A 230,686-nucleotide genomic window follows, 5' to 3' on the forward strand; every position below is an offset into this window, starting at 1 on the left:
ACAATATGTTCATAATTTTATTAAAACTGTCAAGATTATGAACAAATTGGATGCAATGCAGGCATTTTGCTTAGTGGCTGAATATCAGAGTTTCTCAAAAGCCGCCGCTGAAATGGGGGTGTCCAATACCTTGGTCAGTCGGTACGTTAAGCAGCTTGAACAACAATTAGCTTGCCAGTTATTGAAACGCAATACCCGTAAAGTATTTCTGACTCCAGCGGGTGAGCAGTACCGAGACCAAGTTAAACCTTTGCTGAAGAAGTTAGTCATTATCGACAAACAAATGAACCAGCTTAGCGCGCAACCTTCTGGAAAACTGACCGTATCAACCACGCTAGAGTTAGGTAGTCAGTATTTTGCGCCACTCATTGCAATCTATAGGCAGCAGTATCCCAAAGTAGAGCTAGATTTTAAGCTGGGCAACATGCCTGAAGACTTGTTCGAAAGTCAGATAGACCTTGCATTTAGAGTTGCGCCCAACTTACCGAATTCAAGCCACATTGCTCAAACCATAGGCAGTTCTAAATTAGCGCTATGGGCGAGCCCTGTTTACTTAAAGCAGTTTGGGACACCAGAGACACCTGAAGATTTACGTCAGCATCAGTTAATCTTTTTTTCACACAGTATTCGTAAAGAGCAATGGCTATTTGAACATAATGGCAGCAGGTTAAGTATAAAGTTGCCCTGGGCGTGGTCATCAGATAATGGACGACTGATTAATGAAGCGGCGGCATTAGGACAAGGGATTATACAAGCCCCGAGCTATTCAGTAGCTGACTTTACCAATACAAAGCAACTTGTTGAGGTGTTACCGGAATATTCTATTAACGATCTCACTATCTCAGCGGTATATCCTCACCGCTATAAATTATCCAGCCGAATAAGCAGCTTTGTAGAAACAGCAAAGAAATATTTTTTAAACAACCCTTTGCCATAAATACTGTCGCTGTGACATCTTTACCATAACCATCCAATTCTTTTACTTTACTGCTAAAAGTTGATGTTCAAGTTATATTGGATTAAGTCTTAGTACTCAATCGATGTTGTGCAGGAATGAGGAGAGTAAGGAATAAACTATGGCCACTGTGGAAGTTGATAGCGAATTGAAGTTAGTGCTAGTTGAGCCTTCATTTGCCAAAAAATATTATAAAATTGTTAGCGAGCAACATGACTATTTAGCTAAGTGGTTGGTTTGGCCACCACTGGCAACGTCGGAAGAGTTCTTCTTAAGCTTTATTGAAAAAACTCGGCTTGAATATTCACAAGGAAAAGGAATGGTCTGCGCCATGATTTATCAAGGCGAGTTAGTGGGTAATGTTGCGTTAATGAACATTGATAATGATTTGAAAGTGGGTGAGATTGGTTATTGGATCAGTCAAACCTACCAAGGGAAAGGCATTATCACACGCTCAGTCTCAAAACTAATTGATGTGAGTTTTACTGAATTTGATTTAGATAAGATACGCATTAAAGCTTGTGTGGAAAACACACCCAGTCGCCAAGTTTGTGAGCGGCTTAATATGCTGTTAGAAGGCATAACCCCCAAGAACGAAAACTTGCATGGAATAATGGTGGCACATGCTGTTTATTGGGTCCAAAGACGATAATAAAAGGGAATTAAGATTGACCTTAATTCCCAATTTAGAAATGTATATTAGTTATAGATTCTTAGTTTGATATATTGTCGATTTGACAGGGAAAACTATCTCACTCACTTTGATTGCGCGTAATTCTGGTGATAAACCGTTATTCAAAGTATCAAATAATAAAGGGATGTCATTTTGTTTTTTTAGCTTTTCTACCAGCAAGTCTACCTGCTGAATGGATATGACTTCTAATTCATCTAAATAGTGTATAAATGCACTAGGATCAGTCACTTCTGGTACAATAAAAAGATCATTATAGGCGTATTCTCTTGAGGGGCTAATATCTAAATATTCGGTAATAGCGGCATCGTTCCACTGATTTAATTCAGCTACCTTTGAGTTTATAAAGGCTTCTAAAATATTTTCATCAGAGATTTCTATCTGGTTATTGACAGCAATCTTCTTAAATTCGGAGACCGATACGCCACCATTCCTATTACGCCACATAACCTCTTTTTTGTATGAATTTTCGAATCGACTACGAAAATCATCTGCTCTAACAGCTGTTAAATCATGAGATTGTGTTTCTAATTGTAGGGCTTCAAATACTTCTGTAATTGATGCATCTTTTAGATGTACTTTTTTGCAATAATCAGCTGTCTCTATTTCTTCACCCATCATGGCATTTGAACAACAAATTTCTAATCCATGGTTAGTGTCGGCAATTAAATCTACCCAATTACCTGCTTGAGGATGCTGATATATAACGGCGAAACTTTCTGGTGCATACATATTGAATAGTTTTACACCTTCCATTTGCTTGATCGTGTAGGCCTTTCCTTCTTTATAACCAAGAAGTTTCAAATCCTCTATCATCGTGGCAACTTCATTTGTATCTTTCCATTCTGCTATCAAGTCCTCATTTATATTGATCGATAATGGATTAGGCTCTGCAGATTTTTCATTAATCATATTTCTCAATTTATATTTAATAAAAAGAAATATGATTAAGAAAATAATGAGTAAACTTAATAGTATAGCGAAAATAATTAGAAAAAAGGTGGTCATAATATATCCTTGTATATGACAGTTTGATGATTAATTATTAAAACGTTCCATGATATGAAATGACACATAGTTTGTCAGCTTTAACTTTTAAACACTACTTAATTTTATCAAACAAAAGGAGGGTGGTTGTTTTTTACTCAGCCGTTTTAAAAGTAAACTAGTAAGCTCCCTATTCATGGTGTAGTGAAGGTATTTAATCATCAAGCTCAGGATCACCATTGTCTTCTTTTCTTTTTATTTGTTGTTCTTTCGCTTTTTCTACATTTTTAAATTGAGGTGGGGAAATTGGGAATATTGAAATTAACGGGAATATTGCAAGTAGTATATATGCCGTTTTCGGCATTTCTCTTGCCCAATAGTAGACTTTTTTTAATAACCAAATGAGAGAAAGTAAACTAAGAACTAGGATTACAAATGCACTTAGGTACGAAATATTCCATAGAATATTTAAATGCTCAATAAATTCATCAGACATGCTATCCAATCTCCTTCTCCTGTTTATTCAGATACTCCTAATGTTGATATGGGGTAAATTTGAACAAATACAAGTTGCTCAAAGAAGATGATTTGATTAAAGGATTTAATTTAGCCGTACAAAACAAGTTTTTGATGTTGTTACTTATATTAACTATTACACCAAAATGGCTACTATTTTACTTATTTCTAAAACTGATAGTCATAGAATAAATTAGTTCGATTTTATTGCTGTTGATTCACGTTCAATCAATACTGGTGTGTATTTAAGTGATGTCTGGATGGCTGGGGAAGGGTGACTAGCATCTTGTGGCTGGCAGTCATCTACATTTACAGCGATATTCAGAGATAACTTGGCTGCATGGTGAGCCATAGTTTCGATTGGATATTGCAGCGTGGTAAGTTTTGGACGTGAAAATCGTGATAACAAGACGTCATCACAGCCAATTACAGAAACATCTTTGGGCACTGACAATCCATTATCTTCTAATGTGGATATAGCGCCAATTGCCATCGCATCGTTATAAACAAAAACGGCACTAAAAGGTGTGTTGGCTGCAAGAAGCTGTTGAGTCGCAGTTTCTCCACCTTGGAGTGTTGGTTCTGCATACACGACCAGTTTCTGATCAATATCTTGATTAGATTCTTTGAGTTGTTCGGTAAACCCTTTCAAACGTAAACTCGGATCTTCAATATCATAGTTACTTAAAATACAGGCAATATTCAAGTGCTTACTGTTGATTAGGCTTTTTGCCGCTATTTTTCCGCCTTCGATATTATCAAGCCAAATACAGCGATGTGCTATCTCTTCGATATAACGGTTTATCAATACAAAGTTAGGGTTATCGTTGAATAACTTAATAAGCGTTTCATTAGGTATTAACTTACTGTGAATAACAATCGACTCACAACGTTGCTGTAATAATAATTTGATAGCTTCTAGTTCAGAATCAGCACTGAGTTGGCCTGTGCTGATTAATAATTGGGTGTTGTGCTGCCTTGCGACTTTATCAACGCTGTTAGCTAAAGCGGCAAAAAAGGGGTCTGCTACATCTGGGATCACCACCCCTATGGTGGATGATTTATTCGTTACTAGCGAGCGTGCATTGATGTTTGGGCGATAACCCATGGTTTCAATTAAGTCTACAATACGCGCACGAGTTTCAGGGCCGACTTTAGGACCGTTATTGACGACTCTGGATACTGTCGCCACTGATACGTTAGCGGCTTTAGCAATATCTTTGATGGTTGCGTTAGACAATGAAACCTCTGAAACTTATAAAAGTTTGGCTAAATTACTACTAAGAGCACAGGTTTTCAATGGTTTAATGGAATTTTTAAAGTTTTTAAAAAGCTATTGCCATTAACAGGGTAAACGTTTAACCTTGTTTGGGTTAGAGCAAGTAATAAGCGAAAATAATTCGAACAAACAATCAGGATAGCGACATGGAATTTGATCCGACTGAACATCCACATCGTCGATACAACCCACTTATCAATGAATGGGTTTTAGTATCGCCCCATAGAGCTAAAAGGCCTTGGCAAGGTCAAGTTGAAAAACTCGATGAAACAGTGAAGCCAAGTTACGACGAAAGTTGTTTCTTATGTTCAGGTAATACTCGAATTAATGGTGAAGTTAATCCGGCTTACACTGATACATTTGTGTTCACCAACGATTTTGCAGCCTTAAAGCAAGACACGCCAGAGTTTACACAAGACGATCCTTTATTCCGTGTTGCAACAGAACAAGGCGAAAGCCGCGTGATCTGTTTTTCACCTGATCACAGCAAAACCCTGCCACAATTATCAGTAGATGAAATTACTAAGGTTGTTCAGACCTGGCAGCAACAAACCCATGAGCTGAGCCAGCAATATACTTGGGTACAAGTGTTTGAAAACAAGGGCGCGGTAATGGGTTGTTCAAACCCACATCCACATGGGCAAGTTTGGGCTCAAAACCAGTTACCAACACTGGTTCAAAAGAAGCAAACCGCATTAACTGAGTATTATCAAACTCAGCAATCAACTTTACTTGAAGATTACGCTACGCGTGAGTTCGATAATCAGCAGCGTGTCGTCGTCTCTAATGATGATTGGCTTGTTGTTGTTCCTTATTGGGCTGCATGGCCTTTTGAAACGTTATTACTGCCGCGCTTTTCAATTCAAAGAATCACTGACCTTACAGCAGAACAGCAAGAATCACTCGCAGACATTTTGCAACAAATTACCATTCGTTATGACAATTTATTCAATTGTTCATTCCCTTATTCAATGGGTTGGCATGGTGCACCTTTTGATGGCGAAGCTCATCCTGAATGGACATTGCATGCCAGCTTCTTTCCACCGCTGTTACGTTCTGCCACAGTGCGTAAATTTATGGTGGGTTACGAAATGATGGCAGAAGCTCAGCGCGATTTAACCGCTGAACAAGCAGCTCATCGATTACGTGATGCAGCATCAGTACATTATAAAAGTGTGTAAATAGCTTTATAAGTTGTTATACAAATTTTAGATACCCAGATAGAGAGTTTCCTCATGACTCAAACACTTATTAACTCAGTGAAACACACTTTTAAAAACCAATTTGGCTTCGAAGCTAGTCATCTTATACAAGCTCCTGGCCGTGTTAATTTAATTGGCGAACACACTGACTATAACGATGGTTTTGTATTACCAAGCGCGATTAACTATGCCGCTGTTGTTGCCGCCAGTCCTCGTAATGATAATGTCGTCCGTGTTGTATCGGTTGATTATGACAATGCCGTCGATGAATTTGAAATTAATACTGACATAGAACACGCAGAACATGATTGGGCTAACTATATCCGCGGAGTGGTCAAGCATCTTAAGTTAAGAGGTTATCAGTTCTCAGGCGCAAATATTGCTGTTACAGGTAATGTGCCACAAGGTGCGGGGTTAAGTTCATCTGCAGCGCTTGAAGTGGTTATTGGTCAGACTTTCAAAGCACTATATAACTTAACCATTACTCAGCAAGAAATTGCCCTTAATGGTCAAGAAGCTGAAAATAAGTTTGTCGGTTGTCATTGCGGCATCATGGATCAGCTGATTTCTGCTGAAGCTAAGAAAGACCATGCTCTATTAATTGATTGCCGTTCGTTAACAACAACCCCAGTATCTTTACCTGACAATATGCGCATTCTTATTGTCAATTCAAATAAGAAACGTGGTTTGGTGGACAGTGAATATAATACTCGTCGAGAGCAATGTGAAGCAGCGGCGGCATTTTTAAAAGTGCCTGCGCTACGTGATATTGATATTTCAACGTTTAATGATAAACAAGCGGGGCTTGATGCGATAACAGCTAAACGAGCACGCCATGTTATTACTGAAAACCAACGTACTCTCGATGCGGCTAACGCAATGCACACCGGCGATATCTATACGTTACAACGTTTGATGGCTGAGTCTCATGCTTCTATGCGTGATGATTTTGAAATTACCGTTCCTGAAATAGATTATTTGGTGGACATCATTAAACAAGAGATTGGCGAATTAGGTGGTGTGCGAATGACCGGTGGTGGTTTTGGTGGTTGTGTTGTTTCAATCGTGCCCAATGAGTTAATTGATCAAGTTATTGCCGCTGTTGAAGCTAAATATCAACAACAAACCAACTTACAAGCCACAGTATTTATATGTAGCGCTGAAGAAGGTGCTAAGCAGATCAATGCTGTTTAGCTTTCATTTCAACTGTTGTAATCGATTTAGTTTCAGATTTAAGTTTGTGTGGGTTGCGCTAGCTAGCGTTTTGCGTGATTCATTCATAAATGACTATTTAATTAGTCAGCTTTAAAGATTTAGGTCGTCCTTTAACTCCTACATATATGTTGTGTAGGAGTTTTTTTTATTCATTTTTTAAGTCCATTCTATATGTATCTATCTTATGAACTCACTTGGTTATTGAGTTACTCACTTTTTGCTTTTCTAACTGATCAAAAAACGTGAATGTCTTAGCGACATGTTGATGCCAATAAGCCCATTCATGCCCACCGTCAAATGCCTCAAACTGATAAGTGATCTTAAGCTCATCAAATTGCTTGCTTAATAGCTGGTTACTTTTAAACAGTGGATCCTCTACTCTGCAATCAAAACGTAATGGCGAAATGTGTTGTTGGTTTTCTGTAAACCAATAAGCTGAATCAGATTCATGAGTGAACGCAGTTTGATTTTGGTTAATATCAATAGGGATGATTTTGCTTGCTCCAGATTGCTTTGCTGTTTGAATAACATTAAGTCCAACTCCGCCGCAGCCAAAGATAGAAGCGGCTTCGAAAGAAATGCTCATATGTCATCAGTTCTTGCTAGCTTGTCGTAGTGCTAATTCAATCTGTTGCCAAATACTCTCTGCTGCAGAGGAAAGGCTAGCATAACTTTTTATATCCCCCTTTCTTTGTGCCTGCATGGCTTGTTCTTGCGTTAAATCATATTGCTTGCGTAAGTTTTTAATGGGATCTCGTTTGAATATGCCAAACATAGGTGAATCCTGTTAGAAAGAAGATGCATAGTTATACGCCTCAACGAGGAAATAGTTTATAAAAGTGCAATTTTAATGGTCGTAAGTTTATATATTGGCTGTTAAATTAAATTGCTGTTGGTCATGCTTGCTAACAGTGTTTGAGCCCCTAGGTTCGCTTTTCATTCGGCACATCAAAAAGTCGTGAAAAAAATTCAACCTAAGAATCATTGCAGTAAAGAGATTTTTTAATAAGTTTACGTTTTTAAGTTGTTAAGGTTAAATTTTTTGATATGAATATAATGAGTAAATTAAAACAAGAATGGTTTTTAGTCGCTATGGTTGCAGCGATTGCATTGGCTATGGTGTCAGCTGATGTGGGCAAGTCTGGCGGGATATTACAGCTTGATCAAGTAACGGCTATTGGTATTGCCATGGTGTTTTTTTTACATGGGCTTAACCTGTCACCTAAGGCAATAAAAGCGGGCGTTACTAACTGGCGACTACACCTTTATATTCAATCGGCCACTTTTATTGCTTACCCGATCCTGTGGCTACTTTTTGGGGATTCACTTTTAGCCTTTATGCCTGCAGCGCTAGCGTTTGGTTTTTGCTATTTATTCGTATTGCCAAGTACCATATCTTCTTCAGTAGCAATGACAAGCGTAGCCAAAGGCAACATACCTGCGGCAATTTTCAATGCATCGCTTTCAAGTATTATAGGCGTTTTTATAACGCCATTATTTATTCAGCTGTTTATGAATCTCGATGGCGCTGAATTAAACCTGATGGATTCGGTGTTTTCTATCGCCAAACTATTATTAATTCCAATGATTGTTGGCCAGCTTTTAAGGCCGTTATTACTGCGCTTTATAGAGAAACATAAATCCGTGATAAACAAAGTAGACAAAATCGTCATCATCTTAATTGTTTACAATGCCTTTTGTGATTCGGTTATTAATGGTATTTGGAGTGAATTTTCAGCTTGGTTACTGCTGTATTGTATTGCCATTTGTACCCTAGTGCTGTTGTTGATGGTGCATGGGATCAAATGGGGCGCTAAGCGATGTCAATTTAATAAGGAAGATGAAATCGCCGCGGTGTTTTGCGGCACTAAAAAAACCTTGGCAGCTGGAGTACCGATGGCGCAGGTTATTTTTGGATCTGATCCCGCATTGGGAATGATTTTGTTACCCATCATGCTGTATCACCCAATACAGATTTTTTATTGTGCACTGTTAGCTAATCGCTATGCAAAGCGATTAGCAAAATAATGTAACTGATTAAATTCAATGCATAAGGATGGGTAATGACAATTTTAAAACTAATTAGCTGCACTGTAGATGATGATAATGTTGCCGCTTTTACAGCAAGCCAATGTGCTTGGCAGCAATTAGAAAATTGTAGCGGATTTTTAGCACAAGCGGGTGGCTGGCGCGCTAATTTAAATAAACTACCTTTGCAAAATTATGCTGCACCGTTGCATGATAAAAACATAAATACCGCCGTGGTTTTCGGGTTTTGGCAGTCAGTTGAAGATGTTACTGCCTTCATGCAAACTACGCACGATCAAATATTTACCACTAATCATCAGGGAAAACCTACCAAACCTGCCAGGTTAAGTATTTTGAAATGTTGCCAACATCGTCAAACTTAGTTGTGGCTCACCTCAACTCAGAGATTATCAGCATTAGTCATTATGTGGCTGATTTAGCGCAAATGGCGCAACTGCAGCAACTTTACTTTGACAACTACTCATCAAAGGGGTTGATTGATTGCCAGCTTTTAAGGCTTAGTCGCTCACTTAAGTCACAAGCTAGTGCCCAAGAAGATACAAACGTAGAAGTAAAAGTTGAGTTCATGCTGGTTTGCTGGTGGAGCAATCAACAAAAAGTTGTTTTTATGCAAAATAAAATCCAGCCAAAGCAAGAACAACAAGGGCAGTTAACAGCGTTATCTGAACAGGTTATTAAGCTAGAGGCGAAATGGAATGTGCAAGCAAGAGCTATTGAAATAGCTAAGGATATAGCAGACTGATATTCAACAGCCTGCTTAATTTTAATAAAAAGTCACCGGTAAATAAAAAGTCTATTTGTATTCAATAATACGAGCGATATAGCTAAATTTACCAGAGTCATTGCGATAGTTTCGGTACAAATCAACTGAGAATGCCTTTGGTTTATCTTGATCAATTTTTACGGCAATTTTATCACTTAACTTATCTATATTAGATTCATTATAAACATAGAATTTGTTCACTTTTTCAAGCCCAAGCTGTTTAGCTTTGTGGCTTGTGGTATAAATTTCGCTATAAACGTCTTTGACAAATCCTTGATAGGTAACGCGTTCAAAATTAGCATTTTTATCAACAGTGATAAGAATATCAGTTTGCTCATCTAATGTTATTAACTGCTCCATTGCTGAGTCTAATTTATGATGGGCTGCTTCGTTCAATGTCTCTGCAGAAACACCTGCAGATAGTGAAATAAGTAATGCTGCAACCAATGTCTTTTTCATTCTATTACCCTAAATTTTTAATTCGTAAAATATGTTTAAAATCACCTAAAATTAGGCCGATAACTACTGTTTTAAGTTTTTACGATGATTTGTTTAAATACATCATAATCAATCATTAACGCTGTGCTGAATGCCATATGAAGGATTGAATCCTACATATATAGGCTGTGTTGAATGAGCTGGTTGATATTTAGACCATAGGAATTAAACGTTAATGATGTTGGAGCTGAAATAACCATGAATGTTGACTTAATTTTAAAGCTTTGAAAGCAAGCATGATGAAGCTAAGGTTTTACTATTTAACCTATAAAAACAATGCTATCGTGTCAAAATGAGGTGATATTAGATATTGGAGTAGTAGTTAAATGGATTCAAAAATTAAGCTCGTTGCTTTTAGCGTGTTGTGTTTGAACCTTGGCGGTTGTGATCTCATCGACGGTATTTTACATCCCGGAGACGATGATGAAGACTCAAAAATAGATAAAAACTTTAGCAGTAATGCTCAACAACTAGGTTTATCAGAGACAACGGTTAAACGTTTATGTAATGCTACCGACAACATAAGCATTCATTGTGTCAGCAATTACAATGACGAAAGTGCCCTTGAACTAAGAGTAGAATACACGTTTAATGATGTGTTATTAAAAAATAGTTATGCCAAAAGTACCAATGCTAGCCGAGTAATTTTTCATTTGCCTGCTGATGGTGCGATAGCAAAAATCGAGTTTGAAAATAGTCGAATTTATGATTTTGATAGTGGTTATAGCTACACATGGTCTGAGCCTGAAGATTATAAAATCGCAAACTTAGCAGACTCAAGTGAAGATTCAGTACTTGCCTTAGACAATGCCACAAGTATAGAAGAAGTTTCAGATTCAGAGCTATCGATTTTGTCTAATGCCGCATTCTCTAATGATGAATATTCACTAACGGAAGCACAAGATATCGTAATCAAATCTAAAACGATGTTGTTTCCAACTTTAAATGTTGATGTAACGAGCACAGGTATTGTAGAACCTATAGATGCTTCTTTTGCCATGTTTACCGCTGGCCACACTGCAATTTTATCAAGTTACTCTTCTGCGTTATCGACCGCAATTGAACAAAGCTGGAATTAAACGAGTTATTTGAAGCGATTATTGGCAATTGTATTAGGACCTTATGCGTTTAGATAAATTTGTATTAAGAAGTACTGCACTGACTAAAACTCAGGTGATAACCGCAATTGAAGCAGGGCAAGTTTGTGTCAATCATGGGGTTATCAAGGATGTAAAACACCAAGTCCATGAGAATAACCTCATACAGTTAAATAGTCAGACGTTAACTCCAAGGCCATTTCGATATCTACTTTTGCATAAATCGGCAGACAAGATTTGTTCAAATGTCGATGGACATTATCCTTCATTGTTTAACGATATTGATATCGATAATAAAGACGAATTACATATTGTTGGCAGGCTTGATGCAGATACAACGGGCTTAGTGCTCATTACTGATGATGGCAGATGGTCTTTTAATATTACTCGCCCTGAAATGAGCTGCGCGAAACTATACCGGGTACATTTAGCTAAATCGCTATCAACTCAAGCGATTAAACAGTTAGAGCAGGGGATTTTACTGGACGGTGAAACCAAACCGACATTGCCAGCTAAAATCACAACAGTAAACGAAAGCCAGGTACTACTAAGTATTACTGAAGGTCGCTACCATCAAGTTAAACGTATGTTTTTTGCTGTGGGCAATAAAGTAACCCAGCTTCATCGTGAGCAAATAGGTGAGATAAAATTAAATACTTCCAGTAATCAATGGCGTTACCTTACTGAAGCTGAGGTCAATTCATTCAATAGCTGATGGATGTTTCATCACCTTGGCTTGTCAATGATAAAACATCACTAAATTGAGTCTTTAAATGACAATTGCGATAGTGAATAACACTTCGTTAAGCTATTATCCGCTGTATATTTAGGTTTAACACTCTATGCTTTACCAAAACGTAAAACATAACCTCAAAAGCCACTTCAAACTTGCCATTACTTATAAGCTGTAAATTATGACTATTGATATCACGACCATTGTTGATCCAGAAATCACCTGTTCAAGTTGCCAAGCATGCTGCTGCAAACTTGAAGTGATGATTATTTCTGACACCGGTGTACCAGAGCAATACATCAGTGAAGACAGCTGGGGTAGCCAAACCATGAAACGATTAGATGATGGATGGTGCGCTGCAGTAGATAGAGAAACGTTAATGTGTACTATTTATGAAAATAGACCGTGGATTTGCCGTGAGTTTGAAATGGGGTCTTATGAGTGTGAACAAGAAAGAACCCATATTGTTAAGCTAGACAAATAAGTTAATTATAGCTTACGAGGCGGCCACAGCCTCAATGAGTGGGGTTGATTATATAAAAAGACTATATTTTTCAATGAGGAACCCAAAGATCTTCTATATTTCTAACTTGCCTTAAAAATGATATAACCCTTAACAACAATCACAGATTTTATTGTTACAGCTGCTAGATTTTTACAAGTGTTAAAGTCAGTTCTTAAAATAAACCTCTATCAATCAGGTGCTCATTAAAAGCTAACAAAAGCTTTAATTATGCTTAAAAGCTGCTAAATTTAATTATACCCACAATAAACTAAGGGGTTTATTATGTCATCTGTAAAAACACATGGATTGAGTATTGGTATAGAACGGGTTAACGACGATGTGTACTTATCATTAAAGGCGACTGGCACTTTAACTCATAACGACTATTTAGTCATAACGCCATTACTCGATGCGGCGTTAGCTGAGGTAAAACACCCGAAAGTAAACGTGTTTATTGATGGAACTGAACTTGATGGCTGGGAACTTAGAGCAGCCTGGGATGATTTAAAACTTGGCCTGCAACATAATAATGAATTTAAAAAAGTGGCTATTTGGGGTAATAAAAATTGGCAAAATTATAGTGTTAAAGTTGCAGCTTGGTTTATGAGTGGTGAGGTACAGTTTTTTGAAGAAAAAGCAAAGGCGTTAGCATGGTTAGAAAAATAAATGTTTAATAACATGCAGTTATTAATAATGATTATTTAAAATTCGTTAATTAATAATTTAAAGAATACTCGGGTATGTTTGCTGCCTGTAAAATACTAAAAATATAGAAATTAGTTTATCTACCTGTTTTGTTTAAGTGGTCTATACTCATAGTAAGAAATGGACATTCGATGGGTGAAATCTGAGTGAAAAAGCACATTAACTCAATTTTAGTAGTAGATGACCAGCCAATAGTTAGACGAATTTTCACAAGAAGTCTAGAACAACTAGGGACTTATGAAATTATCGAGGCGGCTGATGGATTAGAAGCATTTAATTTAATCAAACAAAAACATTTTGATTTGATATTTTGTGACTTAAATATGCCCGTAAAAGACGGATTATATTTACTTCAACGACTCATAGAAATTCAATATACCAGTGCTATTGTATTATTCAGCGGAGAAGGTGAAACTTTACTTAATTCTGCTAAAGTATTAGCCACTTATTATCATCTTAATATTCTTGGTGTAGTTCGTAAACCCATCACCGCAACAATGCTGAGTGAGTTTTTGGTTAAAGCCACTAATGCTGATAGTATGCCTCAAACACAAGTCATAGCAACCCTCACATTTAAACAATTAGAGTATCACTTAAATAAAGGTAATGTTCGCGCTTACTTACAACCACAATATAATCTTGACACCATGCAAATTTGTGGCTTTGAAGCATTAGCTAGAATAGTTGATGGTGATAAAGTGATTTCGCCTTCTCAATTTATACATGCAGCAGAAGAAAATAAATTTATTCTAAGTATTACCAAAGCTGTTGTTGAAGATGCCATAAAAAACTTTGCTAAATTGGATGTAAAATATCGTTCGTTGAGTTTATCAATTAACATCTCAGGTAAAGTGCTTGATGAAGAGGACTTACCTTTTTGGTTAGAAGAAGTAACCAGTAAAAATAAAATATCTTGCAATTCGATTACTTGCGAGCTAACTGAAACTGCAATCCCTTCAAACCCATCAGTGATGATTGTAGCTTTACTGAGATTACGCATGATGAAATTTAAACTATCAATCGATGACTTTGGTACAGGCTTCGCCTCACTAGAACAATTACATATGTTACCTTTTCATGAACTGAAAATAGACAGATGCTTTGTTGAAAATATTGTTACAAATACTAAGTCTCAAGCTTTGTTTACACGAAGTATTTTACTTGCCAATGATCTTAAAATGACAGCGATTGCAGAAGGTGTTGAATCAAAAGAAACTGTAGATGTAATTAAGAAACTGGGGTGCAATATTGCTCAAGGATTCTATTTCTGTAAACCTTTTCCAGCCAATAAAATAATAACGGTTATTAATAAGGAGGGGCTTGATTACGGGGTAAAATTTCAAAGGGAATTAACATGTGAACGGACTTAAAAGGGTTGGTTCCATTTTTATAATATATGGGGTTTTGTTACTTGCTGCTATTGTTGTTTTAGCTGGCCATATGATAACACTCACTTTTTTCGCTACATGTTGGCTGCTAATCCTTTATCTACATTTAAGTAAATTGAATAAGCATGAGCTAGCTATTATCGAAACTCCAACTACCCATTGTAGGAAAGAAGTCATTCCTGAAAAACTGAATAACGACCTAATAGAGAAAATATTTTATGTTTTTAATAAAAATGTTTTATCACAATTAAGTAAAGACGGTTATATTCTAATAGACAAAGACGGTGTTATTTTGAATGTTAGTGAACGAGTGGAAAGGATTTTGGTCTGTTGTAAAGACGACATAATAACAAGCCATTTATCACTATTTTTGTTTTTTACGGAACCTACTCATCAAAAATCAACTGACACTATGATTGAGCGGATTAAAAAATTAGTGAGTAAACCTGAAAAGTTATATTTTTTAAATAAAGTTGGATTATATATCCCTATAGAAATTTCAATTAGTAAACTACCACATGAAAATGAAACATTGTACCTCGCACTAATAAGAGATATCACCGCGGAACAAGAACAATTACAACGCGAATTAGATTTGTATGTAAAACTATTTAATAAAGAAATGATTTACAAATCAGCTTTTAATCAAGCTGCAATTGGTATCGCAAGAGTAAATGTTGATTCATACATTGTTGAAGTTAACCCAATGCTATGCAAAATTTTTGGTTACAGCGAGAAAGAATTTTGTAAGTTATCAATAAAAGACTTGACTGTTGATACTGATATAGAAAAATCAGAGATGCTAATTAGGCAACTGCTTCGTAAAGAAATTTATTTTTTTAACCTAGATAAACAGTATGTTAGGAAAGATAAAAGTGAGTTTTGGGCTAACATATCAGTATCATTAGTGTGTGATAATGTCACAAACCAACCTATTTATATGATCGCTGTAATTGAAGATATATCAGATAGAAAAAATATAGAAACAGCGCTAATAAATATAAGTAAAGAAAGAGAAGATCTATTAGCCGGACTCACTATCGCATCAGAGGCAGGAGGTGTAAATAATTGGTCATTAGATTTAGTTACGAATAAATTAAAGTGGGATGAAGGTACGCGACTGCTATATGGGATCAATTTAGACCAACAGCTTGTTTACCAAGATTGGCTTAATGCTGTTCACCCAGAAGACGTTGAAGAAATTAAACATCATATCTTAGCTGCTATTCATAACATCTGCTCTTTTAAAATTGAGTTTAGAGTTTTTAACCTTGAAACCAATGAGTTAGTTTGGGTTCGGTGCGCGGCGAATGTATCTTGTAATGAAAATAATAAACCCACAATGATGTTTGGCATCAATATTGATATTACCCATGAAAAATTAATTCAAATCGAGTTAGAAAAAGAAACCCAAGCGGCAAAACATGCTAACGAAGCCAAATCTAGATTTCTAGCAACTATGAGTCATGAGATCAGAACACCAATGAATGGTGTAATCGGTATGATTGATTTACTCAGACAAACTCACTTAGATACAGAACAAAAGCGTATGACGGCAACCATAAAGGATTCTTCGTTTTCGTTATTAGATATTATTAATGACATTTTAGATTTTTCAAAAATTGAATCGGGACAAATTGAACTAGAACTGACATCAGTAAGCATTCTTTCTTTAATAGAAAGAGCTGTAGATGCACTCTGTATCAATGCAAATAATAAAAATATACAGCTATATATTTGTCCTGATTTAAAAATCCCAGATAAAGTTAAAATTGATGCCGTACGCTTCAGACAGATAATTCTTAACTTGGTAGGCAATGCGATAAAATTTTCAAGCTTAGAAAGAAAAGGTGTTGTGATTATAAAAACAAGATTTGATTGGATTAGTGTTTCTTTGGTTGTTGATGTCATAGATAACGGTATTGGGATCTCAGAGTTACAACAAAAAAAATTATTTACACCTTTTATTCAAGCTGACACATCGACTACAAGAAAATTTGGTGGCACAGGTTTAGGGTTAAGTATTTGTAAATCATTTAGTGAATTAATGAGTGGTGAAATTAAATTAACAAGTCAATTAGGAAAGGGCAGTTGTTTTAGACTGTCAATCCCTATAACTAAAAATAAAAATACGAAATATGAATTTGAACATTTAGATTTTAGTGAATACCGTTTTTATATTATTCATGAATCAAAAGAACTTTCGAAGTGTTGTCAGGACATTATAGCCCAATTAAACCCTTTACATGTCAGCCAAGTTGGAATTGATAAGCTAGAGAATTTGTGCGCCATAAAAGATGAACAAGTTGTAGTGATTACATCTGCAGTCGATAAAACTAATATTTTAGAATCAACAAGCTTAAAAACAATAATTTTAAATCCACATCAGATAAAAAATAATGGCTACATTGATCCACTGACCTATGTCGTCAAGTGTGAGCCGTTAAAACCCAGCGACTTAATCCATGGTTTAGCTATTTTATGTGAACTTGAAAGCCCAACACTGGATCTAAACAAAGAAATAGAGGAAAACCATAGGGTAGAGGTAGCGCTTAAAGTAGATAAAAAGCGAAATCGTAATCTGATTTTACTCGCAGAAGATGAGCCAACGAATAGATTAGTATTAAGTAATCAATTGGAAAGTCTAGGATATGAACATGAAATAGCAGTAGATGGAAATGCTGCATATAAATTATGGATAACAGGCAGGTTCAACTTAATACTTACTGATTGTCATATGCCTAATATGGATGGATTTGCGCTAACAAAAAAAATCCGTAAAGAAGAAAGTCGCAAAGGGCTAAGCCCAACGACGATTATTGCAGTAACTGCCAATGGGCTTGTAGGTGAATTTGAAAATTGTATTAGGGCAGGGATGAATGATTATATTGCTAAGCCTGTTGAATTAAAAATGCTCAAAATTGCCCTAAGTAAATATATGAGTCGGGACAAAAACACACAAGCTATAGGGGAGGTTGTAGATTGTACTGAGCGCCATAAGGCTAATGATAGTATTGATTTTAAGCACTTAATTAAAATTATCGGTACCAATGATAAAACAATAACTGACGAAATTTTATTAATGTATTGGAATAGTGTTACCCAAGACACTAAAAAATTGATTGAAGCAGTAGAGGAAGGGCAATCTGATTTGATAAGAACCAGAGCGCACGCATTGAAAGGGATATCGTTTTCGACAGGTGCTGCTGTTATTGGGGAAACGTTTAAATGGATTGAGCAAAACGCATCAAAAATTGACGATATCAAACAAAAACTGCATACAATTGAGAGTGAAACACTAAGAATAAAGGACTTATTAGTTAAACGTGGAATTTTACAAATCAAAGATTCGTAAGCAAATAATGGGATTGTAGTAGTAAAATATTGATTTTAATGCCGATAAATAACGTTATCGGCATCATGATAATGCTAGAATAAGTACATGTTTTAATTAGATATAAAATATATGGATTACACTCTACCACCAGTATTACCGCTTTTTGACTCTGCTGACTTCTTACTTGAAGGTAATAGTGTCGTTAATCAATACATCACTCAAATTTCTCTTGATAATGTAACTGATGCCGGTTTAATTATTGAACATTGCTCTGATTGGTTATATGAGCAACGGCATAGTGAAAATAACTATAAAGCCTACCGAAGTGAATTAACCACATTTCTACATTGGTGTTTTGATGTGGCTGTAATATCGCCAATAATGGTAACTAGAAAAGATATCGCCAGGTATATTGCATACTGCGAAACACCTCCCAACGAATTTATTGGTTATTTTAATGTGCCACAATTTAAGCTAGAAAAAAGCATAAATGAAAGAATACCAAATCCACAATGGCGGCCATTTGTAGGTAAAAAAATACTTGGAAAACCACAACCATATAGTTTGAGTGATAACGCACTAAAAACCAAAATAGCAATAGTATCATCTATGTATAGCTATTTAATTAGTGAAGAATACACAGAGAAAAATCCTGCACAATTATGGCTCAAATACAGTCGTTTTGCTGTTAAGAAAAAATACATAAAAGGTGACGATGATAATCATCATGCTTTTACTGAACTACAATGGTCATACGTGGTTTCTACAGTTTCTGAGTTAGCAATATCGCAGCCAGAAAAACATCAACGTAGCTTGTTTTTAATTAATTTACTCTATAGTTGCTATCTTAGAATTTCTGAAATCAGCGCTAGAGCTGGATACTCGCCATTAATGAGTCAATTTAAAAAGAATCCGCATACTGGTATTTGGTATTTTTATGTACCATTTTCTAAAAGTGGCAAAGCAAGAAATATTGCTATTTCGAAATCACTACTAACAGGTCTTAAATCCTATAGAGAATATCTAGGCCTGTCAGCATTACCAAGTGCCAATGAAACGCATCCGATTTTTGTTAGACATAAAGCCGCTGGTCATGGTCGAGATTCTGGAATGCTAAATGCTAACCTAGGGATAAGACAAATTCGTGAAGAAATTAATACCTTAATAAATCTCGCAGCAGATAAAGCGTTTGAAGATGGTTTTGATTATGACAGTCAACTCATGAGGAAACTAACCGCACATAATATTCGTCATACCGGTATAACTCATGACATCAATTTAAACCAAAGACCATTATCACATGTTCAAGCTGATGCAGGCCATGAAAGTATTGATACCACGTCACAATATTTACATACTAGCCAGACAGAACGTGATCAAAGTGCACATAATAAACCATTTAATCATTTAGCTAATTAATGTCATCAAATATGCATATTTAACAGGCAACGCTATGTGAAATCTGAAGATATAATCAAGGTAATAGGCTCAGAATTTAAAATAAGGTCATATTTAAAAGCTATGTTAGTTGTCTAATGTAGCTTTAAAAGCATATAAAAATACCACACACAACTACGCACAATGTATATTATGTTAAATAGCATTTAAACGTTTAGTTATAATAAAAAAATTTTTGATTAGGAACCTTTAACTTGAGATTTAAGGTCTATATGAGAATTTGTTCTTTATTATCCTTCTCTATTAAGTAATGTAACTTATACAGTTAAATTTTGATTTCACGGCAGTATGAGATTTTCCTTTGCCCATGTATCAATAACTATGTGCTATATAGGATAACTACAGTTTGAACTGAAACCAGTATGTCTCGTCAATTAGTATGTCTGTTATTTGAACTGTACGGATTATGAACTTCACAGGGTGATCCATTCACTTCATATAAAGCCAATCTTCTTCAGGCCTTATATTGTCAAGGATGCGAGTGCAGTGAGTGCCAGTACAGCTTGTCCTTTATGATATAAAAGCCTGATGAAATAATAACCTATGGGTGTATTCAAATTGACGCCAAGTTGGCTTTCTAGTTGTCGTCTTATAAACCAGATTATAAGCTTTTAACTCTAGTTACATTTATTGATTCACTACACCTAAACATACACTCGTTCTATAAAAACATGTTTTCAGGTGTATTTTGTAAACTCTATCACCATGACCTATTTTTATACAAACAACGCAAACGTTTGAATAATAACGATAAATTTTATAGCGCTTAATCTTTTAATGAAAGTGTTATAATTTTCAAACGACCTCTAATGATTAAATGCTCGCTTATTGGGCGTCGCTACGTGAAATCTGAAACTTTGTCTAAGGCGTTGACCTATAAAATTAAAACTGGGACGTATAAATTGTTCTGGAACAGCTTAAAAATTTATGAAGTTCAAAAATCAGTTTGTTCGTTTTTACCGTGATTAAGATTACATGTATTATCAATTTGCAAATTCGGAAACACTTCAAGTTTTACTTCTATAAATTTAACGAAGACCTTATCAAAGCAATGCATTGCCAGTAGAGTTAATAATGATTTGGTGATATTGAATGAATCTTCATTGAGAAATTCCTATTGCGAGTTTGAAGTTTTGTTCAGTTAATTATATACAAGGACATGAAGCTTAAATTTGAAGTAATTTGAGTTGTCATAATTTAAAATCAATAGGCAAAGGAACAGATAAGTCCCCTAACCCATTTTGTTTATACTGAGTTCATTCCTGCTCATAAACTGGACACTGCCTTAGTGGTTGTCTAACGTGTTCCTGGACAAAAATGCGTTAGAGCTTAAGCTCTGAAAATGATTATTGGATTAGCGAAGTATGCAAATCTACGATGCGGTAACGCCCATTTAAGGGGCTGATAATAGTTGGCTAAAATTAGCGACGAAGGAGCAAAAGCCAACTGTTTTTTGTCCTTGTTAAACAGCTTGTTGAACGAAGCCGCTGTGCGGCAGAAAAGATAAAAGCTCACCTTTATTCTCCCATCTTAAATACTTACTAGACCTCGCCTACCTTGGCAGTTATCTAGGAGTATCACTATGAACACTCACGAGCAACAACGCTTTGATTTTCTTTATGAACAACATCTTACCAACTTAACACTGCAAGGCAAGCGGCCTGCTACCATCGATGCCTACAGCCGCGCCGTTAGGCGTATTAGTGCTTATTTCGACACTTGTCCTGATAACCTTTCAACTAATGACCTAAAGCGCTACTTTTCCAGTTTGATTGATTCACATTCACGGAGCACCGTGAAACTCGACCGTAATGGGCTACAGTTTTTCTATCGACATGTGCTTAATCAACACTGGGAGTGGCTTAATATTGTTAAGCCACCACAAGTCCAAAGACTGCCTGATATTCTTACCCCTGCTGAAGTTTCTATCGTCATTAGCCTTACCCATAAGCTGCGATATCAAGTGTGCTTTCTCGCCTTATACAGTATGGGATTGCGCCTCGGTGAGGCCATTTCACTGCAGGTTGGCGATATCGATTCACAGATGATGCAGGTGCACATTCGTAACGCTAAAGGCGGTAAAGGTCATTTTTTGCTCCTGCAAAAATGACATACATCACATCCATGTGATTAACAGGTTGGTGCCCTTGCCCAAACGTACCCTGTTAGCGCTGCGATATTACTGGCAAACGCATCGCCACCCACGGCTGATTTTTCCAGGAAAAGATGGCAAACCTGATTCATTGATAGATAAAGGCGGCATTCAAAAAGCCTTAAAACGGGTTATCCGTGAGTGCAATATTCATAAGTCCATCAGCCCACATAACCTGCGTCACAGCTACGCCACTCATCTGTTAGAGCAAGGGTTAGATTTGCGCTCAGTGCAAACTTTGCTCGGACACAACAGCCTTAATACCACCGCCCGTTATACCCGCCTCACCACTATTACTCGAAAAAATACTGCTCTGTCCGTTAACCAACTGACTGATAATTTGGTGCTCAAGTGGGAGTGTAACCTATGAAGTTCATTGAACTTTTACGCGACCACCTCGATGCCTTTAATCAGGCTTATGATGGTCAAATAACATCATCCATGCGCCAAGCTATTTTCGCCATGCTTAATTGTCGCAGCAATACTGAGCGAACCAGCGCCGCAGCTGCACTCATACTGCTGATTTCCCGCTGTCATGTGGTCATCGCAGTTGCCCTCAATGCCAGCACAACGCCACGACAGAGTGGCTCAACAAACAGCAAGCTAAACTCCTGCCCGTGGAGTATTACATGGTGACGTTTACCTTGCCTTATGAGTTGCGAGTAACGGCTAAACATCAATCCGAGTTGATGTATCAAGCCATGTTCTCGGTGGCCGCCAGCGTGCTAAAAGACTTTGCTAAAAACTCAAAGCAACTCGGTGGTGATATTGGATTTACGGGCGTGCTGCATACCCATAACCGAAGGCGTGACTACCATCCTCATATCCACTTCATCATTCCGGCAGGCAGCTTTAATAAGCACAAAAAACAGTGGAAAAAGAACAAGGGTAAATACCTGTTCAACGCCTTTAACCTGGCCAAAGTGTGGCGAGCAAGACTGCTGGCGCAACTGAGTCTAAAACTCCCTAGCTCAATACCCCAAAAGTGGGTGGTAGACTGCCAACATGTGGGTAAAGGACTGCCAGCGTTAAAGTACCTGTCGCGATACCTTTATCGCGGCGTGTTACCCGATAAAAATATCGTCAGTAATATCGACGGACAAATTAGTTTTGAGTATCAAAATAGCCAAACCAACACCACTGAAATACGTACATTACCTACTGTCGAATTTCTATGGTTGGTACTGCAACATGTACTGCCGAAAGGCTTACTGCGAGTCAGAGATTTTGGATTACTCAGAGGAGGTTCAGCCAGGCTGCGGCAACGAATACGCTTGATGCTAGCCGTTGCTGGCACCGTGTTTGCGCCGCTCGAAAACACCACTAAAACTCAAGCCATACGACCTTGCCCTTGTTGCCGACAACCGATGATATTTATGGGGGTGCATAGGAATAAGCATGCACGACTGACAAGCTTTCTTAGGCAAAACCAACCACACCTAACGCCACTGTTTAAGCGGAAGGATTAAAAATTAACACTTAAGATGCGGAACAAGAAAAGTATCAGGAGGTGCTAAGGCATTGATATTTTAGGTAAAGAAATTAGCTGACGATGCTATGGGATCTATGCGGCTAGTAAAAAATGTAACTGCTCTGCACACATCGAAAAAGCGTAAGATCTTACGCCGATATTTACACTATAAAGGTATCACTCGGGCTTGTTCAACACTTGGGATAAGGACGCGGCTACGCGCGGCCTATCCTTATCTGTTAGGCTTTGATTTAGCACACTTTATCAGTCTTTATTTTCGATTAGTTGCTGTGTCGCAACTTCTGCAAGTTGATCTCGATAATCAGGTAAACTATCTTCCAAAGATCTTTGTAACATTTCGCTTTTATCAACTATTTTTTCAACGATCTGTGAGGTTAGCTGATCGGTATGAGCGGTAATCCGCTCTTTAGTTGCTAAACTACTCGTAATAATTTTGTCCTGTCGAGCTGATAGATCAATTAAAGCTCTCTCTGAATATGATGTTTGGTTTGCGATTAAACTATCAATCTTTTTAAAGTAGAGTTTATGTGATGCAGAATCTTCGGGATATTTTCCTAGTTGCTCCAATAAATTAGGCAACTTATTTTCTGTAAACTCAATATCTCTTTGCTCAATTGATATTTGTAACTCGTGATAAAAATTCTCTATACCTCTAATTATATCCATCGAACCTTGCTCAATAATTTTAAGTCGCTTTTCAGCAACATCATTAAAACGATCTTGCATATTTACAATAATATCGCTCATTTGTTGCAAGCCATTTAATTTGGTTTGCGTAATAGCTTCTTCAAATTTAGCTTGTTCTCTTAAAATTTCTATTTTTGCATCACGCATTAATTCGATACGTTCTTTCTCTTTCCCTGCAAGTTGTAATTGAGTTTCTTTATCAATTTCAGCTATTCTAACTTTATCAGGATCATAATTAGTATTGGAAGAACTCGAACGACTAGATCTCAAACTATCAGAGGAACCAGAATCACCACTAAAAAAATCACCTACCGCTCGCCCAACAGAACACGCAGCATCCCAAGCATCACCTAGCCAACTCATAATTTATCCCTCTTTCTCTGTAGATTTTTGACTCAACTCTTTGCGCATTTTAAACATCAAAGAGTTATATTCTTTATCCCATTTAGCTGACATTTCAGCATGTGCTTTAGCATCATTAATAAATGTCGAATAATTTTGCAATCTCAACTGAGTAAAATCACCGATAACAGCTTGAGATATACTGTCCAATTCTTTATCTCTGATAAAATCTAAAACTGTATCAATTGCCATATCAACCAAGGTATCTCCCCAGCTAAATAGCCATAACCGTTCTTCAACCTTCTCTAAGCCAAAAACAATATCATGCAACTTTGTTTGAAATTCGATGGTGTGTTTATAAAGCTCACTTTCAGCTTCAAATTTTTCCTGCAATTCACCGCCATCTTGGAAAGCAAACTTTTGATGAATACTTTTTCTATCTGATAAATAAAAGTCATCAACTTTATTTCTATAGGTGGTCAATAACTCAACTAAATTAATCACCAAAGGGGTTGGGATTTCTACATTATGTTCAACAAATGCTCCCTCAATACCTTTTTCAATCAGAGGTTGTAAGCATTGTTCAATTAACCAACGTTTAGTAGTCCATTCGGTAAACCATGTGCTCCAAAGAGTTTCATTAATATCATCTTCCTCACACTCTAATTTAAGTTTTTCTTTAGATACCGACTTAATAGCCTTAAAGTCTTTTGTCCATTCTTTTTCTGCATGAATTAATGCATTGACTAAAGCTGAGTTATCTTGATAAAACTCAATACGCATAAGAGCATCCGTTAACATCGTTGCGCTATTTTCTGCAACCAAATCAAAGCTAGCTCTTGGCTCTGAGGAGAATTGCCCCAACTTTACCAAACCATTGTCATCTGAATTTAACCTAAAAAGTTTTTTCTTCAAATTTAAACACTGTAGTTTCATGGAGGCTAAATTAGCTATGGGGATATTCATATCCATATTTAAACGCTCAAACATAAATGTTTGACGATTTTCTAAAAGCTGTTTTTCTGTTTCTGAAAGGTTTGAATCAACTTTTCGTTTTCGTGACAAATCACGGGTAATGGCATTACCTTCAGTTATTAATTTATGCTGTCGAATTTGATATTCAGCTACTTTCTCTTGTAATAACCCACACCACCTAATAGTCTCATGGGCAAAACGAATGAGGGATTTATCAATTTCCTGACAATCAAACTGATTAAACTTTAAAAGTTCTTGATAATTGAATTTAGAAGATAAAAGTTCACGTTGCTGATTTTTTATTGCCTTTAATTTCTCAAGTTCAGCATTAACTTCTTTTAACTGAACTTCTAATTTTGGTAAGTCGTTTAACAATAGATCGTAAAGCGGGGTAGTTTTGTGGTTATCAAAAATAGGCACAAATTTATTTTGAATAAGAACTTGTAAGAAATCTTCTTGAACTTTTTCACTGTGTTTATTTAAAGTTATTTCTTGTTCTTTTTCTGAAAGTTTACTAAAGCTTGGATCTAGCAAATATTCATTGATAGCAAAGCTTTTATTGACTAAGAAAAACTGCGAGCTACTTATTGAACCGCTATTTTTGAACTCAATATACCAAGATGACTCTATCTTATCTTGGTAAATTATTTTATTTACGGGGTTAGTTTCTTCTATTGCATTACGATATATATTTTGTATTTGTGTTGAATAAGAAGACCAATATCCCATACCTCCTAATACCAGTAAACGTCCTGATTTATTAAGGATAGTATTTTGATTATGTTGATATTTGAAAACAAAGTGCATATCGTCACTTTGATATGCTAGCGATGGTAAACTCTGATTACCTTGATATGTGGTCTTATCAATAATTGATTGAAAATCAAAAGGAGCTGGTATTTCCCAACCCTGAGTTTTTAAATAATTGATCTTCTTTAATTCACTTAAAAGAGATTTTACTTCATCCTTATCACCAAGGTTTTTACCTGTAAGTTCAGTTTCTAGATTCGATACATCAAGCTCTTTTTCAGGCCAAAGATAGGATGTATCACGATCAAAAATAAGGTTAGGATATTCTTTTAAGTAGAAATATTTCTGTTTGGCGATAGCCAACAGTACTTTTTGTTTTGGTTCTTGTTTTTCAATTACAGCAACTTGTTGCTGTAATTGTTCTTGTTTTTCTTTTAATTTTTGAATGTCTTGGTCTAGTTGTTTGTTCATAGTGGTATTTATTCTTCTTTGTTTGTTCTAATAGATAACTCAGGCGAATCAAAATCAACTCCCACCAAAAATCCAGTGTTATATTTTTTGGTTAAGTGTTGTAAAATCGGACTGTATACAGGGGATAATTTATGAAAATCATTTAATGTCCTCTCAACATCAGCGTCAGGTATATAAGCTAACCCTTGGTTTTCTAACTGGATAGGATCTATAACCGCACCATTAAAAGGCTCTAGAAATATAGAGTTTCTTAATACTTCAAATTTTTTACTGTATGGGTTTAAGCAAAGCTGAGTAATGATTTTGTCATTCAAAATATAACTTACAATGGCAGCATCAATTTCTTTTTTTCTGTAGAAATCAGCATTCCTGAAAAAATAACAGATTTTTGAGGTAGTTACACTATCACTACTTTCCATGATTAATGTACTGCCATAAATTGTATCTTTAAATTGATCTGCTTTTGTTTTTACATTACTGCCTGTTGCAATAAATGAAATTATTTTAAAATCATGCTCTTTATCACCCGAAGAAATAAGTTGTTTGGTTGCTTTATTTATTATGCCTGAATGTATTTCATTACGACCGAGTTTACCTTCAACTATTGAAACTTCACCAGCTACTAGATTTCTTTCTTTTTCGTTAATTATGTTCGGATCATCTTCCTTTAGTTTTGCTTCTACAATAGCAACTATATTCTTATAGCAAATCAAAAAATCAGCTTCTTTTTTTTGCTCGTTATCTGATGTGGAAATGACTTCTACTGCATACCCTAAGTTTTGCAATAACTCATATGCAACTTCATCTGATTTCATACAACTCCCTGTTGGTGATACTGCCTGTTTAAAAGCCTAACAGCTTATTCAATAGCATCACAATAATGTTCCAGGCTACTCAATTCAAACTTCAAAGGTACCATCGCTAAGCCATTGTTGTAAATGGAATATTTTCGCGAATACGTAAGTAATGCTCAAAATACTGCAGGAAAAAGAATGCGTCTTTGTTTACGAGGTCTATACAACACTTTAAAAAATTTCGCAGTAGATTGATATGTAAGGGTTTTCTCGAATGTTACAAAATTATCGATGCGTAAAAAGCTCACTTTACGCATCCTTTGGCGCCAGAATTATCTCAATTTGGAGAAAATCAGTTATACCTGTATAGGCAACCAGTCATTTGGACGACAAGTAAGGCGGTCATAATCGATTAGAAAAAGTGTAGTGGTATAGCGAATTTGGCCACTCTATTGAAGGTGATATTAGATTATTGAGGGTAAATACAAATGACTAAACCTCGAGAGATATCCATTTCAAACACGTTTTGGGGCAAATACAAGTTAGTTCCCTAACCCACTTTTGGACAAAAGTTTGTTAGAGTTAAAGCTCTTAAAGTTATGAGTCTCATTAGGGAATGTATGGCATGTGGATATACGGTAACGCCGTTTTAAGCGGCAAATTGCAGTTGGCTAAAATAAGTGAGATCTTACGTCGATATTTACACTATAAAGGTATCACTCGGGCTTGTTCAACACTTGGGATAAGGACGCGGCTACGCGCGGCCTATCCTTATCTGTTAGCAGTACTAATGCATTTTAATAACAAAATCCAAAAAACGCCCAAGTTCGGTTTTTTCCATAAAATCACTTTTATCTTGATACCAATGAAATTGACTATTATTAAAAACCCAACCTATTTCATCAGCGAGCGCCACCTTGTAAGGTTCTAAATCAAGCTCGAATACATTTTTAATTTGAATGCAAATAGAGGATTCACTATCCGTTTTTTCCAAAAAAGCATCACTGTCAATGTCTAGCAGTAACTCTAAGTTATGTAATGCTATAAGTAGTAGTTTTCTTGGAATAGCTGACTCAAAATCATAATCAAAAAGAAAAGTGTTTTTTTCCTCGACAACTTTTTGTTTTATAAGCTTTTCAAAGCTTCCTTTTTCTTTTCCATCTTTATCACCTTGCATAAAGCAGGTATATCCATCTTCTACATATTTCTCAAGGCGCATCTGAATCCTTCGCGGATGCGCATTACCATTACCGCCATAGACCTCTGTCCTTAGATCAGTAAACCAGCTGTTATGTGACTCACGTAATTTATCTAAAAATGCTTTTTCAGATTGTCCTTCAACCAATAGTATTGGCTTACGGTTGTATAGATTTGGTACATAAGATAAATCTTGAGCTGCATGAGTCAGTTTTTCTCTTAAGTGAACAATATTCCCAAGAAATGTTTTACCGTATGTACCTAAGTTTTTAAGCCATTCATCATCTATAGTCCAACCAATCTGCTGCTCTGACATAATGGCATATTCTGAAAGGTGAAATGTAGCTGACAGCAACCTCTCTTGAGCATCACTGTCAGCACCTATGTACTCTTCAAATGTTAAGGCTACAAAGTTTCTTATAAACTCTGATTTAACTCCACACAGTATTTCTAGTTTCTTCCATTCCCATTTAGGATGGGGTATAGCAAATTTGCAGGTGTTTTCCCTAGGACAATGATGACACTCTACATAGCTTACCCAGTATTCGATTAAGTAATCGCTGAGAGATTGAGTATTAAATTCACCTGTTATCACACCTTTTTTATCACCGTATATATCCCTAAAAGGTACTGAGTCGAAATTCGCGATTGTCATAGATTACCTTGTACTGCTAACGCCGCATTAAGCGGACTAAAATAGTGGGTTAAAATGTGTAGCGAAGCGAAACGTAACCCACTGTTTTAGTTCCGTTTAAATACCTTGCGTACGCCCAGCATGGGCATGAACTAATGAGGTGAAAGTCCTCTGTAGGAAGGTCACCGTTTGTTAACATGCTGTTATTAAACGTTAACTACTAGCGAATGGCAAGGGCTTATCCGCGAGGATTGGTCTGGAGGAAGCCGCTAGCAAATTTGCGAGCTGATGAACAAGAACATCATATGAGGCGTAGGCTAGAGATGAGTTGGCACAAGACGACGAAATCACGTGATCTAATGGCCACCGTAAATGATGCAGCAGTGCAAAGAAAGTTCATGTTCTTATCTGGGGAGATCTACTTAACACGCGATCGGTCATTAACCAGTGAGGCTCTGGTTTATAAGTGCCTTGGCTTTTCAGCGTCATCGACTGAAAAGAGCGAACCAGATGAAAACCGATAGCGCATAACGGGGTAACTCGGGATGTGATTAAGCAGAAGTCAGCAGACGGCATAGTAGCCGAACGCCCATCGTAATGGTTGGGACATGGTGAAGGCCTGAACCTAAAGATCAGTGAGGAGCCTGTGCAACTCAATATTTCATGCCCGACCGGGTTTAGGAGTGTTGGCGTTGATAATACAGAAGCCAGCATTGGGATATGTCGGAGCTAATCGGCCAACCTGTTCTGAAAGTCTTTGGGAACCGCCCTGTGCGGAGCCGCATGCAGGGTGGTGTGGGGGCTGGAGGCTAGATACCTCCGGCTACCCGATTAGTGTTTAATTCGATCCAGCAGAGCTTTTATTTCATTAATGACCATTTCTGGTTCATCATTTTGTGGATAATGATAGCTTTTATCAGTCAATACTATTTTACCTTTCGGAAAACTAAGTACCCAATCTGAATGCAATTGTCCCCACATCGTGCGAGCTTTATCGTTGAAAAATAGCACTGGAGGATTTTGATACTTTTTAACTGACGCAATGACTGTAACCGGAATATTAGGAATCTCAGGGTAATCAGGAAGTGGGCGTTTTGACCAAAAATCGAGATACTGGTTAGACATGCCATTTGCTTGGTCATCTAATTTTATTTGAGCGATTTCCTTCTCTGCTTTTTCCAAATCGATTTTTCTCATAATATCAACATCATGCTCAGAGGCAGGCTCAATCAACATTAATCCAGAAACCCATTCAGGATAGGTTGCAGAAAATCGTCTGGCAATATAAGCACCATATGAATGCGCAACATAAACTACTGGTTTTTTAATGTTTAAAACTTCAAGCAATAAACGAGCTTCCTCCGCATACTCTTCAGAGCTATAGTTTTTTCTGACTTTTTGCGAGCCACCATTACCTATCCGTGAATAGCGAATAACGCGGGTATCTTTAGCAAGTTTTTCAAATATAGGTTCCCAATCTGATAGCCCAGCAGTCCCACCTGCTTCTAGGAAAACAGTCTTTGAACCATTTCCTGCAATTTCGTATTCAACGTCATAACCGTTAACTTTTATAAAATTTGGTTTGGCTATAGCTTCACCAGCAATAAAAAAAACGATAAACAAAAAAACAAATCTCACGGGTTCTCCTTGAAGCACTAAATCTCGCATAGTGCGCACTTGAAACCAATTATTTAAGCCTCGCTTTAGCAAAGCTATTGATTAATAAGCACTCTAGCAAAGCCATGCTGAATAAACGAGCAAAAAGACTGAAAAGAGATTATAGATATTGATGTCATACCTAAAGTGGTCAGTAACTGTCATTTATCGATTACCAAAAGTAGGTCAACTGACTGGCTACTGTTGTGTGCTGCTTATCGTCTGCAACTCATAAAGGGGGGCATAAGTGAGTCAGCGCAGGCTCGCTGACTCAAAGATGGACACAAATAAGTCAGCGAATTTACTAATTTAGTACTTCGCGGATTAATAGAGGTATTGCAAAACTGCTAGTCGAATGGCCAAAATCGGTCATCTACTACACATCGCGTCTAAAGATCGGAAGAGCGGCACCTGATGGAAAGTTAAGTGACTTAGTTAATCTGGCCACTTCGTTGTTTGTTGTTCATTTTAGTCTTCCTACTTTATTTTTAGCCTCACTCATCACAGCTTGAAAATCAATTTCTTCAATCAATTTTCCTGAATACAGTAATTGAATATATATCTCTTCTTCACTAAGCCCTGTTCTAAGCCAAAATGATATTTTCTTGGCATCAAACTCTACCTCCGGTAAGTTCTTCCTCCTTGCTGAAGCTTCAATGGCCTCTTTAAGCGGATCTTGCCCTACTTTTATAGGTTTAGCTGTTACAAAGGGATTACTGGAAATTGGTGTATCGGTACCTTTAATTGGTTTTACAGCAGCTGTACTAGCCTTTTTGGGACTAGACTGTTTTTTAGTCCCCTTCCCATAGGAGCTAAACTCCTTAGTTAAAAAAGCAATGTCACTTCGCCACTCATCGATAGCTTGATCTAAATCTATCTTGCTAGACATATTCCGCTTTTCTGATGTTTTCAAAAAACTATTCAAAACATTCTTAAGCTTAGTGAACCTAAGCTTACTACTCGCTTTTCCCCACTCTCGGGCATATTTAATATTATCGACATCACGTAGATTATCATGTAAAAGTAGATCACTTAAAATCTCGCGTCTTACCTGTTGCTTCACACCTTTAGTTTTACCAACGTGATAGCCACTAGTTGAAAGCAACCCTTCAGTCTCCCAATCGATAGCGCCTAGTTTGGATAGCTTTGCTGCTCGATTGGCTTGAGAAATGCCCTTTTTACACTCAAACTCTGCTTTAAAGAGGCTATAAAGAAACTCTAAGAACTCAATACGAGATACACTTCCCTGATCAAGTTGAATGGGCTCAGCTATCTTATCTGATCTGAACTCTAATGAGATATCCCCTTTGCTTTCTTGTCCAACAACAAAGACCCTTCCGACTCGTTTTTTTACCTGCCTTATGTACGTAGTAACTTGCTTGGTAGAAGAACTACCATATACAAAAGCAGCTAACACTGGAGGATTAATATCATAACTGTCACCATCATGCAGAGTCGGCCGTTTCGTGCTTTTCTTGTGATTATCTAGAAAAACTTTATCTTCACCGAATGATAGATCCCGCTCCCTAAAACCTTTTTGAATAACCGATATATCAAAAGACATGCCTAGTTTTGCTACAGTAACCTTCGAAGTGACTCTGCTTGTTTTAAATGTACGAGGGGCACCTTTAAAGAGGCAATGCCCAGCAATATACCTGTTTCCACCACTTTCAAAATATCGGTCAACTAGAACTGAACGAGACTGAGCTCGTTTACCATTAGACTTATAAGAAAACTTAAGCTCTATAGGTTCGCCAGCCCAAATAGTTTTGCCCGAATCAGAAAAAGGGATGGTAACCTTAGGTGTAGAAGCACGTCTTGGAGCCTGAGCGACAGAAACCTCATTAGTACGTTCGCTTCTATCAGGTGCTTCCCTTTTAGATGGCTTCTCAGCTTCTTTATCTCTAAAAAAGAAAAACCATATTGCGGCAATGGCTAAGCCCCACAGTATCAAACTATCCATACCAACCTCAAAATTAGCTCAGCCAAACAAAGTAACATGGGTAAACGATCAGCTTCTAACTAAAAAAACAATTATCAAACACGGAGTATAATTATCCTTTTCAGCCCTTAATATGAGCTTAATTATCATTAATGATTAAACAATATGAGTAATTTTAGACGGGCACTTTGATACTAATCACATATTTAGTATCAAGGTGGAATAAAATGGTCTTTACAAGACAACTAATAAATATGGGGTGCAGTTATGGGACTCTCAACAACTAGCTTTCCTAACTCTATATCGAATGGTAATACTGTAGTGGTCAAGAAATATTGGCCACAGTCTTAGAGTTTAACCAGAACAATCGTTCTGACTCATTGGGCGTCAGCCCGCCGTTATATTGATGCGGCCGAAGCTGACAATAATATCCAATAATGTATCGTGTAATTTCATTCTGCGCTTCAGTAAAATTACGATACCCTGTAGTTGGTATCCATTCTGTCTTAAGGCTCCTAAAAAAACGTTCCATAGGACTATTATCCCAACAATTCCCACGTCGAGATAAACTTTGTTTGAGCTGGTATCGCCATAATAGTTGCCGATATCTTCTGCTTGTATAGTGAGTCCCTTGATCGCTATGGAACATAACATCTTTAGGTTTACCACGACCTTCATAGGCCATCGAAAGCGCTTTGCCAGTTAAACGACTATCAGGTGATAACGACATAGCCCAGCCAATCACTTTACGTGCAAATAGATCAATCACCACAGCTAAGTACATCCAACGGTTACCAGCCCACACGTAGGTAACATCACCAACCCAGACTTCATTCGGAGCTGTGACAGCGAATTGTCGACCTAGGTGATTAGGGATTTCAATATGTTCTAGTGTCGCTTTTCGGTATTTGTGCCTAGGTACCTGGCAGCTAACTATACCAAGCTCTTTCATCAACTTAGTGGCACGATAACGGCTTAGCGAGACACCCTGCTGGCTAACCATATCTGCAATCGTTCTAGCACCTGCCGATCCATTACTTGCAGTGTGTACTTCGCTGACTAGGCTGCGAAGCTTAACCTTATCTGCGTTAATGGTTATTGGTCTCTTTCTCCAATACTTGTAACTACTACGATGAATACTGAACACTTCGCATAATGTTTTTATGCTATAGCTCTGCCTGAGTTTCTCAATTATTAAGAATTGTTCAGTGAGTCCGACATCAACAGAGCTGTGGCCTTTTATAATATTTCGTTGTGCTCCTGGAGGCGAGCTAGTTGCTTTTTTAACTCTCGAATTTCAACTTGTTCTGGTGATATAGGTGATGCTTTATGCTGCTTACCTTGTCGCTCTTCTCTTAATTGTCGTACCCACTTATCCATGGTTGATTTGCCCACATTCATAGCTTGAGCAGCTTCAACAATTGAGTAATTCTGATCTAGCACGAGTTGTGCAGATTCAAGTTTGAACTCTGCACTAAAAAGTCTTCTTGTACGTTTTTTCATAGTGTCACCTGTTAACTTATGAGGTGATGATATCACCTCTAACTAGGTGGCCAAATTAACTATGCCACTACAGTTTTATTTTAAATAATGTTATTTGAGCTGCTAACTTATTACTTTGACTAGAGCAGTCTGCTTTGTTGTTCGCTATGACATTGTGAATTTATATTGAAATTTTTTAAGTTTTACTTGGCTATTTCACCAAAGTTACCGTGTGCAAGTTCGTCAATTTAACGAGATGATAAAGCTGATTTTTATAGATTGAGCAAGATGTAATTTCCCTTTACTCGTTTTAATCACCCTAACCTATTTAGAATAAAACAACTTAAATATTACGGCCTTCCAGTCTTACTATTGTCTTTTAAGCAATAGTGTTCCACATATCTCCTTATATATAACCCCATAAAAACCAGTAATAATGGATTTATCTTAAACATTGCAACCCTCTCTGTTGCAACGAGTTAAATACAAGAACTTTAACTGTGTTTATTCGCCATTAACAACAATCCAGACATTAAAGATGGAAAACTGATTTATGATTATTTTGCACGGTTTTGCTGCTAGCAACTATTACAACCTAGTGAAACATGTGCTGCTATACAAAGAACTGCCATTCCAAGAAAACCTTATTTACGGTGGTAGTGAGGCGTTACTCGCAATCAGTCCAGCAGGAAAAGTCCCCGTTATCACAACCTCTGAAGGTCTTAATATTTCAGAGTCGAGTGTCATTTGTGATTTTATCGAAGAGAATTACCCTACATCGAATGATCATCAGCTATACCCTGAAAATGCTGGTGAACGTGCAGTTGTACGTCAAATCATGAAAATAGCAGAACTCTATTTTGAACTGCCAAGCAGACGATTTATACCATATGTATTTTCAGGCACCGACATACCTGAATCGGTAGCGATTGAAGTACGCCAAGTATTAAATCGTGGCGTTATCGCGTTAAGTCGCTTGGGTCAGTTTTCACCGTGGATTGCTGGTGAAAAATTTACCATGGCTGATATCTACGTTTATCACGTAAACACCATTGTCAGTGCATTTGCGTCTAGCCAACTTAACTGGGATGTACTTGCACAGGTCCCAGGTATGAAACAGTGGAATGATTCCATGAGTCAATCAGCCATTGCCCAAAGTATAGAGGCTGACCGACTGGCAAATATGCCCGAGTTTATGCAAAAGCTACAAGCTCAGATCCAAGCAGCAGAAGCGGAAAAAGCGGCATAGTCACTTAAATCATAAAAATATCTAAAACTTAAATTAGTACTTGAGTTTTAAAACGAACAAAATACAACCAATACAATAACGTTATTGGTACACCAAATTTAATTATTTGCAGGAGCAAAACCTTATGACTGATACCAATATTCAACTGACTTCAACAATCAGTGAAGACAATAAACTAACACTGGCTTTAACAAACATCGAAATGCCACAACCTTCTGCCGATGAGATCGTTATTCGCATTGAAGCTGCACCTTTAAATCCTTCTGATTTAGCCGTTTTATTCAGCGCAGCTGATATGACAACCGCGACACAATCTGGCACTGAACAGAACCCTACTATCACCGCGAATGTCCCCGCTCACTATATGCCTGCAGTTAAAACACGTGTAGGTAAAGCCACACCTGTGGGTAATGAAGGTGCTGGAACCGTCATAGCAGCGGGATCTTCTCCTGCAGCGCAAGCGTTAATGGGCAAGACCGTTGCTGTTATTGGCGGTGGCACCTATCGTCAATATATCTGTGCCAATGTACGAAGTTGCTTAGAGTTAAAAGAAGGCACAACAGCTAAAGAAGGCGCTTCATCTTTTGTGAACCCGCTTACCGCATTAGCAATGGTTGAAACGATGCGCGCTGAAGGCCATAAAGCCATCATTCATGCGGCTGCGGCATCTAACCTTGGCCAAATGCTAAACCGTATTTGTATTGCCGATGGCGTCGATTTAATTAACATCGTCCGTAAAGCTGAACAAGAAACGCTTTTACGAGATATGGGGGCAAAATATATTGTCAATTCAACTAGTGACACTTTCCTTGCTGATTTAATTGCTGCAATCATTGAAACTGGTGCAACGATTGCGTTTGATCCCATTGGTGGCGGTCAATTAACCAGTGACATCCTTAACAGTATGGAAGTTGCCGCATCTCGTGATATGACAGAACATAGTGTTTATGGTTCTGACATTTTCAAACAAGTTTACATTTATGGTGCTTTAAACCGTGGACCTATTACGCTGAATCGTAACTTTGGTTTTGCATGGGGAGTCAATGGATTCTTATTATTCAATGCACTCGGCAAACTAGGCACTGAGACTGTCGTGGCAATGCGTAAACGTGTTGCTGATGAAATTACCACAACGTTTGCAAGCCACTACACCCATGAAGTGTCATTGGCAGAGGTATTAACATTACAATCGATAGCGGGTTATTCAAAGCAAGCTACTGGTGAGAAGTACTTAATTACCCCTCAAGTTTAATTCAATTTTAAAGAGTCGTGGCCAACAACTGTTGCCACGACTTCAAACTATTTAGCGTATTTCTCCACATAAAACGAAGCAATACATTTTTACATTTCTGAGTTAAACCCCTGCCCCAGCTTTACCTTTAATATGTCTGTATTAACATCAATTCACCCTAATCACAGCGCTACATTCCTTAGCGTTTAACAGCATCGAGATACCTTTATGTGGATAAAACTATAAACTAAAGCCCGTTATGTAAAGTTGTTAAAGTTAAGTAAATTTTATTTTTGTTGGTTTTTTTATTGGTATTTTAAATATCCAAGCAACAATAATGACGACTTGATTTACCCTATTTTCGTTGTTGATAGCATCCAATAGACATAAAAAGGTTTCTATGAAAAAGATAATATTTGGTTTTTTTATGTTCAGTTCATTGCTAGCTGCTACTGCTCATGCAGCAGATCAATTAACGGCCACTATTATTGGTTCTGGTTCGCCTATCTATAATGAAAACCGTGCGAGCGCGAGTACGTTAATCTCTGCCGGAAACACTCATATATTGGTTGATATGGGTAATGGCACTCAAGCTAATTTGTCTAAACTCGGCGTTGATATTCGTCATTTATCTAGCCTACTTATTACCCATCATCATCTTGATCATAATGAAGAATTTGTACCCATGTTAATTCGTCTGTTACTAGGGCGAAATAACTTCACCATTGTTGGTCCACCCAATACGAAGAAACTCACGGAAACAAATTTGGATTTGTATGAAGCTGATATTACATATCGACTAGGCAAAACTAAGAGAAACCTTGCCGATCGTATCAAGGCTTTTGATGTTACAGATATACAAGGCGGAGAATCCTTTAAGGTCGGTGATATACAGGTCACCACGCTTCAAGTTCCACACACCATTCATACTGTTGCTTACCGCTTCGATTACAATGGCCAATCGATTGTCATTACTGGAGATCTGACTTATTCAGAAGCACTGCCCACCTTCGCGAGCAATGCAGATTATATGATTATCGATTCTGGCGGAATGGTAATGATAGGTGGACGGAATAAAAACAAAAAATCTAATGATCAAAGCATAAATAAAGGTTCGAACAACAAAAATAAAAAGAGCGGTAATAAAAAAAATCGTGCTCACCTTAATTTAAACGACTCCAGTACACTTGCCCAAAAAGCTAATGTCAAAAATCTGGTCTACACCCATTTTACTGCGGGGGAAGTTGATGCTGAAGCGAGCTTAAAAGAAATTCATAAAAATTATAGTGGTAATGTCATTTTCAGTGAAGATCTTATGGCCGTTAATACTGCAGTGAAGGAAAGCATAGTCAAAACATCACAAAAGATAGCAAGTTACCCAATCGTCGATACCGGACAAAGAAAATCCTACAGCAACAATGCAGTAATACCATTACCAGACAATGCCAATGATTTTTATGGTCAAGATGCCAGTTATAGCACTAACCCTCCTTCTTACACCGACAATAACAATGGCACTATCACCGATAATGTCACTGGTTTAATCTGGCAAAAACAGATGGGGGATAAACTGAGTTATGATGAAGCACTTTTAAAAATAAACACTCTAAAATTAGCAGGTTATGGTGACTGGCGAATTCCCACCATTAAAGAGCTCTATTCTCTCATTCAATTTACAGGCAGCGTTAAAGGAGAAAAAGCGCTCACCCCTTTCATCGACACCAGTTTCTTCAATCAACCTCTTGGTAATACTAAAGCTGGAGAACGAGAGATTGATGCCCAAACATGGTCGAGTACCGAGTATGTCGGCAAAACAATGAAAAGTGATGATACGGTTTTTGGGGTGAATTTTGTTGATGGCCGTATTAAAGGTTACCCAAAGTTTAATCCACGCACTAAAACGCCGAATAAAATGTACTTTAGGTTTGTGAGGGGAAATAAAGCCTATGGTAAAAACAACTTCATTGACAATAAGGATGGTACCACCACTGATTTGGCGACTGGTTTAACTTGGCAACAGACAGACAGTAACAAAGGTTTGAATTGGCAACAAGCACTGCAATATTCTGAGGATCTAACTTTAGCTGGCCATAGCGATTGGCGTTTACCAGATGCAAAAGAGTTACAAAGCATCGTGGATTATACCCGCTCACCTGAAACCTCTAATTCAGCGGCAATCGACCCGATTTTTTACACATCTTCGATAAAGAATGAATCTGGCGAAAAAGATTATCCTTATTACTGGAGTTCAACAACTCATCTTGATGGGCCAGTGCCAGAATCTGCAGCGGTTTATGTGGCCTTTGGTAAAGCCTTAGGTGAAATGCGTGGCATAACAATGGATGTTCATGGCGCGGGTTCTCAGCGCAGCGACCCTAAAACAGGTGCACCGATGTCTCGTGGGCCACAAGGCGATTTTATTCGAGTTGAGAATTATGTACGCAGTGTACGAGATGGCAATGTCGTTTTAGCGGCCCAAACATATGAGCAGCCTCTGACTGAATATATTAACGAATATGGAAGGGCAAGTAACCTGACGGGTTCAACGACTCAAAAACAAAACAACAAAATCAAAAGCAGTACTCAAAGTAATAAATTTATTAATCGATTTGATAAAGATGGCGATGCAAAAGTATCGGCTTCAGAGTTTAAAGCTGGCACAAAGCGCTTTAATCATTTTGATAAAAATAAAGATGGTTACATCACGGCAGATGAGGCACCTACTGGACCGCCTAAAAACACCAAGTAAAAGCATTACTGAATCGACTTATTATTGTGTTTTACAGAAAGGCTGTTGTTATCGACTTAACATAATATAGAGAAGTGATTAACCCGACAGGTTGTTTGAATTTGACCAGTACAGTTGATTATGATTTAGAATATTTAGACAAGCTATTCAAATTTAAAGGGAAGATAAAAAAGCCAGTAATACAAAGTAAACTTCGTATCGATAACGTTGGCCATCCACCTTCGACATACTGTTTATAGGCATCTTTAAAGCCATCAGGAGTTGGAGACTGTAACTAATTTTGTGTAACTGCTTATCAACACGTACTCTATAGAGAGTCAAGGATAGGCAGTTACTCATGAACAAAAAAGATATTGAAGCTTTTGTTAAAGAAGCTGCTAAAAGCATTAAAACACCAGAAGACTTAAACCAATTCAGTCAGATGCTCAAAAAGATAACGGTCGAAGCCGCTCTTAATGCCGAAATGGATGACCACCTGGGCTATGAGAAACACCATAAATCGACTTCTGCTAATAGCCGTAACGGTAAAACCAGCAAGCGCATTCAAACTGAAGATGGTCAATTTGAGCTTGATACGCCGCGAGACCGTGAAGGCAGTTTCGAACCTCTGTTAGTTAAAAAACACCAGTCCAGATTTACCTCTATGGACGATAAAATATTGTGGCTCTACGCTCTAAGTTACAAAGCCACCCATTATTTAGAAGTTATTCAACACTTGGGATAAGGACGCGGCTACGCGCGGCCTATCCTTATCTGTTAGGCATATTCAGGCTTGCCAAACTGTTTATGAAGATCTTCTGGTGTAGCTCCAATAAATTCTTCATATGATGGTGTTCCGTTAGCTATTTTCCAGCGTTCTAAATGTTTATTAATAGCTTTAATATTGCATTTAGGGCACACGTATGCTCTTGCTCGAGGTTTAGTTCCCTCTAAATATAATTCAGGATATTTGTTACATTTAGAACAAAGGGATTTAAAGTTCATTTGTTTTATAGGTTCTAAACCTTGTATCATTGGAAGCGCACTTTTGATGGAAGCATAATCTTCTAGTTGATAATATTTTCTAGCTAAATTAATACTATTCAGGCTCTTTATTTCCTTTAACGGCTCAATTCCGTCTTCTAATGGAATTACATCTAAAACCCTAATCTCTTTAAGGTTCTTTAACTCAGCTAAAGGAGAAAAGCTTTTAATTTTAAGAGTTTTTCCTGAGCCATCCCATCCAGGTATCGTTGAAAGCGATAGCTCTGATAATTGTTTACAGTTAACAATAGGATTTAAGTCCAAACCTTCAATTTTAGGGAAATGCCGTATAAATAATGCATCAATATCTGGATGTTCAGACAATATCTCTAACGAAGTACACTCTTCAATAGATAGACAAGTTCTGCCTTTAGAATATTTTCTTTCTACTTTCATACACTTCCTTGAAATGATGCTTAACGCCCTGCTAATAAGTGAACCATGTGCTGGCAGGCGATTTGCTCAGCAAATGGCATGACAGCCTTGGTGAATCTGGATTTAGCAGCTTGTTAGTAGCTGGCAGATTAACTTTAGGCGCCAGCCATCTTTACTAAAAACAAAATAAAACCACTAAAAAATAGTAAGCCAAGGATCACCATTATGGTTAATGTTTTAGATTCGGTCATTGATTTCAAGAGAGCAAATTTACTCAAAAGCCCTGTCCCAATGAGTGCTGCTTCAGCTAGGTTTTCTTTAGATTGTTTATTCATTTGAGATTCCTTTCTATGATGAACCATTGACTACTAACGCCCGCATAAAATGCGGATAATGCTTGGCTAAAATTAGCGAAGAATGAGCGCCAGCCAAGCGTTTGACGTCATTTTTGAGGCGCTTGTTGAACGAAGCCGCTGTGCGGCAGAAAAGATAAAAGCTCACCTTTATTCACCCATCTTAAATACTTACTAGACCCTGCCTACCTTGGCAGTTATCTAGGAGTATCACTATGAACACTCACGAGCAACAACGCTTTGATTTTCTTTATGAACAACATCTTACCAACTTAACACTGCAAGGCAAGCGGCCTGCGACCATCGATGCCTACAGCCGCGCCGTTAGGCGTATTAGTGCTTATTTCGACACTTGTCCTGATAACCTTTCAACTAATGACCTAAAGCGCTACTTTTCCAGTTTGATTGATTCACATTCTATTGTATTTCTGTGAACCAAGAAACTTTGTTAATAACGCCCCTTTTGCCATAAAAAACACTTTAAAACAATAATCTAACCTTAAAGCGGTCAAAAAGCAGGCGTCGCTACGTAAAATCTGACAGTTTCTTCGAGTATTGCTGCTGTAGATTTTTATACGCTCACCAAAAAATGTAACTTATTTCTATGAAAAAAATTATTTACTCATGATTCAGATTATCAATCTATTGTTCTTAATATGAATTCTGAGTTTAGATAGGTACGCTAATTACCCTCCTTGTTAGCTATTTAGTTTATAAAGAGAGTGGCTTATAATGATGCCTAATTGAGAATCTCAACTTAAAGTACATATCTGTAAATAATTCTCAAAATGAAGTTCACAATGCGTTTTTATAAAATAAAATAACTTGTTGAAATTAATTGAATACATAAAGCCGAGAATCTCGATTTAAAAGTCCCTAATCATTTCTTCAAGCCCTGCCACTTAGATCGAGATTTTACTGCGCAATGAGATTTTTATTTGCCCTTGTACCAATAACTATGCCCTCAGCAAGATAACTACAGATCGAACTGAAAACATATAGTAAGCTGTTAACTCCGCATACATGTATTGATTTACTACACAAAAACTGACACTAAAGTTAATGAAGCATGTTTTCTGGTGTTCTTTATAAACTGAATATCATTACCTATTAATACTAGTTAACATTAAGTGTATGAAATTTATAGATAATAAATAACAGTTTAGTATTTAGATAAAAAGACAATTATTAAACAAGCTAACTCGAATAAGAAAATGCTTAATAATTAGGCGTCGTTACGTGAAATCTGCGACTTTTACTAAGGACTTGGCCTGTATAATTTAAACAGAGGTGCATAAATTGCCAAAACACATAGCCTCACAGACTCTCAGGAGTCATTTCCCTGGTACATAAAAATTATATAGCGCGACAAAGATACTCGTTAGTTTATTTTTAAAGTTATTACAGCATTCGTTTAACCATCTGTAATTCTATTGGGATTTTGATTACCTTAAATAACAGTATCAAAGCTCATCTCTAATCATATATTGTACAAAGTAATTAATTGGTTTTATTTCTATTTGTTATAGGTTTTTTATTATTTAGATAAACAATCGTACAGTTGGGTCAAAGCAAACTGAAATTGACAATATTAGAAGCTAGCTTTTCGTGGAATGAATCAAACAATAACTGTTAAGTCCCCTAACCCCTTTTGTACAAAATAGAGTGAGCGACTTAACTAAAAAAAGCAAAAGATAAAGGCTGATAACCTAATATCTATGGCTAAATGTATAGTGCCACTTCGGACTCATAGGTAATACAATTTATGAGAATTGGAGTAATTAATTTACCTTTTTTGATATGTATACAAACAATATTTCAAATATTGAACTATTATATAATAACGTTAGTGATAGCTTTTTGTTCTAGCTAAATACTTAAGGGATTAAGACACTCGTTATGTACAAAAAATATTATATATTGATAATTTCTGGCATTCTGATTTGCTCAGTAGTTCCTGCAACTGTGTACATGGCAACGATAGGAAAAAAAGCAGAAAAGTCACATACAAAAACTCACTACTATTTTGAGAAAGTTGATAGCCCTATTCAGCCAATTCCACGCAGACTAGAAATTGATAAACAGTGGTTAATCCTCGGTAAAGCGCTATTTCATAGTCCTTTGTTATCTAAAAATAATACAATCTCTTGCTCATCATGCCACTTATTGGACTTTGGAGGTGACGACAGTTTTCCTGTATCAATTGGAGTAAATAATGGGCAAGGTGTACGTAACTCCCCCACCGTACTTAATTCCGTATTTAATTTTAGACAATTTTGGGATGGTAGAGCCGCCTCACTTAGAGAGCAAATCGAAGGTCCAATTCATAACCCGGTTGAAATGGGTTCTACTTGGCCTGAGATAATTAAAAAGCTTAAACAAGATAGTTATTTTAGCGAAACATTTCAAGACTTAAGCTATGAGGGCATAACATCTGAAAATATTATCAAAGCAATTACTACTTTTGAAGAATCTTTAATTACACCGAATGCACCAATTGATAGGTATTTATTAGGGGATAAAACTGCCTTAACAGATCAACAAAAGAGAGGTTTAAATTACTTTATCAATTATGGCTGTAGTACTTGCCATCAAGGAAGAAATATAGGCGGTAATATTTTTCAGAAATTAGGAAGAATAAATACAATACCCAAAAAATTAACATTAGATTTAGGTAAATTTGAAGTCACGGGTCTTGATAAAGATAAGTATGTCTTTAAAGTACCTAGCCTCCGGAATATTACTGAAACTGGGCCATACTTTCATAATGGTGCAGTTGAAAGCTTAACAGAAGCAGTTCGTATTATGGCTAGCTCTCAGTTGGGCAGGCAGTTAACTGATTCAGAGCTTGACGATATAGTGGCACTATTACATGCATTTACCTCTCAAGTAATAGAGGTAAATTATGATGATTAATTTAAAATATATTCCTGAGTTTACATGCTTGTTTTTATTTACAATGTTTTCTACTTTATGGGTTATTTCTATTCAAGAAAACAAAGAAAAAGAAATAAAAGTAAAACCTTTACAACAACTTGAACTGTTAATACCTCAGCATAAAGTACAGCTACTAAATGCAAATTTTAGTGACCAGCAGCACTATGATAAACTAGCTCAAATACAATTTGAAATTGAATCTATACTATTAAAGATGAGGCTTAATAATAAATTTGATGGCTTACTAAACGAGTATAAAGAAAACTCATTACATTACATACAGTTAGCCAGTACGATGAAGACTTCTCTAAGATTAATAGCTCAAAAACCTAACGTAGATGATAAAAATATTATACAAATTATAAATGCTATTCGTTTACAAATATTTTCGTTATTGACTTTACCAAATAAAAAAGATGAATCCTCACTTAGAAAATTATTAGATATTACAGAGGATGGCCAAGTTGAAAATTATCAATATTTAAAGTTAGTTAAGTTGCACAGTGTATTCATATTAGAAAACTACGAATTAACCGCTCATTATCGGCAAAGGCTTATTGATATGAGGGTAGTTGACTCGATTATAGAAGAGTTAGACCTACTAAATAAAGATATTGAAAATATACAATTCAATCAGATTGTTACCTTTTTTTGTTCTTTATTTCCTTTACTGTTCCTCTTTATAATAATTATTAAACGTCATCAATACGCTTTAGAAGAAACATCTGAATTACATCGCAAAGCTGTAGAAGTCAAAACACAATTTTTAGCTAATATGTCACATGAAATTAGAACGCCAATGACTGGCGTTATCGGTTTAGTTGAATTGACATTACAAACTGAGTTAAATCAAGAACAACGTAATTACCTTGAGAAAGTTAAGTTCTCAGCAGATTCATTGTTAGTAATAATTAATGACATTTTAGACTTTTCTAAAATTGAATCTGGTAAGTTAACAATTGAAAATATACCTTGGGAGCATAATAAATTAATCGATAATCTTATCATGATGCTTGGCATGGTAGCGGAAGACAAAGGTATCGAGTTGATTTTTGATATATCGCCGGATATACCATTAGAAATAATGGGTGACCCAGTCAGAGTGAATCAGATTTTATTAAACTTGCTATCAAATGCAATAAAATTTACTGAGGAAGGTCATGTTATTTTCAAGGCTTCATTGGGGAATGATAATGAGCAGTCACAAACAATTATTTATGAAATAAAAGATACTGGAATAGGTTTATCAGATGAACAACAGTCAAAACTATTCGAACGATTCTCACAAGCAGATCAATCGACTACGAGAAAATATGGCGGTTCAGGATTAGGTCTTGCAATTAGTAAATTACTTGTCGATTTAATGGATGGTGAAATAAATGTCTTGAGTAAACTAGCACATGGCTCAACATTTCGCGTAACCTTACCGTTAGGATTAGTCGATGAAAATAAAGGAAATTTAAACCTAATACAGCGGAATAGTAAACATTTATTATTGCTTGAAAATAATAAAGTTACACAAAATGTGATACAAAAAATGGCAGAATCTATTGGCTCAACTGTTAAAGTTTCAAGTAGCGTAAAAGAAGCAATTAATCTTTGCCAGCAAAATAGATTCGATATAGCTTTGGTTGATTGGAGTTTAGATGGCGAAACTGGATTAGATTTTATTAATGAAATAAAGACTAAAAATTGTTGTCCGGAAACATTAGTTATATGCAGTGCCTATAGTCAAGCATACATCGAAAAACATGCACCAGTAGAGAGCACAATTTTATATTTAGCTAAACCGTTAACCTTTTTGTCATTAAGTAAAACAATTAATCTTAATAGTAACATTGATACCCCTCTATCGTTTTTAAAGGAAAATTCAGAAGCTTACAAAAGTGAAAGTAATCAGCTTGTTAAAGGTAAAAATAGTATTTTACTAGTTGAAGATAATAAAATAAATCAGTTGATAGCCAAAAAACTATTAACAAAATTGGGCTTTCATGTTGATTTAGCAGAAAACGGTCGCTCGGCAATCGAATTGATAATGAAGAAAAATTATCGTGTTGTATTAATGGACATTCAAATGCCAATAATGGATGGTAAAGAAGCTACTATAGAACTACGTAAAAGCTATAGTGCAGATGATTTAAATATTATTGCCTTAACAGCAAATATCACAGAAGGTGACATTGAATATTATAAGAAAATAGGCATGAATGGTCATTTAGGGAAACCTTATGAAATTGAAAAAATACGAGAGGTATTATCCGATTTTTATTGTTTGATGTAATGAACGACTGATATTGGTTACATGCTTAGGCAGATTTTATCATTAAGTATTCGTCCTATGTAACTTCATTTGAGATTCTTAACCACTATACAGATTCAATTGGAACGTTTGCTGAAACAGCTATAAATTTCAATAAACTTAAAAATATTTACATTTTCGGCGCATTAAACCGTGGACCTATTACGCTTAACCGTAACTTCGGTTTTGCTTGGGGTGTTAATGGATTTTTATTATTTAATGCACTGGGTAAACTCGGCACAGAAACTGTCGTCGCTATGCGTAAACGTGTCGCTGATGAAATTACTACAACATTTGCAAGTCACTACACACATGAAGTGACATTAGCTGAGGTTTTGAATTTAAAATCGATAGCTGGTTATGCAAAGCAAGCGACTGGTGAAAAGTACTTAATTACACCTCAAAGACAGTAATATTTAAGTAGATTATTTTGTAGATAAGTAAAAGCAGATACTGATTAGGGTATCTGCTTTTTTACCGTCTTATGGCAGTTAAACAGTAACTTAAGCATAATTATTTAACTAAATTTCATACTTTATGAAGATATAGAATGAGCTAACGATGCCTTTTTAGCTGCTTTATTTTTTAAGTAAAATGCTCTCAAATGATCGTAACTTAAGTTGAAAACAAATGCATAAATGGTAATAAAAATGGTAACCCCTAAATCAAGAATAAAAGCATCCCATAAGCTGATCTTGAGGATATAAGCCATCACTGGAATCGTGAAGAATAATAACCCAGCTTCAAACAAACCAACATGAATAATACGTGTTGAAAAGGTTCTTTTTTCTTTTTCACCCTTAACTATTCGGTCAAATGCCATATTAAAAATATAGTTCCAAACCATGGCAATTGAAGCGATTGTTATCATAGTTCCTGATAATGAACTAACCTCATGATCTGTAAATAAAGCCAATCCTGCAATTGACATTGATACTGCTAAAACTTCAAACAAAACCGAGTGAAAAACCCTTTCTAATGTACCCATAACTATCGCTCCAACAAGCATTACTGAATAAAACAAGTCGCTATTATGACTTTTAAAACCGCTAAACAAAGTTAACAGCCATCAGCTTTCGTGATACCTTGTGGTAATTAATTTATTCGTGGTCAGATTATGTATAGTTTTGAGCAATTAAAAGTCTTTGTAACTGTGTGTGAAATGGGTTCCTTTTCCGCGGCCGCGCGAAAATTAAAAAGAGCACAATCTGGCGTAAGTCAGGCTATTGCTAACCTGGAAATATCGGTTAACCAAGAGTTGTTTAACCGTGAAAAAAACATCCCTGTATTAACGGCAAACGGTGCAGCTTTACTACCTGTAGCCCAATCAATATTGCATCAACAGCAGTATTTTGATCAAAAAGTGGAGTCCTTGACGAACAAGGATGAACACGAGTTAGTGATAGCGATAGATGAAAGTCTTGTTGACCGTAAACTGTTATCCGTTTTAGCCTCATTGGCCGACAAATTCCCTATTACAAATGTCGAAATTATCACTGCTTCTTCATTTGATATAGAAGAATGGATTCGAATAGGGAAAGTGCAAGTAGGTATCATATATGCTGATGGTGAACTAAAAGTTGATATGGATTTTTTCCTGTTGGGTCAAGCGAGGTTTTTTACCATTTCATCAAAAGATCACCACTTGGCTAATCTTGATATTGTTCAAGGAGCCGATTTAAAGCGCTATCGTCAATGTGTGCATCGTAGTTTTAAACAAAATGAACTGTGGTTTAGTTATGGTATTAGCTCAATGCTTTGGTATGCCAATACACACCAAACATTAATTGAACTAGTGCAGCAAGGCGTTGGTTGGGCAAATGTGCCAGCATTATTAGTTAAACAAATTCAATCAGATGATATTGTTTGTTTACCAGTAGCACATGAATACAAAGGCTGGATAACGCCTGTTGGTTGCTTAGTTTCTCGGCAACATCAATCAGGGCCAGTACTAAGCAGTTTAATTGCTTTATTGCAGCAACTTAGTTTTGAGGATGCTCATTGGGAAATGGCTGATTAGCCTTGTAAAACACATAACCCGCAAAACCTACTTTGCGGGTTATATGAATAAGGTCTCAAAGTTTAGAAAACAAAATCTTTGCTATCTAATGCCATCATCGAATCTACACCGTTCTGAATACAGGCGGCATGACCTTTAGCTCTTGGCAACATACGTTGGATAAAGAACTGTGCGGTTTTTATTTTCGCTTGGTAAAATGCTTTTTCAGATGTATCAGTCTTTAACTTTTCTTGAGCCACTTTTGCCATTCTTGCCCAGAAAAAGGCTAATGTAACGTAGCCAGCAAACATCAAGTAATCTACTGAAGCCCCGCCTATTTCATCAGGGTTCTTTGTTGCTTTAGCACCAATAGTAACAGTAAGTTCATGCCACTCTTTAGCGTATGCCATGATGGGTTGGATAAACTCAGCCATAGCTTGATCGTCCATATTTTGTTGGCAAAATAGCGTCACATCTTTTGAAAATGGTTTTAATATTTCACCTTGGGTACCTATTATTTTTCGCGCTAATAAATCCAGTGCTTGAATACCGGTTGTACCTTCATATAAACAGCTAATTTTAGTGTCTCGCATGAGTTGCTCCATGCCCCACTCTTTTATAAATCCATGACCACCAAATATTTGTACTCCATGACTGGTCGCTTCAAAACCAAGTTCAGACAAAAATGCTTTTGCAATTGGGGTTAATAAAGCCAATTTAGTTTCAGTTTCAGCTTTTACTGCTTCATTTTTTTCTGCATGGACAATATCAACTAGTTGGGCTAAATAAGATAATAAAGCGCGACCACCTTCAGCAATTGATTTTTGAGTTAATAGCATTCTTCGTACATCTGGATGCACAATAATAGGATCAGCTGGTCCTTGTGGATTTTTCACTCCGCTAATTGATCGCATTTGTAGACGGTCTTTGGCATAGGCTAAAGCACCTTGAAATGAAGCTTCTGCAGCAGCAACCCCTTCGCTTGCAACACCTATTCTGGCTGCATTCATAAAGGTAAACATGCACTTAAGGCCACGGTTTGGTTCGCCAATTAAGTGGCCAGTAGCAGCATCGAAATTAATCACGCAGGTGGCATTACCATTGATACCCATTTTATGTTCGATAGAACCGCAGCTCACGCCATTACGATCTGAAATACTGCCATCTTCGTTTACATTAAACTTAGGTACGATAAATAACGAAATGCCCTTATTACCTTCTGGTGCGCCAGGTATACGCGCAATAACAATATGAACAATATTATCTGATAAATCATGTTCACCTGCAGAGATAAAGATTTTTGTCCCTGACAACGAATAGGTTCCATCTTCGTTAAGCTCAGCTTTGGTGCGCAACATGCCTAAATCAGTGCCACAATGTGGTTCAGTTAAGCACATGGTGCCAGTCCATGTTCCTTCAACAAGTTTTGGCATAAACTGCTGCTTTTGGGTTTCACTGCCGTGGGCTTCAATCGTCGCCAAAGCGCCATGACTTAAGCCTGGATACATGGCAAAACTATGATTCGCACTAGAAAACATCTCGGCAATGTTCATATTTAATGAGTGCGGTAAGCCTTGCCCACCAAATTCAGGTGATTGCGATAACGTTGGCCATCCACCTTCTACATACTGTTTATAGGCATCTTTAAAGCCATCAGGAGTTGTGACGTTTCCGTCAGTCCAAGTACAACCTTGTTGGTCGCCAATTTGGTTTAATGGTGCCACGACTTGTTCAGTTAATTTAGCCGCCTCAGCAATGATGGCATCAATCATATCTATACTTGCATCTTCATAACCAAGACCTTGGTAATGGCATTCACAGCCAAGTAACTCTTGCATCACAAATTTAAAATCGCGTATGGGCGCTTTGTAGTCAGGCATTGTCATTCTCCAAATAATTATTTTATTTAAGGTGGTAACTGACTATTTGGATGATAATTCACACAAATAACATTTCCGAATATTCGATGCTAAGTTAACTAAAGCTATTATCCAAATGCATAATACTTATGACGATCTATTAGTAAAAATAATATGGTATTGATTTATGCTATTTAGTTAATCGGGTCAGTGGGTATTTGTTGCTCGATGTAATTTCCATACCATATACATATACATATACATATACATATACATAGACTGAGCCCTGCCTGTATTCCTTACATGAATAGTTATCTATTAAAACAATTGATTGGATAAATACAGAAACTCCACATAGCATGATTTGGCGTTTAAACGTTCATAAAAGTGGTAGTTAGTTATATTCAGAAGCTTAGGTTAGCTTCTAATTTATTCCCTTGCAGTTATTGAATAACGCAAATAAAAACTAGATGTTTACTGGTTATTAATAGAGCACTCAAGTGTCACAAATAACTTAAGTAAATCAGTTTGTTGACAAGGTTACTTAATAACTATTGGTCATTCTTGGGGATAAATATGAATGTAAAAACAGTACAAATCTTTAAGCACTCTTTAACCGCGTTAGCCGTTTGTGGGGTACTTAATTCATCGGCTATTGCTGAAGAAGTAAACACCAACTCAGAAGAAAAAGATGATATCGAAGTCATCTATGTCACAGCCTCTAAACGCCTAAAAAGCCTGCAAGAGTCACCAGTGGCGGTAACCGTAGTGGACGGCGCTGCAATTAAACAGTCAAATACGCTTGATATTAACGATCTACAAACATTGGTGCCCACTTTACGGGTTACGCCATTACAGCGCTCTACCAATACTAACTTCTCAATTCGAGGATTTGGTAATGGCACCAATAATACCGGGATTGAGCCATCGGTTGGTGTGTTCATTGATGGTGTCTACCGCTCCCGCGCAGCGGCGCAAATAGGTGACTTACCGCGAGTTCAACAAATAGAAGTGCTCAGTGGCCCCCAAAGTACCTTATTTGGTAAAAATGCATCTGCTGGTGTGATCAGCGTAACTACCATGGAACCTTCATATGATTTAGAAGGCATGGTTGAATTAGGCTATGGCAATTACAATCAGCAAATAGTTAAAGGCTATATAACTAATGGGCTCTCTGATACGTTTGCCGTGAGTTTATCGGGCGGTTATAACGCTCGCGATGGTTATGCTGAAAGTATTGTTGGTCTGTCAGATGTTAATGACCGCGACCGTTGGAACATTCGAGGGCAAGCTTTATATGAACCCACTGAAGATGTTAAATTTCGCTTAATAGCCGACTATGGCGAAATTCAAGAGGCCTGCTGCGCTGTTGAAGATTCAATTAATGGTCCTACTACTACTGCCGTTCGCGCATTAGGTGGCATTGTTATCGACGAAAATGATTCATTTTCTTATCAATCTGCACTTAATTCAAATCCTGACAATAATGTCGAAGATGGCGGTGCCTCACTACAAATTGACGTTGATTTTGATGGTTTTGCATTAACGTCAATCAGTGCTTATCGCAGTAATGATTCAGGATTTAAGAATGATGTTGATTACACGTCTTTAGATATTCTCACTGAAGGTGGTCACACAGAAATAGAAACCGTCACTCAAGAGTTGCGCTTAACTTCAACAGGCGAGCGAGACTTTGAATGGATGGTCGGTGCCTATCTGTTCCATGAAGAAGTGATTACTGGCGATACTTTATATTACGGTAATGATAATCGAAACTACTTTGATGTATTAACCGCTGCAGGCGGTGCCCCAGGGTTATTAGCAGGTGTTGAAGGAGTATATGGTCTTGAACCAGGAACATTTTTTTCAAACACCTCAGCCGTTAACTCAGAGTTTGAACAAAAAAATGATGCCTATTCTCTGTTCGCAAGCTTTGATTACCATATCACTGAACAGCTAACGGCTATTTTTGGTGTCAGTTATATTAATGACCAAAAAGACATCACCATAGAACAAACTAATACTGATGTATTTTCTGCAATTGATTTAGATAATGATCTTACCTTGTTTGGTGTGCCCATTGGTTCGATCCCCCAACTAGCTCCTGCAGTTCCAGTATTGAAAGGCTTACAATTTTTACCGCCAATGATGGAATTACCTAACGTGGTAGAAAACCATAAAACAGATGACAGCAAAACCACCTGGTCATTTCGCCTAGCCTACGAAATCAACAATAACGTCAATATATTTGCCACAGCTGCAACAGGCTTTAAAGCGACGTCATGGAATTTGTCCCGTTATAGTAGCCCTTTTGCATCAGATCAAGAGGCATTAGAAACTGCCGGTATTTCACAACCTAACCAAGCTTATGGCGGACGTTATGCCTCTCCTGAAGAAGCTACCGTTTACGAGCTTGGTATTAAAACACGTTTTGAAAATGGCGCTTTTAATGCCACATTTTTTGATCAAACTATTGAAGGATTTCAATCATCTATCTTTATCGGTACTGGATTTGTGCTAGCTAATGCAGGTAAGCAAAGTACTCAAGGGATTGAATTTGACTCCAAATATAATTTAAACAGTGATTGGTCAATCACCTTTGCTGGGACTTACCTTGACCCTGTTTATGATTCCTTTGTTGGCGCATCAGGTCTAGACGGGCCTGTGGATTTATCCGGTGAAAAACCAGCTGGTATCTCTGATTTAAGCCTGACAGCAGGACTTGCTTATAATTATGAAATCGGTGAGGACATATATGGCTACGCTAGAGTTGATTACTTATATGAAAGTGACACTAAATTAGCTGAAAACGTGCCTGATTCATTAACTCGCGAAGTTAATACCGTTAATGCCAGCACCGGATTAGCCTTTGGCAATGGTATCAATCTACAGCTTTGGGTACGTAATTTAACCAACGACGAATACTTATTGTCAGCATTCCCGCCTCCGATTCAAGCAGGTAGTTTTAATGGCTACCCAAATCAACCTCGTACTTTCGGTGCTAACATTTCCTATGAGTTTTAGTTAAGAGAAAGCCTATAGTGACAATGACTTACATTGTCGCTGTTGGCTTTAACCTTTAACGCAATTAATAACACTCTACATTTTTATACTAAGTAAAGAGTAAGCAAATGCCTATTGAAACGATTTTAAAACAACGCTATTCAGCACGTGCGTTTTTGAATAAGCCTGTACCACAAGAAACCTTAAAACACATTTTTGAAACGGTGCAATTATCCCCTTCCAATTGTAATGTTCAACCTTGGCAAGCCTGTGTGGTGTCGGGAAAAACAAAACACAAATTACAACATCAATTCATGGAATTATTAATGAGCGGCGCCAAGCCAAACCCAGACTTTAACTGGACGGCACAATACAGTGGCGTACACCGCGAGCGTCAGTTTGGATCAGCAAATGCGCTTTACACCGAATTAGGCATAGCCAGAGAAGATAAGAAAGCGCGTCAAATGGCAATGCTGCGTAACTGGCAATTCTTTGATGCTCCCCATGCGGTATTTTTTACCATGGATAAATATTTAGACATTATGGGTGCAGTAGATTTAGGTATTTACGCGCAAACACTTTCATTAGTTCTTGCTCAGCATGGCATATCAAATTGTATGCAAGGTGCCTTAGGTCAATTTCCTGATCCTGTGCGAGAAGCATTAAACCTACCTGAGGAACGCGGCATCTTATTTGGCATGTCTTTTGGCTTTGCTGATGACACTAATCCTGTAAATAAAACCAGAACAGACAGAGAGTTAATCGATAATGCAGTCAGTTTTTTCGAATAAATGCCTTTTTATATATGACATTAAAAGAGAATCAACATGCAGTTGGAGCATAAGTTTGCGTTAATAGATCAGACCAACATTCACTATGTTGAATCGAATCTTGTATCAGGCACAGAAGCAAAGCCAACGATCATTTTCCTTCATGGTTTTCCTGAATATTGGGGCGTTTGGCGTAAGCAATTAAGTTATTTCGCTGAAAATTATCGGGTTATAGCGCCTGATTTACCTGGGTACAACTTAAGTGATAAACCTACTGAAGTTGATTTTTACTCTGTCCCCAATTTAATCGCTTTCTTTTCAAAGTTTATTAAACACATTAGCCCAAATAGCGCAGTGATTTTAGTTGCCCATGATTGGGGCGGCGCCATCGCTTGGCCCCTTGCAGCCTTTCATCCACAACTAATATGTAAACTGATTATTTTGAATGCTGCGCATCCAAGTACCTTCACCCGAGAAATGGTTAACAACCCACTACAACGCCAAAAGAGTACCTATATTCATGACTTAATTAGTCAAAATGCAGAGCATTTATTACAGCAAAATAACTATCAATACCTAGCTGAGAACATCATGGTAAGTGCTTATAAAAGTACATTTAGTAATAAAACCAAAGCTGAGTACCGTCAGGTTTGGAGTCAACAAGGCGGCATTAATGGCATGCTGCAATATTACCGTGCAATGCCGCAATATTACCGTGCAATGCCGCAATTAGCGGCAAAAGAAAACACTAATCATTCAGCGCTAAAACAACAAAATAACTGCTCGTCAAAAAGTGAAGACTCGGGTCAATTGAGTCCAATTAAAGACATCGCGACAATAAAAATACCCAATATACGTATTAACCTTCCAACGCTTATTTTATGGGGTGAACGAGACCAAGCCTTTGTTAATGAGAATCTTACCGATATTAACCAATACGTTCCGGATTGCACCATAGTGCGTTTCAAAAATTGCAGTCACTGGTTACAACACGAAAGACCTGCAGAGATAAACCACGTCATGAATCATTTTATTAATACATAATCACAAAAATAAAGGCTTGTTATGACCCAATCACAAACGTTAACCCACAGTGCATTTGTTTTTGAAGTTTCAAAATCAAATTTAATCCAAACCCGAGTAGTACCACTTAATATTGAACAGCCTTTAGCTGAAAATGAATTACTGCTGAAAGTAGATAAATTTGCTCTTACAGCAAACAACATTAGTTACGGCGTCACCGGAGATGCTTTAGGTTATTGGCGATTTTTCCCAACGGCAAATAGCACTGAGCAAGCCCAATGGGGGCGACTCCCAGTAATGGGCTATGCAGATGTTATTGCTTCAAATTGCCAACATATTAAAGTGGGAGAAAGGCTTTGGGGATTTATGCCAATGGCGACTCATTTAACCGTTATTGCTGGCAATATCGCTACAACGGGATTTTCTGATATAAATCCATGCCGAGAAGGTCTTTCACCTGTTTACAGTCGCTTTGATCGGGTTAATACTAATCCTTATTATCAGATAAATAACGAAGAATTTGATATTTTACTTCGAGGTTTATTTACCACTTCATGGTTAGTTGATGACTTTATGTTTGATAATAATTACTTTGACGCAGCTCAATACCTCATCACCAGTGCATCAAGTAAAACCAGCATTGCCCTGGCCTTCTCAATTAAAGACAGAGGCGAACGCCCTGCTATTGGTATCACCTCTGAATCTAATCGTAAATTTGTTGAGTCATTAGCTTGTTATGATCAAGTTGTCAGCTACCAACAAATAGCGTCACTCGACAGCGGTGTCACATCAATTTTAGTTGATATGGCTGGCGGTCAATCAACACTTTCAGCAATACATTACCACTTTGCAGACTCACTGCGTTATTCGTGTCGAATAGGGGCAACTCATCACCAAGATATTGATATCTCGGATGGTTTTAACGTTGCTAGCTTGCCGGGCGCAAAACCAGAGTTCTTTTTTGCACCAAACCAGCTTAAAAAACGTGCTGCAGAATATGGTGCCACCGAAATGATGAACCAGATGAATTTAGCATTACTGCGTTACATTGAGTTTTGCCGTGTGAACATAACCATCAACACAACTCATAACGTTACTGAATTAGATGCCATTTACCAACAAGTATTAGCAGGTAAAGCCGATGCATCTGTGGGCCAAATTGTTTCTTGGTAATTAATAATATCAATTCATTTAAATTGGCCAGCAGCAAGGTCTGTTAAACCTGAGGTTCGTATGGAAAGTATTGAATTAGTCAAATTTGTAAACACAAAAGTGATTCCAATTTGTATATTTTTAATCATGATGGGAATGGGGCTTTCTCTTATTCCTAAAGATTTTAAGCGAGTGGTAAAGTACCCTAAAGCTGTATCTATCGGTTTGGTTAATCAACTCATACTTTTGCCGCTTATAGGGTTTGTATTGGCAAGTGTCATGCCTTTAGAACCAGAATATGCCGTAGGCGTCATGCTGTTAGTACTATGTCCAGGTGGTACGACTTCGAATATGTTTACCCATTTAGCCAAAGGAGATGTCGCGCTGTCAGTTTCGATGACAGCAATAGCCAGCATCATAACGGTATTTACCATTCCAGTGATACTTAACTTATCGCTTGAGCACTTTATGGGTAAAGGTACTGAGTTCTCATTACCGATTATTACCACCATGATAAGTTTAATGAAGCTGACAATATTGCCTATTGGCATCGGGATGTTAATAAAGCGATTTGCCCCCAAATTAGCTGACAGTACACAAGTTCATGTGTCTAAATTTGGTATTTTATTTTTAACCTTATTAATTATCTTTTTGACATACATTCAAAAAGACATTGTGGTTTCAGCCCTTATCGCTGCAGGGCCAGTTTCAATATTGCTCAATATTTCAACCATGGCGCTGGGCTACTATTCAAGTAAGTGGCTTGGTTTAAACCTTGCTCAGCGCACTTCAATTACCATCGAAGTAGGTTTACAAAATAGTACTTTATCCATGTTCATGGCGCTGACCTTATTGGCCAATTATAAAATGTCATTTACACCTGCTATTTATACGTTAACCATGCTATTTACTGCAGGTGTACTCGTCAGAATATTTAATTCAAAGTTTAATCGCGCCGATAAACCGAAAGTGCAATTAGATATCGCGAAATGAAGCCCTTTAAAAAATTAACAACACGGAAGATACTCATATGATTACAGTTCACCATTTAGTTAAATCAAGATCTAAACGCGTTTTATGGTTACTTGAAGAGATGAAGTTACCCTATGAGTTAGTCATACATCAGCGTGATCCAAACACTAACCTCGCACCGAAGGCGTTATATGCCATACACCCTCTGGGTAAATCCCCCATCATGGTTGATGATGACATAACCATATGTGAGTCTGGTGCCATTATGGAATATATCTTAAACCAAGATTATTCAACGCATTTAAGACCAGACACAAATAGCAGCCAATATTATCAATACCTTGAATGGTTACATTTTGCCGAAGGCTCACTGGCTTTACCCGTTATCACGACTTTATTACTGCAAATGGAACCCCGTGCCGGTAGTTGCCCACTAGATGGTTATATTGCCAAAGAATTAGCAATCGACTTTGCTTATATTGACCAATATTTAGCAAGCCACAGTTACTTTGCTGGCAATGACTTTAGCGCCGCCGATATCATGATGACCATAATGTTAGAGATAGCCATGAGTTTAAAATTACTCAAGGGACAAGACAATATCAAAGCTTACCTCTGCAAAGTTCAACAAAGAGCGGCCTATCAATTAGTGTTAAAACACGGATAGGACTTTTTATTAGAGTAAATACTGTATAAAGTAATTAACAGCAACAATATTACAACCAACGATTGACAATAAAAACAGACAACTAAAACTAAAAAGGTAGCAAATGGAACTTATCAATGTCGAAATCGACAACAATATACATGTAATTACGCTAAACAATGGCAAAGTTAATGCTATCTCGCCAGAGATCATTACAGAAATTAATGTCGCTTTAGATGCTGCTGAGCAGCAACAAGCCGTAGTTATTTTAACAGGCCAAGCCGGAATATTTTCAGGTGGTTTTGATCTTAAAACCATGAAGTCTAGTTCAGAGGCTGCAATAGCACTGGTAACCGCAGGCTCTAAGTTAGCCCGCAGAATGCTGGCGTTCCCGACCCCTATTATTGGGGCATGTACCGGTCATGCTATTGCCAAAGGGGCATTTTTATTACTCAGTTGTGACTACCGTATTGGCTGTGCGGGTGATTTTAAAATTGGTTTAAATGAAGTCGCTATAGGCATGACAATGCACAATGCCGGTATTGAGCTTGCGCGAAATCGTATCCCACGTAATTATCTTACTCGTTCAGTTATAGTCGCTGAACTGTTTGCCCCACAAACAGCGGTTTCAGCAGGTTTTCTTGATCAAGTTGTTGAACCTGAGCACCTGATGGCAACTGCCTATGCAGTGGCTAAGCATATGCAATCTCTTGATATGAAATCACATCACGGCACCAAACTAAAAGAACGTCACGCAATCCTTGCTGCGTTAGATAGCGCGATAGAAATCGATGCCCAAAGCACGTTAATTTTATAAGGTTAATACGATGAATAACAATGAAAAGTTTAACAGTTTGACTGTAGAAGTTAACGCTAAAATTGCTCATATCAAGCTTAATCGCCCTGATGAATTTAATTCAATGAATATTGATTTTTGGGATGAATTCCCAAAAGTGATTCAACAGATAAATGATCAAGCTGCTGCTCGTGTCATTGTTATTTCATCAACAGGTAAACATTTCTGTGCAGGAATGGATCTAGCCGTTTTTACCCAAAGTAATAATGATAAGAATATTGAATTAGGCCGTAAACATGAGCAATTACGCCGCTTAGTATTAAGGCTACAAGAGTGCTTCAACGTATTAGAAAGTGCCAGAATGCCAGTATTAATGGCCGTTCAAGGTGGTTGTATTGGTGGCGCGGTTGATATGGTCAGCGCTGCTGATTGTCGTTATTGTACCAGTGATGCTTTTTTCAGTATTGAAGAAACTAAATTAGGCATGACCGCTGACTTAGGCACATTACAGCGTTTACCTAAATTAATCTCAATGGGTTTAGTTAAAGAATTAGCCTATACCGGTCGCAGAATGCCAGCCAATGAAGCCAAAGATGCAGGTCTGGTTAATCAGGTATTTGAAGATCAACAAAGCATGTTAACAGGCGTAATGGCAATAGCAGCTGAAATTGCTGCTCGCTCACCATTGGCGGTAGCAGGCTGTAAAGAGATGATAAATTATGGCCGCGATCATTCTGTAGCAGACAGCTTAAATTATATGGCAGCTTGGCAAAGTGGTATGTTCCAACCGCAAAATGACATGATGGAAACTTTTACTGCCAAAGCGCAAAAACGAGCACCAGAGTTTCAAGAGCTAACACCAATTGATAATTCAAAAATATTCTAACTCGCTGTAGGGCTATTGCTCGATTGAATTAACCAAACAGTGTTTAAATCGACAATAGCCTTTTTATAAAAGCTTTTATAACAAGATTTTATAAAAAGATTTTATAAAAAGATTTTAAACCAAAAGTAATCAAACATGGTATGAAGTAACTATGACCAAGCCACTGATTAACCTCGTTCACGCCAATGGATTTCCTGCAGGAAGTTATAAAACATTTCTCGGTGAATTTAATGAAAAGTTCAGTACCATTGCTCATGATCAATATGGGCATAATCATAAATACCCTATACACACTAATTGGCAGCACTTGGTTACTGAGTTGCTTGATTATTTAAAACAGCAAGATGAAAAAGTGATATGTATTGGTCATTCATTTGGTGGCATTCTGTCATTTCTTGCAGCATGCCAACATCCAGAGTTGTTTCGTGGTGTAATCATGTTAGACCCGCCTGTGGTGACAGGTCCTTTCAGTCATGTGCTTAAAGTTGTTAAAAAGACTCGTCTTATTGATAAATGGTCTCCTGCAGGCCGGGCACAAAACCGTCAACGTCATTGGCCGCTAAACACTAACTTAGTTGGTTACTTCGCACAGAAAAATTTATTTAAAAACTTTGATCCAAGGTGTTTAAAAGATTACATTGACCATGGTGTAACCCAGCGCAATAAACGCTTAGAATTAAGCTTTACCCCCGAAGTTGAAGCCGATATTTTCAGACATTTACCTTGTAACTTAGCCAGATATAAAAACCAACTTAAGGTCCCAGCTGCACTTATTTATGGCGAAAAAACTGACGTATTCCCGGTTAAGTATTTCACTCGCTTTGCAAACTTAAACAACATTGAAGTTTCCATGATGCCCAATGGTGGTCATATGTTCCCCCTAGAGCAACCACAAAATACTGCCAATATGATTAAGGCCATAGTCAAAGACTGGTAACAACGCTAATGGTATTAATAATGTTATTACTTAATAGCAGCTAAATTAGGCAGCTATATTTATAAAGTAAAACTAACAATAGTCTTAGCTTCTGGCGGCCTATTTTTATTTACTACAAGGTGCGAAACTTTTTGCATATTTATCTTTAAAGTTAACTCCATAGTAATTTACTTAGTGACTGCAATGGTCATTCAGCCGTTTGAACGCCCTATTCGCTGTTAAGGTTTACAAGCATTGCCATACCTAGCCAAGAGAACCACACTATTTGGCTTAAGCCAAATATTTCAGTGAGGATTTCAGCAGGATAAATTGTAAGAACACCGACAGTTCCAATTAATAGTCCGAAATAGTGTAACCATTTCGGTAATTCAATCGCTTTTAACCCTGCAATACTCAATAATAGAACCCATAAGCCGCCGACAATTTCGTTGCCGCCTCCAAAAGCCTCAACGATTGTGTTTATAACCATTAAAAGGGTCATTGCTTGCTGTGGATTTTGGGCTGACAAATCGATAACAGCTGCTAATCCAACATTTGCAATCATGCCACTTGCGATGACAAGGCCAACCCAAATAATACCGAAGACTGTAGCCGTTTGTGACAAAAGAGGCGCTTTGGTTTTCATCCGTTGATGGATCGCTACAACTAATATGGCTAAAAAAAGCCCAAAAGCGACATACATAACAAAATTAACGATTGATAAAATTGATTGATGATGAATTAGATAACTGAGTTTTTGTGTATCACCTGCACTGACTGGGTAATCCCAACACGCACCAAAAAATATAAAAGCTGATATGTAAATAACAGCTTCAAAAAGTGCAGCAACGCCAGCTATTTTTTGTATGTTATTCACACCTAATCCTTATTCATAAAACCTTGTTGTTACAGCGGTTAGCTTCCGCTAGTGTTGTTGATTAACTGTACGGTCTGATATTCAAACGCTAGGCTAGTTTGTCTACCTTTAACGGTTAATGTATCACCTTTTTTTAACCTAAACCAAAGTGATTTAGGTACCCCGCATATACGGTCATTGCCGAATAATTGGTAACGTTTAATGTAAACAGCGCCAGTACAATATTGACTGCTATAGGCTGTACTCACATATTTAACAATGAACTCATGGTTAACATGCTCATATTTACCTAGCGTAGTCAGTAAAACATGACCATATCTTGCTGTGGCGAGTGGACCACAAAGGTAAATTGCAATAAACAGTAGACTATAAATACCTGTTTTTTTTAAACCTTGATGGTGAATTTTATTTTGTTTGTTGGGGCGGATATCTAGCCGATATAGGCTTAATATGATAACCGCTAAGGCTAAATACCAAAGATGATTAGCGGCTAAGGTATGTTCATTAATGATAATGTCATTTAGAAAAACACTGACAACAATGGCGATTAAAAACAGCTCAATGGCTTTTTGGGTGATATTAATCTCTTTTATAATCATAATTTTAAATACGGTTTTTGTGATACCTCACAAAAGCCACTTATTTCTTCCTTGAATTATTTTAGCTCAATATGAAGCTGTAGTTTGTCGATTTTATATCGCGAGTTAACTCAGTTCCTTAATCGCCCTACCAATACCATCTACCGTTAGCGGGTACATTTTGTTATCCATTAACTGCTGAATTATCGATATCGACTGATGATAAGACCAATGCTGCTGGGGTTGTGGATTTAACCAGGTCACTTTATTGAAGTGGCCTAATAGCCGATTCATATAATCACTGCCAGGTTTCTCGTTCCAGTGTTCAACACTGCCACCGCGGGCGACAATTTCATAAGGCCCCATTGTCGCATCGCCGACAAATATGACTTTATAATCTGATCCGTATGTTCTGATGACTTCTTCAAGGTCAATTGTTTGTTGATAGCGTCTGCTGTTGTCTTGCCATACTTTGTCATATAAACAATTATGAAAATAGAAAAATTTTAATTGTTTGAATTCAGTATGGGCGGCTGAAAAAAGCTCTTCACAGGTTTGAATGTAATCATCCATTGAGCCGCCAACATCAAAAAACATTAGCACTTTTACCGCATTGTGACGCTCAGGCTCCATGTGTACATCTAACAAGCCACCATTTTGAGCAGTGGAGCGAATAGTGGTGTTTATATCTAACTTTTCACTGGCACCAGTTCGGGCAAATTTACGTAATTTTTTTAATGCTAACTTGATATTACGGGTACCTAGCTCTCGGTCTTGGTCGAAGTTTTTAAACTCACGTTTATCCCAGACTTTAATCGCGCTGTTATTACGGTTACCCTCTTGCCCCACTCTTATGCCTTCAGGGTTATAGCCATAAGCGCCAAAAGGTGATGTTCCACCGGTACCGATCCATTTATTGCCACCAGCATGGCGTTTTTTCTGTTCTTCAAGTCGCTCTTTTAATGCCTTCATTAGCTGTTCGAGGCCACCTAAGGCTTTCAGCTGTTGCTTTTCTTCATCACTTAAATGCTTTTCAAATTCTTTACGTAACCAATCTTCAGGCAAGATTTGATCAAACACATCTATGCTTTCTATGCCTTTAAAGTATTCCGCAAAAGCGTTGTCATATTTGTCATAGTAAATTTCGTCTTTCACCATCACGATTTTGGCTAAGTTATAAAAATCTTCAACGCTTGCAAACACCACGCCTTTTTTTAATAAGGCAATAAGATCTAATAACTCCCGCAAACTGCAAGGTACGTTATGTTTTTTCAACGTAAGAAAAAAATCAATAAACATGATTTCACTACCTTTCTTTAGCGATTAGCGGTTTCTACGACTCATAAAAGCGAGTTTTTCAAGCAATGACACATCTTGTTCATTTTTAAGCAGCGCACCAAATAACGGAATTACATCAGAATTTTTATCCAATAGACTCGCTTGAGAAATATCATCTGATATTAATAGCTTGATCCAATCAATCAGTTCAGAGGTTGATGGTTTTTTCTTAATGCCATTGACCTCTCGTAAGTCAAAAAACACTTCTAAACTTTGCTTGAGTAGTTGTTGCTTCACATCTGGATGATGAACATCGATGATTTTTTCCATTTCGACTTTGGTCGGGAATTTAATGTAATGGAAAAAACAGCGCCTTAAAAAGGCATCTGGCAGTTCTTTTTCATTATTTGAGGTAATGATGATAATCGGACGCTGTTTAGCTTTGATCACTTGCTGAGTTTCATAAACATGAAACTCCATCTTGTCTAATTCTTGCAGTAAATCGTTGGGAAATTCGATATCAGCTTTATCAATTTCATCGATAAGTAAGATGGGTCTTTGCTCTTCTTCAAAAGCCTGCCATAACTTACCTTTAACGATATAGTTTGAAATATCATGTACACGTGCATCACCTAACTGACTGTCTCTAAGGCGTGACACCGCATCGTATTCGTACAATCCTTGCTGCGCTTTAGTCGTCGACTTAATGTGCCACTGATACAACTTACAATTTAAAGATTTAGCTAACTCTTCCGCTAATTGAGTTTTACCGGTACCCGGCTCGCCCTTAATCAATAACGGTTTTTCTAATGCTATTGCGGCATTCACAGCCATAGTGAGATCACTTGACGCAATATAGTTGTCAGTACTTTTAAACATGCTTTTACCTATTGGTGATAGTTATATTGTTAGTTCTAGTGCTATTTTTAGTTAGCGTTTTATTTACCGTGTCTTATTCGGTCCAGGGAAAAGATATTAGTTGTTTGTTGGTAGGCCTTATATTCAGGGCGTTTTTGCACTGAATAGAAATCAGAAGGCACTGCGCCAGTATAAACAACTAAGGTGGTGTGCATTATTTTGGAGGTGATCAGTAAACCTACACCTAATAATCCACATATAACCACCGATTCTTGTTGCTATAAAGCTAGCCATGATGGGATAGCGGTAATGACTAATCCATTCCACACCATCCATTCAGCAAAATAATTTGGATGACGACTAAATCGCCATAAGCCCACATTACAAACTTGATTGTTAATCCCTGTCGATTTCATTGCTTTCAAAAAAGCTAACTTTTGTATATCGGCAATAGTTTCCATCGCAAATGCAGCCAGCCACACAATAATACCGATAATCTCAAATATAGAAATTTGCGCGCCTGTATTGCTGCAATAATAAATGCAGGTAATGCCAAATACGACGCATTGGCTAAACCTTGTATTATCGCCTCTATTTGCTGCGCTAACGCCACGTTGGTTTTACCGGCTTTTTGCCAGCGACGTTTTTGGTATTCATATCGTGGCAGTTCTGTTTGCAGGTGACCTGATGTCCACAGTTTTAACGCCCCAAACCCCATTCGGCTACCAGCAAAAATACAAGCCATACTGACTAATGCGACACGGGTTGAATCGCCGTCACTGTAACACCAAGTCATAATACCAATGAGTGTGAGCCCCATGGCCAACCTATATCAACCTAGGACATTCGGCCTGTACGCCATGTAGGTATACATACCACCAAGGTGAACATGAGTAATTGCAGCAAACCATTAACAAGACCAATTGTCGCCAAAGTATCACTAAATATTAAGAGTATCCAACCAGCAATAAAAACAAATAACGGTGTAAAGTATTTCATCTGTCATGTTTCCCCTACAGTTACGCAAGTTCAATAGCAACGGGTATACCATTAAGTACGGCATTACCCGTTAACGTGTCGACCTTACTTGCATCCGTTAAGTCATTCATACTGACACCCGCCTGTGTTGCTGCAACTGACATGCGTGTACCTTGTTGATTATGCCCCCAACCTTGAGGCATACACACCACGCCTTGGAGAATGTCATTGGTAATTGCGGCTTCTATGTGGATTTCACCCACCCGAGAACTCACCTTAAGCAATTGTCCTTGTTTAATACCGAGGGTTTGCGCATCTTGGGTATGGATCTCTAAGGTACAGGGATTTTTACCTTTAACTAAACGCGCCGAGTTTTGCGTCCAGGTATTGTGACTTTTCACTAAACGGCGGCCAATTAAATCAAATGGATATGTTTGATCTCTTGGCGCAGTGGCCATCAGCGCATTTAAGCGTGATAAATCATCGAGGTATATTCGCGGCGCTAAGTCTATTTTACCTGTAGCCGTTTTAATCCTTTGCTCAATACACGGCATCAATGGGCCCATATCAATCCCATGTGGATTATCAATCAGCTTTTGTAAACTCATACCTTCTTCGCCATAAGGCCCTTGGGTTAATTCCCTATCTAAGATCATCTCAGGGGTATAGGGATCCATGGGGGAATTGTTCATACGAGACGATATTTCTTTTAAAATCTGCCAATCACTTCGCTGATCAGCATTTTTTTCAAACAATGGCGCTGAGTATTTAACCGTGTTTCTTACTGAAAATGAGTTAAAGAAAATATCAAAATGCGAATTTTCAACACCTGTGGTGCCGGGTAGAATAATATCGGCGTATTTTGTGGTTTCATTAAGGTAGATATCCACTGACACCATGTAATCCAACTCAGTAAATGCATCCGCTAATTGCTTGCCATTGGGCGCAGACAGTACCGGATTGCCCGCAATAGTAATCAAACTCTTTATTTGACCTTCACCTGGTGTTTGTATTTCTTCAGCCAAGGTGGAGACTGGGAATTCCCCGTTAAAAAATGGCAGCTTTCTAACCCGAGAGTGATATTGGCCAAATGATGATTTATGCCCTTTTACGTGGTTTCTTAGTAAATCATAAGCAGGCTGAGGAAACATAGCGCCACCAGCACGATCAAAATTACCTGTGATGATATTCAGTACATTGGTTAACCATTGGCATAAACCACCAAAGGTTTGTGTTGAGGCGCCCATACGGCTATAACAAACGGCTGAATCTGCGGCGGTCATATCAGCAGCTAGCTGGCGAATACTCTGTGCATCGATACCAACAAATTCAGCAACATCTTCAGGCGCATAGTCTTTTGCGACAGATTCAAGTGTCTCAACACCATCTGTCATGGCGGCTAAGTGACGTAAATTCACTTTGTTAGACGCAAATACACAATGGATCAGCGCAAATAGCAGTAAAGCGTCTTTTTCTGGGCGAATAAACAGATGCTGATCGGCAATTTTAGCGGTACGTGAACATTTAGGATCGACGACGACAACCTTACCACCTCTTTTTTGAATCGCCTTCATGCGCCCGATAACATTTGGCGCTGTCATCATGCTGCCGTTTGACACAACAGGGTTACCACCAATAATTAGCATAAAGTCGGTGCGATCAATGTCTGGTACTGGGATTAACATACCGGCACCAAACATGAAGTTAGATGCTACATGATGGGGTAATTGATCAGCCGAAGCTGAGCTAAAACGGTTTATGGTGCCCAAAGACTTTGAAAAGGGTTTTAGCATCATGGCATTGCCAAGGCTGTGGGCATTAGGGTTGCCCAAATAACCTGCCAATGCGTTTTTGCCATGTTTATGTTGAATCGCTTTGAATTTCTCGGTTATTTCATCAAATGCCTCTTCCCATGAGATATCAACCCAACCTGATGTAGTACGTTTAATGGGGGTTTTTAAACGATCTTTGTCGTAATAAAAATCTTCTAACGCGGTGGCTTTAGGGCAATTGTAACCTTTACTAAAAGGATCGTTTTGATCGCCCTTTATCGATAAGATTTGTTTGTCTTGATATTTAATTTCCAAGCCACACATGGCTTCACAAATATTACAATTTCGGTAATGGGTTTTGACTTCATTCATGTTCATCCCTGACTTGGTTAATCTTACTTTTAAAATTTCCATAAAAAAGAGCAAAGCTTATTCACTTTACTCTTAATAGCAGAGTGGTTAAAAAAGGTCTTCAAACCACTTTTTAACCGAACCAATAACCACCATGGTTTTTAATTTAAATAACGCCATACTGTCGCCAGATTCAAGTGCTTCTTCGCCGCAGCGAGGATCTGAGCGTTGCAGCGCACCCGTCATGCTGTGATCGATTGGAATGGGTTCACAACCATGATCTGATTCACAGATAAAGTCCCACTTATCGCGAGCAGGTAAATGACAAGTAAAACAATTGCCGCCAAAACGGTTATTGACATCAACAAAGCCGCGATTAACTATTTTTGAGCCGTCCTCACTGACTTCTAACTCAAAAAATTCCCAATCACCTGTGACAGGAGATGAACCCGCCTTGCCTTTTACCATCACTTCTGTTGGTACCAACTGTACTACTGAGCCTGGAGGATATTTTGCTCCCTCAGGGGCATTGGCTACTGCCAATGTTGCGTCAAGATCACCAAGTATGTTGTCCACATAAAAATGCCTTACTGGTGTCATATCGCGGATACAGCTAAAGCTGTTTTCATCAATATCAATAGCAGCTTTAGCTGCATCTAATTCAATACCCACCTCTGCTAAATCATTAGCTTGTAACGTTACTGAGCCTGCTAAAAATAGCATAATAGAAACTGACAGTTGGCTTATGGGCAGTTTTTTAAATTTCATATATTTGTTCCTGTATTTCTTGTTATTTTTCAGATGGGTCACACTAAGAAACTAAGCTTTGTCATTAATGAATATCTATAATGATTGCTAAATCATGGCAGCGGAAAACAGATCAGGTCATTATGCCCCTGATCTGCTATTAAAGTATTGAAATTTAGAACGTTAAATTCAAATTCAATCTTACTACTAGGTTATTGACTAAGAACGAAGCTCTTTTCTAAGTACTTTACCGACATTACTTTTAGGTAATTCATCTAAGAAGGTCACTTCTTTAGGGCGCTTATAATTAGTCAGTAATTCAGTGCAGTGCTCATATACCGCGGCTTCGTCTAAATCAGGATCTTTTCTAACCACAAACACTTTGACCATTTCTCCAGTTGCATCACTTGGCGCTGCAACAGCAGCGGCTTCTAATATGCCTTCATGGCTAACGAGTACTTCTTCAATTTCGTTAGGGAAAACGTTAAAGCCGGAGACAATAATCATGTCCTTTTTACGGTCAACAATGGTAAAAAAGCCATTTTCATCCATGGTGGCAATATCGCCGGTTGCTAACCAGCCATCGATAAGGATTTCATCAGTAGCATCTTGGCGATTATGATAACCCTTCATCACTTGTGGGCCTTTAACCCACATTTCACCGGGATCACCATTGGCAACGTCTTCACCATCGGCGCCTACTAAGCGGATATCCGTTGACGAGGCTGGCACGCCAATGGAACCGTTATAACTTTGTTGGTTATATGGGCTCATGGTGACTAATGGGGCGCATTCTGTTAATCCATAACCTTCTAATAAGCGAGTCTTAGTTACTTTTTCCCACAGTTTTGCGACGGGCCGTTGGACTGACATACCGCCACCAAAGCCCATTTTAAGAGAACTAAAATCTAGTTTGTCAAAACCTGGGGTATGTAATAAGCCATTGAATAAGGTATTCACCCCTGTAATAGCAGTAAAAGGATATTTAGCTAACTCTTTAACAAAGCCGTCCATATCACGTGGATTGGTGATTAGAATATTTTTACCACCAAAAGGCATAAAGGCTAGGCAGTTCGATGTAAGTGCAAAGATATGATAAAGCGGCAAAGCCGTAATCATGATTTCTTTACCTATTTCATAAACATTCTTAGTTACAGCTTTAGATTGCTCTATATTTGCCACCATATTACGGTGGGTTAACATAGCCCCTTTTGATGGGCCTGTCGTGCCGCCGGTGTATTGTAAAAAAGCTAAATCAGCACCGACAATTTTAACTGGAGTAAAAGATAATTTACTGCCTAAAGCTAAGGCTTTATTAAATTTTATTGCTTGAGGTAAGTTATATTCTGGGACTTGTTTTTTTACATGTCTTAGCGCGGTATTAATTAAAGCACCTTTAATTGTTCCTAAGCGGTCACCTACAGCAGTGATAATCACTTGTTCTACAGAGGTCTTATCAATAACGGCTTGTAGTACATTGGCAAAGTTTTCGAGAATGAGAATAGCTTTGGCGCCAGAATCCTTGAGTTGATGCTCAAGTTCCCGAGGAGTATAAAGCGGGTTAACATTGACGACAGTAAGCCCAGCTATTAGCGCACCAAACAGGGCTATGGGGTATTGCAATAAATTAGGGATCATAATGGCAAATTTATCACCTTTTACTAGCCCTAGCTCTTGTTGTAGATAGGCCGCAAAATCAGTAGCCTGTTGCTCAAGTTCTGCATAGCTAATAGCAACATCCATATTAACGAAGGCGGTGTTGTCTTTATATAACTTGGTATATTTAAAAAACAACTCAGCTAATGAACTGTATTTATCTGGATCAATCTCAAATTCAACCCCAGGTGGATAACTTTTTTCAAGCCAAATCTTTTCCATAATACTTGCCTCTTATTTATTATTGTTAAACCTTAAAGAACTTCAAACAAGCCCGCTGCACCTTGTCCGCCACCAATACACATACTTATGACTACGTATTTAACCCCACGACGCTTACCTTCAATTAATGCATGCATTACCATTCGAGTGCCACTCATACCATACGGGTGGCCGATAGAAATTGCACCACCATTAACGTTTAACCGATCTTCTGGAATATTTAAGTATTCTGCGCAATACAACACTTGAACAGCAAAAGCTTCGTTTATTTCCCACAAACCGATGTCATCCATGGTTAAGCCGTGACGCTCGAGTAATTTAGGAATGGCATAAATAGGACCAATACCCATTTCATCGGGTTCACAGCCTGTCACCACTGAACCGCGATAAACCCCTAATGGTTCAAGACCTCGCTCTTTGGCGAGTTCACGCTCCATAACAACCACTGCAGCAGCGCCATCTGATAACTGTGATGCGTTACCGCCAGTTATGGAGCCATTGTCTTTAACGACTTTTAAACCCGATAAACCCGCTAAATTGGTTGATGGACGATTGCCTTCATCTTTAGACAAAGTGACTTGTTGCTGAGTAATGGCGCCAGTTTGTTTATCCATGACTAATTTAGTGCAAGTTACTGGCACTATCTCATCATCAAACTTTCCAGCCGCTTGCGCTGCTGCAGTACGTTGTTGTGATAATAAAGCGTAGTGGTCTTGTTGTTCTCTAGAAATGTTATAACGCTTTGCGACTACTTCAGCAGTATCAAGCATCGGCATATAAATGGCGGGGCGATAAGCTTTTACGTTTGGATCAACTACCCTGTAGCTATTTATTTTATCGTTTTGCACTAAACTCAGTGATTCACAGCCCCCTGCGACAACGATTTGCGAACCATCACAGACAATTTGGTTGGCCGCGATTGAAATCGACATTAAGCCTGAAGAACATTGACGATCAATTGTCATTCCGGGAACTGAAACGGGTAAATTAGCCGCCATGGCAACCTGACGGCCAAAATTCATTCCTTGATTGCCCTGAGTTAACACCACGCCAAAGATGCAGTCATCAATATCACTTGGCTCAATTCCAGCTCGTTCTATGGCGGCTGTGACCGTAGCAGCTGCTAAAGTCGGCGCAGAAAGATCGTTAAAAGCGCCCCGATAAGCTTTGCCTATCGGTGAACGTGCAGCTGAAACTATGACGGCTTCTCTCATAAATCCCCTCTCTTATTTTAATTATTTTAGTTTTTATATTGTTAGGTTCGGTATAAAGCAAACAAAACTGAGTCGCTAAATTTATTATGATTGTATGTAAAATTATTAGTTTAAGAATTAGTGCTGAGATTGCATAAACGCCATTGCTTTCATAACAAATTTCTCACCTTGCTTGGCGCCTGAAGTTAGTTCTGTTTGGCTTTCTTGCGCCGTTAACTCATCCCAATGAGCACGGACTTGTTCTGGGGTTTGTGAAGATTGAGGTAAAAAGCACCCGTCCGTTTCAAAGATGCTTGCGCTAGAATACCCGCCAGCTCCGGCACATAAAATGAATCGATTAGGCGCTTCATCATCACATAAGGTTAGCATCCCAGCAGTTACCGCCTCAGGTGCGAATGCTTTTACAATTTCTTCTGGCATTAAATCTTCCGTCATTCGTGTACCTGCAGTAGGCGCTAAGGCATTAATTCGAATGTTATTTTTAGCGCCTTCAAGTACTAAGGTATTCATCAAACCTAACACCGCCATTTTCGCCGCGCCATAATTTGACTGGCCAAAGTTACCGTACATGCCACTTGAGGATGTGGTCATCACAATACGGCCATAATTTTGCTGTTTCATGATTTCCCAAACCGCTTTAGTGCAGTTCACTGATCCCATAACGTGGACATCCATCACTAACTTGAAGTCATCTAGGAGCATTTTAGAAAATGATTTATCGCGTAAGATACCAGCATTGTTGATAAGAATATCAACCCGCCCCCACTTCGCCATGGCCTGCTGCACCATGTCTTCCACTTCGTTAAAATTAGCCACATTAGCACCATGACTTATGGCTTCTCCGCCCATAGTCTCAATCAATCTAACCACTTCTTGAGAGGCTGCACTTGAAGCGCCGCTGCCATCTCGAGCACCGCCTAAATCGTTAACCACCACTTTAGCGCCTCTTTTAGCTAACTCTAATGCGTGAGAACGCCCTAAACCATTTCCAGCGCCAGTAACTATTGCCACTTTTCCGTCAAAACTCATCGTCATAATGATTTCCTAATTGTTATATTTCTTTCTTGTTATTGTGGTTCCAGAAAAGTCTTTATTTAACCATTTGTACTGAAATCCATTGAGCAACCAGCGCTGGTGTATCACAGCCTTCTATTTCTATTGTTACTTCGGTAGATAATCTAAATTGTCCTGGTTTTTTCTCTTCAATAGATAAGGTTTTTGCAAAAGCACGAACACGACTGTTAACCGTTACAGGTTGTAAAAATCGCACTTTATCGAAACCGGCATTTAAGCCCATATAAAAACCATCGATGATGACGCTGAAGTCTTCGGCAAAATGAGACAACATAGACAAAGATAAAAAACCGTGAGCAATGGTGCTGCCGAAGGGGGTCGATTTGGCTTTTTGTTCATCTACATGGATAAATTGATGATCGAGCGTGCAATCTGCAAATTGGTTTATTTGCTCTTGAGTAATGGTATGCCAATCAGTAGCCTCAGCTTGAAAGCCGATATACTTTCCAATGTCTTCTCTATTAATTACTGTTGGCATTATGTTGTCATTCCCTTGTCACATTTAATTAATGAATAAAAATTAAGCATTAACTCATGCTAATGTGAGCAACAAGATTAAACAAATGAATAGTTTTGATACCTTCACATTCCCGTAGCGAATAGTAGATGTGGAAGTTAAAAAGATAAATTGAATGAAAATTTACCCTGATAATAAAAAAGCATGACTGATAAAATCAATCATGCTTTTGAGGGGGTTATAAATTAATTTATAAGTTAAGCTTCAAAATCACCAGATACACAATACAACCTTTAAAACCAATCAGGTTGCATATCAAAACTTGTACTGTCAGAGGTTAACAAAATGGTTGACCAGAGCTCAATTTTCGGTAGTTCAAATCGATAAAAATATTGCTGAGCCTGCAGCTTACCTTGATAAAAGTTTTCATCTGCTTGATGCGGCTTTTTACTGAGTGCTTCTGTGGCTACTATCGCTTGTTTTAACCATAGCCATGCAATAATAATGTGGCCAAACAATTCCAGATATTTAACTGAGTTGGCTAATGCTAAGTCTATATTTTCAGTCGACATTGCCGTTAATACTGAGTCAGTAGTAATTTTTAATAACCTTACTGCATCACTTAACTGACTCGAAAACACTTTTAAATTTGGGTGTTTTTTTGCTACAGCAATGGTTTTAGTTATTTCGTCCAATGTTGCTATATAACCCTGCATCTTGTTCATAGGCACTTTGCGGGTCATTAAATCTAATGATTGAATGCCTGTTGTGCCTTCGTGTATCGGATTAAGACGGTTATCACGATAGAACATTTCCACAGGATGCTCATTAATATAACCATGGCCTCCCATTACCTGAATCGCATAGGAGTTGGCTTTAGGCCCATATTCAGATGGCCAGGTTTTAATGATGGGGGTTAAAAAGTCTAATAGCGTGTGAGCATATTGTCGTTGCTCTATGGTTGGCGCTGTTTTCTCGTCATCACTTAATTGGGTGCCGTATAACACTAATGATAAAGCACCTTCTGCAATGGCCTTTTGCGCTAATAGCATACGTTTTACATCTGCATGCTCAATAATATTGACCATAGGGGATAACGGGTCTTTACAAGAAGGTAAACGACCTTGTGGACGGTTTTTGGCATAATCAACTGAGTACTGATAACCGGCGACCGCAAGTACAGCGCCACTCATGCCGACCATGATGCGGGCTTCATTCATCATGTGAAACATGTATTTCAAACCGCAATGTTCTTCACCCACCAAGTAACCTATTGAACCATTTTTTTCACCAAAACTCAGCGCCGTTGAGGTTTGCGCCCGGCCGCCCATTTTATGAAATAATCCTGCCAATGCCACTTCATTATCGTTACCGATTGTGCCGTCTTCATTTAATAAAAATTTAGGGACGACAAAAAGTGAAATACCTTTTACCCCTTGCGGTGCGCCACGGAGACGGGCAAGCACCAAATGGACGATATTTTCACTGAGATCGTGATCACCGCCCGAAATAAATATTTTATTACCCGTTATGCGATAACTGCCATCTTCAGCTTTAATCGCTTTGGTGGTTAAATCCCCTAAACCAGAGCCACTTCCCGGTTCAGTCATCGCCATGGTACCCATGAAGCGACCTTCACGCATTGGTTTAACCCAGGTTTCAATCAGTTCATCACTGCCGTGGGCTTCAAGTAAATTGGCGTTTGCCGTTGTTAGCATGTTGTAACCCATACCTACGCCCCCAGCCACACTAAGATAAGCGCCAGCTGCACTGGCGACAATTGGCGGCAGTTGCATTCCACCGACATCGTAATCTGCGGTGGCTGCAGCAATACCTGATTCATTGACGGCATCAATAGCAGGTTTTAATTCAGGTATGAGATGCACTTTAGTGCCATCAAATGTCGGTTGATGTGTATCTAACTTTTGGCGAATGGGAAGAAAATGCTTCTCTGCAATGGCTTTAGCGGTATTAACGACTTCATTAAATGTTTGTCGATCATGATCTTGGTAACGCTCACGAGTAATCAAAGCCTCACTATCAAACAGTTCATAAAGCATAAATTCAAGATCGCGTTGATTCATTAAACTAGCTGGCATAATTTGTTCTCTTTATTGGTCAAAAACTCGCTGTAAATCCTATAAAACAGTGATTCCCTAAGCGTGACTAACTCACTCTGGCTAAAAGTTGCCTTTTAAAGGGCTGATACTCCGCCATCTACTGCGATACATTGGCCTGTCATATAGGTATTTGCTGGCGATAGCATCATCAACATCACCGCGACTATTTCTTTGGGCTCACCGAGGCGTTTCATAGGTGCGCCGCGGCTCATTTTTTGTTGCTGCTCAGCATCTGCAAAATTGGTGACCATAGGGGTTAGCGTAAAGAATGGACAAATTGCATTAACCCGTATATTGGCGCGGCCATATTCAACCGCAGCGGTTTTGGTTAAGCCAATAACCGCGTGTTTTGCCATTGAATAAGCACTGCCTAATGCCGCGCCGCCAATACCCGCCATAGAACTGACATTAAGAATGACCCCTTCTCCTTGGGTCAGCATTTGTTGTATTTGATGACGCATGCCAAATTGCACACCTTTAACGTTTACCGCAAATTGGCTATCCATAATAGATTCATCTATCTGATGAAACGGCATAAACTCATGGGCAACCCCGGCGTTATTGACTCCAATATCTACACGACCAAATACGTCCATGGCAGTGTCTACCATTAATTTACACTGGTCATTTTTTGAAACATCGCATTTCATGGCTAGAATTTCTGCGCCTGTTGCCGCAATATCATCTGCCACTTTATGAACACCTGCTTCATTGATATCGCTGATCACTAGTTTAGCGCCGCGATTTGCTAGTTCTTGGGCAAGTAGTTGTCCAAAACCTTGTGCCGCCCCGGTTATGATGGCGACTTTACCGCTAAAATCTAATAATGGATCCATGAGATAACTCCTGTAATTCGTGGTTTATTTGGTTATAGCAGTGAAAGCTGCAAGTTATTTTTGGGCGATTACTTGTAGGGCCATTTTTGCTAACGGTTCGACAAATGCGCCGACTTTATTAGCATTTTCGTTTGATGCATTGCCTTGGGATGCGCGTTTAGCAACGCCTTGAGCAATAGCGGCTAACCTGAAGAAACTAAATGCGAGATAAAACACCCAATTTTCAATGCGCTCGATACCCATTCTTTGGCAATATCGGGCTACATATTCCTCTTCGGTAGGGATACCTAAACTAGTACGATCGACACCTTTCAATCCGTCGATGCTACCCATACCTGCAGGCATTCTTAGTTGCATACATTGATAAGCTAAATCAGCATACGGGTGGCCTAACGTTGATAATTCCCAATCAAGCAGTGCAATGACCTTGGCTGAGTCTTTGGCAAACATCATATTGTCTAGGCGAAAATCGCCATGGACTAGACAGCTTCGACCGTCATCATTAGGTAAATTCGCTTCTAGCCATTGGCTTAGATCATTCATCGCTTTAATGGGGGTAATTTCAGTCTGGCGGTATTGAGAAGTCCAACGGGCTAATTGACGCTCAAAATAGTTACCTGCTTTACCATAATCACTTAACCCTACCTGCTCGACATCAACACTATGCAGCGCTACCAATACTTTGTTCATTTCATCATACATTGCTGTACGTTGCTCATTCGTGGCTATGTCAGATAAAGATGCACTCCAATACACAGTGCCATCGCAATACTCCATCACATAGAACATCGAGCCGATGATGTTTGGGTCCTCACATAAGTGATATACCTTTGCGACTGGCACCTTAGTATCTTGCAATGCTTTGATCACTTTATATTCGCGATCCACAGCATGGGCTGACTTTAGCAACTTGCCAGGTGGTTGCCTGCGCAGCACATAGTTACCTGTTGCCGCTTGCAATTTAAACGTCGGGTTAGACTGGCCACCGGCAAACTTTTCAAGCGTAATGGGACCCTTAAAACCCGCAATATGGCGCTCTAGATACTGAGTTAATTGTTTAAGGTCTATTAAATTATCGTCTAACATTGGCAATTCTCTTTTAGACCACTTAGGGTCAATAGTTAACTTAATTTAGTGTCGCGAATCAAAACCACTTCACCCTTTTGATTACAGTCAGGTGATGCCAGATGTTAATTCGCTACCTTCTTAACTAAGTCACGTCCCAGTTGCATCATATGCACCTGATCGGGTCCATCAGCTAAACGTAAGGTTCGTTGCCCAGCCCAAGCATGAGCTAAAAATGTATCTTGGCTAACACCCACAGCCCCATGGCATTGGATTGCACGGTCGATGACATCAAGGGACATATTCGGGGCAACAATTTTAATCATGGCGATTAAATCTTTAGCGGCTTTATTGCCTTCGGTGTCCATTTTTTGGGCTGCTTTTAACGTCATCAATCGCGCTTGTTCAATCTGACAGGCTGACTTTGCAATATCTTCACGTACCGATTGTTGTTTTATCATCGGCTGACCAAACACAATGCGTTCACTGACACGTTTACACATTAAATCTAAAGCCCGCTGGGCGATGCCAACTGAGCGCATGCAATGATGTATCCGCCCAGGGCCTAAGCGACCTTGAGCGATTTCAAAACCTTTGCCCTCACCAACAATAATGTTTGCAACAGGTACACGGACATTGTCAAACATGACTTCAGCGTGGCCTTCTGGCGAGTCATCAAAACCAAATACCTTCATCGGCCTGACTAAAGTCACACCAGGGGTATCCATTGGTACCAGCACCTGTGACTGCTGTACGTAGCGATTGCTATTTGTTGGATCCGTTTTACCCATCACAATCATAATTTCACATTGCTTTCGGCATGCGCCACTGATATAGAATTTACGGCCATTAATGACATATTCATTACCGTCACGTTCTATACGTAATTCAATATTGGTCGCATCACTTGAAGCGACTTCTGGCTCTGTCATCGCAAAAGCTGAACGAATTTTGCCTTCCAGTAATGGTTCTAACCATTGTTTCTTTTGGGCTTCGTTACCGTAACGAGCTAATACTTCCATATTGCCAGTGTCAGGTGCAGCGCAGTTAAATACTTCAGGCGCCCACATGACTCGGCCCATTAACTCTGCCAGCGGTGCATATTCAAGGTTGGTTAACCCTGCACTATATTTGCCATAGGTAACCGGTAAAAATAAATTCCATAAGCCTTCCGCTTTTGCGATTGCCTTGAGCTCTTCCATTAAAGGAGGGGTTGACCAAGGTTCAAGTTCAACTTGTTTATGCATTGCTGCTTCGTTAGGAAAAATATGTAAATCCATAAATTTGCTGACACGTTTCATTAGCTGCTGAACTTTAGGACTGTATTCAAAATCCATTTTATTCCCCTTTCAATCTGAACATCATTTTTTGCATTACAAACAGTGCAGTACGCAGGTCATGTCGTCAGTTAACAATCAACTAAGCGACATCAGTGATTTTTTGTTAAATGGTTTAATCTCGTCTATCGCATTGGACTTAATCTTATTTACCCACTGCGGATCAACGAGTAAAGCGCGGCCAATACCCACTAAGTCAAACTCATCGTTATTTAAACGGATCAGTAATTCATCAATACCCGTTGGGTTAGATGTGCCAGAAAGATCGGCGTTACCTTCACCGATAAAGTCAGCATCTAAACCAACATTACCCACTGTAATAACGGGTTTATTGGTAAGCTTTTTAGTCCAGCCCGCTAAATTAAGATCTGAACCTTTAAACTCAGCAACCCAAAAGCGTCGGGTACTTGCGTGGAATATATCGACACCGGCATTGCTGAGTAAACATAAGAAAGTTTCTAATTCCTCAGGGGTTTGGCAAAGCTTGGCGCTATAATCTTGTTGTTTCCACTGAGAAAATCGGAAAATAATTGTAAAGTCTGCACCTACAGCTGCACGTATGGCTTTGACAATCTCAACACCGAAACGAGTGCGATTTTCAAGTGAGCCACCATATTTATCATGGCGTTGGTTGGTGCCTTCCCAGAAAAACTGATCAACTAAGTAACCATGTGCCCCATGCACTTCGATAGCATCAAATCCAATATTTTTCGCATCCAATGCTGCTTGGGCAAATGAAGCAACAACGTCATCAATATCGGCCTGAGTCATAGCGACACCATTTTCTGCGCCAGGTTTGTATAAACCAGACGGACTATGGGCAGGCGCTTCTTTATCTGGACCTATGCCTAATTTTCTGACAGACCCCACATGCCAAAGCTGAGGGGCAATTTTTCCGCCAGCGGCGTGTACTTCATCTACCACATGCTTCCAGCCTGCAAGGGCCTTCTCTCCATAAATCGCGGGCACGTTTTCATAACCGTTAGCCGCTTTATGGGAAATAAAGGTACCTTCGGTAATAATTAAACCTACATCACCTTCTGCGCGGCGACGATAGTAAGCCGCAACATCTGCAGTAGGCACATAGTTTGGCGAAAAGGCACGTGTCATTGGTGCCATCACGGTTTTATTTTTTAATGACAAACTTTTGCTGCTGAAAGATTCAAATAGTTTATCGATACTATTATTGGTGTTATTCGGAGTGCTGTTGTTAGAAATAGTGCTGTTGCTTGAAATAGTGCTGTTTTGACTGCTCATAATTTTTTTCCTAACACGGGTTTTTATTGGTTATTGTTTTTAGTTATTTGATGCGAATTGACTGCTATTAATAACGGCTTTTGCCATAATCTCGTTAATTAACCGATTAAATAGCCACCATCCACATTAATCGCGGTGCCTGTGGTATAGCTAGAAGCGTTAGAGACGAGATACAATACTGTGCCGGCCATTTCGTCTGGCTGCGCCACACGTTTCATTGGCACGTGATGCATCATTTGTTTGAGGATTTTAGGGTTGTCGACTAATGCCGAGGCAAATTTAGTATCTGTGCCGCCAGGTAGTAACGCATTAACTCGAATATTAAACTGAGCACATTCTTTGGCAAAAGCGTGCGTCATTGAAATTACCGCAGCTTTGGTTATCGAATATATACCTTGATAATCACCCGGGATAACGCCATTAACGGATGCCACATTGACAATAGATCCACCGCCACTTTGCTTCATCAATTTAGCGCCTTGGGTAGACATAAAGAAATAGCCACGAATGTTAACGTCGACAGTTTTTTGAAAGGCACTTAAATCAGTATCCATAATGTGGCCGAAATATGGATTAGCGGCGGCATTGTTCACTAAAATATCTAACTTGCCATGCTTTTGTGTAATAGCGGCAAACAGCGAGTCTATTTGTTCCATCTCACCAATATGACATGCAATTGCCTCTGCACTGCCGCCAGCGATAACAATGTCATCGACCACTTTATTACACGCATCAAGTTTTCGACTTGAAACGATAACATGCGCGCCGTACTGGCCTAAAAGTTTCGCAATACTTTCACCAATACCACGACTCGCGCCAGTGACTAATGCTACTTTCCCTGTTAAATCAAATAAGTTGATCTCTGCCATGCTTAATCCCTATCTATTTTTAAGTTGTTTTATGCGGCGTTATCTAAAGGTTACCCAGTCTTCTCCTGCTTGCTCTAAATGACTATAATTATTTAAATAATCGATACTTAGCATCTGTTCTGAAAATAATAATTTAGTAACACTGGTATTTCTAACCTGCTGATTTATCATCAATAATTCTTTATTGGTTAATTTAAGGATATGTTGAATGATGACTGAAATTGTTCCGCCGGAAGTAAATACCAATATATCTTTTGATTTTTTTGCATTGTCATCATTAGCACTAAGCTGGCGTTTAGTGGCCAACTCTTGATCGATTATATTTTGTAGCGCACGGATGCAGCGTAACTTGAACTGCGGCCAGCTTTCTTTATATTCGTCATGTTTATCACTGAACATCCAGCGTTCTAACGCCAGTGCAAATTCTTTTTGAAAGGTTTTATTGGGGTGCTGCAATTTATTGATATCTTCACTCATCTTGGGGAAGTTTTGCCATTGAGGGTGGTGTTTTTTTAAAATATCAACATGGTCAAATTCATTAAAGCCCGAGTGAATAATCATCGGTACTGTGCTGGTTTGATAACCTTTATTAAATCCAGATAATGTTTGCCCATGGCGTAACAGATCGCCACAATAAAACTTACTTGGCTGGGCTCTTGCGCGCCAATATTCACCAAGAAGCTGTGCTTGTTGTTCACCTTTTTTTGACAGCTGATCGTAATCAGCACTTCCAAAAGAAGCTTGCCCATGTCTTATCAAATATATTGCAGCCATATAAATACTCAGTGTGATATTGGGTTTTAAGCAGCGAAACAAAAAACGTTTATTGATGCTTCAATTTGTTTATAGCTTTTAATTACCACCTGCACGTTTATTGACTAACAACTGCTGGTGGTTTAGTTACCTTTGTAATCAGGCTGTTTAAAACCGACTTGACTATGCTAAGGTTGCAACCTAGATTAAACAAATGAATAGTTCTTATACCCTACTATTTATATTTTAAATAGTTAGGCTGATAAATTTTAACCAGCGTAGGTTGAATTTTTTTGATTAAAGTTAGCAGTGTAGATTTTTAGCAAGGATGCAATGGTGTCAGCATGAAAATAGATTTAAATTTGTTTGTGGTTTTTGATGCAATTTATTGTGAGGGAAATATTACAAAAGCGGCTTCTGTACTAAATTTGTCTCAACCCGCAGTCAGTCATTCCTTAGGTAAGTTGCGTGCTCACTTTGATGATGCTTTATTTGTGCGACAAGGTAATGAAATGAGACCGACGCCGGTGGCAAAGAATGTTATTGCGGATGTGCGTGAAGCCTTACATCAGCTACAGGTTTGTTTGGTGCAATCAAGGCAGTTTGAGCCGTCAACCTCCCGTGAAAATTTTTCACTGTCATTGCATGGTTCATTAGAACCCTACTATTTACCGCCACTACAGCAAAGTTTATCTAAAGAGTCTCCGACGATAAATCTACGCAGTAATAAACGCGTAAGGCGTAGTGATTTAGAAAATAAATTAGCCAGTGGCGATATCGATTTAGCCATTGATGCACTTATTCCTGTTAGCAATAATATTTTGCATACCCAACTAGAACTAGATCAAGTGGTGGTGGTGGCACGCAAGGATCACCCTACTATTAATAGCAGCTTAGATTTGGATACTTATTTACATCTTCAACATGTTTTAGTGTCTTCGCGCTCAACAGGGCCAGGACTTGAAGATTTTGAATTATCACGCTTAGGCTTACATCGTAAAATATCATTACGCTGCCAACATCCTTTTTCGGCATGCCGTATTATCACCAATAACGATATGTTGCTCACATTGCCTAGAAGAGCAGCTGAGATGTACAGTGAATTGTTTGATATCAACATTTATCCGATGCCTGTTGAATTGCCGGGCATTGACGTGCATTTATATTGGCATGTGAATGTCGATAAAGAGCCCGCTAATAAGTGGCTTCGTAATAAAATGATTATGGCGGCATCAAATAACTAAACTAACAATTAATTGGCCCGTTAAAAGCTTGTCAGTAACTGAACCTAGACTTAATCAATAATATTGGCTTTGATTTGAAAGTTTGATGCAAGCTGTAGTTAAGCACTGTTAACGTTTTGAGGTACCAACTCGTCATCTACTAATGAAGTTTGACATTCACTATGTCGGTAGTACTAACTTGGTTTAAAGAAGGTGATTTTAGTTTTCATAATGCTTAAATCACCCTAACTCAGAAAACATTTCTATTAAGTTGTTAGGGTTATCGGCAGGATGCTGGCAGTGTATCCGTTCTTTACAACTGAGCAGACATAATTGCCATAACTGTTGCTTTGTTTGAGTGTCTAAACTTCTAAAGTCAGCAACGCACAATTGGCCTGATTGAATTAACTTAGCAAGTTTATCGATGGATATTGAAATGTTTAATTGGGACATACTATTTTCTCAATTGATTTTTTGGCTATTATATCTAATTGAGAATGATTATCAATAAGATTCAACCTTTGTCTTTAACTATTTATTGTCAGCTAAAAAATCAAACCATGCTGATTGCGGCTTTCCATCAATTGAATAGTTAACTATCGCGCGCCAAACCATATAATTACTACTACAGGAACCGTAAATAGCACTACCTTTATAGTGGTTAGGATTACTGTTTTTTTCTGCAGTAAGATTTACCGGTATTACCCCCATGAACATGTCTCTTCCTTCGATTCGCATTTTTACATCAGTGACAGGGACGGAAAAGTGTAAATCGATACTCAAAGGTTTTTCACTTGGTGTGAAAACGGGGTTAATCATCAGCATAATGTCGACACTGTTAACATTTAACTTACATACCCCTTGTTGAAATTGGCACAAACTGCTGTCTATTACATCAGATGTTACTGTTTTAGTGTTTGATTGAGGATTACATCCACCTAAAAACACTATAAAAAAAGAGCCAACAATCCATTTTGTTAAAAACTGCACAACTTTTAACCTCTCGATTCATATTGATAACATTATCTTTAGGAAATTGATCTAGATCAAGTTTACACCTAGCTCACATATATCTTTTTTGACTTAGCTCAAGTATCATTGCATTGCCTCGTGATAGTTATAAAAAACATGAGGTAACACCTTGACAATAATTAAAAAAGCAACTCTAAAATAGATACTTTTTTAACCACCTGTCACCCTAAACAGGTAAAGATCTTTCTTTACTAATTTTAAAGTAAAAGTAATAAGCCGTGGAAGCATTATGATGAACCATTCCCAGCCTACAGGCGCTGATTACAATTACACCGTTGTTCGCCAATTTGCATTAACCACAGTATTGTGGGGAATCGTTGGTATGGCAGTTGGTGTATTGATTGCGGCCCAGTTAATCTGGCCACAACTAAACTTTGAAACTCCATGGTTAACGTATAGTCGTTTACGACCTTTACATACGAATGCCGTGATTTTCGCGTTTGGTACTTCAGCCCTTTTCGCAACATCCTACTATATCGTACAACGCACTTGTCAAACCAAACTGTTTGCACCTAAATTAGCTGCTTTCACGTTTTGGGGATGGCAAGCCATTATCCTCTCTGCTGCAATTACATTACCAATGGGTTTCACCTCTGGTAAAGAATATGCAGAACTTGAGTGGCCGATTGATATCGCCATTACCATTGTCTGGGTGAGTTATGCAATTGTGTTCTTTGGTACCATTATCAAACGAACAACATCGCATATTTACGTTGCAAACTGGTTCTTCGGTGCTTTCATCATTACGGTTGCAGTATTGCACATTGTTAACTCAATGGCGGTACCAGTAAGCTTATTCAAATCCTATTCAATGTATTCTGGCGCAGTAGATGCCATGGTGCAGTGGTGGTATGGCCATAACGCTGTTGGTTTCTTATTAACAGCAGGTTTCTTAGGTATGATGTACTATTTTGTACCTAAGCAAGCTGGTCGTCCGGTATATTCTTACCGTTTATCAATTGTTCACTTTTGGGCATTGATTGCGTTATATATCTGGGCAGGTCCGCATCATCTTCATTACACTGCTTTACCTGATTGGACACAAACATTGGGTATGGTGATGTCGCTAATTTTATTCGCACCTTCTTGGGGCGGTATGATTAACGGTATTATGACACTGTCTGGTGCTTGGCATAAACTGCGTACAGATCCAGTATTACGTTTCTTAGTTGTTTCATTATCTTTCTATGGTATGTCTACCTTCGAAGGACCAATGATGGCAATTAAAACCGTAAACGCACTGTCTCATTACACTGACTGGACTGTTGGTCACGTTCACTCTGGTGCGCTTGGTTGGGTTGCGATGGTTTCAATTGGTTCTTTATACCATTTAATTCCTGTGCTATTTGGCCATGGCCGTATGTACAGTACTAGCCTAGTTAACGTCCATTTCTGGTTAGCGACAATTGGTACAGTTTTATACATAGTATCAATGTGGATCTCTGGTGTGATGCAAGGTCTAATGTGGCGCGCAGTTAACTCTGACGGTACTTTGACTTATAGCTTTGTTGAAAGCTTAGAAGCATCTTATCCGTTCTACTTTGTTCGCTTTATTGGTGGTGTGTTCTTCTTAACGGGTATGTTTATCATGGCGTATAACGTGTTGCGTACCGTTAATGCCCCTAAAGACACCCTTCCAGCATTAGCTGAAGCCAAAGCATAAGGAGCAGAACGATGAAATTTAATCATGAAATAATCGAAAAAAACATCGGCCTGCTTGGTATTTTTACTGTAATCGCAATTAGTTTCGGTGGTCTAGTACAGATCACCCCTTTGCTTTTCCAAAAAGATACTACTGAACCAGTTGAAGGTTTAAAGCCGTACAATGCTTTGCAGATTGAAGGTCGTGATATTTATGTCCGTGAAGGTTGTTACAACTGTCACAGCCAAATGATCCGTCCTTTACGTGCCGAAACTGAACGTTACGGTCACTACTCTGTTGCTGGCGAATCAGTTTGGGACCACCCATTTCAGTGGGGGTCTAAACGTACTGGTCCTGACTTAGCCCGTGTTGGCGGTCGTTACAGTGATAAATGGCATGAAGTGCATTTAATCGACCCACGTAGTGTAGTGCCTCAATCTAATATGCCTGCTTACCCTTGGTTAGCAGATACCAAATTAGATGGAAAACTAACGGGCAATAAAATGCAAATCTTAAGTAATTTCCACCCGGATCATAATTTGTATACCGCGGAAGAAATTGCAGGTGCTGAAGCTGCTGTTAAAGGCAAAACTGAACTTGAAGCGTTAATTGCTTATCTTCAGTCTTTAGGTCATGCACTGAAATAAGGAGGCAATTATGGATTATGGAACATTACAAGGCATTCTAACCATTATTGTTATGGTGGTATTTGCCGGTATTTTCTATTGGGCTTATAGCTCAAAAAGCAAAGCCAAATTTGATGAAGCTGCTAATCTGATTTTTTCTGAAGAAGAAATCGCGACACGCGCTAATAATTCAGGAGATAATAAGTAATGAGTATCTTTTGGAACGTTTGGATTATTTTTCCAACATTATTAGTTATCGCCGGTTGTTTTTTCCTGCTTAGAGCTTGCTCTAAGAACAACACAGGAATTGATGAAGGGGAATCAATGGGTCATAGCTTTGACGGCATTGAAGAACTCAATAACCCACTACCAAAGTGGTGGTCTTATATGTTCTACATCAGTATCGTGTTTGGTTTGATTTATCTAGCACTTTACCCCGGTCTTGGCAGCTATCAAGGGCTATTTGGTTGGACAAGTTCGAACCAAAGTGTTCGTTCAATCGAAGAGTCTAAAGCAGCGGTTGAGTTAGCTACTGCAGAGCAACGCCTTTCTCAGTACGATCGTGAAGTCGCAAGTGCTGACAAGCAATACGGCCCTATCTTTGCTGCTTATTTAGCTACGCCAATTGAAGAGCTAGTTAAAGACGAAGAGGCACTTAAAGTTGGTGGGCGTTTATTCCTACAAAACTGTGCTCAATGTCATGGTTCGGATGCTCGCGGTAGTGTTGGCTTCCCAGATTTAACCGATGGTAATTGGTTATATGGTGGCGATCCTGCAACTATTAAGACAACGCTGATGAATGGTCGTAACGGCATGATGCCTCCTAAAGGCGGATTACCCATCGAAGATAGTGAAATTCGTGGCTTAGCTGAATACGTGTTTAAACTATCAGGACGTGATCATGACGCTACGTTAGCAGCTCAAGGTCAAGGTTCATTCATGAAAGGCTGTTTTGCTTGTCATGGTATGGATGGCACTGGTAATAAGTTTATGGGCGCACCTAATTTAACTGATGATGCTTGGTTATATGGCGGAAGCCGTTTACAAGTTATGCAATCAATTGCAAATGGTCGTTCAGGTGTTATGCCAGCGTGGAAAGATATCCTAGGTGAAGAAAAAGTTCATGTAGTATCTGCATACGTTTATAGCTTATCAAACAAATAGTTACAGCTTGATAACAAAAAAGGCCTCGTTTAAACGAGGCCTTTTTTTTAAGTGATTATTAATGGTTTTCAGGTTAAAATAGATTAATAATAAAAGTTAATAATTAGGACCGTTTTATGTCTGCTCCTCTTCCCTGGTATAAGCACTTTTGGCCTTGGTTTATCGTTGTTCTTCTTTTTGTTGTTGTCCTTAAAAGCATGGTTGCGATGAGTATCGCCATTGATAATGCTGACTCCTTGGTTTCAGATGATTATTACAAAGAAGGCAAAGCCATCAATATGGATTTGCGTAAAATTAAGCAAGCTAAAAACTTAGGCATGCAATACTTAATTGAAGTTGACGATCACGAACTTAAAATATCTCAACATGGCGGTCCAGCATACCAAGCCGTATTGAAAGTCAGTTTTATTCACCCAACCCTTGAAGAAAAAGATTTCAACATTAATGCCACTGCTGATGGCAACGGCACATATCGAATTGGTTTATCAGAAGCGATTTCTGGGCCATGGAATGTCCGACTTGAAGGCTTTGATGCAAGCTGGAGAATCCAGCAACGTATTGAAATTCATGATGATGTCGAATACTGGTTGAATTAATATATATAATGCAAAACTGCTATCACTGTAATGAACCTGTTTTAACTGGCAATGAATTCACCACTTTTATCGACAACCAAGATCAGCTTATGTGCTGTCCTGGTTGTCAGGCGGTTTCACAAGCTATTATTGATTCAGGTCTGGCGAGTTATTACCAATATCGAAGTGAACCGGGTAGCAAACAAACTGCCCTGGTCCCAGCTGAATTAGCGCAATACTCAGCTTATGATATCCCAGAAGTTCAACAAGACCTTACCCACAAAGTTGATGGTATCAATACCATTTCAGTTTCGATTGACGGTATAACCTGTGCGGCATGCGCATGGTTAATTGAACATAAGCTAAAACAATTAGCGGGTATTACTAACATAAGCGTAAATTCTACCACGCAGCGCGCTTTAGTTAGTTGGCATGAAGAGTCACTGAAACTCAGTGAAATTCTTGCGGCGATAAGCCGTATTGGCTACCAGGCTGCGCCTTATCAAGTGGATGAGCAAGAAAAGCAAAGTAAAACAGAAGGCCGAAAGTTTTTATTACGCTTAGGATTAGCTGGTTTTGCTACCATGCAAGTGATGATGTTTGCATTGGCCTTGTACTCTGATTACTTCACCCTCCAAGATACTCAAATGCGCGATTACTTTCGCTGGGTCAGTATGACCTTGGCCGCGCCAGTGGTATTTTATTCTGCTCAGCCTTTTTATTTCAGCGCCATAAGAAGTTTACTTAGCGGTAAACTCAATATGGACTTATCGGTATCAATTGCAATCGCCGGAGCTTATATTGCCAGTTGTTTTGCAACGATTAATGGCAATGGAGAAGTGTATTTTGAATCTGTCTCCATGTTTACTTTCTTCCTATTACTTGGCCGCTATTTTGAACAAAAAGCCAAACAAACTGCATCCGTCAATTCAAGTAATCTTCATAAACTGGTGCCATTAACAGCTCATTTAAAACTTGATGGTGATATTTCAGAAATACCTGCCAAGCGATTAAAATTAGGCGATATTATCCTTGTTAGACCGGGCGATATCGTTGCCGCTGATGGGGATATTATTGAAGGGAAATCGGGTCTTAATGAATCAATGCTCACAGGTGAGCAAATGCCTCTCATTAAAACCATTAATGACAGTGTATTTGCTGGCACAATTAATATTGATCAAGCCCTGACGGTAAAAGTCACCGCTTTAGGACAAGATCAACTCGTCGCTGAAATTATTCGCTTGCAAGAAGTGGCTTCAAACACCAAACCTGCTATTGCGAAACTGGCTGATAGGTTAGCGCGTTATTTTTCAGGTACGATTTTAGCAATTGCGTCGTTAACCTATGTGGTGTGGTTACAAATTTCACCAGAAGATGCTTTTTGGGTGACATTATCGGTATTAGTGGCAACCTGTCCTTGTGCCCTCGCCCTTGCTACGCCAACTGCAATTACTTGCGCGACGGCTATTTTTACCAAACTGGGTATAATCACCCGAAAAGCTGGGGTATTTGAAAAACTGCCTCGTATCAACCATGTCGTATTCGATAAAACCGGTACCTTAACCTGCGGCACTATTTCACTTGAAAATATTGTATTAACCGATAGCCAAAATGAACAAACCGTTTTAGCCTATGCCGCCGCATTAGAAACTGGCTCACTTCACCCAATTGCCAGTGCATTTAAAGCCCATGCTCACAGTGATATTTGTGCCACCGACATACAGCATCACGTTGGCTTAGGCATATCAGGTAACATTAATACTGATGTCGTTAAAATTGGTAATGCTGAATTTGTGGGAGTCGATGCCAATCAGTGTAACGGCAAACTGTTGTGGTTGTCTGTGAATGACATTATTACAGCCTGTTTTTCCCTAAAGGATGCTCTCAGGGTAGATAGTCTAGAAACCATAAAACAACTTCAACATCAAAATATCGATGTTAGTATTGCTAGCGGTGACTGTGCCAGCCATGTGAACGCTATCGCACAGCAGCTTAATGTTAAAAATAGTTATGCAGGACTTAACCCTAAAGATAAACTAGATTTGATAAACAAATTACAACAAACACAAGATGTGGCAATGTTTGGAGATGGCATTAATGATGCTCCCGTTTTAGCCGGAGCCAATTTATCCGTCGCGATGGGAAGTGGCAGCGCTATCGCTAAAAATAGTGCTGATTTGATTTTACTTGGTGATCAACTATCTAAGTTTAATCAAGCAATTACAGTTTCAAAGTTAACAAATAAAATAATAAAACAAAACTTAATTTGGGCGTTTGCTTACAATGTCATTATTCTACCGCTAGCGGTTACCGGTCATGTAGTACCGTATATTGCAGCGATTGGAATGTCAGTTAGTTCGATTATTGTCGTATCTAACAGCTTACGCTTACTCAGGATAAAAATATGAGTATCATCTACGTACTAATTCCTATCGCAATGCTATTTGTTGCAATTGCTGTTGCCATCTTCTTTTGGGCTGTCAAAAGTGAACAATTCGACGATTTAGACCGTCAAAGTGTTTCTATTTTATTTGATGAAGATAAACCAAGTGAAACAGAATCAGAGAAAAAGAATTGATTGAATACAATGTATGGGGTGCTTTTTTAGTTGGATTAATGGGTGCGGCACATTGCTTTGGCATGTGTGGTGGTTTAGTTGGCGCATTTGCATCTAACTTACCCAATACAGCATCAAATCAGCTCGCCAATCAGTTAAGTTTTTTATTAAGCTACAATCTAGGCAGGATACTCAGTTATACCCTAGCTGGTGCATTAGCTGGAGCCAGTACCGCAGCCTTAGGTTATATGTTTGACCTTGATAACTATCTTATCGGCCTGCGTATTTTTGCTGGCATTATGATGATAGCCACAGGGCTTTACATCGCCCAGCTTTGGTTTGGTATCGTGCAAATCGAAAAAGTGGGCAAAATGTTATGGCGTTTTTTAAAGCCATTGGCTAACAAATTGTTACCCATTAAACATAAACATCAAGCCGTCATGGCTGGTATAATATGGGGTTGGTTACCATGCGGTTTAGTCTATAGCACCTTAACTTGGGCTGTTGCGGCTGGTAATGCCCTTGATGGCGCCTTAATCATGTTAGCTTTTGGTTTAGGTACATTGCCCGCGTTACTCAGTGCCGGTGTAGCGGCGAAAACGTTAGCTCAATGGGTACAAAAAAAGCAGGTCCGAATGATAAGTGGGATCTTGATTGTAGTATTTGGGCTACAAACTATATATATCGCCATCATGCAGCTAAACTAGCTGTAACTTTGTTATTAGTTTAACATGGCTAAGTAGTAATTAATTGAGAGTACATATGCCTATAGACCCAACTAAACAACTTCGAGCATCAACCGGAGGTTGTGCGATACATTGTCATGATTGCAGTATGGAATCATTATGTATCCCCTTCTCGCTTAATAACAACGAGTTAGATAGACTCGATGAGATTATTGAGCGTAAAAAGCCAGTGCAAAAAGGTGACCAAATATTTAAGTCTGGTGATCCTCTCAAGTCTTTATTTGCTATTCGATCTGGCACAATTAAAAGCTACACCATCACAGAGCAAGGCGATGAACAAATCACTGGCTTTCATTTAGCTGGTGACGTTATCGGCTTTGATGGTATTCATTCTCAAATTCATCAGAGTTTTGCCCAAGCATTAGAAACTGCAATGGTATGTGAAATACCGTTTGATACTTTAGATACCTTAGCGGGCAGTATGCCAAAACTTAGACAACAGATAATGCGTCTCATGAGTAATGAGATCATGAGCGATCAAGAAATGATTTTGTTGTTATCTAAAAAGAATGCCGAAGAACGCCTAGCCGCATTTATCAGCAATCTGGCTAACCGTTTTGGTAGCCGCGGTTTCTCACCTCATGAATTTAGATTAACCATGACCCGTGGTGATATTGGTAATTACCTTGGGCTAACAGTTGAAACAATTAGCCGCTTACTTGGCCGTTTTCAAAAGTCAGGCTTTATTGAAGTTAAAGGCAAATACATCACTATTGTTGATCATAAAGCACTGAGTCAGTTAGCGGGTAATTCGCGGATTGCAACCTAGGCCTAACAACTTTTCAAAGTTTGATCTCTCTCAAAGTATTTTATGGCAATAACAGTGATAGTTAATTAACAGAGTTTAACATTTTAGCTTGGAGGTTTTATGAAGGATTATAATAAGATACTCGTTGTCATAAACCCTATGACAGATCATCAACCTGCGTTAGCTAGAGCTGTTGAGCTAGCGAGTAAGTCCAACGCAACTATCACTGCATTTCTCACTATTTTTGACTTCTCCTACGAGATGACATCAATTTTATCCAGTAATGAGCGTGAAGCTATGCGTCAAGGCGTTATAGCTCAACGTGAAACCTGGTTAAATGAAGCCATCGAAAGTTATACTAAGACTGGAATGTCTATTGATGCGAAAGTAGTTTGGCACAATCGCCCATTTGAAAGTGTTATTAAATACGCTATCGATGAACAATTTGATTTGTTGGTCAAAAGCACCCACGAGCACGATAAACTCAAATCAATTATTTTCACCCCTACTGATTGGCATTTATTACGTAAAGCGCCTATTCCTGTTCTTATGGTTAAAGAACACGATTGGCCAGTAGCAGGTAATATTGTTTGCGCAATAAATGTAGCGTCTGAAGATGAAGATCATCAGACTCTTAATACCAAAGTTATTAAAAACGCCTTAAATTTAGCCGATAAGTTTTCAGCTAAAGTGCATTTAGTTAATGGCTATCCAGGTACCCCTGTCAATTTAGCCATAGAATTGCCAGAGTTTGATGCCGCAAGTTATAACGACACGGTCCGAATGCAGCATGAACAACGGATCCAATCTATCGCCCATAGCTTTGATATTCCATTAGAAAATTGCCATGTTGAAGAAGGTCTGCCTGAAGATATTATTCCTGAATTAGCCACAAAGTTAGACGCTGAGTTAGTTATTTTAGGTACAGTGGGTCGTACAGGTTTTTCTGCCGCACTAATTGGTAATACAGCAGAACATGTTATTGATAGCATTAACTGTGATCTACTCGCTATCAAGCCAGATGGGTATAAGTCACCTCTAGAAGAGTAAATCCTTTACCCTAAGGCAGAATGCTGGAATAATACGCGCCCTGAAACAAATGGTTACTGGGCGCTTTTTTATGTCGCAAATGCAACAACAAAACAAACTACAATTGGATCGTCAAAATAAGCTCGAAAAAAAGCTCCGCCATGAAGTTGGTCGTGCTATCGGCGATTATCAAATGATTGAAGAAGGTGACATTGTTATGTGTTGCCTTTCAGGCGGCAAAGACAGTTATGCCATGCTTGATATTTTATTAAATTTACAAAAACGTGCCCCGATTTCTTTTGAAGTTGTCGCGGTAAATTTAGATCAAAAGCAACCTGGGTTTCCAGAAGATATTCTACCTGCCTATTTAGATAGTTTAAAAGTGGCCTACCATATCTTAGAAAAAGACACCTACTCGATAGTCAAAGATAAGATCCCTGAAGGTAAAACCACTTGCTCTTTATGTTCTCGCCTTCGTAGAGGAACCCTATATGGTTTCGCACAGCGGATCGGCGCCACTAAAATTGCCTTAGGTCACCACCGTGATGACATCATTGAAACATTATTCTTAAATATGTTCTTTGGTGGCAAGATGAAAGCAATGCCACCAAAATTACTTTCGGATGATGGGGCTAACATGGTGATCCGTCCATTAGCTTACTGTAAAGAAAAAGACATCGCTGAATACGCAGAATTGAAACAGTTCCCGATTATTCCATGTAACCTTTGCGGATCACAAGAAAATTTAAAACGTGGTGCAGTTAAAGACATGCTAAAACAGTGGGATGTGGATTTCCCTGGTAGAATAGAATCCATCTTCACGGCGATGCAAAATACCTCGCCGTCACAAGGTGTTGATCGTAACCAATTTGATTTCTTATCACTTGAAAGAAATGCTGACGCACCTATGTCTGGCGCTGTGGCTGAATCAGAGCTACCTGCATTTGATTTTCTTGATATGAGTAACAACGGCCATATTAATCTTGATGCTGCAGCAAGAATTGATGTTGTGAGTACCTACAAGCCGTAATCACATAACGTTCGATTATACAGCACTTTAATAAGTGCTGTAGATTTACAAAAGCCCTCAATAGAGGGCTTTTTCAATCTATCTAAAAAGTTTTACTCGACAAACGGGCTAATGACTGCAGGAGTAACAGAAAAAGAAATCTCATTTAATTCATTGAGTGTAAAGTTAGCCAATTGTAGCGGCTCACTAATAAGCTGCTGTTTATTATCAATGCTAACAGTTACCGGATAGTCAGTATCGTTAAAACTGAATGTAACACCAGATATTGGCTTTCTAAAATACTTCATTGGAAAACCTTGCTGGCCATCCAATAACGCATCCATATCATCTTTTACCGCAAGGATTTGCTGCTGATTATATGATTTAAGCTGTTGCTTCGCCCTCACCTGCATTGCTATGCCACATCCTGTGGGATCACCCTTCATGGTTAAGTTAATTAAACCGCGATCAGATTTTAACTGAGCATCATAAGGTAAAAAAAGCCGCTGCTGCTCATTAAAAGTTAATGGATATTGGTTTTTCTCAGTACTGATATCCCCGCTTAAAATAGTGCAAGCTTGAGTTTTAGGCACACTAAACACAATTTCAACTAACTGATAGTTGGCTTTGTTGACCTGCTTTAATCTTTCGTAAAAACCGGCATAAGGAATAGATACCGTATCGGCAATTGAAAAAAAGCTTACCGAGAAAGCCACTGTAGCCATTGCTAATCTTGTTGTTATTTTCATTAACTATAATCCAGCTAAATAATTTTTATTATGACGCATCATTTGAAGTAATTCGTCGATATATTCATGTTTACGTTCTGAGTAATGTAACAGGCCAAAGACCAATTCTTCTGCAGTGGGCTCAATATCTTGGGCTCTTAGATCCGCCCTGATTGAACGTAATAAATGGTAAGCCGAATTAGTATTCAAATTAAGCAGGTATGCAGCTATTGAGTCCTCTGGGGTATCAAACGATGCAACTTCATGATTAAGCCCTGGGGTTCTTGATTGCGGCACTAAACCACAGCCTTTAGAAAAGCACCATTGCCCAAAATAATTATTACCTTCTGTAGCGAAGCGAGAGCTGCCCCAACCAGTTTCATTGGCGGCTTGAATTAGTACCATTTTAACTGGCAAGGTATCGACGCGTTCAAGTAACGGTGTCAGAGTGATTAAATCAAACTTTTTTACTTGATATCGATATTTTTGAGTTAGCTTTTGCAATTTAAAAATATCAGCATCAGTAAGCGGTTGCCCATTACGAAGGTTATTGAGAATAACAATTAAAAATTTTCTTTCTGCACTAATAATTGCATTTTGATGTTTGACTGCAGGCGTCATGTAATCAAAAAACGTTTGTTTCTTAGTTGGGATATCTGAAATGCTCGAAAAATCTGGCACTTGATTTGAAAGCTGTGGGTTTTCTTTTATATCAGGAGTGGTTATCAAGATTTGTTCAATCGTTGGTACTAGCCAAGCTCTGATAAAAAACATAACAATGATGACCCCCGCTAAAGCAAGGGTAAACTTTCCAATTCTACCTGTTTTCAATTAAAAGCCTTTATGTAATTTTTTTAGTGATTATACCGAGATTTGCACGTAATAGAAGGTATGACTTAAAGCGATTAATCGCTATTTTAACAGACTGAAATATTTCAATAATAGAGATTAAAAATGGACTACCTTAAGCGCTTTTATATCAAGTTTAGATAACTGATTAAGTAAAAATAATGGGCCTTTAAGGCCCATTATCGTTAAAGCACCTGTGCAATCGCTTTACAAATCACAGGGATATTTTGTTTTGTCATTCCTGCAACGCTAATACGGCCTGAGCCTACAATATAAACACCAAACTCTTCTTTTAAACGAGTTACTTGTTGCTTATTTAAACCAGAAAAACTAAACATACCGTTTTGACGTGATATAAAGCTAAAGTCTTGTGATACGCCTTCTTGCTTTAAGGTATCTACAAATAAGGTTCTCATTTCTGCGATACGTTGACGCATAGCACTAAGCTCTGATTCCCATTCTTTACGTAAGCCATCATCAGATAAAATGGTACTCACAATTAAGCCACCATGAGCTGGAGGGTTTGAGTAACTCGCACGGATAGTCTTTTTGATTTGGCTAAAACTTTTTTGTGCTACAACTTCTGTTTCAGCAACAACGGTTACTGCACCGATACGCTCATTATAAAGACCGAAGTTCTTTGAGAATGAGTTAGCGACTAATAATTCAGGCACTTTGGCAGCTACAGCACGTAACCCTTGTGCATCTTCTTCAATGCCGGCGCCGAAGCCTTGATAAGCAAAATCAAATAAAGGAACCAATTGCTTGTCGCTACATAGTTGACCGATGATTTGCCACTGCTCAATAGTCAAATCAATGCCTGTAGGGTTATGACAGCAGCCATGTAAAAGCACCATGTCACCAGCTTGCGCAGTATTTAGATCGGTGACCATAGCATCGAAATCCATGTCATGGGTTTCAGCTTTGTAATAACCGTATTCTTTTATCTCTAAACCAGCAGTTTGAAAAATATTTTGATGGTTTGCCCATGTCGGGTTACTCACCCATAAGATATTTGAGTCAGTGTTGTTTACTAAAAACTCAGCTGCAACTCGTAAAGAACCTGTTCCGCCAGGTGCTTGGGCGGTAAATGCTCTTTTGTCACGTATGATGGCACTGTCTTTACCAAATAATAAGCTTTGAACCACTTGGTTATAACGCTCCACACCTTCAATTCCAAGATAGTTCTTTGTTTTCTCAGTCTCTAATAAAATGGCTTCAGCTTTTTTTACCGATGTCAGTACAGGAGTTTGACCTGCTTCGTCTTTGTAGATCCCAACACCTAAGTTAACTTTGTCTGTACGAGTATCTTTTTTAAAGGCATCGGTTAAACCTAAGATAGGATCTGCTGGCGCTTGAGGGATTTGAGAAAATATCATTACATCTTTCCTACTATTGAAGTGAACAACTTTTTTTCTATTTATACCATTGTATGACTTTAGGAAGTAGTCACAAAAGACATTCTGGTAATAATTAGATCACAGTTTGAAGATTCATTAAAAATATTCCCATAAAACCAAATATTCTTGATAAAAAGAACTCTAACTTAGTTCATGGTTCAGTATTGTGTGTTTTTTATTTCAGATAGTCTTAATTGAGTACATCGAATAAAGAAAGACCAGCTAAAGTTTAACTGATGTTGTCTATTTAAAAACGACGAGGGATTATGAGTAATATGTTTTATTAAAATAAATTTTGGATACAAAAAAGCCCCAACTAATGTTGAGGCTTTTTTGCACCATACTTACGTATGTAAGTTCTCATCATTGCTAAGCAAAGACTAAGAATAATGGTACCCGAGGCCAGACTTGAACTGGCACGCCTATTAAGCGAGGGATTTTAAATCCCTTGTGTCTACCGATTCCACCACTCGGGCAAAAGTGTCATTTAATTGTTAATTTAACAACTAAACAAAATTGTGGAGGCGCGACCCGGAGTCGAACCGAGGTCGACGGATTTGCAATCCGCAGCATAGCCATTCTGCCATCGCGCCGCAATTCATTTAATGAATTGGAGCGACATATCGGGTTCGAACCGATGACCTATACCTTGGCAAGGTATCGCTCTACCAACTGAGCTAATGTCGCTTTACAGAATCAATAACAAGGTGTTGTCGTTGACTTCGGAATGCATTTTTACTGTTTTAAGCAATTCTGTCAATGAAGTTTTATAGTTTTTTCGTTGTTTTTAGTGCGTTTGTCGCATAAATAAACGCATCGAATAAATATTAACTGAACTTGGTTAAAAGCTATTCAGTATGAAAAATCTTAATTTGAAAAGACTGGGCTATTTCAGCTGAGAATATTCAAAAACTGCAATGTGATAATGGTTTGCTAATAAAAAAGCACTTCAAAGAAGTGCTTTTAATAGGTGAATTGCGCTTAGGCATTAATTAGGTTCTGTTTATGCGCTCGGTAAAGACAAAGTCGTAATACCCAGCATTTTTTGCATAACGCCCACTACCTGACAGCTATAACCAAATTCATTGTCATACCAAACATACAAAATTGCACGTTTACCTTCTGCAATTGTTGCTTGAGAGTCAACAACGCCTGCATAACGCGAGCCCACTAAATCACTAGAAACAATCTCAGTAGATTCAGTAAAATCAATTTGATTACGCAGCTCTGAAGTTAATGCCACATCTTTGAGGTATTCATTTAATTCGTCACGGTTTGTTTCACCGTTTAAATTAACACTAATGATAGCCATTGACACATTAGGTGTAGGTACACGTATCGCATTGCCTGTAAGCTTACCTTCTAGCACAGGTAACGCTTTAGATACGGCTTTAGCAGCACCAGTTTCAGTAATAACCATGTTTAATGGCGCACTACGGCCACGGCGATCAGCACTGTGATAGTTATCAATCAAGTTTTGATCGTTCGTATAAGAGTGAATAGTTTCTACATGGCCATTTTCAATACCGTACTTATCATTAACCGCTTTTAGAACCGGTGTAATAGCATTAGTAGTACAACTAGCAGCAGAAACAATGATGTCTTCTGGTAAAATGTCATTTTCATTGACACCATAAACAACATTTTTAATGGCGCCTTTAGCTGGTGCCGTTAACAGAACCTTACTGGCACCTTTACTCTTAAGGTGCAAACCAAGGCCAGCTTCATCTTTCCAAATACCGGTATTATCAACAACCAATGCATCATTTATACCGTATTGGGTATAATCGACTTCATCAGGTGAATTAGCATAGATTATTTGAATGTAAGTACCATTGGCGATTAATGCGTTGTTCTCTTCATCAACTTCAACTGAGCCATTGAAAGAACCATGCACCGAATCACGACGTAATAAGCTGGCGCGTTTTTCCAAATCGCCTTTCTTGCCACCACGAAGTACAATAGCACGAAGACATAATTTGTTGCTTTGACCGGTTTTTTCGATCATCAGGCGTGCTAATAACCGCCCTATTCGACCAAAACCGTATAGCACGACATCTTTAGCGGCAACATCATCTCCAAAATTTATGCCCGCTTCTAAAGCGTGAGTCATATAAGATTGAATTTGTGATGCATCAGAGTGTTCACGCCAGTAATTAATGGCAAGCTTGCCAATATCGACTTTACAATGCTTAACTGACAACTTACTTAACGCTTCTACAAATGGGAAACTTTCGCGTAAACGTAACTTATCGCCAATGTGACGACGAACTAAGCGATGCGCTTTAATAATTTCTATTGTTGATGCGTTTAAAAGTGGTTTACCAAAAATTAAGACTTCAACGCCTTGATTACGGTATAATTTCCCAAGTAAAGGCTGCATAGCCTCAGCCATTTCGAAACGTTCTTGCCAACTTTGTAGGTGTTTATCAGCGCTCATTAAAAAGATCCTTTATCTCATATTTCGGCTTTGTCGCAGAAAGAATTGAGTAACAGAAAGAAAAGACCAATAATCAGATTATTGTAGGGTTATCCCTTATTAGTCGCCGTCATTGTAATGAAATTTGACGCATTTCACCAGTAAGAAATTTTTACTAAACCTGTAATTTTATTAGAAAAAATCACCATGCGGAGCCAGTTTTGAACAAAAGTTTAGTAATAATTACATCATTTTCTTTATTCGCTGCATTATTCGGCCTTTTCGGTTGTGATGTTGGTCGAAATAGTGCCGCCATATGTAAAAAAAATCCTGAACTTTGTGCCGATTTACACCAAGATAGTTGGTGTTTAGTAGAAAAAGGCGACTTAATTCGCAGTCGTTACCAATTAAAGCAGATAGAAACCCCTTCAGGAAAGTTACTCTATGAGCAACTCATCAAGCTTGAGTCTTATAGTAAATGCATCGAACTTGCTGCCGGGGTTAAACATGTTATTAATACTCACCGTACTGAAGATCGAGAACGTGCTTATGCTATTAGTACCCAAAACTTAGCCCAATTAAGAGAATCTACTCAAGATAACCCAGATCTTTATTTGGCTTACTACCGCTGGACCACTTTTAATGATGATGATTCACGAGATGCTGTCATCGCCGCAGAACAATCTGGTGAAGTTAATGAAGTTTTCATGTTGTCCCACATTGCCAGTTATTATTTAAAAATAAATACCAGCCAATCAAAAGCACTGTATTTATCACTTTTAGCTAACTCAAACGCAGAAACTTTGGATCCAGACTGGCTTTTAGGTTTAGCGAGCATTTATCGACGTGAACAAAATTCACAAAATGAATACTTGTTTACCAAAGCCAATTTGTTGATGAGTGATTATGTGGCTTCTGAGCAGAGGCTTTTAGCCTTAATTGGCAATAATAAAACCTTGGCAGCCCAATTAGACCTCGATGCGCAAATGTTAGTTAATCAACTTTCCTTAGGTCAATTCGATATCAGCCAATTTAAAACACGAATTGATTAAAAAACTAGCGCGTTATTAACTACAATGAACACATTATATTTTTCACTTATTTGTTGACGACTTACAAAAAAACACAAAAAGTGTGTGATATATTGAATTCTGTAAATAAAATACAGACATTTGACGCTTAAATTGCCATTTTTCGGCTTTTTTACTTGACGAAAATCGTTAATTTGGTAATTTTACTACCACATGATTTACGAAACAGATTTTATAATCACTTGAGGGATATGCAATGACTATCCGTGTAGCAATTAACGGCTATGGCCGTATCGGTAGAAATGTTTTACGTGCGCTTTATGAAAGCGAAAAGGATTACCCAATTGAAATCGTTGCACTCAACGATTTAGGTGATGCTTCAATTAATGCTCACCTTACCAAGTATGATTCAGTTCATGGTCGTTTTAATGCTAAAGTTGATCATGATGATGAAGCCATCTACGTTAATGGCGATAAAATCCTAACTTTCCAAGAACGTGACCCTTCTAAATTGCCTTGGGCAGAGTTGAATGTTGATGTTGTGTATGAATGTACTGGTATTTTCACTTCTAAAGAAGCGGTACAGCCACATTTAACAGCGGGCGCGAAGAAAGTTATTATTTCAGCACCAGGTAAAAATGTTGACGCTACAGTTGTTTATGGCGTAAACAATGACGTACTAACTGCTGACATGACTGTGATTTCAAATGCTTCATGTACAACCAACTGTTTAGCGCCTTTTGCGAAACCGTTGAATGACTCTGTTGGTATTGAATCAGGTTTAATGACTACTATTCATGCTTACACCAATGATCAACGCTTATCAGATGTTTACCACACTGATTTACGTCGTGCTCGTGCAGCAGCAATGTCTATGATCCCAACTCAAACTGGGGCAGCTGCTGCTGTAGGTTTAGTGGTTCCTGAGCTTCAAGGTAAGTTTGACGGTTTAGCTGTACGTGTACCGACAGTCAACGTATCTCTTGTAGATCTCACTTTCCAAGCGTCTCGTGACACCACAGTTGAAGAAATTAACCAGATAGTGGCAGATGCAGCAAAAACTTCACCATTGAATGAAGCGCTTGCTATTAATGTTGAACCTTTAGTCTCTATCGACTTCAACCATAATGCATTTTCTTCTAACTTTGACGCGACTCAAACACGTGTTAATGGTCGACTTGTCAAAGTAATGGCTTGGTATGATAACGAATGGGGTTTCAGTAACCGCATGTTAGATAATACTGTTGCATTAATGACAGCTAAATAATTCATAGCAGTCATTTGACTAATATGAAAAAGCCCTGCAATTGCAGGGCTTTTTATTGTCTGTCATTTAGCTTAGTAATACTAAGCTAAATCTTACAAACTTAATTAGGCGTTGCCTTTTACTTTCATATTAAGGGTTTGAGCAAAATTTAGCATTCTATTAAGTGGCACTAACGCATCATCACGTAAAGCGTCATCAACAAACACTTCATGGGTTGTTTTATCGACACTACTGAGCGATGCTTCAATCGCTTGAAGACCATTCATAGCCATCCAAGGACAATGGGCACAGCTTTTACAAGTGGCGCCATTACCGCCTGTTGGCGCTTCAATAAGTGTCTTACCCGGTGCAGCTTGTTGCATTTTATAAAAAATGCCGCGATCGGTTGCTACAATGAATTGCTGATTGTCCATAGTTTGTGCAGCTTTAATTAACTGACTAGTTGAACCTACAGCATCAGCTAACGCTACCACATTTGCTGGTGATTCAGGGTGAACTAGCACAGCAGCATCTGGATATTGTATTTTTAATTCACGTAAGGCTTTTGCTTTAAATTCGTCATGAACAATACAATCACCTTGCCACATCAGCATATCGGCGCCAGTTTCTTTAGCGATATAACTGCCTAAATGTCTATCTGGGCCCCAGATGATTTTCTTGCCTTCACTATCTAAGTGTTCAACGATTTCAAGGGCGATACTTGATGTAACAACCCAATCTGCACGCGCTTTAACAGCGGCAGAGGTGTTAGCGTAGACCACAACGGTATGATCTGGATGAGCATCGCAAAATGCCGAAAACTGCTCAATAGGACAACCAATATCAAGTGAACAGGTGGCATCTAAAGTAGGCATTAGAATGGTTTTTTCAGGGCTAAGAATTTTAGCCGTTTCGCCCATAAATTTAACGCCAGCAACAATTAACGTTTTAGCAGGATGATCACGACCAAAGCGTGCCATTTCTAAAGAATCAGATACGCATCCACCTGTCTCTTCTGCTAAGGCTTGAATTTCAGGATCAGTATAGTAATGTGCAACAAGAACCGCATTTTGTTCTTTTAAAAGCTGTTTAATTTTTTGTTTATAATCAGCCTTTTCGGCTTCATTTAATACAGCGGGTTTTGCGGGAAAAGGATATTCGATTGAAGCGATATTCGGTGCCGAAGTGATCATTTTGATTCCGAGAAGTTACAACGTTTGAGTATTATACAAAATCGGCCCATAAAATTAAAGGACGCTTTCGCGTCCTTTCGTGTAACTGGGTAACCTATTTTGAAGGTGAAGGAATTAGCGCATGGCTAATAACATCTCTTGAGGTTGTTCCAGATAGAGCTTCCATAAATTACAAAAACGGGCAATGGTGCCACCATCAATTATGCGATGATCGCCAGACCAACTAACTTGCATTATTTTACGCGCTTCAACTTCACCGTTTTCATTAAAGCGCGGTAGAGTTTGCAGTTTACCTAACGCTACAATGGCTACTTCAGGTTTATTGATGATTGGCGTTGCCACTGTGCCACCGAGTGCACCAATATTAGAAATAGAAATCGTGCCACCTTTAAGATCTGCAGGTGAAACGCGGCCACTACGAGCAGCAGTGGTTAAACGAGTAATTTCAGCAGCAACTTCTAGAATAGATTTGTTTTGCACGTCTTTTACATTAGGTACTAACAAACCAACTTTTGAATCAACAGCCATACCTATGTTATGAGAAGCTTTATACGTCAGCTCAGTACACTCGGAATTGACCTGGCTATTCAGCACAGGGAATTCATTGATGGCTAACGACATTGCTTTCATGAAAAATGGCATCATTGTTAGCTTAACTTCATCAGTAGAGTAGCGTTGCTTCATTTCGGCGCGCAAGGCAACTAGATCTGTTAAGTCAAACTCTTCACAATAGGTAAAATGCGGAATGGTCGAAACAGACTCCACCATCATTTTCGCCATAACCGCTTTAACACCTTTGATAGGTTCGACTTTATCAGTAGCGCTTGACACGGTCGTCGCTGGCGTAACTGCTGGGGCTTGGTTATTGACCACAGGAGTAGAAACTGTCGTAGACTTAGGCGTCGCTGCAGTTAAGTGGCTTTCAATATCTTCTTTATAGACACGGCCACTTTTGCCTGTTCCTTTCACATCAGCAATATTGATATCTAAGCTGCGGGCTAAACGTCGCACTGCAGGACTGGCTAATGCTTTGCCTTGTATAACAGGCTCAGGTGAAACATCTAAAGCCACTTGGGTTGCTGGAGCATCATCTACAAGGGTATTTGCTACTGAGGTAGATTCAACTTCGATGGCAAATAAAGGTTCATGTACTTTTGCAAGCTGGCCTTTTCGATAATGAAGTTTAACAATAGTGCCATTTTTTATTGCTGGAATTTGAACCAAAGCTTTGTCTGTCATCACATCAGCAATAGGTTGATCTTCAACCACGCTATCGCCTTCTTCGACTAACCACTCAACCAGTTCACACTCTACAATACCTTCACCAATATCTGGCAATAAAAACTCTTCAATCGCTTTACCTGTAACAGGGGCTTGTGGCGTATTTTGAATCGAGGCATTGCTAGGTGTATGGCTTGAATCATTTTTTACTTCCGCCGCTGTCGAAATGACAAAAGGTTCGGCAGCAGTTGCATCCATATCTACGGCATAAAGTGGTGCATGTACTTTAGCAATATCGCCTTTGGCATAATACAGCTTAGTAATTACGCCACCATGTGGTGCAGGAATTTGCACTAAAGCTTTATCGGTCATGACATCAGCGATGGGTTGATCTTCAACGACTAAGTCGCCTTCTTTAACCATCCAATCGACAAGCTCACATTCAACAACACCTTCACCAATATCCGGCAAAATAAAATCTTTAATCATATCTTGCTCCTAGAAATTAACTGATGCTTTAATGGCTTCGAATGTTTTAAGCTCATCTGGCATGTATTCTTTTTCAAGAATAAGCGGGTATGGTGTATCTAAACCACATACTCGGCTAATGGGTGATTCAAGACTTAAGAAACATTCCTGCTGAATTGTTGCTGCAATTTCACCAGCAAAGCCACCTGTTAACGGCGCTTCATGGTTTATTAATAACCGACCCGTTTTCTTAACTGAAGCAGCAACGGTTTCTATGTCCCATGGTGCCAGAGTGCGCAAATCGATAATTTCAGATGAAATACCCTCTTTTTCAGCCATAAGCGCTGCTTTTTCAAGGATCTCCATTTGCGCGCCCCAACCTAGTAATGTGATATCAGTTCCTGATTTAACCACTTCTGCTTTACCTAGCTCGATTTCATAATCGCCAGCGGGCACTTCGCCAACTGAAGCACGATAAAGACGCTTAGGCTCAAAGAAAATAATTGGATTAGGGTCACGTATAGAAGCAAGTAACAGCCCTTTTGCTTGCTCTGGGTTACGTGGAATGACAACTTTTAAACCAGGCGTTTGGGTAAAGTACGCTTCTGGAGATTGCGAGTGATAATGGCCGCCTGCAATACCGCCACCATAAGGGGTTCTAAAAGTCAGTCCGCCAACATCAAATTGATTACCACTGCGATATCTGAATTTTGCTGATTCATTAACGATTTGGTCAAATGCAGGGAAGATATAATCAGCGAATTGGATCTCTGCCACAGCAGTCATGCCATTTGAGGCTAAGCCATTAGCAAAGCCAGCAATACCCTGCTCGGTTAACGGTGTATTGAAACAACGATCACGGCCGAATTTTTCTTGTAGTCCAGATGTCGCTCGAAAAACACCACCAAAGTGTCCAACATCTTCACCAAATACCACCATTCTTTCATCCGCGGTCATCGCAATTGATAACGCATCATTAATGGCGTGTAACATGTTCATTTCAGCCACGATTAAATTCTCCCTGCACTTTTAGGATACGACTTAGGATATTTTTTAATATGTTGTTTTAAATCAGCTAATTGTTTCTCTAAAGCAGGTGTTGGTTTATCTAATACATCTGTGATTAACAAGTCGATATGCGGTAAAGCCACTTTTTCTGCCACTTTAACGGCATTAAGTACTTCTTCTCGGTATTGTTCATAAGCTGCAGCATCATCTTTTTCGTTTAACCAATCTTTATTGATCATCCAAAGTTTAAAGCGCTTAACAGGATCATGTTGCTCCCACTTAGCTTCTTCTTCTTTTGAACGATAACCCGATGGGTCATCTGAAGATGAATGTGCACCTAAACGGTACGTCATCGCTTCGATGAGTACTGGCGCATTATGTTCTAACGCATGAGCTCGAGCTTGTTGAGTTGCTGCGAGTACCGCAAGCATATCGTTACCATCAACACGAATAGTGTGCATACCATAACCAACACCACGACTGGCAATGCCATTACCTGCAAATTGCTCTTCAGTTGGCGTTGAAATCGCGTAACCATTGTTACGACAGAAAAAGATCGTTGGTGACTTTAAAACTGCAGCCATATTTAGGCCTGCGTGAAAGTCACCTTCTGATGCTGCACCTTCGCCAAAATAACAAATAGCAACGTTACGTTTGCCTTGTAATTTAAAAGCGTGTGCAACACCGGTAGCTTGTGGTATTTGAGTCGCTAGTGGTGATGAAATTGTCTGGTAATTTAATTCTTTACTACCGTAATGAATTGGCATCTGTCTGCCTTTACCTAAATCTTTTTCATTACTGAACATTTGATTCATAAATTGTTCAGTGGTAAAACCACGATATCTAAGTGATGCATGCTCTCGGTATTGCGCCAATATGACATCACCGTCATCAAGTGCAGCAGTACTGCCAATGATAGAGGCTTCTTCGCCAGTACAAGTCATATAAAAACTAATACGACCTTGCCTTTGAGCACTTAACATACGTTCATCTAATACTCGGGTAAAAACACAAGTATCATGTATACGTTCAGCCAAGGCTTTATCAATAACGGGCATAACGGCATTTTCGTAAGTTGTGCCATCAGCTTGTAGAATTTTTAAAATAGGAATGTGCAATGAAGCTTTGTCTAAGAAGCTGACACGATGCACTGTTTCATTAGTCAGTGTTGCGTTGCTCATATTGTGCTCTTGTTATTTGTAGCCTTAAAAATAAAGCGTAATTTATTATATGCGAACGAACATTACGTTAACGTAAACTTACTATCAACTAATGTTCATTCCACTTAGTGAATATCCTGTCATATAAAATGTATATTTAGCTTTACAACTTATTGAATGTCTTCATTAGGTGCTGGCACTAAACATAATACTGTACGTTGGCCCACAGGTACATTTTCATTAGGAAAAACGATAGCTTCGTATGGATAAATGACCTTAATCTCAGTGTCACCTTCCGTTGCTAATACATGATTTTGCTTGAACCCAGAAAAATTTACCGTTGTCTTATCAAAGGTGAATTTGAAATCATCAAACTGCTTGTTAATGGAACGAGACACTTTATATAAGTGAAGTTTGTCTTTATCAAAAGGAGCTAGTTCAACTTGTTGTTGAGTTATCAACTGCAAAAGCATCTTTTTAGTATTGGCAAATTTTAACATATCATTCTCGCCAAAAGGCATCACTTTACCCAGTTCGACTGTAAATGCATCGGCTTTGAATTGTACTGATGAATAATAGCTAAAAGTAGTGGTAGGTTCATGATGGAATAAAATGGTGTCAACATCACAACCCGCTAAAAACATAATTTGATCAGCACTAAAGCTACGTCCAGGCCTGTAAGGATAAATCGCAAATTTCTCATGTTTAGACGGCTTTATCGCGGTGTGTAAGTCGTAATGTATTCGTTGTGAGCTATTATTTTGAAGATAAAAATTAGCTACATATTCCTCTAATTTTTTTGCTCTAACTCTTTCTTTATTTGATAAACCTAAACCGGAAGAATGTGCCCCACTGAACAAACGATTCATATTCTCTTCTACAAAGCGTGTTTGGCTGAGTATGGAATCTGGATTGCCAATTATAAACAGGACTCTTTGTTTTGTAACGATTGTTTCTTTTAATAAATTATTTATGAGTTCGTTACAGATTTCAATAGGTGCTGTTTCGTTACCATGTATGGCACAAGATAAAACAATGTCTTTAGTCGACCCTTGAGCTGGATTAAAACAAATAATCCCGTTATCTAAAATCGTAACTGTTGTTTTATTTGACAATTCAAAGCGCTGTTCTGGCACCTTGTTATTAATGTTAGTTAACGTAAATGCTAAAAAATCTTTGTCATCCATTAATTGTTGAAACACGCTGACTCCTTGATGCGGCTTTAAATATTGAATGGTTTCAAACGGTAGTCGGATTCTATCACATTTAGGGGAAGCTAACGTTAAGTAACATTTAACAGAGTGTAAATCTTTGCTTGCATTATTTATTAGAATAAATATACTTTTAGCCATCTAGACTTCTTTACGGGTATCGTATGACTATAGCAACTTTTGGTGCAGGCTGTTTTTGGGGCGTTGAATATTTTTTTAAACAAATAAATGGTGTAGTTGCAGCACAATGCGGTTATATGGGGGGAAATGACAAATTTCAGACCTACGAGCAAGTGAAAGCGGGCGTAACGGGCCATGCAGAAGTGGTACAGGTTGAGTTTGACGAACATATCGTTAGCTATGAAGAGTTGTTGACCGTTTTTTGGCAAAACCACAATCCAACCACTCTAAATATGCAAGGTGGTGATATTGGCAGCCAATATCGAAGCACTATTTTTTTCCACAGCCAAGAACAAAAATTATTAGCAGAGCAATCTAAATTGTTGCTAATTCAAAGTGGTAAATGGGGATTACGACAAATTGTAACTGAAATTGTACCGGTTCAAACCTTTCATCCGGCGGAAGAATACCACCAAAACTATCTAGAAAAGAATGGCTTACCAAGTTGTCATATTAGTTATTAGCATGTAAAAGTCTAATGCGATAAGTCCTTGGTGTCTTTTGTGTACGGTATCGATTGCCTCAATCTATATCTTGGAGCAATCGCTACTTTACCCCACCCTGTAAATTCCCTACAATCCATGCAAATTGCTTAAAGCATGTAATGGAGAAATAAAAAAATGAGTCAAGCTCGTCATATTAACCTGTTAATTTTAGGTTCTGGCCCTGCTGGTTATACTGCTGCAGTTTACGCAGCACGTGCAAATTTGAAGCCTGTCATGATCACTGGGATGCAACAAGGTGGTCAACTGACTACGACTACTGAAGTTGAAAACTGGCCAGGCGATGCTAATGGCTTAACCGGTCCAGCATTAATGGCAAGAATGCAAGAACATGCTGAAAAGTTTGATACTGAAATTATCTTTGATCATATTAATGAAGTTGATTTTAGCCAGCGCCCTTACCGATTAAAAGGAGACAATGGTGAGTTTACTTGTGACGCATTAATCATTGCAACTGGTGCATCTGCCAAATATTTAGGCCTTCCATCTGAAGAAGCATTTATGGGCCGTGGTGTATCAGCCTGTGCTACCTGTGATGGTTTCTTTTATCGTAACCAAAAAGTGGCTGTAGTTGGTGGTGGTAACACTGCTGTTGAAGAAGCGCTTTATTTAAGTAATATTGCTTCTGAGGTGCATTTAATCCACCGTCGTGATTCTTTCCGATCAGAAAAGATCCTGATCAACCGTCTGATGGATAAAGTTGCTAATGGCAATATCATCCTACACTTAGATCAAACTCTTGATGAAGTCGTCGGTGACAACATGGGTGTTACCGGTCTTAAAATGAAAAGCACTAAAGATGAGTCAATTTCAGATTTAGAGGTTGCTGGCGTTTTCATTGCGATTGGTCATAGCCCAAACACCGGTATTTTTGACGGTCAACTTGATATGAACTACGGTTACATTACCGTCAACAGTGGCCTTCAAGGTAACGCAACTCAGACAAGTGTTGAAGGCATTTATGCTTGTGGTGACGTAATGGATCAACATTATCGTCAAGCTATTACTTCAGCAGGATCAGGTTGTATGGCTGCGTTAGATGCCGAGCGTTACTTAGACGCACAAAAGTAGAATCGTCACTTTGTAATCTACTAGTTTACACATAGTGAGCTAGTAGCGACAAGCCATCCATTATTGTGATGGCTTTTTTATTGTTTGTATTTTATCGATGTGAATAACACAGGTGAAGGCTGTTGTTTATACAGTTGACCAGTTTTTGTTTAACACTATTACTGCACATTACTCATTTTTTTAATGGTTAACTTTCAAACTGTATATTACAACTTCAGTTTTGCCATTAACATCTGAATGAAACTGCTGACAGATAAATTCCATTCCTATTTTCTTCATAATTTTAATTGAACCTAAATTATCCTTATCCGCTATTGCTGTAAAACGTTCAATAATTGGTTGTTCCTCTACCAATAATTTAATCACTGCTTTGGCGCTTTCTGTCGCATAACCTTTCCCCCAAGCTGATTGTTTGAATCGCCAACCAATTTCAAGATTATTAAATTCAGGGGTCTCACTGAAAAAGCCCATGGGCCTAATCAATATCCAACCAACAAAGTTATCACGACGATCAACAGTATCTAGTTCTCGCTTTTCAAACACCTTCCAAAAGCCCCACCCTTTGGATGGCGTTAAATAACTTGCCAAACGTGGTATAGAAATATGTTCTATATCAGATTTTGAGGTAGGTTTTCCGCCGTTTATATATTTCATCACATCGGGATTTTGGTCTAGAGCGTAAAGTAAATCGGCATCATCAAGCGTCATAATAGCAATTGATAATCTGTCTGTTGCTAACTGGGTTTTCATAACACCTACTTCCAATAAGTCAAACACAATGGCAAGATTCTAAATTTTAGATATAAAAAAAGGAACCCTAAGGTTCCTTTTTTAAAGAATAATAACTAATTACTTAGCTAAAGCTTCTTTTGCTTTTTCAACTAAAATTGTGAAAACAACTTTGTCGAATACAGCGATGTCAGCCAAAATTTTACGATCGATTTCGATCGAAGCTTTTTTAAGACCGTTAATGAAACGGCTATAAGAAAGACCATTTTGACGAGATGCCGCATTGATACGTGCAATCCAAAGTTGACGGAATTGACGTTTCTTTTGACGACGGTCACGGTAAGCATATTGACCAGCTTTAGTTACTGCTTGAACAGCAACACGGAAAGTACGAGAGCGAGCTCCGTAATAACCTTTGGCTAATTTAAGTACTTTCTTGTGACGAGCACGAGCGGTTACACCACGCTTAACTCTAGGCATTGTTCATATCTCCTTTAATTAAGCGTATGGTAGTTGACGTGCAATTGCTGGCACATCAGACTTAGCTACTAAACATTTAGCACGTAAGTGACGTTTACGCTTAGTGCTCTTCTTTGTCAAAATATGACGTAAGTGTGCCTGTTTGCGCTTGAAACCATTAGCGGTTTTTCTGAAGCGTTTTTGGACACCCTTATCTGTTTTCATTTTAGGCATTGCTAAAACTCCGCATTGGGACATTAATAAAACGTAAGGCGAGCAAAACCCTCAAAAAGGATTTTGCTACTTTTTAATTGGTTGCCCTACTATTTCTTTTTAGGTGCTAGGACCATAACTGCTTGTCGACCTTCCATTTTCGGGAAAGATTCAACAACAGCATATGTTTCCAAATCTGCTTTGATACGGTTCAAAAGATCCATACCTAAGCTTTGGTGTGCCATTTCGCGACCACGGAAACGCAGCGTAATTTTCGCTTTGTCCCCATCTTCTAGAAAACGAATCAGGTTGCGTAGTTTTACCTGATAGTCGTTTTCATCAGTGCCAGGACGGAATTTAATTTCCTTCAGCTGGACCTGTTTCTGCTTCTTCTTTTGTTCTTTTTGAGCTTTCGCTTTATCAAAAAGGAACTTACCGTAGTCCATAATGCGACAGACCGGAGGCTCAGCGTTAGGACTAATTTCAACCAGGTCTACACCTGCTTCATCAGCTAATTCTTGAGCCTGTGAAATACTTACGATTCCAACAGATTCGCCTTCGATATCCGATAGACGAACTTCTGGTACGCCAGTGATTTCTTCGTTAATACGATTAGGGGCTGGCTGTCGCCCTGCTGCTCTCTTGATCTTTATGACCTATTCCTCCAACAAAATTAGACTACGGCTCGAAATTTGTTTTTGTATCTTGGCAATAAAATCATTGATTTTAATCTTGCCTAAATCGATACCGTCACGTGTTCGTACCGCAACTTCCTTATTTTCTATCTCTTGATCACCAACGACCAATAAATAAGGTACACGCTTTAACGTATGTTCACGTATTTTAAAGCCTATTTTCTCATTCCTCAAGTCTTTAGATGCTCGAATGCCACTTTCTTTGAAAGTTTTAACAATTTCATCTACATAATCAGACTGTTTATCAGTAATGTTCATAACAATTACTTGCACTGGTGCAAGCCATGTCGGGAATTTACCTGCATACTCTTCAATTAGAATACCGAGGAAGCGCTCAAGTGAGCCTAAAATAGCTCTGTGAATCATAACCGGTGTTTGACGAGTGTTATCTTCAGCAACATAGGTAGCACCTAAACGTGAAGGTAACGCATAATCAAGTTGCACTGTACCACATTGCCACGCACGATCTAAGCAATCATGCAAAGTAAATTCGATTTTTGGGCCATAGAACGCACCTTCACCAGGTAAAATATCAAATTCGATATCATTAGCCTTAAGTGCTTTCTTTAATGCTTCTTCAGCACGATCCCACATATCGTCATCACCAATACGTTTTTCTGGACGAGTTGATAATTTAACGACGATATTTTCAAATCCAAACGTACCGTATGTGTCATACACCATTTGAATACATTCACTGACTTGTTCTTGAACTTGGTCATCGGTACAGAATACGTGTGCGTCATCTTGAGTAAAGCCACGAACGCGCATTAGGCCATGTAAAGAACCTGATGGTTCGTTACGATGACAACAACCAAACTCAGCCATTTTTAATGGCAAATCACGGTAAGACTTCAACCCTTGGTTAAAGATCTGTACGTGTCCCGGACAGTTCATAGGCTTAATCGCATATTCACGGTTTTCACTGTTCGTTGTGAACATCGCATCAGCGTATTTGTCCCAATGGCCAGAGCGTTCCCACAAGTTACGATCCATCATTAATGGACCTTTAACTTCTTGGTAAGTGTATTGCCCTAGTTTTTGACGAATAAACTTCTCAAGCTCTAAATATAAGCTCCAACCATCATTGTGCCAAAACACCATTCCTGGCGCTTCTTCTTGCATATGATAAAGGTCTAACTGTTTACCAATTTTACGGTGGTCACGTTTAGCCGCTTCTTCAAGACGGTTTAAATGTACTTTAAGAGCTTTTTTGTCTGCCCAAGCAGTACCGTAAACACGTTGTAGCATTTTATTGTCAGAGTTACCGCGCCAGTATGCACCAGCAACACTCATTAACTTAAAGTTTTGACAGAACTTCATGTTAGGTACATGAGGTCCACGACACATATCAATATATTCTTCGTGATGGTAAAGCGCTGGGGTTGCATCTTTGCTGATATTTTCATCTAAGATTGCAATTTTGTATTCTTCACCACGAGCTTCGAACGTATCACGGGCTTCTTGCCAAGAAACCACTTTCTTAACAACGCTATAATTTGTTTTAGCTAATGCTTGCATACGTTTTTCTAACGCATCGATATCTTCTTGAGTAAGCTTGTGATCTAAATCGATATCGTAGTAAAAGCCATTATCAATAACTGGACCGATTGCCATTTTAGTTTCAGGCCACATTTGCTTAATAGCATGACCTAATAAGTGCGCACAAGAATGGCGAAGGATTTCAACACCCTCTTCATTTTTAGCCGTAATGATTGAAAGTTCTGAATCTGTGGTAATTAAATCACAAGCATCAACGAGTTCACCGTTCACACGACCAGCAATACACGCTTTAGCTAAACCAGGACCGATGTCGGCAGCGACGTCTAAAGTAGAAACAGAATCGGCAAACTCACGTTTGCTGCCATCAGGCAAAGTAATAATAGGCATTTCATTTCCTTATCCAGTGGTGACCCACACGTAGGGCCACTTGGTAATTAATATATAAAAGAAATGCCACCGAACATCAGACATTACAGGAGTCTGAGTCATAAGTGGCATGAATACGCATTGTATGTGAAAAGGCCTTTTGCAAGCAAGCTAACTCAGTCGCAAAATTGAATAAAACACCATCACAACAGCTTTTTACACTTCTTGGATGACTCGATTAACTTTTAATAGCCAATGCAGCTGCTACCTCAACTGACAACTTTGGCATTACGCGAGTTTTACTAATGTTTACTATACTTAATTCCAAGCTCAATCCTGCTTGCTGCTAAACGGTTAAAGGTTTTTTAGTTTTGCAAATGCTTTAATGTTAAATACTGGGGGAAGTTATGAATTTAGTCAGCCGAGTAATAAGCTGTCCACATTGCGGCCATAATCAACATGTCCATATTGATACAAGTTGTGGAGACCAAGAGTATTATGACGATTGCCGAGTGTGCTGCAATCCAATCCATATGCGATTGCAAGTAAACGATTCAAATAGAACCATTCAATTGTTTATTGATTCTGATGATGAGCAGTTTTACTAACAGCTAGAAATGATTAATCTTTATTTAAAAGGCTTAGAATGTGTCATCAATCTAAGCCTTTGTAGGCTATTTTAGCAATGATTTTTTAGCTAAAACTCTTTCTACTGTATCGACTATAACTTGAGTTTGACTATCGATTTCGATATTGATTTTGTCACCCAGTTTGCAGTCACTCAAATTAGTTAATTTGAGCGTTTCTGGGATCAAATGTAACTTGAACTGGTCTTGATCAATCTCTCCTACCGTTAAACTGCATCCATTGACGCCTATAAAACCTTTATAGAAGATATAATCCATCCATTTAGCCGGTACTGTTAATGTTAAATTGTAATGCTCATCGGTATGACTTATGTGGGTAATTGTTGCCATGGTATGAACATGACCTGACAAAATGTGGCCACCTATCTCTTTTCCGAAGGTCAAAGAACGTTCAATATTGATTTTGTCACCCGGTTCAATAAAATTTAAGTTTGTTAGCTGTAAGGTCTCTTCCATTACATCAAAATAAACTCTATTATTCACCAGCTTTGTGACCGTTAAACAAACACCGTTATTTGCCACACTCGCACCAGTTTCTAAACCATGCTGTAGCTCTTCTGGAATATTAACTTCAAATGTTTTTAAACCACTCTGTGCTTTAATTGTAATAACATCACACGTCGCTTGTACGATACCAGTAAACATATTTGTGCTCTTTAGTTGAAGGTTTTTAAATGAATAACACAGGCTTTCAGGCCAAAAAATTAATCCAACTGGCAATGCCAGTATTAATTGCTCAAGTTACCCAAACAATGATGGGATTTATCGATACTGTTATGGCCGGTAGAGTCAGCGCTGTCGATATGGCTGCAGTCGCGATTGGTACCAGCTTATGGTTACCTGCTTTATTGTTTGTGCAAGGGCTACTGTTGGCATTTACACCAGTGTTTGCCCATCATCACGGCGCTAATAATCCAAAAGCAATCCAACCCTTGATGTCGCAAGCATTCTATATTGCCATAATTGGCAGTGTTGGTGTGTTGTTGTTCCTCTCATTTGCTAAAACTATTTTTACCATGATGGCTTTAGAACCTGAATTAGCCGAGTTAAGTGCAGGCTATTTACATGGTTTTATGTGGGGTGTACCTGCATTTATTTTGTACCAAATACTACGGGGCTGCTCTGAAGGCATCTCTTATACATTACCGACGATGGTTATTGGCTTTGTCGGTCTTGCGGTTAATATCCCTGCCAACTATATCTTTATCTATGGTCATTTCGGGGTCCCTGCGATGGGCGGTGCTGGTTGTGGTATTGCAACTGCATTAGTGTTCTGGGCTATGTTATTTGCCATGATGATATACATGCAACTTCACAAGAAATTTGCTGAGATAGCGCCATTTTCGACATTAAATAAGCCAAATTGGAAAACCATTTGGGAAATGATGAAGCATGGCACCCCTATTGCTATGGCTTTATTTTTTGAAGTCAGTCTATTTGCAGTTATAGCTTTATTGCTCGCCCCCCTTGGTGCTAACGTTGTTGCAGGCCATCAAATTGCCCTAAACTTCTCATCTATTGTATTTATGTTGCCATTATCAATCGGTATTGCCGTTTCGATTAGAGTGGGTTATTACCTAGGGCAAGATAAATTAGAAATATCAAAACTGGTGACAAAAATCGGGCTAATCATTGCATTCTCATTAGCAGTGGTAACGGCAATCATTACTGTATCGTTCAAAACTGAAATAGCCCTCCTTTATAATAATAACCCTGAAGTCGTTGCGCTAGCGGGTAGCTTAATGTTCCTTGCAGCTTTATACCAATTATCTGATTCTATCCAAGTTGTGGCTGCTGGCGCTCTTCGCGGTTATAAAGACACTAAGAGTGCCTTTTATATTACTTTAGTGTCTTACTGGGCCATTGGCATGACACTTGGCTATATACTTGCGCGTACAGATATCATTGTACCTGCGATGGGCGCACATGGCTTTTGGATAGGCTTAATCGCGGGCTTAACCAGTGCTGCAGTGTTATTTGCATTACGACTTATTTATATTCAAAAGAATGCTAATTTCAAAGCAGTATTGGAAGATAGAAGTTAATTTTAACTAGTCGTTATAAAATTTGAACGAGATGAGCATGCTGATAATGTTTAAAAAAAACACGCCTACGCTGCTATATGACTCAATTTGCACAGCAAATCGCCACTCGTTCATATTTTTGATTTTTTTGCTTGCATCAAAACGCGTATCCCGTAATATATCGCTCGTCCCAACGATGAAGTCTTTTATCAACGTTGAACGATACAACTGTAGCTCAGCTGGTTAGAGCACCACCTTGACATGGTGGGGGTCGGTGGTTCGAATCCACTCAGTTGTACCATATTTTTTGAAAGACACGTTACAACTGTAGCTCAGTTGGTTAGAGCACTACCTTGACATGGTAGGGGTCGGTGGTTCGAATCCACTCAGTTGTACCATTTCAAATCATAATAATTCAGCCAGCTTATGCTGGTTTTTTTATGTCTGTAATTCCTTCCTTTTAATACTATGCCATTTTCTAGATACCGCATTTTATCTAAAAATCAGCACTTTCTCTTAGAGTTACTCCAATGATGATTGCTAACGTATTTCCAGCACCAAACGTGTAAATAATCACCCTTATAAAAGGTTTAACGTTAATTAAACTCCAGTTAGCTGCTCTAACCCTTCCATTAATCGTAATAGTTCAAGCTGAAATTCAAGAAAACCAATCCCTTGATTTTTCCAACAGCAATAAAAAACCACTCAGTGATTGTTCAAAGAGTGGCTGTTTTGTAGTTTATATAAAGGCTTATAAAGAATTCACAAAAGCTTTTAACTTCATATCTCTATCAATGAGTAACGGATAATCCGTTCGCCCCTCCATTGGCCAACCGTTGCGCCAAGTTTGCTTATCACTCACGCCCCAAAACGTAACACGGCCTATGCTTTCGCTATGTTTTTTATAGATAGCAAACAAGTTTTGATAGCGTGATGCCAATTGCTGCTCTACTTCAATGGGTAAACCTGCAGCGTACGGATTATATTGTTGTTGCAGTGCGACATCTAATGAGACGTCGGCGCCTGCTGCTAAGTTTTCAGGAAATGGTAACACTGAAATATCAAGCTCTGTGACCATGACATCAACGCCTGCTGCAGCAAACGCGACAATTGAATCTTCAACTTCATTGAAGTCAGGATAATCTAGTGAATAATGCGCTTGCATACCTACACCATCAATTTGAATGCCCTTTTGTTTCAGTCGCTTGATTAACGCAATAGCGCCTGCTCTTTTTTCAGGCTTAAACATATTGTAATCGTTGTAATACAGTTTGGCATTAGGCGCTGCTTGTTGTGCATAAATAAAGGCTTGTTCAATGAAGTCATCACCAATAATTTGCTGCCATTTTGATTCACGCAAACTGCCATCTTCATTAAGTGCTTCGTTGACTACATCCCAAGCAAATATTTGATCAGCATAACGACCGGCAACAGTTTTAATATGTGTTTCCATAACCTTTAATAGTTGCTCACGATTTAAAGGGTTTCCTGCATCATCTTCGAACACCCAATCAGGCGTTTGCGAGTGCCAAACAAGAGTATGACCAACCAATTGTTGATTGTTGTTCTTAGCAAAGTTTACTAATGCATCAGCAACGTCAAATTGATATTCATTGGGTAGCGGATTCACTGACTCCCATTTCATCGAATTTTCAGGCGTGAAGGTATTGAAGTGTTTAGCCGCTAACAATAGCTCTGGATCGGTAGGGTTCAATACTTGAGATTTACTGATTGCTGTACCCATTTTAAAGTTTTCAGCAAATTGATTTTTTAAAATAATATCTTGAGTCAATGTTGCTTCAGGTTTTGTTTGCTGAGTGACACCTTGGCCACTATTACAGCCTGATAGCGCTAAAACTACCGTGGCACAACCTGCAATTAACGATTTATTGAATTTATTAATTATTTTCATCACTTTCCATGTCCAGCTATTTGTGAGTAATCTGGCCGAATATTAATGCATCACATCGACCAAACAAGGTTAATAGTTGCCGTTTAAACGAATCTAATTAGTGACTGATAGTCGCTAATCCGAATAAATATTGGCTTTAATTACAGGCTCTCAATTAAGCCTGCAACTTAATAGCCTGCTAATACCAAGGTAAGAAATGTCTAACTGATGAGTAAAGATTTCAGTTGCTCTCGCCATTTTGTAAATCAAGTCCAAAGCACTCATTATGATTATTCCTATACTGCTAGGGTTATAATGAGAAACTATCAAATAGTCCTTTGGACAACAAGCTAATCTAAAATAGACTATTTTGCTGCTTATTAAAACATTTATGTAACATAGATTTTATATTTACTGACGATTTAACTTCAGCATCAAACGAATGATTACAGTCGTTATCACCATTAGCCGTTAAAGCCAGAGCCAAATGGCTATAAAGTTTATCTACCGCTAAGATCGGGAGTTTGAAGTAATAAATAACAACAATGTCTATCTGCGGCGCTCAGCATTCAGCTTGAAATCAAATGTTTAGTTAAACAGTGCCTTGAATGCAGGCTTAGGTTGGTGTTTTCTATCCCATAGCAGCGGATAATTGGTGCGGTTCGGAATTGGATAGTCATTTTTCCACGACATTCCATCATGTAATCCCCAAAAGGTGACTCTGTCGATCTTTTCACGCTTTGCTTTGAATATATCAAAAAGCTCTGTATATCGTTGTGATAATTTTGCTTCAATATCAGCGGGTAAATGATCTGAATATGGATCTAAGTAAGTTTTAAATTCTTGCTCTTGAAACTGCGGGTGCATAAAGCCTTGCCCAATAACTTGACCTTCTTTGGTAAATGGCAACACATCAATATCGAGTTCAGTTATCATCACCTTCAGCCCCAATGCCGCGTATACATCTATTGCGTCTTCGATGAGATGACGTTTAGGAAAGTTGAGCCCCCAATGGGCTTGAATCCCTATTCCATCGATCTTAATGCCCTCACGTTGGAGCATTTTAATCATTTTGACAATGCCATCACGCTTGGCCGGTTTCCAGGCATTAAAATCGTTATAGTAAAGTTCTGTATTGGGTGCATACTTGGCGGCAAAGGTAAAAGCGGCTTTGGCCATTTCGTCACCATTGCCGATGACATTAGTCCACACGGTTTGACGATAGTTGCCATCATCACCGATGACTTCGTTTAGCACATCCCAAGCATCCACTTTGCCACGATACCTTCCTGCTACTAGCTTAATATGTTGCTCCATTCGATCAATTTGCTGTTCAGGGGAGTTTTGTTCACCATTCTTTTGCTTAAAAAACCAATCAGGGGTTTGGTTATGCCACACAAGCGTATGCCCTACGACGAACATATTGTTATTTTTACCAAACTCAATAAATTGGTCAGCTGCTGTAAAATTAAATTGATCAGGAAGTGGATTAACGATTTCTGCCTTCATGGCATTTTCAATGGTGATGGTATTAAATTGTTTGGAAATAATGCCAGCGCTAAGAGGATCCTGTCCTGAGACAATTTCATCATTCACTGCTACCCCAATTTTAAAATCATTTTTAAAGTGTTGTTTTAAAGCTTCATTTTCAATGAGACCGTTCTGTATCTCAGCTTCAGTGGCAACGCCATGGATTGAATACAACATTGAAAAAAATATTGGCATCACAGCTAGTTTTAAAACTGATAACTTTAATATTGCGAGGCTAGATACGCCTAAGCATGTCGTTAACGCTTGTTTCCCTACGCCTACTTTCCTTGTATTTAGTTTCATCCTGTCATCCATTGTATAAATAGTGTTAGCTATCTTATGAGGATTTTAATGTAATAGTCAATTTGACCACTTGGATTTATTTTGTTAATTTATTGATACAAAAAAAGCGGCTAAGCTTTTGAGCATCAATGCATGGTAGATAAACATGACAATATTCAAAGAGACGATTTAGATATGAATACACTAACTAATGGCAATTTAAAGCGTGTTTTTGTTTTTGGGCTGATGCTAGTCTTGGGACCAAACATAAAGGCCGCTGATCAACAAAGCAATTTGATTGCCCCCAAATCACATTCAACCATAATTGCAAACTGCCCTAAGGATATACGTCCTTTTGCAAAAGGCCTATCACCTAAATTGATCACCACTCAACTCAAATTCTTAGAAGGGCCAACTTGGTCTAGGTTGACAGGTAAATTTTATTTTTCAGAAATGGATTTTAATGGTCCTCAAACAAATGGGCCAGAAGCAGCTATTTATTCATGGAATGAGCAAGACGGTGTTGAGTTGTTTATTGAAAATAGCGGTACCAATGGACTGCTAGCTGAGAATAAACAGTTAATCAGCATGAATCATGACACCCGCTCAGTGAATACATTTTCACTAACGACCAAAGAACGAGTGTTAATGGTAAATGACTTTAACAGCGCAAAATTTAATTCTCCCAATGACCTTATCAAGCATCCTTCAGGAGAATTATTCTTTACCGATCCCGACTGGCAATTAAGCGGTAGAACGCAACAAACCCCCTTCACCGGTGTCTATAAAGTTAATGTTAAAAATGAAGTCTCTTTGCTATCAACTAAGTTCATCAAACCTAATGGGATTAGTTTATCACCTGACAAAAAAACTCTATATATAGGTGATTATAGCCATCAAATATTTGCACACCAACTTACAGAAAATAATGAATTAGGGGCATTAAGTTTTAAAATCAACATTGATACACCAGATGGGATCAATGTTGATTGTGCCGGAAACATCTATGCTGCCAGTCATAATGAAGGTAAATTATATGTCTATAACCCACAAGGTGAATTACTTCAAAGCGTTTATATTGCCCCTAAAATTACCAACTTGGCTTTTGGTGGTAAAGATTTAAAAACCATTCTTATCACCACGGGTAATGGCTTATTTACCTTACAATCAACGATTGCAGGTATATCAACAACTCATTCAAATTAATCGACTATTCCTTTACCCGTAGCAGCCCAATATAGTCCGCCATATAGATGGTCTAAAAAAAGCTTATTTTGATAAACTGGTTTGATATGGCCCAATGAAGTATAAAACGATCGACCGCCATCAAAGTTGTGATACCAAGCAATAGGATGAAAATCACCCATGCCGCTGCCCTGCTTGGTGCCCCAATCAGCGTTAGGGTTATAACTGGTTTCATCGACAGTCAAAAGATAATTCAGTCCCGTTGAATTAGCTTCACCAAACTCATACCATTCGTCAGTCCACAGCATCTTTTCAGGCATTGATTCTAGACCAGGAAATTCACTAGACACTTTAGACAGCCAAGCTGTTTGCACTACCGGGTGTATAACGAACGTATGCCCAACGAGTTGTTGATACCAGCCCCAGTCATGTTCAGTATCCGATGCACTATGTATCCCGACAAAACCTTTTCCTGACTGAATGTAGCGTTCAAGGGCTTGCTGCTGCTCATTCGACAAAATATCACCCGTAGTAGATAGAAATACCACGACATCAACCTTGCTGAGGTACTCATCGTTAAAGTAATGACTTTCTTCATGCCAGATCAGATTGAAATAATGTTTATCTGCAAGCTTTTCAAACGCCGTGACGCCTGCTGGAATAGACTTATGATGCCAGCCAGCTGTTTTAGTAAATAATAGTACGTTGAATTGTTTAGCCGCTAAGGTTTCGAAACCTGTCGCGTGGCTGTGTTGATGGTTAAAACCAACAATGGCTATAAATACCACGAGTAAAAATTTATGCATTTGTAATATTATCCTATTTAAATTTGACGAATAAATTTGCCGTCAATCTACCGGTAATGGGATTGTCATTGATATCAAACGCCGGTTTTACCAGGCTTGAATGCAGTAGTTGCCCAGGAAAAATAATTAACCGATTCTGCTGATATGGGATCACTTTATAACATTCAAAATCTGGATGTTCCTCAGTGCAGTAGCCACTATGCTGTAAAGTATTAAGTGTTGTTTGGTACTCTGCTAATCGGGCTTCATTAATAAATTCATAGCCACTACGTCTATGGCGGAAAAAAGCGGTACCGCCATGTTGATGACAAGATAAGTAATGAATACAGGCAATAAGATTAGGATGATAAGTATCAAAGTGTGGAATGGTTTGTATTAATGACAAATCAGCTTCTGCTGTGGTCAACAGTGAGTAATAGTTATCACAAGGGCTTGGCGTAAGGTGTTTAGGCAAATTAAAAATAGAATACAAGGCTTGCATCAGTGGTTTTAAGTAAGCAACCACATCAGCTTTGGACATGGCACTTCTGATCCCCGGGTATTGGGTATGTTTATCCTGTATAAACTGACAAGCAGTAATGATCTGGTCACGAACAACCTCGATGTCCGCGACATAATCATCAATAATAACAATAGGTATTTTACTGTTACCGATATATTCAATACGAGGCTTTATATCAGCATTAATACTAAACATAGCGCCTTAACTGATTGTAGACTTGCAGTAGTTATTTATAAAATCCACATGGTTAGGCAAGCTATTTACCCGTCTAGCGATGCTTTGTTTAATGGTACCTAAAAACTGCGCCAATTCGTCATCAGACATGTTATCGACAATAGGATGATATTGCTCAGGCATCAAGCCTTGGCCTAACATCACTTGTAGCCATGAAGCTTCACCAAACAACTCTTGATCTGTTTTATACACTTGGCCACTTTGTTTGAATAAATCTATTCTTTTTTGTAAGCTTTCAGGGATATCCATTTGCTTACAATAGCGCCAAAACTCACTGTCTTTTCGCTCTGTCACATGATAATGAAGCACAATAAAGTCACGAATATTCTCAATTTCAATTCGCATCTTTTGATTAAAATTGTCAACCACGCCACTTTCCATTGCGGTTGTTGGCAAGTTTTGCATTAATCGAACAATGCTTTGTTGGATCAAATGAATACTGGTTGATTCAAGTGGTTCAATAAATCCGCTGGATAAACCGATAGCGACACAATTCTTATTCCAATGCTTACGTCGAGTACCAGTCCGAAACTTGATAACTCGAGGCTCGTTGATCAGCTCCCCTTCAATATTTTCAAGCAGTAATGATTTAGCGTCATCATCAGACAGATATTGACTACAAAAGACTAAACCATTACCCATTCTATTTTGCAGCGGTATTTGCCATTGCCAACCACAAGGATGCGCAATAGAGCGGGTATAAGGTACCAGTGGTTTCGTTTGCTTCGTTTGCACCGCAATTGCGCTATCGCAAGGTAACCAATGACGCCAATCGTCATAACCGGTATGCAGTGTTTCTTCTATCAGCATGCCTTTAAAACCGGTGCAATCAATAAATAAGTCACCAGCAATCTGTTGACCATCAGCTAATGTTAACGATTCAATAAAACCATTTTGTTCATTTAAATTTACTTTTGAAATCGTTCCTTCAATGCGTTTAGCGCCATACTTTTCAGAAAACTGACGTAGAAAGCGGGCGTAAAGTCCTGCATCGGTATGAAACGCATGATTTCTATCATGATTAGCTAGCACTGCAAATTTACCTACACGACTTGCCACGTGTTCAGGGCAGTAATCGCCTATGTCACTGGCAACCCCTTGCTTAACACCTTTTAACCAAAAATGTTGAAATCCTGCAGCCCAGCAACTTTGGCCTATGTAACCAAATGAATGCATATAGTCTTGATTAACATCACGCCAGTTTTCAAAAGAAATACCTAATTTAAACGTGGCATTCGTCGCAGCCATAAATTCAGCTTCGTTGATTTTTAATAAATCATGAAAAATGTGTAAGGTCGGTATGGTTGCTTCACCGACACCTACGGTAGGAATTAAATCAGATTCAACTAAAGTGACATTAATATTCTTGCCTAATAACTTAGCAAAAGCGGCAGCAGCCATCCAACCAGCAGTACCACCGCCAGCTATAACTACGTTTGTTATTTTTTTATTCATTTCAGTAGCCTGCATGCTTGTTTAAAAGATATATAGCCATGATACGGTATCGAATTAATGATAATAAATAAACAAATTTACTGATAAAGTATTTATCATCAAAATCCCATTAATGGGTCAGTTGACTGTTTTTACGTTCAACCAGTTTTCTCATATGCGCCTGAGAAGCAATAATCATGTAAATGGCTTCAAGATACCCTGATTGATGTAATTTAATCACTTTATCAGCCGCCAAACTGGCTAGCTTATCTTCATTGATAGTATAAAAACCAATTAACTGATGCTGACTGTCATTATTTAACGTCACGTCGATAGTCACCGCTTCAAGTAAATCAAAATGAGTGAGTGCAGCAACAAATAATGCATTCGCATTGAGCCCTTGATGTAACTCCTCAAGTATATTGGCCATATTCTCCAAATATTCACTATTGCCACCAAAAGGTAAAAACAGTTCAACGCCCTGCTCATCATTGACTCTAGGTGAGTCCATATCTAAGGTAATGACTCTTTGTGGCTCAGATACCCCGTTCATTACCGAATGCTGAGTGCCAATGTAAAATGGCAATCTTTGCATTGAAAGCGGGATATAACTGGCATCCCACTTACCTTCATTTAAGAATAAGTTTTCATTATTTTTAAACCCAAACAGGGTGACTGGCGTAAACTCGCCTGTGTCAGCATTTTTTTGAAACATAATCGGGTAATGAGCCTGAACCGTTTTAAATTCAGCGACAAAAGTCGGTGAAAACCACTGGTCATCGCCATACTTAGCTGAACGTTCGGTAATAATTTTTATATTTTTATGTTCAACGTTATTTAATAATGCGTGAGTAGCCATAGATGCGTTCCTTTTGGGTTTTATTAATACCACTATGCTAATTGAGCCTTGTCATGATGATCGTCGGCGCGGTTATGAATGGTTTTTTTTTTATAGTGAGATCTTTGTTTCTGCTTGTTTGAATAATGCTTTGCTGAATACTGTTAAGTAAACTTCGATTACAAATAGCGACTTGTTTTAATTGTTGTTGCTGCTGAGCGACCTTCTGTATTTGCGCCGAGTATTGACTTAAATCGAGTTTGTCACTCAGCTCATGTTGCTTCATGCCGTAATACACGTATTGATAACTGGCAGCAGGAAAAAGCGGATAAGCTTGGGTAATATCGTATTTACTCGGGGCTTGGTGCTGCCAAAGCGCCAATAACTTCAGTAAAGAAGTTGGCGTTGTGGTGTCATCTTTATGTTTACGCCAATACTCACTGTCTTTTCTATTTGATAAAACATAGTGCAGCTTTAAAAAATCAATTATTTGTTGCCAATGGTTGAGCATTCGTTGATTAAAACGCTCTTCAATAAGAGGCAATACTTGCACATGATGCGGAAACTGCTCAGCAATAAACATCGCTGATTGTTCGACTAAGGCTAAAGCTGACGCTTCTAGCGGCTCTATAAAGCCAGCTGACATGCCGATAGCAACACAGTTGTTATGCCAAAATTTGCTTAAATGGCCAGGATTGAAGCTAAGGTGTTTAACGCTTACGCTGTCGACTTCACCACCAATGTATTGCGTTAACGCAATCTTGGTTTCTTCATCTGATATAAACTCACTGGAATACACATAGCCAACCCCACGGCGAGATTGCAATCCAATATCCCAAATCCAACCAGCAGCCTGCGCTGTGGCAAGGGTACTTGAATTAATGGGATGGTTTTTCGATGAATAAGGCACCTGAGCCGCAACGGCACGGTCGTTAAACAAGATAGATTTTTTACAAATAAACGGAATTTTATAATGCTGTTTTATCAATAAGCCCTGTTGACCACTGCAATCGATAAATAAGTCACCATTAACAAGCGGCGACGTTAAAGAATCCGTCTGTAAACAGGTAATAAAGTCTGTTGCATCCGCATTAAGTCCTATGACGTTAGCGCTGATATGTTTGATGTTAAGTGTATCAATACAATGATTTTTTAATAATAATGCAAATTTACCCGCATCAAGATGATAACCATAATTACCGATATAGTCGTAATCTGCTGTATGGGTTAATTTAGGGGCTAAATTAAGCTGGCAAAGACTTGATTGATAACAGAATAATTGAGCGAAACTGGCTGCACCATCGTAATGATAAGCAGAGTGGTTAGTGACTGCATTGTCGGTTATCTGTTGAAAATCAGCCGCTACAGGTTGTGTGAATGGATGGTAGTAATAACTATGACTCGTCGTTGGATTGTTCCAATTAACAAACTTCGACGCTTGCTTAAAACTGGCATCGCAATGAGTTAAAAAATCTGACTCGCGAATCCCGATATGTTTCAGCGTTTCACGCATTGAAGGCCAAGTCCCCTCACCCACGCCTATCGTGGGAATATCAGCGGATTCAACTAGGGTGATATTAAACGCTAGTGACTTTTTTTTGAACTGTGCAGCAAGGATCCCTGCCGTTAACCAGCCTGCTGTACCACCGCCAACAATAACAACTTCTGTGATTTTATTATTCATTGCTCACCACAAACACAAGTAAATAAGGGTGATAGCGACTGGGGACAGCCGCTATCATTTACAGCTCGCTACTAGAACGTATAGCGAACCCCTAATCCATATCGCGCACCTGTTTGTGTTGTTTCAAACACTAATTGGCTTTGACGGCCATGCTTACGAACCACTTCTTCAGTAATGTTTATCCCTTCAGCAAAGACGGTAAGTCCTTCAACTGCTGGAATGTCATAACTGATACTGAAGTCAATTTGATAATATTCTTCAGTGTAGATAGGCGTGGTTAAATCGCCATTAACGCGTTTATCTGACAAGAACTCATCACGCCAGTTATAAGCAATACGCGCCTGCACACCGTAGTTATCGTAAAATAACACTAAGTTTGCAGTATCACTTAAGCCCACTAATGCTTCAGTATCTTCAAGTGAACTATCATCATATTGTAAATCTGAATCTACCATGGTGTAGTTTACAATACCGCCGAAACCCGTTTCACCAAATAAGTGTTGTACATTAAACTCAATGCCATCGATGGTATGTTCTGTGTCACCATTAATAGGCACATTTAAGTCAAATACGACTTCATCATCTGTTAATGGGTCGCCAGCAATCGTACCGCCATCTAACAAGCCATCATCATCAAAATTTGGTGTTACGTTTGGATCATCTGCATAATTTTCAAAAATATAAGTACGAATTTGCTCATTTGATGCGTTAGCACCTAAAGCTGCCACTGCCGCATTAAATTTATCACCACTCAAAGGGTTAGATAGATTGAAAATATTAGACTGTGTAGAGCCATAGCTAATCCAGTTAGACACGTCCTTTCTGAAATAACCCAAAGAAGCATAACTACCCGCATCGTAATACCACTCTGCAGACAAGTCATAGTTAATTGACTCTAATGGTTCTAAGCCAGGATTCCCTGAACTGCCAGAGTACCCACTTAAATTACCACCCGTATTAATGGTCGTTCCACCTAACAGCGAGTTATAACCCGCACGTGAAATTGTTTTACCTACTGCTGCGCGAACGCGTACATCTTCGGTCACATCTAAGTTAAAGTTAATGTTTGGTAAGAAAATATCGTAGTCAGCACTTTGCTTTAGAGTTTCAATACCTGTTTGCCCCGTGATAGAGGTGGATGTGTCTTCGTTCCATTCAACGCGGCTATAACCCGGCGCCGAAGCTGTCGAGACTACATCAGTTTGTTCATAACGTAGACCGACATGTACGCTATATGGCATATCAAACATTTCACCTAAGAAATTAGCTTGAATGTATGCTGCGGTGGTTTCTTCTTCAGTAAAGCGGTTGGTATCAGCATCCCAATTCGTCGAAGCACAGAATTGGCCTTCTCCATTAGGACCTGCAGCAGCGCCAGAGGCGGCCTTACAATCACCATATAGACCATCAACATTAGCGATAGGATCGGCATATTCTGCAGCACTGATGATCTCATCAAAGTCAGCAAAGAAAATACGATTAAATAAATCGTAATCACTTTGGGTTGGAGTACCTTCAAAATCACCAGCGGTACCTGTATCATCAAATTTGTCTAGGATGGTATCTTCAGTCCAATTAATATCCTCGAAGTCACCTTCTTCACCGACGCCCCCCCAATCTGGGCGTTGCACTTGAGTATGACGATAGCGGTTATTCACAGTGTTAAGCGAAACACCAAAATCAATACTTAAATCACTGTTAAAATGGTATTTACCATCTAATTGAGTTTGATCAATTTCTGACGTGTATTTGTCATTGGCAAACCAACTTCCTGATAAACGCATGGTACTAGGGTTAAAGTTTTCGATATCGCCTACAGCAATGCCCGGTAAACTGCCCGTTAAATCAAGGCCGGTACGGCTACGCGTATATGACGGTAATTGCACGTTGTTACGAGTACCGTGACGTGGATCCGACGCTTTCATGTTGGCTTTAGAGCTATGATGATCTAGCGTTAACACTAAATCTTCTGTTACCTGCCAATCAAGGTTTAAGCCAATTGAATCAGTAACCTCTTCACGACCCCAAGCACCTACAGTTAATGAAGTATCTTTTAAATCACCAGGGCTGTTGATGTCATAAATTTCAGAATAAATTAATGGCACAGCATTGGGCTCACCCGTCCAAACCGATTCACTGCGATCGCCAGCATAGTTAAACCAAACTGAAGCATCAGTATGTTGTTCTTCAATAGTATTTCTAAAAGTGGTGTAATCAAGGGTTGCGGTAAAGTTTTCAATTGGACGATATTGTAATGTTAATTGGCCATTGATACGTTCGCGTTGACGTTCTTCCATGACATAGCGTGGCTGTTGTGGGTTTGAGTAAATACCCATAGTTGGACGATTAGTTCCGCCTTCAGCACCTGCTGGTACGCCGCCCCAACCTGTGTTGCTAGCGTCACTGGCACGATAGCCTTGATCGGCTAAAAACTGTTTCATACCACTTTCACGTTCTTGATAACTACCTGAAATAGCAATACCAAAAGTATCATCAGCAAAAGTTTGTGAATATAAACCGCTAAACTCAGGAGTAACCCCACCTGTTTCAGTCGAAGCATCATCTACAGCTTTACCTGAAAGACTGGCTGTTAGACCGGGTGCATCTAGTGGTTTATAAGTACTTAAATTAATCGTTGCACCAATACCACCAGTAGTAATGCTGGCATCAGAGGTTTTATAAACTTCAACACCGGATACACTTTCGGCAGCGACATTGGCAAAATCAAACGTACGACTCCCTGTAGTATTAGGTAACTGTCGTCCATTTAAGGTGATAAGATTTTGTGCCGAGCCAAAACCACGCACAGTCACAGTACTACCTTCACCGTTAGAACGGTCAATAGAAACACCAGTAATACGTTGCAGTGACTCCGCTAAGTTAGTATCCGGAAATTTACCAATATCTTCTGCAGAAATGGCATCAACAACACCTTCGGCTTCGCGTTTTAGATCCATTGAACGGATTAAACTGCCACGAATACCTGTCACTTGAATCACTTCGACGTCATCAGCTGCTTCTGCAGCATAACTGCTATGTGTCGCAGACATTGAACTTAATCCTGCTAGAATTGAAGTGGCTATTATCTTTTTATTAAACATCTCATTCTCCCCTCGCTTCGTTATTGCCAAAATGGCAATGACTCCTTTTTCAATTAATTACTCCCCAGAAGTAACTAACCGTTTGATTTAAAAATCCAATAAAGAGTACTAACAAAGACTGCAATCGATTCGTATGTTATTAAATCGTTAAATTCAATATAAAGCTATAGTTTGTCGATTCTCTGCTCATTATTGCGTATTTAAATGTGTAAACTTTTCGTTAATCTTTACCTGTATTATTTAAATCTACTGGTCAAATTGACCATAACTTATTTAGACAAATAAAAATGTTGCTATCCCGCTTTATACAAAGCATTACTCATATGCTGTTATGGTTATTATTTGACCGTCTGAATCATGGTGTAATTGTGTTTTTTTCACACAACGCAAATGTGTTTGACCCGACGATAAACTGGCATCATGGTAGAATAAAAACCACTTTCCTTGATGCTCCACAATTGAATGATGGTTAGTCCAACCTAAAACGGGATTTAATATCACACCTTGATATACAAATGGCCCATAAGGATTATCACCAATACCATAAGCAATATTATGGGTATCTCCAGTAGAGTATGAAAAATAATATTTCCCACTATGTTTATGTACCCAAGACGCTTCAAAGAAACGACGTTGGTTATCAGCTGTGGTGATTGGATGACCCTTTTCATCGACAATAACGATGTCTTGAACCTCTTCGGCTAAAGACAACATATCATCTGATAACTTTGCCATTTTGGCTGGCAATGCAGCTTGCTCATCTTCAGGGTAACTGTCTTGCAGACTAAACTGGCCTTCATGCCAATTTTGTAATTGCCCGCCCCATAAACCACCAAAATATAAGTAATAACTGCCATCATCATCTTCAAAAACAGCCGGGTCTATACTAAATGAACCTTCAATATAATTATCTTCAGCAACAAAGGGGCCTGCTGGTGAATGGCTTGTTGCTACGCCAATTCTAAAAATACCTTGTAAATCACGAGCCGGAAAATAAAAATAATAAGCGCCATTTTTATGAGCAGCATCTGGCGCCCACATTTGCTTACTCGCCCACTTAACATTTTCTACACTCAAAGCAACACCATGATCAATCACGTCATTAGTATCATTATCAATAGATAAAACATGATAATCTTTCATGGCAAAATGATCGCCATCGTCATTAATTTGAGTATCAGTTTCTATATCATGTGAAGGATAGATATATATTTTATCCTCAAACACATGAGCAGAAGGATCGGCTGTATATATATGAGATACTAATGGTTCATCCTTCTGTTTAAATGAATGAGCATTTTCAATATCCAATTGCTGCTTCCTTTCAGCATCACTTACTTCTTTATTAATCATGGTTTCCCTTTTCTATTTAACCTTAGCACCCAATACAACACCAAGATTTCAACGAATACTTTTAAATTAACAATTTTCAATAATTAAAAGTAACTAGCTGCATTTTGTTTCAAGTAGATTTAATTGAATTTTTTTAACTTCCATTTCTGTTAAACGATATTTACTAATGACAAATAAACAGATGATGGTGCACGCAATAGGTATTCCGGCAAAGGCCAATAAAATGCCTGACAATGTATGTTCAGTTTGTACTTCATTAGGGACATAGTCATACGCAGACAATATCCAACCAGCTAATGCGCCACCAATAGCAAACCCAAATTTAATGGCTAACAAATGCCCTGAAAAAGTGATAGCCGTTAAACGTTTACCCATTTTCTCAACGCCGTAATCAACAGTGTCAGCAACCATTGAAAACATAATGGGCGTTATGATCATATGGGCAAAGTTGGCGATGAAGTAAGCAATAAAGATAAGTGCTATTTGGTCACTGCCTATGACATAAAATAATGAATGTGAAATTATCACTACCACTAATGCCACCTGAAACAGGATCTTTTTCTCAATAAACTTAGACAGGAAATTAGTCGATATCGCACCAAGTACTGAACCCACTGCTGCCAATGTTAAAAAATTCGATAGCAGCGATTCATCACCGATGTAATATTTAATATAATGCGGTGCAACAGATGCTCGAATACCGATAAGAATTAACGTCGCTAGACTAATAATGGCAATGACTAACCATTGATCATTTTTAAATAACTGAAAGAAATCTTTAAAAATACTCTGAGTCGAGCGTTTACTCGCATCCGTGTTAGTGAGTGTTTCTTTGGTCATTGCAAAACACATTAAGAAACAGATAGCGGCTAATGTCCCCATGAAAATCATTGCTAATGGATAACCTACAGCATCATTCCCTTGACCAAAATATTCGACTAACCTTGGTATTGCCCAAACAATAACCACCAGCGCAGCCATCGCCATGGCAAATCTAAAAGATTGTAAAGAGGTCCTTTCTTTAGGATCTGAAGCCATCACCCCACCTAAAGCACCATATGGAATGTTAATTGCCGTGTAACATGTCATTAGCAGCCCATAAGTCACGTAGGCATAAATCAACTTACCCGTACTATCAAAATCAGGGGTGATAAACGCTAAGCAGGCTAAAACGCCATAAGGTACTGCTAACATTAGAATGTATGGACGGTATGAGCCCCAACGAGTACGAGTTCTATCTGCTAGACCGCCCATGATAGGGTCAGTTAATCCGTCAAAAAGCCTAACCGATAACAATAAGGTTCCGGCTGCTGCAGCTGAGAGACCATAAACATCGGTATAGAAAATCAACATAAAGTTGGCGACCATTTGAAACACGATGTTACTTGCAGTGTCTCCTAGGCCATAGCCAAGCTTTTCTTTAATGGTGAGTTTCTTATTCGTCTTTTCCATTACCATTACATTCCAATTAAAGGTTATAGTCACAAACACTATATCAATTAATTAACATTGTAAACAGCTTTAGGTAATTATTAACAGGGTGTAAAAAAAGACAGCGATTGCTGTCTTTGATGGGGTAGCAAAACTTATGTTTTAGTATTCAAAGGTATAACCGAATTGCGTCAGCTTTTCATAAACATCAATGTCAAAACGGTACAATGCGGCAGCGCGATGTGCCACATTACGTTGTTTTTCTTTGCAATCTATCAATAAATCCATCTTTAAAATTTTTCGACGAAAGTTAGGTTTGTCTAAGGTTAAACCCAATATAGATTCATACAATTCTTGCAGTTGTAATAAAGTGAACTTCTCAGGTAATAGACTGAAACCTAAGGGTTCATGTCTTACTTTGTATTTTAAATGATTTAAGCAGCTGGCGAGAATGTTGCCATGATCAAACATTAATTTAGGGACTTGTCTCACATCAAACCATTCACACTCAATAGCATTGGCACCATGAGCTAAATCAGTGTCATCAAAACGCACTAATGAATAAAAAGCAATGGTAATAATACGTCTGGCAGGATAACGGTCAACATCACCAAATGCACCTAGCTGATCTAAGTACAAGTTTTCGACACCCGTGGTATTTTTAACGACGCGAGATGCCGCCGTTTCAAGATTCTCATTACTGCGTACCCAGTGTCCAACGAGCCCCCACTGGTTAGTTGCAAGCCCTTGATTGTATTTAACGAGCAATACTTTTAGCTTACCTTCATGCAGGGTAAAAATAAGATTATCAACGGTTAAGTTACTAATACAATCAGCTGGAATCGTTTCTTCATTAATAACTTCGTTTATAAAGTTCACGGGGGGTATCCAAATAATAGAGCAAGCAATGTGATACAACTTGAGGGGATGTAGCAGTCAATAGCTAGCTAAACACCCTATTCTAAAGTCATACACAACAGAAATTTATAAAACACTTTACTCATCAAAATCATAATTGTAAATGACTGATACAATTTCAATTTATACTTTGAGAGACTGAAAAGTTAAATGTTGAGTGCATAAACACCCAAGTGTAAACGTGTGTTTATGCCTCCAAATTTTTGATGTGAGTATTGTTAAAACCAGTTTATTAACACTTTTAGTCGTTTACGTGTTCGCTTTACTCGACTCTCTTTGGATAATAGTAAAGTCTAGAATGTTGCGTAGTTGAGTGCCTTTTAGATCAGAAAAGTCTTTATTTTTATTAGCGGTAAATAAACTCACCGCTAACTTGGCCATGTCATTGATAGGTTGCCTAACCGTAGTGATGTTTGGCCATACAATCGTAGCAAGCGTTGTATCATCAAAACCGACAACAGATAAGTCATTAGGGACATTCAGCCCTTGGTTTTGGGCAATTGATATGACTGCGGCAGCCATATCATCATTAGCTGCAAAGATAGCGCTAGGTTTATCAGTTAACGACAACATTTTCTTCGCAGCTAACATTCCAGATTGATAGCTAAAGCAACCTTGCTCTATGTATTCCGGTGGGGTATTTATTCTATTTGAACGCAGTGCATCTAAATAACCTTGATAGCGTAAACGACTAACCCCTTGCTTCGGATCACCAATAATATGGCCAATTTTATGATGACCTTGTTTTATTAGTGTTTCCGTTAAATCAAAAGCGGCTTGATAGTCGTCCATACAAATATAGGGTGAAACAGTTAATTGACTATCCGGCGCGACTCTTACAAACGGAACATTAGCCCGTTGTAAACAATCAATTATTTCCTTTTGGTCACAAACCGGAGGCAGTAAAATTATTCCATCCACTTTGGTTTCGTTAATCAGATCATTTACTGATTGCAGTGTTATATCAAGGTTATTGTCTGCTTCATCTACCACGAGGTGAAACCCTTTAGCACGACAGTTTTTCAATGCACTTAACAAAAACTGGCTAATATAGGCATCACTTGGATTGTCATATATTAACCCGAGTAAATAGGATTTATTACTGGCTAATCGACGTGCAGATTCATTAGGTCGATAGTGTAACTGCTTAGCCACAGCTAGCACTTTACTGCGAGTATTATCACTGACGTTAGGATCTTGGTTTAAAACCCGCGATACTGTCATCATTGAGACACCAGCTGCTAATGCGACATCCTGTATGCGTGCTTTTTTTACCTTACCCATAACTTGCCTACTCATCATTATCAGGTCAAAAATATAAACAGCTACTCACGTACTTCATAAATATATCGTTAATATTAAAAAACTTAATGATACAGAAACACTAACCTTAAGCCTTAAATAAGCGCCTTAACCTTGGCTAACTGTACTTGAAACAATAAGCTATGTTGATGGGTAACCACTGCACTTTCAGCCTTGCCCTGCTTAATCAGTCGGCATGCTTCATCTGCCTCAAAGTGATAACCTAATGATTGTCTATCATCACTAAAACTTTCGATTAAATCATCAAGATGAAATAAATGACATTCTTTCGCTCTAAATGCATCAGGGATCAAGATGTAACCCTTATCGCCAATAAGATAAGCATTATTACCCAATCGACATTGAAATGAGGTTGCAAGACTGACCATCACATCATCGCTTTTGCCAATAATGATGACATCATCTTCCACACCTGTTTCGCAGACATGTGCTTGAACATAGAGATTATCGATATCAGACTGTAGGAAGTAATCTGCAATTGCCAAGGGATAAATTCCCATATCCAATAAACAACCACCCGCCAATTCAGCATTATATTCTCGGCCATCTGGGTTAAACGGCACGGGATAACCAAAATCAACTTTAATGTGCTTAAGCTTGCCAATTCGGCCATCATTTAACCATTGCTTAGCTTGTTGCATCGCAGGTAAAAAGTAAGTCCATAAGGCTTCCATCAGCAGCAAGCCTTTATCTTGGGCTAAGGTGACCAAAATTTGGCATTGCTCTGTTGAAACTGTCATCGGTTTTTCGCACAGTACATGCTTTCCAGCAGTCAACGCATCGAAGGCTTGTTGAAAGTGAAAATTATGTGGGGTGCCGATATACACAATATCAACCTTTGGATCATCAAATAATGCTTGGTAGCCTTGATACGCTTTTTCAACCTGGTATTGCTTGGCAAATTCATCGGCATCAGTTTGCTTTCTGGCTGCTACCGCATATAAATGGCTATTCTCAGAAAAGACTAAGTCCTGACAAAATAAAGCTGCAATCCTTCCTGCGCTAACAATCCCCCAATTTAGCTTGGCCATACTTTACTCCCTTTATATTCATCAAATTGCCTTATCAAAAGCGATTTATCGCGCTGTAAAACCTGCGCTATCTGCTATTAACTCGATTAACAGCCAACCAAAGTTAACATTAATGAAACAAAATACACTTGATAGATTTAAAACTCAATGATAATGTTAGCGCTAACAAAAAATAGAAACTCATAACAACGGATAGAATTATGTACCTTGGAATAGACTTAGGAACCTCTTGTGTGAAGGTCATTATCTTAGACAATAATGATCAGTTGTTAGCACAAGCCAGTTCAGCACTGACAATATCTCGTCCCCACGACCAATGGTCAGAACAAGATCCAAATCATTGGTGGCAAGCTACCTGTTCAGCGATGGCAGAGCTTAAAACCCAAAAGCCTGAATTACTCAAAGCGATTAAGTCTATTGGTTTGTCAGGTCAAATGCATGGGGCGACTTTACTAGATAGCGACAACCAAGTTATTCGTCCGGCGATATTATGGAATGATGGTCGAAGCGAAATTCAATGTAAAACCTTAGAAGAAAATGAACCCAACTCGCGTAATATTACCGGTAACATTGCGATGCCAGGCTTTACTGCACCAAAGTTGTTATGGGTAAAAGAGCATGAACCTGAAAACTTTAACAAAGTATCCAAGGTATTATTACCTAAAGATTTTTTACGTTTCAAAATGACTGGGGATTTTGCATCAGACATGTCTGACTCCGCAGGTACCCTGTGGTTAGATGTCAAGAATCGTTGCTGGTCTGAAGCGATGCTAACGGCAACTTCTTTAAGCATTGAACATATGCCGCAGCTATTTGAAGGCACAGATATAACAGGCAAGTTAAGCCCGAATATTGCCAGTTTATGGGGCATGGATTCTGTGCCTGTTGTTGCTGGCGCGGGTGACAATGCCGCTGGCGCAATTGGTATCGGCGTGATTAAGCCAAACCAAGCATTTTTATCTCTAGGCACGTCTGGCGTTTATTTTGTTGCAAATGAGCAATATTTACCTAATCCAGATAACGCTGCCCATACTTTTTGTCACTGTTTGAGTGATACCTGGCATCAAATGTCGGTGGTATTAAGCGCGGCAAGTTGTTTGAGTTGGGTGACAAAACTAACAGGTTATGGCAATGAATCAGCCCTACTAGAACAAATCGCTAAATGTGATTTTAGTCAGCCAAACTCAGTGTTGTTTTTACCTTACCTTTCTGGTGAACGAACCCCGCACAATAACCCCAATGCCAAAGGCGTTTTCTTTGGTTTAGACCATAACACCACTGCTGCCAGCCTTGGCCGCGCAGTATTAGAAGGTGTGGCATTTGCTTTTGCTGATGGTCAACAGGTGTTACTAGATGCGGGTGCAACCATTGATGAAATTACGGTTATTGGCGGTGGTTCAAAAAGTCGATTATGGGGAGATATTCTTGCTAGCGTATTGAACCGTTCACTTTCATACCGTGAAGGCGGTGAAGTCGGACCGGCATATGGCGCAGCAAGGTTAGCAAGAATTGCTGTAGAACAGAGTCCTCTTGAATCAATCTGCACCAGTGGCAAGCTTGAACACCTGGTATTACCTAACCCTGAAATGCAAGTTTATTACGCCGATCAATATCAAAAATTTAAAGCCTTATACCAAGCAACCAAACATCTATTTTAATAATTAAACCCTTAAATAGTATTAAATTAACTAAAAGAAACGGAGTCAACATGAGCGAACAATTTTTTAATAATATCGAAAAAATCAAATACGAAGGCGAAGCCAGTAAAAACCCTTTAGCATTTCGTTACTACGACGAAAATCGTGTCGTTCTTGGTAAAACAATGAAACAACATTTGCGTTTTGCCGCTTGTTACTGGCATAACTTCTGTTCAACGGGTTTTGATATTTTTGGTGAAGGTACCTTCGATCGCCCTTGGATCCAACCTGTAGGTGATCAACTGGCTCTAGCTGAACAAAAAGCCAAGGTTGCATTCGAATTTTTTGAAAAGCTTGGTGTACCCTATTTTTGCTTTCACGACACTGATATTGCTCCTGAAGGCGCAACGTTAAAAGAAAGCCATGCTAACGTAAACCACATTGCAGACATTCTAGAAAAAGAAATGCAACGCACTGGCGTTAAATTACTTTGGGGTACTGCTAATCTGTTTTCAAATAAACGTTTTTGTGCTGGTGGTGCAACCAATCCAAACCCTGAAGTGTTTGCCTATGGCGCAGCTCAAGTGAAACACGCAATGGAAGTGACTAACCGTTTAGGTGGTGAAAACTACGTGTTATGGGGCGGCCGTGAAGGGTATGATTCACTACTGAATACTAACTTAAAGCAAGAAAGCGAACAGTACGCACGCTTTTTAAAAATGGTAGTAGAACATAAACATAAAATTGGTTTTAAAGGCACTTTGTTAATCGAGCCTAAGCCTCAAGAACCGACTAAGCATCAATATGATTATGACACAGCAACCGTAGCGGGCTTCCTACACAAACACGGTTTACAGGACGAAATCAAAGTAAACATCGAAGCAAATCATGCAACATTAGCAGGCCACAGCTTCCATCATGAAGTTGCTGTCGCATGTGCTGAAGGCATTATGGGCAGTATCGATGCTAACCGTGGTGACATGCAAAATGGCTGGGACACAGACCAATACCCTAACGATGTCGCTGAATGTACCTTAGTAATGTATGAAATTTTAAAATCGGGTGGTTTTACTACTGGCGGATTAAATTTCGACACTAAACTTCGTCGTCAGTCATGTGAAAATGATGATTTATTCCATGGTCACATTGGTGGCATGGATACCATGGCTAAATCTCTGCTTAATGCTGCACAACTTATTGAAGATGCACCGTTATCTTCATTTGTAGAGCAACGTTATGCCGGCTGGAATAAAGGCCTAGGTAAAGATATTTTTGATGGACAACATAGCCTAGAAAGCTTAGCGAAAGTCGTCCATGAACAGAATATCAATCCTACATCGGTTTCTGGACGCCAAGAATTACTTGAAAATGTGGTTAATCGCTATATTTAACATTGAATTCTATCAAGCCCCTATTTTGAGGTTTAAATGAATAAAAAATAGGCCATCTTAATATTAAGATGGCCTATTTTTCTAACGCTGACTTGTTAAGTGTTAAATAGTAAGAGTTAAATCGCTAATGCTTTTCTTGATAATCAAAATAGTTAAACTCAGCCGCAATATTTGCGCCAGTTAAATCTTGGCAACACATCCCAATAAATGCACCAGTAAAATTAGCGCCTTCACCCTTTCCTGCTTCATCAGAAATAACACTGTAATCTAATTCACAGATGGGTAACCACACGTCCTTCTCGACCGAATAGCTAAAGGTCAGCAGCTCATTATCAACTTCAGCCCTAAGACTCATAGTCTCGCTGCTAATTGGCACCCGTTGTTGATAAATGGGAAAGTCTGCTTTTAATGATTCATCACCCAAACAGCTCATGACATCGATATGTACGCCTTTGTCATCATCATATGACACATACAAATAATGAAACTTATGCGCATTGTAATAGCAAATTAACCCTGCTTGTTGTTGAAAACTCGTCGGTGTAAAGCGTAATTGCGTTTGTGCCACATAGGATAAATGTTGTTGCCTTCTCGCAATAAGCGCTTGTTTAAACGTACTACCTACAGAATGTTTTCCGTATAATGTCAACACACCAGGCTTATCCGTTAAACTATAAAAACATTCAGGATTTGGAATCCTCAACCATTGATAATGGCTGGGTAATACCGGGTTTGAAAAATCATCATAGTGGGAAAAATCTCGATTGGGCTTAACGCTCAAGCCAACAGGGTTAACCTCAGCGTACACTTCACCCGATGCCAATCTAAACCAAGCATCATCATGTAATATTAATGCTTGAATACCGGTTTCTCGTCCTAGTGGGCTGCGCTTATTACCGTCATTGAGCTTAAGTGGTCGAGACAGCAAATGCGTTAAATACCATTGCCCTTCTGGCGTTTGTACTAACCCACCATGACCCGTTCGCTGTAAGGGTTTATCGAGATGATCTTTAGACGTCAGCACATGTACATTAGGATCAAGCTCATATGGCCCCGCTATGTGCTTAGCACGTGCAAACGTGCAAGCATGTTCGTAACTAGTGCCACCTTCTGCCGTTAATAAATAATAATAATCATTTATCTTATACAAATGTGGCCCTTCTGTAAGGCGATGAGGGCTACCAGCAAATATATTAACTGCTGTGCCAATTAACTTTTGCTGTTTGTGGCAATATTGCTGCAATACTATCCCTGCAAAGGGATGTTTATTTGGTCGATGATCCCACAGCATATTAACTAACCATTTACTGCCATCGTCATCATGAAATAATGATGGGTCAAAACCACTGCTATTTAAATAAACCGGGTTACTCCATTCACCATCAATGGTGCTACACGTCGTTAGATAATTAGGGGTATCTTTAAAATTTCCATCAAATCGTTTTACATTGGTATAAATGAGATAGAACAAACCTTCCGCATAACTCAAACAAGGCGCCCAGATACCACAGGAGTCAGGACAACCTGTCATATCCAGTAGTGCAGCCCGATTTAATGGCCTACTCACTAATGTCCAATTAACCAAATCCACAGAATGGAAAATTTGAACTCCGGGATACCATTCAAATGTCGACACGGCAATGTAATAGTCATCCCCTACTCTGACAATACTGGGGTCGGGATGAAACCCTGGTAAAATTGGGTTTATTTGTTGACTCATAAGCAACCTGTTTTGTAACGACAAAGTTAAAAAGTGAGTTATTTTATATCACACAACAGTTGTTAGCGCTAACACTAGAGGTGGAGTTATTGCTAAAAAAGCTTATTTTTCAATGTTCATTCACCAAAAAACTGACATATTAATTGCTTTTATATCAACTAAATAATTACTGTTTAATAGACTCTACTGAATGATACATGTGTCATATAACGGATAGGTTTAGGGCTAAATTTGGTTGGCGTGTATGTCGGACTTTTGCTGATATTTAAGAAAATGGAAATCGTTAGTATTGATGAAAAAGTGCCGACAACAGACTAGCTTTTAAAGGCATTCTTTCTGTTTGAATTGATCGTAGAAATGATTGTTTAAGTAATCGTTTAACTGATTGTTGCTGTGATTATTTAAGGGGGATTTACTTAACCAAGATGTGTGATAAACGCCTTCATTTTCACATAAAGGCGCTTTCAACTCATGCTGCGAGACATTAAGACTAACGTTACGCTTGATCATAACCATTAGGATTAGCTGATTGCCAGCGCCAGGTATCGACCATCATTTGCTCTAAACTACGCTTTGCTTGCCAGTTCAATTGCTGATTAGCTTTTTGCGCGTTGGCCCAAAATGCAGCTAAATCCCCTGCGCGTCTTGGACTGACTTCATATGGAATGGGTTTATCAACCGCTTGTTCAAATGCCTTCACAATATCGAAAACCGATACGCCATTACCTGTACCTAAGTTGAATGCCTCAACGCCAGTAAAGCCGGCATTATTGTCTAACCAGTTCATCGCAGCAACGTGACCCTCAGCCAAATCCATCACATGAAGATAGTCACGTTCACAGGTACCATCTTTAGTTGGATAATCAGCACCAAAAATACTTAGCTTGTCACGTTTGCCCACCATAACTTGAGCAACATAAGGCAGAAGATTGTTAGGAATACCTTTTGGTGACTCACCAATTTGGCCGCTTTCATGGGCACCAATAGGATTAAAGTAACGTAATGATACCCCTCTAAAATTACTGTTTGATACAGCAAAATCTGCCATCACCCGTTCGACCATTACTTTAGTTGCCCCATAAGGGCTTGAAGGTGTACCTAACTTCATGGTCTCAACATAAGGCACATCATTTTCTTCGCCATAAACGGTCGCAGATGAGCTAAAGATAAAGTTATGAACATTATGTTCGGCCATGGCTTCCAATAAACACACAGAGCCGTGAACATTATTTTGATAGTACTCAAGTGGAATTTGCGCTGATTCACCGACCGCTTTAAGGGCTGCAAAATGGATCACGGTTTGAATATCAAATTGCTCAAAAACTGCGGTTAAAGCCTGTTTGTCACGAATGTCACCTTCTATAAAAATTACCGATTTCCCAGTTAATGCCTCTACTCGCTTAATTGACTCAATATTTGAATTAAACAGGTTATCAAAAACAACGACATTACAATTGTTTTCTAGCAGTGATAACACTGTATGTGAGCCGATATAGCCAGCACCACCGGTAACTAATACGTTCATTACTGTTCCTTGTGTGAAAGATAAAAATGAGCATTTATAATCAGTGATTTTGAACCTTAGCACTCAAAATTACTATTAAAAATTAGCTTCATGAGCGTAAATCAGCACAATATGTTAATGAATGTGGTTTTATTACCTATTTTTTTCCTTACCAGCCTCACATTTAAACCCGGTGTATACATTTACAACCTTGCCAATACTTATGTGACAAGCTCGTTTAACGTTATGAATCACTATCAAAAAATGGGACTTTATATGCACAATTGTCGCTATAGGTAATAAGTAAACTGTCAGTCTCGAAACATTTGAAACATTAAATTACACATTGTTACCACTTACAGTTAACAACTGTATTAACATCTCCATATAATGTCGATAACTCATTTGCACACAAGCGCGAAAGGTTTGTGTTATCTCTTCAAAAAGGATGTCCCGTGGCGACCACAATGCAAAAAGTATTTCCTTTCTTAATTATAGGTTCTGGCATTGCCATAACAGCGGCGTTAGTTGCCATGAAGCAACCACCCGAAGAAAAACCACCAGTAGACACGACCCCGCTTGTATCAGTACAAAGCATTGAATATAAGCCAATGACATTTACGGTTAGCTCTTATGGGGTTGTTAACCCTAAGTATCAAACTGAATTAGTGGCACAAGTGAATGGTGAAATCACCTACCTTGCAGAAGCCTTTGTAAAAGGAGGCTTCGTCAAAAAAGGCCAGATACTCGCCAAAATAGATCCAAGTGATTACGAATCAGCATTACTTGATGCACAAGCTGAACTGGCATCAGCTAAATCAAACCTAGTGCTAGAAAAAGCCACTGCAGCAGTAGCCGAACGTGAATGGGCTGAGATTACCGATAGTAAACCTAGCGATTTAAGTTTACGTAAACCTCAATTAGCCAAAGAAATCGCTAAGTTGAAAAGTGCTGAAGCCGGCTTACATCGTGCCCAACGTAATTTAGAACGTTCAGTGATTAAAGCACCTTATGATTCGTTAATCGCCAGTCGTAATATTGGCTTAGGCACTTATGTTGGCAATGGCGCATCAATTGGCACCTTGTATAACACTGAAATTGCTGAAGTACGTTTGCCACTTGCAGATAAAGAAATGCAATATCTAGACAGAAAAGGCGCTAATGCTGAAGTAAGTTTGGTGGGTAACTTCGCCGGTGAAAAACAGCAATGGCAAGGCACGATTGTCCGTAGCGAAGGTGTGATTGATAGTAAGAGTCGTATGACTTATTTAGTCGCTGAAATAAATGACCCTTATGCACTTAAAGGTAACCATAAAGAATTACGTTTTGGCACCTATGTCACAGCACATATTGGTGGCACACAAGCTGGCAGCGTTGCAATTATTCCCCGCCACCTGATTGTAAACGGTTTAGTTGCGGTCATGGATGCAGAAATGAAACTGCGATATTTACCCGTTAATATTATTCGCCAAGACGGCAGTAACGTGATTATTTCAAGTGGATTAGAAGATGGGATGAATATTATTACCTCGGCACTTGATTACCCTATTGAAGGCATGTCAGTAAAGTTACCTGAAGATAAGATTCTCCAGCAAGATGCTATTGAAGGTGACGACATTATTAAATCAGCAATCGCCATCAAAGATAAGGAATAATCATGGAAGACACCCATAAAGGTTTGATTGCTTGGTTTGCCCGCAACAGTGTGGCGGCAAACTTATTAATGATCATCATATTACTTGGTGGCTTACTGACAGCAAACACCATACGTAAGCAATTCTTCCCTGCAGTTGAAATTAACTGGATTGAGTTCAGCGCCGTTTATCCGGGCGCTGCGCCCCAAGAAGTTGAAGAAGGCATTACGGTCAAAATAGAGCAAGCTTTAGAGACTGTTCAGGGCTTGCAGCGGGTTATTACCTATTCTAATCGTAACCAAGCCTCTGGTTATTTCAGAATTGAAGACTCATACGATCCGCAAATTGTATTGGATGAAGTTAAATCAGAAATTGACTCAGTATCAACATTCCCAGCAGGCATGGAGTTTCCGAAAGTTGAGCGCATAAAAATACGCCAAGAAGTGATGTATTTAAGTTTATATGGCGACTTATCTCAACGACAACTCAAAGACTTAGGCGAAAAAATTCATCAAGAAATCATGCAACTGCCTAATGTAAATATTTCAGAATTCTATGGCGGACTTAATTACGAAATCAGTGTCGAAGTCAGTAAAGACAGACTCAGAGAATTTGGTCTTAGTTTTAACGATGTTGCAGAAGCTGTACGTGGTTATTCCCGTAATATGTCAGCGGGACAAATTAAAGCTGAAAATGGCTACATTAACTTACGAGTAGAAAACCAAGCGTATGTCGGATATGAGTTTGAAGATTTACCCTTATTAACCTTGGATGACGGTACTAACTTATTACTGGGAGACGTTGCGACGGTCAACGATGGCTTTGAAGAAGGCATTCAATATTCTAAATTCAATGGCCAAAATGCTGTCACCTTTTTTGTTGGCGCCGCTAAAAACCAAAGTATCACCGATGTTGCCGATACTTTAAAAAAATACGTTACTGACAAACAGGCTATTTTACCAGACGGTGTGACCTTAGAGCCTTGGGTTGATATGACCTACTACCTTGAAGGTCGTTTAGATTTAATGCTCGATAGCATGAAAACAGGCGCATTATTAGTCTTTATCATGCTGGCGTTATTTCTGCGAGTGCGGTTAGCGTTTTGGGTAATGATGGGCTTACCCGTGTGTTTCTTAGGTACGCTATTATTTATGCCAATGGGCTTTATTGATGTCACCATCAATGTCATCAGTTTATTCGCCTTCATACTGGTATTGGGTATTGTGGTCGATGATGCCATTGTGATGGGAGAAAGCGCCCATACTGAATGTGAAGAAAACGGTCAAAATATCGATAGTGTTATTCGCGGGGTTAAACGGGTCGCCATGCCGGCAACCTTTGGGGTATTAACCACCATTGCAGCGTTTTTACCGATCACCTTAGATGACGGCCCTTCATCAGCCTTTGGTCAAGCCATTGGGTTTGTGGTTATTTTGTGCTTAATCTTTTCATTAGTGGAATCAAAGTTAATTTTACCGTCACATTTAGCGCATATGAAAAAACCTAAAGTTGTGCAACCGGGTTCTAAAAATCCGTTAGATTGGTTAAGAAATATCGTTAACTTTATTCAAGGTAAAATTGAAACAAACCTAGCGAATTTTATTGCTAATGTTTACCGCCCTAGTCTAACTGCTGCAGTAAAATACCGTTATTCAGTTATTGCGACCTTTGTGATGTTAATTGTTATTTGCGCAGCCCTTTATATAAGCGGCTTAGTACGCTTTATTGGGCAACCTAAAATCCCCCATGATTTTCCTCGTATCACCTTGGAAATGAATGTCGATGCCGCAGAAACCGCAACCCTTAATGCCGCCCATGCCATTGAATCTGCCCTGCGTACTGTTGAGAAAGAGCTTGAATCTCAATATGGTCAAGGCATGATTGCAGAGTTACAAGTTGAGCTTCAAGGTCGTACAAAAGCAGAAGTGAGGACAAAACTGGTCGACCCGGTATTAAGACCCATTAATACCTTTGAAGTGGCTGAATTATGGCGCCAAGCGATGCCAAATATCCCAGGAGTTAAATCTTTCACCATCCAAGATAGTTTATTTGGTGGTGGCCGAGATGATGGTGATATTAGTTTCCGACTAGAGGGTAACGATGAGGCGCAATTAATTGCTGCATCGAAGGAGTTAAAAGAAAAGTTAGGTACTTTAAAAGGGGTGAGTGACATTAATGACAGTCGTCAATCCTCTGCCAAAGAAGTGCAATTTGACTTAAAACCTTTAGCCCACAGTTTAGGCCTAACCCTGGCTAATATTGCTTCACAAGTCGGTAATAGCTTTTACGGACTTGAAGCACAGCGGATTATCCGTAACGGCGAAGAAATCAAGGTGATGCTACGCTACCCAGAAGAGCAACGTAACTCTATCGCCCTCGTTCAGGAGGTGTTGATTAAAACGCCTCAAGGTGCTGAATTACCCCTGTCTGAAGTCGCTAATATAAACGTAGTTCAAGGCGTGAGTAGTATTCGCCGTGAAAATGGTAACCGAACCATTAATGTATGGGCCTCGGTTGATGCTGAACAAGCTGAGCCATTTAAACTCGCCAAAGATATTCGTGATAATTTCATTCCGCAATTATTGGCAAAATACCCTCGAGTGAAAAGTGAGGTTTCTGGCAGTATTCAGGAGCAACTTGATAGTGCCGATACCCAAATGCGTGATTTTATTATCTCTATGTTGGTGATATACAGCTTATTAGCGATACCGCTTAAGTCATACGTGCAACCCTTTATGATCATGTCGGTGATCCCATTTGGCGTGATTGGCTCAATGCTTGGCCATATCATTTTAGGTATTGATTTAAGTAACCTTTCTGTATTCGGGATTATTGCCGCTGCAGGTGTGGTGGTCAATGACTCACTAGTGATGGTGGATTATGTGAATAATTCCCGAAAACAAGGGGTTAAACTCAATGATGCGGTAATTAACGCTGGTTGCAGACGTTTTAGAGCGATTATGTTGACCTCTTTAACGACCTTTATTGGTCTAGTGCCAATCATGACTGAGACCAGTATGCAGGCACAAATGGTGATACCAATGGCCGTATCACTGGCGTTTGGGGTGTTGTTCGCAACAGTGGTAACACTGTGTTTAATCCCTTGTCTTTATATAGCAATTGAAGATACGCGGATTTTCTTGAGAGGTTCTTGGAGACATTATTTTCCATTAACAGCTGAAGAGCATAAAGCAGAGTTAGCCAGTCAAGCAGTAAAATAATCGGTTAACAATGTGACCAACTTAAAAGCGAAACAGGATGTTTCGCTTTTTTATTGTTTTAATTTCAGTTAATTGCATTGATAATTAACTAAAATACTTGTTAACTAATCAGCCTGCAAAATATGACACATCATATGATTGTCATCAACACTAACTATGATGGCTAAATTAGATAATAAAAAGAGTTCAAAGTAATTTTTGTCTTCGACTAAATACAATAATAAAGGAAGCAATAATGCGTCAATGGTTAGCATCCAACAGCCTTGCAAGGTTAAAACAACTTAGTAGCAGTATTACTATCGCATTGGTTTTTTTAAGCCATAATATCATGGCAGATGAAACATCATCATTAGGGTCAAATCAGCCCCATAATGTCAATGATAAGCCCTATGTGTTACTTATCTCTATTGATGGTTATAGGCATGATTACAATAAAGTTCATCAGCCTAAGTTTCTTAATAACTTTGCCAGCAATGCCGCAACAATAACGCAATTAACGCCGTCATTTCCAACAGTCACCTTCCCTAACCATTTGACACTGGTTACCGGTCTCTATCCCAGTAATCATGGCATTGTTGCTAATCGTTTCTACAACCCCACATTAGGGCGCCATTACGCTTTAAGCGACCATGATGCCGTCACCGATGGCCGTTTTTACACTGGCGTTCCACTTTGGTCTTTAGCTGCCCAGCAAGGAATGAAATCAGCTACGTATTTCTGGCCCGGCTCAGAAGCTGAAATAGCGGGTTTTAGACCCACTTATTGGAAACGATATGACGGTAGAGTCGCAAATGAAACCCGTGTCGAGCAAGTTATTGAATGGCTTAAATTACCTGAAACGCAGCGGCCGCAATTTGTGACATTATACTTTTCAGATGTCGATAGCGCAGGTCATCATCACGGGCCGTTATCGCAGCAAACCCATGATGCTGTCAATTACATTGATAAGGTCATTGCTAGCTTAATTGAGCAAGTAAATGCGCTACCTTATGCGGTTAATATTATCATCACATCAGATCACGGTATGGCACAGGTTGCTGATTTTGAGCGTATCTACACAGACAAACTGTTTGCCGATGATGAGGCATTAAAATCTCGATTTAGTTTTATTAATGACGCCGCTTTTTCATTAGTGCGCGCCCACGGCAATAATAAAGACCAAGATTTAATTGCCCTTGAGAAACTAGTTGCTGCGACCGATGGCTTAGCATTTTATAGAAAGGAGTCGATACCTAAGCACCTTGAGTATGACTTTAATCCCGCCATTGGTGATGCGATTTTGGTCACCCATGATCATTACATTACCAGCAGTGATGCAAAACCTGGCGTTAAGGGTAAACATGGCTACTACGCCGAGGTGATGCCGGAAATGAATGCCATTTTGTTTGCCCAAGGGCCTGCCTTTAACCAGCAAGCGAGCATTGCACAAGCAAAAAACATTCATCTATACCCACTGATTGCTTATATCCTTCATTTACCCATTACTGAGCCAATTGATGGAAAAATTGAGGTGTTATCACCTTTATTAAAGCCATAAAAAAACAGGCAATATCTTATGGATATTGCCCGTTTTTTTATAGCTGATTTTTAACCCTGTTCTGCCAAGGTTATTTGATGATAAAGAGCATCTTTCATTTCCACACGTTGCTGCTTTAATTCATGAAACGATGCATCAGCTATAGGAGAGTCTCGCAATTCAAGAACCCTAATTTGTTTATCAAGCGCATCGTATTTTTTCATAATTTCTGCAAAATCGGCATTACTGCTAATAAGCGAAGTAATCGTATCTATGTGGTCTGGAAATTCGTTTCTAAGGGAATGATTTTCACCTAGCATAAAAGCCTCTTTATCGTGTCTTCAATGAGTTTAAATTATCTAAAAAGTACGGGTGCAACTGTATTACTTCTCATATTAAAATGTAGAGCAATTGATATAAAAAACAAGTTGCTCGGCATAATTTACCACTGCACTTAGCGTTGATATCCACTGCATTAGGTATTACGAAACTAAGCTGCCAATATTGCTTTAGTCATAAAAGCATAATAACAGTGCTTTTCCAGTACTTTAACAGTAGCCAAAACATTCAAAAGTGGCGACTAAATCAAGATTGCCACCAGCAAAGTGTTGGTTAATTGTTAATTTTATTTTACTATTAGAGTTAAATAATCTCTGTCGTAAATTTAATATGAAATTCAATCAGCTATTCAGTATTACCTTCTTCAGCTTAACGACCTTTTTTGTGAATGCGACTACACCAACAGCTGAATTTAGTGGCAGCCAAACCTGTGTTGAATGTCATCAGCAACAATACAGTGATTGGCAAGGCTCGCATCATGATATGTCTATGGGTTATGCATCTTCAGATAGCGTTTTAGCAAACTTTGCCGATCAACAACTGCAATACAAAGGTGAAGTATCACGATTTTTTATGAAAGGAAGTGAGTACTGGGTCAATATTAAAGGACCAGATGGCAAATTTAACGACTATAAAATTAGCTATACCTTTGGTTATGAACCGTTACAACAATACATGGTTGAATTTGAAAGTGGTGCTATTCAATTAATCCCCTTTGCGTGGGATAGCCGTAGTAAAGACAAAGACGGACAACGCTGGTTCTATTTGTATCCTGAAATGGAACCTCATGACGCGTTTTTTTGGACTAATAAAGGCCAGAACTGGAACTACATGTGCGCCGATTGTCATTCAACGAATGTCAGCAAAAACTATAACGCGACTAACAATAGCTTTGACAGCCGCTGGTCTGAAATCAACGTAGCTTGCGAAGCCTGTCATGGTCCCGCCAGTAATCACCTTAAATGGACAAGCGATCAAACTCAGCCATTGGCCCAATTTGGCTTTGATCGTGATTTAACCCCAAAAGTAGGCGCATGGGAATTCACCCAAGGTAAAAAAATCCTCCAGCCAAACAAGATTAAAAGTTCTGCGCAGTTAGCAACCTGCGGTCAATGTCATAGTCGCCGTTCACAGCTTACAGATAGTAACGATAAAGCACATGACCATATCGACAATTTCAATGACAAATATATGCTCAGCAATATTGATGCAAACCTATATTATCCAGATGGCCAAATTTATGATGAAGTGTTTGTATTAGGCTCTTTTAAGCAATCTAAAATGCATATGGCGGGTGTTGTATGCAGTGATTGTCATAATCCCCATAGCAATAAATTAACAGCCCCAGTTGAATCAATTTGTTTTCAATGTCATTTACCCAGTGAATATAGTGCAGCCAAGCACAGCCAGCATCAACAAGGTAGCGAAGCCGATCAATGTGTTAGCTGTCATATGCCAAAAACCACTTATATGCAAGTTGACCCCCGTGCTGATCATAGCTTCAAAGTCCCAAGGCCTGATTTATCGATAACATTGGGGACGCCTAATGTCTGTAGCCAGTGCCATAATGATAAATCAGCTACTTGGGCAGCTGAAGCTGTTATTAAACAATTTCCACATTCAACTATCCGTCAACAGCCTGGTTATGCAGAAGCTTTCTATCAAGCAGCGACTAACGATCCAGATAGTAGTGAGCTTTTAACGAAAATTGCTTTAAACCCATTACAACCAGCAATCATTCGCGCCTCTGCGTTCTCAAGATTGGCTAACTTCCCTAGTCAGCAAAGTTATCGTGCTATGGAGCAAGCTGTCACTGATCCTTCTGCGCAAATACGCTCAACGGCTATCTCTGCTTCTGCCGCATTTGAGTTTGCCGATCGTTGGCGGTTAATTGCGCCACTGTTAACAGATACGGCTTATGCCATTAGAACTGAAGCGGCAGGCGCCCTAGTCACTAACTGGGAGAATATGACATCAGCGCAGCAGAAATTGCTGCAACCTGCATTAACAGAATACCTCGAAATACAAGCTTATAATGCCGATAGAGGTTTTTCGTGGTTAAACCGCGGTAATGTTTACCTCGCTAAAAGACAGTTCGATAAGGCAGAACAAGCGTATAAACAAGCTATTGTTATTGAGCCAATACTGGCCAGCAGTTATGCCAACCTTGCTGATTTATATCGACAATTAGGTAAAGAACAAGCGTCCATGGCGATATTAAAGCAAGGGATTACAAATCAGCCCAAAGCAGGCTCATTACGCTATAGCGCAGGGTTGGCTTATTATCGTCAGCAACAATTACCCCAAGCCATAGCGCTATTTAAACAAGCGACTGAGGTTGAACCAAGTAACCCTCAAAATTGGACGGTATTGGGGCTGGCACAAGAAAAAGTCAATCCAGTTGACATGATGAAGTCATTATCTACAGCCTATGAAGTCAGTAATGATCCACAGCGTTTATACACATTATGCCAATTTAAAATTAAATACCGCGATCCAAGTACTAATGCATGTTTAGCGAAATTATCAACCTTAGTACCGCCACAGGTATTGAAACAATTGACTGGTAGTTAACTTAAATAATTATGATGAAATGCGCGTTGAATTTGAGATAAGTCAGCGCGATTTTACTGGTTTTAAACAGCCATAAAGTTAGAAATTGAAATTCACTTTTGCTGTAAATAAAATCAACATCAGACAAGTACGTCCAATAGCTTCTAGTTTCCTAGTGACTTCTATTTAGCTGCTATCAATCCTCGCAAAAAACTCCAAGACTCAACAGCTCACTATTTGTTCAAATAGCGAAACACTCTATTTTTATACATGTTCAATAAGTGAACAATGATTGATGTGTATCAATATACCTATCCCTAACAGATCTATATTTAATAAAGCAGTTTGATCCTCCAACATGGATAAGGTTATCAGATGGATACACATGCAGCTTTATATCAACGATGTAAAACACGAATTGCGCAATTGCAGCAGTTACAACCACGTCACAGCGTTAGCCTAAAAGATAAATTAATAAAAAATGGCATTAGCCGACGTGAGTTTATGACTTGGAGTGCATCTGTTACCGCACTACTCGCATTGCCCCTGCCTTTCACCAATCTAGTTGCCGAAGCCGCTGAGCTTGCTGATCGAGTACCACTGATTTGGCTGCATATGGCCGAATGTACCGGTTGTTCAGAATCCCTTATCAGAACCGACAGCCCTAATTTAGACAGCCTCATCTTTGATCATATTTCTTTGGAATATCATGAAACATTGATGGCTGCAGCCGGTTGGCAAGCGGAAGAAAACCTTGAGCATGCTATGGAGGCATATAAAGGTAATTACTTATTAGCGGTAGAGGGTGCTGTACCAACGGCTAATAATGGCACTTATTTAACGGTCGGCTGTAAAGGCCATACCGGAATGCAGATAGTAAAAGAAGCAGCTGCTGGGGCGGCTGCAATTATTTCTGTTGGAACTTGCGCCGCATTTGGCGGCGTACAAGCTGCAGCCCCAAACCCTACTGGTGCTAAAGGTGTGCAAGAGGTTATTGATAAACCGGTGATTAATTTAGGCGGTTGTCCTCCTAGTGAAAAGAACATTGTCGGTACCTTGATGTATTTCATCATGTTCGGAAAACTGCCCGCGTTAGATATGTTTAATCGCCCTAAATGGGCATACGGCGCTAGAGTGCATGATAACTGTGAACGTCGTGGTCGTTTTGACGCTGGCGAATTTGTAGAAACCTTTGGCGATCAAGGTGCTAAAGATGGCTACTGCCTATACAAAATGGGCTGTAAAGGCCCTTATACCTACAACAACTGCCCCACTGAACGCTTTAATCATCATACCAGTTGGCCAGTACTTGCAGGTCATGGCTGTATTGGCTGCGCTGAACCTAATTTTTGGGATGATATGGCGGATTTCGAAAAGCCATTAGGCAGACAGTTGCTCCACGGTATTGATGCCACTGCCGATACCATTGGTACCGTCATTCTTGGTGCGACCGTTGTGGGCATAGGTGCTCACGCAGTAACTAGTCTTTTTGCTAAGCCGCTAGAGGAATAAACCATGAGTAAACGAGTCGTTATCGATCCTATCACCCGTATCGAAGGCCATTTACGTGTTGAAGTTGAAGTTGATGAAAATAATGTTATTCAAAAGGCCTGGTCATCTTCTACCCTTTGGCGTGGTATTGAAGTCATTTTAAAAGGCCGTACTCCTATGGATGTCGGCCTAATTGTGCAACGTATTTGTGGGGTATGTACCTATTCTCATTATCGCTGCGGTACTGAAGCGGTTGAAAATGCCTTAGGGGTTAAAATCCCGCTCAACGCAAAGTACTTACGCTCGTTAATGCAAACCTCTTTGTATATGCATGATCACATTGTGCACTTCTATCATTTACATGGTTTAGATTGGGTTGATGTGGTGTCAGCCTTAAGTGCCGATCCGGCATTAGCCGCCCAAGAAGCCAATAAATACACCGAAAACCCTATCGCCACTGGCGAAGGTGAATTACGCGCCGTACAGCAAAGAGTCAAAGGCTTGGTTGATACCGGAAAGCTTGGGCCTTTTGCTAATGCCTATTGGGGCAATAAAACCTACAAGTTCACGCCAGAGCAAAACCTCATTGCCCTATCCCATTACCTTAAAGCGTTAGAAGTTCAGCGTGTAGCAGCTGAAATGCTAGCAATATTTGGCGGCAAGTCGCCGCATCCGCAATCCCTTGTAGTTGGCGGTGTTACCTCTGTTAGAGACATGCTAAGTCCTGCACGTTTACAAGAGTGGAAACAAAAACACGCTATCGTCCATGACTTTATTATCCGCGCTTATAAAGCCGACATCGTTATGGCAGCTGCCGCCTTTGGTGGCGAGCCAAGTGTGTTAGGCGGCGTCAATGTTAAAAACTTTTTAGCCACCGATGACTTTATCTTAGCTGATGGTCAATATCTGTTTGAGCAAGGCGTGATAATGAATGGAGATTTAGCCGGGGTGAGCGATTTAGATCCCGATGCCATAAAAGAAGATGTCACCCACTCATGGTATGACGCAAAAACCGCCCAGCACCCCTATGACGGCACAACGATTCCAAATTACACCGGATTTGTTGAGCGCGATACCGTGTATGGCAAATTACCGACTGTCGATGGTGATGGAAAATACTCTTGGGTTAAATCCCCACGATATCAGGGCGAACCCGTAGAAGTTGGGCCGTTAGCCTGTTTACTGGTGAACTATGCCCGTGGCAACAAGATTGTTGTTGATAGTGTTAATGGGTTGCTCGCCGCAACAGGCCTGCCTATAGAAGCATTATTCACCACCTTAGGCCGCACCGCGGCGCGCATGCTGCAAACCGTGATTGTGGCAGAAGAAGGCTTAAAAACCTTTGATGCCATGTTAACCAATATGCAATCGGATGAATCTACCTATGTGACACCAGAAATAGACTCAGATCGCGATTACATCGGCCATGCGATGATTGAAGCGCCGCGTGGAATGCTCAGTCACTGGATCAGAATTAAGGGCGGTAAGATAGAAAATTACCAAGCTATTGTTCCTACCACGTGGAATTCTGGCCCTGTCGATGCTGACGGTAAAGTTGGCCCTTATGAAGCATCACTGATTGGGCTTGAACTTGAAGATCCAACCAAACCACTGGAAGTCATTCGAATTATTCACTCCTTTGATCCATGTATGGCCTGCGCGGTACACGTAATGGATTATAAAGGTAATGATTTAGGTGAATTCCGCATCGATCCTAACGGGTTTTAGCAAGTTTGCGGATCTAAGAGGAAAGAATTATGACTCAAATTGCAACCCATCGCAGAGAACTCATCTTCTCACCTGCCATACGGATATTCCATTGGCTTAGAGCACTGTCTATTTTGATGTTAGTGGTAACTGGTTTTTACATTTCATGGCCATTTTTGGTGGCGCCCGCATCTTCTGATGTCTTGGTTCAAGGCGGGATCCGCTTTGTACATCTCGTGTTTGGCTTTGTACTTACCAGTATCACCATAGTACGTTTTTACTTGTTCTTTTTTGCTAAAAGCGCCATTGAACGACGTTCAATCAGAGATGTTTTAAGCCTGAAGAGCTGGATAGCACAAATTAAATCCTATATCTGGATGGGACACTTAGATAAAGCTGGCGTATACGGACCTTTGCAGTTTGTGACATACGTTGCCATATCATTTGCGGCTTTATTCATGTGTATCACTGGCTTGGTGCTTTATGCCAATGTTTATCATCAAGGGTTAGGTGGCGCTATATGGGAAGTTTCAGCTTGGTTTACGGCCTTAATGGGCGGGTTAGCACAGGTGCGAATTTGGCATCACATAGTCACCTGGGCTTTCATTATATTTGTGGTTATTCATATCTATATGGCGGTTTGGTCAGGCATACGCTTTAAGCATAACTCTGTTGACTCTATCGTCTCCGGTTATGACTACCATAAGGATCACTAGCCTTTGTCTACTAGCTTACTAATAGGTATAGGAAACGTTTTGTACGCTGATGAAGGGATCGGCGTACATTTTGTTAATTATATCGATGAAAAATACGCTTTCTATCAGCCAAACCATCAACTCGATATTTTAGATGGTGGCACCCTTGCTCAAGGACTTATCCCTATTCTTTGTCAATATAACAACTTAATTGTGGTGGATACCGTAAACAGTCCAGGGGTAAAGCCCGGAGAGGTGTATTCATTTAATTTTGATCAAGCGCCACCCGAAATTGATTGGCAAGGCAGTGCCCATGAGGTTGAGATGCTGCAAACCCTGATCATGATGGACATGGTCGGTGATAGACCCAATACTCACGTGATTGGAGTTACGCCGACAGTCATCGAGCCGATGACATTAGGCTTAACTGAGTCAATACAAGCTGCGGTGCCGACGATGGAAAAAGCCTTACTGGCACACCTTGAAAAAGCAGGTTTTAGCTATACAAAAAAACACAGTGTTAATATTAACGACTTAATCCCTGATTCCTATAAACGTGGATGTCAGCCCTATGCATAAAGTCAGTTTTAATTTTACCTGCCAGCGCCCAGTGGCCTTTTATGCGCAGCTTTGTAATCAATATATAGCCGATACCCGCTTTGACTTTAGCGCGGGTTTTAACAACAATCGCTATTTTTTAGAAGTTGAGGCCACAGAGCCACAACTCGCCGCCCTTGCCGATGAGATTGCCGCCAAATTTTTATATTCAATCTGGTTATGCTCTGCTGATGTCGGTGTCATCAAAACCCGTAAAGGCAGCCAAAAGCCGCTAGCCCATGCTGAGCTCAACATCAGTTACTGTAGTGAATGCCAGCCGCAGATGGTTAATGCCGCAGATACTAACTTTTTAAAGCTTGATCTAGTTTGTCCCCATTGTCACGGCCATGAGCGTATAAGCACCTTAGAGCAATCTATGGCGCCGCAAGATCTTATTGCAATTGCAGCGCGGTTAAAAAATGACACCAAGATTAGTTTAAGCAGCAGTGGCAGCACTTATTTAAGTTCTGAATTAAGTTCTGTATCAAGTTCGGATCCAAGTTCAAATTTCAGTTTGAGCTTACAACCTTTTGCCAAAAACGCTGGCCAACAACATATTTTAATCTGTAACCCCCAGCATTTAAGTAAGTATTTTGCAGTGCAGCAGTACCATACCCTCGCCTTATCCAGTTTAGAAAAACCGCGACTCAAACTGATGTCAGCTGATGCAGCAGTCTTTTCAGGTGTTACTACTGCTAAACATCAAGCTAAGTGTAAAGTCCAGCCAACACTTACTGATCCATACTATCAAGTGAGCTTTGCTGACAGTCGTTTACTTATGGCACTGGCTGATCAGCTAAACACTATTGGTATTGATTGGGTCTATATTGATACAAACGATTCAGTTAGCGCTGATACTCATAACGACTTACACAAGCCTTTAACTAAGTCCATAGCTAAGCCAAGCGTAACTCGCATCAATAATACTTGGGTAGAAATCGCCAGCAATCACCAATTCTCCATTAATGGCGCCAGCCCATTACATGATGTTGCTCAATACAAACACTATGAAGCCAGCTGGAATAACAAACAGATCCATTGCCGTATGTCAGCAGCTGATAACACCGCTGTGACTGAATTAACAGTGACTGGAATAGACGCGGCTAGCTGCGCCATGCACGCAGGTTTGCTGAATTTGTCTGAAGCTGTGATCAGTCAAATTGCCAATCGAATGCTGTCGAATCAAACGCTAGCAGCAACAGACAAACAATCCATCACCAGTGCCACACTCTATTTTAGCCATGACAACCCCAGTGTAGTTATTACCCAAAATAAACAACAAAAAATTGCCCAGTTTTTACGATTACCGACTTTTGAGCAACATGGCGCTGATATTATTGCGCAATTACAGCACGAAGAATCAAAAGTACTCGCTAAGTTTACCCTAGCATTTCCACAACAAATCCATCAATTAGCACTAACCACACTGGATAAAGCTAGTGATAATATTCAACATTTTATTGGCCTAGCTGCCATGTTGATTTTAGATGATGAGGCCTTAAATCAATTAACCAGTATTGACGCGAAAGCAGATGCGTTTCATGCACTGGCGCAGCAGTATCATGGTAATAATGCCCCTAGAATTGATTTTCCACTTTGTTCAGAAAACGGCTATAGGAGTATTAATTGGCGCCGTACCTTTGCCAGCTTAATGAGTTTTAAATTAGCTGGCGCCAATCCCGCCATTTTAGCTTTTGGTTTTTTTGATTCACTGGCTGATTATCTTAGTAACTGGCTTGATCATCTGGAGCAGCAACAAGGAATTGATGCCGTGGTGTTAGCAGGCAACGATTTAGTCTATAGCGTACTTGCTGAGCGCCTATGTATGCGGCTACAAAAGAATTACCCTCTAGTGGTAAACCATCAATTAGATCTCGATGGCGCCAACATTGCCATTGGTGGTTTGTATCTCGCCAAAAGACGCGGGTTAAGGTAAGCCTATGGGACTGCACCAAGCCTATCTTCAACAGGTAAAACTCAATATAAACGGCATAGTCCAAGGGGTTGGTTTTCGCCCTTACGTTTATCAATTAGCCACTCAGTCTAATTTGCTCGGCAGTGTGCTTAATAATGAGCAAGGTGTATGCATTCATCTACAAGGATTAAATACTGATATCAATCATGTGATCCATCAGTTAAGAGTTAATCCACCGCCATTAGCCAGAATCGATAAACTGAATGTGGTAGAAGAACGAATCGATACAAGACTAGCCGACTTTACAATCAGCCAAAGTCAGTCTAATCAACAAGCCATAGTGTCAATTTCAGCCGATAAAAGTAGCTGCACAGATTGCTTAGCTGACATCGCAGATCCAAATAATCGTCATTACCAATACCCTTTTACAAATTGCACCAATTGCGGGCCAAGATACAGCATTGTTAAGCAACTTCCCTATGATCGCCATCTTACCTCAATGGCTAATTTTGCTATGTGTGATGACTGCCGAAAAGCCTATGAAGATCCCTTAAATCGACGCTACCATGCTCAGCCAGTGAGCTGCCCTAAATGCGGCCCCAAGTTACGTTTTGACATGCTTACCCATGGGCAGATAACTGAGGTTATTACTGATCAACAGCAAGTGTTTTCAGCCATCATCAGCGCGTTAAATAATGGCAAAATTTTAGCAGTTAAAGGTCTAGGGGGCTTTCATATTATTTGTGATGCCACTAATGATGAGGCCATTAAAAAGCTAAGATCACGTAAAAAGCGCCCAGCAAAGCCCTTTGCCATTATGGCAGCAGATATCGAGCAAGCCAAACAACTCGTTACTGGCACAAAAACAGAGTGGCAACTCTTAAGTAGTGCTGAAAAACCTATCACCTTAATGGCTAAACACGCCAATATTGATAATTTTATCAGCAAGTTAATTGCACCCGACATAGATAAATTAGGACTGTTTCTGCCCTACACTCCCATGCATCATCTGCTGCTTAATGCCTTTAACAAACCTATTGTTGCCACCAGCGCAAATCTTTCAGGCTTACCCATTATTACCGACGCCAACGAGATTATGTCGCAACTAGGCCATGTGATTGATGGCCTCGTTGACCACAACAGAGCCATTGTAAACCCTTGTGATGATAGCGTTGTTCAAGTAATTAACGAGCAAATTCAGGTTATTCGATTAGCAAGAGGCTATGCGCCATTAAGTATTGCCTTACCCAGCGCCATTAAATATCCAATTCTTGGGGTCGGGGCGCAGCAAAAAAATACTCAATGCTTTGCTTTTAAACAACATGCCTTTATTAGCCCGCATATTGGTGACTTGTATAACCTCGAAACTAACCAATTATTTGAACACACCTTAAACACATTTAAGCGACTGTATCGTTTTAGCCCTGAGAAAATCATCACTGATAAGCACCCTGATTATGCATCTAGCCAATGGGCTAATAATCAACACAATGTCCCGATTTCACAGGTTCAACATCACCATGCGCATATCCTTAGTGTGCTGGCGATCAATAACTACCAAAAACCAGTATTAGGATTTAGTTTTGATGGCACAGGCTTAGGTGATGATGACAGCCTTTGGGGCAGTGAGTGCATGTTGCTTGATGGCATTAATTATCGCAGTGTCGCTCACTTGAAGTCATTTAAGTTAATTGGTGGCGAGCAAGCGATTAAACATCCCGTAAGGATTTTATTAGCCTTGTTATTCGAGCACTTCAGCCTTGCTCAAATAAAAAACCTGCCCATCGAGGCAATTCAAACAATGCCTGCTCATACCTTAGATAATTTACATCGTATGTGGCTTAACAATAGTGCTTGCATTGAATCACGCTCAATAGGACGGCTGTTTGATGCCATTGCTGTTGCACTTAATCTTATTGAAACGAATCAGTTTGAAGCCCAAGCAGGCATGTTAATTGAAACTTGTGCTAATAACTGGCTCAAGCAATCAATAGCATCTAATACTACAAATACTGCCAACACTGAGCAGCAATTACTGGCATTGTCTCCAGAGCCAACAGCAGCTGCTTCAGCAGTTAAAGTTTGGGATAGCAGCGGATTAATCAAACAAGTTATCGGGCTTATCACGGCTAAACAGCCGCCATCGACCGAACAATTATGTTTTGCATTCACAGCGAGTTTAAGCCGAGCTGTCGCTGATGTTGCTAATCAGTACCCTGAATATGCTTTAGTGTTTAGCGGCGGTGTGTTTCAAAATAAATTACTACTAACACAATGTCAGCAAGCGTTAAAGCAGCGGCAAATACTACCCAGTAAACTTATCCCTATAAACGATGCCGGCATCTCTTTAGGGCAATTATGGTTTGCCTATTTACAACAACAAACAACACAAATAGCCAATTAATATTTAAATAACGATTAATTGCTGATGTTAATCAAAGAATAATTTTTAACTGCCATTGATACTGAGATATAGCAAGAGGCGTTTCGAATAAGGAATATTGATATGTGCCAAGATTGCGGATGTTCAATTACAGATCATCAACATAGCCTACACTCTAACCCGCAGCTTAATGATACTAAGACCTTATCTGTTATTCATAAAATATTAGATAAGAATGATCATGAAGCCCAGCATAACCGTGCGCATTTTGAAGCCAATAACGTCATGGCTTTTAACTTAATGAGTAGCCCTGGTAGCGGTAAAACCACTTTACTGGAATATTTACCCACTCATTTAATGGCTAAATTCGCGGTCATTGAAGGCGACTTAGAAACCTCTCGTGATGCTGACCGCTTAATCGCTAAAGGCATTAGTGCTTATCAAATTCAAACCGGCTCAGCCTGTCACTTAGATGCCTTTATGGTGCATCAAGCGCTGCACCATATTGACCTTAAACCTATTGATGTCTGCTTCGTAGAAAACGTTGGCAATCTTGTTTGCCCCGCTAGTTACGATGTCGGCACCCACAAAAATATCGTGCTGTTATCTGTGCCTGAAGGTGACGATAAAATTGAAAAGTACCCGGTGATGTTTCGCCGTGCAGATTTGGTACTCATAACCAAAATGGATTTAGCCGAGTATTTTGACTTTTCCTTAACCGAATGCGGGCTGCAACTTAAAAAACTCAATCCTGATGTGACCTTATTACCCATTTCAGTCAAAGACCCACAATCTCTTAACCAAGTGGCTGATTGGATAAACAGCGCAATTGGAGCGCATTAATATGTGCTTATCAGTGCCTTCTCAAATTACCGCTGTTCACGATGATACTAGTGTCACCGTCGATACCTTAGGGGTTAAACGCCGGGTCAGTAGTCACCTAATGACAGAGCCATTAAAGGTGGGCGAATTTGTGCTGATCCATATCGGATTTGTGATGAATAAAATCGATACAGAAGATGCCAAATTAAGTTTGGAACTCTATAAAGAGATTGTTGATAAACTTAATGATGAAGGAAATGATTTATGATCCTCACTGATCTATATCAACAGTTTCGCAATCCTGACACCATCAAAGCGTTAGCAGAAGAGATAAACTCACATACTAGTCAGATAGATACTGATATTAACATAATGGAAGTATGCGGCGGTCATACCCACACCATAATGAAATATGGTTTAAAGCAATTGCTGCCAGTTAACATCAATTTTATTCATGGACCCGGCTGCCCTGTGTGTATTATGCCAAAAGAGCGCATCGACCATGCTGCTGCATTAGCACAGCTTGATGACGTTATATTATTGACCCTAGGCGATATGATCCGAGTGCCTGGTTCAAAAGGTAGCCTTGCTCAATTTCGTGCTAAAGGTTGTGATATTCGGCCTTTATACGACCCTATGGATGCGCTTAGTATCGCAAAAGACAATCCCGATAAAACCATTATCTTTTTTGCCATCGGCTTTGAAACATCAACCCCAATGACTGCAGTGTTAATTGACCAAGCTGAAAAACAGCAAATAAATAATCTGTTATTTCATATCAACCACGTACTAGTGCCACCAGCGATTGATGCCGTGATGGCCAACCCACAAGCTAAAGTAAATGCCTTTATAGGACCTGCCCATGTGAGCGTGATTAGCGGCGCTAAAATTTACCAAGCGGCTGTAGATAACTACAACACACCAGTGGTAGTAGCGGGATTTGAACCTGTGGATGTGATGGAATCGATTCTTAGAATTGTAAAACAAAAACAGCAAAATATTGCCCAGCTTGATAATCAATACAGCCGCGCGGTCAGTTACGAGGGTAATCAAGCAGCGCAGGCATTAATCGACCAATACTTAACCCTTAGAGCATCATTTAGGTGGCGTGGTTTAGGGCCGATTGCAAAATCAGCATTAACCTTAAAACCACAGTATGCCCATCGCGACGCCGAAATTATATTCAAACAACAACTACCCACTGTAGAAATTGATGACCACAAAGCCTGTCAATGCGGTGATATTTTGCGCGGTCTAGCCAATCCACAAGATTGCAAAGTCTTTGGCAGAGGCTGCTCTCCAGACAATCCATTGGGCAGTTGTATGGTCAGCTCAGAAGGTGCCTGCAATGCTTATTATCGTTATACAGGAGTAACCAATGCCAGCTAACAAATATCAACAAGTGCAGTTAAGCCATGGCGGCGGTGGTAAAGAAATGAACAGTTTAATTACTGATATGTTCTTTAAAGCTTTTTCAAATCCAATTTTGGAGTCTCAAGAAGATGCTGCGGATTTAAATTTAACTGGCCATTGTGCATTTACTACCGACTCTTTTACCGTTGAGCCTTTATTTTTTGCTGGTGGTGATATCGGCAAACTGGCCGTTGCTGGCACAGTCAACGATCTAGCCATGATGGCAGCGCAGCCAGAATATTTAAGCTGCAGTTTTATTATTGAAGAAGGCTTTGCCATTAAAGATCTGAATACCATAGTGCAAAGCATGGCCGCTGAATTACATAAATCTGGTGCACGTATTGTCTGTGGTGATACTAAAGTAGTGCCTAAAGGTTGCGCTGACGGCATATTTATCAATACCTCAGGTGTGGGCCGAATTTTAAAACCCGGTATTTCAGTTAAAAACCTGCAACAAGGTGACGCTATTATCGTATCCCGCGACATTGGAAGGCACGGAGCAGCCATTTTAATGGCACGTGATAGCTTATGTTTAGAGTCTGAACTCACCAGTGATTGCGCCACTCTTTGGCCCATAGTCGAGCAACTCATTGCAGCGAATATCGAAATCCATGCCATGAGAGATGCCACTCGCGGCGGCCTGTCTGCGGTATTAAATGAATGGGCCAATGCATCTGCTGCTGGCATTGAAGTCGATGAAAAATTAATTCCAATATCGCCACAAGTCCAAGGCCTGTGTGAACTTTATGGTTTTGAAGCCTTTGATTTAGCAAATGAAGGCACCTTTATTATGGCCCTGCCACAGGAGAGAGCTGAGCAGGCTTTAACTATCATGAAACAATATTGCCACTGCGATCAAGCCTGCATTATCGGCAATGTGACTAATCAACACCTTGGCAAAGTAGTATTAACCACACCATGGGGCAGTAGCCGCTATTTAGATGTTCCCCAAGGTGAGCTATTACCAAGGATTTGCTAATGCACGAGTATTCAATTGTGATGTCATTATTGGAGCAAATTGAGCAATTAGCGGCCCAAAATCAAGCTAATGAAATCATCAGAGTACAGATTAAAGTTGGGGTGTTAAGTGGCGTCGAGCCACGTTTATTGGCCACGGCGTTTGAAACTTTCAAACTTGAAGGGATTTGCCACAACGCCATGCTGGATATGAATATACAGGCGCTAATCATTCACTGCCGCCAATGTGACACGCAATCAGAATTAACCGAACGTAATATTGTTTGCCCAAGATGTTTAAGTACCAATACTCAGGTAATAGATGGTGAGCAGATGATGTTAATGCAACTTGAAATGAATACCGATTAAAGCTCAATTTGTAATAACTTTTATTAACCAATTAAAAAAGAATTATTGAGGAACTAACAATGAAAACGAAACTAACCGCAATGCTAATGGCTGCATCCCCTACTCTTGCATTTGCCCACGAAGGTCATGGCGCAGTCAGTCTATTTCATCATCTGTATGAACTCGCACCTGCTATTGCATTAGTAGCCATTGTCGCCTTAGTTATTTACAACAAAACGCGATAACTTGCTTAGACTGCACTTATTTAAAACAGCACTTATTTTAACAAAAGTCGCTTAGTCAATATTAGTTAGCCAGATACAGCCGGCTTACTTTTAATGCTATCCCTTTGAGCCAGAGCTCCCCACTGCGCTCAATGGGTAGTTTTTTTGTATTTATCAGCCAGCCCCGCAAACATAACTAATTTGTCTGGCAATAATGCTAAGCTGCCTCACCTTCTATCTTGAAACAGTCGTGGTTAAAATAAATCCTCAGCAGTGCAAGCGTCTATCAAGCCAAAAATGATATTACCCTCTATTTTGTGTAGTTTATGTCATTCTTAAGGCTAATTTGTTCATAAAACCATCTAAAAAATCTAGTTCACGCTTATAAATCGGCTTTGTTTAGCTTAAGGTAATATTTCACCAAGACCACAAGTTAACTGATCCAAGGATGTACTATGTCAGCAGCTACGATAATTGCCACTAACCGATTTGGACTTGGCGCGAGGCCAAACGAACTATCCCTAGCGACTAACGATCCAAAAGCCTACTTAGTTAAACAATTGGTGATCCCAGAGTTTGAAGCAACTGAATTCAACTCTGACGAAATAATCCGTCAAGTAAGCGAATTTTTAAGACAAGAGCAGCTAGCAAAAAAAAACCGTCAAACTGAAAATATGATGTCCATGCAAGGTCAATCTAATGCAAATAAAGCCAACAATAAAAAGAAATTTAACGGGCCAAAGCCACTGCCGCCACACAAACAAGCCTATTACCAGCTAACAGCCAGTGCATTTAATAGCGCAATCAATTCTCCAAACTCATTAAGCTGGCGTTTATTACATTTTTTTTCAAATCATTTTAGTGTCACAGTCAGTGGACGAGTGATGACAGCACTTGCCGCCACATTAGAGCGTGAAGCCATAGCGCCAAATTTATTAGGATCATTTGCAGACATGCTACTGGCAGTGACCAGTCATCCTGCCATGATACGTTATCTCAATAATGAAAAGTCGTTCGGTGCAAATTCCCCTCTTGGCAAGCGAGGCAAAGGGTTAAATGAAAATCTAGCTCGAGAAATCCTCGAACTGCACACCCTTGGGGTTAATGGTGGTTACACTCAAGCTGATGTCATTGAGCTAGCAAACGGAATTAGCGGGTGGAGCATTGCCAACCCCAGAAAAGATAATGCCACAGGTTTTATCTATCGAGTCAATGGCCATGAGCCAGGACCTAGAACCCTACTTGGTAAACAATATCCTGCCGCACAAGACAATGCCTCTGGCGTTAAACAGGGTCAAGCTATGCTGGCTGATATTGCCAAACAGCCACAAACTGCAACCCACCTGTGCTATAAAATAGTTAAATATTTTATAAGTGATAATCCTTCTGAAACACTGCAAACCAAGCTTGTTGAAACATGGAACAGCACCAATGGCAACATCAAACAAGTTATGCTGACCTTAATTAATGCAGACGAGTCATGGCAGCCTGAACAGCTGAAGTTTAAAACCCCCGTTGAACATGTCATCTCTAGTTACCGCGCAGTTAATAAGCCTGTCACTAACATGCAAAAATTACTTAAGCAGTTAGGTGAAATGGGTCAACAGCCTTTTAAAGCGGGCTCCCCTGAGGGATTTGGCGATCTAGAACCAGACTGGAACAGTGCTAATGCATTAATGACCAAAATCAACTGGACCACACAATTTGCTACCTCCCAACGAGATTCTGATACCGCTCAGGCAATTAATACCTTATATGGCAACTCATTATCTGAATTATCATTTAATACCATTACCCGTGCAGAAAGTCGTGAACAAGCTTTAGCGTTATTATTACTTAGCCCTGAGTTCTTAAGGAGATAACATGCAACGTCGTGAATTTATTAAAGGGATCAGTGCCAGTTTAGTGATGTTAAGCAGCGGCCTAGCGCCTAGCTCTGTGGCGAATGCAACATCCGCGTCCTCAGCTAAAACTAAAAAGAATATCGTCTGGGTCATACTTCGCGGCGCACTTGACCCATTGCATACCATAGTGCCACTAAAGGAGCCTAACTTTTCTCAATTAAGACCCACGCTAGCCGATAATGTCGCCAATTCAAAACTCGTGTTAAACCCACAATTTAGTTTAAATCCAGTATTAACCAATATGCATCAGTGGTATCTCGACAAGCAACTGTTACCTATTGTGGCAGTATCGTCTGGTTACCCTGAGCGGTCACATTTTGCTGGACAAGACTTTTTAGAAAGCGGTGGAGAACTTAAAGAGCTTGAGTCTGGCTGGTTAGGACGAGCCATAAGTGCCTCACTAGATCATAATAACAATAGCGCTATTGCCATATCAAACGCTATCCCTATCAGTTTACGCGGGAGTGATAGTGTCAATACTTGGTATCCCACTAAAGGAGAGCCCGCTGATGAAGATATTTATCAGCAGTTAGCCGTGCTTTATCAACAAGACAAAAAATTATCTCAAAACCTAATGGATGGGATCTCATTGAAAGAAATGGCCATGCGAGGTGGTGGCAATAAGAGTCGTAAATTTGTCGCCTTAGCCGAGGCCTGCGGTAATTTCTTAAACCAAAGTGATGAAATAGATTGCGCCATGTTAGAAATGGGCGGCTGGGATACCCATAGCAACCAACATGGTCGCCTTAACCGTCAATTGAGCCAATTAGATAAAGGCCTAGAAGCACTTAAAAGCGCTTTAGTTAATCAATGGCAAAATACTGTGATAATTGTTGCTACCGAGTTTGGCCGCACTGTAAAAGAAAATGGCACCTATGGTACGGATCATGGCACTGGTAGTGCTATGTTTATCGCGGGTGGCGCAGTAAAAGGCGGTAAAGTCTTAGGGCAATGGCCGGGACTTAAACCTGAGCAGTTATTTCAAAATCGAGACTTACAACCTACCAGTAATAGTTTTAGCTGGATATCGACTGTGATGCAGCAACATTGGCAATTAACAACTGAAGAGATAAATCACATACTGCCAAACAACACACCCTATGATGTACCTATCATTAGCTAAACCCGTAGCAATACAATCCCTAAAAAAATGCCTGACTTATTGCTAAGTCAGGCATTTATCATCTGAGGCTATTAACCCTTTGGTTTAAACTTTAGGCTTTTAACGCACTATCAATCATGACTTGCGCCTGACTAATAATTTCAGCTAAATGCGCTTCACTGACAAAGCTTTCTGCATAAATTTTAAATAATGCTTCAGTGCCTGATGGACGCGCGGCAAACCAGCCATTTTCAGTGGTGACTTTTATGCCGCCAATTGCCGCATTGTTTCCTGGCGCATGGGATAAAATAGCCGTAATGGTTTCACCTGCAAGGACTGTATCGGTAAAGCTATCTGACGATAAGGTCTCAAACTTGGCTTTTTTCTTCAGGCTTATGGGACTATCGATACGGGTATAGTAACTCTTACCAAACTGTTCAGTTAGCTCGACATAACGCTGGGCAGGTGTTTTACCTGTTACCGCTAAAATTTCAGCGGCTAACAAAGCTAAAATAAAACCATCTTTATCGGTACACCAGGTTGAGCCATCTTTATTTAAAAAGGCAGCGCCGGCACTTTCTTCACCGCCAAATGCGATACTACCGTTAGCAAGGCCATCCACAAACCATTTAAAGCCCACTGGTACTTCTAAACAATGTCGTTGATGTGATTGACAAATTCTGTCGATAATTGCACTTGATACTAAGGTTTTACCAATGGCTAAGTCTGCCGCCCAATCTTTGCGGTAAGTCAGCAAGTAATCTATAGCGACAGCAAGGTAATGATTTGGGTTCATTAATCCAAAACCTGGGCAAACAATACCGTGACGATCGTAATCTGGATCATTACCTACACACACATCAAAGTTTTCGCTATGTGCCAGTAATCCCGCCATGGCATAAGGTGATGAACAATCCATGCGGATTTTTCCATCTTTATCTAACGGCATAAAACCAAAACTTGGGTCGACTTTGTCATTGACTAAGGTAATGTCTAAACCATATTGCTCAGCAATGTGAGACCAATAATAAATACCAGAGCCACCCAATGGATCGACACCAATTTTAATTTTAGCTTTTGCTATCGCTTCGAGATCAATAACCTTGCTTAATGCATTAACATAAGGTGCGATAAAATCAACTTCATTAATCCAGCCTGACTCTACAGCAGTACCGTAATTGACTTTTTTAACGCCATTTAATTGATTAGCTAAATATTCATTGGCAGCGGTTTCAATTTGTTTAGTGATCTCGCCTTCAGCAGGTCCACCATGGGGCGGATTATATTTAATACCACCATCTTGAGGCGGATTATGCGATGGTGTAATAATAAGACCGTCAGTGAGATCACCGCCATTAACATTGGCACTCACAATAGTTTGTGAGACGACCGGTGTTGGGGTAAAACCCTCATCTTTTTGCACTCTTACAGCGACTTGATTCGCTGTGAGTACTTCAAGCACCGACATATAAGCTGCATACGATAGGGCGTGGGTGTCAAAACCTACAATCATAGGCCCGCTGATACCCGCTTGTTGACGATAATCAACCACAGCCTGAGTAATAGCCCAAATATGATTTTGGTTAAAACTGGCCTTAAGTGAACTGCCGCGATGACCTGATGTACCAAAGGTCACTTTTTGCTGCACATCTTCAACATTAGGGACGATTCGGTAATAGTGGCTCATCAATTTGGGTAAATTAATCAAATCCTTTTGTATTGCTACAGTGCCTGCTCTGTCATGAATTGCCACGGTATACTCCCTATTTTAGAAATTTAAAATTGCCTTAGATTCTGTCTGAAATTGATTTTGCCAGCTCTTCATTACAGCCGAGTTGCAATAACACTTCTGATAAAATAGTGCGCTTTTTGGCGGTGTTATTATTAGTGGTAACCCAATAACCGCTAGTACCAATTTCCTTCGGATTAGCAGACTGACTGGCTTTTAATAATTCCGCTTTTGAACGAGCAAAATATAAACGGCCCCGGCCTTGGATTTTTAATATTTGATCAAAAGTGGCTGGCGTCATTGCAGAAAGTGACTCTAACAAAAACATAAAGCGCCCTACTGCGCCTTTTTGCTGAGATAACATATGTTCATGTACAACAGTGTTGAAATCGACCTCAGTGTTTACTTCTTCAATTACGGCAGGTTCAACGACTTCTGGTGTGATAACCTCAGCCTTTACTTTAGCAACGCTTGTAGCATGGGCGGTTTCTAAGCTAGGTTGGCTTATCGCTAAAGGCTCTACAGGTTCAACTGATTCAATAGAAAGATCCAACAAACGGCGTAAAATATCAGATGCACTTTCACCAATGCGTTCTGTTTTACTTGCAATATAACGATAGAGTTCTTCGTCTATCTCAATATATTTACTCATTAATGCTTCCTTTGGTCTTAATCTATAGTCAAAAACGTCAAGCCACTTACGACATTAAATAATGACCAGTGGCATTACCGATCGATTTAGATCGATCTTTATATAATGACAGTCTACCCATCTCACGCCGATGGTAAAGAGTAAAAACAGCTAAACATCTCAAAATTAGTCAATTTCACATCATCAATGGCACTGATGGATGCTTTAATGAACATATAACAACTGACTAATTCATTTCAGTTCTTGATCATCATCCCCTTTTACAGGCAAAATCACGCCTTCGTTGACAATCAAAATGGACATTTCAATGCATTACGTTTCATCAGGTACTGGCCCTGCAGTGGTTTTAATTCATGGCTTATTTGGTAATTTGGACAACCTGAAAAACCTCGCAAATGCACTGGAAGCAAACCATCAGGTTATTCGTGTCGACTTACCTAACCATGGTTTAAGTGAACATTGGCAATATTTGGACTACCCACTCCTTGCCGAAGCTTGCGTAGAGTTGCTAAACAGCTTGAATTTAACCGAAGCACATTTTGTTGGCCATTCGATGGGCGGTAAAGTCGCCATGGCTTTAGCGTTATTACATCCCGAAAAAGTCACTAGCTTAGTGGTTGCAGATATCGCCCCAGTGGCTTATGAACCACGTCATCAAACCGTATTTGCAGGGTTAACATCCTTAACTCTAGATCAATCCACCAACAGAAAATCAGCATTAGAGCATTTAATCAGCGCTGATATTGATTTAGGTACCGCGCAGTTTTTGCTTAAAAACCTGCAGCGAACCGACAATGGCTTTGAGTGGAAAATGAATCTTGACGGTTTAATCGAGAATTATCCGCAAATCATTGCTTGGGATATCACCGACAAACAATACGATAAGGCCTGTTTCTTTATCCGTGGTGGTGACTCTCAATACGTGCTTGCAGAGCACACCAATGCCATCATGACGCAGTTCCCTCGTGTCAGTGCCAAAACCATCAATGGTACAGGTCATTGGTTACATGCCCAAAAACCTGAAATATTTAATCGATTAGTTGCTGAGTTTATCGATAGCAATAGCCAATAATTAACTTGTAAATTTTCATTAATAGAAGCCAACAAATATGGCTCATAGTATATCTATGTGATATATTCCCGCCCTCTTTTAGCCTTAAAGCATTACTAAAGGAAAAAACATGTTGAATCAGTATATGGATCAAATTGAGACATTAGGTCTAAACTTGTTTTTTGCTTTAATATTTTTCTTTATTGGTATGGCTATTCACGATGTCCTTAAGCAAGGCCAAGTGCCCAAATTTGGACGTTACATCGTATGGTTAGTATTATTCCTTGGCTGTGCCGGGTTTGTAGCAAAAGGTATTATTCAGATCACCTGGGAAGGTTCAGGGATCGGTTAAACAGAACGATGGCAAAAGAAACAACAGATAGAACCACCATTGACCTGTTTGCTTCAGAGAAGCGTCGTGGACGTCCTAGAAGCAACCCCTTAAGTCGGGAACAACAGTTAAAGGTCAATAAGCGCAATCAAATACAACGTGATCGCGCTAACGGATTAAAACGAATAGAGTTAAAGGTGTCACAAGTTTTATATGACGCCTTGAACGAACAAGCATTGGCCAGTAACATCAGCCGTAGCCAGTTAATCGAATTAATCTTGCAACAACAAATCGACAACTGAACCGTTTTTTTAAATTCGCAAAGCGAACATGATATTTAAAGGATAGACAATGGCAACTGTAGGTCTTTTTTTCGGTAGTGACACTGGTAATACCGAGGCTGTAGCCAAAATGATCCAGAAGAAGTTGGGTAAAAAAATGGTCGATGTCAAAGACATCGCCAAAAGCACCAAAGAGCAAATCGCTGAGTTCGATTTGATCTTATTTGGTATTCCAACATGGTATTACGGTGAAGCTCAATGCGATTGGGATGACTTTTTCCCAGAGCTAGAACAAGTTGACTTCACTGATAAGTTAGTCGCAATTTTTGGCTGTGGCGATCAAGAAGATTACGCTGAGTACTTCCTTGACGCTATGGGCATGGTTGGTGATATCGTATCTGAGCGTGGCGGGATCATTATTGGTCATTGGCCAACAGAAGGTTACGACTTTGAAGCATCAAAAGGTTTAGTTGACGACAAACACTTTATTGGTTTAGGTATTGATGAAGATCGTCAACCTGAACTGACTGAAGAGCGTGTTGACGCTTGGGTTAAGCAAATTTATGAAGAAATGTGCTTAGCTGAATTAGAAGACTAATATTGAGTCTCTAACTTTGTTTTTACTGTTAAGTAAAAACAGTTTAAAAAGCGGCCATAGCCGCTTTTTTTAGCGCTGACATTTAGTGCCAAATAGCTAGCTGCTGTGTTGAGAGAAAAAAGTGAACAAATCAAGCAATCAACATTGGGATATATTCTGCGCTGTTGTTGATAACTACGGCGACATCGGTGTCACCTGGCGTTTAGCCAAACAATTGCACGCAGAATACGGTATTGAAATCAATTTATGGGTCGATGACTTACACAGTTTTTCGCATATTTTGCCGCAGTTAAACCCAGCTATAGCCCAGCAATACTTTTGCGGTGTTAATATTTTTCAATGGAACAACCCATTAGATATAGAGTACAAAGCTGGAAGCGTATTAATTGAAGCTTTTGCTTGTGAATTACCTTCACAAGTTAAAAGCAGTATTGAAGAACTCCACAACCATAATAAACACCACACTTCAACCTCATCACATACTCCACCGCTATGGATAAACCTTGAATACCTTTGCGCTGAAGATTGGGTCGACGGCTGTCACGGTTTACCTTCAATGCAACAAAGTGGCCTTAAAAAGTATTTTTATTTTCCTGGGTTTACTGCAAAAAGTGGCGGATTGATTTGCGAGCAAGACTTATTTAGTCAACGTAATGCTTGGCAAGCTGATAGCAGTAATAAACTGTCATTGTTTCGCCAATTAGGTTTATCAGGCATTAACGCTGAAGATGTCGTCGTATCAGTATTTAGTTATGAGTCACAAGCCCTAGCAAGTTTGGTCAAGCTTTGGCGTCAATCAAGCCAAACCATGCATGCGTTAATTCCCGTGGGCAAAAGCTTAACCAGCATCATTGATTTATTGCCAGTGACCATAGAAAACATTAAACCAGGTCAGCAATATCAGCTGGAAAATCTGGTTATTCACATTCTGCCTATGACAGATCAAAGCGGCTTTGACCGACTGCTTTGGAGCTGTGATATCAACATTGTTCGCGGAGAAGACTCTTTTTTGCGCGCTCAGTGGGCAGCTAGGCCGTTTATTTGGCATATTTACCCACAAGATGAAGATTATCACCTAGTAAAACTGCAGGCTTTTGTTAATATCTATACTCACAAACTTGATGATAGATTTGCAAATATCTTCTCGGAAGTAAATTTTGCATTCAATCAGCAACGTGCCGATATCTCAGATTATTGGCAACAACTTATTTCAGTGCAATTGCCTATGCAGCGTCATGCTACAGATTGGGCAGTTGATGCTAAAAATGATGCAGATCTTGCTACACGTCTGGTTCAATTTATTAAAACCAGCTAAGATACTGCGCAATTAAAATTAATACCTAAAATATAGGAATAAAGTAATGAAAACTGCTCATGAACTCCGTCCTGGTAACGTGATCATGTTAGATGGCAGCCCATGGGTTGTTCAGAAAACTGAAACAACTCGCTCTGGTCGTAACGCTGCAATCGTTAAAATCAAATTAAAGAACGTTCTACAAGACTCTACCACTGAAACCACCTTTAAAGGTGATGACAAAATGGAAGATATCATCCTAGAACGTTTAGCATGTACTTATTCTTACTACGCAGATCCTATGTATGTATTTATGGATGCTGAGTACAACCAATATGACGTTGAAGCTGACAACTTAGGTGATGCTTCTGCTTATATCGTTGACGGTATGGAAGAAGAATGTTCAGTCACTTTCTACGAAGGTAAAGCGATTTCTGTTGAATTACCGACTAGCATCGTTCGTGAAGTAACTTACACTGAACCTGCTGCTCGTGGTGATACTTCAGGTAAAGTAATGAAGCCAGCAACCATTACTGGTGGTGGTACTGTTACGGTAGCTGAATTCGTTAAAATCGGTGATAAAATCGAAATTGATACTCGTACTAACGAGTTCAAAAAACGCGTTTAATTATCGCTATCATTAGGGAGGCCCTTAACGGAACCACCCTAAAAGTCTAAAAGCCAGCAATTGCTGGCTTTTTTGTTTTTTGTATTTATTTTATGCACTTAGTTAGCTTATCTTTAATAAGAGAGTTGCACTCAAAAACACCAGCAATTCAGTGTTTCATCTTACTCATGCTCATCAATTTAGTCATTTAACCTAACCGAGTATCGATAATATAAGCCGCACAGTACAATCCGCTAATAAACTCAATAAAATATTCAATTAATCCTTTTCTCACTGCCATTAATTCGTTATTGTTCGGATACTTATGTCGTATTAGTAACTTGAGGCAAGTATGCGCCCTATTATCAAATCCAATAAACTCGATAGTGTTTGCTATGATATTCGAGGACCTGTTCATAAAGAGGCACGCCGCCTAGAAGATGAAGGTCATAGAATATTAAAACTTAATATCGGCAACCCTGCCCCTTTTGGATTTGAAGCCCCTGAAGAAATTGTCCGTGACGTCATTTTAAACTTACCAAGCGCTCAAGGTTATTGTGAATCAAAAGGGCTATTTTCAGCCCGTAAAGCCATTGTGCAGCATTATCAAGCTCAAGGGATCTTTGGTATTGATATCGAAGATGTCTATATCGGTAACGGTGCATCTGAGCTTATCTGTATGGCATTACAAGGTCTACTTAATACCGATGATGAAGTACTGATCCCCTCACCTGATTATCCGCTATGGACCGCTGCTGCCAACCTTGCTGGCGGTAAAGCGGTGCATTATCGCTGCGATGAAGAGTCAGACTGGTTTCCGGATATTGACGATATTAAAAGTAAAATCACCCCGCGTACCCGCGGCATTGTGATCATCAACCCCAATAACCCTACAGGTGCGGTATACAGTCGTGAGTTATTGTTAGAGGTGGTTGAACTGTGCCGTCAACATGACATCATTTTATTCGCCGACGAAATCTACGATAAAATTCTTTATGATGAAGCTGTGCATGTACATGCAGCTTCGCTTTCAGATGATATTTTGACAGTGACGTTTAATGGCTTATCTAAAGCTTACCGCGCAGCAGGTTTTCGCGTTGGCTGGATGGTTCTCAGTGGCAATTTAAAAGCCGCCAAAAATTATATTGAAGGTTTAGAAATGTTGGCCTCAATGCGCTTGTGTTCAAACGTACCTAATCAACATGCGATACAAACTGCTTTAGGTGGCTATCAAAGTATTAACGAGCTAATACTGCCAAATGGCCGTTTAACCGCCCAAAGAGACGTCTGTTATGACGTGCTTAATTCAATACCCGGTGTTAGCGTTAAAAAACCTAAGGGAGCTTTATATGCCTTCCCTAAGCTGGACTTAAAGAAATTTAATCTTAGAGACGATGAAAGACTGGTACTGGATTTATTAAAATCTGAAAAAATGCTTTTAGTCCAAGGTACCGCCTTTAACTGGCCAGAGCCAGATCATCTGCGAGTGGTATTTTTACCCCACAAAGAAGACTTAACTAAGGCACTCACAGATTTTGGCAACTTTTTAGAGAACTACTCACAGTAATCAAATTACTGCCGTATTTATCAGTAATAGTCATAACAAACACAGCCACTATAGTTTTTATCGTGGCTGTGTTTATATGCTCATGACAAGGCGCTATCGATTACGCGAAACTCTATAGCAACCAGCTAAAGTAAACGGCTAAAGTAAACGGCTAAAGTAAACGGCTAAAGTAAACGGCTAAAGTGAACGGCTAAAGTAAACGGCTAAAGTAAAGGGCTAAACAAATAAAAAACTTGTTCAATCACCCTTTTGTACCAAGGGCGTTTATTCCACTGTGCTAAAGTAAGTTGCTCAGAATCATCAATATAGCTTTGCTGTAACTGCTGTAATTTATAAGCGAACTTAACATCGTCAACCGCTAAAGTGAGTTCAAAATTTAGCCACAAGCTACGCATATCCATATTTACCGTACCAATCAAACAATGTTCATCATCAATCAACACCGACTTAGTGTGCAGCAAACCACCGTTAAACCGATGAACTTTTATGCCAGCATTTAACAGTTCAGTGAAAAACGAACTACTGGCCCATTTGACCATAGTGGAATCGTTGCGCCTTGGGATAATAATATTAACATCAACTCCCCGTAACGCTGCGGTGACTAAGGCCACTAACAAGTATTCACTGGGTACAAAGTAAGGTGTGGTGATCACTATTTTTGAACGGGCTTGATATAAGCTTTGTAGTAATACTTGGTGGATCACATCTTCAGGCATGCCAGGACCTGAGGGAATAACCTGAACTAACGACGAAGTGTCAGTCGACTCAGCTGCTGGTGGCTGCTCAGGTAAAAAGCGCTCATTGGTTTCAACTTCCCAGTCCCAGCTGCTTACGGTATTAATCACTGGTACAACAGGTCCGGTGATCCGCACCATCATATCAATCCACTCTCCCACCTCGCTGGACTGCTTAAAATATTTAGGATCAACTAAGTTCATTGAGCCGGTATAGCCCACGGTATTGTCTATGACAACAATTTTACGATGCAAACGCAGATCCATGCGCCTAAACAGCATACGCAGTGGACTAACAATCAATGCCGGCACCACTTTAATTCCTGCATCTGTCATTAACTTTGGCCATGATGATTTGAAAAACTGGCGACTGCCGGCGGCATCCAATAGTAATTTAATGGCGACATTACGCTGGCTAGCGGCAATCAATGCATTAGCCACTTCATCTGCAAGACCACCGGGATGCCAAATATAAAACTCCATATGAATACAATTTTTAGCCTTATTTATATCGCTAATTATTGAGTTTAAAATGTCATCGGTAGTATGTTTTAACACCATTTCATTGGCAGTAAGAGATGGGATCCTTAATTGGGTGTCACACAAATGACTAATAGGAATAGCATAATGACTTTGGCTTTCTGGTTTATGGGCATTATGCTCATATAACGCTTTAAACCACTCGGCATAGGGTTTATACATGGCTTTTGAACGATTTGAGCGGGTTTTACCCAAATGCAATTCACCAAATAATAAGTAGGCAAACACCCCAACAAAAGGCAAAAAGTAAATAATCAACAACCAAGAAAATGACACGCCGATACTTCGACGTTTGATAACGATTCGAATTGCCACCACACCTAAAATAAGCCAATAAAGCACCACACCAACAATGGCAATAATTTGGGTCAATTGATCCATAGTTTTTACAGTATTCCTAGGTGTATTGAAAAGTTAATAGTAAAGTTGATTGTACTCTTTAAACAAGCAAGCATATAGCAAAGCTAATCATTCAGCTGTCATACATCTATCTCGAGGTAACATTGAACCTTAACAAATTAAAATATTGGATCATGATCGGGCTATTGTTAAGTGGCGGTTTGTATTTATTTGTAGTGACGAAATTCAATGGCGAAGCCGAGGTTATGATGAGCGAACTACAACCCATGTTTGTGTCTCAATGTTTATCCCAAACAGTCAGCAAGCCCCTTGATCAACAAGGACGCTTACGTATTGCCGTTTGGAACATTTATAAACAACAAAAGAGAAACTGGCAAACTGAATTACAGCAAATCACTCAAGGCTCAGATTTGTTACTTCTGCAAGAAGCCAAACTTAATCGTCGTTTCTCAAAGTACTTAGCCGATACCCAGCACCATGTGGTAATGGCCAAAGGGTTTAACCTGCTTAACGTACCAATGGGGGTTATGAATATTTCATCTCAACCAGCTAATGAAGCCTGTGCCTATCAAACTGCAGAACCGTTAATCCGATTCGCCAAATCGACTCTTGTGGCCACCTACCCATTATCTAATGGCCAGCAATTACTGGTGGTCAATTTACATGGCGTTAATTTTGACTGGCGACTAAATAGTTACGAATCACAACTGAAAAAAGTGCTAAAAAAAGTCGCCATACATCAGGGGCCGGTTATTTTAGCAGGAGACTTAAATACCTGGCGAGAAGGTAGAATGAGTATCGTAAGGCAACTCACTCATGGCCTGAGCCTAACAGAAGCTAAATACAAAGCAGATTTTCGTAAACGGGTGTTTGGCTTACCACTTGATCATTTATTTTATCGCGGTTTAACCTTAATAAATGCAGACTCTAACGAAACCTCAGCCTCAGATCATAATCCGATCCAAACAGAGTTTATCCTGCAATAACACCCTGAGCAAAATTAAACCACTTTAAAACTAATCAATTTGGCTTCTTCAGCAAAAAAGCGATAAAAATCCTCTTGCTGATCTTGCTTGCCAACAAATGCTACCAAGGCTTTTTTGTCGGTGCCTTTTACCAGTTCTCGTATTTGAGTTAAGCGTTTTACAAAATTTGTCTTTACCGCTTCAGGCCATGCACTGGTTTGAATTTTGACAACATAGGGTCTGAGGTTTTTATTCTTATTATCCACTTTTTGCCACCAGCCAGCGGATAACTTAATCATAATATAGTCAGCTTCAACTTGTGGTTTATCCCATGCTAAGGTGCTGTAAAACACCTTGGTATCATTATTGTCAGTTTGAAAACGAAACTTTTGCTTGCCTACTGGGTTAATGATTTTTGTGAAAATCTGCCCATATTGGTTTCCCTCAACCCCTTCAAATGAAAGCGCCCTGTCACGATCGTAAGGAAAGTCAAAATACTGATCGACTATGCTTTGAAAAGAGCTGGTCAGATAATTCGCTTTACGCTTACTGCTTACAGTTTTCGCGGCCTTCGACCTTGTTAATTGATTAACATCATCAGCGGCAATCTCGGTAGTACTCACCGCTTTAACGGACTTTGCGGCGGTTAAAGTAAACCGATTTGGATAGGCTAACGGAAAGCCTTCATCACTGCTCAGCCGTGATGTTTTGCCTTGCTGCTTAATTTTACTGCTGGCTTTAGCGTAACAATGCTGCTCATGTTCAACGTTTTTTGAGGTTTTAAAATAAGGTCTACGTAAGTTAACCGCTTTTTTGTAAGAGCAAGGTATAAGCGCCACAGCGCATTCATCGCAAACAAAATTAAGTGATTTTACATTGTCGAGTATATAAAGCTCTTCGTTGGTGACTAATCTATCTAATTGCAAACAGCGAGCATCATCCATATTTAATCTCATTTAACTTAACATTTTCTTTCATAATCAAGCTTATCCGTTGTTATGCTAACGTAAATTTTAGTTAATTGTTAATATAAAATACAGTTGTATGGCGCAGTGTAGTTGATTACAGTAGACAGATAGCTTTTTAGCCGTAATCCGTATTCATTAGCGACACGGATCTGCTATTCGCCTTAATCCTATTACCGAGGCAGATTATGAAACCAAGCACTTTTATGGCATGGATCACCCGTATGCCATTGTTAGAACGTTGGGCTTTGATGCATTGTTTTCAAAAAGAAAACGTATCAGAGCATTGTCATCAAGTCGCTGTGATTGCGCACTTATTGGTGGTCATTAAAAATAAACGCTTTGGCGGTAAGCTAAATCCAGAAAAAGCGGCTACCATCGCCCTTTACCATGAAGTATCAGAAACCAAGCTCCAAGATATCAACTCCAACACCAAATATCACAGTCCTGAATTTACCAAAGCCTTTAAAAAGCTTGAAGATCTGGCTGAAAAAGAATGCTTAGCCTCGTTACCTGAAGATCTGCGTGAAGAAATGGAGCCACTATTAGTTCAAACCCAAGTCGACCCAGAATACAAAGCTATCGTCAAAGCCGCAGATATTTTACAAGCCTATGTGAAAACCATGAATGAGCTACGCTTTAACAATGACGAGTTTCAACATGTAAAAATTAACTTGGATAAAAAGCTTAAGCAAATGGAACAAGATTTACCTGAAGTAAAATGTTTTATCGAAATTTTCCTCGATAGCTGCACTTCCACATTAGATAAATTGACTGAAAACGAATTAACTAACTGATGCTCACACAGTAAAGGATGATCAATGTCAGACAATGAAATACACAGTAGTGATGTCACTGAAAATGAATTAGCTGCCATCAATGACAAACAAATGAACGCTGATATTGAGGGCAGCACTAAGATAAATCCATGGCATGAACGCCGCCTAGGTGAAGATAAATTACGCCGTAATGATCACCGCAGTCCGTTTCAGCGTGACAGAGCAAGAATACTGCACTCAGCCGCCTTTCGTCGCCTACAAGCTAAAACTCAGGTACACGGCATTGGCATGAACGATTTTTTTCGCACTCGTTTAACCCATTCATTAGAAGTATCACAAATAGGCACAGGCATCGCTGCCCAGCTTAAACGTAAATTCCCTGACATTGAGCAACTATTAGATTCAATGAGCTTAATAGAGTCACTATGCTTAGCCCATGATATTGGTCATCCGCCATTTGGTCACGGCGGTGAAGTGGCCTTGAACTATATGATGCGCCATCACGGCGGATTTGAAGGCAACGGTCAAACTTTTAGAATTTTAGCCAGACTTGAACCCTACACCGAATACTGGGGCATGAATCTAACCAGGCGAACCTTACTTGGAGTGTTAAAGTATCCCGCTTTATATAGCCAGTTACATGTCGATTTAGGTCACCCAGAAATAACCAGCCACAGACAATTAAGACCTTCACAGTGGCCATCGGTAAAAGGCCTTTTTAACGATGACAAAGATATCTTCGATTGGGTGCTTTCAGGTTTGAGTGTAAATGATAGAAACCGCTTTATCAGCATTAAAAACAGCACTAATCAACACTATCCTCACCACAGAACCCAGTATAAATCTTTTGATTGCTCCATCATGGAACTGGCGGATGATATCGCTTATGCAGTCCATGATTTAGAAGATGCTATTGTCATGGGCATAGTCACGCCTTTGCAATGGCAGCAGGATGTCGCTGACAAATTAAGCCAAAGTAATGACCCATGGCTTAGTCACGAATTTACCCATATCGCAGATAAATTATTTTCCCATCAACATCACTTACGTAAAGATGCCATAGGTACCTTAGTGAATGGTTTTGTCACTGCCATTAATATCGAGCAAGACGACAAATTTGATGAACCTTTATTAAAATACAATGCCAGCCTAGAGCCTGACTTTGCCATCGCATTGCATACTTTAAAACAATTTGTCTATAAGTACGTTATCCGTAAACCTGAAATGCAAATGCTCGAATACAAAGGCCAACAAATTGTCATGGAATTATTTGAAGCCTTTGAGTCTGATCCACAACGTTTGCTGCCATTAAACACTCAAGAACGTTGGTTACATGCCAAGGAGAATAACCTTAATCCAATGCGAATTATTGCAGATTATATTTCTGGAATGACCGATGAATTTGCCGGTAAGTTGCATCAGCAATTATTTGGCCCCAAGTCTTCTGGCATTTTTGAGATTAGCTTAGAAAGATAACCTTACTTACCTATCAAGATGAGACCCCTGTGTTAGTGGCTTTGATGAGCGTTAAGCATCTAAAGTCACTAACACTGTAATAAAACTTCAATTTACTTCCAGCCAAAGCACACTCAGTTAGCATAAATTTTTATTCTATTAATTCAAAGGTAAAACACTCTTAGTGAATTAACCGCCAGCTTTGCTGGCATGATAATAATCACTTAACTAAGCCTTTTTGTGTAATTAAATTACCATTCGTAGTAATTTGTGCTGTGGATCACGACATATATACCGCTAAAGGAGTAATTTTATCACGTAGACGCTAATAATTTGCCAAGGTCACAGCTATAACAGCTGCTAAGAGTTGTTAACTAAAACGCTTTAGTTAACAATTTTTGAGGACGTAATGATGACTGTCAACAACACCGAACAACTTGAGCTACTGGTAGAGCGAGTCGCTAAAGCGCAGAAAGAATATGCTAATTTCAGCCAAGAACAAGTCGACAATATATTCAGAGCAGCAGCGCTTGCCGCCACTGATTCTCGTATTAAACTTGCTAAAATGGCAGCAACTGAAACCAACATGGGTTTATTAGAAGACAAAGTCATTAAAAATCACTTTGCATCTGAATATATATACAACAAATATAAAGACGATAAAACCTGCGGTATCATCGCTGAAGACATCACTTTTGGCACCATCACCATTGCCGAACCTGTAGGGATAATTTGCGGCATAGTGCCCACAACTAACCCTACCTCAACTGCCATTTTCAAAGCGCTGATTAGCCTTAAAACCCGTAACGGTATTATATTCTCGCCACATCCAAGAGCCAAGCAATCCACCACGACTGCAGCACGTATTGTTTTAGATGCCGCCGTTGCCGCTGGTGCACCCAAAGACATTATCGGCTGGATTGACGAACCTTCAGTGGCGCTGTCTAACCAACTTATGACACACGATAGCATCAACCTTATCCTCGCAACTGGCGGCCCCGGTATGGTTAAAGCTGCATACTCATCGGGTAAACCTGCCATTGGGGTTGGTGCGGGTAATACCCCAATCGTGATTGATGAAACCGCTGATATAAAACGCGCAGTAAGCTCAATCCTTATGTCAAAAACCTTCGATTACGGCGTCGTGTGCGCCTCAGAGCAAGCCATCATCGTGGTAGACAGTATTTATGAGCAAGTTAAACAACGCTTTGAAACTCATGGCGGTTACCTGTTATCCGATTCAGAGACCGCTGCCATGCAAGAGGTTATTCTTAAAAATGGTGGGTTAAATGCTGACATCGTTGGTCAAAGTGCCCCAACCATTGCCAACATGGCAGGAATTACTGTCCCAAGCTGGACTAAGGTATTAATTGGTGAGGTGACGGATATCAATGAAGCTGAAGCCTTTGCCCATGAAAAGTTATCACCACTTTTAGGTATGTACCGCGCCACTGATTTTAATGATGCCATGGACAAAGCTGAAGCATTAGTGACATTAGGCGGCATTGGTCATACCTCAGGGTTATACACTGACCAAGATGGCCAAGTAGAAAGAGTTAAAGCCTTTGGTTTTAGGATGAAAACTGCGCGGATATTAATAAACACTCCAGCATCACAAGGAGGTATTGGCGATTTATATAACTTTAAATTAGCGCCATCACTGACTTTGGGCTGTGGTTCATGGGGCGGTAACTCAATATCTGAAAACGTTGGCCCAAGCCATTTAATTAATAAGAAAACTGTCGCTAAAAGGGCTGAAAATATGTTGTGGCACAAACTACCCTCTTCAATTTATTTCCGCCGAGGCAGTTTACCCATTGCATTAGAAGAGCTATCAACTAAAAAACGCGCCTTAATTGTCACTGACAAGTTTCTGTTTAATAACGGCTATTGCGATGAAACCATTAAAATCTTAAAAGCTCAGGGGCTTGAAACAGAAGTATTCTATGACGTTGAAGCGGATCCTACTTTAGCCATTGTGAAACAAGGCGCTAAAGTTGCTCAAAGTTTCCAACCTGATGTCATCATAGCATTAGGTGGTGGTTCGCCTATGGATGCGGCTAAAATAATTTGGGTATTGTATGAACATCCTGACGTTGATTTTGCTGACTTAGCTTTGCGTTTTATGGATATTCGCAAACGTATTTATAAGTTCCCCAAATTAGGGGTTAAAGCGCAAATGGTGGCAATACCGACCACCTCTGGCACAGGCTCAGAAGTGACCCCGTTTGCCGTGGTAACCGATGAAGTGAGCGGCATGAAATACCCTATTGCTGATTATCAACTCACTCCTAACATGGCAATTGTCGACCCCAATTTAGTAATGGATATGCCAAAGTCATTAACCGCTTTTGGTGGCATTGACGCTGTAACTCACGCATTAGAAGCTTATGTTAGCGTGATGGCAAATGAATTTAGTGACGGTCAGGCCTTACAAGCACTGGAATTATTATGTGAGCATTTACCGGCAGCTTATGAACTGGGCGCTAAAGCCCCCATAGCCAGAGAAAAAGTCCATAACGGCGCCACTATCGCAGGTATTGCCTTTGCTAATGCTTTTTTAGGCATTTGCCACTCAATGGCCCATAAGCTCGGTGCTGAGTTTCATTTAGCCCATGGGTTAGCAAACGCATTGTTAATCAGTAATGTTATTCGCTTTAACGCCACCGATATGCCGACCAAGCAAGCTTCTTTTAGTCAGTACGACCGCCCAAAAGCCTTATGTCGTTATGCAAAGATAGCTGAAACCCTAAAGCTTGAAGGTATTGACTCAAACACCACTGATAAAGACAAGGTAGCATTGCTAATAAGTAAAATAGAACAGTTAAAAACCGCAGTCGGTATTCCGACATCTATCAAGGAAGCTGGTGTTAATGAAGCCGATTTCTTAGCCAAATTGGATGAATTAGCCGAGCACGCTTTTGATGATCAATGTACTGGCGCCAATCCGCGCTTCCCGCTTATTAGTGAGTTAAAGCAGATATTATTAGATAGCTTTTATGGTAAGCCATATCAAGATAACTAATGGCTATGTTCTAGTTGCTACTTTTCGGCACTGGCTCTGGTACAAGTCTACACAAGCTAGAGTTATAAAAGAACTGGCTTGAACAGTAGCGATTAATTAACCGCTGATACAATATTGATTATCATCAAATGTATCAGCGGTATTTTTATTTAATAATTTACTGTTTACCTTTGCTTTATTAGTGTCAGTGAGCCATCCAGATGCACATCACGTTGTGGATATGCCACCACAATATTGTTTTGCTCTAATAATTCATCCAGTGCAAAACGAATATTACTTCGCGTCACCCTTAACCCCCCTTCTACAGTGGAGTTAATCCAAAAGTTAACTTCAAATATTAGCGCGTTGTCACCAAAGTCTTCAAAACTCACCACAGGTTTAGGCTCAATTAATACCTCTTTTTGTGCGATAGTTGCTTCATATAACAAATCTGCGACAACTCTTGCCTTAGTCCCATAAGCTACGCCAACCCGCACATTTGACCTGACTAAATTATCAACTAGTGTCCAATTCACCACAGTGTTTTCTAATAACGTGCTATTGGGGATCAACAAGTGAACGCCATCAACCCGTCTTATACGAGTCGAACGATTATTAATGGCTTCGACTATGCCTTTAGCACCTTCAACTTCAAGAAAATCACCAATTTTAGTGGGGCGTTCCCACATTAATATCCAACCACTAATGAAGTTGTTAATAATGTTTTGCGCGCCAAAACCAAAACCGATTGCAATGGCACCGGACAAAAATGCAAATGCGGTAATGGGCACATTAATTAAATCAAGCGAAGTAATTAATAATATTGCAATGGCGATGACATACAATATACGTTGCAACAGATGGATAATATTAGGGTCAGTCTTTTTAGACGTTAACCGCTTAGTGATCAGTTTTACTAGCAATTTAGTGATGAACAAACCGACAATTATGATCACCGGAATGATCAATAACCCACCTAAGGTAATTGGCTGTTGTGCAACAGTAAACACTGTCAAATTTAGCCATTGTTCAACTTGTACGAAATCCATTATTGCACCTCGTCGTTATTACTAAACCTGAATTCATATTTAGATTCAAGATCCTAAATATACCGCTGACGGATCCACTAAAAACCGTGTACCTAAAGCTTCACGACCAAATAGCATTAAATAACTCATGTCTGAGCGATCGGTAAGGGTAATTTCAATCGACCACTTTTGTTGCCCAAGAACTACTGGCGTTTTAATCACATAACGTTGCTCCGAGGTGCCATTAGATGACTTAATTTTACGGATATCACTAATAGGAGCATGGCAGCTTTTTACCGTATCAACATTATGTGAATCTGGGTGAATATCAAACGAGACACAATGCTCGCCATCTATCAGCACCTTTTTAATATTATCTACATGTAAAGACGAAGTTTTAGCCCCTGTATCTACACGTACTTGTAACTCGGTGATACCCAATTTAGGCAGCGCGATATACTCTAAGTTGCCAATAATCGTTTTATTTTTCATATCGAAACTCATTAATTTACAGAATCTGGTAATAGTTGTTCTTGAACATTTTCAATGTGTTCAGCAATTTTTTCATCATTTTCGCTAAAGTAAGCAATATGAAACATGGCTTCACCTTCTTGCACTAGCGGTATGTTTTGTTTACCGATTAATATTCCAGAGCGTGATGCGATCACCGAGTCAATCACTTCGCCATAGGGGCTACCAATTTCAGCCAAAACTTGCCCTTTAGTAATTTGTTCACCCAAATTAGCAATGTTATGCACAATCCCACTGGCATTGGCACGTACCCACTGACTGCCGTTGGCGATAAATGGGGCGCGCTTTTTCTTTGCTTTTGATGATGATTTTCTAATCATGCCTAAGTGCTGCAACACATTTAAAATGCCTTTCATGCCTGCACGTATTGAAAACTCATCAAATCTTAGCGCTTCACCTGCTTCATACAAGAGGATTTTGGTTTCATTCTTAACAGCTGACTCCCTTAAAGAACCATCCACTAGGTTTGAATTTAAAATAACCGGCACGCCAAACACTTCGGCAAGTAGTTTGGTTTCCTCATCGTCCATATCCGCTCTAATTTGCGGGAAATTAGAGCGGTGTATCGCGCCAGTATGTAAATCGATGCCGTAATCACAATGTCTAACGATTTCATTAAGAAATATATGTGCTACCCGCCCAGCTAATGAACCTTTCGCAGAGCCAGGAAAACAGCGATTTAAATCCCGTCTATCTGGCATGTAGCGGCTTTGATTCACAACCCCATACACATTGACCATAGGTACAGCTATGAGGGTCCCTGAAGTGATCTTAAATTTATTTTGTTTAATTAGCCTTCGTATAATTTCAATGCCATTTAATTCATCACCATGTACCGCCGCACTGATAAATATTGTTGGCCCCGGCTTTTTGGCACGGATGATATGTACCGGTAAAGAAACATCAGCATCGGTATATAATTTTGCTACCGGTAGCTCTATTTTGCGCTGCTCACCGGGTAGAATGGTAAAATCGCCAATAATTAACTTATCCATAATGACGTCCTAATCAGCCTTTACCACGGGTTTTGTTATTATGGGGCTTGGCATTCTTTTCTAAAAATTGAAATACCATTGACGCGACATCTTTACCCGTTGCCGTTTCAATACCTTCAAGCCCTGGTGATGAATTAACTTCCATCACCATAGGGCCATTTTGTGAGCGCAGTAAATCAACGCCGCATAAGTTTAGCCCCATAATTTTGGCTGCATTAACTGCTGTTTCACGCTCCTCTTTAGATAACTTAACCACTTCAGCTGAACCACCGCGGTGCAAGTTGGAACGAAACTCACCTTCTGCCCCTTGGCGCTTCATTGCCGCAACAACCTTACCGCCAACCACTAAACAGCGAATATCGGCACCACCAGCTTCTTTAACAAATTCTTGTACCAAAATGTTGGCTTTTAACCCCATAAAGGCTTCGATAATGGCTTCAGCAGCTTTAGCGGTATCAGCAAGAACCACCCCGATACCTTGGGTGCCTTCTAGTAGCTTAATCACAACAGGCGCACCACCAACGTTTTTAATCAAATCTTTGATATTGTCAGGCTTGTTAGCAAAACCGGTACGTGGTAAGCCAATGCCTTTACGTGACAATAATTGCAATGAACGTAATTTATCGCGAGAGCGACTAATGGCGACAGATTCGTTAATATTAAAGGTGCCCATCATTTCAAATTGCCTGGCCACAGCTGTACCGTAAAATGTCACTGATGCACCAATACGCGGGATCACAGCATCATACATAGGAAGCTCTTTACCATCGTAGCGCAAGGTTGGTTTGCTGCTGGTAATATCCATGTAGCAATGTAATGTATCAATAATATCCACTGTGTGGCCCATAGCTTCACCGGCCTCTTTTAAGCGGCGAGTTGAATATAAATTTGGGTTTCTTGATAGAATGGCAATTCTCATAATATGTCCTGAACATGTTTCTTTTATTGCACAAAGGTGCTGTAATTCGCTGAGTGTAAGAGTATCTCTCTCATAAATATAACGTTATATTTTGATGTGTTTAATTAAAAAATTTAATCACAGCTTTTAAAGGATTTTGATGAAAGTAGAATTATTAAAAACATTTTTAGAAGTTAGCCATACGCTACATTTTAGAGTCGCTGCCGAAAATTTGTTTATCACTCAATCTGCTGTCAGTGCCAGAATCAAGCTTTTAGAAGAGGACTTGGGGGTGTTACTGTTTGATCGCAGTAAGAAACACCTCAAATTAACCCCTGAGGGTAACCGCTTAATTAAGCATGCCAATGAGCTGTTATTGATGTGGCAAAAAGCCAAGCAAGATGTGGGGATTGCTGAGGGTGATAACCACCAACTGGCCATAGGTTCTATCATGTCTATATGGGATATCGTCCTACAAGGCTGGCTCACTAAAATTCACCTCAATATCGAAGGGATGAGTTTATTAACCAGTACCCTATCGCCCGTTGAATTAAGAAAAAGCCTGTTAAGTCGCGTTATTGATGTGGCCTTTTTATTCGAGCCGCCTTATGTAGAAGATCTTGTCATCACTAAGGTTGCGACTGTGCCGTTATACCTAGTGAGCACAGAATCAAATCGTGCCAAACAAAAGTCGACATTAGCAAACTACATTATGGTGGACTATGGTGAGTCGATTAACAGCCAATACCGCCGCAGTTTTCAAGACTCACCGCCAGCAAAACACTCGATGAACCAACCAAGGATTGCACTTAATTTTTTATTGGATGTCGGTGGCTGCGCCTACCTGCCAAGACAAATGGCGTTTGAACATATTGAAAGCAATAGACTTTTTATTGTCGAAGATGCGCCGGTTTTTTCTCGAGAAATTTATGCAGTGTATTTAGAAAAAGGCCATAAAGTCGATATTATTGAACAAACGCTACAGCTATTTCCCTACCTTAAAACTTGATTTTAAATCAGTGAAACAGCAAGGCAAAATTAACAGCTGGCGTGATTTTAGTCTGCTACTCACAAAGCCCAACAAGGATAACCATGGACAGAAGAGCGTTTTTAACAGCTTTGGTAAAAGGCAGTGCCGTGGTTGGCGCTGGTGTGACAATTGCAGGTACAGTGACTTGGTTTAGCATCAGCCCAGCACCTCGGCCATTGACTATAGATAATATATTATCTCAAATAGCGCAATTGCTTGCTGCAGCCGTCATTGGCAACAACCCAGAGCAAGCAGCAAAGGCTACTTTAAGCACGACATCAGCAGGTTGGGATTTAAACCAAATTTTTACTCATTGCGCCCAGAGTGTTGAGTATTCTATGACAGGTTATCCCCAGCAAAAAGCAGAGATTTTTAAACACACTATTGGGGCTAGCGCATTTGCTTTATTCAGTGCTAAAGGCAAGATGACTCATAACCTTGCAGAAGTCATACCCGGTGCACCTTTAATTTCAAAGCAGGCTGATTATTTGCTAGCCCTCAAAAGGTTGCAACAATCGCTCGTAGATTTTCAGCAATATAACGGTCATTTACAGCCCCACTTTGCTTATGGCAAGCTCAGTAAACAAGACTACGCCCTTGCCCATGTAATGCACTTTAATAATCATATGCAGCAAATACAGCTGCGCACGTTAAGCTGAAACTATATAAGGTCAATAACAGCCATTATATTGGCCTAGTGTCAGCAATTTGGTTTAACGAGACCTAGTGTTAGTTCACCAATAAGCGCATCTGGTTGATCGACTCCAATATATACACTATCAATACCTTTAATAGGCTCAACTAAGGTTAGTTTGACATTGGGAGCGCCAGAAAAGTTAAAGCGTTTTATCGTTTCAGCACGTCGAATGGCTAATTTGTTGGGTTCGACAGTTTTAATATTACTTAAATCAATGCTAAAGCTATTAAACACTCCGTAGCGAATATGTAATTTATTCTGAATTATGACGCTTGCTCCTGAGCCTGAATTTAAATCTGCGAGGCCAAGCTCAGCTTGAGTGTTAGGGTTGTAATTATCAGTGACTAATGAGGCTGCACAAGTCTCTATTGTGATCGGTCTGCGTGACATAGCACGGTATTCAGCAATAAAGAATACTAAACTCACCAAGGTTAATGCCGTTACCACATTAGCGCTGAACGCTGAAAACATAAAATGAACCAGTAAATGCATCAGCGGTATTTCAAACATTATCATCATTATAAATCCTAGCGCGTTAGACTGATTACCGTCTTTATGATGATAACTAAATTGTGAATCACCGTGATATGTTGACGGTTTGATTAAATGGCCACACAAAAAGAAGCTCCAAACTCTGGCTTCAAAAATCATGATATCGGCTACCAAGTTATTACCAAATAAAGCACTAATTGGCTGCATAATTGCAATATCAGGATCAACTCCTGATTTAAGCGCCGTTTTTATGGCAAATATCACGCAGGTAATTGAAAATACCTCAATTAATACAAATACCGTCAGTAACAGGTAACGGATCTGAGTTAAATAAGGCCATAATATTTGTTGCTCTGAGGGAATAATATAACTGCCAAGCAGTATTAAAATAGCAAAATAACCGAGTGCCTTAACGAGTGCTAACTTGGTAGATTTGATACACAAAAAGCAAATTATGGGTAAAATGATAGCAGCGTCAATGAGTAACAACCAATCGAATTTTGCTGCGCCATAATCATTAATCCACATATCGTTTTGATAAAATAAAAACCAGGCAAACGATAGAACTAGCAGACTAATAAAAGGGATTTTGGAAGCTAATGGCCATGTTCGCATTCGATCACTCCTTAATTAACACTGTTTTCTTAGCAAATAAAAACCTATCAGTGGCCATCTTCTGACCATCGACGATATGATCTTGGGTAAAGCTGGTGACAATTTCAAAATCATATTGGCAGAGCAAAGACGCTATAAATTCAGGTTGATAAAAATACATATGTAGCTTGTCACCTTCAGCAGACTCTTGCACACATGATTGACTGTAATCATCTTGCATAAAACCGATATAGACTAACGCTTGTGCTGTGGATACCTTAGCTAAAGATTCAATAAAAGGCGCTATATCAGTTTTTGCAAGATACGGCAGACAAAATGAGCACAGCAGTACATTAAATCTATTATTTGTTGCCGCAATCTGGCGAATATCGTTAACCTCAAATTTCCCCGTCGGGTTTTGCTGCTTGGCAATCGTTATCATCGCCGTAGATAAATCTATTCCACTGATATTTATCGGGACATTTCGTTGCTGAGCTAATGCTTGTTGCAAATACAAACTGGCGTTACCTGGTCCGCAACCGATATCGTATACAGAAATACCCGTTTCTGTTTTAAATGCCGATTTAGAACTAGATTCAATGTTGAATTGAGTGTCTATTAACGCAGCAAAACGATTAAGACTATCAGCATATAAGGCACAATCCATGTATTTTTGCTGATATTTATCAGCTGCTTTGTCAAATACGTTTACCGTTTGCTGGTACTTGTCCATTTAAAGAAGTGTCCATTTTTATAATGTTAATTCACCAGTATTAATTTATACACTATAAAATTGATGATCGGACTTATTTTAAAAACAAAAAAACCACTCGAAAGTGGCTTTTATTAATCGTTAGTTAAACGCTCGGGTTATAAAGCGCCGATGGCATCTTTACAGAGCTGGGTAATACGACCCCAATCTTCTTGTTCCATTGCATCAGTAGGCGCTATCCAGCTACCACCAATACAATCAACATTAGCTAATGCTAAGTAATTTTTATAACTTGTCGGCGTAATACCGCCTGTTGGACAAAAACGAATATTCGCCAATGGACCCGAGAAGGCTTTCAGTGCATTAACGCCGCCAGACGCTTCAGCTGGGAAGAATTTAAAATGGGTGTAACCCAACTCCATCCCCGCCATGACTTCTGAGATGCTCGCAACACCTGGAATTAACGGCACATTACCACGCTTAGCTGCTTTTAACAGGTCAACGGTAGCACCTGGCGTAATAATAAATTGTGAACCCGCATCTACAGCTTGCTGCAGTTGCAATTCATTTAAAATAGTACCTGCCCCCACTAACGCCTCTGGGACTTCTTTAGCAATCAATGCAATGGCTTCTAAAGCACATTCTGTGCGTAAAGTGACTTCTAAAACACTGATGCCGCCCGCTACTAATGCTTTAGCTAACGGTACTGCATGCTCAATTTTATTGATAACCATTACAGGAACAATCGGGCTGCGTTTAAAAATATCTTGTGGCTGTAACGTCCAGTTATTCTCAAGCATTCGAGTATCTTCCTTTTAATTAATAAATTTCGTCAATGGCACTGGTACTACGAGCGCCTGTTTCTGGGCTGCTTAAACTATTTCGTAAAGCACCGAATAATTCACGGCCCATGCCATAACTTGAGTGATGTAGATCTACTTTCCCTGCTACACGTGCAGTTAAAGTGGCTTCATCCACCAGTAAACTTAACTCGCCGGTATCAGCATTAACACGGATCATGTCGCCATCTTCAACCTTAGCGATAAGGCCACCATCTAATGCTTCTGGCGTTAAGTGAATCGCTGCAGGCACTTTGCCTGACGCGCCAGACATACGGCCATCTGTAACAAGCGCCACTTTGAAGCCCTTATCTTGTAAGGTACCTAAATATGGCGTGAGTTTATGTAACTCTGGCATACCGTTAGCTTTCGGGCCTTGGCCTTTTACCACCACAACACAATCTCGGTCTAAACCACCTGCTTGGAAAATTGCATCAAGCTTGTTTTGGTCGTCAATCACAACCGCTGGACCTTCAACAATTCTGTTAGCTGCAGGCACTGCTGATACTTTGATCACTGAACGACCAAGGTTACCTTTAAGTAATTTTAGACCGCCGTTATTTTGAAAAGGTGTGTCGATGTGAGTTAACACTTCTTTGTCTAAACTTTCTGTTGGCCCATCAACCCAAGTTAACTTGCCATCAAGAATGCGCGGCTCTTGGGTATATATACGTAAACCAAAGCCCGCTACAGTGTTGACATCCTCATGGATAAGCCCTGCATCTAGCAATTCTTTGACTAAAAATGCCATGCCGCCTGCGGCGTGGAAATGGTTAATATCAGCATGTCCATTTGGATAAACCTTGGCCATTAACGGTACGCAATCAGATAAATCTGAAAAATCGTCCCAGTTGACAATGATGCCAGCGGCGCGCGCGGCAGCAACAATGTGCATAGTCAGGTTGGTAGAACCACCTGTTGCAAGGATGCCTACAATGCCATTAACCACTGATTTTTCGTTAACAATCTCACCGATTGGGGTGTATTGGGTACCCATTTCAGTTAAACGACACACTTGTTTAGCTGCCATTGCGGTTAGTTCATCACGTAGTGGATCATCAGGATTCACAAACGAAGAACCAGGTAACTGTAAGCCCATCATTTCAAGCATTAACTGATTAGAGTTAGCAGTACCGTAGAAAGTACAAGTACCCGCACTGTGATAAGAGCTTGATTCAGCTTCTAACAATGCCGCTCTATCAACTTTGCCTTGAGCAAATTGTTGACGTACACGGGCTTTTTCTTTGTTTGGAATACCAGATTTCATTGGACCTGCTGGCACAAACATCATTGGTAAATGACCAAAACTTAACGCGCCAATCAATAAACCCGGAACAATCTTGTCGCAAATACCTAATAATAAGGCGCCGTCAAACATGTTGTGAGATAAACCCACCGCCGTTGACATAGCAATCACTTCACGACTCAGTAAGCTAAGCTCCATGCCAGGTTGGCCTTGGGTCACACCGTCACACATTGCCGGAACGCCCGCAGCAACTTGAGCAACACTACCGACTTCTTGGCAGGCTTTTTTAATGAAATTTGGGTAATCTTCATATGGCTGATGAGCAGATAACATGTCGTTAAATGCCGTCACAATACCGATATCCGCTTTGGTTAATTGACGTAAAGAGTCTTTATCATCTGGCTTACAAGCCGCAAAACCGTGGGCTAAGTTACCACAGCTTAATGCACTACGATGTACGCCTTTGGCGCGAGCATCGTTTAATGCTTCGAGATATTTTTTACGTGAATCTTGGCTACGAGCGATAATTCGATCGGTAACAGCTTGAACTACTGAGTGCATGGTTAACTCCTTTACGCGCTATAAAACACATCAACGGGCGTTTTACGCTGCGCTAATACGGCTCTAATTGGCATTGCATTCACATCGTCGCTTTCCAAAGCTTGGCGATATACGGATAGTTTTGACTCACCTACTAAATGCAGATAAATCTGGCGACTGTTTAAAATGGCACCTTTAGATAAGGTAATACGTGCATGTGGAGCAGTCGTTGGATTAACGGCTGCGCAAAGTAAACCAGTCGTAAAAGCGTTTTCTAATTCTTTACTGCAAGGGAACCACGAACAAGTGTGGCCATCTGTACCCATGCCTAATACCACAACATCAAATGGTTTAGGGAAGTTAGCCAGAGACTCAATCGTCATGTCACAGCCCTTTTCAGGGCTATCAAACATATTCTTTAAACCACGGAATTTGGCACTTGCTGCGCGATTTTGTAATAAATGTGCTCTTACTAAGCGCTCGTTAGAATCTGCAGCTTCTGCATCTACCCAACGTTCATCGGCAAGTGTGATATAAACATCACTCCAGTCGATCGCTTTATTGCTTAGTAATTGAAATAATTTAAGCGGTGTCGAGCCACCTGAAACAACAAGACTTGCTTTACCACGGCTATCAACCGCATCCTGCAACTGACTGGCAATTTTGTCAGCTAATTTGGCTTCGAGATCCGCTGGGGTTGCAAATGCTTTAAATACAGATTCTTTAATCATAATATTTCCTTACTCGTCCCAAGAACGACCATCTTTAGTGATTAAAGCAACTGAAGCCACAGGGCCCCATGTACCTGCTGGATATGGCTTAGGCTTCTCGCCGCCATTTTCCCAAGAATTGATGATGCCATCGACCCAAGTCCAGGCTTGCTCAACTTCATCACGGCGCACGAACAATGCTTGATTACCTAACATGGCTTCAAGTAATAAACGTTCGTAAGCGTCGGCAATGCGTTCGTTTTTAAAGGTATCGGTGAAACTTAAATCAAGTTTGGTGGTTTGGATGCGTTGCTTTTCTTCCAGACCTGGGACTTTATTCATCATTTGAATTTCAACACCTTCATGGGGTTGCAAACGAATAGTCAACTTGTTTGGTGGTAAGTTACGCATGGTGTCACGATATAAATTATGCGGCGGGTTTTTGAAGTAAACCACAATCTCACTGCTCTTAAACGGCATACGTTTGCCACTACGTAAGTAGAACGGCACGCCAGCCCAGCGCCAATTATCAATATCAACGCGAAGCGCTACAAAGGTTTCAGTGTTAGATTTAACATTGGCGCCCTCTTCTTCTAAATAACCAGGAACAGGTGAGCCTTTTAAATAACCACTAGAATATTGACCACGAACCGTGTTTTCAAACACGTTGTTTGGGGTAATTGGACGCAATGACTTAAGTACTTTTACTTTTTCATCACGAATGCTATCAGCATCTAAATTTACTGGCGGGTCCATTGCCACAAGCGTCAGCACTTGCAGTAAATGGTTTTGGATCATGTCACGCATTTGACCTGCAGTATCAAAGTATCCCCAACGACCTTCAATACCGACTTCTTCAGCTACGGTGATTTGTACATGATCAATCGTGCGGTTATCCCACTTAGAAGCAAACAATGAATTCGCAAAGCGCAGGGCAATGAGATTTTGAACGGTTTCTTTACCTAAATAGTGGTCAATTCGGTAAACTTGATTTTCATTGAAGAATTCAGAAACTTTGTCATTAATGACTTTTGATGACGCAAGGCAAGTGCCAATTGGCTTTTCAAGCACGATACGGGTGTCGGAATGAATAAGGTTTTGCTCATTAAGACAACGACAGATTTCACCAAAGATTGACGGAGGCGTGGCGAAATAGCTGACCATTACACGCTTAGTTGGCTCTAAAAGACCATGGAAAGCTTTGTAGCCTTCAGAATCGGTAAAATTAGTACCGATATAATGACAACGAGCAATAAAGCGAGCGAGGGTCTCTTCACATAACTCGTCCTTTACAAAAGTGTTTAATGCTTTATTGACAAGTTCAATGAACTCTTCTTGAGTAAAGGCATCTTTAGCGACACCAATAACTTTGGTGTCTTTATCTAATAGATTCGCTTTATCAAGCTGATAGAGAGAAGGTAACAACTTACGGCGTGCTAAATCGCCTTTGGTGCCAAAAAGTACAAAGTCGCAAGCCTTGGCGCCTATTGATGAGTTACTCATTGCTTAAAATACTCCTTTATTATGCGTGTTCACAGGCAAACCATTTTTAGTTGCCAGTGAATAAAAGCACACTTTTGTTGTAATATAACAACAGAATTAAATTTGTGCATTATAATTTTACAATTATTGATATTGGTTACATCTAGCCTTTTTCACATAAAACCTGATAGTATTTTAGTTGTTAAATTACTTTACTATCATAGATTAGTTACAAAAAATAAAACAAAACGGCTTATAATCGTTTTTAGAGGTATGAAAATTACTTCATTTCCTCCTAAATTGTAATTTATGATATAAAATTACATCATCCATTTTAGCGGACAATTACTTATGAATACCCTTGAGAAGGTGCAAAAAAGCCTTACACAATTTAGTAAGTCAGAGCGAAAAGTTGCAGAGGTCATTCTCTCTTCTCCGCAAACGGCGATTCACTCTAGTATTGCAACGCTTGCCAAAATGGCTGACGTCAGCGAACCCACTGTGAACCGTTTTTGTCGCAGACTTGATACTAAGGGCTTCCCTGATTTTAAGTTACATTTGGCCCAAAGTCTTGCTAACGGTACACCTTATGTAAGCCGCCATGTTGAAGAAGATGATTCTCCTGAATCCTATACAACAAAAATCTTCGAATCTTCAATGGCATCCCTTGATACTGCCCGTCAAAGCCTTGATGTGGTTGCAGTCAATAAAGCCGTAGATATTTTAACGCAAGCTAAAACAATATCGTTTTTTGGCCTGGGAGCATCCTCATCAGTTGCTCACGATGCGCAAAATAAGTTCTTCCGTTTTAACGTACCGGTCATTTGTTTTGATGATGTATTAATGCAACGTATGAGCTGTATTGGCTGCGATGAAGGTGATGTTGTGGTGCTTATATCCCACACTGGCCGTACTAAATCATTAATCGAAATAGCCCGAATTGCCCGTGAAAATGGCGCTGCGGTGATTGGGATTACTGCTCGTAACTCGCCACTGTCTCACGAATGTACGTTGCCGGTGACCATGGAAGTGCCAGAAGATACTGACATGTATTTACCTATGGCTTCACGTTTAGCACAGCTGGTTACTATTGATGTGTTAGCCACAGGCTTTACCTTGAGAAGAGGCCCGCGTTTTCGCGATAATCTAAAACGTGTTAAAGAAGTATTGAAAGAATCTCGGATAAATAAAGATCTTACCATCTAATTATTACTAAATAATTACCTGTCCGAAAGGCCGAACAATATTACCTGTTCGGCCTTTTTTATTGAATTTATACGACTCAGTCACAGATATATATCTCAAAAACGATCTTTTTGTTCGTAACTTTCCTACATAATTCGAAAATCTCTGTTAATATAAGTCCATAATATTTAGTACCGAATTCTTTTTCTTTTAAATTAACGGAGTATCCTATGTTCCGCAGAACTAAAATCGTTACGACACTTGGACCTGCAACCGACCGCGATGATAACCTACGTAAAATCATTGCCGCTGGTGCAAATGTTGTACGTCTTAACTTCTCACACGGCTCACCAGAAGATCATCTTAAACGTGCTACTGACGCTCGCAATATTGCAAAAGAGTTAGGTGTTCACGTAGCTGTATTAGGTGATTTGCAAGGCCCCAAAATTCGTGTATCTACCTTTAAAGATAACAAAAAAATTCAGTTGAATTTAGGTGATACTTTCATTTTAGATGCAGATCTTGCTAAAGGTGAAGGTGACGAGAAACAAGTTGGTATCGATTATAAAGAATTGCCAAATGACGTTGTCATAGGTGACATTCTTATGCTTGATGACGGCCGTGTTCAGCTTAAAGTTGAATCTGTAGAAGGTCGTAAAGTTTTCACTAGTGTTACTGTTGCGGGTCCTTTATCTAATAATAAAGGCATCAACAAAAAAGGCGGCGGATTAACAGCCCCTGCACTAACTGAAAAAGACAAAGCAGATATTTTAACGGCTGCGCAAATTCAGGTTGATTACTTAGCCGTTTCTTTCCCACGTACTGGCGCTGATTTAGATTTAGCACGTAAGCTTGCTGAAGATGCGGGCAGTTTTGCACTTATTGTATCAAAAGTAGAACGTGCAGAAGCTGTTGGTACTGATGAAGCGATGGACGATGTCATTAAAGCATCTGACGCGGTAATGGTTGCACGTGGTGACTTAGGTGTTGAAATTGGCGATGCTGCATTGGTTGCAGTACAAAAGAAACTTATCCGTCGTTCACGTCAATTGAACAAAGTTGTGATTACTGCAACTCAAATGATGGAATCAATGATTTCAAGCCCTATGCCAACTCGTGCTGAAGTTATGGACGTAGCGAACGCCGTACTAGATGGCACTGACGCTGTGATGCTTTCAGCTGAAACTGCTGCCGGTGACTTCCCTGAAGAGACTGTGTTAGCAATGAGCAATGTTTGTGCTGGTGCAGAACAGCATCCATCAGTGATGTCTTCTAAGCATAGAATGAACGAAACATTCGATACTATTGAAGAAACCATTGCCCTTTCAACTATGTATGCTGCAAACCATTTAAAAGGTGTTAAAGCTATCATCAGCTTGACTGAATCAGGCGAAACCACCAAGTTAATGTCGCGCATCAGCTCTGCATTACCAATTTTCGCACTGTCTCGTCATCAAAAGACCTTAGCAAAATTAGCTTTATTCCGTGGCGTTATGCCAGTTCAGTTTGATTCTACAGCTTTCCCAGCTGATGCATTAGCATCAGAAGCGTTAAAAGCGGTTGCAGCTGCTGGTTACCTTAAATCAGGTGACATGGTATTAATGACTAAAGGCGATGCAATGGAAACTGTTGGTGGCACTAACACTTGTAAAGTACTTGTTGTTGCTTAATATGAGTTAATTGCTTCAAATAGCTAATAAAAAACCACCTGATTAGGTGGTTTTTTTATGTGCTAAATATGTGTGTTTTGATTTAGAAAATTGTGTGTCGTCATTATTTCAGGCTAATAGTACCCAAGGCATAAACATTACTTGTTTAACATTCAAACCTCAGGTAACGCTAGACCGTTACAGTCAAACGTCAGTTAACTTTCGATTATAGGCTTTCAAAATCATTGACATGAATCGCAGCTAAGCGCTTTTCATTGGCATCAAGTAGCTGCTCAAGCTCTGCTTGATTAATCACGTCATTGGCTAAAGCTTGGTTAAACAAGTCAACCATTGGCTGTTTCGCATCAAGAGTCCCCGCTTTTTGGGCTTTCTTAAGGCGAGAGTACAAACCTTTACAAGCATATTTAGCTGTAAATGCTTGCTCAACTTCAGCAATGCCGCTGCTATCTCCGTCAAAATCAGCACATAAGAAAGTTAACCTATCTCTTGCTGGCGAAGGTTGCATGAAACCATCTGCTAAGGTCGTTGCTTGTTTGTCAGTTGGCGCATTAAAGTGATTACCTAATGGAAATATGATCACTCTAAGCAATACGCTAACAAACTTATTTGGGAAGTTACGAATAGCCTCTTCCAATGCTTTAGCGGCAAGATGTAATCTTTCAGTCATGACATAATGCACTGCCGGTAAATCATCTTGTTGACGGCCATTATCTTCAAACAGCTTTAAGGTTGCTGATGCTAGGTATAATTGACTTAGCACATCGCCCATACGCGCTGAGATCATCTCTTTACGTTTTAAATCACCGCCCATGACCAACATAGCTAAATCAGTCATTATCGCTAAAGCTGCCGAGATACGGCTCATATCACGATAATATTGCTGAGTGGTACCACTAACTGGCGATGAATTGGTTTTACTGGCTGTTAATGCATTAAAGAAAGCCATGACACCATTTCGAATAGCATAAGTCATATGGCCCATTAATAATGAATCGAAACGGTTAATGGCTGCTTTTTGATCTTCCATCGCCGCAGTTTCCATTTCAGCCAATACATAAGGATGACAGCGTGTTGCCCCTTGACCAAAAATCATCAGCGAACGGGTCAAAATATTCGCCCCTTCAACAGTGATAGAAATAGGACTGGCCATATAAGCATGACCGAGATAGTTTTTCGACCCTAACTGAATACCTTTACCAGACTGAATATCCATCGCATCTTCTACCACATCTCGACCTAATTCAGTCATGTGATATTTAGCAATCGCGGTAACCACCGATGGTTTCACTTTTAAATCAATACCGGTGGTGGTTAAACATCTGGCCGCTTCTAATTGATAAGTGTTAGCGATAATACGCGCTAGCGCTTCTTGTACACCTTCAAATTTACCAATTGGCATACCGAACTGCTGTCTTACATAACTATAAGCTGTTGTGGTTTTAGTGGCCATATGACCCGATGCAGTTGCCAATGCTGGCAATGAAATACCACGGCCGGCAGATAAACACTCAACCAGCATTCTCCAGCCTTTACCCGCAAACTGAGGGCCGCCAATAATCCAATCCAGTGGAATGAATACATCTTCACCACTTGTGGTGCCGTTCATAAAGGCCATCATCAATGGATTATGACGACGACCAATTTCAACACCGGGATGATCGGTTGGAATTAACGCACAGGTAATACCAAGATTAACCGTATCACCTAATAAACCCTCAGGGTCACGCATTTGAAATGCAAGACCAAGCACTGTAGCTACAGGTGCCAAGGTAATGTAACGTTTATCCCAAGTAAGACTTAAACCTAATACTTCTTCACCATTAAATTCGCGGCGACACACAATACCAGTATCAGGTATTGCACCAGCGTCTGATCCCGCCTCTGGGCCAGTTAACGCAAAACACGGTAGCTCATCACCATTAGCTAACGCAGGTAACCAACGCTGTTTTTGCTCTTCAGTACCATAATGAGTTAATAACTCACCAGGGCCTAAAGAGTTAGGAACCATAACCGTAACGGCCGCACTAATGCTGCGAGAGGCAATTTTACTGACAATGGTTGAGTTGGCGTAGGCAGAAAACTCTCGACCACCAAATTTAGTGGGAATAATTAATGCAAAAAAACCTTCTTTTTTGAAGTAATCCCATAACTCAGGTGGTAAGTCTTTGCGGTTGTGAACAATGTCATAATCATCAATCATACTCAGCGCTGTTTGCACTTGGTTATTGATAAAGTCTTGCTCAGCTGCTGTTAATTGGGGTTTACCGTAATTGTGAAGCGTGTTCCAGTTTGGATTTCCGCCAAACAATTCACCTTCCCACCACACATCACCCGCTTCCATCGCCTCTTTTTCAGTACTAGATAATGGCGGAAGTACTTTCTTAAAAAACGAAAAAACCGGACGCGTGATAAATCGCATCCTTAAATTACGCACACCAAATAACACAGCAAGTGCTATTAAAACCAGTATAACGACAGTCATGTTAATCCCTTATTACTTAGCTAAAATTGGCACTGAAACACCAGCGGCCATATATGGAATCACCTTACGAATGATTGCTTCAGTATCATTATGTTCACCATAATCAGCTTCTGCAATTTCGTTAAGTGCATCAGCTGAAGCCATGGTGAATACTATGGTCCCTAAGGTAAAGTGTAGTCGCCAAAACATTTCTGCAGGCGGAATATGCGGCGCACTTTCTGATACCGCTTTAACGAAAACTTTTAAATAATCACCATAATGCGTGGTGATAAACCACCTTAAATGGCCCTGACTTTCGATATAACCACGACCTAACAATTGCAGAAATATCGTTGTTCCCCCCTGCCTAACTTGGTTTAATTCCAATAATGGATTAATTAGAGATGAAAATATCTCATTCAAATTAGCTAGTTGTGGATTTTTAAATAATCTATCTATTTCAGCAGCTGCGCTTGGCATGAACACATCTAAATAGCGTGCTAATACGGCTCTAATCAGCTCTTTCTTTGAACCAAAATGATAATTAACTGAAGCTAAATTAACTTCGGCTTTGCTAGTAATTAGACGTAAAGATGTTTCTGAAAAGCCCCTCTCAGCGAAAAGTTTTTCAGCAGCATCTAATATTCTTGTTTTTGTATCTGTTCTGCCTGCCATTCCATGACCCAAATCAATTAAAACACTCGTTTAAATTAAACATTGAGCGCACAGTTGTCAATCTAATTTCTTGTAGCTATTACATCTCAACACAGTAACAGCAACCCTTTGCGCACCAAGTTGCAACTAAAATGCAATATTTAAGTTAATTATGTAAACTGTCGTCGAAAATAAAAATAAGGAAACCTGTAAGATGAAGTTAACTTTTAAACAACCGTCTACTATCGCTGTTGTTATTTCAATGGCGCTTGGCCTTTCAGCCTGCCAACAAATGGATGAAGAGATTAATTTAACCACCACAAATCCTCTGCCACCAGCTAGCCAATCAACTGAAAAAACAACCAAAATTGATAGCGCTTCAGCAATCGCATTTATTAATGATGCTGAAGCACAGTTGGCCAAACTCTCTGTAGAAGGCGCACGCACCGAATGGGTTTATAGCAATTTTATCACTGAAGATACTGCTGCGCTTTCTGCTGCAATTAGTGAAAAAATGACTTCGATGTCAGTTGGCTTTGCCACCGAAGCGGCTAAATATGCCAAGGTCGAATTAGATCCTGTTAACGCCCGCAAGTTACATATTTTACGAAGTAGCTTGGTATTACCTGCGCCATTAGATCCTGCTAAAAACGCTGAGCTTGCACAAATTAGCTCAGAACTGAATGGCTTATACGGTAAAGGGAAATACTGTTTTGCCGATGGTCGCTGCTTAACCCAGCCAGAATTATCAAATTTGATGGCTGAATCTCAAGATCCTGCGGTGCTATTAGAAGCATGGCAAGGATGGCGTGAAATAGCCAAACCTATGCGTCCATTATTTAAACGTGAAGTTGAGCTGGCTAATGAAGGCGCGCAAGATTTAGGCTTTAGCGATTTATCAGAACTTTGGCGTAGTCAATATGATATGGAGCCTGAGGCGTTTTCAGCCGAATTAGACCGACTTTGGGGTGATATTAAACCTTTATATGATTCACTACATTGTTATGTCCGTGGCGAACTAAATCAGCAATATGGAGACGAGGTAGCACCAGATAATGGTCCTATTCCTGCGCATCTATTGGGTAATATGTGGGCTCAGCAATGGGGAACCATTTACAATACTGTCGCCCCTGATGATGCAGATCCTGGCTACAATGTTACCGAGCTTTTAGCGGCCAATAACTATGATGAAATTAAAATGGTTAAGCAAGCTGAAGGGTTTTTCTCATCATTAGGCTTTGAAGCGCTACCAGAAACATTTTGGACTCGCTCATTATTTGTGCAGCCTAAAGATCGCGATGTCGTTTGTCATGCTTCAGCTTGGGATCTAGATAACGAAGACGATATTCGCATTAAAATGTGTATTCAAAAAACCGCCGAAGACTTTACCGTTATTCATCATGAATTAGGTCACAACTATTATCAGCGCGCTTATAAAAACCAACCTCACCTATTTAAAGGTTCTGCAAACGACGGTTTCCATGAAGCCATTGGTGACACGATTGCGCTATCAATTACGCCGAGTTACCTCAAACAAATCGGTCTATTAGATGAAGTGCCTGATGAATCAAAAGACATCGGACTGTTACTGCGTCAAGCCCTTGATAAAATTGCCTTCATGCCATTTGGTTTGATGATCGATCAATGGCGCTGGAAAGTATTTAATGGCGAAATTAGCCCAGCTCAATACAACCAAGCTTGGTGGGATTTACGTGAAAAATACCAAGGCGTTAAAGCGCCTATAGCACGTACTGAAGCAGACTTTGATCCGGGCGCTAAATATCACGTCCCTGGCAATGTTCCTTACACACGCTACTTTTTAGCCCACGTACTTCAATTCCAGTTCCATAAAGCATTATGTGAGATCGCCGGTAATGAAGGCCCAGTGCACCGTTGTAGTATTTATGGTAATAAAGACGCCGGAGATAAGCTTAATCAAATGCTTGAGTCAGGTTTAAGTCAGCCGTGGCCTGAAGCGTTAAATATCGTCACTGGCACTAAAAACATGGATGCTAAAGCGGTACTCGATTATTTTGCGCCATTACAAGTGTGGTTAGATAAGCAAAATAGCCAACAAAACCGTCAATGCGGTTGGTAACTCATCGTTAGCTGTTTTAAATGAACTGCCAATAACAAATAGGCCCACTGACTGTTTTAGTGAGTAGGCCTTGTTATAAGGGTAATAACGCTATGTGATGCCGATAATATAGACTACCTAAAACCGCTTCCTTTACGATTAGTTTCACTTGCCTCAATTCGTTGCTGAGCGGATTTAACCAGCATAACAAATACTGCACCGGTGCCACCCTGAGTACGAGTAGCAGAATGATAGGCTTGCACTTCGTCTAACTGCATCAACCATTGGCACACTGCTGATTTCATTAACCCTGGGTATGGCTTACTTTTAAAGCCTTTACCGTGAATAACCAAAATATTACGCTCACCACGATGATGTGCTTTGATAATCGCCTCGATAAGGTATTCCCGCGCTTGAGCTAAGCGATAAACATGTAAATCAACCACTGTTTGATATTTATATTTACCAAGCCGCAGATGACTAAACACTTCATCTTGAACCCCATCAAGCTTGTAACTCACCATGTCTTCCGGTTTTACCGCACTAATCATCATCGGATCTACAGTAAGTTTACTAATGTACTCATTCTGCGCTGCAGCAGCTCGTCTGGCTAATTGCGCTTCTGTTGCGATGTCGGAATCGAAGCTAAAAATACTATCACTGGCCTTAATGGGTTTTACCCCTGCCATTTCTGCTAAAAACAGTGCGCTGTCATCGTTATTCATTATTAGTTCCTACACACTTTGTAAAGATTATCCGCTTTAGTATCACTACCGAATAATTTATAGTGTTGCCATTGTCGTAATGACTATTGTTAGAATCACTAAGAGCAAAATAATTGCATGCCTCATTATAAAATATTTTTTATTGCCTGCTTCTCATTAATCAGTTTTTTCAATCAAGCTGTGACCTTGACAGATAACGAAATCATAAACCAAAACTATAAAACTTTTGCGTCAGGTTTTGAAAATTTAGATATCAGTATCATCGAGACCATGTATACCGATGATGCGGTGTACCTTTCTGAAACACCAAATCAAGGTATCATTACCGGTAAACCACAAATAGTTGAACTTTATCAGCATTTTTTTGAAAAAATTGCTAAAAGAGAAGCCCGTATTGAAGTCGATTTTCGAGTCATCAATAGAAAGCTAACTAACGATAGTGCTACTGACGTTGGCTTTTATTTGGTTCGATTCCACCCTAAAAAAGAAACAGGCGATCAAATTAGTGTATTTTCAGGTAAATTTGTTTTTGTGTCACAAAAAGATACTAACAATCAATGGCAGTTTATTGTTGATTCAAACACCAAAATGAACCCTGAGCTTTACTATTCGGCAAAACCCATTTCTAACTTATATTATGGTCGCCAATTCAATACTGAAGCTAAATCAATATCAGTTGAAAATGAAGCTGAAGTGGGTTCTGTACCCGTTGAAGCAGAACATCGAATTCCATAGCAATTGTTAAAGCTACTAGTTTAAAACTCTTATTAACCAGTTTAATAATCAGTGCTTTAAGCCATTAAAGATAAGCCTTCAACACTTTATAACCCATTTTTACTCATTGCATTTAAAAGACAGCTACTATGACGACTAAAATACATTGTCCCTGCGGCAGTGATTCAACTTATGAAGATTGTTGTAAGCCATACCACAGTAATGTTCAAGTTGCAGCCACAGCTGAGATCCTGATGCGCTCGCGTTATTGCGCCTTTGTATTACAACACTATCCCTATTTAATCGAGACTCATCATGCTAACTATCGCGGCGGCCTATCTATTAATGATTTGTCTCAAGGGGCTGAGCTTACTCGATGGCTTGGATTAGAGGTGATTAATTTTGAGCCACAAGATGAGCTCGCCACGGCAACGGTGACCTTTAAAGCTTGGTTTTATCATGACGGTGAAATCGATGCGATCTATGAAAAATCACAATTTGTTCGAGAAGACGCTAAGTGGTTTTACACCACTGGTGAGCAATTTAACGCGGATTTACCAAAGCGAAATGACCCATGTATCTGCCATAGTGGTAAAAAATTTAAAGCCTGCTGCATGAAGTTAACAGGCTAACACGCCATCAAATAACAACAAGTCGTGCTAATGCACGACTTCATTTTTTTCAAAAATAAACTGTGAAAATTCGTTTTCTCTTATGGCTGGGCTGTATAAATAACCCTGTGCGTGATGGCAACAGCTATCTTCAAGGAACAGCTCTTGCTCCTTGGTTTCAACCCCTTCTGCTGTTAGGGATATATTTAACGCCTTGGCCATAGCAATAATGGCGCTGACAATTTCACGGCTCTGATGACTGGTGGTTAAATCGGCAATAAATGAGCGATCGATTTTTAACTTAGTAATTGGAAACTGCTTTAAATAACGCATAGAACTGTAACCTGTACCAAAATCATCGATGGCTAAGCCAACGCCTAAATCGGCTAATTCTTGGCAAAGTCGGGTTGCATGGCGAATATCTCCCATTAACTCAGTTTCAGTAATTTCTAAAATTAAGCTTTGTGGTTTAATCCGGTAGCGGGTAACTAAGCTCCAAACTTGCTCAAATAAATTGCCACTGAAAAATTGCCTTGCAGCAACATTAACATGCATGACGATATCAACATTCTTATGCTGCCATAAGTTAAGTTGCTTACAGGCCGCTTCCAATACCCATTCGCCAATGACAGTGATCATGCCGGTTTGTTCAGCGATATCAATAAATGCCCCCGGGTAAAGCACACCTTTTTTAGGGTGATGCCAGCGGATTAATGCTTCTGCGCCAATAAATTTATGATTTTTTAAATCCATCAGTGGCTGATAATACAGTTCAAATTGCCTGTTACGTACCGCGGTTTGTAAATCTCGCTCTATTTCGGCGTTATTTTTAAAGGTTGCTAATAAGTCATCATTAAAGACTTGGTAATTCAGTGATGGCTTCTTTTTCGCGTACTGCAGAGCAATATCAGCACAGGATAGTGGTGAAAACTGATCTGCAACCGCAGCTATATCAACAATGGCTAGCGCCGCTTTAGGGTCAACTTTTTCACGACCTATTACCGAGGTGACCAGTAATTGTTGATATAACTTATTAATATTGTTCTCGAGTAATTCAGCAGCATCAAATTGCGGTAAAATCATTGCAAATTCGTCACTGCCGACTCGCGCCACATCAATAGCATCATGGCTGTTAGCAAAATGCTTTAATCGTCGAGCGACTTCGGATAACAAGGCATCGCCTTGCTCATGACCATTGGTATCGTTAAACCGCTTAAAGCCCATTAAGTCGATAAGGATCAACGTGCCTTGTGAGAGCCTTTCTAATTGCTGAGTAAAATGAAGGCGATTACTCAGGCCGGTGAGGCTGCAATTCCAAGCAAGATGCTCAAGCTGCTCTTTGCTTTTACGCTGAGCAGTAACATCAAGGCATGACACTAAGGCGTAATCGTTTCCTTGCTCTGTGACAAAGCGGTTGGCTTGATACTGCACCCAGTAGTTCGAGCCATCAAGACGAGTTAGCTCACTTTCACCTTCTACCACATTGCCATTGATTAACGCTTGGGTCATTTCATCAGCAAGCTCTCGTTTGCCACGAAAAAAATCTAAGCTGACTAATTGATTATCTTGAACAATATCGCGACTTAGGCCAGTCATTTTTTCATGAGCTGGATTTATATATTCAATAATTTGGGTTTTAAGATTAATAAGCATCAATACATGCTTAGCTTGCTCTGTAGCACTATGAAATAGTGTTATTCGCTCATCTTTATCGTAGGCATAGCGGGTGGCAAGGGTTAAAGCCAATTGATCGGCAAATTGACAAGCAAATTGTATTTGATCGCTTGTTAGCTTTAGAGGATGTTCAAACTCAATGCACAATAGCCCTTCTATATGACCATTGATACGGATGGCAACATCTAAATTTGCGTGAACATTGGCTTGCTTATAATAAGCACTTAAGCCCTGCAGACGGGTGTCAGTTTGAGAACTGTCACTGACAATATGACGGTAACGGCGTATATCATCAAAGTAGGCATTTGCAACAAGATTATCGTTGCGGTGTTGGTAAATTAATTGTTTTAGGCTGTCATCAGCAGACAGACAAGCAATGATTTCTTGCTTTAGTGACTTGTTACGTAATGAAATAACTGAAACGCTACTAGCATTAAAAAACTTTAGTAGTAATTTACAGACTAACTCTGAGGTCTGTTTAAAGTCGCCTTGTTCTTTGGCGACAGAGTTTACAATTAACTCTAATAAATGTTGTTGCTCAGTTTGCTTCATTATTATTCCCAAAGGACAACTTAACAGTCGGGTAAACCTCTTTCTGTGGAGGTTTTTTCTACTTAAAATAACGGAACTTAGCCGTTAATAACACTCTAAAAATGTTAAGAAGTGTTGCTAAAAAGAGATATTTACAAAAATGATATTATCAAAATCATGATGTTGAATTTTACTCAACTTCGGTAAATGAAGGTTACACTTCCTATTTTAAAACAGCAAGTTGTAACCTTCAACACCTCATAGAAACGACTAATTAAAGGCCGTTTTCTAATTGGAAAATCATTTTTTCTACCGTAACGTCAAACTCAAAAGTAACCACCACATCTTGCTCGGTTACTTGCTGCTGTACTTTGACATTGCTAAAACGTTCTTTGGCTTTGCTAACTAAGTCATCTGCAATTTGCTGAAAGTTTTCACCATCAACTTGCAAGATAAGTTGTGTATCTTCTTCTTCGATAACAGCACCAATATCGACAAAGCTGCCACAATCATTACAGTTGTCACTGACTTGTACTTCTTGCTTAGTAATCGTTTTTATCACTTTTATCACCTATCAATACACATTAAAACGTCAGCATAGCCCAAAAACTGAAATAAAATTTTTATATGCCTCACAATATTACCAATCAGTAATACACCTAATTGGGGCTGTCTAACCAGCGGGCGCTTAACGCTTAGTAGCAACTAACTCAAGTAACGGCTTAATCACTGCCACGGCATTTACTAAGCACCTGCATTAACTAGGCAACGGCATAAAGTTGTGATGCTAGGGTTTCGCTCATCTTTCTTTGTATGGTTAATTGCTCAAGAAATTCATTTTGCGCTAGAGCTGATGTATCTGGGACTAATTGTTGGTGCTTAAGTTTAGTCAGTAGATCACAATTCGCTAAGGTGATTTGCAAATCTTCATCATATTTTCCCCGCGTCACTACAGCTTCAGGTTTTAACGCCTGCTGTAAATGAAATTGGCTTAAACCGCTTTCATAAAAATCACCGGCATGATTAATCGCCTGTTGCTGAGATATATCGCACACTAATGCTTGGGGTTTAGGAATATGTAACTGTTTATATAATTTTTCATCAATGGATAAATTTTTATCGACTTGAAATTGCGCCATGTCGCAAGCGTCATTAGACAACATAGAAAGTAGTAGCGCGAACTCGCCCCTTCTATGGTGTTCAACTGCATCATTAAGGCGATTGCCTAATTGCAGTTCGTTGACTAATGGCGACTCAATTTGCATATATTTACATCAAATTTATCAAGGTTGATATTTTATCGACCACTTAAACAAATACTTGAGCATTATTTTCGATTTTTCCTTTACTTATATTTAATTCGTGACTACTATTGCCGCCGCAATTGAGGAGGGGTTCCCGAGTGGCCAAAGGGATCAGACTGTAAATCTGACGGCTCAGCCTTCGAAGGTTCGAATCCTTCTCCCTCCACCATTTGCACAATGATAAATATACCGTTTCGTGGAGGGGTTCCCGAGTGGCCAAAGGGATCAGACTGTAAATCTGACGGCTCAGCCTTCGAAGGTTCGAATCCTTCTCCCTCCACCATTTATCGGTTTATGCTTCATTAAAAATCTATTTTATGTGGCCAGCATAAATTAGAGGTAACACGAGTAAAAAGTAACAGCGTTAATGAAAATATGTGGAGGGGTTCCCGAGTGGCCAAAGGGATCAGACTGTAAATCTGACGGCTCAGCCTTCGAAGGTTCGAATCCTTCTCCCTCCACCATTCATTAGCAAAAATATTTAAAATTGATTTTATTTATGTGGTCAACATAGTTAAAATTGATTGCTAATATTTAAAGATATAAATGTAAAGTTATACCCAGTTAGATTGACGTAAAAAAGAAAAAATATGTGGAGGGGTTCCCGAGTGGCCAAAGGGATCAGACTGTAAATCTGACGGCTCAGCCTTCGAAGGTTCGAATCCTTCTCCCTCCACCATTTCTTTTAGTCACTTCAGTTCATCAAGTTAGCTCATTCAAATTAGCTCAATTTCAATTCTCAGTAGTTTCACTTCAGTTTTATCATCAAGATTTGCTTAGTTTCAACTTCACAGCCTTATCCTAGTCATTTATTGATATCGATTATTAATTTGCTGTCTAGCGTCAAAATGTAACCTTGTTCATAAAACATTAGAATTTAACTTCCTGATCTTGTTATTTATCTTTAAGATAATCCGATTACAGCAAACTTAGGATGTCAGATGTCTAAACAATGGGTTAATCAAGCCATAGCTAAAATAGAAGCTGATTTTCAACGCAGCGCCGATACACATTTAATTAAGTTAGAACTTCCACAATTAACTGGCATCGACATTTATCTTAAAGATGAAAGCACCCATCCAACTGGCAGTTTAAAACACCGTTTAGCCCGCTCTTTGTTTCTGTATGCGATTTCAAATGGATGGGTTAATGAAAATACCACCATCATAGAATCATCATCTGGCAGTACTGCAGTATCTGAAGCATACTTTTCTCGGTTACTTGGCCTACCGTTCATTGCGGTAATGCCAGCCACAACCGCGAAAAAGAAAATCCAACAAATTGAGTTTTATGGTGGTAGTTGTCATTTCGTCGACAAAACTGACCAAATATATGCAGAATCTCAGCGCCTAGCAGCGCAACTCAATGGCCATTATATGGATCAATTTACCTATGCTGAGCGCGCCACCGATTGGCGCGGCAATAACAATATTGCTGACTCTATCTTTAATCAGATGCAAAAAGAGCCACATCCAATTCCAGCATGGATTGTGATGAGCCCAGGCACTGGCGGTACCTCAGCAACCATTGGCCGCTACCTTAATTACCAACAACTTGATACTAAGCTGTGCGTGGTAGACCCTGAAAATTCGGTATTCTATGACTACTATATAAATGGTGATGCAAGTATTACCAGCGATAAAGGCAGTAATATTGAAGGCATCGGTCGCCCAAGGGTTGAACCGTCTTTTATCGCAGGTGTAGTGGATGAAATGAAAAAAATCCCTGATGCAGCATCCATTGCGACCATGAACTGGTTAGCACAGCATATTGGCCGTAAGGTAGGGCCATCAACGGGGACTAATTTATATGGCGTGTTGCAGTTAGCCTGTCAGATGAAACAAAAAGGCGAAACAGGCTCGTTAGTGACCTTGCTGTGTGATTCTGGTGAGCGCTATTTAGATACCTATTATAATAATGAATGGATTAATAACAATATCGGTTGTACTGAAGAATTTGACCTAGAGTTGCAACATTTTAACAGCAGTGGTTGTTTGGGGAAGTTATAAAAATTTAGCCATAAAATCAGTTATAAAAAATAACCCCGCCCAATTGACATTAGGCGGGATTATTTTTCAATATGTTAGTTAATCGATATCTAAATATTTATGGGTCTGAATTGATAAGCGCCAATTACGGCTTATACAGGTTTTCATGGCAAGTTCAGTTGCCCGAGGTTTTTGACTAATAGGCTGTAAACAAATGGTTTTATTAGATACATCAATATCCGCTAATAACTCATCAAGTTCATCAATATGTTTTTGGGTGGCGATGGGATGCTTAATTTCATTAGCGCGCTCTAGCGCCGCCTTTAAGACTTTATAGCCGCCTTTCATATTTACTTTTGGTGACACGGTAACCCAGACTTGCTCATGACAATGAACCTCGAAAGTACCACTGGTTTCAATCTGCACGCTGTTGCCAGCTTCAATCAAATGACTGGTTAACTTACTTAGGTCATATAAACATGGCTCGCCACCAGTAATGACAATATGTTTTGCAGTAAAACCTTTTTCAGTAAATGCAGTTAATAATGAATGCGCATCATGATTTGCCCAGCGACCAATGGTGCCATCCACTGCAATAACTTGTTGTTGAGAAACCTTGTTTGCTTCTAATACATCCCAGGTCTGTTTGGTATCACACCAAGCACAACCAACAGGACAACCTTGCAAACGAACAAAAATTGCTGGAACGCCGGTAAAGGTTCCCTCACCTTGGATGGTTTCAAAAACTTCATTAACTGGATATTTCATTTAGCTGCCTTATTCTCAGTAAGGGCGCATTTATAGTGTATTTTCACTGTAGCTGCAACCATTAACGGCCATGATAATGACTGCTTATTAGATTACCTGCCAACTAATTACATATGTCTGATGAAAGCTGATTATTAATCAGCCTATTAATAGCCGCTTTTACAAAAAGGTCACTGCTATAAAAATCTCACTAAAATTCTACTAATCAAAAGTTAAATAACCATGAAAGTTATCCTTAATGTCGTTATAATTTAGCCCGTAATCAACGGCTTCAATTAACTAACTGTTTCAATGAGTCTGCTCTGGGAACATGTTGATATATTTAAATTTTATATGGTGAAAAAAATGTCTAAAGCAATTGTCGTATTTAGCGGAGGTCAGGACTCTACAACCTGCCTCATTCAAGCAATGTCTCAATATGACGAAGTGCATGCCATCACCTTTGATTATGGCCAGCGTCACCGTGAAGAAATTGAAATTGCTCAATCACTTGCTAAAGAATTAAACATTGCCAGCCATAAAGTCATGGATGTGGGTTTACTCAATGAGCTTGCGGTGTCTGCGCTTACTCGAGATTCAATTCCGGTATCCCATGAGATCATGAATAATGGACTGCCTAATACCTTCGTCCCTGGGCGCAATATTCTCTTTTTAACCTTAGCGGGCATTTATGCTTATCAGTTAGGGTGCGATGCCATTATCACTGGCGTGTGTGAAACAGACTTTTCTGGCTATCCTGATTGTCGTGATGAATTTATCAAGTCTATGCAGCAATCATTGGCGTTAGGTATGGATAAACCATTACAAATTGTCACCCCGTTAATGTGGCTAAACAAAGCTGAAACATGGGCACTAGCAGATAAATACCAAGCATTAACCTTAGTCAGAAATGAAACCCTTACCTGTTACAACGGCATAAAGGGCTGTGGTTGTGGCGATTGCCCAGCCTGCACCCTTCGCCAACGTGGTTTAGATGATTATTTAGCTAACGCTGACACTGTAATGGCTGAGCTTAATCAAAAAATGGCTAAAGCTTAAAATAGGGTTACTGACATGGCAAATAAGCAAACTCAAATTGGCGTATATGTTTTTGCAACTATAGTGAGCGTCATTTGCGCGGCATTATTTGCCTTAAATTTACTGCCTCTTGCACAAATAGATATCGACAGTTTACTGGCTTATCGCTATGACTCAATTACCCAAGGTGAATGGTGGCGACTGCTTAGTGGTAATATTCTGCATACTAACTTGTGGCATTTACTAATGAACCTAGCCGGTTTTTGGGTGATTTTGTTTTTGCATGAGACCCACTACAAACAACATAGCGTTAAACTCGCAGGCTTATTTTTGAGTTTGGCAATGCTTGAAGGACTCGGCTTATATTGGTTTTACCCAGAACTAAAGGGTTATGTGGGGCTAAGCGGGCTATTACACGGACTTTTCACTTTTGGCGCGCTACTTGATATCCGAAAAGGCTTTAAATCAGGCTATTTGTTATTGTTAGGGGTCATCATCAAAGCTGGTTATGAAACCTATTTTGGCGCCAGTGACAGCGTCAGTGAGCTGATCAATGCCAGAGTCGCCACAGAGTCTCACTTAATTGGCGTCGTAAGTGGGTTATTGTGCGGGTTAATTTGGTTGCCATTAAGTGGTTATTTAAAGCGCGCTCAAACACTGTCAACAAGCCACAATTAAGTATCATTTTGTGCTTGCTGATAAATGTTTGGCCGCCAAATTTGCATTAAGATTTCCGGATTATCTACCGGCAGAAAACCATATTGAGCGTAAAGGCCATGAGCATCCCTTGTGGCCAGCATCATTCTCCTTAATCCCTGTATATCTGGGTGACTTATCACCTTTTCGATGAGTAACTTACTTAGGCCAATTCCCCGATGTTGATCAGTAATAAACACATCAGCTAGATAGGCGAATGTGGCTCTATCTGTGATAAGGCGGGCAAAACCAACTTGCTCGCCTTGGTCAGTAAATACCCCATGCTCAATGGCCTTGGCTAATACTGTTATCGGCATCCCTTTGGCCCAATAGCTTTGTGAGATAAAACCGTGAATAACACTGATATCTAATTTATTTTGATCCGTTGAAATAACATAACCCTTGTTGCCTAACTGCTGCATTAACGCCCCTTAACTAAGATTTATTCAGTTTAAGTAACACACATCGCTGCCCATGCTTATGTTTGACTCAACATTTGCTTAGTATATTGATATAACTGCTGAGCATCTAAGTTTGTCGATTTGGCCAAACCCGCTAATACCCCTAGTTGATCAGCCTCTGAGCGATGCTGGCCTAACTTGAGTTTTCCTTCAACGCCAGTAATTGAAATTTTAAAACCAACAATGGCTTTTGCCAATTTATCGCGGTAATCATTCGGAATAAAACCACCATGTTGTAATAATTCAGGCTCATATTTAGCAATGGTGTCAGTTAAATGCAAAATGGTTTCATTGTTATCAGTTAGCTCAAAAGTGCCTGTGACATGTACCGCGGCATAATTCCAAGTTGGCACCGCAGGAAAACCGTCATACCAAGTAGGTGAAATATACCCATGAGGACCGGAAAATACCGCCAGCACAGATTGTAAATCCAATGTTTTCCAATGATTATTGGCTTTTGCCATATGGCCATATAACGTGTGATTACCGTCAGCATCAGTTTTAAGGATTAATGGCAGATGAGAGGCTTGTAAATCGCTCGAGCTAAGCAGAGCAAAGCCAAACTCTTGGATAAAGTCTAAAGCCTCGTTAGACTGCATTTGTGATTTTTTAGGTAGGTACATGAACATCCTTAATATGCAGGTTTAACTTTTTGGGAGCTCTGTATTAATGAGTGACTCAATAAACGCGTTAATTCGTTGCTAAAAACTGCTGTAACCTTTGTTTTAATGGCGCTATTGCAGCTGGATGAGCCAAATAATCAGCTATGGTCATCAATTGCCAATATTGGCCTTCTGAGCCAAAATTAATCGCATCTAGTTCAGTTTGAGTAATATAAGCGACAAAAAAGTAGGAATGGCCATTTGCAGTTTGGTTAATCCCTCGCTGTTTGTATATCAAACGCTCTATTGGCAGCGCAATATCAAATTCTTCATGTAGCTCTCTAAGCACACACTCTTGGGCCGACTCCTTGCCTTCGCGGCCACCACCGGGAAAGTCCCACTGATTCGGGAACGGAATATTGGTTTTATCATCCCGTAAGTACACCACCAATTTATGTTCAAAAATCAGAGCTAATTTACAACCAGTGAATGATTCAGAATCCACATTTTTGGTTATCGCTTGTTGATTTGATAGCCCCATTTGTCAGCGACTCCACGGTTGATTTATTTATAATCACTATCCCATAAAAAAACCCGTGTTGATACTGAGATTGATTCAGTTTCAGCACGGGTTTAATCGCAATAACTCAGTAAAAAAGGTATCGCATTAGGCAATAATAATAAAACCAATAAAAGTAATGCTAGCGGCAATAAGCGTATAAGGTAATTGCGTTACGGCGTGACTGACTAAATTACAACCAGCACCTTGGGCGGCGAGTACGGTGGAGTCACTGTAAAAACACGCCTGACTGCCAAAAGATGACGCAGAAAGTAGCGCGCCTATCACGAGTGGCATATCCGCGCCAACAGCTTGAGCTAACGGCATCACAATAGGGATGGAGACGGCAAATATGCCCCAACTCGAGCCTGTAGCAAACGCTAAAACTGCCATAGCGATAAACACCACTGCTGGTAACATTTGCGCAGTCATATAGGGGCTTAAGCTTTCAATTACAAATTGTGGCAGCAATAATTTATCGCAAACATCTTTAAATATAAATGCAGCAATTACAGTACCAATGGCAGGTAACATACTTTTAAAGCCATCAATCATTTGTTCCATCATATCGGAGAACGGCATTAATTTTTGCACCGCATAATAGGGAATAGTAATCAGCATTGTCGCTAATAAACCTAGCCAGACATCTATATCAAAGTACACGGTAAAACCGACCAGTAAGATGATGGGCACTAAAAAGTTATGTAACTTGCCTTGTTCATCTGCGGCGCTGAAATTGTCTTCAATCGCCTTAACGCCATAGTCATCGCTGGTATGGGTTTCTGCAGACTCATCCACAGGAATACCAATACCTTGCTTGGCTTTAAATTCTGCTTTTTTCATCGGTCCAATAAGTGGGATAACCCCTAAAATAACCAATGGCACCATGATCACTGCCACCCAAGCATAGAGCATATAAGGAATCGCCTGCATATATACCGCAATGCCCTGCCCCGATTCGGCAATGCCGTTGTCTACTAACAAACCGCCGAAAAATACAGCCCAAGTTGATAACGGCACCAGCACACAAATAGGCGCCGCAGTTGAGTCAACCACATAAGCGAGCATTTCACGGGAGATTTTATATTTATCGGTTACGCGCTTCATGGTCTCACCCACGGTGAGCGCGTTAAGATAATCATCGATAAAGATGGCCACACCTAATACAAAGGTCATCATTAATGACGATTTGGGCCCTTTCGCTACTCGTAAGGCTTTTTTACCAAAGGCAAACGCGCCGCCGGTCCTGACTAATAATGCAATCAAAGCGCCGAAGGTACCACACACTAATATCAGCCAACCTATAGTTTCGTCAGCCATTACACTCAGTGAGATTTCTGAAAAATTATTCAATGCTTCAGCAGGATCTAGCATCAATAATCCCACAACTGCGCCTATCACTAAGGCGAGTATCGGTCTTCTTAATAAAATCGCTAAAATTATAACAACCAAAGGCGGGATCAAACTGATCGCAGATGGCTCTGTCATCACGGTTTTTCCTTGTTAAAAGAAGATTAATATTGGAAAAAGAAAGTAATGTCGAATTGCATTTTAGTCAACAAGAACTAAACACAATATTGAAAAAAATACGGGTTTATTTCAAAATAATTATAAGAAAACAAATTCACTGTGACTGAATAAACAACCACAGTGACATTATTATTCATAGTTTAGGCTATTGACTACTTTAACGTCAGCACGATTAATCGCAACACTCGTTATGTGAAAAACTCACTTCAAACTCTCCTAAGTTGTCATAAACAACGGATAAAGGCGTATCCATATCGACCTTAATTACGCCGTGGTATGACCCCGTTATAATGTACTCTCCCGCATTTAACTCGATTCCTAATGCAGATAAATAGTTAACCAGCCAATACATAGGATTTTGAGGTAATTCACATGGGTGAACACCGATATAATCATGTTTAATCCCTGCCTGAGTCATTGTAATGTTTATGCCAGCCGCTTTATAAGCCGCCGCTTTCTCAATTTCAGGGCCAATAAATAAACCTTGATTACTTAAACCGTCAGCTAAACGCTCATAATGATTAGCTTTATAACCTTGACTAAACCTCGGCTGAATAAGCTCTAATGCCATATGAGTTGAACCTATGGCAGCATCTATTTCTGCTTCGCTGTAATGTTTGCCACTGGGTAAGTTACTTCTGAGTAAGAATGCGATTTCAGGTTCTATCAATGCTTGGCCATTAACCGCTTTCATTTGACATACCACCTGAGTTTCAACAACTTGCCCCAACAATGGTGCTGCGATAATACTGCCATCTTCTCTTGGGGTAAGGCATTTCCAACCTAAGGGAGCATGATCATGTAGGGCTATCATCAATTGCTGTACAGCATGAGCATCAGCCAAAGTTTTAGGCGACTGTAATAAATTAAATTCAGACTTAGGCTGTGTAGCATTACGCTGTGCTACTAAATGCTCTGCTATCGATTTAAAACGTAATGCTTGTTGATCAACTGTTTTTGATATATTGGACACACTAAATCCTTATGTGGCTTAATTTAAGCAATGAGAGAAAGAGACGGTAAAACAGTAAAAATTAATTTGATTCAATCCCATACAGTTAAACATGTGATGTTTAGAGGATCAATATGGATTACTTCTAAGCCATAAATAAAAACGTGCTTAAACCTCAAGGTTTAAGCACATTAATTTTATCTATCAGATAATGCTGCTAGCCATGACACATGCAGAAATTACATAAGTTCTACAAGCCTTGCCTTAGCATCGCTCAACAAGGTTTCTGTTAACGACTGGGCTAACGTACTGTCTTTTGCTTTAATCGCATCAAACACTTCTTTGTGAAAGGGTATTGAGCTTTTGTTTTCAGCATCATTTTGGTTAGTCACACGAATACTGACTAGCAATGCCGAAAAGATGACACATTCCATCGAAATGAATAACTCATTATGAGACGCTTTTAAAATAGCACTGTGAAAGTGTGCATCTGCAATCACAAAACGATCCACATCGCTTGTAGACGCTTCCATTTCAGCCAGCGCTTGAGTAATTGCTTGAATATCTTCTTCCGTGGCATTTAATGCTGCGAGACTGGCAGCTTTAGGCTCAAATGCGAGTCTAAACTCCATCAATTGAGTTAAAAAGTCAGGATTAAGTGGTGCAGAAAGGTGCCAAGCTAAAACATCATCGTCAAGTAAAGCCCAGTTATTTCTAGGTTTAACACGAGTACCAATTCCTCGGCGTACATCTAATAAGCCTTTACCAACAAGAATTTTTACCGCATCACGAACGACAACTCGACTGACTTGATAGCGTTCAGCCAGTTTATTTTCATCATCAATAAGCGTACCAGGCACAAACGTTCCAGCAACAATCCTACGACCTAACTCTTTTGCTACTTGAACCGGCAAACTCGGCGACATCGAGTTTGTTCTTCTTAAATCGTAGTATGTTAGTTCACTCATGTAATTATTCTATCCCAAGAAATATAACTACATACTATGTATATGATTTTGTGATGATACACAACCATCTGATGTTAATTATTGTCACTTTGGCTAAGAGAAAGGCGAATACTGGCATCATTGAGCAGTTTTTCGGTTAATTTCTCAGCTTTGTCACCATCACGATTAAAAATGGCTTCATACACATCTCGATGAAAAGGAACCGACGCTCCATTGTCTCGAGGGTCTTTATTGGTCATTTTAATACTTACCAATAACGCAGAATATATAACGCCTTCCATCGATGCCAGAAAACCATTGTTTGCCGCTTTCATCACCGCTTTATGAAACAAAGAGTCGGCAATAATAAAGTCTTCTGCAGTACCAGAAGCCTGCGCCATTCCTTCAACTGCTTTGGCAATTTCAGCAATGTCTGCATCCGTCGCACGCTCAGCAGCCCATCGCGCGGCTTTAGGCTCAAATGCTAATCGTACATCCATTAACTGCTTCAAAAAATTAAGATTGGGTGGCGCTGATAAATGCCAAGCAAGAATGTCATCATCCAGCATATTCCACTTATCTCGTGATTGAACACGAGTACCAATGCCCCGCCGCACTTCTAATAAACCTTTGCTTACTAGAATCTTTACAGCGTCACGAACTACCACTCGACTAACATGATACCGAGACGCCAAGGCATTTTCATCGTCAATAAGACTGTGGGCTTCGAAAGCACCAGAAACAATGCGGCGACCGAGTTCTTTAGCAACTTGTACAGAAAGACTAGGCGACATTCCTTGGGTGCATTTTAAATCGTAATATATTAATTCACTCATAGGTTAAATATAAACATAGTATGTTTAAGGTGTCAATTGAAACAATCTATGATTGAGACTTAATAATATATTGACTTCACATTAGATAAATTGATGCTTTGGGTGATAAGCAGAAGTAACTAAAAAAATAGCAGCCTTTCGGCTGCTAAAGCTACAACAGATACTTACTAGGAATAAGTATAAAGGAAAGCAAAACAACACTATTTGTATAAAGCGACAACAGACAAGTTCAAAATCATCTCTGAAATGACTGAACTAATACAACTCACTGAACTCAGTTTACGGCATTATTGAACTCTAAAGATTTGGCTTAGTGAACTGTTAAGGTACTTTTATAACCTTGGACATATGCCATAGCGTTATGCTTAACTTGCTCAACACTCATCCCAGCTTTATATAAGCCGCTTCCTAAACCAAACCCACTGGCACCTGCATCAATAAATGCTTGCATAGTGTCTGGTGAAACGCCACCTACGGGTAAAATTTGGATGTCAGGCAATACAACTGACATCGCTTTTAACCCTTTGGGGCCAAGAGTATCAGCAGGAAATAACTTTAAAGAATCCGCACCTGCATGAATGGCTGCATAAGCTTCAGTAGGATTAAAAAAACCTGGAACACAATAAAGATTCTTAGCTTTACTGTACTTAATAATTTCAACGTCAGCATGAGGCGATATAATTATCCGACCGCCAGCAAGTTCGACTTGATCAACTTGCTCTTTGGACACCACCGTACCGGCACCGATCACAAGATTTTCACCGTACTTATCACTTAATAACTTAATGCTTTCGTAAGGTCGTGGCGAGTTGAGCGGTACCTCAATCACTTTATAGCCTTGTTCTACTAGCACATCTGCAATAGCGATAACTTCTTCAGGTGTCACACCACGTAAGATGGCAACTAAAGGTAATTCATTTAATGCATCTTTTAACGAAATAGCCATTAACTTGCTTCCTTAGATATAATTAAATTCGCCTGTTTAGCAATCGACAACATCCCAAGGGCTGATGCTTTAGCACTGCTCACTGTAGTCGACAAATACCCCAACTCTTTTAACGCTTCGCTATATAGGTTGTTTAGTTGAGAGCTGCCAATGAGATAAATATGTTCGAGGTTTGGCGATGAGGCTAAAACCGAACAAAGTTCTGATCCAATAAGTAAACCTGAAAGATAGCTAGTCACATTATCATCGGCTAAACGCTGCTCTAGCCTCAGTGTTCTGGCACTAAAAAGGTGATGCAGTAAGCCCCCTTCACGCTGGCTTGTATGCACCCCTTGTAAAAAACCGTCCATATCTATTTCTTCAATATGCGATTCGGCACTTTTATCTAAACCTTTACCCAAAATGCTATGCTCAAGCACGATGTTGAACATCTCACCCGTCATATGCGTTGATAAATCATCTATCAAGGTATGGCCATGGTCGCTTTTCGCCATTCTTATCCATTTGGAGTGAGTGCCGGGTAAGCAAAACACTAATTTTTCAAGCTGGGCGTTATTTAAAAGGCCTAACTCATGTTCAATCAATGACACCGCGCCAAACACTTGCACCTCTTCACCGCGCATAACATCAGGTTGTAAATTAGATGTTTGGCATTTGAAACCTGGAACAATATGTAACTCTAACCCTGCTTGATTGTTCACTGCCTGTAATTGAGTTGCTGCTTGTTTAGCATCAGCAGGACACTCGACATAGCCTGCATCACACCAACCTTGTGCACTGCCGACCATGCCAGCCATTAATACAGGTACAACATTTTTCTGCGCACTAATGTCATTCAACCAAGGTTGAATTTGTTCAAGTAAAGCAGGTTCAAATTGCGCTTTTTCAAGGCACAACATACCTTGTGGTGACGTCACTTCGGACAAAATATGGCCACTTTTATCCAATAAGAAGGATCTAAAGTTACTACTACCCCAATCAACCGCTATAAGTGCAGGTTGAGGCGATGATGCATCTATCATGGGAGAATTCTCTAGAAAGGTTAATTAATGACTTCGTAATGTTTAATAAAGTCAGGATCAGGTTCAACACCAATCCCTGGACCTTGAGGTAAGGCAACACTGCCGCCACTGTCTTTTACTTGCTTTAAGATATTAAGCGGCTCTTTAAGTAAGTCTTCACGAAAACGATTCGGTGTAGTGTCATATTCAAGCATGGGTTGTACTGGATGCGCTGCCCCCGGTAAATCAGGTAATGCAGCTAGTAAATGAAGATTTGTACCGACGGCAATTGCTGAGCCCCAAACATGATTAATCACTGGGATAAAATGAGCATGAGCCATCGCTAAAACTTTTTGGTATTCAGTAATGCCGCCAAGTGCGCACACCTCAGGTTGCAGTAAGTCTACACAACGGTTTTCAATTAAGTCTCTAAAGCCCCAACGGGTAAACTCAGCTTCGCCACCTGCGATGGTCATATCCAACGCTTCACATAAATCACGATAACCTTGCTTATCTTCAGGAGCGACAGGTTCTTCAAACCAGTGAACACCTAAATTTTGTAGCTCACGCCCCAATGGAATCGCTTCTCTAGCAGTATAAGCATGATTCGCATCAACCATTAGACGCATATCGTTACCGATGCCTTTTCGTACAGCTTCTACGAGTTTAATGTCCCTATCAGGACTTAGACCGATTTTCATCTTAGTCGCAGTAAAACCCATTTCTTTAATACGAGCACTTTCATCGGTAAATCGAGCTTCTAAGTCATCAAAACGTTGTAGCATCATGCCGTAACCGTAGGCAGGAATACGCTCTCTGAATGCCCCGCCAAGTAGTTTATACACCGGCTGTCCATGAAACTTGCCTGCAATATCCCACAAAGCGATATCTACACCCGACAATGATTGGATAGGCATTCCCTTTTGGCCATGATCACGCATCAGGTTGTAGACCTTGTGCCAAATTACCTCTCTATCCAGTGGATCCATGCCTAGAATCATCGGCTGTATTACTTTTTCAACAATAGTTTTATTGGCAAAAGCAATACCGCCACCGCCAAAACATTCCCCCCAACCTGTAATACCTACATCAGTAATGACTTCAACTAAATGGGTCGTTCTTTGGGCGTAGTATTGCTGCGAATAACCTAATTCTTCTTTAAGATCGTATTGCAATACGTGGCTTTTTATTTCAATAATTTTCATCGAATAACTTCCTGGTAATACCGAATCAGCGATACTGAGACTTTTGCTAAGTAACTAATAAAGAACTATTGCTAAAAACTAAACGGCACGAGAGACTCGTTTGTAAGCAAGGTAATCGTCCAGCGCTAGCAAGGAACAATCGACTCCAACTCCAGATTGCTTAATACCAAAATGAGGTAAATTAATCGCATATTTAATGCCATTCACTTGTACTTCTGCAAATCGTAGCTCATCAGCAAACCGCGTAACTCTGGCTTCATTAGTCGTGAAAATAAATGATGACAGGCCGGCCTCAGTGTTGTTAGCTTCAGCTAAAACCTCATCATCTTTACTGAAAGTCATGATGCTGATAACAGGTCCAAACACTTCCTCTTTGGCAATATCCATCTCAGGAGTGACACCACACAAGACAGTTGGGCTATAAAAATAGCCTGTTTCATGTCCTTCGGGCTTACCACCACCCGTTAGTAACGTGGCACCTTTAACAATCGCATCTTGTACCAGTGCATCGATTCGCTGCCATGATGAAGCATCCATAACAGGTCCCATATCAATATCTGCTGTTTTATCAAAACCTACTTTGACAGAATGAGCGCGAGTCAAAATCATTTCAATAAACTCATCTGCAATGGATTGTTCAACAAGCACCCGATTTGGTGTGACACAAATCTGACCTGCGTTCGCGAATTTCACGCCACAAATCACGTCTGCAGCATTGTTTAAATCAGCATCAGCAAAGACTATTGCAGGGGCATTACCGCCTAATTCCATTGAGTAGCGTTTAATGGATGTGGCGCCCGTTGCGATAACATGTTTACCGACATTGGTAGAACCAATTAAAGTTAACACTGAAGGGATAGTTGATGCTGAAATTGCATCGCCCACTTTATGATCCGGACCAGAAATAATGTTAACCACACCAGCTGGCAAGCCTATTTTTGCGCATAGTTCACCAACGGCGTAAGCAGATAAAGGAGTTTTAACTGAAGGTTTAATGACAATCGGACAGCCCGCAGCCATTGCAGGGCCAATCTTGTAGGCAAGGTTTAGTAGTGGAAAATTCCAAGCTAGAAATGCTGCTGCCACACCCACAGACTCACGTCTAAGTTCATGAGTATGAGTGCCCTCTTTATCTTCAAGTGTTTCTTGCTCAAGGTTCAACATAGCGTCGGCGTAAAAATTTAAGCTATCCACCAACATTTGGTAATCATCTTTTGTTGATGACCAAGGTTTTGCCATTTCAAGATGGATGCACTCTCTAAGGTGTTGTTCGTTTTCAATCACAGCATCACGCAATTTGTACATCCAATCGGTTCTTTGCTTAATCGTGGTTTTAGACCAAATTGGAAATGCTTTATTTGCAGCCGCTAATGCTTGTTCAGCCTGGGCAATATCTGCTGCTGCAATACTGCCAACAGGGGTTAGAGTTGCAGGGTTGATAACTTCAGTTGTCAATCCACTAGAAACCAACTCACCACCGATATATAGTTGTTTTATAAGCATTAGCACAGCTCCATTTGTATATTTCTAATACGCTATTCGTTAAAACCTGTTACATAAACATCATAAAGCCATGGTGAGTAAAACCCTCTTTACTCACAGATAACACATCTAATGACTAGGCAGTTAACCAATAAAAGAATAAATCGCATAACATGATAAGTATTTAAACATATGATGTTTAGGAGTGCAATATACAAAGCCTAAATGTTTACAAAAATGTTAACAAAATATTTGCCTTTGAGGATACAAGTAGGATGTTAAGGATTGCTACTTTACTGGCGAAGATAAATAACTTGCAGAGTTTAGGAACGAATATTTAAAAAGCGGCAATATTTTAGCTAGCCGATAACAAGCTTCTATAAGGTCTTGCTATCGGTTTATATTAAGGTGCCGAATTAGGCTATAGAATGATATTTTTGAAAAGATAGTAATGCTATTAGTATTTATTTGGACTTACCTTTGGCATCATTTTGACTGATCACTAAGCGACCTAAATACTCCGACAAACCAACACCTTTACGAACGGTTTCGGCCCAGTGACTACCTAAGATAAAACCAATAGCTGTGCAAACAGGTAATATCACACCTGTTAACTCTCCAGTTAGATATAGACTTAATACTGCGCCAATACCTGCACATAATAACGTTGGAGACAGTGCGATTGAAAGCCACAATAATGATTTTACAAACAGTTCTATTATAAGCATTGAAGTTCCTTTTCAAATTAAATACAAGATTTAAACTATCATAAATTCAATCAATTAAGAATAGAATAAGCATGAGACTATGAAAGAAAGGTCCATAGCAGGATAAATTGTTAACGTTAGCATATAGGTGCTGTTAAATAGTAAAAAAGAAATGACCTTAATGAATGGCTCCGTAATAGTGATTGCTGTTCATGTTTAACTTGCGACACAAAGCAAATGAGATAGGTCTGAACAATTACCCCTTAATAAAGCACTCGATGGACCATTTACGACAACTGTTTGCAAGAATAACTGCTACAGAATCTCGTTCAATAGCCTCTTTCAATGAATCCGCACTACCTAAACAAGGCTCTAAGCCAATGACATAAGCAGGCGCTAAATCACTGCCTGACCAACCACAATAATTAAGCCATAAGCCAAAATGTGAAATCTCATCTCGATTAAAGCGAAAACCACACATCTGCTTGCACTCTGGTTCAAAGAGCGCGACTTCAACCAGTTGATTACTATCTTCAGGTATTTGCCGAACTAACTCATTACTGAATAGTTTACTAGCAAATTGGCTAGATTCAGGCATTACGTCAGCAAGGCTAACCACTTTATCGGTTGATTCACCAAAATAAGGCCAGTTTATGTGTTGTTGTGAGGAATTAAAAAAGTCTTTAAAACCACTGTCAGCCCTGAATTGGTGGATAGATTCAGATAATTGAATGGTCATCCCCTCTTTAGCTGCGAATATAGGGTGCATAGACCAGACAAATGGTAAATCATCTGCTCCGTGATTAGTTACACAATACTCAATTGTAAAATAATCACTTTCAGTACTTAAACTGATGGTTCTCTCAAATGTATACGGTAATTGTTTACTTGTGCAAAGCAGAGTCACAGCTACATACCCATTAATTTCAGCGACTTTGCTAACTTGCCATGGCATACACCATAACTCACCATGATCGGGAATTTTGACGTGACTGTAGTTAGGGTGGGAATAGATTTCCTGGCTAATACTTGGGAAACACTCATCCCAGCCACCTATGTCATTACCATCAACAAACGAATCACCATATTGAGCTTTGCTAAGCTGGCCGTATGGCGTTTGTTGTAGCCATTCATGCTGCATGGTAACGGACTTAAGGGAAATGATTTTGCCCCCAAGTTGAGGCATGACAGTCATAGACACTTGGTTATTAGCTATTGTGATTGCTTCAAAGCCATCAATTTTAGAATAAATTAACTTTAACACTGCAGATTAACGCTAAACACTGTACAGCATGTGCCTATCAAAAAGCGCTCATCGACAATCGCCCAAAACAATGCGCTTTTAATCATGATAAATAACTGAGCGACCACCATCGACGACAAGGCTTTGACCTGTCATAAAACTTGAATCTTGACTGGCTAGAAATAAAGCCGGTTTTGCTATTTCACTGGTAGTGCCGTTACGCTTTAAAGGATGCACCTCAGCCATAGCTTGACGAGAGCTCTGCGGATCGTCAGTTGCGTCCCAAGAGTTAAATGCCATTGGCGTTTCAATCATCCCAGGGCAAAGTGCATTCACGCGAATGTTACTGTCAGCAAATTCGACAGCTAAATTACGTGTCAGGCCTATGACTGCATGCTTGGTAACCGCATACGGGAAATAACCGGGTACAATTTTAAACGAGTGCACTGAACCAATATTAACAATACTGCCGCGGCCATTTTGTTTCATGTATGGATACACAGCTTTGCTGCAATACCACATTCCATCGACATTAACTGAAAAACTTTTCTTCCAAGCATCGACCGACACATCATCAATTTGGTTACCAGGACTAATTAAGGCGGCATTATTAATTAACACTGTAGGCTCACCTAATTCCTTAACTGTTTTTGCTACCATTGCATTGACCAAATCTTCATCTGCAATATCTACAAATGCGAAAATAGCCTGATGACCTTGAGCAACCAGTTTATCGACCACTTGTTGACCTAATGTTTGGTTCATATCTGCTACGCAAACTTTAGCCCCCTGCTGACAAAATTCTTCAGCAATAGTGCAGCCAATGCCGTCAGCTCCACCGGTAATAATGGCTACTTCACCCATTAAACGATCAGACATATTATTCTCTTTTTTTTTAATTAGTTAGGTTTTCACACTATGATTAAGAACTGTAAGCAAACCAGTTAACGAGACAGTAAACACCCTGTTAAAGTTAGTGTTAACGCTCGTGTACCAATTCACGCTCAATCGCTTCAATGGTCTTGCCTTTTGTTTCAGGCAAAATCAACGCCATGACAATACAACCGATAAACGCAACGCCGCCATAGTATAAAAAGGTATTCGCAGCGCCCATGTTTTCTAATTGCCACGGGAAAAACTGTTGAATACTCCAACTTGAAATACTTTGCACTAGTGCAGCAAAAGGCAGCGCCACACTTCTCACTCGGCTAGAAAATATTTCAGAGAATATGACCCACATAATTGGGCCAATTGACATATTAAATGCCGCTAAAAATGCGAATAAGCCAAATAAAACAAATGCTGGGTTGATGGTTATTGATTCGTTAATCACCACACCACTGATCAAAGGCAATTCTTTTTTAGTATACACACTGGCCAAATCTGCTTTTAATGCTACATCTGTGTCATAGGTTTTACCCAAAAATGGTAATAATTTGTCAGCATCGACCTGTTGCAGTGCCACTTTTTGAATAACAGGCTGGCTAATTTGATAACTCGCGTTATCAAAACCGTACCAAATTGATCCATGCGCTAACACAATCAATAAAAGGCCTGATACCGTAAGTACTTTCCTACCTAATTTTTCTACGGTAAAAATTGCGACTAAAGTAAACAGTACTGAAACTCCACCTAATACAATAGTTTGTAAAAAAGTATCTTCTACACTCATACCAATTTGCTCAAATACAGTTGGCGCATAAAACAGCACCGCATTCATCCCTGTCGCGCCTTGAACAACGGCATACACAACAGCAATAATAACTAAAAACCGCATTGGTTTGCTAAACAGTAATTTAAGCTGCTGTACGACTGTATTTGTACTGTCTTGTTTAATGGTTTGCTTAATATCAGTCATTAACTCACTGACTTCACCTTGTGCAGTGATTTGCTCAAATACAGCTTTAGCCTCATCATCTCGCTGCTTGCTCAGTAACCAACGTGGTGATTCCGGGATGGTAAGCAATAACGAAAACCAAATAATATTTGGCACAATCTCGAAGCCGAGCATTAAACGCCAAATATTCTCATCCGTTAATGATTCAATGCTGCCCATAGAGCTAACAAGAAAATAGTTAATAACAAATGCAATCAAACTGCCTAAAGTAATAAGCAGCTGATTAACAGAGACAAATTGACCGCGCTGTTTTGCAGGGGCTATTTCACCAATATACATGGCCGAAACAGTGATTGAAGCAAATGCCACACCACCAATAAACCGCCCTACTACTAGCATTTCATAACTGTTGGCGAATGAAGAAATAACAGTAGATAACGAGTACGTGAGTGCAATGCCAAGCAACACCTTTTTACGACCAAAACGCTGACATAAGCTACCAGTGAAGAACAAAGCTAGAATAACACCAACAATGGCACAACCTACGACGTTACCTGTTTGTAAACTGGTTAACTCAAATTGAGAGCTAACAAACCTCAGTGCTCCAGAAATATTCGCAGCATCTAAACCAAATACAAAGCCACCAAATGCGGCAATCATCGAAAATTTAATCGCTTGAAAGTGCTTATTTTTATCAGTCAGTTTGTTATCGGCCCGCTTATTACCAGTAGACGCCGTTTCTGACATTGTTGTTTCTAGCAAAGTGATATCCCCACATCTTGTTTCTTAATTACCCTGTCAGAAAACATCTTTATATATGCAATAACGCAAATTAAAAGCTGATATTTTCAAATACAAAATAAAGAATGAATCATTCCATTAACAAGATTTAAACATATGATGTTTCAATAGGCAATACGTTTGTTAATTATATTAACATTGGGATATTAAGTGGAGTGGATACAACTGAGAGCAATAAGGAATTCAAAATAGTTGAATCGACTATCAAATAATCTGACTAATGGTGATGGCAGAGTACAACGATAATTGATTGTAACTTACTTTACTTTTCAGGTTGTTACTACATTTATTTTTTACAAAATACACATTTTAAACGTATAAATAGCGGTGAAGAAATCAGTAAAGAAAAACGAAGTTAGGAAGGATAAATTACTCTGCAAATATCTATCAAGTGTATAAGCATAAGCGCAATACTGTTTAGCCGTGTCTTTCAATTGATTGTTATGAACAGGCTGGAGACGATTTTTGTGCTGAAACAACAAGTTTGTAGTCAGATAAAAGTGTTAACTCTGCATAACGTTACGCCTAGCCTATATCTGTATGACTTCATTCAAAATTACTTATTCGTTTCACAAACACTTAAATCAAAATCATCTGGTATTTCGTGTGGCATTTGCTCTACTTGGAAATAACCCCAAACAGAAAATAATATAAATAAGCTAGGTATTAAAAGGTGAAATATTGACTTAGCACTTGCTTTCCAGCCTCGCAGAATTGGAGTGGGTTTATATACTTTTACCCCTTTAGGCGGAAACTGTTTATGAATAATGCCTTTATATCCAAGAGGTACAGTAACCAAACCGATTATGACGGCACTGAATAGCGGTAAACCTACAAATAAAGCATGCCACATGACTGTGATCCCAGAGTAACCGAACAGAGTTCGGCAATGTACAGTATCAACATACTCATTAATAAAAGGGAGGTACCACTTTTCATTAATTATGAGTATCAGCACAGCCAATAGAAGAAATAAAAATATCCTCTTAAACTTTTCAGGTTTTGAGAACTCTTCTGCGTATTCGATAACGCTCTCCTTGTGTAAAGTGTAAAGTGTAAAGTGCAAAAGCTTCAACACAGGGCTGATAATGCTAGTCCAAAATGTGTAGCGAAGCGAAACCAAGCTATAGCTAGCTGCTTGATTACGTTGAGTCGCATACTTAGCTCAAATCGCTAATTTGAAGAAGTAGAGTGACCCACACGAGTGTGAAGATAACACTGTCAGTAATTTACCCCTTTATTAACTGACAGTCTTATTCCGTTAGGTTCACAGCAGGCTCAAATAGCCCTTTGACTTTAGTATCTAACAGGATTGTCGTGCCATGGATATTTGCGGTAACTGGCGCTTCCTCGAGTCCACATTGTGCTGAGGTAGTAAATAATTTATCCGCGAGTTCTCCGCCAAATGCCGGACAAGTTGGTCTTGATGTACCGGTATCTACCCTTTCGAGCTCTTTACCTTCTGGCGAAAGGCAAACTACACAACCACCATCCCATAATGACACCCAAACATTACCCTCTGCATCTACAATCGCACCATCTGGCGACACTGCTGAGTCTGAAAAGTCAAAGAATAGCCTTGCATCTCGATGTCTAAGCTCTGAATCAGAAAATTCATCAACAGGCCAACCTGTAAAGGCATCTAAGCTAATCCAATACATTTTTTGCGCGGCAGAATCGGCGTAATATGCGCGCTGACGTGATTTATCAAAGCACATGCCATTGGGAATGGTTAAATCGGTAATTATGGTCTTAAGTTGACCTTGGTAATAGCGATAAAAACAGCCTTTGTTTGGCGTTGCGTCATTATCCATAGTGCCAATCCAAAAACCGCCCCAAGGATCGGCTCTGCCGTCATTACTGCGATTCGAGCTAACTTGATGCTCAACATGCACTATTAACTGCGTTTGTTTCGTATCGAGATTGAATCTATACAAGCCCGTTTCAGTGGCTATGACTAAGTGGTTTTGATCGACCCAACCTATTGCCGTCACCATTTGATCAAACGTATGCTGGCTAGTCTGTTCACCTTTTCTACTCATCAACTGCTTATTAGGGAAGTCGACCCAATATAAAGTGTCAGTTAAAGGGTGCCACAGTGGGCTCTCGCCAACATAATTAACTCTACTATCAAAAACCTGACTGCTCATGTTATTCCTTTGATTCGCCTGTGGTATTTTGCGCCACTTTCAGAATAGTTCTGATTACCAATTAGTATGTGAACCATCACGTTTACTTAAATGTGGGGCTTCTGTCTCTATGGGGGTTGCTTGTCTAAATGCCGCTTCATTTACTTCTACACCCAAACCTGGAACATCTGGCAACATAAAAACGTTACCTTCAAGTTCGTGCTGTAATGGGAATAAATTAGTGTCATGGGCTCCGAATGGACTGAATGGTCCTTGATGGGTTTCCATTAAACTAAAATTAGCTAAAGCTGCGGCAAAGTGATTTGTTGCAGCTGTACAGACCGGCCCTAATGGGTTGTGAGGCATCACATCTATATAATGCGCTTCAGCCCACCCTGCGACTTTCATCGCTTCAGTTAGGCCACCAATATTACAAACATCGACACGTAGATATTGAGTTAACCCTTGTTCAATATAAGGTTTGGCCGCCCATTTCGAACTAAACTCTTCACCAATAGCAAACGGAATATTTGTCATGGTGCGCAGTGTTTTATAAGCATCAGGTGATTCATTGCGAATAGGTTCTTCGATAAAGTCCAGCGTATCTGGTGCTAATCGCTGACAAAATGAAGCCGTTTCCGCCACACTTAGTCTATGGTGATAATCAATCCCCAAGGTAATATCTGGTCCAAGAATTTTGCGTAGCTCATTTAAACAACGTGCTGTGCGAGTAATAGACTCTTGTGGTTCAAATAATTTAGGATCGTCAAAGCGACTTGGGATCACTCGAATTGTGGTCCAGCCTAGTTCTATTAGCGCTTTAGCTTCGTTAACGAGTTCATCTAAACGGTCAGGATCTGCCTCAGTATAGCAACAAGCAAAACAAG

Annotated in this window: 200 protein-coding genes, 9 tRNA genes and 3 pseudogenes (1 of these 212 only partly in view); 101 read left to right on the plus strand and 111 right to left on the minus strand. The window is 39.5% G+C overall.

Translation table 11 applies throughout. The annotated features are described in order from the left end of the window. Positions 1-37: 37 nt before the first annotated feature. Together BCU57_RS06480 and BCU57_RS06485 are read left to right on the plus strand one after the other, a co-directional pair. Entirely contained in the window at positions 38-937 is a 900-nt protein-coding gene (locus BCU57_RS06480) for a LysR family transcriptional regulator (RefSeq protein ID WP_102440364.1), read from the plus strand. 139 nt (positions 938-1,076) lie between these two features. Further along, positions 1,077-1,607 carry a GNAT family N-acetyltransferase gene (locus BCU57_RS06485; RefSeq protein ID WP_102440363.1) on the plus strand — a complete coding sequence of 177 codons (531 nt, stop codon included), beginning with the start codon at positions 1,077-1,079 and terminating at the stop codon, positions 1,605-1,607. Between the two features lie 51 nt (positions 1,608-1,658). On the opposite strand, the gene BCU57_RS06490 is transcribed toward BCU57_RS06485, so the two are convergent. The 3 genes from BCU57_RS06490 to BCU57_RS06500 all read right to left on the minus strand — a co-directional run bounded on the left by BCU57_RS06490 (position 1,659) and on the right by BCU57_RS06500 (position 4,389). Continuing rightward, on the minus strand, positions 1,659-2,654 hold the full coding sequence (locus BCU57_RS06490; RefSeq protein ID WP_413211411.1) for a hypothetical protein: 996 nt from the start codon (positions 2,652-2,654) through the stop codon (positions 1,659-1,661). Between the two features lie 193 nt (positions 2,655-2,847). Next, a complete protein-coding gene (locus BCU57_RS06495) occupies positions 2,848-3,129 on the minus strand; it encodes a hypothetical protein (RefSeq protein WP_102438599.1) in 282 nt (93 codons plus the stop codon). A 213-nt stretch (positions 3,130-3,342) separates the two neighbouring features. Beyond that, positions 3,343-4,389 carry a LacI family DNA-binding transcriptional regulator gene (locus tag BCU57_RS06500; protein ID WP_102438601.1) on the minus strand — a complete coding sequence of 349 codons (1,047 nt, stop codon included), beginning with the start codon at positions 4,387-4,389 and terminating at the stop codon, positions 3,343-3,345. A 185-nt stretch (positions 4,390-4,574) separates the two neighbouring features. Here BCU57_RS06500 and BCU57_RS06505 point away from each other — a divergent pair, with 185 nt between their 5' ends. Next, entirely contained in the window at positions 4,575-5,609 is a 1,035-nt protein-coding gene (locus BCU57_RS06505) for a UDP-glucose--hexose-1-phosphate uridylyltransferase (RefSeq protein WP_102438603.1), read from the plus strand. Positions 5,610-5,663: 54 nt separating this feature from the next. Next, positions 5,664-6,824 (plus strand): galactokinase, encoded by a 1,161-nt coding sequence (gene galK, locus BCU57_RS06510; protein ID WP_102438605.1) that lies wholly within the window; start codon positions 5,664-5,666, stop codon positions 6,822-6,824. Between the two features lie 211 nt (positions 6,825-7,035). Here the strand turns inward: galK and BCU57_RS06515 are convergent, their stop codons facing one another. Further along, positions 7,036-7,431, minus strand: a complete 396-nt coding sequence (locus BCU57_RS06515) for a hypothetical protein (protein ID WP_102438607.1) — start codon at positions 7,429-7,431, stop codon at positions 7,036-7,038. A gap of 6 nt (positions 7,432-7,437) precedes the next feature. Beyond that, a complete protein-coding gene (locus BCU57_RS06520) occupies positions 7,438-7,620 on the minus strand; it encodes a DUF6435 family protein (protein ID WP_102438609.1) in 183 nt (60 codons plus the stop codon). A 281-nt stretch (positions 7,621-7,901) separates the two neighbouring features. On the opposite strand from BCU57_RS06520, the gene BCU57_RS06525 reads away from it, so the two are divergent. The 3 genes from BCU57_RS06525 to BCU57_RS06535 are packed head-to-tail and all read left to right on the plus strand — an operon-like array spanning position 7,902 to position 9,636. Next, the gene (locus tag BCU57_RS06525; RefSeq protein WP_241903523.1) at positions 7,902-8,873 is read left to right on the plus strand and encodes a bile acid:sodium symporter family protein; all 972 of its coding nucleotides are present in this window, start codon (positions 7,902-7,904) and stop codon (positions 8,871-8,873) included. 35 nt (positions 8,874-8,908) lie between these two features. After that, positions 8,909-9,256, plus strand: coding sequence for a DUF4937 domain-containing protein (locus tag BCU57_RS06530; RefSeq protein WP_102438613.1), 348 nt, complete (start codon positions 8,909-8,911; stop codon positions 9,254-9,256). Continuing rightward, positions 9,232-9,636, plus strand: coding sequence for a hypothetical protein (locus BCU57_RS06535; RefSeq protein WP_102438615.1), 405 nt, complete (start codon positions 9,232-9,234; stop codon positions 9,634-9,636). The genes BCU57_RS06530 and BCU57_RS06535 overlap by 25 nt, the downstream gene beginning before the upstream one ends. 51 nt (positions 9,637-9,687) lie before the next feature. Here BCU57_RS06535 and BCU57_RS06540 read toward each other — a convergent pair whose 3' ends face one another. Further along, a complete protein-coding gene (locus tag BCU57_RS06540) occupies positions 9,688-10,116 on the minus strand; it encodes a hypothetical protein (protein ID WP_102438617.1) in 429 nt (142 codons plus the stop codon). A 365-nt stretch (positions 10,117-10,481) separates the two neighbouring features. Here BCU57_RS06540 and BCU57_RS06545 point away from each other — a divergent pair, with 365 nt between their 5' ends. The 10 genes and pseudogenes from BCU57_RS06545 (at position 10,482) to BCU57_RS06590 (ending at position 22,999) form a co-directional block, all read left to right on the plus strand. Beyond that, on the plus strand, positions 10,482-11,234 hold the full coding sequence (locus BCU57_RS06545; RefSeq protein WP_102438619.1) for a hypothetical protein: 753 nt from the start codon (positions 10,482-10,484) through the stop codon (positions 11,232-11,234). Between the two features lie 43 nt (positions 11,235-11,277). Further along, entirely contained in the window at positions 11,278-11,967 is a 690-nt protein-coding gene (locus BCU57_RS06550; RefSeq protein ID WP_102438621.1) for a pseudouridine synthase, read from the plus strand. A gap of 199 nt (positions 11,968-12,166) precedes the next feature. Continuing rightward, positions 12,167-12,469 carry a YkgJ family cysteine cluster protein gene (locus BCU57_RS06555; protein WP_102438623.1) on the plus strand — a complete coding sequence of 101 codons (303 nt, stop codon included), beginning with the start codon at positions 12,167-12,169 and terminating at the stop codon, positions 12,467-12,469. A 303-nt stretch (positions 12,470-12,772) separates the two neighbouring features. Then, positions 12,773-13,156, plus strand: a complete 384-nt coding sequence (locus tag BCU57_RS06560; protein WP_102438625.1) for an STAS/SEC14 domain-containing protein — start codon at positions 12,773-12,775, stop codon at positions 13,154-13,156. A 185-nt stretch (positions 13,157-13,341) separates the two neighbouring features. Continuing rightward, complete coding sequence (locus BCU57_RS06565; RefSeq protein ID WP_102436467.1) at positions 13,342-14,565, plus strand: EAL domain-containing protein; 1,224 nt, start codon at positions 13,342-13,344, stop codon at positions 14,563-14,565. Further along, complete coding sequence (locus BCU57_RS06570; RefSeq protein WP_102436469.1) at positions 14,552-17,938, plus strand: PAS domain-containing hybrid sensor histidine kinase/response regulator; 3,387 nt, start codon at positions 14,552-14,554, stop codon at positions 17,936-17,938. The genes BCU57_RS06565 and BCU57_RS06570 overlap by 14 nt, the downstream gene beginning before the upstream one ends. Positions 17,939-18,049: 111 nt before the next feature. Then, positions 18,050-19,339 carry a tyrosine-type recombinase/integrase gene (locus tag BCU57_RS06575; protein WP_102436471.1) on the plus strand — a complete coding sequence of 430 codons (1,290 nt, stop codon included), beginning with the start codon at positions 18,050-18,052 and terminating at the stop codon, positions 19,337-19,339. Positions 19,340-20,960: 1,621 nt separating this feature from the next. Next, positions 20,961-21,488: a tyrosine-type recombinase/integrase gene (locus BCU57_RS06580; protein ID WP_102436473.1), complete on the plus strand. Its 528-nt coding sequence runs from the start codon at positions 20,961-20,963 to the stop codon at positions 21,486-21,488. 31 nt (positions 21,489-21,519) lie between these two features. Continuing rightward, the gene (locus tag BCU57_RS06585; protein ID WP_413211412.1) at positions 21,520-21,900 is read left to right on the plus strand and encodes a tyrosine-type recombinase/integrase; all 381 of its coding nucleotides are present in this window, start codon (positions 21,520-21,522) and stop codon (positions 21,898-21,900) included. Continuing rightward, positions 21,897-22,999, plus strand: a pseudogene (locus BCU57_RS06590) (IS91 family transposase). The gene BCU57_RS06585 and the pseudogene BCU57_RS06590 overlap by 4 nt, the downstream one beginning before the upstream one ends. Before the next feature lie 266 nt (positions 23,000-23,265). Here the strand turns inward: BCU57_RS06590 and BCU57_RS06595 are convergent. The 7 genes from BCU57_RS06595 to BCU57_RS06625 all read right to left on the minus strand — a co-directional run bounded on the left by BCU57_RS06595 (position 23,266) and on the right by BCU57_RS06625 (position 33,973). Beyond that, the gene (locus tag BCU57_RS06595) at positions 23,266-24,072 is read right to left on the minus strand and encodes a hypothetical protein (protein WP_102436477.1); all 807 of its coding nucleotides are present in this window, start codon (positions 24,070-24,072) and stop codon (positions 23,266-23,268) included. Between the two features lie 3 nt (positions 24,073-24,075). Then, the gene (locus BCU57_RS06600) at positions 24,076-26,247 is read right to left on the minus strand and encodes a hypothetical protein (RefSeq protein WP_102436479.1); all 2,172 of its coding nucleotides are present in this window, start codon (positions 26,245-26,247) and stop codon (positions 24,076-24,078) included. An 8-nt stretch (positions 26,248-26,255) separates the two neighbouring features. Beyond that, positions 26,256-27,062, minus strand: coding sequence for a hypothetical protein (locus BCU57_RS06605; protein ID WP_102436481.1), 807 nt, complete (start codon positions 27,060-27,062; stop codon positions 26,256-26,258). 766 nt (positions 27,063-27,828) lie between these two features. Next, positions 27,829-28,893, minus strand: a complete 1,065-nt coding sequence (locus BCU57_RS06610) for a hypothetical protein (protein ID WP_102436777.1) — start codon at positions 28,891-28,893, stop codon at positions 27,829-27,831. An 810-nt stretch (positions 28,894-29,703) separates the two neighbouring features. Further along, entirely contained in the window at positions 29,704-30,540 is an 837-nt protein-coding gene (locus tag BCU57_RS06615) for an alpha/beta fold hydrolase (RefSeq protein WP_102436258.1), read from the minus strand. Between the two features lie 451 nt (positions 30,541-30,991). Then, positions 30,992-32,491, minus strand: coding sequence for a hypothetical protein (locus tag BCU57_RS06620; RefSeq protein ID WP_102436256.1), 1,500 nt, complete (start codon positions 32,489-32,491; stop codon positions 30,992-30,994). A 304-nt stretch (positions 32,492-32,795) separates the two neighbouring features. Further along, positions 32,796-33,973, minus strand: a protein-coding gene (locus BCU57_RS06625) for an IS3 family transposase (RefSeq protein WP_413211413.1) whose coding sequence is annotated in 2 segments (ribosomal slippage) — positions 32,796-33,712 and positions 33,712-33,973 — 1,179 coding nt in all. Because the reading frame shifts where the segments join, the coding sequence is not laid out codon by codon here. A 532-nt stretch (positions 33,974-34,505) separates the two neighbouring features. Here BCU57_RS06625 and BCU57_RS06630 point away from each other — a divergent pair. The 4 genes and pseudogenes from BCU57_RS06630 to BCU57_RS06645 form a co-directional block, all read left to right on the plus strand. After that, positions 34,506-35,201: a glutathione S-transferase family protein gene (locus BCU57_RS06630; protein ID WP_102436561.1), complete on the plus strand. Its 696-nt coding sequence runs from the start codon at positions 34,506-34,508 to the stop codon at positions 35,199-35,201. Positions 35,202-35,325: 124 nt separating this feature from the next. After that, positions 35,326-36,453 carry a zinc-binding dehydrogenase gene (locus BCU57_RS06635; RefSeq protein WP_102436559.1) on the plus strand — a complete coding sequence of 376 codons (1,128 nt, stop codon included), beginning with the start codon at positions 35,326-35,328 and terminating at the stop codon, positions 36,451-36,453. Positions 36,454-36,832: 379 nt separating this feature from the next. Continuing rightward, positions 36,833-39,181 carry a DUF1566 domain-containing protein gene (locus tag BCU57_RS06640; RefSeq protein WP_133149347.1) on the plus strand — a complete coding sequence of 783 codons (2,349 nt, stop codon included), beginning with the start codon at positions 36,833-36,835 and terminating at the stop codon, positions 39,179-39,181. 337 nt (positions 39,182-39,518) lie between these two features. Beyond that, positions 39,519-39,854: pseudogene (locus BCU57_RS06645) on the plus strand (transposase); the annotation flags it as partial. A gap of 83 nt (positions 39,855-39,937) precedes the next feature. Here the strand turns inward: BCU57_RS06645 and BCU57_RS06650 are convergent. Then, a complete protein-coding gene (locus BCU57_RS06650; protein ID WP_102439288.1) occupies positions 39,938-40,600 on the minus strand; it encodes a hypothetical protein in 663 nt (220 codons plus the stop codon). A gap of 134 nt (positions 40,601-40,734) precedes the next feature. After that, a complete protein-coding gene (locus tag BCU57_RS06655) occupies positions 40,735-40,914 on the minus strand; it encodes a hypothetical protein (RefSeq protein ID WP_102439289.1) in 180 nt (59 codons plus the stop codon). Positions 40,915-41,147: 233 nt separating this feature from the next. On the opposite strand from BCU57_RS06655, the gene BCU57_RS06660 reads away from it, so the two are divergent. From BCU57_RS06660 to BCU57_RS06675, 4 genes and pseudogenes are all read left to right on the plus strand, one after another. After that, on the plus strand, positions 41,148-41,366 hold the full coding sequence (locus tag BCU57_RS06660; RefSeq protein WP_102439290.1) for a phage integrase N-terminal SAM-like domain-containing protein: 219 nt from the start codon (positions 41,148-41,150) through the stop codon (positions 41,364-41,366). A 1,465-nt stretch (positions 41,367-42,831) separates the two neighbouring features. Continuing rightward, positions 42,832-43,848, plus strand: coding sequence for a cytochrome-c peroxidase (locus tag BCU57_RS06665; RefSeq protein WP_102439291.1), 1,017 nt, complete (start codon positions 42,832-42,834; stop codon positions 43,846-43,848). Then, on the plus strand, positions 43,838-46,150 hold the full coding sequence (locus tag BCU57_RS06670; RefSeq protein ID WP_102439292.1) for a response regulator: 2,313 nt from the start codon (positions 43,838-43,840) through the stop codon (positions 46,148-46,150). The genes BCU57_RS06665 and BCU57_RS06670 overlap by 11 nt, the downstream gene beginning before the upstream one ends. A gap of 140 nt (positions 46,151-46,290) precedes the next feature. Next, positions 46,291-46,581: pseudogene (locus tag BCU57_RS06675) on the plus strand (NADH oxidase); the annotation flags it as partial. A gap of 122 nt (positions 46,582-46,703) precedes the next feature. Here the strand turns inward: BCU57_RS06675 and BCU57_RS06680 are convergent. Then, positions 46,704-47,156 carry a PACE efflux transporter gene (locus tag BCU57_RS06680; protein WP_102439293.1) on the minus strand — a complete coding sequence of 151 codons (453 nt, stop codon included), beginning with the start codon at positions 47,154-47,156 and terminating at the stop codon, positions 46,704-46,706. Between the two features lie 129 nt (positions 47,157-47,285). Between BCU57_RS06680 and BCU57_RS06685 the strand changes: the two genes are divergently transcribed. Next, the gene (locus BCU57_RS06685) at positions 47,286-48,188 is read left to right on the plus strand and encodes a LysR family transcriptional regulator (RefSeq protein WP_102439294.1); all 903 of its coding nucleotides are present in this window, start codon (positions 47,286-47,288) and stop codon (positions 48,186-48,188) included. Between the two features lie 62 nt (positions 48,189-48,250). Here BCU57_RS06685 and BCU57_RS06690 read toward each other — a convergent pair whose 3' ends face one another. Continuing rightward, positions 48,251-50,047, minus strand: a complete 1,797-nt coding sequence (locus tag BCU57_RS06690; protein WP_102439295.1) for an acyl-CoA dehydrogenase C-terminal domain-containing protein — start codon at positions 50,045-50,047, stop codon at positions 48,251-48,253. Between the two features lie 555 nt (positions 50,048-50,602). On the opposite strand from BCU57_RS06690, the gene BCU57_RS06695 reads away from it, so the two are divergent. From BCU57_RS06695 to BCU57_RS06735, 9 genes are all read left to right on the plus strand, one after another. After that, on the plus strand, positions 50,603-53,050 hold the full coding sequence (locus tag BCU57_RS06695; protein ID WP_102439296.1) for a TonB-dependent receptor: 2,448 nt from the start codon (positions 50,603-50,605) through the stop codon (positions 53,048-53,050). A 107-nt stretch (positions 53,051-53,157) separates the two neighbouring features. Continuing rightward, positions 53,158-53,820, plus strand: a complete 663-nt coding sequence (locus tag BCU57_RS06700; protein ID WP_102439297.1) for a nitroreductase — start codon at positions 53,158-53,160, stop codon at positions 53,818-53,820. Between the two features lie 36 nt (positions 53,821-53,856). Further along, positions 53,857-54,843 carry an alpha/beta fold hydrolase gene (locus BCU57_RS06705; RefSeq protein WP_102439298.1) on the plus strand — a complete coding sequence of 329 codons (987 nt, stop codon included), beginning with the start codon at positions 53,857-53,859 and terminating at the stop codon, positions 54,841-54,843. Positions 54,844-54,864: 21 nt separating this feature from the next. Then, positions 54,865-55,995 (plus strand): DUF2855 family protein, encoded by a 1,131-nt coding sequence (locus BCU57_RS06710; RefSeq protein WP_102439299.1) that lies wholly within the window; start codon positions 54,865-54,867, stop codon positions 55,993-55,995. A gap of 60 nt (positions 55,996-56,055) precedes the next feature. Beyond that, positions 56,056-56,967, plus strand: coding sequence for a bile acid:sodium symporter family protein (locus BCU57_RS06715; protein WP_102439300.1), 912 nt, complete (start codon positions 56,056-56,058; stop codon positions 56,965-56,967). Between the two features lie 37 nt (positions 56,968-57,004). Then, complete coding sequence (locus tag BCU57_RS06720; RefSeq protein ID WP_102439301.1) at positions 57,005-57,613, plus strand: glutathione S-transferase family protein; 609 nt, start codon at positions 57,005-57,007, stop codon at positions 57,611-57,613. A gap of 103 nt (positions 57,614-57,716) precedes the next feature. Continuing rightward, complete coding sequence (locus BCU57_RS06725; protein WP_102439302.1) at positions 57,717-58,409, plus strand: crotonase/enoyl-CoA hydratase family protein; 693 nt, start codon at positions 57,717-57,719, stop codon at positions 58,407-58,409. Between the two features lie 10 nt (positions 58,410-58,419). Continuing rightward, the gene (locus BCU57_RS06730; protein ID WP_102439303.1) at positions 58,420-59,274 is read left to right on the plus strand and encodes a crotonase/enoyl-CoA hydratase family protein; all 855 of its coding nucleotides are present in this window, start codon (positions 58,420-58,422) and stop codon (positions 59,272-59,274) included. A 151-nt stretch (positions 59,275-59,425) separates the two neighbouring features. Continuing rightward, positions 59,426-60,211, plus strand: coding sequence for an alpha/beta fold hydrolase (locus BCU57_RS06735; protein WP_102439450.1), 786 nt, complete (start codon positions 59,426-59,428; stop codon positions 60,209-60,211). 208 nt (positions 60,212-60,419) lie between these two features. On the opposite strand, the gene BCU57_RS06740 is transcribed toward BCU57_RS06735, so the two are convergent. The 19 genes from BCU57_RS06740 to BCU57_RS06830 form a co-directional block, all read right to left on the minus strand. Continuing rightward, a complete protein-coding gene (locus BCU57_RS06740; protein ID WP_102439451.1) occupies positions 60,420-61,067 on the minus strand; it encodes a DUF4386 family protein in 648 nt (215 codons plus the stop codon). A gap of 38 nt (positions 61,068-61,105) precedes the next feature. Further along, positions 61,106-61,666, minus strand: a complete 561-nt coding sequence (locus BCU57_RS06745; RefSeq protein ID WP_102439452.1) for a hypothetical protein — start codon at positions 61,664-61,666, stop codon at positions 61,106-61,108. Positions 61,667-61,771: 105 nt separating this feature from the next. After that, positions 61,772-62,944 carry a vWA domain-containing protein gene (locus BCU57_RS06750; protein ID WP_102439453.1) on the minus strand — a complete coding sequence of 391 codons (1,173 nt, stop codon included), beginning with the start codon at positions 62,942-62,944 and terminating at the stop codon, positions 61,772-61,774. A gap of 24 nt (positions 62,945-62,968) precedes the next feature. Continuing rightward, complete coding sequence (locus BCU57_RS06755; protein ID WP_102439454.1) at positions 62,969-63,802, minus strand: AAA family ATPase; 834 nt, start codon at positions 63,800-63,802, stop codon at positions 62,969-62,971. Positions 63,803-64,059: 257 nt separating this feature from the next. Continuing rightward, the gene (locus BCU57_RS06760; RefSeq protein ID WP_241903545.1) at positions 64,060-64,263 is read right to left on the minus strand and encodes a DUF1295 domain-containing protein; all 204 of its coding nucleotides are present in this window, start codon (positions 64,261-64,263) and stop codon (positions 64,060-64,062) included. Further along, positions 64,212-64,601, minus strand: a complete 390-nt coding sequence (locus BCU57_RS06765) for a hypothetical protein (RefSeq protein WP_241903546.1) — start codon at positions 64,599-64,601, stop codon at positions 64,212-64,214. Before BCU57_RS06765 ends, BCU57_RS06760 begins: the two co-directional genes overlap by 52 nt. A gap of 199 nt (positions 64,602-64,800) precedes the next feature. Beyond that, positions 64,801-66,903 (minus strand): molybdopterin-dependent oxidoreductase, encoded by a 2,103-nt coding sequence (locus BCU57_RS06770; RefSeq protein ID WP_102439472.1) that lies wholly within the window; start codon positions 66,901-66,903, stop codon positions 64,801-64,803. Between the two features lie 87 nt (positions 66,904-66,990). Beyond that, the gene (locus BCU57_RS06775) at positions 66,991-67,650 is read right to left on the minus strand and encodes a hypothetical protein (protein WP_241903547.1); all 660 of its coding nucleotides are present in this window, start codon (positions 67,648-67,650) and stop codon (positions 66,991-66,993) included. A gap of 198 nt (positions 67,651-67,848) precedes the next feature. Further along, on the minus strand, positions 67,849-69,507 hold the full coding sequence (locus BCU57_RS06780) for an AMP-binding protein (protein WP_102439455.1): 1,659 nt from the start codon (positions 69,505-69,507) through the stop codon (positions 67,849-67,851). A gap of 32 nt (positions 69,508-69,539) precedes the next feature. Beyond that, positions 69,540-70,721 (minus strand): acetyl-CoA C-acyltransferase, encoded by a 1,182-nt coding sequence (locus BCU57_RS06785; protein ID WP_102439456.1) that lies wholly within the window; start codon positions 70,719-70,721, stop codon positions 69,540-69,542. Positions 70,722-70,838: 117 nt separating this feature from the next. After that, positions 70,839-71,756, minus strand: a complete 918-nt coding sequence (locus tag BCU57_RS06790; protein ID WP_102439457.1) for an SDR family NAD(P)-dependent oxidoreductase — start codon at positions 71,754-71,756, stop codon at positions 70,839-70,841. 55 nt (positions 71,757-71,811) lie between these two features. Beyond that, on the minus strand, positions 71,812-72,273 hold the full coding sequence (locus BCU57_RS06795; RefSeq protein ID WP_102439458.1) for a MaoC family dehydratase: 462 nt from the start codon (positions 72,271-72,273) through the stop codon (positions 71,812-71,814). A gap of 272 nt (positions 72,274-72,545) precedes the next feature. Next, positions 72,546-74,351 carry an acyl-CoA dehydrogenase gene (locus tag BCU57_RS06800; RefSeq protein ID WP_102439459.1) on the minus strand — a complete coding sequence of 602 codons (1,806 nt, stop codon included), beginning with the start codon at positions 74,349-74,351 and terminating at the stop codon, positions 72,546-72,548. A gap of 95 nt (positions 74,352-74,446) precedes the next feature. Continuing rightward, positions 74,447-75,208, minus strand: coding sequence for an SDR family NAD(P)-dependent oxidoreductase (locus tag BCU57_RS06805; RefSeq protein ID WP_102439460.1), 762 nt, complete (start codon positions 75,206-75,208; stop codon positions 74,447-74,449). 54 nt (positions 75,209-75,262) lie between these two features. Next, positions 75,263-76,294, minus strand: coding sequence for a phosphotransferase family protein (locus BCU57_RS06810; RefSeq protein ID WP_102439461.1), 1,032 nt, complete (start codon positions 76,292-76,294; stop codon positions 75,263-75,265). A 104-nt stretch (positions 76,295-76,398) separates the two neighbouring features. After that, positions 76,399-77,610: an acyl-CoA dehydrogenase family protein gene (locus BCU57_RS06815; RefSeq protein WP_102439462.1), complete on the minus strand. Its 1,212-nt coding sequence runs from the start codon at positions 77,608-77,610 to the stop codon at positions 76,399-76,401. 78 nt (positions 77,611-77,688) lie between these two features. Continuing rightward, entirely contained in the window at positions 77,689-78,867 is a 1,179-nt protein-coding gene (locus tag BCU57_RS06820) for an NADH:flavin oxidoreductase (protein ID WP_241903548.1), read from the minus strand. Positions 78,868-78,965: 98 nt separating this feature from the next. Further along, complete coding sequence (locus BCU57_RS06825) at positions 78,966-79,736, minus strand: SDR family oxidoreductase (RefSeq protein WP_102439463.1); 771 nt, start codon at positions 79,734-79,736, stop codon at positions 78,966-78,968. Positions 79,737-79,775: 39 nt separating this feature from the next. Continuing rightward, the gene (locus BCU57_RS06830) at positions 79,776-80,510 is read right to left on the minus strand and encodes a histidine phosphatase family protein (protein ID WP_102439464.1); all 735 of its coding nucleotides are present in this window, start codon (positions 80,508-80,510) and stop codon (positions 79,776-79,778) included. A 323-nt stretch (positions 80,511-80,833) separates the two neighbouring features. Between BCU57_RS06830 and BCU57_RS06835 the strand changes: the two genes are divergently transcribed. Then, the gene (locus tag BCU57_RS06835) at positions 80,834-81,733 is read left to right on the plus strand and encodes a LysR family transcriptional regulator (RefSeq protein WP_102439465.1); all 900 of its coding nucleotides are present in this window, start codon (positions 80,834-80,836) and stop codon (positions 81,731-81,733) included. Between the two features lie 219 nt (positions 81,734-81,952). Here BCU57_RS06835 and BCU57_RS06840 read toward each other — a convergent pair whose 3' ends face one another. Next, complete coding sequence (locus tag BCU57_RS06840) at positions 81,953-82,165, minus strand: hypothetical protein (RefSeq protein ID WP_102439466.1); 213 nt, start codon at positions 82,163-82,165, stop codon at positions 81,953-81,955. Between the two features lie 78 nt (positions 82,166-82,243). Next, entirely contained in the window at positions 82,244-82,702 is a 459-nt protein-coding gene (locus BCU57_RS06845; RefSeq protein ID WP_102439467.1) for a hypothetical protein, read from the minus strand. Positions 82,703-82,973: 271 nt separating this feature from the next. On the opposite strand from BCU57_RS06845, the gene ccoN reads away from it, so the two are divergent. The 11 genes from ccoN to ttcA all read left to right on the plus strand — a co-directional run bounded on the left by ccoN (position 82,974) and on the right by ttcA (position 92,861). Next, positions 82,974-84,407 (plus strand): cytochrome-c oxidase, cbb3-type subunit I, encoded by a 1,434-nt coding sequence (gene ccoN, locus BCU57_RS06850; RefSeq protein WP_102439468.1) that lies wholly within the window; start codon positions 82,974-82,976, stop codon positions 84,405-84,407. An 11-nt stretch (positions 84,408-84,418) separates the two neighbouring features. Continuing rightward, complete coding sequence (gene ccoO / locus BCU57_RS06855) at positions 84,419-85,033, plus strand: cytochrome-c oxidase, cbb3-type subunit II (protein WP_102439469.1); 615 nt, start codon at positions 84,419-84,421, stop codon at positions 85,031-85,033. Positions 85,034-85,043: 10 nt separating this feature from the next. Further along, positions 85,044-85,220: a cbb3-type cytochrome oxidase subunit 3 gene (locus tag BCU57_RS06860; RefSeq protein WP_102439470.1), complete on the plus strand. Its 177-nt coding sequence runs from the start codon at positions 85,044-85,046 to the stop codon at positions 85,218-85,220. After that, a complete protein-coding gene (gene ccoP, locus BCU57_RS06865; protein ID WP_102439471.1) occupies positions 85,220-86,176 on the plus strand; it encodes a cytochrome-c oxidase, cbb3-type subunit III in 957 nt (318 codons plus the stop codon). Before BCU57_RS06860 ends, ccoP begins: the two co-directional genes overlap by 1 nt. 116 nt (positions 86,177-86,292) lie before the next feature. After that, complete coding sequence (locus BCU57_RS06870) at positions 86,293-86,772, plus strand: FixH family protein (RefSeq protein WP_076536711.1); 480 nt, start codon at positions 86,293-86,295, stop codon at positions 86,770-86,772. An 8-nt stretch (positions 86,773-86,780) separates the two neighbouring features. Beyond that, positions 86,781-89,159: a heavy metal translocating P-type ATPase gene (locus BCU57_RS06875; RefSeq protein WP_102435389.1), complete on the plus strand. Its 2,379-nt coding sequence runs from the start codon at positions 86,781-86,783 to the stop codon at positions 89,157-89,159. Beyond that, complete coding sequence (gene ccoS / locus BCU57_RS06880; RefSeq protein ID WP_102435391.1) at positions 89,156-89,329, plus strand: cbb3-type cytochrome oxidase assembly protein CcoS; 174 nt, start codon at positions 89,156-89,158, stop codon at positions 89,327-89,329. Before BCU57_RS06875 ends, ccoS begins: the two co-directional genes overlap by 4 nt. Further along, positions 89,326-90,015: a sulfite exporter TauE/SafE family protein gene (locus BCU57_RS06885; protein WP_102435393.1), complete on the plus strand. Its 690-nt coding sequence runs from the start codon at positions 89,326-89,328 to the stop codon at positions 90,013-90,015. The genes ccoS and BCU57_RS06885 overlap by 4 nt, the downstream gene beginning before the upstream one ends. A 55-nt stretch (positions 90,016-90,070) precedes the next feature. Then, the gene (gene etrA, locus BCU57_RS06890; RefSeq protein ID WP_102435395.1) at positions 90,071-90,823 is read left to right on the plus strand and encodes an electron transport transcriptional regulator EtrA; all 753 of its coding nucleotides are present in this window, start codon (positions 90,071-90,073) and stop codon (positions 90,821-90,823) included. A 99-nt stretch (positions 90,824-90,922) separates the two neighbouring features. Further along, positions 90,923-91,852 carry a universal stress protein UspE gene (uspE, locus tag BCU57_RS06895; protein ID WP_102435397.1) on the plus strand — a complete coding sequence of 310 codons (930 nt, stop codon included), beginning with the start codon at positions 90,923-90,925 and terminating at the stop codon, positions 91,850-91,852. A gap of 79 nt (positions 91,853-91,931) precedes the next feature. After that, positions 91,932-92,861, plus strand: coding sequence for a tRNA 2-thiocytidine(32) synthetase TtcA (gene ttcA, locus BCU57_RS06900; RefSeq protein WP_102435639.1), 930 nt, complete (start codon positions 91,932-91,934; stop codon positions 92,859-92,861). A gap of 92 nt (positions 92,862-92,953) precedes the next feature. On the opposite strand, the gene BCU57_RS06905 is transcribed toward ttcA, so the two are convergent. From BCU57_RS06905 to BCU57_RS06935, 7 genes are all read right to left on the minus strand, one after another. Next, the gene (locus BCU57_RS06905; RefSeq protein WP_198589348.1) at positions 92,954-93,589 is read right to left on the minus strand and encodes a DUF2987 domain-containing protein; all 636 of its coding nucleotides are present in this window, start codon (positions 93,587-93,589) and stop codon (positions 92,954-92,956) included. Between the two features lie 3 nt (positions 93,590-93,592). Then, positions 93,593-94,399, minus strand: a complete 807-nt coding sequence (locus BCU57_RS06910; RefSeq protein WP_102435401.1) for a glucosaminidase domain-containing protein — start codon at positions 94,397-94,399, stop codon at positions 93,593-93,595. A 203-nt stretch (positions 94,400-94,602) separates the two neighbouring features. Beyond that, positions 94,603-95,796 (minus strand): amino acid aminotransferase, encoded by a 1,194-nt coding sequence (locus BCU57_RS06915; protein ID WP_102435403.1) that lies wholly within the window; start codon positions 95,794-95,796, stop codon positions 94,603-94,605. A 411-nt stretch (positions 95,797-96,207) separates the two neighbouring features. Further along, a tRNA-Leu gene (locus BCU57_RS06920) sits at positions 96,208-96,293 on the minus strand. A 43-nt stretch (positions 96,294-96,336) separates the two neighbouring features. Then, positions 96,337-96,410, minus strand: a tRNA-Cys gene (locus tag BCU57_RS06925). An 18-nt stretch (positions 96,411-96,428) separates the two neighbouring features. Further along, positions 96,429-96,504 (minus strand) — tRNA-Gly (locus BCU57_RS06930). A gap of 316 nt (positions 96,505-96,820) precedes the next feature. Further along, the gene (locus tag BCU57_RS06935) at positions 96,821-98,257 is read right to left on the minus strand and encodes a glyceraldehyde-3-phosphate dehydrogenase (RefSeq protein WP_076540871.1); all 1,437 of its coding nucleotides are present in this window, start codon (positions 98,255-98,257) and stop codon (positions 96,821-96,823) included. A gap of 200 nt (positions 98,258-98,457) precedes the next feature. Here BCU57_RS06935 and BCU57_RS06940 point away from each other — a divergent pair, with 200 nt between their 5' ends. Both BCU57_RS06940 and gap read left to right on the plus strand, forming a co-directional pair. Continuing rightward, on the plus strand, positions 98,458-99,288 hold the full coding sequence (locus BCU57_RS06940) for a DUF2989 domain-containing protein (RefSeq protein ID WP_102435405.1): 831 nt from the start codon (positions 98,458-98,460) through the stop codon (positions 99,286-99,288). Positions 99,289-99,523: 235 nt separating this feature from the next. Continuing rightward, positions 99,524-100,534 (plus strand): type I glyceraldehyde-3-phosphate dehydrogenase, encoded by a 1,011-nt coding sequence (gap, locus tag BCU57_RS06945; protein ID WP_102435407.1) that lies wholly within the window; start codon positions 99,524-99,526, stop codon positions 100,532-100,534. A gap of 104 nt (positions 100,535-100,638) precedes the next feature. Here gap and nadA read toward each other — a convergent pair whose 3' ends face one another. The 5 genes from nadA to astE form a co-directional block, all read right to left on the minus strand. Further along, complete coding sequence (gene nadA, locus BCU57_RS06950; protein WP_102435409.1) at positions 100,639-101,706, minus strand: quinolinate synthase NadA; 1,068 nt, start codon at positions 101,704-101,706, stop codon at positions 100,639-100,641. A 114-nt stretch (positions 101,707-101,820) separates the two neighbouring features. Next, complete coding sequence (locus BCU57_RS06955; protein WP_102435411.1) at positions 101,821-103,416, minus strand: dihydrolipoyllysine-residue acetyltransferase; 1,596 nt, start codon at positions 103,414-103,416, stop codon at positions 101,821-101,823. A gap of 9 nt (positions 103,417-103,425) precedes the next feature. Then, positions 103,426-104,403: an alpha-ketoacid dehydrogenase subunit beta gene (locus tag BCU57_RS06960; protein WP_102435413.1), complete on the minus strand. Its 978-nt coding sequence runs from the start codon at positions 104,401-104,403 to the stop codon at positions 103,426-103,428. Positions 104,404-104,405: 2 nt separating this feature from the next. Continuing rightward, the gene (locus BCU57_RS06965) at positions 104,406-105,584 is read right to left on the minus strand and encodes a thiamine pyrophosphate-dependent dehydrogenase E1 component subunit alpha (RefSeq protein WP_102435415.1); all 1,179 of its coding nucleotides are present in this window, start codon (positions 105,582-105,584) and stop codon (positions 104,406-104,408) included. A 149-nt stretch (positions 105,585-105,733) separates the two neighbouring features. Then, the gene (astE, locus tag BCU57_RS06970; RefSeq protein WP_102435641.1) at positions 105,734-106,765 is read right to left on the minus strand and encodes a succinylglutamate desuccinylase; all 1,032 of its coding nucleotides are present in this window, start codon (positions 106,763-106,765) and stop codon (positions 105,734-105,736) included. Between the two features lie 173 nt (positions 106,766-106,938). On the opposite strand from astE, the gene msrA reads away from it, so the two are divergent. Continuing rightward, entirely contained in the window at positions 106,939-107,418 is a 480-nt protein-coding gene (gene msrA / locus BCU57_RS06975; RefSeq protein WP_102435417.1) for a peptide-methionine (S)-S-oxide reductase MsrA, read from the plus strand. 156 nt (positions 107,419-107,574) lie between these two features. Beyond that, positions 107,575-108,528 carry a thioredoxin-disulfide reductase gene (gene trxB, locus BCU57_RS06980; protein ID WP_102435419.1) on the plus strand — a complete coding sequence of 318 codons (954 nt, stop codon included), beginning with the start codon at positions 107,575-107,577 and terminating at the stop codon, positions 108,526-108,528. Between the two features lie 180 nt (positions 108,529-108,708). Here the strand turns inward: trxB and BCU57_RS06985 are convergent, their stop codons facing one another. The 5 genes from BCU57_RS06985 to thrS form a co-directional block, all read right to left on the minus strand. After that, on the minus strand, positions 108,709-109,278 hold the full coding sequence (locus BCU57_RS06985; protein WP_102435421.1) for a GNAT family N-acetyltransferase: 570 nt from the start codon (positions 109,276-109,278) through the stop codon (positions 108,709-108,711). A gap of 99 nt (positions 109,279-109,377) precedes the next feature. Next, positions 109,378-109,737: a 50S ribosomal protein L20 gene (gene rplT, locus BCU57_RS06990; RefSeq protein ID WP_076540889.1), complete on the minus strand. Its 360-nt coding sequence runs from the start codon at positions 109,735-109,737 to the stop codon at positions 109,378-109,380. An 18-nt stretch (positions 109,738-109,755) separates the two neighbouring features. Then, on the minus strand, positions 109,756-109,950 hold the full coding sequence (gene rpmI, locus BCU57_RS06995; protein WP_055023949.1) for a 50S ribosomal protein L35: 195 nt from the start codon (positions 109,948-109,950) through the stop codon (positions 109,756-109,758). 89 nt (positions 109,951-110,039) lie between these two features. After that, on the minus strand, positions 110,040-110,582 hold the full coding sequence (gene infC / locus BCU57_RS07000; RefSeq protein ID WP_076540890.1) for a translation initiation factor IF-3: 543 nt from the start codon (positions 110,580-110,582) through the stop codon (positions 110,040-110,042). Between the two features lie 3 nt (positions 110,583-110,585). Then, positions 110,586-112,514 (minus strand): threonine--tRNA ligase, encoded by a 1,929-nt coding sequence (gene thrS, locus BCU57_RS07005; protein ID WP_102435423.1) that lies wholly within the window; start codon positions 112,512-112,514, stop codon positions 110,586-110,588. Positions 112,515-112,900: 386 nt separating this feature from the next. Here thrS and BCU57_RS07010 point away from each other — a divergent pair, with 386 nt between their 5' ends. Then, the gene (locus BCU57_RS07010) at positions 112,901-113,101 is read left to right on the plus strand and encodes a CPXCG motif-containing cysteine-rich protein (RefSeq protein ID WP_102435425.1); all 201 of its coding nucleotides are present in this window, start codon (positions 112,901-112,903) and stop codon (positions 113,099-113,101) included. A 66-nt stretch (positions 113,102-113,167) separates the two neighbouring features. Here the strand turns inward: BCU57_RS07010 and BCU57_RS07015 are convergent, their stop codons facing one another. Then, positions 113,168-113,785, minus strand: a complete 618-nt coding sequence (locus BCU57_RS07015; protein ID WP_102435427.1) for a riboflavin synthase subunit alpha — start codon at positions 113,783-113,785, stop codon at positions 113,168-113,170. A gap of 29 nt (positions 113,786-113,814) precedes the next feature. Here BCU57_RS07015 and BCU57_RS07020 point away from each other — a divergent pair, with 29 nt between their 5' ends. The 3 genes from BCU57_RS07020 (at position 113,815) to BCU57_RS07030 (ending at position 115,562) form a co-directional block, all read left to right on the plus strand. Next, complete coding sequence (locus BCU57_RS07020) at positions 113,815-115,185, plus strand: MATE family efflux transporter (RefSeq protein ID WP_102435429.1); 1,371 nt, start codon at positions 113,815-113,817, stop codon at positions 115,183-115,185. A gap of 203 nt (positions 115,186-115,388) precedes the next feature. Beyond that, positions 115,389-115,465 (plus strand) — tRNA-Val (locus BCU57_RS07025). 20 nt (positions 115,466-115,485) lie between these two features. Next, positions 115,486-115,562, plus strand: a tRNA-Val gene (locus BCU57_RS07030). A 353-nt stretch (positions 115,563-115,915) separates the two neighbouring features. Here BCU57_RS07030 and BCU57_RS07035 read toward each other — a convergent pair. Beyond that, positions 115,916-117,076, minus strand: coding sequence for an endo-1,4-beta-xylanase (locus BCU57_RS07035; RefSeq protein WP_102435431.1), 1,161 nt, complete (start codon positions 117,074-117,076; stop codon positions 115,916-115,918). A 567-nt stretch (positions 117,077-117,643) separates the two neighbouring features. Further along, positions 117,644-118,888 carry an endo-1,4-beta-xylanase gene (locus BCU57_RS07040; protein WP_241903424.1) on the minus strand — a complete coding sequence of 415 codons (1,245 nt, stop codon included), beginning with the start codon at positions 118,886-118,888 and terminating at the stop codon, positions 117,644-117,646. A 132-nt stretch (positions 118,889-119,020) separates the two neighbouring features. Between BCU57_RS07040 and BCU57_RS07045 the strand changes: the two genes are divergently transcribed. Beyond that, on the plus strand, positions 119,021-120,073 hold the full coding sequence (locus BCU57_RS07045; RefSeq protein ID WP_102435433.1) for an SMP-30/gluconolactonase/LRE family protein: 1,053 nt from the start codon (positions 119,021-119,023) through the stop codon (positions 120,071-120,073). Here BCU57_RS07045 and BCU57_RS07050 read toward each other — a convergent pair. From BCU57_RS07050 to BCU57_RS07100, 11 genes are all read right to left on the minus strand, one after another. After that, complete coding sequence (locus tag BCU57_RS07050) at positions 120,070-120,858, minus strand: ThuA domain-containing protein (RefSeq protein WP_102435435.1); 789 nt, start codon at positions 120,856-120,858, stop codon at positions 120,070-120,072. The genes BCU57_RS07045 and BCU57_RS07050 overlap by 4 nt on opposite strands. Positions 120,859-120,871: 13 nt before the next feature. Further along, positions 120,872-121,555 (minus strand): DUF6445 family protein, encoded by a 684-nt coding sequence (locus BCU57_RS07055; protein ID WP_102435437.1) that lies wholly within the window; start codon positions 121,553-121,555, stop codon positions 120,872-120,874. A 6-nt stretch (positions 121,556-121,561) separates the two neighbouring features. Then, on the minus strand, positions 121,562-123,049 hold the full coding sequence (locus tag BCU57_RS07060; RefSeq protein WP_102435439.1) for a tryptophan halogenase family protein: 1,488 nt from the start codon (positions 123,047-123,049) through the stop codon (positions 121,562-121,564). 109 nt (positions 123,050-123,158) lie between these two features. Then, positions 123,159-123,887, minus strand: coding sequence for a SapC family protein (locus BCU57_RS07065; RefSeq protein ID WP_102435441.1), 729 nt, complete (start codon positions 123,885-123,887; stop codon positions 123,159-123,161). A 37-nt stretch (positions 123,888-123,924) separates the two neighbouring features. Then, a complete protein-coding gene (locus BCU57_RS07070; protein ID WP_102435443.1) occupies positions 123,925-125,550 on the minus strand; it encodes a tryptophan halogenase family protein in 1,626 nt (541 codons plus the stop codon). Between the two features lie 71 nt (positions 125,551-125,621). Next, positions 125,622-128,651, minus strand: a complete 3,030-nt coding sequence (locus tag BCU57_RS07075; protein WP_102435445.1) for a TonB-dependent receptor — start codon at positions 128,649-128,651, stop codon at positions 125,622-125,624. Between the two features lie 315 nt (positions 128,652-128,966). Beyond that, the gene (locus BCU57_RS07080; protein ID WP_102435447.1) at positions 128,967-130,004 is read right to left on the minus strand and encodes a glycoside hydrolase family 43 protein; all 1,038 of its coding nucleotides are present in this window, start codon (positions 130,002-130,004) and stop codon (positions 128,967-128,969) included. 93 nt (positions 130,005-130,097) lie between these two features. Further along, a complete protein-coding gene (locus BCU57_RS07085; RefSeq protein WP_102435449.1) occupies positions 130,098-131,456 on the minus strand; it encodes an MFS transporter in 1,359 nt (452 codons plus the stop codon). A gap of 141 nt (positions 131,457-131,597) precedes the next feature. Beyond that, entirely contained in the window at positions 131,598-132,305 is a 708-nt protein-coding gene (locus tag BCU57_RS07090) for an NUDIX hydrolase (RefSeq protein WP_372000266.1), read from the minus strand. 297 nt (positions 132,306-132,602) lie between these two features. Next, the gene (locus tag BCU57_RS07095) at positions 132,603-133,637 is read right to left on the minus strand and encodes a LacI family DNA-binding transcriptional regulator (protein ID WP_102435453.1); all 1,035 of its coding nucleotides are present in this window, start codon (positions 133,635-133,637) and stop codon (positions 132,603-132,605) included. A gap of 113 nt (positions 133,638-133,750) precedes the next feature. After that, positions 133,751-134,707, minus strand: a complete 957-nt coding sequence (locus tag BCU57_RS07100; RefSeq protein ID WP_102435454.1) for a Gfo/Idh/MocA family protein — start codon at positions 134,705-134,707, stop codon at positions 133,751-133,753. 200 nt (positions 134,708-134,907) lie between these two features. On the opposite strand from BCU57_RS07100, the gene xylB reads away from it, so the two are divergent. Then, positions 134,908-136,365 (plus strand): xylulokinase, encoded by a 1,458-nt coding sequence (xylB, locus tag BCU57_RS07105; RefSeq protein WP_102435456.1) that lies wholly within the window; start codon positions 134,908-134,910, stop codon positions 136,363-136,365. Between the two features lie 50 nt (positions 136,366-136,415). Beyond that, a complete protein-coding gene (gene xylA, locus BCU57_RS07110; RefSeq protein ID WP_102435458.1) occupies positions 136,416-137,735 on the plus strand; it encodes a xylose isomerase in 1,320 nt (439 codons plus the stop codon). A 124-nt stretch (positions 137,736-137,859) separates the two neighbouring features. Here the strand turns inward: xylA and BCU57_RS07115 are convergent, their stop codons facing one another. Further along, positions 137,860-139,455: a glycoside hydrolase family 43 protein gene (locus BCU57_RS07115; RefSeq protein ID WP_102435460.1), complete on the minus strand. Its 1,596-nt coding sequence runs from the start codon at positions 139,453-139,455 to the stop codon at positions 137,860-137,862. Between the two features lie 496 nt (positions 139,456-139,951). Then, positions 139,952-140,980, minus strand: a complete 1,029-nt coding sequence (gene galE, locus BCU57_RS07120) for a UDP-glucose 4-epimerase GalE (RefSeq protein ID WP_102435462.1) — start codon at positions 140,978-140,980, stop codon at positions 139,952-139,954. 434 nt (positions 140,981-141,414) lie between these two features. Between galE and BCU57_RS07125 the strand changes: the two genes are divergently transcribed. The 3 genes from BCU57_RS07125 (at position 141,415) to BCU57_RS07135 (ending at position 147,351) form a co-directional block, all read left to right on the plus strand. Continuing rightward, on the plus strand, positions 141,415-142,614 hold the full coding sequence (locus BCU57_RS07125) for an efflux RND transporter periplasmic adaptor subunit (RefSeq protein ID WP_102435464.1): 1,200 nt from the start codon (positions 141,415-141,417) through the stop codon (positions 142,612-142,614). A 2-nt stretch (positions 142,615-142,616) separates the two neighbouring features. Continuing rightward, positions 142,617-145,814, plus strand: coding sequence for an efflux RND transporter permease subunit (locus BCU57_RS07130; RefSeq protein ID WP_102435466.1), 3,198 nt, complete (start codon positions 142,617-142,619; stop codon positions 145,812-145,814). Positions 145,815-146,049: 235 nt separating this feature from the next. Continuing rightward, complete coding sequence (locus BCU57_RS07135; RefSeq protein WP_102435468.1) at positions 146,050-147,351, plus strand: ectonucleotide pyrophosphatase/phosphodiesterase; 1,302 nt, start codon at positions 146,050-146,052, stop codon at positions 147,349-147,351. Between the two features lie 50 nt (positions 147,352-147,401). On the opposite strand, the gene BCU57_RS07140 is transcribed toward BCU57_RS07135, so the two are convergent. Continuing rightward, the gene (locus tag BCU57_RS07140; RefSeq protein WP_102435470.1) at positions 147,402-147,650 is read right to left on the minus strand and encodes a YdcH family protein; all 249 of its coding nucleotides are present in this window, start codon (positions 147,648-147,650) and stop codon (positions 147,402-147,404) included. Between the two features lie 349 nt (positions 147,651-147,999). On the opposite strand from BCU57_RS07140, the gene BCU57_RS07145 reads away from it, so the two are divergent. The 15 genes from BCU57_RS07145 to BCU57_RS07215 all read left to right on the plus strand — a co-directional run bounded on the left by BCU57_RS07145 (position 148,000) and on the right by BCU57_RS07215 (position 165,801). Further along, complete coding sequence (locus BCU57_RS07145; protein ID WP_133149342.1) at positions 148,000-150,243, plus strand: tetratricopeptide repeat protein; 2,244 nt, start codon at positions 148,000-148,002, stop codon at positions 150,241-150,243. 354 nt (positions 150,244-150,597) lie between these two features. Then, a complete protein-coding gene (gene hyaA / locus BCU57_RS07150) occupies positions 150,598-151,734 on the plus strand; it encodes a nickel-dependent hydrogenase small subunit (protein ID WP_102435474.1) in 1,137 nt (378 codons plus the stop codon). A gap of 3 nt (positions 151,735-151,737) precedes the next feature. Beyond that, on the plus strand, positions 151,738-153,441 hold the full coding sequence (gene hyaB, locus BCU57_RS07155) for a nickel-dependent hydrogenase large subunit (protein WP_102435476.1): 1,704 nt from the start codon (positions 151,738-151,740) through the stop codon (positions 153,439-153,441). A gap of 29 nt (positions 153,442-153,470) precedes the next feature. Beyond that, positions 153,471-154,136, plus strand: a complete 666-nt coding sequence (gene cybH / locus BCU57_RS07160) for a Ni/Fe-hydrogenase, b-type cytochrome subunit (protein WP_076540932.1) — start codon at positions 153,471-153,473, stop codon at positions 154,134-154,136. 3 nt (positions 154,137-154,139) lie between these two features. Further along, positions 154,140-154,694 carry a HyaD/HybD family hydrogenase maturation endopeptidase gene (locus BCU57_RS07165; protein ID WP_102435478.1) on the plus strand — a complete coding sequence of 185 codons (555 nt, stop codon included), beginning with the start codon at positions 154,140-154,142 and terminating at the stop codon, positions 154,692-154,694. Then, complete coding sequence (locus tag BCU57_RS07170) at positions 154,687-156,648, plus strand: hypothetical protein (protein ID WP_102435480.1); 1,962 nt, start codon at positions 154,687-154,689, stop codon at positions 156,646-156,648. The genes BCU57_RS07165 and BCU57_RS07170 overlap by 8 nt, the downstream gene beginning before the upstream one ends. 4 nt (positions 156,649-156,652) lie before the next feature. Then, complete coding sequence (gene hypF, locus BCU57_RS07175; protein WP_102435482.1) at positions 156,653-159,031, plus strand: carbamoyltransferase HypF; 2,379 nt, start codon at positions 156,653-156,655, stop codon at positions 159,029-159,031. Positions 159,032-159,133: 102 nt separating this feature from the next. Next, positions 159,134-159,853 (plus strand): hydrogenase nickel incorporation protein HypB, encoded by a 720-nt coding sequence (hypB, locus tag BCU57_RS07180; RefSeq protein ID WP_102435484.1) that lies wholly within the window; start codon positions 159,134-159,136, stop codon positions 159,851-159,853. A 1-nt stretch (position 159,854) separates the two neighbouring features. Further along, positions 159,855-160,100, plus strand: a complete 246-nt coding sequence (locus BCU57_RS07185; protein ID WP_102435486.1) for a HypC/HybG/HupF family hydrogenase formation chaperone — start codon at positions 159,855-159,857, stop codon at positions 160,098-160,100. Then, positions 160,097-161,221: a hydrogenase formation protein HypD gene (gene hypD, locus BCU57_RS07190; RefSeq protein ID WP_102435487.1), complete on the plus strand. Its 1,125-nt coding sequence runs from the start codon at positions 160,097-160,099 to the stop codon at positions 161,219-161,221. The genes BCU57_RS07185 and hypD overlap by 4 nt, the downstream gene beginning before the upstream one ends. Continuing rightward, positions 161,211-162,224, plus strand: coding sequence for a hydrogenase expression/formation protein HypE (gene hypE / locus BCU57_RS07195; RefSeq protein WP_102435489.1), 1,014 nt, complete (start codon positions 161,211-161,213; stop codon positions 162,222-162,224). Before hypD ends, hypE begins: the two co-directional genes overlap by 11 nt. Beyond that, on the plus strand, positions 162,224-162,571 hold the full coding sequence (locus tag BCU57_RS07200; protein ID WP_102435491.1) for a hydrogenase maturation nickel metallochaperone HypA: 348 nt from the start codon (positions 162,224-162,226) through the stop codon (positions 162,569-162,571). The genes hypE and BCU57_RS07200 overlap by 1 nt, the downstream gene beginning before the upstream one ends. A 59-nt stretch (positions 162,572-162,630) precedes the next feature. Further along, entirely contained in the window at positions 162,631-162,795 is a 165-nt protein-coding gene (locus BCU57_RS07205; RefSeq protein WP_198589276.1) for a hypothetical protein, read from the plus strand. Positions 162,796-163,229: 434 nt separating this feature from the next. Beyond that, positions 163,230-164,636, plus strand: coding sequence for a DUF1800 domain-containing protein (locus BCU57_RS07210; protein WP_102435493.1), 1,407 nt, complete (start codon positions 163,230-163,232; stop codon positions 164,634-164,636). A 1-nt stretch (position 164,637) separates the two neighbouring features. Next, a complete protein-coding gene (locus tag BCU57_RS07215; protein ID WP_102435495.1) occupies positions 164,638-165,801 on the plus strand; it encodes a DUF1501 domain-containing protein in 1,164 nt (387 codons plus the stop codon). A 91-nt stretch (positions 165,802-165,892) separates the two neighbouring features. Here the strand turns inward: BCU57_RS07215 and pgm are convergent, their stop codons facing one another. Together pgm and seqA are read right to left on the minus strand one after the other, a co-directional pair. Continuing rightward, positions 165,893-167,533, minus strand: a complete 1,641-nt coding sequence (gene pgm, locus BCU57_RS07220) for a phosphoglucomutase (alpha-D-glucose-1,6-bisphosphate-dependent) (protein WP_102435496.1) — start codon at positions 167,531-167,533, stop codon at positions 165,893-165,895. 34 nt (positions 167,534-167,567) lie between these two features. Beyond that, the gene (seqA, locus tag BCU57_RS07225) at positions 167,568-168,161 is read right to left on the minus strand and encodes a replication initiation negative regulator SeqA (RefSeq protein ID WP_102435498.1); all 594 of its coding nucleotides are present in this window, start codon (positions 168,159-168,161) and stop codon (positions 167,568-167,570) included. A 307-nt stretch (positions 168,162-168,468) separates the two neighbouring features. On the opposite strand from seqA, the gene BCU57_RS07230 reads away from it, so the two are divergent. The 7 genes from BCU57_RS07230 (at position 168,469) to BCU57_RS07260 (ending at position 173,890) form a co-directional block, all read left to right on the plus strand. Further along, a complete protein-coding gene (locus tag BCU57_RS07230) occupies positions 168,469-169,233 on the plus strand; it encodes an alpha/beta fold hydrolase (protein ID WP_102435500.1) in 765 nt (254 codons plus the stop codon). A gap of 109 nt (positions 169,234-169,342) precedes the next feature. Continuing rightward, entirely contained in the window at positions 169,343-169,564 is a 222-nt protein-coding gene (locus tag BCU57_RS07235; protein ID WP_076540959.1) for a DUF2788 domain-containing protein, read from the plus strand. A gap of 8 nt (positions 169,565-169,572) precedes the next feature. After that, positions 169,573-169,845: a LexA regulated protein gene (gene ybfE / locus BCU57_RS07240; protein ID WP_076540961.1), complete on the plus strand. Its 273-nt coding sequence runs from the start codon at positions 169,573-169,575 to the stop codon at positions 169,843-169,845. Positions 169,846-169,894: 49 nt separating this feature from the next. Next, a complete protein-coding gene (gene fldA, locus BCU57_RS07245) occupies positions 169,895-170,422 on the plus strand; it encodes a flavodoxin FldA (RefSeq protein ID WP_076540963.1) in 528 nt (175 codons plus the stop codon). Between the two features lie 121 nt (positions 170,423-170,543). Beyond that, positions 170,544-171,737: an elongation factor P maturation arginine rhamnosyltransferase EarP gene (gene earP, locus BCU57_RS07250; protein ID WP_102435502.1), complete on the plus strand. Its 1,194-nt coding sequence runs from the start codon at positions 170,544-170,546 to the stop codon at positions 171,735-171,737. A gap of 46 nt (positions 171,738-171,783) precedes the next feature. Next, positions 171,784-172,344: an elongation factor P gene (gene efp, locus BCU57_RS07255; RefSeq protein WP_076540967.1), complete on the plus strand. Its 561-nt coding sequence runs from the start codon at positions 171,784-171,786 to the stop codon at positions 172,342-172,344. Between the two features lie 331 nt (positions 172,345-172,675). Next, positions 172,676-173,890 carry a pyridoxal phosphate-dependent aminotransferase gene (locus tag BCU57_RS07260; protein WP_102435504.1) on the plus strand — a complete coding sequence of 405 codons (1,215 nt, stop codon included), beginning with the start codon at positions 172,676-172,678 and terminating at the stop codon, positions 173,888-173,890. Between the two features lie 203 nt (positions 173,891-174,093). Here BCU57_RS07260 and cls read toward each other — a convergent pair whose 3' ends face one another. Then, positions 174,094-175,545 (minus strand): cardiolipin synthase, encoded by a 1,452-nt coding sequence (cls, locus tag BCU57_RS07265; RefSeq protein WP_102435506.1) that lies wholly within the window; start codon positions 175,543-175,545, stop codon positions 174,094-174,096. 122 nt (positions 175,546-175,667) lie between these two features. On the opposite strand from cls, the gene BCU57_RS07270 reads away from it, so the two are divergent. After that, positions 175,668-176,510 carry an endonuclease/exonuclease/phosphatase family protein gene (locus BCU57_RS07270; RefSeq protein ID WP_413211414.1) on the plus strand — a complete coding sequence of 281 codons (843 nt, stop codon included), beginning with the start codon at positions 175,668-175,670 and terminating at the stop codon, positions 176,508-176,510. Between the two features lie 14 nt (positions 176,511-176,524). Here BCU57_RS07270 and BCU57_RS07275 read toward each other — a convergent pair whose 3' ends face one another. Beyond that, positions 176,525-177,433, minus strand: coding sequence for a hypothetical protein (locus BCU57_RS07275; RefSeq protein ID WP_102435510.1), 909 nt, complete (start codon positions 177,431-177,433; stop codon positions 176,525-176,527). Between the two features lie 209 nt (positions 177,434-177,642). On the opposite strand from BCU57_RS07275, the gene yfbR reads away from it, so the two are divergent. From yfbR to adhE, 3 genes are all read left to right on the plus strand, one after another. Then, positions 177,643-178,251: a 5'-deoxynucleotidase gene (gene yfbR, locus BCU57_RS07280; RefSeq protein ID WP_102435511.1), complete on the plus strand. Its 609-nt coding sequence runs from the start codon at positions 177,643-177,645 to the stop codon at positions 178,249-178,251. Between the two features lie 93 nt (positions 178,252-178,344). Further along, the gene (locus BCU57_RS07285) at positions 178,345-179,709 is read left to right on the plus strand and encodes an anti-phage deoxyguanosine triphosphatase (RefSeq protein WP_102435644.1); all 1,365 of its coding nucleotides are present in this window, start codon (positions 178,345-178,347) and stop codon (positions 179,707-179,709) included. 391 nt (positions 179,710-180,100) lie between these two features. Beyond that, entirely contained in the window at positions 180,101-182,713 is a 2,613-nt protein-coding gene (gene adhE / locus BCU57_RS07290) for a bifunctional acetaldehyde-CoA/alcohol dehydrogenase (protein ID WP_102435513.1), read from the plus strand. 164 nt (positions 182,714-182,877) lie between these two features. Here the strand turns inward: adhE and BCU57_RS07295 are convergent, their stop codons facing one another. Genes BCU57_RS07295 through rimK form a run of 4 tightly spaced genes read right to left on the minus strand, consistent with a single transcriptional unit; the run spans position 182,878 to position 186,165 of the window. Next, on the minus strand, positions 182,878-183,741 hold the full coding sequence (locus BCU57_RS07295) for a mechanosensitive ion channel family protein (RefSeq protein ID WP_102435515.1): 864 nt from the start codon (positions 183,739-183,741) through the stop codon (positions 182,878-182,880). A gap of 45 nt (positions 183,742-183,786) precedes the next feature. Then, positions 183,787-184,212 (minus strand): ATP-dependent zinc protease, encoded by a 426-nt coding sequence (locus BCU57_RS07300; RefSeq protein ID WP_102435517.1) that lies wholly within the window; start codon positions 184,210-184,212, stop codon positions 183,787-183,789. Between the two features lie 11 nt (positions 184,213-184,223). After that, on the minus strand, positions 184,224-185,246 hold the full coding sequence (locus BCU57_RS07305) for a succinylglutamate desuccinylase/aspartoacylase family protein (protein ID WP_102435519.1): 1,023 nt from the start codon (positions 185,244-185,246) through the stop codon (positions 184,224-184,226). Positions 185,247-185,259: 13 nt separating this feature from the next. Beyond that, the gene (gene rimK, locus BCU57_RS07310) at positions 185,260-186,165 is read right to left on the minus strand and encodes a 30S ribosomal protein S6--L-glutamate ligase (RefSeq protein WP_102435521.1); all 906 of its coding nucleotides are present in this window, start codon (positions 186,163-186,165) and stop codon (positions 185,260-185,262) included. Between the two features lie 139 nt (positions 186,166-186,304). Between rimK and BCU57_RS07315 the strand changes: the two genes are divergently transcribed. Further along, on the plus strand, positions 186,305-187,153 hold the full coding sequence (locus tag BCU57_RS07315) for a LysR family transcriptional regulator (protein WP_102435523.1): 849 nt from the start codon (positions 186,305-186,307) through the stop codon (positions 187,151-187,153). 83 nt (positions 187,154-187,236) lie between these two features. Next, positions 187,237-187,833: a DUF1569 domain-containing protein gene (locus tag BCU57_RS07320; RefSeq protein WP_102435524.1), complete on the plus strand. Its 597-nt coding sequence runs from the start codon at positions 187,237-187,239 to the stop codon at positions 187,831-187,833. A gap of 41 nt (positions 187,834-187,874) precedes the next feature. Here the strand turns inward: BCU57_RS07320 and BCU57_RS07325 are convergent, their stop codons facing one another. The 6 genes from BCU57_RS07325 to zwf form a co-directional block, all read right to left on the minus strand. Then, complete coding sequence (locus BCU57_RS07325; protein WP_102435526.1) at positions 187,875-188,978, minus strand: hypothetical protein; 1,104 nt, start codon at positions 188,976-188,978, stop codon at positions 187,875-187,877. Between the two features lie 4 nt (positions 188,979-188,982). Further along, the gene (locus BCU57_RS07330) at positions 188,983-189,690 is read right to left on the minus strand and encodes a class I SAM-dependent DNA methyltransferase (protein ID WP_102435528.1); all 708 of its coding nucleotides are present in this window, start codon (positions 189,688-189,690) and stop codon (positions 188,983-188,985) included. A gap of 137 nt (positions 189,691-189,827) precedes the next feature. Further along, the gene (locus BCU57_RS07335; protein ID WP_102435530.1) at positions 189,828-190,469 is read right to left on the minus strand and encodes a bifunctional 4-hydroxy-2-oxoglutarate aldolase/2-dehydro-3-deoxy-phosphogluconate aldolase; all 642 of its coding nucleotides are present in this window, start codon (positions 190,467-190,469) and stop codon (positions 189,828-189,830) included. Between the two features lie 19 nt (positions 190,470-190,488). Then, a complete protein-coding gene (edd, locus tag BCU57_RS07340) occupies positions 190,489-192,315 on the minus strand; it encodes a phosphogluconate dehydratase (RefSeq protein ID WP_102435532.1) in 1,827 nt (608 codons plus the stop codon). A gap of 11 nt (positions 192,316-192,326) precedes the next feature. Continuing rightward, a complete protein-coding gene (gene pgl, locus BCU57_RS07345; RefSeq protein ID WP_102435534.1) occupies positions 192,327-193,025 on the minus strand; it encodes a 6-phosphogluconolactonase in 699 nt (232 codons plus the stop codon). A 9-nt stretch (positions 193,026-193,034) separates the two neighbouring features. After that, positions 193,035-194,507, minus strand: a complete 1,473-nt coding sequence (gene zwf / locus BCU57_RS07350; RefSeq protein ID WP_102435536.1) for a glucose-6-phosphate dehydrogenase — start codon at positions 194,505-194,507, stop codon at positions 193,035-193,037. 330 nt (positions 194,508-194,837) lie between these two features. Between zwf and BCU57_RS07355 the strand changes: the two genes are divergently transcribed. Together BCU57_RS07355 and pyk are read left to right on the plus strand one after the other, a co-directional pair. Continuing rightward, a complete protein-coding gene (locus BCU57_RS07355) occupies positions 194,838-195,692 on the plus strand; it encodes a MurR/RpiR family transcriptional regulator (RefSeq protein ID WP_102435538.1) in 855 nt (284 codons plus the stop codon). A 209-nt stretch (positions 195,693-195,901) separates the two neighbouring features. Continuing rightward, positions 195,902-197,341 (plus strand): pyruvate kinase, encoded by a 1,440-nt coding sequence (gene pyk, locus BCU57_RS07360; RefSeq protein WP_102435540.1) that lies wholly within the window; start codon positions 195,902-195,904, stop codon positions 197,339-197,341. 205 nt (positions 197,342-197,546) lie between these two features. Here pyk and BCU57_RS07365 read toward each other — a convergent pair whose 3' ends face one another. Together BCU57_RS07365 and BCU57_RS07370 are read right to left on the minus strand one after the other, a co-directional pair. Then, positions 197,547-199,823, minus strand: a complete 2,277-nt coding sequence (locus tag BCU57_RS07365; RefSeq protein WP_102435542.1) for an acyl-CoA dehydrogenase — start codon at positions 199,821-199,823, stop codon at positions 197,547-197,549. A gap of 12 nt (positions 199,824-199,835) precedes the next feature. Next, a complete protein-coding gene (locus tag BCU57_RS07370; protein ID WP_076541009.1) occupies positions 199,836-200,477 on the minus strand; it encodes a TetR/AcrR family transcriptional regulator in 642 nt (213 codons plus the stop codon). A gap of 193 nt (positions 200,478-200,670) precedes the next feature. Here BCU57_RS07370 and BCU57_RS07375 point away from each other — a divergent pair, with 193 nt between their 5' ends. After that, positions 200,671-202,554, plus strand: coding sequence for a M2 family metallopeptidase (locus BCU57_RS07375; RefSeq protein WP_102435544.1), 1,884 nt, complete (start codon positions 200,671-200,673; stop codon positions 202,552-202,554). 113 nt (positions 202,555-202,667) lie between these two features. Here the strand turns inward: BCU57_RS07375 and smrA are convergent, their stop codons facing one another. Continuing rightward, positions 202,668-203,258, minus strand: coding sequence for a DNA endonuclease SmrA (gene smrA, locus BCU57_RS07380; RefSeq protein WP_102435546.1), 591 nt, complete (start codon positions 203,256-203,258; stop codon positions 202,668-202,670). 186 nt (positions 203,259-203,444) lie between these two features. On the opposite strand from smrA, the gene BCU57_RS07385 reads away from it, so the two are divergent. Together BCU57_RS07385 and BCU57_RS07390 are read left to right on the plus strand one after the other, a co-directional pair. Further along, entirely contained in the window at positions 203,445-203,993 is a 549-nt protein-coding gene (locus BCU57_RS07385) for a YybH family protein (RefSeq protein ID WP_241900987.1), read from the plus strand. A gap of 128 nt (positions 203,994-204,121) precedes the next feature. Further along, positions 204,122-204,604, plus strand: a complete 483-nt coding sequence (locus tag BCU57_RS07390) for a YchJ family protein (RefSeq protein ID WP_102435550.1) — start codon at positions 204,122-204,124, stop codon at positions 204,602-204,604. Positions 204,605-204,631: 27 nt separating this feature from the next. Here BCU57_RS07390 and BCU57_RS07395 read toward each other — a convergent pair whose 3' ends face one another. The 3 genes from BCU57_RS07395 to BCU57_RS07405 all read right to left on the minus strand — a co-directional run bounded on the left by BCU57_RS07395 (position 204,632) and on the right by BCU57_RS07405 (position 208,053). Further along, complete coding sequence (locus BCU57_RS07395; protein WP_102435552.1) at positions 204,632-206,809, minus strand: putative bifunctional diguanylate cyclase/phosphodiesterase; 2,178 nt, start codon at positions 206,807-206,809, stop codon at positions 204,632-204,634. Between the two features lie 253 nt (positions 206,810-207,062). Continuing rightward, positions 207,063-207,350 carry a DUF406 family protein gene (locus tag BCU57_RS07400; RefSeq protein ID WP_102435554.1) on the minus strand — a complete coding sequence of 96 codons (288 nt, stop codon included), beginning with the start codon at positions 207,348-207,350 and terminating at the stop codon, positions 207,063-207,065. A 199-nt stretch (positions 207,351-207,549) separates the two neighbouring features. Then, complete coding sequence (locus BCU57_RS07405) at positions 207,550-208,053, minus strand: VC2046/SO_2500 family protein (protein WP_102435556.1); 504 nt, start codon at positions 208,051-208,053, stop codon at positions 207,550-207,552. A 123-nt stretch (positions 208,054-208,176) separates the two neighbouring features. On the opposite strand from BCU57_RS07405, the gene BCU57_RS07410 reads away from it, so the two are divergent. The 5 genes from BCU57_RS07410 (at position 208,177) to BCU57_RS07430 (ending at position 210,101) form a co-directional block, all read left to right on the plus strand. Then, positions 208,177-208,261 (plus strand) — tRNA-Tyr (locus BCU57_RS07410). 29 nt (positions 208,262-208,290) lie between these two features. Continuing rightward, a tRNA-Tyr gene (locus BCU57_RS07415) sits at positions 208,291-208,375 on the plus strand. 96 nt (positions 208,376-208,471) lie between these two features. Beyond that, positions 208,472-208,556, plus strand: a tRNA-Tyr gene (locus tag BCU57_RS07420). 130 nt (positions 208,557-208,686) lie between these two features. Continuing rightward, positions 208,687-208,771 (plus strand) — tRNA-Tyr (locus BCU57_RS07425). 262 nt (positions 208,772-209,033) lie between these two features. Then, positions 209,034-210,101, plus strand: a complete 1,068-nt coding sequence (locus BCU57_RS07430; protein WP_102435558.1) for a PLP-dependent cysteine synthase family protein — start codon at positions 209,034-209,036, stop codon at positions 210,099-210,101. 78 nt (positions 210,102-210,179) lie between these two features. Here the strand turns inward: BCU57_RS07430 and queE are convergent, their stop codons facing one another. After that, entirely contained in the window at positions 210,180-210,848 is a 669-nt protein-coding gene (gene queE / locus BCU57_RS07435) for a 7-carboxy-7-deazaguanine synthase QueE (protein WP_102435560.1), read from the minus strand. Between the two features lie 345 nt (positions 210,849-211,193). Here queE and queC point away from each other — a divergent pair, with 345 nt between their 5' ends. Further along, positions 211,194-211,886 (plus strand): 7-cyano-7-deazaguanine synthase QueC, encoded by a 693-nt coding sequence (queC, locus tag BCU57_RS07440; RefSeq protein ID WP_198589275.1) that lies wholly within the window; start codon positions 211,194-211,196, stop codon positions 211,884-211,886. A 15-nt stretch (positions 211,887-211,901) separates the two neighbouring features. Next, on the plus strand, positions 211,902-212,543 hold the full coding sequence (gene rrtA, locus BCU57_RS07445) for a rhombosortase (protein ID WP_102435564.1): 642 nt from the start codon (positions 211,902-211,904) through the stop codon (positions 212,541-212,543). On the opposite strand, the gene BCU57_RS07450 is transcribed toward rrtA, so the two are convergent. The 18 genes from BCU57_RS07450 to BCU57_RS07535 all read right to left on the minus strand — a co-directional run. Further along, the gene (locus tag BCU57_RS07450; RefSeq protein WP_102435566.1) at positions 212,540-212,983 is read right to left on the minus strand and encodes a GNAT family N-acetyltransferase; all 444 of its coding nucleotides are present in this window, start codon (positions 212,981-212,983) and stop codon (positions 212,540-212,542) included. The genes rrtA and BCU57_RS07450 overlap by 4 nt on opposite strands. Before the next feature lie 56 nt (positions 212,984-213,039). Further along, positions 213,040-213,645: an FMN-binding negative transcriptional regulator gene (locus BCU57_RS07455; protein ID WP_102435568.1), complete on the minus strand. Its 606-nt coding sequence runs from the start codon at positions 213,643-213,645 to the stop codon at positions 213,040-213,042. A gap of 67 nt (positions 213,646-213,712) precedes the next feature. Then, complete coding sequence (locus BCU57_RS07460; RefSeq protein WP_102435570.1) at positions 213,713-214,165, minus strand: NUDIX hydrolase; 453 nt, start codon at positions 214,163-214,165, stop codon at positions 213,713-213,715. Positions 214,166-214,291: 126 nt separating this feature from the next. Next, positions 214,292-215,671 carry a Na+/H+ antiporter NhaC family protein gene (locus BCU57_RS07465; protein ID WP_102435572.1) on the minus strand — a complete coding sequence of 460 codons (1,380 nt, stop codon included), beginning with the start codon at positions 215,669-215,671 and terminating at the stop codon, positions 214,292-214,294. A gap of 214 nt (positions 215,672-215,885) precedes the next feature. Continuing rightward, complete coding sequence (locus BCU57_RS07470) at positions 215,886-216,686, minus strand: 2-keto-4-pentenoate hydratase (protein WP_241903426.1); 801 nt, start codon at positions 216,684-216,686, stop codon at positions 215,886-215,888. Between the two features lie 218 nt (positions 216,687-216,904). Continuing rightward, on the minus strand, positions 216,905-217,633 hold the full coding sequence (locus BCU57_RS07475; RefSeq protein WP_102435574.1) for a FadR/GntR family transcriptional regulator: 729 nt from the start codon (positions 217,631-217,633) through the stop codon (positions 216,905-216,907). A 74-nt stretch (positions 217,634-217,707) separates the two neighbouring features. Then, positions 217,708-218,448: a FadR/GntR family transcriptional regulator gene (locus BCU57_RS07480; RefSeq protein ID WP_102435576.1), complete on the minus strand. Its 741-nt coding sequence runs from the start codon at positions 218,446-218,448 to the stop codon at positions 217,708-217,710. A gap of 310 nt (positions 218,449-218,758) precedes the next feature. After that, a complete protein-coding gene (locus BCU57_RS07485; RefSeq protein WP_102435578.1) occupies positions 218,759-219,394 on the minus strand; it encodes a 2-dehydro-3-deoxy-6-phosphogalactonate aldolase in 636 nt (211 codons plus the stop codon). Then, positions 219,394-220,416 carry a 2-dehydro-3-deoxygalactonokinase gene (locus BCU57_RS07490; RefSeq protein WP_102435580.1) on the minus strand — a complete coding sequence of 341 codons (1,023 nt, stop codon included), beginning with the start codon at positions 220,414-220,416 and terminating at the stop codon, positions 219,394-219,396. The genes BCU57_RS07485 and BCU57_RS07490 overlap by 1 nt, the downstream gene beginning before the upstream one ends. A gap of 20 nt (positions 220,417-220,436) precedes the next feature. Continuing rightward, complete coding sequence (locus BCU57_RS07495; RefSeq protein WP_102435582.1) at positions 220,437-221,600, minus strand: mandelate racemase/muconate lactonizing enzyme family protein; 1,164 nt, start codon at positions 221,598-221,600, stop codon at positions 220,437-220,439. 78 nt (positions 221,601-221,678) lie between these two features. After that, positions 221,679-223,103 (minus strand): aldehyde dehydrogenase family protein, encoded by a 1,425-nt coding sequence (locus BCU57_RS07500; RefSeq protein WP_102435584.1) that lies wholly within the window; start codon positions 223,101-223,103, stop codon positions 221,679-221,681. A gap of 443 nt (positions 223,104-223,546) precedes the next feature. Beyond that, positions 223,547-223,810: a hypothetical protein gene (locus BCU57_RS07505; protein WP_102435586.1), complete on the minus strand. Its 264-nt coding sequence runs from the start codon at positions 223,808-223,810 to the stop codon at positions 223,547-223,549. A 235-nt stretch (positions 223,811-224,045) separates the two neighbouring features. Next, positions 224,046-225,053, minus strand: a complete 1,008-nt coding sequence (locus BCU57_RS07510) for a hypothetical protein (protein ID WP_102435588.1) — start codon at positions 225,051-225,053, stop codon at positions 224,046-224,048. Positions 225,054-225,131: 78 nt separating this feature from the next. Further along, the gene (locus tag BCU57_RS07515; RefSeq protein ID WP_102435590.1) at positions 225,132-225,911 is read right to left on the minus strand and encodes a glucose 1-dehydrogenase; all 780 of its coding nucleotides are present in this window, start codon (positions 225,909-225,911) and stop codon (positions 225,132-225,134) included. Between the two features lie 100 nt (positions 225,912-226,011). Further along, positions 226,012-227,631, minus strand: coding sequence for an MFS transporter (locus tag BCU57_RS07520; protein ID WP_241903427.1), 1,620 nt, complete (start codon positions 227,629-227,631; stop codon positions 226,012-226,014). Between the two features lie 595 nt (positions 227,632-228,226). After that, the gene (locus BCU57_RS07525) at positions 228,227-228,523 is read right to left on the minus strand and encodes a hypothetical protein (RefSeq protein WP_102527210.1); all 297 of its coding nucleotides are present in this window, start codon (positions 228,521-228,523) and stop codon (positions 228,227-228,229) included. A 400-nt stretch (positions 228,524-228,923) separates the two neighbouring features. Beyond that, entirely contained in the window at positions 228,924-229,820 is an 897-nt protein-coding gene (locus tag BCU57_RS07530) for an SMP-30/gluconolactonase/LRE family protein (RefSeq protein ID WP_102435596.1), read from the minus strand. 54 nt (positions 229,821-229,874) lie between these two features. Then, a protein-coding gene (locus BCU57_RS07535) for a mandelate racemase/muconate lactonizing enzyme family protein (protein WP_102435598.1) crosses the window boundary here: on the minus strand, positions 229,875-230,686 show its 3' portion. The gene runs 352 nt beyond the window's last position; the window shows 812 of its 1,164 coding nt (coding positions 353-1,164); the start codon falls outside the window, past its right edge; its stop codon occupies positions 229,875-229,877.

Origin of the sequence: Shewanella sp. 10N.286.48.B5 (assembly GCF_002874355.2) — a bacterium.
Lineage (GTDB): Bacteria > Pseudomonadota > Gammaproteobacteria > Enterobacterales > Shewanellaceae > Shewanella.

What these genes read in the sequence shown, in the direction of transcription:
- BCU57_RS07525 (WP_102527210.1), bottom strand. Translation starts at nt 228,523, where the DNA reads ATGTGGCATGCTTTATTTGTAGGTTTACCGCTATTCAGTGCCGTCATA.
- trxB (WP_102435419.1), top strand. Translation starts at nt 107,575, where the DNA reads ATGAGTCAAGCTCGTCATATTAACCTGTTAATTTTAGGTTCTGGCCCT.
- BCU57_RS06745 (WP_102439452.1), bottom strand. Translation starts at nt 61,666, where the DNA reads ATGATTATAAAAGAGATTAATATCACCCAAAAAGCCATTGAGCTGTTT.
- gap (WP_102435407.1), top strand. Translation starts at nt 99,524, where the DNA reads ATGACTATCCGTGTAGCAATTAACGGCTATGGCCGTATCGGTAGAAAT.
- BCU57_RS07075 (WP_102435445.1), bottom strand. Translation starts at nt 128,651, where the DNA reads ATGTTTAATAAAAAGATAATAGCCACTTCAATTCTAGCAGGATTAAGT.
- BCU57_RS06715 (WP_102439300.1), top strand. Translation starts at nt 56,056, where the DNA reads ATGGAAAGTATTGAATTAGTCAAATTTGTAAACACAAAAGTGATTCCA.
- BCU57_RS06750 (WP_102439453.1), bottom strand. Translation starts at nt 62,944, where the DNA reads ATGTTTATTGATTTTTTTCTTACGTTGAAAAAACATAACGTACCTTGC.
- BCU57_RS07185 (WP_102435486.1), top strand. Translation starts at nt 159,855, where the DNA reads ATGTGCTTATCAGTGCCTTCTCAAATTACCGCTGTTCACGATGATACT.
- BCU57_RS06820 (WP_241903548.1), bottom strand. Translation starts at nt 78,867, where the DNA reads ATGAGCAGTCAAAACAGCACTATTTCAAGCAACAGCACTATTTCTAAC.
- BCU57_RS06870 (WP_076536711.1), top strand. Translation starts at nt 86,293, where the DNA reads ATGTCTGCTCCTCTTCCCTGGTATAAGCACTTTTGGCCTTGGTTTATC.
- BCU57_RS07275 (WP_102435510.1), bottom strand. Translation starts at nt 177,433, where the DNA reads ATGGATGATGCTCGCTGTTTGCAATTAGATAGATTAGTCACCAACGAA.
- BCU57_RS06665 (WP_102439291.1), top strand. Translation starts at nt 42,832, where the DNA reads ATGTACAAAAAATATTATATATTGATAATTTCTGGCATTCTGATTTGC.
- BCU57_RS06935 (WP_076540871.1), bottom strand. Translation starts at nt 98,257, where the DNA reads ATGAGCGCTGATAAACACCTACAAAGTTGGCAAGAACGTTTCGAAATG.
- BCU57_RS07140 (WP_102435470.1), bottom strand. Translation starts at nt 147,650, where the DNA reads ATGCTAGGTGAAAATCATTCCCTTAGAAACGAATTTCCAGACCACATA.
- msrA (WP_102435417.1), top strand. Translation starts at nt 106,939, where the DNA reads ATGACTATAGCAACTTTTGGTGCAGGCTGTTTTTGGGGCGTTGAATAT.
- BCU57_RS06730 (WP_102439303.1), top strand. Translation starts at nt 58,420, where the DNA reads ATGAATAACAATGAAAAGTTTAACAGTTTGACTGTAGAAGTTAACGCT.
- BCU57_RS06905 (WP_198589348.1), bottom strand. Translation starts at nt 93,589, where the DNA reads ATGAAAATAACAACAAGATTAGCAATGGCTACAGTGGCTTTCTCGGTA.
- BCU57_RS07050 (WP_102435435.1), bottom strand. Translation starts at nt 120,858, where the DNA reads ATGCATAAATTTTTACTCGTGGTATTTATAGCCATTGTTGGTTTTAAC.
- BCU57_RS06540 (WP_102438617.1), bottom strand. Translation starts at nt 10,116, where the DNA reads ATGAAAAAGACATTGGTTGCAGCATTACTTATTTCACTATCTGCAGGT.
- edd (WP_102435532.1), bottom strand. Translation starts at nt 192,315, where the DNA reads ATGCACTCAGTAGTTCAAGCTGTTACCGATCGAATTATCGCTCGTAGC.
- BCU57_RS06965 (WP_102435415.1), bottom strand. Translation starts at nt 105,584, where the DNA reads ATGAGCAACGCAACACTGACTAATGAAACAGTGCATCGTGTCAGCTTC.
- BCU57_RS06735 (WP_102439450.1), top strand. Translation starts at nt 59,426, where the DNA reads ATGACCAAGCCACTGATTAACCTCGTTCACGCCAATGGATTTCCTGCA.
- hypD (WP_102435487.1), top strand. Translation starts at nt 160,097, where the DNA reads ATGATCCTCACTGATCTATATCAACAGTTTCGCAATCCTGACACCATC.
- BCU57_RS06610 (WP_102436777.1), bottom strand. Translation starts at nt 28,893, where the DNA reads ATGACAATCGCGAATTTCGACTCAGTACCTTTTAGGGATATATACGGT.
- BCU57_RS06530 (WP_102438613.1), top strand. Translation starts at nt 8,909, where the DNA reads ATGACAATTTTAAAACTAATTAGCTGCACTGTAGATGATGATAATGTT.
- hyaA (WP_102435474.1), top strand. Translation starts at nt 150,598, where the DNA reads ATGGATACACATGCAGCTTTATATCAACGATGTAAAACACGAATTGCG.
- fldA (WP_076540963.1), top strand. Translation starts at nt 169,895, where the DNA reads ATGGCAACTGTAGGTCTTTTTTTCGGTAGTGACACTGGTAATACCGAG.
- BCU57_RS06650 (WP_102439288.1), bottom strand. Translation starts at nt 40,600, where the DNA reads ATGAAAGTAGAAAGAAAATATTCTAAAGGCAGAACTTGTCTATCTATT.
- nadA (WP_102435409.1), bottom strand. Translation starts at nt 101,706, where the DNA reads ATGATCACTTCGGCACCGAATATCGCTTCAATCGAATATCCTTTTCCC.
- hypB (WP_102435484.1), top strand. Translation starts at nt 159,134, where the DNA reads ATGTGCCAAGATTGCGGATGTTCAATTACAGATCATCAACATAGCCTA.
- ccoN (WP_102439468.1), top strand. Translation starts at nt 82,974, where the DNA reads ATGATGAACCATTCCCAGCCTACAGGCGCTGATTACAATTACACCGTT.
- BCU57_RS06860 (WP_102439470.1), top strand. Translation starts at nt 85,044, where the DNA reads ATGGATTATGGAACATTACAAGGCATTCTAACCATTATTGTTATGGTG.
- queE (WP_102435560.1), bottom strand. Translation starts at nt 210,848, where the DNA reads ATGAAATATCCAGTTAATGAAGTTTTTGAAACCATCCAAGGTGAGGGA.
- BCU57_RS06815 (WP_102439462.1), bottom strand. Translation starts at nt 77,610, where the DNA reads ATGGATTTTGAATACAGTCCTAAAGTTCAGCAGCTAATGAAACGTGTC.
- rpmI (WP_055023949.1), bottom strand. Translation starts at nt 109,950, where the DNA reads ATGCCTAAAATGAAAACAGATAAGGGTGTCCAAAAACGCTTCAGAAAA.
- BCU57_RS07035 (WP_102435431.1), bottom strand. Translation starts at nt 117,076, where the DNA reads ATGAAAATAATTAATAAATTCAATAAATCGTTAATTGCAGGTTGTGCC.
- BCU57_RS07080 (WP_102435447.1), bottom strand. Translation starts at nt 130,004, where the DNA reads ATGATTAATAAAGAAGTAAGTGATGCTGAAAGGAAGCAGCAATTGGAT.
- BCU57_RS07300 (WP_102435517.1), bottom strand. Translation starts at nt 184,212, where the DNA reads ATGAAAAATAAAACGATTATTGGCAACTTAGAGTATATCGCGCTGCCT.
- BCU57_RS07320 (WP_102435524.1), top strand. Translation starts at nt 187,237, where the DNA reads ATGGACAGAAGAGCGTTTTTAACAGCTTTGGTAAAAGGCAGTGCCGTG.
- rrtA (WP_102435564.1), top strand. Translation starts at nt 211,902, where the DNA reads ATGGCAAATAAGCAAACTCAAATTGGCGTATATGTTTTTGCAACTATA.
- BCU57_RS06490 (WP_413211411.1), bottom strand. Translation starts at nt 2,654, where the DNA reads ATGACCACCTTTTTTCTAATTATTTTCGCTATACTATTAAGTTTACTC.
- BCU57_RS06695 (WP_102439296.1), top strand. Translation starts at nt 50,603, where the DNA reads ATGAATGTAAAAACAGTACAAATCTTTAAGCACTCTTTAACCGCGTTA.
- BCU57_RS06575 (WP_102436471.1), top strand. Translation starts at nt 18,050, where the DNA reads ATGGATTACACTCTACCACCAGTATTACCGCTTTTTGACTCTGCTGAC.
- etrA (WP_102435395.1), top strand. Translation starts at nt 90,071, where the DNA reads ATGCCTATAGACCCAACTAAACAACTTCGAGCATCAACCGGAGGTTGT.
- BCU57_RS06875 (WP_102435389.1), top strand. Translation starts at nt 86,781, where the DNA reads ATGCAAAACTGCTATCACTGTAATGAACCTGTTTTAACTGGCAATGAA.
- BCU57_RS06600 (WP_102436479.1), bottom strand. Translation starts at nt 26,247, where the DNA reads ATGAACAAACAACTAGACCAAGACATTCAAAAATTAAAAGAAAAACAA.
- BCU57_RS06520 (WP_102438609.1), bottom strand. Translation starts at nt 7,620, where the DNA reads ATGTTTGGCATATTCAAACGAGATCCCATTAAAAACTTACGCAAGCAA.
- BCU57_RS06680 (WP_102439293.1), bottom strand. Translation starts at nt 47,156, where the DNA reads ATGGGTACATTAGAAAGGGTTTTTCACTCGGTTTTGTTTGAAGTTTTA.
- BCU57_RS07315 (WP_102435523.1), top strand. Translation starts at nt 186,305, where the DNA reads ATGAAAGTAGAATTATTAAAAACATTTTTAGAAGTTAGCCATACGCTA.
- BCU57_RS06810 (WP_102439461.1), bottom strand. Translation starts at nt 76,294, where the DNA reads ATGTTAGACGATAATTTAATAGACCTTAAACAATTAACTCAGTATCTA.
- BCU57_RS07060 (WP_102435439.1), bottom strand. Translation starts at nt 123,049, where the DNA reads ATGAATAAAAAAATAACAAACGTAGTTATAGCTGGCGGTGGTACTGCT.
- BCU57_RS07465 (WP_102435572.1), bottom strand. Translation starts at nt 215,671, where the DNA reads ATGACAGAGCCATCTGCGATCAGTTTGATCCCGCCTTTGGTTGTTATA.
- BCU57_RS06595 (WP_102436477.1), bottom strand. Translation starts at nt 24,072, where the DNA reads ATGAGTTGGCTAGGTGATGCTTGGGATGCTGCGTGTTCTGTTGGGCGA.
- BCU57_RS06755 (WP_102439454.1), bottom strand. Translation starts at nt 63,802, where the DNA reads ATGTTTAAAAGTACTGACAACTATATTGCGTCAAGTGATCTCACTATG.
- BCU57_RS06485 (WP_102440363.1), top strand. Translation starts at nt 1,077, where the DNA reads ATGGCCACTGTGGAAGTTGATAGCGAATTGAAGTTAGTGCTAGTTGAG.
- BCU57_RS06725 (WP_102439302.1), top strand. Translation starts at nt 57,717, where the DNA reads ATGGAACTTATCAATGTCGAAATCGACAACAATATACATGTAATTACG.
- BCU57_RS07085 (WP_102435449.1), bottom strand. Translation starts at nt 131,456, where the DNA reads ATGGAAAAGACGAATAAGAAACTCACCATTAAAGAAAAGCTTGGCTAT.
- BCU57_RS06830 (WP_102439464.1), bottom strand. Translation starts at nt 80,510, where the DNA reads ATGGCTGCAATATATTTGATAAGACATGGGCAAGCTTCTTTTGGAAGT.
- BCU57_RS07395 (WP_102435552.1), bottom strand. Translation starts at nt 206,809, where the DNA reads ATGAAGCAAACTGAGCAACAACATTTATTAGAGTTAATTGTAAACTCT.
- BCU57_RS06710 (WP_102439299.1), top strand. Translation starts at nt 54,865, where the DNA reads ATGACCCAATCACAAACGTTAACCCACAGTGCATTTGTTTTTGAAGTT.
- BCU57_RS07055 (WP_102435437.1), bottom strand. Translation starts at nt 121,555, where the DNA reads ATGTTTAGTATTAATGCTGATATAAAGCCTCGTATTGAATATATCGGT.
- BCU57_RS06615 (WP_102436258.1), bottom strand. Translation starts at nt 30,540, where the DNA reads ATGCGAGATTTAGTGCTTCAAGGAGAACCCGTGAGATTTGTTTTTTTG.
- BCU57_RS07500 (WP_102435584.1), bottom strand. Translation starts at nt 223,103, where the DNA reads ATGCTTATAAAACAACTATATATCGGTGGTGAGTTGGTTTCTAGTGGA.
- BCU57_RS06795 (WP_102439458.1), bottom strand. Translation starts at nt 72,273, where the DNA reads ATGCCAACAGTAATTAATAGAGAAGACATTGGAAAGTATATCGGCTTT.
- BCU57_RS06580 (WP_102436473.1), top strand. Translation starts at nt 20,961, where the DNA reads ATGAACACTCACGAGCAACAACGCTTTGATTTTCTTTATGAACAACAT.
- BCU57_RS06840 (WP_102439466.1), bottom strand. Translation starts at nt 82,165, where the DNA reads ATGTCCCAATTAAACATTTCAATATCCATCGATAAACTTGCTAAGTTA.
- BCU57_RS06985 (WP_102435421.1), bottom strand. Translation starts at nt 109,278, where the DNA reads ATGAAAACCCAGTTAGCAACAGACAGATTATCAATTGCTATTATGACG.
- BCU57_RS07045 (WP_102435433.1), top strand. Translation starts at nt 119,021, where the DNA reads ATGGTAGATAAACATGACAATATTCAAAGAGACGATTTAGATATGAAT.
- efp (WP_076540967.1), top strand. Translation starts at nt 171,784, where the DNA reads ATGAAAACTGCTCATGAACTCCGTCCTGGTAACGTGATCATGTTAGAT.
- BCU57_RS07040 (WP_241903424.1), bottom strand. Translation starts at nt 118,888, where the DNA reads ATGAAACTAAATACAAGGAAAGTAGGCGTAGGGAAACAAGCGTTAACG.
- BCU57_RS06785 (WP_102439456.1), bottom strand. Translation starts at nt 70,721, where the DNA reads ATGAGAGAAGCCGTCATAGTTTCAGCTGCACGTTCACCGATAGGCAAA.
- BCU57_RS07205 (WP_198589276.1), top strand. Translation starts at nt 162,631, where the DNA reads ATGAAAACGAAACTAACCGCAATGCTAATGGCTGCATCCCCTACTCTT.
- BCU57_RS06480 (WP_102440364.1), top strand. Translation starts at nt 38, where the DNA reads ATGAACAAATTGGATGCAATGCAGGCATTTTGCTTAGTGGCTGAATAT.
- xylA (WP_102435458.1), top strand. Translation starts at nt 136,416, where the DNA reads ATGAGCGAACAATTTTTTAATAATATCGAAAAAATCAAATACGAAGGC.
- galE (WP_102435462.1), bottom strand. Translation starts at nt 140,980, where the DNA reads ATGAACGTATTAGTTACCGGTGGTGCTGGCTATATCGGCTCACATACA.
- BCU57_RS06805 (WP_102439460.1), bottom strand. Translation starts at nt 75,208, where the DNA reads ATGGATCCATTATTAGATTTTAGCGGTAAAGTCGCCATCATAACCGGG.
- BCU57_RS07015 (WP_102435427.1), bottom strand. Translation starts at nt 113,785, where the DNA reads ATGTTTACTGGTATCGTACAAGCGACGTGTGATGTTATTACAATTAAA.
- pgl (WP_102435534.1), bottom strand. Translation starts at nt 193,025, where the DNA reads ATGATTAAAGAATCTGTATTTAAAGCATTTGCAACCCCAGCGGATCTC.
- BCU57_RS07515 (WP_102435590.1), bottom strand. Translation starts at nt 225,911, where the DNA reads ATGTCTGATCGTTTAATGGGTGAAGTAGCCATTATTACCGGTGGAGCT.
- BCU57_RS07485 (WP_102435578.1), bottom strand. Translation starts at nt 219,394, where the DNA reads ATGGCTATTTCGTTAAAAGATGCATTAAATGAATTACCTTTAGTTGCC.
- BCU57_RS06800 (WP_102439459.1), bottom strand. Translation starts at nt 74,351, where the DNA reads ATGCCAGCTAGTTTAATGAATCAACGCGATCTTGAATTTATGCTTTAT.
- cybH (WP_076540932.1), top strand. Translation starts at nt 153,471, where the DNA reads ATGACTCAAATTGCAACCCATCGCAGAGAACTCATCTTCTCACCTGCC.
- BCU57_RS07095 (WP_102435453.1), bottom strand. Translation starts at nt 133,637, where the DNA reads ATGGGTAAGGTAAAAAAAGCACGCATACAGGATGTCGCATTAGCAGCT.
- BCU57_RS06765 (WP_241903546.1), bottom strand. Translation starts at nt 64,601, where the DNA reads ATGGGGCTCACACTCATTGGTATTATGACTTGGTGTTACAGTGACGGC.
- BCU57_RS07495 (WP_102435582.1), bottom strand. Translation starts at nt 221,600, where the DNA reads ATGAAAATTATTGAAATAAAAAGCCACGTATTGCAATACGATCTTAAA.
- BCU57_RS06640 (WP_133149347.1), top strand. Translation starts at nt 36,833, where the DNA reads ATGAAAAAGATAATATTTGGTTTTTTTATGTTCAGTTCATTGCTAGCT.
- BCU57_RS07305 (WP_102435519.1), bottom strand. Translation starts at nt 185,246, where the DNA reads ATGGATAAGTTAATTATTGGCGATTTTACCATTCTACCCGGTGAGCAG.
- BCU57_RS07065 (WP_102435441.1), bottom strand. Translation starts at nt 123,887, where the DNA reads ATGGCTACTCACGCATTATTAAATAACGTTGAACATAAAAATATAAAA.
- BCU57_RS07390 (WP_102435550.1), top strand. Translation starts at nt 204,122, where the DNA reads ATGACGACTAAAATACATTGTCCCTGCGGCAGTGATTCAACTTATGAA.
- BCU57_RS07100 (WP_102435454.1), bottom strand. Translation starts at nt 134,707, where the DNA reads ATGGCCAAGCTAAATTGGGGGATTGTTAGCGCAGGAAGGATTGCAGCT.
- queC (WP_198589275.1), top strand. Translation starts at nt 211,194, where the DNA reads ATGTCTAAAGCAATTGTCGTATTTAGCGGAGGTCAGGACTCTACAACC.
- BCU57_RS07505 (WP_102435586.1), bottom strand. Translation starts at nt 223,810, where the DNA reads ATGCTTATAATAGAACTGTTTGTAAAATCATTATTGTGGCTTTCAATC.
- BCU57_RS06620 (WP_102436256.1), bottom strand. Translation starts at nt 32,491, where the DNA reads ATGGATAGTTTGATACTGTGGGGCTTAGCCATTGCCGCAATATGGTTT.
- BCU57_RS06545 (WP_102438619.1), top strand. Translation starts at nt 10,482, where the DNA reads ATGGATTCAAAAATTAAGCTCGTTGCTTTTAGCGTGTTGTGTTTGAAC.
- BCU57_RS06655 (WP_102439289.1), bottom strand. Translation starts at nt 40,914, where the DNA reads ATGAATAAACAATCTAAAGAAAACCTAGCTGAAGCAGCACTCATTGGG.
- thrS (WP_102435423.1), bottom strand. Translation starts at nt 112,514, where the DNA reads ATGCCTATTATTACTTTGCCTGATGGCAGCAAACGTGAGTTTGCCGAT.
- BCU57_RS07480 (WP_102435576.1), bottom strand. Translation starts at nt 218,448, where the DNA reads ATGAGTGAATTAATATATTACGATTTAAAATGCACCCAAGGAATGTCG.
- BCU57_RS07335 (WP_102435530.1), bottom strand. Translation starts at nt 190,469, where the DNA reads ATGCTTGAGAATAACTGGACGTTACAGCCACAAGATATTTTTAAACGC.
- BCU57_RS06955 (WP_102435411.1), bottom strand. Translation starts at nt 103,416, where the DNA reads ATGATTAAAGATTTTATTTTGCCGGATATTGGTGAAGGTGTTGTTGAA.
- BCU57_RS06720 (WP_102439301.1), top strand. Translation starts at nt 57,005, where the DNA reads ATGATTACAGTTCACCATTTAGTTAAATCAAGATCTAAACGCGTTTTA.
- hypF (WP_102435482.1), top strand. Translation starts at nt 156,653, where the DNA reads ATGGGACTGCACCAAGCCTATCTTCAACAGGTAAAACTCAATATAAAC.
- BCU57_RS06635 (WP_102436559.1), top strand. Translation starts at nt 35,326, where the DNA reads ATGACTGATACCAATATTCAACTGACTTCAACAATCAGTGAAGACAAT.
- adhE (WP_102435513.1), top strand. Translation starts at nt 180,101, where the DNA reads ATGACTGTCAACAACACCGAACAACTTGAGCTACTGGTAGAGCGAGTC.
- BCU57_RS07490 (WP_102435580.1), bottom strand. Translation starts at nt 220,416, where the DNA reads ATGATAGATGCATCATCGCCTCAACCTGCACTTATAGCGGTTGATTGG.
- BCU57_RS06690 (WP_102439295.1), bottom strand. Translation starts at nt 50,047, where the DNA reads ATGCCTGACTACAAAGCGCCCATACGCGATTTTAAATTTGTGATGCAA.
- pyk (WP_102435540.1), top strand. Translation starts at nt 195,902, where the DNA reads ATGTTCCGCAGAACTAAAATCGTTACGACACTTGGACCTGCAACCGAC.
- BCU57_RS07295 (WP_102435515.1), bottom strand. Translation starts at nt 183,741, where the DNA reads ATGGATTTCGTACAAGTTGAACAATGGCTAAATTTGACAGTGTTTACT.
- hypE (WP_102435489.1), top strand. Translation starts at nt 161,211, where the DNA reads ATGCCAGCTAACAAATATCAACAAGTGCAGTTAAGCCATGGCGGCGGT.
- yfbR (WP_102435511.1), top strand. Translation starts at nt 177,643, where the DNA reads ATGAAACCAAGCACTTTTATGGCATGGATCACCCGTATGCCATTGTTA.
- BCU57_RS06560 (WP_102438625.1), top strand. Translation starts at nt 12,773, where the DNA reads ATGTCATCTGTAAAAACACATGGATTGAGTATTGGTATAGAACGGGTT.
- ccoS (WP_102435391.1), top strand. Translation starts at nt 89,156, where the DNA reads ATGAGTATCATCTACGTACTAATTCCTATCGCAATGCTATTTGTTGCA.
- BCU57_RS07010 (WP_102435425.1), top strand. Translation starts at nt 112,901, where the DNA reads ATGAATTTAGTCAGCCGAGTAATAAGCTGTCCACATTGCGGCCATAAT.
- BCU57_RS07430 (WP_102435558.1), top strand. Translation starts at nt 209,034, where the DNA reads ATGTCTAAACAATGGGTTAATCAAGCCATAGCTAAAATAGAAGCTGAT.
- BCU57_RS06515 (WP_102438607.1), bottom strand. Translation starts at nt 7,431, where the DNA reads ATGAGCATTTCTTTCGAAGCCGCTTCTATCTTTGGCTGCGGCGGAGTT.
- BCU57_RS06705 (WP_102439298.1), top strand. Translation starts at nt 53,857, where the DNA reads ATGCAGTTGGAGCATAAGTTTGCGTTAATAGATCAGACCAACATTCAC.
- BCU57_RS06525 (WP_241903523.1), top strand. Translation starts at nt 7,902, where the DNA reads ATGAGTAAATTAAAACAAGAATGGTTTTTAGTCGCTATGGTTGCAGCG.
- BCU57_RS07355 (WP_102435538.1), top strand. Translation starts at nt 194,838, where the DNA reads ATGAATACCCTTGAGAAGGTGCAAAAAAGCCTTACACAATTTAGTAAG.
- BCU57_RS06780 (WP_102439455.1), bottom strand. Translation starts at nt 69,507, where the DNA reads ATGGAAAAGATTTGGCTTGAAAAAAGTTATCCACCTGGGGTTGAATTT.
- uspE (WP_102435397.1), top strand. Translation starts at nt 90,923, where the DNA reads ATGAAGGATTATAATAAGATACTCGTTGTCATAAACCCTATGACAGAT.
- BCU57_RS07370 (WP_076541009.1), bottom strand. Translation starts at nt 200,477, where the DNA reads ATGGCAGGCAGAACAGATACAAAAACAAGAATATTAGATGCTGCTGAA.
- BCU57_RS06630 (WP_102436561.1), top strand. Translation starts at nt 34,506, where the DNA reads ATGATTATTTTGCACGGTTTTGCTGCTAGCAACTATTACAACCTAGTG.
- BCU57_RS07475 (WP_102435574.1), bottom strand. Translation starts at nt 217,633, where the DNA reads ATGAGTGAACTAACATACTACGATTTAAGAAGAACAAACTCGATGTCG.
- BCU57_RS06775 (WP_241903547.1), bottom strand. Translation starts at nt 67,650, where the DNA reads ATGAAATTTAAAAAACTGCCCATAAGCCAACTGTCAGTTTCTATTATG.
- BCU57_RS07210 (WP_102435493.1), top strand. Translation starts at nt 163,230, where the DNA reads ATGTCAGCAGCTACGATAATTGCCACTAACCGATTTGGACTTGGCGCG.
- seqA (WP_102435498.1), bottom strand. Translation starts at nt 168,161, where the DNA reads ATGAGTAAATATATTGAGATAGACGAAGAACTCTATCGTTATATTGCA.
- BCU57_RS06535 (WP_102438615.1), top strand. Translation starts at nt 9,232, where the DNA reads ATGTTGCCAACATCGTCAAACTTAGTTGTGGCTCACCTCAACTCAGAG.
- BCU57_RS07530 (WP_102435596.1), bottom strand. Translation starts at nt 229,820, where the DNA reads ATGAGCAGTCAGGTTTTTGATAGTAGAGTTAATTATGTTGGCGAGAGC.
- BCU57_RS06825 (WP_102439463.1), bottom strand. Translation starts at nt 79,736, where the DNA reads ATGGCAGAGATCAACTTATTTGATTTAACAGGGAAAGTAGCATTAGTC.
- BCU57_RS06700 (WP_102439297.1), top strand. Translation starts at nt 53,158, where the DNA reads ATGCCTATTGAAACGATTTTAAAACAACGCTATTCAGCACGTGCGTTT.
- smrA (WP_102435546.1), bottom strand. Translation starts at nt 203,258, where the DNA reads ATGAATAACGATGACAGCGCACTGTTTTTAGCAGAAATGGCAGGGGTA.
- xylB (WP_102435456.1), top strand. Translation starts at nt 134,908, where the DNA reads ATGTACCTTGGAATAGACTTAGGAACCTCTTGTGTGAAGGTCATTATC.
- BCU57_RS07115 (WP_102435460.1), bottom strand. Translation starts at nt 139,455, where the DNA reads ATGAGTCAACAAATAAACCCAATTTTACCAGGGTTTCATCCCGACCCC.
- BCU57_RS07460 (WP_102435570.1), bottom strand. Translation starts at nt 214,165, where the DNA reads ATGGGGCTATCAAATCAACAAGCGATAACCAAAAATGTGGATTCTGAA.
- ttcA (WP_102435639.1), top strand. Translation starts at nt 91,932, where the DNA reads ATGCAACAACAAAACAAACTACAATTGGATCGTCAAAATAAGCTCGAA.
- ccoO (WP_102439469.1), top strand. Translation starts at nt 84,419, where the DNA reads ATGAAATTTAATCATGAAATAATCGAAAAAAACATCGGCCTGCTTGGT.
- BCU57_RS07260 (WP_102435504.1), top strand. Translation starts at nt 172,676, where the DNA reads ATGCGCCCTATTATCAAATCCAATAAACTCGATAGTGTTTGCTATGAT.
- rplT (WP_076540889.1), bottom strand. Translation starts at nt 109,737, where the DNA reads ATGCCTAGAGTTAAGCGTGGTGTAACCGCTCGTGCTCGTCACAAGAAA.
- BCU57_RS06550 (WP_102438621.1), top strand. Translation starts at nt 11,278, where the DNA reads ATGCGTTTAGATAAATTTGTATTAAGAAGTACTGCACTGACTAAAACT.
- BCU57_RS06915 (WP_102435403.1), bottom strand. Translation starts at nt 95,796, where the DNA reads ATGATATTTTCTCAAATCCCTCAAGCGCCAGCAGATCCTATCTTAGGT.
- BCU57_RS07130 (WP_102435466.1), top strand. Translation starts at nt 142,617, where the DNA reads ATGGAAGACACCCATAAAGGTTTGATTGCTTGGTTTGCCCGCAACAGT.
- BCU57_RS07145 (WP_133149342.1), top strand. Translation starts at nt 148,000, where the DNA reads ATGAAATTCAATCAGCTATTCAGTATTACCTTCTTCAGCTTAACGACC.
- BCU57_RS07135 (WP_102435468.1), top strand. Translation starts at nt 146,050, where the DNA reads ATGCGTCAATGGTTAGCATCCAACAGCCTTGCAAGGTTAAAACAACTT.
- BCU57_RS06835 (WP_102439465.1), top strand. Translation starts at nt 80,834, where the DNA reads ATGAAAATAGATTTAAATTTGTTTGTGGTTTTTGATGCAATTTATTGT.
- BCU57_RS06605 (WP_102436481.1), bottom strand. Translation starts at nt 27,062, where the DNA reads ATGAAATCAGATGAAGTTGCATATGAGTTATTGCAAAACTTAGGGTAT.
- ccoP (WP_102439471.1), top strand. Translation starts at nt 85,220, where the DNA reads ATGAGTATCTTTTGGAACGTTTGGATTATTTTTCCAACATTATTAGTT.
- BCU57_RS06685 (WP_102439294.1), top strand. Translation starts at nt 47,286, where the DNA reads ATGTATAGTTTTGAGCAATTAAAAGTCTTTGTAACTGTGTGTGAAATG.
- BCU57_RS06555 (WP_102438623.1), top strand. Translation starts at nt 12,167, where the DNA reads ATGACTATTGATATCACGACCATTGTTGATCCAGAAATCACCTGTTCA.
- BCU57_RS06670 (WP_102439292.1), top strand. Translation starts at nt 43,838, where the DNA reads ATGATGATTAATTTAAAATATATTCCTGAGTTTACATGCTTGTTTTTA.
- BCU57_RS07325 (WP_102435526.1), bottom strand. Translation starts at nt 188,978, where the DNA reads ATGCGAACATGGCCATTAGCTTCCAAAATCCCTTTTATTAGTCTGCTA.
- BCU57_RS06790 (WP_102439457.1), bottom strand. Translation starts at nt 71,756, where the DNA reads ATGACGATGAGTTTTGACGGAAAAGTGGCAATAGTTACTGGCGCTGGA.
- ybfE (WP_076540961.1), top strand. Translation starts at nt 169,573, where the DNA reads ATGGCAAAAGAAACAACAGATAGAACCACCATTGACCTGTTTGCTTCA.
- BCU57_RS07365 (WP_102435542.1), bottom strand. Translation starts at nt 199,823, where the DNA reads ATGACTGTCGTTATACTGGTTTTAATAGCACTTGCTGTGTTATTTGGT.
- BCU57_RS07405 (WP_102435556.1), bottom strand. Translation starts at nt 208,053, where the DNA reads ATGCAAATTGAGTCGCCATTAGTCAACGAACTGCAATTAGGCAATCGC.
- BCU57_RS07235 (WP_076540959.1), top strand. Translation starts at nt 169,343, where the DNA reads ATGTTGAATCAGTATATGGATCAAATTGAGACATTAGGTCTAAACTTG.
- BCU57_RS07375 (WP_102435544.1), top strand. Translation starts at nt 200,671, where the DNA reads ATGAAGTTAACTTTTAAACAACCGTCTACTATCGCTGTTGTTATTTCA.
- BCU57_RS07020 (WP_102435429.1), top strand. Translation starts at nt 113,815, where the DNA reads ATGAATAACACAGGCTTTCAGGCCAAAAAATTAATCCAACTGGCAATG.
- BCU57_RS07200 (WP_102435491.1), top strand. Translation starts at nt 162,224, where the DNA reads ATGCACGAGTATTCAATTGTGATGTCATTATTGGAGCAAATTGAGCAA.
- galK (WP_102438605.1), top strand. Translation starts at nt 5,664, where the DNA reads ATGACTCAAACACTTATTAACTCAGTGAAACACACTTTTAAAAACCAA.
- BCU57_RS07450 (WP_102435566.1), bottom strand. Translation starts at nt 212,983, where the DNA reads ATGCAGCAGTTAGGCAACAAGGGTTATGTTATTTCAACGGATCAAAAT.
- BCU57_RS06495 (WP_102438599.1), bottom strand. Translation starts at nt 3,129, where the DNA reads ATGTCTGATGAATTTATTGAGCATTTAAATATTCTATGGAATATTTCG.
- BCU57_RS06660 (WP_102439290.1), top strand. Translation starts at nt 41,148, where the DNA reads ATGAACACTCACGAGCAACAACGCTTTGATTTTCTTTATGAACAACAT.
- BCU57_RS07215 (WP_102435495.1), top strand. Translation starts at nt 164,638, where the DNA reads ATGCAACGTCGTGAATTTATTAAAGGGATCAGTGCCAGTTTAGTGATG.
- BCU57_RS06770 (WP_102439472.1), bottom strand. Translation starts at nt 66,903, where the DNA reads ATGAATGAAGTCAAAACCCATTACCGAAATTGTAATATTTGTGAAGCC.
- BCU57_RS07330 (WP_102435528.1), bottom strand. Translation starts at nt 189,690, where the DNA reads ATGGACAAGTACCAGCAAACGGTAAACGTATTTGACAAAGCAGCTGAT.
- rimK (WP_102435521.1), bottom strand. Translation starts at nt 186,165, where the DNA reads ATGAGAATTGCCATTCTATCAAGAAACCCAAATTTATATTCAACTCGC.
- BCU57_RS07070 (WP_102435443.1), bottom strand. Translation starts at nt 125,550, where the DNA reads ATGAATAATAAAATCACAGAAGTTGTTATTGTTGGCGGTGGTACAGCA.
- BCU57_RS07285 (WP_102435644.1), top strand. Translation starts at nt 178,345, where the DNA reads ATGAACGCTGATATTGAGGGCAGCACTAAGATAAATCCATGGCATGAA.
- BCU57_RS06505 (WP_102438603.1), top strand. Translation starts at nt 4,575, where the DNA reads ATGGAATTTGATCCGACTGAACATCCACATCGTCGATACAACCCACTT.
- hyaB (WP_102435476.1), top strand. Translation starts at nt 151,738, where the DNA reads ATGAGTAAACGAGTCGTTATCGATCCTATCACCCGTATCGAAGGCCAT.
- zwf (WP_102435536.1), bottom strand. Translation starts at nt 194,507, where the DNA reads ATGAGTAACTCATCAATAGGCGCCAAGGCTTGCGACTTTGTACTTTTT.
- cls (WP_102435506.1), bottom strand. Translation starts at nt 175,545, where the DNA reads ATGGATCAATTGACCCAAATTATTGCCATTGTTGGTGTGGTGCTTTAT.
- BCU57_RS07170 (WP_102435480.1), top strand. Translation starts at nt 154,687, where the DNA reads ATGCATAAAGTCAGTTTTAATTTTACCTGCCAGCGCCCAGTGGCCTTT.
- BCU57_RS07455 (WP_102435568.1), bottom strand. Translation starts at nt 213,645, where the DNA reads ATGTACCTACCTAAAAAATCACAAATGCAGTCTAACGAGGCTTTAGAC.
- BCU57_RS07230 (WP_102435500.1), top strand. Translation starts at nt 168,469, where the DNA reads ATGCATTACGTTTCATCAGGTACTGGCCCTGCAGTGGTTTTAATTCAT.